Raw genomic sequence first — 230,686 nt, forward strand, 5'->3', positions numbered from 1 at the left:
GCAGAGACGAGAGTGTAGGGCAGGTACGTAGAGTGTAGGACAGAGGCGTAGAGTGTAGGACAGAGACGTAGAGTTTAGGGCAGGTACGTAGAGTGTAGGGCAGAGACTTAGAGTGTAGGGCAGGGATGTTGAGTATAAGGAAGGCGTTGAATGTAAAGCAATGAATGTAGAGCGTGGGACAGTAGGATGGTAGAGCAAGACGGAAGTTGAGTGAAGGGGCTAGCTGGGTGTTGCATGTAATGCAGTACGACAAGAAAGGTAGAGCTATCTGATATTTGGCAAGTAGAGATAACTTAATTGTCTGCTGTATTATAAAGCCTACGCACCGCGGCTTGTCCGCGGTGTCCAGTATCTCTCTAGATGTCAGGATCCCGCGATCAAGTGGCAGGACATAGGAAAGGGTAGCGGGAAGTAGATGGTGTATTTTAATGAAAATTATTGTAGTCCATGGCCAGTAATTGGGAGCCCTTTTTATGGTCATTTGTGAAATAAAGCAATTCAGGAAGATTTTTTTCACACCACCGAACTGCGGTAATGACTGGGATAGTATCCTTATTATTTTGAATAGCCCACTCAGCATGTTCCAGTAGCAAACTTGCTGCATAAATTTGTGCCAACGCCAATGCAAGTTGCCTAGCACCTGCTTGTTGCTCCTCATCACTCATTTGCGACATGGACTGAATGTAATTATGTAATTTTTGCCTATCGCGTTGAATTTTCACTTGAGAATGAATGAGCTCTTGTTTTTTAATAAGACTTAATCGTTGTTTGATGTCCTCTAATAAAAATACAGCGGCATTCTCTTTGTGCATGGCGCGCAACGCATCCAGGCTTAAAATGTTGGTTGTGCCTTCCCAAATGGAAAGTACTTGAGCATTTCTTAATAACTGAGGAAGACCTGTATCTTCAATATAACCAGCGCCACCAAAAGCCTCCAGAGCTTCGCTGACTATTGAAATTGCCTTTTTTGCCGTATAAAGCTTTATGAGCGGCGTTAAAAGTCTCAATATCGCCCGTTCCTGTTCTGTCGCCTCTCCTAGCTCATCTTTTCCTAACAATTCAATGGCATGGAAAACCAAATGAAAGGACCCAGTAAATTCGACTTGCATGTTCGCCAATGTTTCCAGATGGAGTACATGCTTAGACAGAGTATGGCCGAAAGCGACACGTTTGGTTGCATAATCACGGGCAAGTGCAAGGGCTCGGCGCATGTACCCTACAGCACAACAGGCATTATAAATCCGTGTAATATTAAATAATGAGGAAATTTTCTTCACACCTTCCCCAGGTTTTCCAACCAGAAGTGCCGCGGTATTTTCAAGCGTTAATTCTGCTGTTGGCAGAGCATGGGTTCCTAATTTGTCTTTTAATCGATTGACACGGATACCATTAAGTTTACCTGTACTATCCCGAAGTTCTAAATAAAATAAACTAAGTCCTTTGCTGCCTTCCGGGGCCCCCTCGATACGGGCAAGCGTCATAGCGATTTGCGATGTTGTGGCCGAAGTAAACCATTTCACACCACTGAGGCGAAATGCAGTGCCATTGGGCTTTGCTATTGTTGAGGTGCCGCTTACATCTGAGCCACCTGTACGTTCTGTCATCCATTGGCCTGAAGTCCAGAAGTAATTTGGATTTGATGAAATTAAATGGGGAAAAGCATGTTTTTTTAAAGAATCATCTGCGTACAATTCCAAGGCGCGCGCGGCTCCGTCTGTCATCGCTAAAGGACAAGTGTATATTGCGGATGAGGGATGAAATAAGTAGAGCTTTGCAAATTGATGGATGCGAGAAAATGCACCATGCCGGCGCTCATATCCTATGGCAATGAGCTTTTCCTCAGCAGAAATTTTGTCTAGCGCTTTCCAAGCTGGAGAAACCTCGATTCTGTCGATGCGTTTACCCCAGGGATCATAAGGTATGTGCTTGGGAGGGCATGCTTCAGCCTCTTGTCCCAATTTTAAAATATCTTCAACGACGCGTTGACCGAGATAATGGAGTTCAGGCTTAATTTCAGCCAACATGGAGGAGGGCAGTTTCCATTCCAGATAAGTTTTCAGTACGCGATCTTCAGCATATTGATTGCCTAATTGAGGCGGAGTTTGAAAAAAATCGCTCATGTACCTAATCCTTTAGATGAATTTATTCCTATATTAACTGGCCGCAATGCCGTGAGCAATCAGGCAAACCTTTTGTGAAAAATTTAATTATAAGAAATGAGCGATTCTCGTTTATGGTTCAACCTGTTTCGAAACAAATTGTCGTACTTTAGTAACAGACATATAAAGTTTTTCTTATTTACTTAGTGAAAATATAAATTGAAGTTTTTTGGCAAATCTGACAAGGTATCGCTGAATTTTTGATGAAGCAACATTGTATGAAGAAAGGAGTCAAAGGTGCGTTATTACCGATTATTTACAAAGGAATTTGTTATTGCTGTTTTCATGTCGCAATTTGCGATGCCAGCATTTGCAGGAGGGTTTCAGATCAACCAGACAAGTCCTGGTTTGCAAGGCTCTGCAATGGCAGGTTCTGCAGCAGCGTTTAATGATGTCTCTGCTCTATTTAATAATCCCGCAACATTATCGACTTTACAGCAGAATCAAATTTATATTGGCGCCAGCGAATTTATTCCCCAAATCAGTATGTATGCCGGAGAGGCAAATCACACTTTTTTCGTGCCTGGTATTCCTCCATCCACAATTGAGGGGGGCGTACAAGGAGATGCTTCAGAACATAACATCAGTAATGCAGTTTTTATTCCTCAAGGCTATATTGGATGGCGTACGCCTGTTGATCAATTATCTGTAGGTTTAGCCGTGTTGGAACCTTTTTACTTATATAATAAGTATTCAGAAGATTCAGTGTTACGCTTTGCTTCGGTCAAAACAGAGATTAACTCAGTGGATATTAATCCAACTCTTTCTTATCAGTGGAATGATAGATTATCGCTGGGGGTAGGTTTTCAAGCCCAATATTTAAAAACTATCTTTTCTCATTTTGATGGAATTAACACCGGAGTCCCGCCCATTGATGCAATAATTGCAGCAAATGAACCGACACATTTGAAAAGCGATGGGTGGGGCTATGGTTATACCGTAGGCGCTTTATTTCACTGGGATCAGTTTACCCGTTTGGGGGTCAGTTATCGTTCAGAAATTAAGTCTCATCTTAGTGGACAGGGTGAACAATTCACCATTATAGGGGATGATGTCCCTTCACCTGTGACTACGTTTTTATTCAATAGTCATACTTCCGTTAGTAATCAATTTAGAACCCCCGGTGTTTTAAATGTTGGTTTGGCTCGGGATATCAATGAGTGGACGCTTAAAGCGACAGCTCAGGTGACTTTCTGGAAGTACTTAGATGATCTCATTGTATCCACTCCGAATGCCTATGAGACGGTCTATATTGTACCCATAAGATGGCGGGATACATTTTTTGGTTCTGTAGGTGCGGATTATCGTTATAATTCTTCCCTGACATTACGTGCAGGATTTGCTTATGATCAATCACCAGTCAGTTTGCAAAACCGTACTCCGCTCATTCCGGATATCGATCAATTTTGGTTAAATTTCGGATTGAGCTATTTGGTAAACAACCATTTCTCAATAGATGGTGCTTATTCCCATATCTTCATCCGTAGAGCCACTGTAAACATTGGCCAAATCAATGAAGGAGTACCCGGTATTCCAGCCCCATTAGAAGTAAACCAAGTGAATGCCAATTACAAGGGTACGGAAAATATTGTATCGCTGGGATTACGATACAGCTGCTAAGCTTTATAAGGAGATAATCGAATGAGTCAATTAAAAAAAATAATCGTGCATACCAGGAAAAAATTTTTTGTACTTTTGGGTATGTTGTCCCTATGCAGCCTGTTATCCCATGTCGCACAAGCTATCCCTTTTACTGAAATCAGCAAAGTTTATTTTTTTGGTGATAGCCTGACGGATAGTGGTTTTAATAATAACTTTACTGCGCTTCGTGGATTTCACCAGAAAGCACCAACTTTTACAACATATCATGGTTATACTTGGGCACAATATGTTGCTCATGATCTAACAGGTACTCCGCTGTTGCCGCCCGGAATAATTTTTCCCTCATTAAATGATCAGATGACCAATAATACGACTCCTCTTTTCATCGATCCCACGCAGCCAGCGCCGCCTCCAATTGTATTGTTACCTAATGGATTTAATTTTGCTTGCGGTGGAAGTAGAACGGTAGCGGAACCCGGTATTGATTTTTATTGGGCCCCCTCGGTTCAGCGCCAAATTCAACACTATTTGGCAACGGCGCCGGCAAAATTGGATCCCCATGCGGTATACTTCATTTGGGCGGGTGCAAATGATATGCTTTTTGGTATCTCTGCCCAACTTAATCCTGTGGCATTCTTGCAGTTGATTGATGTAACCACCAGTCAAATTGTACAACAAGTTGAAACGCTGGCCGCACGAGGCGCGCAAAGAATTGTTGTTCTATCGTTGCCTAATATTGGTGTAACCCCTCTGGCAAGCCAATTGGCCGCCTCTATCGGTGATCCAACGCTCCCGGCAAATTTAAAAAATCTTAGTTTTATGTTTAATTCTCTTTTAAACCAAAAATTGGGTGCAGTAAAACGGCACAGAGCAAAAATTTTGTATTTTGACACGTATTTGGCTCTGAATAATTTAATCACGAATGCAATGGCAGGAATACCCACTGTGGTGAGCGGAATACCATTTTTATTTCAAAATGTCACTTCACCAGTATGCACCGCCTCATTGGCCATTTTATGTCAGCAGACATCCAATAACTATCTCTTTGCAGATTCTGTTCATCCTACAGATATGGCGCATCGCGCATTGTCTTTAGAAGTGGAAAATCAAATAAGGTTATGGGCGTAATATAAATATACGTCGCTTTCTTTTCAATTGACTTGCCGCGTCTGGTTCGCGGCATTCAAGTCCATCTAATTTAAAAGCAGATTTTTTTTATAAATATCTTATCTGGGATTTGCCCATTATCTAATCCCTTTAAACAATGGAAATTTTTAATTTTTTTCAGTTTGCTCCTATATGGATGCCGCGAACAAGTCGCGGCAGGTAGGCGGAGTAGAGATACGACAAGTCACAGATAGGCGGAGTAGAGGTACAATAAGTCACAGGTAGGCGGAGTGGAGATACAATAAGTCACAGGTAGGCGGAGTGGAGATACAACAAGTCACAGATTGGCGGAGTAGAGATACAACAAGTCACAGATTGGCGGAGTAGAGATACAACAAGTCACAGATAAGCGGACTAAAGATACAACAAGTCGCAGGTTGGCGGAGTAGAGAGACAACAAGTCTCAGATTGGCGGAGTGGAGATACAACAAGTCACAGGTAGGCGGAGTGGAGATACAACAAGTCACAGATTGGCGGAGTAGAGATAAAAAGTCACAGGTAAGCGCAGTTTCAGAGATACCTTAAGTCGCATGTAGGTGCAGTAGGGATACTAGTCGCATGTAGGCGCAGTAGAAAGGGCTGGTTGGTGGAAGGAGAAACACGAACCAGCCGGGAAGCCAGGGAGAGTTACATTTTGAATTCCTCTGTGACTGCAGGCTCGTTCATTTCCTTTTCTTGTTTATTACTGCCTGAAAACAATCCTAATTTACTGCAAGTTGCATCATAATAAAGTCGCGCTTTCTGATATTGTCTACATACCATTTCTTGCACTGCCGTTGGCAACATGCCAATTGAACCATAAACTTTAACATTTCCTTCTGCTTTTTTATTAGAAGGATAATTTTTTACTGTATCAATTGCTTGCTGTAAATCTAGGATAAACAGATTTTCAAAATCCTCAACTAAAGTGTGTACATGGGTTAGACATAAGTGAAATCCATCAGGCCTTTGCAATAAGTTGAGTTTCCAACCTCGTTTTTCTAACTCATCAGCAATAAAGTGGGGGTTTAAGGTATCACTGCGAAAGCCTAACACGGACCATTTAGGATTACCAAAAATATAAATGTCTCTTTTTCCTAAGGCATCAGGTTTAGATAAGTGTTCCACACGCTCTTGCAGCCTTTCACGCAAGGAGATGATACTTTTGGAAATCTCTTGGTATTTTTTCGATCCATAATAGGAAAGAGTAGCGTAGATTTCTGCAATTCGTGCACCACTGGTGGATCCATCCAAAATACCAGTCGTAGTATAAAGCCCACCGGACCAGTTTAAAGCGGCATAAACAGACAAAGCAGGAGAGTTCTCGCTGAAAAGGCAAACAGAAGTGCCTTTTGGACAACAACCATACTTGTGTAAATCGGCAGAAATTGAAGTAACTCCTTTGACACGGAAATCCATAGGTTTCTTTGATGTATCCAGGAATGCTGTGAGGAACCCTCCTAAACATGCATCCACGTGCATCGGCACGCCCTTTTCTCGAGCTAGTTTACCCAATTCTTCAATAGGATCTTCAATTCCATTCATAAAGGAAGGGGCTGATCCAACAATTACTGCAGTATTACCCGAAATATATTTTTTCATTTCCTGAGCAGTAACCGCCCCAGTTTTAGGGTCGACTGGGACGGTGATTAACCGAGCTCCAGTTAAATCAGCTGCTTTTTTAAACGCTGCGTGTGCTGTTTCAGGAACAACAATTTCAGGATGTTCAATCCCTTTAGCGCGCGCATGGAGGACATAAGCGGCCATTGCTTCAATAATACTGGTAGAACCACCGTGTGTAACAAGGCCATATCCTTCTTTAGATCCGCCAAACAATCCCTGACACCAGCGAATGATTTCAGCCTGCATCGCAACAATTCTCGGCCATTTATCATGCATGGGGTTGGTCAAAGCGGTTTTCGCATAAACTTCTTTCAGTAGTTCCGTTAATTCCTTTGGGTGTACTGCATAAAGGGCGCCTGAGTCCTGACCATCTCCTTGATTGACAGTAAACTGTTTTTCTTTATGCCCATTTTTTACTGCACCAAATTTAAAAAGACATTCTTCGGGATGAATACCAAATTCTTGTAAAATGAGGCGGGGATCAGTACTTTCTTCAGGTATTTTGTCCTGAAGCGCCATCAGGGATCGTACTTTTTTTAATTTTTCTATAGTGCTTTGCAGATCTTTATTGAGTTCTTTGTCGAGATAGGCTTTTACCTGAGGTAAATTTTTCCCCATACTATAAGCTGCATCGATGATTCTTTGTTTGTAAGTGAGGTTGTTGCGCGAACGATAAGTTTGAGTCATTGCAGGATATTGCTGCCAAATAAAATAAAGCGCTGCAGTAGCGAAAACAATTTGGTGGGCAGGAGTATTCTCTAATGTGTGATCGAACTGTTCTATGCCATGGTTTAAAAGTTCGAGCAAGTAAGTCAACATATACTATATCCTTATTTAATTTTTATTGAGTGTGCATATTAATTATTTAGTTGAAGTATGTCACCATGGATCAGGATTTTGATTCATAACAGTTGTAACCTTACACTGTAATTTTTAGCTGGATGGCTTCAATGAAAAAGAGAACTTATAATCTTCTCACTTGGGTACCTCATCTTTTTTTATTTTATAAGGAAAAAGTTTTTAGAAAATTATTACCCATTATCATCATTATTATCCTTTATGCAGTAATCATCGCTTCCTATTTTGAAAATGCAACGCGCTATAACCTTGGTCAGTTCCACCTCATTTTCAGTTTTATTTTAACCATCATTATCAGTTTCAGAGTCAATACGAGCTATGCCAGATGGTGGGAAGGGAGAACTTTATGGGGTTCTATTGTGAATAATTGCCGCAATTTGGGTTTAAAGTTTGATACTTTCGTTGGCCTATACGAATATCCAGATTTTTATGAATTATTAAGCGCATTACCTACTGTTATTAAAGCACATTTGCGCAAAGAAAATGCAGAAATCCACACGATATTGCTTTCGCTATGCATACATGAGTTCGAAGGAAAACATCCAGTTCTTTTGGTTACTAAAAAAATGTATGGAATTCTCAATCAATTACGGGAAAAAAAGAAAATACAGCTGGAGCAATACCTCGCCATGGATGTTCATTTGGCCAATTTAATGGATATGACCGGGGGTTGCGAACGTATCGCAAATACTCATGTACCTCCAGCATTCGCTTTTTTTGTCAAGCAGGCATTACTTTTTTATGCGATTGTGTTTCCTTTCGGGTGGGTTGATACCTTTGGGTTTTTAATTATTCCCATGATGGTGATGATTGTTTATATTTTATTGGGTTTAGAAATCTTATCTGAGGAACTGGAAGAGCCTTTTGGAAAAGATGATAATGATTTGCCTTTGAATACTATTGCAAAAAATATTGTACGTAATGTAGATCAAATTGCAGAAGTAGAAACTGATCATCAAAAGAACTGTATCGAAAAATAAAAGTACATGAGGTGAATTTTTTAATAAAAACAATTTACTAAACTATAAATTTAGATATAAATTAAAGGCACAGGTCTGTGAAAAATTTATAAAGCCCTGGAGCTGCACTGTTTATCCCTGAGATAAGGAGTCTCAAATGATAAAAAATAATACAGCGATTCAAGAACGCTGCCTAGTTCATCCCAATAAACGTATTTCTTGGACTGCTGTCTTTGTAGGTGCCCTAACTGCACTTGGTCTTAGTTTTTTGTTCAATCTTTTTGGAATTGCTATAGGATTGAGCGCTTTTAAAACGATGAGTAATGGTTCAATTATTGTTGTGATAGGCGGCATGCTTGGAATTATAGTTGGAATTGTGGTTTCTACAATCATTGCAGGTTATACAGCGGGTTATTTGGGACGCCTGTATTGCCCTGAACGAAATTTGGGTATCATTTATGGCTTTACTACCTGGGTTCTCGCTTTAATTCTAGGCGCTGCACTCATCGGTTTATTAAGCCAATATGTGGTCACTTACACAAATTCTGTGTCTCGTACAGTCGTGGCTATGCCCATAACAGTGAATCAAATATCCACCCCTGTGGGTACTACCAAAATCTCATCTTTAAATAAGAATGGCCAGCAAGAAGCTGTAGTAGAGGTTAATGTGACTCCAGCAAATCTTGCCTCAGGTGCATTTATCATCTTTTCTTTATTTTTGCTCGGAGCAATATTTAGCTGTGTCGGTGCCAGTTGGGGAATGCACTGCAGACGAGACGATGAAATTATAGAAAATGTCTAAACTGTACCGCCTGCATTCAAAATAAAGTAGGCGGTAAGCGTTTTATCTACTGGAAAAAACGCTGAATCATCAGAATCTATTCTCAATTTATAGTCTTTTTATTAGTAAGTTTCTTTTGACAGATTCAGCCCATCCTGGAATTTTGCCTATTGCAAAATAAGCGAACTCATCCTGAACCAAGACAGTTTAAACCATCCATCAATCAAAAAAACATCCCAGATGAAAATATGAGCACAGAATTTTTGTAGGTAACAGTCTATTTAGATAGATATTTATATTAAAATGACCCAACTAAACTAAAATGCAGGGAGATAATGATTCAAATCCTTCTTTCAATTTTTCAACGAATACCATTACTCCTTTTTCTATTTTGTGGGATGTCTGCTTTGGTTTACGCTGATGCTTTTTCACATAAGAGGAACCATACCTCTGTATCCCACGTGACCCAAACCAAAACTCATGCGCATCGAGAAATCATCGTGTTGGTACATGGTCTGATGCGTACATCGCTGAGTATGTTGCCATTAAAAAACTACCTCCAAAGACAAGGTTATGAAGTTTACTCTTATAATTATCCTTCCGCGAAGTATGGCATTAAAGAACATGGTATTTCTTTGAATTATTATATTGTGCATTTGATGGAAAAAAATCCTGGGGTTAAAATAAATTTTATTACCCATAGCCTTGGAGGCATTATTACTCGGGAGGCATTGGCTCATTTCTCATCAAAACAATTAAAAAATATAGGCAGTCTTATTATGCTCGCTCCGCCGAATCAAGGTTCGACTATGGCAAAATGGTCTACAGAAAAATTTCCCCTCTTCACATCGACCATTAAACCTTTGGTTGAATTAAGCTCTGCTCAAACATCCTACGTCCATTTTGTGCCTGTACCCAAAATCAAAATAGGAATAATTGCGGGGCGCTATGATGCGAAAGTACCCCCTGAATATACACGGTTAGAGGGTCAAGAAGCGCCGATGATTGTTGATTCGACGCATACTTTTATCATGAACAATAAACTCACAAAGCAATTAATTATGAGTTTTCTAAAAGAAGGTACTTTTTCATCGAAGAGGAAACCGTGATAGTGGTTTTAAAAGGTTTGCGATTTTAAATTTTGTTTGCAGGATAAATTGTGGCTCCTCTTCATCAGAGCTCCTGCACTTCCATTACTTGTATTTTTTGATTCAAGTGGCAGGAGAAATCAGCAAAAATAATTAAAATTTTAATGTTTAATCAATAATACAGGTGTTTTAGAAATGCGCATGATTTCCTCTGCGACACTGCCACTGAGTAAATGATGGATTCCGCGACGGCTATGAGTGCCAATGACAATTAAATCAGCAGAAAATCCTTTTGCTTCATCAATTAATTTTTCAGCTATTTGAGGTTTTGACGGGGTGAGTTCAGTAAGTTTCATATCAAATTCCACTTTCGATCGGCTTAGAATTTTTTTCATTGAATTTAATACCTGTTGACCTTGTTGCTTTGTGAGCTCAACAAAAGATTCGCGATCGACATCCCCTTCATAGAGTGTATCTACTATATGAATCACACATATTTTTGATTTTTGATTTTTCGCAAGTTTAATTGCTTCTTTTAATGCCAGGACTGACGCTTCAGAATCATCCACTGCCACCATAATTTGTTTGTACATATATTAGACTTCCTTGTTTGGTATTGATTATTTAATTATATATTAGCTTAGCTGATAAGGATCCATTCTTGATACATTATTATAATTTTTATGCAGCAGATATTGGCATATAAATACCGCATAATTTCATCCTGGAGTTATAAGCGGCTACTCACAATCGGTTGTAATTTTTTTTGAAGATTGATAGAGTTGAAAAATAAAATAGGGAGTTCTTGATTGGATTCAGCCTTGACATATTTTGGCTTTAGGATAGGAAGAATTGTGTTTTTAAATTTTAAAAAAATGAGTTGCCTTCTGTTCTTGCTGGGATTAAATTCCTCCATCGCCTTCTCAGCAGGTCACCATCATAATAAAAAAGAAAAGCCTAATCCTATAAATGGCTATGGGTTAGTCCAATTGGGTGGTTATTGGGGCCATCAAGGCCAAGCGCAGCATATTAATATTGAAGGGCTCATTGGAGATGAGTTCACCGTTACCGATCATACCGGGGAAAATTATTTAGTTGGCCTGGGTTATATGGTGAATGCATATCATAATCCAAATTTTGATTTAGCCTATGGATTGAATGCTTATTATCTTGCTAAAACCTCGGTTCATGGTTCTGTAATACAAGAAGATTTATTTGAAAATTTATCTTACCATTATGATGTGGACCATATTCCAATTTACATTATGGCTCGTGCAGCCATAAATACCAAAAATCCGAATTATGGAATAATCATTGATGCAGGTGTAGGACCTAATATACTCACTGCACGTCACTTTAGGGAGGAGTCGCTAGATAATCAAACAATTCCAGATCACATCTATTCCCGGGATACAATTACGCAGTTTAGCGCCACTGCAGGAATAAATATTAAATTCAATCGATCTTTCTTTACCCTCCCCGTTGAATGTGGATATCGCTTTTTTTATTTAGGAAAAGGCAATTTCAATTCACTGTCTGATCAAGTATTTGATTCCCTAAGCACAGGCGACAGCTATGCAAATGCATTGATGTGTGGATTAGAAATTTAATTTATTTTCCTGTCTGGGCGTTTTATCCAAAGAATCAGCCATTTTCCTTCATTTGTTTTTTCAAGGCAGACAACTGTACCCGGCACGTAGGAAATTATTGATTTATTCTCATCAAGGAGAACGAGTTTACCAATCAATTTACATAAAAAGGGCATGTGGCCGACAAGCAGTATGTTGTGTTGGTGCTTGTTGATTTCATCTGCAAAAAAATTTACATCATCGAGCGGTCCCAAATTGGGGTAAAACTCAATTTTTGAAATAGACAAAAGAGGAGCCAAAATAGTTGCTGTTTGTTCCGCTCTATTTTTTCCACTGTGGATTATGTGATTGATCTCTATTTTATGTTTAGAAAGAAAATGTCCCAATTTTTCGATGTCAGTAATTCCTTTGTCACTCAGGGGTTGATCAGGGTCGACTTCTTTGTCCAGACTTTCCCCATGTTGAACCAGATAAATTTTCATGGCGGCTCCTTCTGCCCAAAATAATTTTTATAGTATAGCTTAACAGGACAAAAGTCTGCATTCATTGATGTTTGCACAATCATTTAAAATCAATGTGATAATTTGACGAAACAATAAGAAAATTTAAAAACTTTATTGATCTATAATTGTTTGTTTATGACATTTATATACGATTTTACCTGAAGACAGTTCAGTAATTTCTCCTTCAACACCTGATTGTTCCAAATCGCATTTTTCACTTAAATGTATTTTCAAAAAATTAATGTCTTTCCCTGTTACGGTGGAAATAACATTATTCTCTATCCGAATAGTGGCTTGATAGAGATCTTTTTCCATACCCGAGTTCATCTTCAAATCCTCAAACTAATGGCTCTATATAAATTATAGTGCAACTCCTGTTTAAATTCAGAAAAGTGAACCCTTAACAGAATGTGGAACAGGGGGTAAATCAATTTTAATCTTACCGCCCCAAGCAAGCCGCAGGGCATTAATTATGGCTAATGCATCAATGACTTCTTGAAGAATTGCCCCTGTTACCGGGTTAATGAATCCAACAGCGGCAAAACTCATGCCGATGATACTGAGAACCATTCCCCCAATAGCACTTTGTAAAGCGATTTTACGGACATTTAAACTGAGGTGAATGAGTTCATCCACTTTTTTTAAATTATTTTCCATAATGACGACACCTGCTGCTTCTGAAGTAATATTACTTAATTGACCAAATGCGATACCCACAGTTGCTGCAGTAAGCGCAGGAGCGTCATTTATCCCATCACCCATAAAAACAGTAGGCGCTTTTTTTCGTTCTTCGCGGACAATTGCGAGTTTTTGTTCAGGACTTTGTGAGGCACGGATTTCTTTCACATTAAGTTGTTTTGCCAAATAATTTACTTCGGATTCCCGATCACCTGATACGAGCATTATTTTATTAAATTGATGGGAAGGGGTTAAATGACTGATGAATGATTTTCCTTCTTTTCGAGGTGCATCATGAAAAACCAGAGAAGCTGCAAAGTGATCATCATACACGATGATGCACTCCAATCCAGGAGATTCGGGTGGAAGCACATTGGCACTCTGGGGAGAATAGCGTAAAAATTTATTACGGCTTGTTACATGCACTTTATGGCTTGCAATGACTCCGGTTAACCCTTGTCCCGGTTTTTCGGATACTAGTGATGTTTCAAGTAGCTTTAAATGACGTGCTTCAGCTGCAGCAAGAATTGCGGGCGCAAGAGGATGTTTCGAGTAGCGCTCAAGACTGGCTGCAAGCTGTAAAACATAATCGCTGCTTAGAGATGAATTTTGAGCAAGATGGATATCGGAAAGAGAGGGTTTACCATAGGTTAAGGTACCCGTTTTATCAAAAATAGCAGTTCGACATGTAGGTAGCCGTTCCAGGGCTGTCGGATCGCGAATAATAATGCTTAGCTTGGCTGCCATCGATATCGCACTAATTAATGTTATTGGAATGGCAATAAGTAAAGGACAGGGGGTGGCAATGACTATCACAGCAAGAAAGCGCATTTCATCTCCTGTTAAATACCAGGCAGCCCCCGCAAATAATAACGCAAATGGAGCAAATATGGCTCCAATTTGATCGCCAAGACGTCTTAGAGAGGGTTTTTTTTGTTCTGCTTCCTTAAGTACTTCGACAATTGTTGCATAACGTGAATCAGAGGGTAACCTGTCAGCGTGAATTGTTAGAGGAGAGTCCCCATTAATTGCGCCTGAAATGACTGGAGTTCCAGGGGCTTTTGATATCATAAAAGGTTCACCGGTAAGGTATGATTCATCCATGACGCCATGTCCTTCGACCACAGTTCCATCAACAGGGCAAATTTCATAGGGAAAGATGACCAAACTATCGCCGATACCAATTTCATTTAAAGTAATTTCTTCAATTTGATCTTGTATTTTTCGATGGGCTATCGTTGGAGAGCGCGCAGCAAGCGCCATTAGAATAGATGAAGCTTTACGCATTGCAAATTGCTCTAAGGTTTGTCCTCCTGCCAACATGAGAATGATGAGTGCTACTGCAAGGTACTCATGAAGCAGCGTTCCTGTTACTAAAGCAATGGCGGCTAAAGCATCTGCACCTAAATTTCCATGCACTAATTTGAATAATATTTGTAAAAATAGGGGAATTCCACCTGCGATAATAAGGAAGAGTAAAGGAATCTCTGCATAGGGCCAATGCAATATTTTTAATGTGATATAAATTAAAATTGTGATTAATGAGAGAACCACTAGAATCATCTTCCATTGGGATGTCGAGGGAAGCGATGGCAATTTAATCCCTTAAAATATTTTATATTTTAATATTAGTTAATGGAATTGAGACGTCAAGTTAGAAAATAATATCAGTGTTTCAATGTGTTGTCATTCCCGCATAGGCGGACTCTATTTCTCAAGCAAGGTACGGGATTGCTTAGGGATGGATTCCCGCCTACGCGGGAATGACAACCAAATAAAATATCCCCTCCTGTCATCTCGTGCAGGCGGAACTTCATTTATCAAGCGGTATGCATTACTTGAAGGATGGAATTCTGCCTGCGCAGGAATGGCAATTAACGATTCAATAACAACATGTTTTCTCCTGTCATTCCCGCGCAGGCGGGAATCCATTTCTCAATTGGTACGGGATTATTTAAAGATAAATTCTTGCCTGCGCAGGAATAACAATATTGTTCGATGTATAACATCCTTCCTGTCATCCCGTAATATCAGTGTTTCAAAGTGTTGTCATTCCCGCATAGGCGGACTCTATTTCTCAAGCAAGGTACGGGATTGCTTAGGGATGGATTCCCCGCCTGCGCGGGAATGACAACTAAATAAAATATCCTCTCCTGTCATCCCGTGTAGGTGGGACTCCATTTCTCAAGTGGTATGAGATTATTTAAAGAGAAATTCCCGCTTACGCGGGAAATTTTACCATAAATAATATCAGCACTTGTTCGATGACCTAGGTGCTCTTGATTTAATTACAAAGTTTTTTGAACGTTGCAACCAGGCTATTAGGATTGGAGACAGGTAAGTCAGTATCAGCGCTCCACATTATGGCTCCTTTAAGCTGTTTGCGCTGAATAAAACGACATACCGCCTTGACTACATCAGGAGATTGATAGCCAATAAATTGTTTTGATGTAGGATTGTAAAGATAAGAACCAGTGATGAATGAATTATTATCTTCATCCAAAGCATTAATGTGATACATCGAATAAGGTAGGTGGCTTACCAATTTTTCAACTGCCTTATAAGGTAATAGTCCATCTTGTGAAGAATACTCAGAAGCAAAATGGCTGGCACCTGACCAAGGCTGTTCAAAACCAGGAAGGGAAGGGTTATCACCCGCTTCAACTCCTGAAAAGCCACGACCATATGCTGCAAGACCTACTTGTAATTTTTCCTTAGGCATTCCATACCCCAGCACTTGGTCTGTGATGGAATCTGTTGCATAGTTAATTGCAAATTCATCTTTGCGGCCCGTATCGGGTTGCTTTAAATAAGCATGTACTGCGGTATAAGGATCGCTACTATGCGACCATGGCCCGTGTAAATCGTAAGTCATTAAATTCACACTGTCGGCATAATTTGCTATCTGTTTAAACCAACCCCCGTCAACCGATTGATTGATTGTTTCCAAATATTCTTTATTTACCGTGATGGTTACAGAAATGTAAGCATCTTTGCCTAAAACCTGGCGGCTTTTTTTCACGAGGTTAAAAAGATTTTTATAGTCTGTTAAGGTATTCGCATCAGGAGGTAATTGGCCGCCCGTTTGCAGATCGATGGGCGGTTCGAAATCATAGTCTATTCCCTTTAAATTATGGAAATGATTCATCCAGGATTTAAATTGGTTTAAAAATTTATCTTGATTAGAAAATATCGCAGCAAAAGTTGCTGTACTAATGCCCTTATTCTCAATGGTATTGGCTCCACCTACGGCAATAATTCGTTTTCCGGTATATTTCTTGGAATGTATGAATGCTCCAAAACTGTTAAGCTGTCCTACTCCTTTTTGATCAGAATAGTTGAATAGTTCTTTTTGTCCCGTGTTTCCATTCATTTGTACCGATGTACATGCACCTTGATTTGCGGAACAAAAGTCGAGGAAATCTTTAGTTTCAGGTGGCAAGGGCGATATCCAGGAACCTTCTAACGGCAATTCACCCCAAAGATCGGAAAAGTGCATGAAACCATCCCAACTCGAGGGGATTTGATATTGAGCCTGATTGGGATCTTTGCTGTTCCATACTTGTAAGAAACTCCAAACAAGTACATCCGCTTTATTAAATTGAGCCACCATGTCCGGGTTGGAAACATAAGTTAATTGACCATAAGGTTTCCCTATTTTATAAGCCCCGTCGTATTCATAAGGGTTTTGACCATACATAGACCAATTGGTGGTGTATAAAGTTAAAGCTGCATTCACTGTCGTGGGTATGAGGGTAACAGCAAAAAAGGTTAAACGCATCATTTTATTTAATAAAGCCATTTTGGTTCTCCAATATACAAGTGGTTAAATTTTAATGCTTGTCGATGGAAAGTAACCACTGACATTTATGACAGGGGTCATAAAGTCAGCAATTGGTGTTCTAATGCCTTAGCCAAGGATTGGTATTTATTCTTGGCGCCCAATTTTTTATTGATTTTTTGAATATGGAAATTGACGGTGCGTTCACTGATTTCCAGCCGTTGCGATATTTCGCGAACAGAGAGTTGTTCTGCGATCAACAACAAACATTGAATTTCCCTTTGAGTCAAATGAAATGCATCTTTTTCACTTACTTGATTTAAAAGGTGGGTTTGCATGTAATGGTAATAGTGATGCGCCGCAACAAAGAATTCATATTGCGCGCCGCTTTCTTGTAGATGACACTGCTGATTTTGCATTTGGACCAATAATAAAATAGCAAAATTGTTATGTGGCCCATGAATAGGGATTGATAGTCCTGCTTCTGCGCCAAATGCAATAGAGTCCTCCCGCATTTTTCGCTCTGATACACTGGTTGCTTGCGCCAATTGCTGTTTTAAATTCCAATAAATCGGTAAATGATTGTTATAGACAAAATTTAAAGTACTGTCGATATGATGGTACTGCTCAGCCAGGTAGTGCTGATGCCATAATTTGAAATTGGCAGAACACATGTCATATTTCAAATGATTGGCTGAATGGGGATGATATGTATAGTAAGTAAAGGAACAGGTAGTAATCCCTTTTTTATGTAAATAGTTAAAAAGTGCGTTATCACAATCAGTTAAAGAGGAAGCTTGCACCAGTTCATTTTCCAAGCTCAAGAGTGTATTAATCATAAGAGTTCATCATTTTGCAGGTCATGAGTACCAGGGGTGTATTTAAAATAAAAATAAAAAGAAAATAGTTGGAATATCCAAATTTTTGCTCAATCCAGCCACTTAATGCACCAAAAATAACATAACTGAGCGCCATGGCAGAAGTACAAATAGTGTACATGGACATGGGATATTCGCTTTTATTAGCAATCTTTAAGAGATACCCCATATAACTCCCATTGGCTAAGCCGACAGTGAATTGATTCGATAAGACGACAAAATAAAGTAAAGCAGAGCTGGCAGGGGCATAGGGAAATAACAGATAGAGCAAGTGGCCTAAGAGCAAAAGAATGGTGATTATTTTTAAGCATTTCTCGAGTGCATAACGGGTAATAAGCCATCCCGAAATAAAAATGCCGAGCATTAAGAACATACCGCCTAGAACCCCGTAAAGTTGTCCCACTTGAGTTAAATTAAGTCCTAATCCTTCTTTATCTAATAAAAATAGGGGAACTACTTTCTGCATCTGTGCTTCAGAAATATTGTATAAAAAAATGAAAAAAAGAATGGGATAAGTTTTAGTATTGAGAACAATTGTTTTAAAAACGTGAGCATAATTCAGCTTGGATGATTCTATTTGAATCTTTTTTTCAGGCAATCTGGATTGATGAAATAAAGTAAGTCCTAATCCGAGGATAAATAAACTTAAGAAAAAGAAACGCCAAACATTAATGTGATAGTGCACCGCCAGGCTGCTTATAAATGCCAGCAATCCCCCTTTTATAATTAATCGGCCCATTTGGTAGAAGAAGCTACGCAAGGCGACATATCTTTTTTGTTCTTCATTATTGAGATGAAGTAAATAAATGCCATCAGAAACAATATCATGTAAGGAAGAAATAAGAGCAAGTACTGCAAAAATTAAGGAGCTAAAAAATAGAGAAAAAGGATCAGCGCAAAATGCTAAAAAGAAAAAAAGTACAGTTAAAGCTCCTTGAGAACAAAGAGTTAATTTTCTTTTAGTCGCCAGATGTTCTAAAAAAGGAGCAAATATTGGTTTAATTGTCCAAGGGATCATGAATAGACTGGTTAAAAGCGCAGTCGCTGTATTAGACATTCCATACTGCTGATACATGAGGGTAGCAATTAAAGTAACAACTACATAAGGCAGACTTTGAAAAAAATAAAGACTGGCTATCCATTGAGTATTTTTTGTAGGAACTAAGTTGAACACCGGATATTCCCATCTATTGCCCTGCAAGATTGTAACATAAATGGTCAATAAAGAAAAATTAAGTACATTCTAGTTTTCGTCGTCTTCTTCGATCCAGCAATAACTGGGTCCCCCAGGAGGTTTAGGACGGATGGATAGAGGGGTAGGATGAAATACTGCTTTATTTTCATTTCTTGTGTAGCGTGCTGCTTCTTTTTTTCGATTGATAACTACTGTTTTACTAACGGTATCGATTAAATTCTTTTCTTGATAAATAAAAAAAAGAGTATTGTCTTTGATGCGATCATCTAATTCGCATTTTTGAGTAACAAACAAATAAGCATCGTTTCGGATATGAAAATTGGCAATGTTTATTTTTTGAGTGGAAGGGGTTGACTGAATCATCAAATGAATTGGCAATTGAGCCAAAGCCAGATCACCATTACCTTCTGCATACTTGGCATACGAAATGGATATATGGGCTCTGTTTGATTCATGAACCAATTCAGAATCGTCATAAACTCTAAAAATTATTTTTTGTTTTTCCAGATCTGCGTCTGCAATTTTTTGAGCCAGAAATATTCGAGAGTCATATAAATCGTAAAACTCGGCAATTGCTTTTTCCTCTCCTCGTGCAAATTGCTCCGTTATTTTGTATTGCATGATAAGAAATAGATTTTGATAAGTAATCAATTATATCATAATATGGCCATAATAAGATCAAAATGAAATATGATTTTAACTTCTACGTATCTTGATGCGCCTTGGTAAATTCATAAATTTCAGGAATAATGACCTGACGGAATTTTTTCCCATTAAATAAACCATAATGACCAACACCTTGAGCTAGGAAATATTTTTTTAAAGAATCAGGCAAATTCCTGCACAAACTTAATACGGATTTTGTTTGACCTACGCCAGTGATGTCGTCTCTTTCACCCTCAATTGCTAAAATAGAGGTATTCTTTATATCCTGCAAACGGACGTTATGGCCACGTGACTTATACCGTCCTGTTGTTAATAATTTTTCTTGAAAAACAGTATTTATTGTTTGCATGTAGAATTCAGCAGTCAGATCCATTGTTGAAAAATATTCAAGGTAGAATTTAATTATCTTAAATGCTTCTTCTTTTTGATTTTCTGCATAGCGATCCACTGCTTTCTGCAAGGATTCCACATGGCGTTGAAAATTCATGCTCATAAATCCTGCCAATTGCATAAATCCAGGATATACAAGACGCATTGCACCAGGAAAACGAGAAGGCACAATGGAGATCACGTTTTGTTGGAACCAATCATCCCCGCGAGATGATGCCAATATATTGACTGAAGTAGGAGATTGACTGGTATCTATAGGTCCACCTAGCAATATAGCGGAACGCGGGAGATTTGGTGAATTATTGGTCGACATAAGGGCTACAGCGGCTAAAACAGGTACTGTAGGCTGGCAAACTGCCATAATATTTAAATTCGGTGCAAGTAAATTTAAATAAGAAATAATGTAATCAATAAAGTCATCCAAGTCGAATGAACCCTCGACCAAGGGAACATCGCGAGCATTTTTCCAGTCGGTAATATAGACATCGTATAAGGGAAGTAAATTTTTTACTGTATCTCGTAATAATGTTGCATAATGACCCGACATAGGGGCTACAACGAGCATTTTTGGGAGTTGTAGTTGATCCCCCTGTACTTTTTTAAAACGAATTAGATGACAAAAGCTTTTCTTATCTATAAGCTCTTCTTGTATATCATAATATTCATCATTGATCTTCACCTCATTAATTTCAAATTTTGGCTTGTCATAAACATTAGTCATCATATGAAATATATAGGAGTAACCAGATAATCTACGAAAATGGCTTGAGGTGGTTTCTAAAGATTTTTTTAAGGTACTGTTGTCATCTTCAGACATATAAGGAATGCGTACAGGTAAATTAATATTGTCAGAAATCCTGCGGTATTTTTTTGATAAATTGGCAAAATAATCTGAATAAGGCTGAAGCAGACGCATATTAAAATCATAAATATTGTAAAGGTACCGATTATCAAGAGGATTAAAAATCATTTACATACCTCACACTTTGAAATTTTTTTATAGAATGCACCAATGGGGTGCATCAGAATACTAAAGTAATATACATAAATCCCAAAAATAGCAAATTCTCTTGCCCGAAGGATTGAACTATACCTGGGAGTAATAATAAGTATCCCTAATCTCTTCGTGTAGCTCTGTCGCCGGTATTCCCGCTTTAAAAGGGGGAATGAGCAATTGAGCGCTCATAAGCCGTTGTTTGAGAATGTCTATAAGATTAAAGGTACTTTTGTCAGATTTGCCGTAAAACTCAGCATTCAAGTGAGATTTCAATTCTTCAGCTTGTACTGCCGAGTCCAGGGTTATTGCATTAAAAGATTCGCTTAAAGCCTCCTCCAGTAAATGCGGATTTTGCGCCATATTTTTTTCTGCTGTAGTCATTGCGAGACAAAAACCATCAAGCATAGATTGGCTGATTGAGTCTTTTTCTGACATATTGAATAAATCAGAAATTACGGTATGAGGTAAAAGAGGAGCTACTAATTTATCAAATGGTAATGCATAGCCATGACGGTAATGATCCCGGTAAGTTTGACCAAAAAAAGAATAATCTATTTTTTTAGTTGGGGAAAAAGAAGGATCATCCAAGGGCAAGGTATCCACATGACGCCCTTTGTAACTCAGGATACCAGAACATCCGAAGTCAACAATAGCTGCTTTTTTTACATTATCTAAACCAAGACAATACCCGGAATTCAGTAACTTGGAGTTTAATAAATCCCATAAATTAAACACTAAGGCAACTGCATATAATTGTCCTAGTATTTTTGCTTCTTCAGCGGATAGCGCCAAATGAGCTCTTCTGGGTAACAATTCTCGCTCAAAGAGAGATTCTTTTTGGACCTCCTCTTTTTGGGCTAGAAACTCAGAGAAACTTTGAATGAATTTCGAAATCACACCTATAGTCTGGTCTTTATCTACATGAAAATAATTTTCTGGGACTACTAAAATACCTGCAAACATTTTTTGCGCCATTCGAGGAATAAGTACCTCAAGGAAGGCACTTTCAAGTTTGATTGAATAAACATGGTTTATGGAGTCAAGCGATGGCTTCTTTAATTCCTCACTTGAAAGATATCCCCTAAATACATCCTCTACGGTTAATGCATCGGGATGTTTTATTAAATAAAAAGCATCAAACTGATCCCGTAATATACTTTTTTTGGTGATTCCTTTAGTCAAGGAAGAGGCAATTTTCTCAGGCAGTTCATCTTTTTTTACCTCAAGAAGTTCAATATTAGGATGAAGTTTTGGCATGTTTCATCTCCTTGAAAATGCAAATCAATGTCTCATTACTGTTGCTTGTCTTACAATCATTTATAAATGTTTTTCTATTTCTATCTTATTACACATAGGTAGAAAAAAGAATGAATTATCCTGGCGTATTTGAGGTGTTGAGAGTGGGAAAGATTTCTAGATGATATTGGGCGTAGTGAGGGATCTCCGATAAATCAATTCAGATTTAAAATTATGTTTAAAATAAAGAGATCCTTCTCGTAATCTTCACATCATTTTTTTTGTATAATTCAAGGAAAAAAATTTAGCTCATATATTGCCCGCCATTAATATCCAAATTAGCGCCAGTGATAAATCCGGTCTCTTCACTGACTAAAAATGAAACTGCATTTGCAATTTCCTCCGGTTTTCCGAGTCGTCCCACAGGAATACTGCTTGTAATTTTATCAAGTGTTTCTTTTTTCATGGTAGTGATCATCGAGGTTTCGATATAGCCTGGTGAGATTGTATTGACAGTAATGCCTTTATTCGCGACTTCCAGAGCCAAGCTCTTTGTAAAACCGAATAAAGCCGATTTGGTTGCTGCATAATTGCATTGGCCAAATTGCCCCTTACGACCATTGATTGATGAAATAGAAACGATTCGTCCGTAATTTTTTTCAATCATATAGGGCAATACATTACGTGTGATATTGAATGTACTGTTTAAATTGGCATCTATAATTTGTAGCCAGTGGTGGGGTTCCATTTTCTTTAAGCTCACGTCACAAGTAGCTCCAGCATTATTTATCAAAATATCTATGCGGTTAAACCGTTCGATTATCGAATTGGTCAGCGATTCACAATCGGAGAAATTCACCAAATTAGCAAAGAGAATTTCAATATCATAACCTGCTTTCTTTTGTATTGTTTGCCATTGTAACACTTCATCATGTTTACCATTTTTAAAGTAACAAGCAATTACTTTATAATTTGTGGCCAGACGTCTACAAATTGCAGTACCTATTCCTCCGGTACCGCCAGTAACTACTGCTATTTTTCTCTCCATGAATAGATCTCCTGGTGAAATTGGATATTTTCTTTATGCTAAGTTAATTTATCTGGTTATTATTTAAGTCATTATTATAAAATGAATAGCTGGATTTTACCTTGGAACGCTGTGGGTAAACCTTAATATATTTCCAATCAAAATGGATAGAAAAGTTATTCAAATCAGTTCAAAGTATTATCCATAATGAACAAATGGTTTGAAAAATCTATTTTTCATTTTTTTCTATTTGAATTATTAATTAAATGAAATAAGTTTATTAAGGAAAATGATATATGGATTTTGCTGATGCTGCTGTTTTTGTGGTAGACGACGATCCGGAAGTTTGCCAGTCATTTCGTTGGTTATTTGAATCCGTGAATATTCCAGTGAACACTTACGAAAATGCCAAAATGTTTTTAAATCATTATGATGTCGCTCAAAAAGGATGTTTAATTATCGATGTGCGGATGCCCATCATGAGTGGTTTGGAGTTACTGGAGCATATAAACCCGTTAAAAAATCAACTTTCCGCGATTATAATTACAGGCTATGGTGATATTCCGATGGCTGTTCGCGCTATGAAGGCTGGGGCCAGTGATTTTATTCTTAAGCCTGTAAACCACCAGCATATATTAGAAATTACACAGAAATGCCTCAAAAAAATTCACTATTGTCCCATTCAGTCTCAATCTAATTACCAGGAGCGCATTGATCGCTTAACCAAGCGGGAGCGACAAGTCATGGATTTAGTAATTGAAGGAAAATTAAACAAACAAATTGCGAATGATCTTGATATATCAATTTCAACAGTGGAAGTTCACCGAGCTAACGTAATGCGGAAAATGGAAACTAAGACCTTAGCGGATCTAATAAAAATTAATTTGCTTCATACATTAGTGACTCATGACTCCTCATCATTACCTGAAACGATATAAGTCATTGTTTGTTTCGTATTTCTTCTATTACAATCATTTTAATGATATTCCTAATTACATATTTTTACTCACAAATGATTGATGAGTGATCATAGTGGAGAAATAATTTTTTATTTGGTTAAAATAAATGATATTATTTTCGTTCGTTAAATATTAGGAAACGAATAAATGTCAAAATTTCCAAATAAAACCCCTTATGAGCTTCGTCAATATTTTAATTCTCTTGATTTAAACCAATTAATTGAGCTCAATCGGTCTTATGGTCCACATTTTGTTTCATTGGAAGAAAGACTCGATAAGAGTCAGGAAGATTTAAAGCAAGAAAGAAAGCGATTGATTCAATTTCAGGAAAAAAAACAGAAACATTTACTCTCTTATAAAGAGGTAGAAACTAATGAAGAGCTATTCCAAAAAAATATGGAGAGCGTGTGTTCAATCCAAAGTAGAACTGATCGATACATGGGAAGGCAATCATTGGGCTATTCCCCGATGCAATTATATAGCAGCGAATCCTTATTTATAGATACAGAAATATCAAAGGCATCTCAAATGATTCAATCATTGGAAAATATAATTGCTTCTCTGGAAGAGAAGAAAACCATCGCAGTATCTGAATTAAGAATTTTAAATAGTATTATAGATAAACGAAGAAAACTGATGCCTGAAAAACCAACACCTTCAATGGCTCTTTCATAAAAAATCTATACTTCAAACTATATCGGCTAAAGGATATCCGTAATGGACCCTTTAGCTTGCACAATCATTGTATTAAGCTAGTCTGATATTTCTTGACTATAAATAAAATTATCCCTTGCCCGATTCATCAGGACCTTAAATTCATTTAAGTGTTTTTCGGTGGCTGGAGCAGAATGCAGGACAAACTCAGAAACACATAAAGCGAAAAGAAGCCTGCGCAAATCCCAAATTGTCTCTTGAAAAATGTCTACCTTATTTTTTGTCTCAGGACTGATCTTTACCTCCAGCTTTAAATTTTCAGAACTCATTGCAATTGGAGTACAATATTTAATGACTTCGCCTCGCAATTTTTCAACAAAAATAAAAGTATTAATTTTTTCCGAGCGACACCTCGTTATTTGTGTGACCTTACTTTTAAAGAAATCGTACACCATCATTTGATGAAATAAATAAAGCTTTTGAGAATATCGATAAGCTTGAAAAAGAAAATAGTCTCCCACTAGAACAATAAAAGCACCTATTAAGGTACATATTCCCCGATTCAATACCATTTCAATAGGTCCTTCGGGTGAGGTCGCATCTGTGGTTTGCGCCAATAACAAAAAAACAACAATTGTGATGAAAAAAACACTGATGTCATAGCGTCTGGTATTTAATGATGAAACCGCAAGTCCTATTATACCGAAAATAAATACGACCGGGATAAGGCGATAATTTAACTGCATCAGATAGATTAAAGGTATTAAAACGAGTAATGCAGCAAAAGTTCCTCCAATTCGATAAATTGCCCTTCGAATAATTAAACCCGGTTCAATACCTGCGCTCACCATAATGACAGTTAATAAAACCCACCATTTATGGGGAATGGTGGTAAATAAATAGATCCACATGGCGACCATAAACATCATCGCCAATTGAGTAAAACGAGCATAATCAAGTTTCTTTTTCAACGCCGCCGCAGTAAGCATAATTTATCCCAACCGATAAATGCCTTTTGTAAACAATGCAATATATAATGTTGTAATTTTGTTTCGGCCTCAATTGGCATATTCGGGGGGCCGCAAGGTGTATAGGTATTCATATTCTGCCTTAGCAGATAAAGGTTATTTTGTATCCCATGCCAAAATAATTCATTTTTGGTTTCATAATATAAATTATCCAAAGAATGCTGAATATTTCTTATGTTTACAGAAACTCTTACGGCTTGTCTCATATATTTTTTAGGAAGGAGTCTGCGCACATTTCGAGCCATTCCCAAATGGACGATTTCTTCTTCCGTAGGGCTTTTATGATCCTGGTTTATGGCAGAGTCAATGTCGAGTTCAAGGCATTCTATAAATTTCTCCAGGGATTTATTCCAAACAGTTAAGTACATATTGGGGAAAAACCTCAAACAAATTAAAGCAAAAGTCATGGATAATGCAGTCGATGAAATTAACCCATAAGCAATTTCAAGATTAGCAGGGGGGGCCGTACTCAGAACAACGGCTCCAGTTGCAATAAGCAGCATGGTGAGACTCTTTAAAGCATAAAAATATTTCAATACACAAAAATAGGTGACTGCAAAGACCATCAGTGAGAAAAAGAAAAATAAACCTTTAAAAGGGTAAATGAGATAAAAGGAAACACTGATCAATATGACTGCAATGGCAATAAAGATCAGTAACCATTCTTTTTCTTTAAAGGTATTCAGCGTAGGAGACTCATACAGTGATAATAAAAAAAAGGGGGAGAAAAAAGCTAAAAAGCTGGCTGGTTGAAATATCCAATAAACATACACTTCCACAGTCGCAACTAAAAGACATTTATAAAGAGTAATTCGCTGCAACGCATAGGGATCAATTTCATTTACCCATCGTTTAAACTTGTATATAGACATAAGCACTCGTTCCAAGCCGTAGCGGATATCCCGGATCAGGATCTGTGATTCTGATTATAACTGGTAGTCTCTGTGGCAATAAAATCCATTGATTTTCATTGATGACATTTTGTAATTGAGTGCGAACATCAACTAGTTGCCTATTAGCTGACCAGTAATCGGAGTCAATGATGCCGTGAAACACTTTTCTTCCAAGATACATTCTTGGAAATACCAATACTCTTGCTCCCTTGCGTACATAACCTAAATCGGTTTCATTAAAATTGGCCTGGATATAAATATTATCCGTATCTATCAAAGAAAAAAGAGGTTGGTTTATGTTTACAGGCGTTCCCAGACTAAAAAATAAATTTTGGACAATTCCATTATTTTGGGCATAAACATCCGTTTGTGCCAAATTCACTTTTGCATTTTTTAGTCGGGCATGAAGGGATTTTATTTCATTGACCTGGGCCTCAATATTATGCTGGTCTATTTCCATTTGCTTTATCGAAGCATCCCATTTGTCTTTGGCTCCTTTTGTTGCTTGTTCTGAATTTTGGAGAGTAATAAGGGAAACTGACTTTAAGGCATATCCTTTATGATATTTTTGATCATCTTGTTTGAGTCTGATGTAATTTTTTTGTTCCGTTTCACTCAACTTGAGATCGCGTTCGTAAGTTTTTTTTAAAGAGTCCAATCTTGCTTGCGCTGCCGCTAGATCCGCATTAAGCTGTTCCACAGCATAAATATAAGGCTTTTTAAACACAGTAAAAAGTTTCTGGCCTTTTTTGACTACATCCCCATTACGGACATACAATCCAGTGATGTATCCATTTGTCAGAGCTGCTACGGGACGAACATTATTCACGACAAATGCATTATCAGTAAAAGGAAATAAATAGGAAAAAATATAAATAAGGGTGGTTAAAATACCAATGAATATAATGGTATTAGCGAGGGTAAACCAATGTTTTATCCGAATAAACCCTTTTTTGGTCCTTTCACGTATTCTGTAAAAAATAATCATAAATTCATTTACCGTAAAATCACTTTTCAAGTATGCAGGAATGCATTATCCACTGATGGATTAGGCAGGAGAGGCATATCCTCCAGCCAAGTCTTGGTACAATACCACCAATGACATCGCAACTTCTAACTTAACTTGATTCGTTGAAAGTGCCAAGTTATCCAAGTAAATTTTGCTCTCAAGTAGCTGTTTATATGAAATTAATCCTGTTTTTAATAATCCTTGCTGTAAATTATATTTATGCCGGTAATCTCTTTCTGCATATAAATAAGTTTTATATTTTTCATTTAATCGACGATTGGCTGCAAAATCATTGTCTACTTCTTGCAAAATACGTCTTAATATTTTATTAAATTCTGCAATTTTGGCATGGTAAGCCCCTTTACTAGCAGCAATGGCCCCTAAAGTACTTGGTGCAATGGTCCAATTGACATAGGCATCCGTAGCCTGAGCCAGATGACTGTTGGGTAGATGCACTTCCCCGATAAAGTCATCCAGTTGGAGTCCGGGAAAAAAATCACTGTAAGCAAGCTGAATTCCTGTACGAGAAGCCTTCAAAGCATAGAATGCCATTTTTAATTCTGGCCGATTATTTAGGACCGAAGCCGGCAAGCTTCCAGGTTTAATCTGTGAAAAGTCTAATTGAGCAAAATTATTTTTATTTTTAATTGGACCTGGATTTTCATTGATTAAATAGCGAAGCGCATTCTGACTTAATACGATATTTGATAATACAGGCTTCATTTGTGCCACAATGAGGCGTTCGTCGGTTTGTAATTGCGCCAGATTAATATCATTTTCCAGCCCAATCTTAATTTCTCCCTGACTTAAGCGTATTAATGATTTCAAGTCTTTATCCAGTTGTTGCAATAATTTGAGTTGCTCTAATTGAGCCATCAAAGTGAAGTATGAAGAAGCGATTTGTCCTATTAACGCAAGGCGCATCCCGTCCACTGCAGCACGACGAATTTCCACATTGAATTTAGCCTGTTTTTGTTGTGTATAAAGTTTCATAATATTGACAAAATAATAGGGCCACACACCATAAAATGCACCAGGAGCACCCAAAGCGGGATTCGTGGAATAACCAGCAAATAGTTGAACTAGAGGCAGCCAGCTGAGTTTCACTTGTTTCAATTCGCCTTGTGCTTGCTGTAAGTTCCCAATTGCTATATGAACATCCATATTATTTTTCAAACCCGCCTCAATTAAATGGTTCAACTCTAAATCATGGAATTGTTGCCACCAAGCTATATAGGGTAAATGATTAACCGGTTTATAGTCTTTGGTACTGGAAGGGAATTTTTTAGGTGGTGACCATACTTGCTGTTCAACACTTCTATTGCAGCTGACTGTTCCCATTATAAGCAGCATCAAATACAATATGGTTTTTAACATGAATTAATCGTCGTGTGGGATGGTAATTCTCTTGTCATTCTATTACATCGATTATCGTAAGGACTAATTTCCTATATTCCTTGAAATCATAAGGCTAAGTCAACAATTCGGTTGAATTACCATACAAGCATTTATTGATTCCAAGTTGAATCGCTTAAATGTTCATCCATTGCTTTACCCGGCGCACATTCCTTAGAGGTATAACCATCATGGCGCTTCAGGTATAAATTGTTATAGTAGTCTAAAGCATTTTGTTTCGCGAAATAATCCGATACCCCCAGCAATTTGGCGGTGCGGTAATTCCTTTGTACCGCTTGACATTCAGTTTTTGCTTCATTGATTTCCCCGCGAACATGCATGCTCTCATGGGTTAAAATATCCAGAGCCATGATTTCATCCATCGATGCACGTTCAGGATGTCTCACATAATCCATTAAGAGATAACATTTGGGATACTGAATGACAATGTACCCTGTTTTTGGATCAGCATGACCCATAACTTTCACTTCTTCATCAAAAAGTGTGTCGAATAGAGTATTGCAATGTACTTTAGCAGGATGGTTTTCAGCCAGTTCATTCGCTACTTTTGTTAAAAAACGTTCAAAATACCAAAGATGAAAGGGCGGCCATGCGAATAATAATGCGAGGCTTAACATGACAATAAGGTAGCCTTTGGAAATGGGCATGTTCCCGGTAAGTTCCCGGTATACAGCCCAGAAAAAAAATAGAGATATCAAAGCCCAAAGCATAATCATCCTTTCGAAAGAGACTGATAAATCTCTGAGTCATTAGGAAATAAATGACTGTGTCCACTTGAGTTTCATCTGCAATCTTATAATCCAGTTATCGTCTACCATATGATCTGAAATTAGAATTTATTTGATACGTTTTGCTAAAGCTTCTTGTTCCAATATTTTTTTAGTGATTTCATAGCCGCTTTTCTTGTGTTGCTCAATGGTCTTTCGTGAGAAATCAGAATCCCAGGCATAGGGCTCTTCTTTTCCTGATTCGCGCGTGATGCGAGTAATGGATTGAATGCCAGGATCGCCCATAGTTTGGATGTAAGCAGGTAGTATTCTCATTTCCTCAGCGACGCTTGGTTCACAAAAGCTTAAAATTTGTTCAATTAATTTTTTATAACTGTTAATAAGATCTGTAGTCCGTATGTCTTTTCTAATTTTCTCTGAAAACAAAATTTCATCTTTCCTTGAAAGTACTTCAATCATATTCTGGGGGAGCGATCGGTTTCTTAGATAGAGATCTACAATATAAATTTTTTTATTGGACTGTCCACAAATATCAAGGGTGGAATCAATAGGCGTATTGGAAATAATTCCTCCATCCCAATAATGCTTTTCATTTATTGTCGTCCAGGGAAAACCGGGTGGGAGACTACCACTGGCAAGAATGTGATCGGGAGTTATCTCATCCGTATAGCTATCAAAAGTTTCAAATTCGGAGGTTTCAACATTCACGGCCATCACCAACAGACGTATGGGACTATCTTTTAACTTTTTAAAATCAATATATTGGCATAAAAGATTTTTGATATAAGAATTATCATAAAAACTTGTCCAGTGTACGGGTAATTGGGCAGGGTTAAACACTGGCATGGCCCATCTAGGATAGAAGAAATTCGGAGATCCCCATATTATCGTATGCCATGAAGACAATAATCGCCTTGTTTGTTCATCGGGAATATTTATCATATCTAAAGCGAGATCATTCCAAAAACTTTCTAGTGCTTCAGCAGCATGCTTTGGATTTCCTGCTATAATGGCTGAGTTAAAGGCTCCTATTGAAATTCCGGAAACAATATCTGGATAAATTTCATGTTCTTCCATCGCTTTGACCACGCCGCATTCGAAGGCTCCCAACGCACCGCCCCCTTGAAGGGTCAGGATTGTTTGGATAGCGATGTCTTCTAGGTTGAAATACATATCACTTAATTTATGTTTATAGGATTCAATATTAATGCGATTGATAATTAAAGATTCAGCCGCTTTAATTTCCTCAATGGGTCTTCCTGAAAAAAAAGCACCTTGTAAAAAGCCGTCTTTCAAATAAAATAAAGCTCCGTTTTTTTCCTTAATCGAGCCTCTAATAATTCGTTCATTTGCCTCATCCGTATCCCCGATGATCACAATGTAATTATCAAAAGCATGTAAGTAAAAATAAGAGGCGCTATAATAGATTTTCCTCATTCCCATCATATTTAATGCGACAGTTTTCCCCTGTTTGATCGCATTATCCACTCCTCCATTTCGATGGCATCTACGAAATACAGGATCAAAAAATTTAGCGACATCACCTGCAGCGTAGATTCCTTTTTTATTGGTTTGCAGATATTGATCCACAATGACGCCGTCATCGAGTTCAATACCACTTCCTTCCAGAAATTCAGTCACTGGTAAATATTTGTCTGCTACGATGACAAAGTCGCAGGCTATGATTTTTCCTGAATTGGTTTCAACAGATTGAACTGTCGTTACCCCATGAAATTTTTTAATTGTTTCGCAATAGAGTACATCGACACCATTATTGGTAATAAATGAAACAATTTCCGCAGAAGAACTCACGTTGAATAAATGAAACTCGTCTGTGATAAGCGTGACTTTGATATTTTTTTTATTCAACAAAGAAGCAATTTCAATTCCGACGAAACTGCCGCCACAAATGACCACATTTTGTGCATTATCCAATTGATGAAGAATGAGTTCCGCATCATGAATTGTTTTAATATAAAAAATATGTTTTATCTTGCTTCCAGGCAGCTTTAATTTTTGGGGATTGCAACCTGTAGCAATAAGTAGTTGTTTGAAGTTAAAATCGCCACCACGATCCGTTTGTACTAGTTTAGTGTTTGGATCTACGGCAAGTACTCTTGTGTTAAGAATTACTTTAATGTCATATTTCAGATAATGATTTTCATGGAATATGAGCATTTGTTCTTTTGTTCTCTTTCTTAAAAGAAATTTTCTGGGTAGTTGAGGACGATAGTAGGGCAAGAAATTTTCTGCGGAGATTATCGTGATGCTGCCAGTTGCCCCTTCTTTTCGCAATGTATCGGCGGTGAATGCACTGGCTAGACCTCCGCCAATGAGTAAAAAATCAACTGTTTGTGTCATCCCTTATTTCCTTTTAAGGACAAGTCATGAGGCCATTAACGAAAAAGCACCTATACCTATTTATAATAAAGTACCTGCCAAATAAGTATTACCTTAAATTGAATGTCTTGGGAATATAGAAGAAGCAATTATTGAATGTTTTAATAGAAAATTAAAAAACATAAGAAGGCTGTCTTAGGATAAAGACAGCCAATATTTTAAACTAGGCATGTAAGGTAAGACTGAGGAATAGTCCTTGAAATGAGAAATTATTGGTTTCATTACCAGCGATCCTTTGCGGCCCTAAGCCACCGATACCAGTAAAACCCCTTAATGTATCCATGGAACTCAGATATTCATTAATTTGATAGCCTACGGCAGCAGTCCAAGACGCGGTAGTCGAAAATGGATGAGTATAATCAAGACCAATTTTACCTACGATATTATTTACTACGCGATTGCGTTGGGGCCAGCTAAAACTAAAGTTTGTTCCCAGAAATACTTGGGAAAATGACTGCATGGAACCTGCCATAAGCGCATAATCGAAATATCCCAGTAATCCAAAGCCATAAGGCAAACCATAATGTGCATCCACACTAAACAGAGGACCTGCACCGCTAAATTTGCTGGTCACTGTCCCTGGGGCAGCAAAAGTAAGATCATGTCTTATCTGAGCATATCGCACTCCAAGTGATGGACGTATTCTAAATACTCCCGAAGTATCGCTGTATTTTCTGCCAACCCGAACATCACCCTGGTCGATACGGTATGTCAAAAAAGCATCACTCACGAGGGTAGGCATCGCTTCGATAGGAATAGAGGCGTCAGGAAATAATATACTTCCAAATAAAAAAGAGCCATTAGCAAAACTATTCACAGCATGGGTTCTATTTTTTAAGTAAAGATAATTAATCTCAATATTGTTTGCACTCATGGGTATGTCATAACCCAGGGCAACACTGCCAGCCCATTGATAGTCGGGTTCAAAAGGCTTGCTTTGGGCTTGAGTGCCTCCTGGAACGGTGAACAACCAGCTGTCCGTTACCAAACCCAGCCCTGTTTCACTAGGTTGGACATAATAACCTGTACCACTGATATAAAATCCACCAGGGCTTTTAAATGCACATAACATATTGGTACAGACAGGCCCATCTTTGTCTATGTATTTGGGCAAGGGGGTAGGGGATGCATGGCTGGCTAAACTCAAGCTAGCTAATACCAGTGGTAAAAACTTCAATGTCATATTCGCTCCTTGTATAATTGATGCGTTACATTACTGTTTTTATATGACCAATTCAAGAGGTACAAATAATCAATCAAGATGATCTAATGGTAATGTTGTAGTTTCATAAATTGTTCTTAATATAAAACTGGATTGCACACTGGTTACCCCCTTGATTCGAGTCAATTTATCTAATAAAAAGGATTGGTAGGCATTTAAGTCAGGTACAATGACTTTTAAAACATAATCTGCGGATTGTCCTGTAATTAAATAACACTGCACGACCTCTGGAAGAAACCTGACTGCCTCTTCAAATTGATTCATGACATCAGGCTGGTGGCTATTTAAACCCACTAAAACAATCACTGACAATTTTAAACCTATTTTTTCCGGTTCAAGCAAAGCAACCATTTTTTTAATGTAACCTTGATCTTCCAACAGCTTCACTCGTCGTAGACATGGTGAAGGGGATAAGGCAACCATTTCGGCGAGTTCCTGGTTATTTATTTGGCAATTAGATTGAAGAATATCAAGAATTTTTTTATCGGTACGGTCCATAGGATTCAGAAAAAAATAACATAAACGTTTTATATTTTAGCATAAATAACTAAACACTTTAAAAATATTAAAATAAAATATTAAAAAAAATTAATTTCTCTTTATTTTTGCAATTAAATTCCAAGAGAAATGAATTAGAATGAATGCTCATGAATAGGTAATAACCATTTTGCCTATATAAGCTGCTTGGTTTTTGAGGATTTATATGTCTACATCACGAGTTGTTGCCTGGTTTGTCTGGATTATTGCATCGATATTTTATGCGTACCAGTATGTTCTTAGAGTCATGCCTAATATTATGATGAATGATATCATGTCGCAATTTCATATTGATGCGACCGTATTTGGTCAATTTTCAGGTGTTTATTATTTGGGTTATTCTTTGATGCATTTACCTATTGGAATTATGCTTGATCGTTTTGGGCCTAGAAAGGTAATGACATTATGTATTTTACTTCCAGTATTAGGTTTGTTGCCTTTACTTTTCGCCGACAGCTGGGTTTATCCCTTGGCGGGCCGAGCCTTAATTGGAATTGGATCTTCTGCTGCTATTTTGGGTGTATTTAAAATTATACGCATGACCTTTAAGGAACAGCATTTTTCCCGAATGTTAAGTTTTTCTGTCATGATAGGGCTTATCGGTGCCGTATATGGTGGCGGCCCCGTAAGTTATATGTGCAAAGCTGTGGGGTATCAAATGGTGATCGAAGTATTTATTGCTTTTGGGCTCATACTTGCTTGTATCACTTATTTTATCGTGCCTGATGAAAAACCAACCTATCATAAATCAGTCTTGCATAACATCAAAACTGTTTTTAGTAACAAAAAAGTCATTCTGCTTTGTTGTTTTTCTGGATTGATGCTTGGTCCATTGGAAGGTTTCTCGGATGTATGGGGATCTGGTTTTTTAAAGCAAGTCTATGGTTTTAATTCCTCTACAGCCAATTATTTGCCTTCAATGATTTTTATAGGAATGTGTTTTGGTGCACCTATTTTGAGTTTGATTGCTGAAAAGACAGGCTATTACATAGGTACCATTGTAGCAGCTGGTACGACCATGTGTTTGGTGTTTACCGCACTGATAACAGGTATGCTCACTGTCTCGAGTATTACCGTTTCTTTTATCCTTGTAGGTATGTGTTGCGCTTATCAGATCCTGGCAATTTACATTGTTTCTACTTATGTACCTGAAAATCTCGCTGGATTGACTACAGCAATTGCTAACATGATTATTATGATTTTTGGATATGGATTTCATACAGCCATTGGTTATGTAATCAATTCACAAGGCGGTATTCGTGAAACAGCAGCTTTCGTATATGGAATAGGCGTTATTCCAGTTACTTTGGCAATTGGTGTGGTTGGTTTTATGATTATTGCCTTTCGACAAAATAGTACGGCAAAGTTTTATCCAGCAGAACCTGCTCGTTAAATTAATTCAAGAACTCATCCCATTTGCAAGCGAGTGGGGATAATCCGTTGTTTGGATGGGTGAGTTCATATCCAATGACCCTGAAGTCTACTATAAAATAACCCCCTTTTAACCTTTAATCATATAAAAGCAACGAAGAAACAAAATTATGCCTCATAACAGTTAAAACTTTATAAAATGAAGGGGTTGGATATCTTTTACAAATTCAGCTACTATTTTCCATGCACACAAATATGAATCTGTGTCCATTTCATATTGGGCCGTTAGCTCAGCTGGTAGAGCAGGAGACTCTTAATCTCTTGGTCATAGGTTCGAACCCTATACGGCCTATCATCATCAATCATTGGCAGGTTAGCTTGCGCTCTCAAAAACTTCAAGATTGCCTACCCAAGAATTAGAAGAAAAGGGCAAATATCGATGATCTTCCCTTGACGGAGTACCTTATGAAGTTTCAATGGAATTTTCAAATGATATTTCTTTTTTCATATTGAGTTTTTTAGGAATGAGCATTGCAATAGCTTAAGGATAAACTCTTCACATCGATACAGTTGATCAATCACAACATATTCATTGGCACGATGCGCTTGTTCAATGCTACCTGGTCCGCAAACAATTGTCGGGATTTCAGCTTTTTGAAATAATCCTGCTTCAGTGGCATAAGCTACTTTCATTATGTTTTCATTGTGACAGATTAACTGGGCTTCACGAACCAGGGGTTCTGATGAGGGTGTATCGAGTCCAGGTGCTCTTGCAAGCGTTTCCAAAGTAATTTTTGTATTAACGTGTTCTTCTTTCAAAGCGGGTAAAATTTCATTGTCTAAATAGTGAGCGATTCCTTGATAAATTTCATCGGGGTTATCTACAGGTAAGTTTCTGATTTCAAAGACTAACTCACACAAACTTGGAATGGTATTGTAAGCATTTCCTCCCCGGACAAGATTCGTAGACACGGTCGTATAGGGTACATCATAAGCATTATCTCGATGACCATGCGATTGATATTGAAGCGCGAGCTTGCGAAGATAAGTAATGAATGGAGCGGCATGTTCTATGGCATTACATCCCTGCGGCGTGAGCGATGAATGCGCTGCAACCCCATGAATTTGGCATCGAAAGCATTGTATTCCTTTATGGCCAATGACTGGTTGCATTGATGTTGGCTCCCCCACAATACAAGCTAGCGGTCTATAATTGAGTTGGGCAATTTTCTCTATGAGATCCGGGGCACCCAGACAGCCAATTTCTTCATCATAAGAAAAAGCCAAGTGTATGGGGAAATCGAGTTTAAGTTCTAAAAATTTGGGGATAAGGTTCATGACAACTGCAATGAAACCCTTCATATCACACGCCCCTCTACCGTATACTTTTTCTTCTTTGATTAATGCTTTGAAGGGATCGCTCTCCCAAGTTTGCCCATCAACAGGTACGACATCGGTATGTCCTGATAGAATAAGACCTCCTTCAAATGTTCCCCGGATACTTGGAATAGAGGCAAGTAGATTCGCTTTATGACCTTTTCTATTATGAATTAAGATAGGCTTAATCTTGTAATCATTTAAAGTATTGGCAAGTTTTTCAATTAGAGATAAATTGGAGTTGCGCGATGTGGTATCAAAGGAGATGAGAGTTTTTAGCCAGTCCAAAGCATTCATAATATATCCTTGATGAGTAAAGCATGCTGATCTTGAATAGAAGATTATAATCGTTCTTACTCAGGCAAAACATCCCAAGCTTATGTTCTGGAAAAAAATAAAAACTTGATCTTGTTCTATAATTAATCAGAGCTGTTCATATTTTCAGGGAGTGAGATAATTATGAAAAAAATTTTATTCATTATATTTTCTTTTGCGCTGCTCAACACCACTGCTTATGCTGAAAAAATTGTAATTACGGGACAACCTATTGTTCTGCAGAAACAAGGAGATGTTTATTATGTTCCTAGTGATTATCAATCCACTACATCTTATTACTATGTCACGCTAAATGGAGCGCGGCAAGTGTGTTACTTGGACAAACAACCGACTTTGTCTGCTTTGAATAATACTACTCTCATGGTTAACTATAATGGTTCTTCTTTGAATTGGGTGTGTTATCCACTCGATCCAAATTATTTCCAAACCCAATAACCTGGTAAAACTGGGTGAAAGCTTAAAGGTTTTGTTTTCACCCAGAATTCATGTGTACTCTGATGAATTTCTATCGATTCATTTGTTTTAATTTAATAAATGAAGTCCATTGACTACTTCCTGCAAGGCTTTTAAATGAATGGGTTTGGTTAGAACTTTATTCATTTCGGAACGTAAATGTTGATCTTCAATTTCTCCAGAAGTATTGGTCGTTAGGCCAATAATTGGAATATGTTTTTTATGTTTTTTGTTTTCCAAATCGCGGATACACTGGATTAAGTTTTTATCGGTGATACTGGATATCCCAATGTCAGTGATGACCAAGTCAAAGTCATTACTTTCCAGCAACTCTAAAGCATGCTCACAATCTATTGCTGAATAAAATTCATACCCGGCTTGCTCCACGACATTTTCAATCATATGCAAAGAAATAATATTATCCTCGACAAGCAAAATAAGCGGTGATTTTGAAGTTGTTTTTTCTTGCACTATTACAGTGTCGGTGCTGTTTATCTCATCGTATCCAATTTTCATCATGAGGGTGAAATAAAAAGTAGATCCTTTGCCAACTTCACTCTCAAGATTGATTTCCCCACCCAGTAAACTTAAGTATTTTTGGGCCACATGAAGCCCAACCCCATAGCCACTGTGCTTATTTTTATAGGAGGGTATCGCACGGAAAAAACGATCAAATATTTTGCTTTGTAATTCAGGAGGTATACCAATTCCTGTATCGATAACACTAAATCGAATTTGTGCATAACTGTTTTCGCGAGACAAGGTTTCTACTTTAATAGTAACCTCACCTGAATCAGTAAATTTAATGGCATTGCCAACAAGGTTTAACAATACCCGATGCAATTTAGTTCCATCAGTAATAAAGCTATTAGGGGCAACATCATCAATATCAATATTTAATTGTATTTTTTTCATTTCCAAAGTGGGTTGTACAAGATGGGCAATGTCTTTAATGTTTTTGCGTAAGTCGAATAGCTCCTCATGAATATCACTTTCTCTGAGATTATCGGCAGCTACAATTTCCATAACTCCATTGAGTAAGTCCAGTAATTGTTCACCGCTTTCATGAATCCATCGAGCATATTGTTTCTTTTCGGGATCTGCTGCTTTTTCTTCTAAAAGGCGCGACATGCCAACAATACCGCTCAGCGGTGTGTGGATATCATGGCTCATATTTGCAATAAACTCCGTTTTCGCTTTATTTGCCACTTCTGCATTTTCCTTGGCTCGACGTAAAGCGACTTCCATCTTTTTGCGTTCGGTTATGTCCAGGGAAATACCAAGGACGCCAATAATTTCATTTTTTTGATTTCTTAAAGGGACTTTTTGAGAATAGTAAATACCCATACCATTGGTCATCACAGCATATTCCTCTGCGGTATGGGGGATCCCCGTTTCCATGACTAACGTATTTAGTTTGTTGAGTTCTTCTGCCTGATCCTTCCAAGGCATGTCATAATTTGTTTTTCCTACAATATCCTTCCGAGATTTCAAAAGTGCACTTTTTGCCTGGGCCTCATTACATCCGAGAAAGACGTTATTTCGATCTAGCCAATAAACATGTCCGGGCATTAAAGAAATGATATTGTCGTAGTAATCATGGAAATACTGTAACTCTAATTTAAATTTTTCCCGCTCGTCTTCAAGAGCCTGAGTCAGTTGTTTAATTTGTGCATCTTTATTTTTAATTAGTTCGTGTAATTCATTAATTTTTTCAGAATCCATTTTTCACCGTATATTTTAACTGTATCAATACTTAATCGCTGAGCACAACCATTAAGTAAGAAAATTTGCCTTTTAACCTGGAACAGATTTGCAGGGGCCTTCGATTCGCTTCGAATCACTCACCTGATTTCTGCCTGAAACATAATAATCAGAAGGATATTATAAACTATTTATGAAAAAAATGGTTATTTTTTCTGCAAAATGAATTATACTATGGCTATATTTTTGATCGAAAAATTTAAAAATAGTGTTTTTTTAAACACCAAAATTTAGATTTTTTGTGCATAAATAATTGATTATTATGTATATATTATACGCTAATAGATTTATTTGTGCACTTAGATAATAGAATTAAGTGAAGGAAAAAATTAAATGCCCAAAGTAAAAGGTTCAAAAACGGGTAAAATAGTTACCGCAAGTTTTGATGTTCTTAATAAAAAAGACAATAGCAAAAGTCGTTTCCCCTCTTTAAAGACTACGAAAGATTTAGTCCTTTTAAGCATAAGAGGGAATGAGTATTGTAGTAATGAATATTTAGCAGCCACTGTGCAACAATCCGTTTCGCTTCATCAAACCGCTCCTGATTATGAGGGCCCTAAAGGTAAAACAACCTTTTTAATTGCCGATGAAATTTATTGGCACAATCTCAAAGCTTTAGAGAGAAATGATGAAGAGGCTCTTAAGAGAGAAGCTTTAAGGATTGGCGAGGAATACTTTGAAAAAAATCTTGCGGCTTTCTTAACCCCTTTAGATATGCGTGTCCCTGAATTTAAATTAAAATACCCGAATGCCTCTATGGATGAGCAAATTGCAATTATTAATCAGCTGGCTACAGAAAAGGGAAAGAATTTTGAGATTGTTCGTTGGCATACTTGGGTGTCCCAGCATCAATTTGATAAAACTATAAAAGAAATTATGCCTTTTTATCAATCGGTAGAAGGCCTTAAGGTGGCTATTGATAAAACAGTACATGATTTTGTATCTCGACACTCTAAAGACGGTGTAGACAGTGCGCTATGGGCTGAGCGTTCCCGAGGATATCTCACAGAAGAAAGTCCTGCCATTATGTTACTCGCAGCGATGTTAAATTATAACTTCATCATTTACCCAGGTGAAATTTTGCCTTCCTTTGAAGCAACAAAAGAGTACTTTATTGTTGAACCGCATGTAGCTCGTATTCAAAAAGGAATAAGCATCAAAGATGATTGTGCTCACAATCGATTCAGTTTTCATACCGAAAGTCCATCCCGCCTGGTCAATTGGTTAGAAGTTAATTTTCGAAGAATGGACGAATTAAAGGATAAAAACACTAAAGTGTCGCATTCGAGTGCTACTTTATTTGCTGCTCCTAAAAAAGAAAAAGAAACAGAAACAGAAAAAGGAAAAGAGAAGAAGGAAGCTAAAGAAGAAGAATTACCTCCAGAATTAAAAAGTATTAAAAAGGAGGAGGGTATAGAGGTAGTTGAGGGTGAGCTGGTTTCTGGTGAGGAATTAGTATTAGGTTCAATAATCCAAGGAATCTCTAAAGCTCTCGAACGCGCTCTGTTGGATTCAAAATCATCTACTTCAAAACCAGGAACTAAAACATTGGCAACCTATCCCCCAGCTTCTCTCATGGCTAAATCTGAATTGAGCCAGATATTTGAAGGTATCACTGAAGGCGTATTGGGATCCGATCTATCTAATGCAGAGAAGCTTGGTTTTATGACGGGGCTTATTAATACCTATCTCTCTCAGATTAAAGATACGAAAACTACCACAAATACCTCTAGTCATGATTTTAAACCACCCGCAATGAGTTATGTCTAAAAATTATATCAAAAGCTCATGGGGCACTATGGGCTTTTTTGTGGATATTATTTCATCATCTCCGGATGAAACAACACACCATTAATAAGGATTTTTTGATTTTCAATTTTGAAGGTTAGAGAGTAATCATTTCCTTCAATTTTTAAAAAACCCTTATCTACCAGATTTTTTAAAAGGTTATCAGCTTGCAATGCCTCATTTTCAGGTTTCACTAATATTTGGGTCGGATCTGTATTGATAGGGGGTGAGTTAGACTGGACATTTGCATTGGGTTGTGAATTATTGCTTTTAAGTGATGCAGTCACCATGGATTTTATTGTGGCTATGGGGGCCCTAAAATGACCTTCCCCATAAATATTTTGCATCAGATGCGATAAGTCATTTCCTTGGTTTTGAGGCACTGCTAATTTAAAATTTCCTGTAATTTTCCCCTCGGGTACTGTTAAATTCATTTCAGAAAGTTCAAAAACAGCTCCTTTAGCAAGAAGCTTGGGTGATTCTGTGGCCAAAGCTAGAATAATTAAATTAGGATCGCTATTATTTTGAATCAGATTAAATTCTTGCTGATTAATTTGTGCAGCAACGGCTGGATCCAGGTTTCTGATGCTTAAGTGAAAAACACCGGGTCCATAATTTTGATTCATAACCAAAAGTTTCTGCAAAGAAACTTTTAAATCCACATTCATTTGATCAGAAGTTACATCAGAACCCGCTTGAAATATAAACTGTGTCAACCCGAATGCGTGTTTTCCGGCAAGATTTAAGTCTAAAGAAGGGATCTTAAATCGAGTTTTGCCAATCCATAACCAATCTTGGTGCTGTTTGAATTGATAATCATAAGAGATCTTGCCTATATCGAAGGTAAGATTATTTTGAGGATTGGATGGATTATTCGCTGCCCCTTTCATTCCTAATAATTTAAAGTTTCCATCAATATGATCCAGGTTAGAAGAAACCCGAATTAAAGAACTCAGGCCTTGCCAACTGAATTGGAAATTTCCTTCATTTTGTCCAATTTTACCCTCCATCGCAAAAGAAGGGAGTGTGTACCTGAAAATGGTTCTATTCAAATAGCTTATGAATGCTTGATAATGCGTTTCTGGTTGTGTGGTCACAAGTCCTGCCCCGAAGCGAAGGCCATATGAGGTGATGATAAATGGTCCATGTTTGATTAAAACAGGAAACTCCATATCTATATCGGCAGAAGGTTCTGTCTTCGTGATGCCATTATTATCTGTGGTAGTTTGAGCCGGGATATGCATCTTCAAAGAAATGGCAGCTCGAGATGAAAACCACCCACGATGGTATTTATTGAGTTGTATATTAAACGCAGAACTCTTAGGTATGGAATTAATATTTTTATAAAGGGTATTCTCAATTAAGAAACCAATAGCAAAATAAGAAATAAGGATAAGAACTACGATTATTGATAGGATAATACCAGTCCATTTTTTCATGAGTATTCACATTAAAATCCCTTTGATATTATTATTTAGACCATAATTTTTGTTTTGTAAATGAAAAGGATACTTCACTTTATCAAGACCAGGGGGATTCCTGGTCTTGATTATAAATCAAAATTGAAACCCGTTAGAGAGTGGCCCTGGTATAGATTTTGGGATAGAAGGAGAAAAAAAGGAATGAAGCATGGTTTGTTTTAAGTAGTTTTGATAACCAGTCGAATCTTCGATATTTTTTTGAAAATCCGTTAAGTTTTTGATTTTTAATTGGCTTCCTTCTTCCCAAAGCTTCTTAAAAGAGACATCTTCGGGGCTGGTATATAATCCTCCCACTTCATCCCATAATTTTAAGCGAGCTTCTTCTTTTATTGCATGCCATATGGATTTTAAGTCGATTTTAAGATCTGAAAACAATTGCATTAATTCTTCATATTTCTTAATAGTCTGGGGATGAGTTAGCGGTTCGAGATGTTTCATAGCTATATCTTCAATGATTTTGTCCCTGCGAGTAGACACAGCAAAGGTTAATGCATTCTCAAGCGGTAAAAAATCCTTTTGGGTAGCCTCATAAACAAATACCTCACCTGTTTCGAACTCATAAAACCAACCATGAAGTGTAATCTCATTACGATCAAGTTTATCTGCGATAAGCCGGTACGTTTTTAAATGTTCCATTTGAGCCAAAACATTTTGTTTTGTGGCCTCAAGGACTTTTTTGGAGAAATCCTGGGAAGAATTCTCAGAATGATTGATATGTTTTAACACCGAATGCGAATGGGTGAGCCATGAGGCTACCTCAGGCAGTTTTTCATGCAGATTGGGTGTAAGCAAACCCTTCATTGCCCCGCAATGAGAATGACCGCAGACGATAATGTGTTTTATGCTGTCGAGTCCATTTAATGCAAAAACAAGTCCAGCTGCTTCACTTGAGGGTACGTTAGAAGGGGGAATAATGTTTCCAACATTACGAATCACAAAGAGATCCCCTGGTTTTGTTTGTGTGATTAGATTAGGATCCACTCGGGAATCGACACAAGTGATAAAAAGAATTTCCGGATTTTGACCGGTACTTAACTTCTTGAACATACCTTCCATTTCTTTAAACGATCCATCTTGGAATTTTCGCACGCCAAGCATTAATCTAATTAACATATCTCCTCCTTATAAAGTGGATGTATTCTTTTCGATATCGATAAAAAACAAACACTTAAATATATAAACTAACTGATTATTTCATAATCGTCAATTTATATAACAAAATTGTAAAGATTGCACGAAGAAGATTCGGGTTAAGCCCTAAATAACTATTCTTTTATTAGACAGAAAAATTTTGAGGAAACTTTCTAATGTATTTTCCAGGGGTTCCCAGTTCACAAATAGAAAATAAGCTTATAGAGGAATCCTATAAAAATTTTTATGTTTTAATTGTTGCAGACTTTATTGCAACCATAATTTTTGTTTTCATTATCTGGACACACGTAAGCAACAAAAACCTGGTAATAAGTTGGTTGCTGTGCATGTTCCTTTTCAATCATTTGTTAAGGGGTTTTTTTTTATACTATTACTATCGCCAAAAAAAGCCCGATAACCGTTTTAGTCCTTCCTTTTGGAAAAAATATTTTATCATCAACAATCTTCAATCGGGAGTTTTATGGGCATTAGGAGGGTTGCTGTTTCTTTATATCGATGATTCTCTTTATCGATTGGTGATATTTGTGTTTCTTGTTGGTCTTCTTGGTGCACCTAGCGCTAAGTTATTAACCATTCATTCTGCATATATTGCTTTTATGATTCCAATTTGGATGCTTCTGATTTACCTATCCGTATCCATCGCCCCTTCATTATCCTTTATATTACTTATGGCTACCCTGCTGTATGTGATTATTGTGCTCTTTGCTACTGCTGGCGTGAATCAATTTTTAATGAAATCAATTTACCTGGAGATTTATAGTTTAAATCTTTTATCGGATTTAAAGCGCAGTGAAGAAAGTTTTCGAAATACCATTGAAAATGCCCCCATAGGTATGGCCATTGTTTCCACTGAAGGAAAATGCATTCATACGAATCGTACTTTGCAAGAGATCCTGGGGTATAGTGATGAAGAACTGCATAATCAGAATATGCTCGAAATGACTTACAGGGATGATGTGGCAATGACGGAAGACGCTATGGACAAACTTATTCATGGGGATTTGCGCATTTCACATATGGAAAAACGTTATGTTCGTAAGGATGGAAGTATTATTTGGGCTATGGTTAGCGCAACCATCATAAGGAATGAGCAGGGGGAACCTATTAATTTTATCATTCAAATGAAAGATGTAAGCGATCGTGTTCAGAATGAGGAAAAAATGCGAGAGTTGAATGAGAAAACAATGGAAACCTTGAATGAATTAAAATTGCTCGAACATGATGAAAGTTTATTAAATAAATTAAATCGATCCCTGCAAATTTGCATTACAACGGAAGAGGCTTATCCCAGAATTAACATCATTGCTCAAGATTTATTCCCTGAATTGAGTGGCGGTCTCTCCATTTATAATCAAGTTACAAATCAAATGGAAACAGTGGTGCAGTGGGGAAATGAGAAGTTTCTACCCATCATATTTTCACCCATGGATTGTTTTTCAATTCGTGAAGCAACACCCAATTTGGTTGATGATCCGAATAAATCAGTGCCTTGCGCCCACTATCAGACTCCTCCTCAAGGAGGCTATATGGCTTTACCGCTGATGGTACAAAATGAATTAATAGGTGTGATTCATCTTCTTGCACCAAAAGGTAAAAAGATAATACAACACCAACAAGACATGGCTCATTCTTTTGGGAATATAGTGAAACTTGCAATAGCCAATATAAATTTACGGGTCTCATTAAGTGAATTATCAATCCATGATCCTTTGACCAACTTGTATAATCGACGTTATCTAAATGATGTTTTAACACGAGAATTAATACGGATTGCGCGAGAAAAAAATAACCTGTGCGTTGCGCTTCTGGATATTGATAATTTTAAAAGCTTTAATGATACCTACAGCCATTTGGCTGGGGATGAAGTTCTAAAATCGATAGGTAAGTTATTTAAAGAAACATTTCGTGAAAGCGACATTGCAGTACGTTTTGGAGGAGAAGAGTTTGTAATTGTCCTGTTAAATACAACCCTGAACAATGCCATAAGTAGAATGGAAGAACTTCGTGATAAAATAAAAAACCAATCTATCTATTTTAAAAATAATACCTTAACTCACATTACCGTTTCAATTGGCGTAGCAGAAGCGCCTCAACATGGCGCTACCATTGATGAAATCATAAAGGCAGCTGATCATGCCCTCTATGCTGCAAAACAAGCAGGTAAAGATCAAGTGAAATCCTATCACAAATACCTCTGAAATCTCCCTGAATATTTCAGAAGTTTTGGACAATTATTTCTTGAATTAACTGACTTGAAAATAATTTTTAAGTTCTTTTTCAAATGTATTGGTTAACATCTCTTCTATTTCAGGACTTGGACCTTGAGTTATAGCCCCTTTAGTTAATTGTTCTCCAACATAGCAAATTAATTGATCTATAGTAATGCGTATTTTAATTGTCTTATTAATCAATAAGCTTTCCAGTTGAATTGTTAAATCTTCCAGTGCTTCAGTAAACAATCTTTTTGCATCATCCATTTGAGCTTCAGCAAATGGAATTGGGCTTTGAGGGACACTAAAAAATTTATTATAACTACCTATTAATTGTTTGTGTTTACTGCTCATTTCCCTCAGTTTCGCATGTGCTCGGTTATGTTGCGGATCTATTTTTAAAACCTGACGATACAGATCATAGGCTAATACGATTGCATTTTGCTTTTGAACATTATAAGCCTTATATTTAATAAAAAAATCTGCAATGAGCGAGAGTAAGTTCGCTAAAAACTTTGGATTTTTAGCATTGGAAATAATTGTTTCAAATCCGACTTGAAGTGCTTTACTATGAGGAAGTTCTTTGTCTGAGGAAGTACCCTGTGGTGCACTAAAGAAGAACCCTTGAGGGCTTTGAGTAGTACTTGGGGAGGCAGAAAACTCGATTACCGGACTATTATGAGGTATTCCAGAGTCGCATACCGTCGTATCTTCCTGAATGGAGAGACTCATCGGTACTGTATCTAAACTTTGAAGGCCGATTAGTGTATCCCCAGGGCTGACAAATGCTTCTTGTTCCGGTAGAGCGTGTCCCTCGTTACTTTCTCCATCTCGATTTTCTCCTTCCGTGTTGACTATATGAGACGTATCATCAGATTCCTCCATCGCCTCTGCCGTTTCCCCATCTTTTTCAATTCCCAGATCAATTAAATGCCGGAGATCCTCAATTATAGTATTATCTTTATCTTCATCGGGAAGCAAAGCGTAAAGCGATTTGCATTCATCGGCCAATCCAATAATCTCTCCTTGAGTAGCAACGTTTGCTCGTAACACATAGCTTAATAGTTCTAACTTTTGCAAAGGGGATTTGACAGGCAATTCCCTAAGTTTATACTTCTGGATGTAATCAGCCATTTCTTTAAGGTGAGTTTCATTATTGGTTTTTTTATAGAGGCGCTCAAGTAAATTCAAATAGCCTAAACTACTAGAAAGTTTAGGATGAGTTCTGGTTTTTAGTTGAAAACTAATAGCACGCTTCATCCATTCTATTGCATGAGGCAGTAAATTAGGGATGGTTTCTTCTTCATCCAAGAGATCAGCGAAGTCGTCACTGACATCTTCGCATACCGCTGCGAGCAGTTTATTCACCTCTTTTACTTTTTCTTCTTTGTTACTTTGACAGTGAGAAGCATTTTTAAGATGTTCCTCATAAGTAATTTCCATTTCCTGTAGTAAACCAGGTATTTCGTCCCAATGGCTTTTCATAACAGCAAAATTATGATTTTGAGCCTCACGACTCATAATCATAAGCTTCGTTGTTATCACTTCAGATAAAACATAAACAAACGCATCATAGAAATCATTGTGGCGCGTTGCATTGGATGCTGCATGCAGATGCAAAGTGGTGAGCGCTGCTGAATAATGAGTCAGTGCTTCCTCAAATTTTTTTTCATTGTAAGCTTTATCGCCTGCTGTCTGTCTGTAACTTCTAAAGTAAAATCCCATAATCATTTCCCAACAACAAAAAGTCTATTGTATCTTAGGATTTTTTTTAATCAATAAGTAAATATATAACCATCTATCTTATCAATATTTAGAATAAACTGTGCCAGCAAATCCAAGTCTTGAATTCGCTTGATCAATAGGAGTAATAATCTTCCCGATATTGTTTTTTAACAAATTACTTAAGATTAAAATAGGAAAATCCTGAATCCCTAGAGTGATCCGCTAAATGAGGCTTTTGGATTATCTCTGAAATGACTGCTATATCATTTTTCATCACGTCAGATGCACAAAAATTAAGAGTGTATTTAATTAAGGCATCCGATTCAGGTTCGGATAACACATGTTGGGATGAAAATTTAGAAGTGATCCCACGTAACTCGCCGTATTTACCATTGGCTCTTCTCATATGATCTGCTGCAATAGGTTGGCCTTCATCAATTTGTTTTTGGTAGTATCTTAAGATAACTTGCAGATCTTCTTTTAATTGACATAAATCTCCAAACAAATGCTTATAAGGTTTCTCATTTTGTAAGGCATCGCGTAGTTTGTGAAAGCGGGTTTCCATTTCCATAATAAAGATTTGATTGTTCGAAATTTTGGGGTTTGAACGTGCTAAAGAGGTGAGGGTACTGTTTTTAAGATGAACCAATTCATTAAAATGAGATAAAATTTCTTGAATTTTATTTAAGTCTTGTGAATTCTTTAATGCTTCAAAAGCTTCTCGACTCGAAACAGGTAGATCGGTTGAAAAAAATTTTGACAGCATAGGATTATCTCTTAGTTAAATGATGTATAATTATTCATAATGAGCTAAAATTATATCATATAGTTTATATTTTTCCAAATTAATCCTTGAGTCTCAATTTTTACTGACTCATAGAATCATATTTATGGTAAATTAAAATTCATATTGTATAATAATCTTTTTATTTTTAGATGTTTGGGAAAATATATGACGTACTCGAAAAGATTTTTTATCAATCCTTCCACTAAAAAAACGTTAGAAATTTACAAATTAGTGAGTAATGAATTAAAGAGGGATATGTCTCATATCGATATCTCCTACAAGGATATATTAGATGGTGAGGACAATCCAGATCTACTAAACCAGAAAGAAGAAATCCAAAGTAGGGTAAATAATCTTCTCTCTAACTTCACTCATTCTTTCCTAAAAGACAGTACCAGCTTATTCAAAGAAGTTTGCAATCTGAAAGTAGATATTTTGCAATTAAAAACAAAATTCATGATACAACATGTTTTATTCAATCATGGTGAATTTGATATCTATGATTATAATCTGGTAGTGAATTTACATAACTGTCTCGTAAAATTTCAAGATAAGGTCAATTTAATTAACTGGGATCAGTTTGCTCAGGATAGAGAAGCATACATTGCCATACACCATGAATATTTTGATGAAGTATATAGTGTCTTACGAGAGCAATATGACAGTTTAAAAGATGAGTTTTCCATTGGTGATATTTGGGAAAATTGGAGTTATGACGCTGACTCCAGTTCCGAAGAAGAAGATTCGGATGATTCCTTGAGCCCTAAATAGTCTGGGAACACATTTATTAATATTTTTTCCTGTTTGTTTGTAAATACAAAAGATGAGGACTTTCCTGGGGTTCTCTGTATGTGCACCCAAGACACTCACAGATAACGAAGTATTATCCTTCGATTTCAAAGAGTGGCGGTTGATAAAAATTTTTATCTTCTAAAGACGAAAAATGCACCCCAAGGCCAATCAGCCGAATAGGTTTTAATGGATTTCGGCTCATTTTTTCAAACAACTGGATATATTGTTCTAAATTTATTTGTTTGCTTTTGACTTCTGCAGACACCAGTTTGAAGTTATTCATTTTTATCTTGATAAATTGATTTTTTATTTTTAAATCAGCTGCACTTTCATTGAGTCGAATGATTAAAGACTTATAGAGCTCATTGATAATGCGAATGACTTCATTGGGGTCATGAATATCCGTTTGGAGTGTTTTCTCGACACTTAATGATTTACGCTGCCGGTAGGGTTGAACAGGCCGATTGTCTATTCCATGTGCTTGCTCATACAATTGCTTGCCGAATTTTCCAAAATTTTTAATTAAAAAATCTAATGGATATCGATACAAATCGCTGCAGGTAAATATGTGCATTTGGTTTAACTTGGATGTAGTGACTTTACCTACGCCAAATAGTTTACTTACAGGAAGTTTTTTAATAAAGTGCGCCACCTCTTCTGGAGTAATGACGAACAAACCATTCGGTTTATTCCAGGCGCTGGCAATTTTTGCTAAAAATTTATTTGGTGCCACGCCAGCCGAAGCAGTCAATTGGTGATCCCTATAAATTCTTTCCCGGATGGCTTGGGCCATAAGTGTGGCGCTTCCGCGGCAATGGAGCGCATGAGTCACATCAAGGAAAGCTTCATCAAGAGATAAAGGTTCAACGAGCTCAGTATACTGTTTGAAAATATTCTGGATTAATTGGGAGACAGCTTTATATTTCGGCATGTTTACAGGTAATACAACCAGGTCAGGACATAAACGTTGCGCTATGGCAGTGGGCATGGCTGAGTGGATGCCGTATTCCCGGGCAGCATAATTGCAAGTACAAAGCACGCCACGTTGATTCGCTAAGCCTCCCACCGCAACAGGCTTATTATTAAGTGAAGGGTTATCTCTGATTTCAATTGCGGCATAAAAACAATCCATATCAATATGAATTATTTTTCGATTTGAGTGCATGCTGGTAGGATAGAACATAATGAACAAGTATAGCCCATAAAAGGTTTATATGGCAGCCTTTGTGCAGAGAATTGAAAAAATTCTGGGCTGTTAAGCCCAGTGATAGGTTCTCTCTATACTTCAAAAAAATGACCACTAATGCAACAGGACTTCCCTAGGGTTTAAATGTTCTTTTTGACAAAACGTCCAGGCTATGCAAATCTTTAGTTTTTGTGGCAGCGGCAGCTGAAAAATCCGAACCAATGCCAAACTCATCTCTTGATAAGATTTTTTGTTGGGTGGTATCGTAAGTAGGTAATACCCAAAATGGATCATCAAAAGCCCTAATTTTGGCTCCCAGTAGTTTCGCTAATTTTTTACCAAAAGCATCACTTACGACATCAGAACAGGTATATAGCCATATCTCAGTGGAGGGATCCCATGCTTTTTTAAGTTTGGCCAATAAAGATTTTGTAGCAGGTTTTTTGCTAATACTAGTGAGCAATGCAGCATCTAGCCCTGGAGATTTTATATCGTTGCCAAGATTAGATTGCCATTTACCGTTAGTTGTTATAATTCCTTCAAAACCAATATTTCCGCTTTGTGCATATAAGAAAAGGTTAAGTCGTGTTACTTTTGAAGCATGATAGGTTCCAAAACCTGGTACTTTGGGTGCAAAATAGGTTACTGTATTAATTAAATCTTCTAGAGAAGTATCTACTTGACCATAAGGTTTCGTCCCTTGATTATTTGCGCTGGTTGCAGCAGGACTGATGCTGTCAAAATCTTCTTCAGATGGCAGCCATTTGTCATTTGCCAGACCTTGTACTTCATCAGCTTCACTAGCCCAAGGCTTGGGAAATTTAGCATAGCAGGCCAATTCAAAATTTATCGCTGTTCCTGCACCTGCACCTGTGCCGCTTCCACCACCTTTATCGGAATAAAAACTGGCGGGTATGATGGAAGCTCCAGATTCTCCTAAACTTCCCCAGTTCATTTTGGAGAGTACTTCATCTGCGCGACTTTCTCCATTTAAGAAATGGCCCATTCCATCGGGGACACCGGGCATGTAATCTCCTGAACCCCCGGGTGAACTGTCGAGGCCGTTACCAGAGCCATTTGCGGAGCCGTTTAGACCGGAACCATTTGAGGAAGAACCATTTAGCCCCGAGCCTGAAGAGTGAGCTACTCTTGGAGAGCGTTTATCCATTTCAGAAGCAGTATTTAATAAAGCCCCTCCCTCGGAAATATTTTTAGTAGAACCGCCACCTGCTGAAGGTAAACCCATTGCAGCAAGGGCAAGTTGTGCAGCAATTTTCTTTTCTTCTATATCTTTCTGAGCGGCGACAGCGAGATTTGCTGCAGCCTGTTTCCCTGCCTCAATACCTGCACTGGTTGAATTGCTTCCTAAAGCTTGTGCTAATGCAGCCGTTGCTGAAAGGCCTGACATATCGCGGAACATATTACCATTCTGAACTGCATTTAAAATAGCGCCTACTCCTGCAGGATCTGGGAGTGATGTAGGGTTCATAATGTTTAAAACAGGAGCACCCAATTGACCTGGTGTTGCATCAATAGGCTGAGCACGTGACTCCATTTGAATTGCAGCAATTTCAGGTGGTTGTAAAGGTATCGGGGAATCTTGCCAGTTCCAAAAGCGGGTGGCATCAAGAAGTTCAGCACAATTAGAGCGCCCTAGTACTGCTTCAGCAAATACACCACCTGTTGGAATGGGAATAAGTTGTTCGGCTGCTGTATTTGCACCTAATATTAAGCCCCGGTCCTTTAACCAGCCTTGCCATTTTTTATGAGCTTCGTCTTCTGAATCAGATTGGGTTTCTTCAATCCCCACAGCGCTAATAAAACTTGGCATGCGAAACACTAAATAATTGCTGGCAACCATGACAGGATTCGGATCAATTAAATCACCAATGGGCTTACCTTCAAAGGTATATGCTGATAGAAGCAAAGCAATTTGAGAAGGATCTAATGCCCTCCAAACGGCTTGGCTGTAAGCCAGGCGATTTTGCTCAAGATGCATTTCTAATTCAGTTTCATTACTTTGATTTGGTAAAAAATGACAAAGTTGTACCTGAACTGCATTAGGACTTATTTCAACTGGTAAACTAATAGGAAATTTTGCACTGTTATAACTTAGCTGGAGCGTTAATCTTCCTGTTAAATAACTTGTATTGGCTGAGGTGATTCTAATTGCGGCTAATTCCTGAACGGGAATCGATTCGCTTGCAACCCAATTTGCAGGACTAATGCTGGTTAATTGCAGGATATTCCCAGATTGTAAATCGATATTTACTGCAGTAATTGAAATAGCAGAACGGTTTTGAGCAGTAAGATCAAGGGATATTCCATAAAATATAGTTTCTCCAGGTAAAGATACATTGTTTGTGCCTGGCTTGGTAATGCCTGCAAAAGTGATGCGCGAAGCCCTTATGAGTTCATCATTTATCCAGTAGGGTTCATTGGTTAAAGGTGCTGATGGGGCTGTAGTAGGTTCCGCTGTGGCAGGAGAATTTTCGTTTCCTTCTGCAGCAGTGTTTGACGCATTAGTTGTCGCACGCATTGTAAGATTTATAGATGAAATACGATCGATTGCGGATACTTTATCAAATATAGATCGGGTAGGCCGAAGCGGTAGAGTAGGTTGAACAATGACAGAGCCAAAGTCTAGGGTTAATAATTCCTTTGCACGCTGAGTTAATGCTGCATTAGCAAGAACTCCTTGGTACCGTTTAATGGTTGCCTTATCAAATTGAATTAATTTCATAGGCACAAAAAGGCAACGCTCTACCTGTTGTAACTGTACATTGACCCTATAGATTTCGATTACTTCATAATATTGTATGGTTAGGGCATGCATATGATTGTAATTTGCAATGATTCGAGTCGATACGGACTGATGTTCTTCCTCTGAAACTTCTTTAACGATTGAGGCACGACGATCGCGTACTGAAGAAGCAGCTTGTTGTGTTGCATCAGAAACCCGTTGATTCATGGTTGCAGCAAGATTACGTGTGCCTGAAGATGTTGAAAAGCTTTCAGCATTGGAGCTGGATGTTGCAGAAGAACCACTTCCTCCTAGAGTTAAGGGTCCTAAACTGAGTCCCAATCCGCCCCCACCAGCCGAAGTGGTTGAGCTACCGCTTGTCTTGGAGAATCCGGTCTGAACTTCAGAAGCAACGGCGTTCTGCACTTCACTAATCGCCCGATTATGAGTCGTGGTATTGGTTAAGTTTTCGGATTCAGCAATAGTTTCCTGACCTGAGGCTTGAGTATGTCGCGACCAATCCATGACAGCGATACGCGTGCTTTCACCTGGTGCCAGCGCAACGCTATGTAATAAATTCCCTAGGGTAACGCCTTGAGCAAACCAAGATTGGGCAAAGGTTAACATGGCTCCGACTGCAGGTGCCTTAAAACCAAAATCAGAGGAAATGGTTGGGGTAATGTCAATGGGCCCGGCAGTGTTTAAATCAGTGGTTTCCTGGGGTGTAACCTGATCAATCACGACTGAACGATAATAATGTCTTTCTGTAGGGTACTCACCTAATTTTGGCACCAATTCGCTTCCCTTTTCTTCTCCAGTCTGGTTGAGATTGGGTATTCCAACATTTAATATGACTTGAGCAGCACAAAAGGGAGGCCATCTACCCAGATCGCCTATGGTTTCCACTTGTAAATTCGTTTTTATTTCATTAGCAAGCGAATCATTGATATCTTTTAATAGGTTAATTTCCGCGTTCACCAAGGCTTCTGGAGTTTGCGGTGAATCCGCATCAAGAAAACTTGATGATATTCTTCCTGAGCGTGCTACAATCGAATCTCCTTCTCCATTCGCTGCAGATGCAATATCATGAGCGATCAGAAATAAAGGGCAAGTAGCCAGGTCATAAACTGTTTTAATACCCAGCTTGTTTAAGGTCTGCTCTGTTTGATTCGATATCCCGAGTAAGGAAGAAACTGGTTGGCTTAAAGAGTGTAAAGCATCCATTTTAGTAAATTGGAATTTTAATCCGTCGCGGTATCCCATTTCGAACTCCATTTCTAACGGGGTTGATTAAAAATTATACAATAAATATAAAAATTATACAAGTTTCGCCTCTATTCAATAACCTAAAACCTTAAAGAAGGGCCAAATTCATGAATCTAGGAAACAGCAGTGTGGTTAACAATCAGGTGTAGGTTTTTTTCTGAGGAGTTTTCTGTCGCTTTGTCTGGATTTCTCTTCTAAAATTTTTTGTTTGGAGCGACGTGATCGTCTTTTCTTCTGGCGCTTTAATTTTTCTATAGTTTGTTGTTTTTTTGTTTTTTCATTACTAAGTATTGATTGGAGTTTTTCACATAATCTTATTCTTGCAAAATATCGATTGTCTTCACGGCTTCTGGATTCCTGACATTTTATTTCGAGACCAGAGTGAATATGTTTCAAATATACCGTGGAAGCAGTTTTTTGTAATTTTTGTCCTCCTTTGCCACGTCCCAAGATAAATTTTTCAAGAAGGTCACTCTCTTGGACATGAAGTAGAACCATCAATTCCGTTAATTTATTCCATTTTTCTTTATTAATCATTTTGAATTTATAATTTAAATTCCAATTATCCAATGATACTTTACCTAACATATAAAAAAACCAGATATATCTTTTATTTGTTTGATTGAATCTTCTGGGTCTTAAATCTTTTCTAAAGACTTAATAAATGATAGAAATGATTTGAACGGAATACCAATTGAGTCTGTGATGATTATTTATAAAGGGAAGGTATTAACAAAATTTAAAAATAAAAAAGGTGGTAAAAATCAAAGCGAAGTCGATGGTTTTTACCGAAACCCGGAAGGATTAGAATATTTTATAAAAAAACCTAAAGATCAAAAGGAATTATTTACAGAATTATTTGCAGGTCTTTTGCTTCAGGAATTTATACATCGTGGATTTATCGAAAGAATCTACCATGCGTCTTTTGTTTATGCTGAATTGATTCAATTTGAGGATGGTAGTTATGGACTTATTCAACCAAAAATTGAATTCAAAGAATTATTTAAAATAATTGGCACGGGATATCGGGATGGTTCTGATCGGGATCCTTTAGTTGAAATGTTTTATGGACCACAGTCGTACCTCATTCTGACCCAATTAAAATCCTATTTTGGTCTTGCTATTGCTCTGATGTATTCTTTGCTTTTTGGGGATCACAGTGTCCATAGCGGTAATGTAGTTTGCCTGGATGTCCTGTCTTCTGTTGAAATGATGTTTATTCAATTTGCCCGTATTGATTGGGGCGCAGCTTTCCGCTTTTTGGCTCATTCTAAAAACAACGAGGACCTTTTATATCCTTTTGAATACCAAGGGTGGTTTAACCACAAAGGATATACCAAAGGGTACTTTCTAAATTATCGAAAAATAAAAGGATTGTTTCCGGCGATTGCAGAACAGGCAGGTCTCCTGGCAAAAAAGGTCGATACATCAATTTTAACTGAAATAGTTGATTCGGCTTTGCAACAAGTCCCAAAAAATTTACTGGATTATAAATCCAAAAAAGAATTGGCGCATTATATGTGTATCCAGTCTTTTGAAACAATAGATTTTGGAGAATCACACCAGCCGTTTGCACTTGATCTTGCCGATGTATTACTTGATCGTTTAAAAAAAATCCTGGTTTTGAAGGATATGGTAAATTCTGAGGAACCCAACTCACAACAAATGTCCTACATAGAAAGCCTACCCTCTGCCATAGGATTATTTGTGAATCACATCATCCCCTTTCAACAACAAATGAGCATTTGGTTAAATACTCTTTCTTTGTCGGATGAACGGAGTATTTTTGATTTTAACTGCATCAATCGAACTCTATTAGCCCAGAAATATAATCCTTTTATTGAGTGCTTAGCTCGTCAAGTGGCGCTCATCGAACAATTCTCAAAGGATCAGAATAATGTGTATGTTCATGATGAAATAAAGTCGAGAGCGATAACCAAAACACTCATGAATCTGTTTTCATTAGATATGGATTTAAAACCCGGGGAGTCTGATATGGAGCAGCGAATCCCATTCAAACAACCATGTTGGCGGCTTGTTGAAGCATTACTCTCTACAAGTTTTAATATTGTTATCACCATCAGAGTCATGCAAAGTACTCAATCCACGTCCATGCTCACCAGTGCTTCTGCAATTCATTTTTTATTTGATGCTTTGAAAAAGTATTTGCATGATTTTAATACTTTTTATGAGACACTTATTCATGAGATACAACACACTCTGTTTTCTATGTCAGGGTTTCAAATCGCAAGAATTTGTCTTTATGAAATGGAATATGTCAATTCAAGTTTACTGATTGGCCTGGTTTTAAAAAATTCTGATCTTTGGGAACGCATGAATAGTGTGTTTTCTGAAGAAAACGAGCAATTTTCTCCAATTGAAATGGAGCGTTTCACGATAAAGTTACGCCAATTACATGCTGATTACAGCTTATTTTTAACCTTAAGCAGCGAATTGGCTTCAATTGACCAACATGCGACAAAATATGTTGTCCTGGATAAATTGAAAGATATTTTTGAGAGTTTACCAGAGGTATTACAAAGCGAAATAGCGCCTACCTTAAATCAAATTCAGGATGGATTTAGAAAAGAACAAAGACGATTTAGCATTCATTTAGAGGAACTTAACCCAGTGAGTGAACAGCCTTATCCAAATGATAACGATGAAGACGTTTTTGGAAGGTCGCATAAACTTTTATTGTCTCACGAAATGACGACTCAAGGAGGAGAACTTCATGAAAGAATTTTGGCTGATAAAGTTCTCTGGCATTCAATCATAGAATCTGAAAATGGAGAGTTGCCACTAGATGATCTGTTTGTTCTAAAAAATTTTTATGATAGAAAAAAAGAAGAATGGCCTGAAGCATTTAGAGAACCTTTAAACATCTTTTATACACGGGCAATAAAAATGCGTTTGTCCGAAAGGCCTTTACATGAACAAGCGAGAGCGCTGACACGTGATGCAGGGATGTTATTTAAATCTTCAGTGGTACCGGATATTTTAAAGGAAGTAATTTTTTTAATTCAGGCTTTATATGTTAAAGGAACAATTTTGATGCTTCAAACAACCAATAAAGCGCTTTTTTTTAATCAACATCAAGCAGGCGCATCACTTTTAATGAGTCAGCCCAACGATGATTGTCTTACAGGAACGAACTTGTCAAAAGTACCAACTTATCTATGAATCAAATGTTTCTCATAAAAAATACTTTTTGTCCTGATTATGATATGAAAGTATTGCATGCGACATTTTGATCGTATAGATTACAACGTAAGCGAAATAAAATCTAAAGGATTAATGTTATGTCAATGTGTTTCGTTCCCTCCATAGCAAAGGATTGTTTTCGAAATCAAAGTATCCATTTTTACTTAATTTACATTTTTATTTGTAACTTTTTTTATTAATCCAATCCAAATACAATTTTTAATTTCAATTGAAAATGTACTCTCGTTTCGCTCGCACGTATACATTTACATAAAAAATCAGGAACCATAAAAACAAAAGGAGTCAATATGTTTCATGTAGATAATAGTGGTAAAGGCAATTGCATGTATTATGCTTATAGCATTTCATTGATGTATTATTTAAGAGCAAAAAATGTTCCTGATATCACCGAGAATATTTTTAATAAATTAAAACTTAAAGAAGAAGATAAAGTTCAATTGCGCACGCTATTGAGTAAGAATCCATCCCTTGCGTTTACCACTCGTGAAATTAAGACCATTATCGAACCGATACTGGGTAGAGCAACCAGGGATTTGGCAGCAGAATATACAAAACAAGAATTTAAATTATACCCCCAAGATACTCCATTATTTTCTGCAGCGAAATATGGTTTGGAATTTTGCTTTAAACAAGCAATGCTTGCAAATGATTCAGAACTAGCCGAACTGATTGATCATGGCTTCATAAATACTAATTTTACTGAAGCTGAAATATATAAGATGTCAGGTACTGATATCGGAATGACAGAGTATTCACTTTTGAGAGTGCTCGATGTTATTGAAGAATTTCGAAGGCTTTGGGCAATTAAAGTAGAAGAATTGAAAAAAGAAGAGAAACAGTTTACAGAAAGAGAAATAAAGGAGCATAAAGAAAAAGTTTTAGATAATGTTTTAAGGGCGGAAACAGTACGTTACTTTTTAACAGAAGATGAAAAAAATCTGAATTTATATAAACAACATTTACAAAAGGAATACGTCTGGGGTTCAGAAGAAACACTTTTGGTTCTACATCGTGCGATACAAGGTGAGCGTATGGTACGCAATGAACGAAAGACGATTGATACTTTTTACGATCATGAAATGATACTGCATATTCATCGAAGTGGCAGCAGCCCATTTACCCAATCGGGTCATCCAGTCATGATTTTAAACAATGAAAATAACGTTCATTGGACTTCTTCAATTCCTGAATCAATATTTGCAACAAAATTAACTGACACCGAGCAAAAACTTTTTGAAATTCTAGATGAGTTACGGCTGATGCATTCCAAAATCTCTTTAGAACAAAATAAGCCAGAATATGATTTAATATTGGTCTTAATGAAGGAAATAGAGACAATTCAAGCCAATCTAACTTCTGAAATGAAAGAAAAGGCTATTGAAGCAATCTTTCAACTTTCTGGTAAATTGATGATTAAGTTAGGCTCTGATTCGACTTGGAAATTATTAATTAGCAATTTTCTTCATGTTTTTATCGAGTGTACCCCTATATTTTTATCAAATAAGCCAAAACTTTCCAGTTTAGTTCCACATGCCCAAGAAAAGAAACAAGAGTATGATGGTAAAGAATTATCTCCTGTAAGCTCCTCTGAAAAAGATTCCAGTACTATAAAAAGTGTGGAAGGGTTAAGCCAATTTTCTCAACATACTTTATTTAAGAAAAATGATGCCCCCATTCAAAAAACATATCCCCATGAAATCTCACTCTATGTCTCTGAAGGGAAACAGTCTGGGCCTAAAGTAGCCAAAGCGATTAGGCAAATGTATTTAGAAGGGTTGGGCGGAGATGAAAAATACACACCCGAGAAATGTAGAGAAATAGCGCAACAATATATCAGCTATGTCAAATATAAAAATCGTCACTATGATTTGACTGAAGTGAAGAATTTTATAAAAGAAATGAATGAGCTTATCAAGGTAAAGATCCAACAGGAAAATTCACAGGCAATTGATGAGGAAACAACAAAATCAGGGGCTCTTTCCATGATGTAGTTAAATTTTTAAATTGTACTTGTTCGCGTGATTTCTCGCAGTAGAGATTAAATTCCGCGAACAAGCTTGGTGTTATCTAGTTACCAGGACGTTGTATCATTTCATCGTCATCATCTGTGTCTGCTAAAAACTTGTTTTCATGATCAATTACAAATCCTGCAAAAATCCGGATAATACGGTCATCAATTTGCTCGGGATAATGCACAGAAACATTCCAGGTTTTATCGCCAAAATTTCTATTGAGCTCGGCTATAGGGTGAGGGTTATTTAGGGATGATAAAATGACGAACCGGTCAAAACTGGGATTTGCATAGGCAAAACCTATTTCATTAGCTTTTCCGGATTCATCATAATCATAAATTGTAAATTTTGCGGATTCTAATGTTGCCAAATTTCCATCAATAAAACCTATCTGTACACCTCGTGTGTCATAAATATCAATCTCTTTGGCCCATGGGTATAAAGAACCAAGGGAAATAATTCGGGTGATTCCTGTAGCTTGCCATCCATCTTTATTGGATAAATCATAATTGGTACGAATACGAAAGGCGCTTTTTTTAACTGATCCAGGATAGGTTTCCCTTTGAGGAGATTTTATTTGATAAATTTCAGAAAATTTATAAACATCTTTTGTAACGACGAAATCATAGGGATGATCTTCATGCACACCATAGCTATGTGCAATTGATGCATAGGATAGAATAAATAGAAGAGAGAGAAATGAGATCATTATTTTACGCATAGATAAACCCCTTCAGTTAAAAAATGTATGGAAATACTCGTGTGATCCCATGAATAACTATTGAAAATAGGTTCAATAATCTTCACTAAATATCATCAGAGGTGGATGTATAGTAAATCAAAATGAAACAGGAATAAATATTTCATAACAGATTGATTATTTTTTGGTTTTTACATTTTTAATAATGGTTAGTGAGTATAGTAATCGAAGAAAATTTAAACTATATTTATATTACCACCATAAAAAAAAGGAATTTTACTATGAATTTAATTCTCTTTATTGTCTTAATCGTCATTTTACTTGCAGTGCTTCCCACTTGGCCATATAGCAGTGGATGGGGATATTATCCAAGTGGTGGGGTTGGCTTAATTCTTTTAATTTTAATTATTGTATTACTAGTACGTGGTGGACCTTAGATAAAGTAGTTTTTTATTCTTTCATCCGTTATTTAGGAAGCGTTACAAATTATCAGGCGCTGTTTACAAGCGCCTGATATTCAAAATTTTATTTAGGTCCATTATAGTCAAAGACCTCTTGTTCCTGGTGGTCTGATTCGTTCTGTATTTCTAAATTTTCTTTTTCTTCGTCCTTGGGAAATGTAAGAAAAGAAGAGGGCTTTTTGTTTTTCTCTGAATGAAACATACTGAAATGAGAGAGATTCGAGGTTTGCTCACGTAAGGTTCTGCACGTTCTCATTTCTTCACCAGAATGATAGATAAGATCCATTTCTTCTTGTAGTTCGTGATGGGCGGTATTCATCTGGGATATTTTAGGTGTCAAATCAGAAATTTTTGATTTAATACCAACGAGTTCTTCTTCTAAAAGAGATTTTTGTTTACTCAATTGCCTTTTTAATTTTCTTTTAGAATGACTTTGTTGTTTATCATTTTCTTCAATATGGGTTTGAATAACCAAGGCTTTCTCGGTGAGGCTTTTCATTGGGATCACCATTTCATCTCGAGAAGACTCTTTCATATGCTTGAGTTGTTCATGAATAAATTCTCTAGTTTTTACCAAGTGATCCAATTTTTTAGCATGTCGCGCTTCAAATCCTACACTCCAGTTCGTATCGCTTATGTAGGCTTCTAATACAGGGGTTAGCCGATTAATTAATCCATGCAGCGCCAAAAAATTTGTTTCAGGAGCAAGATTCAATATGTGCGTTAAATTGGGAGCCATAATAATCGCAAGATTATTGTAAGTCATGAGATTTTTATCTTGATAGGCTCCAGCTAAATGCATTAAATGACAATAATGATCGAGAATTTCTCCTGCACGTTGATGATCGATTCGGTGAGAAAGTAAAAGTTGATTGATTAACTCATGAAATAATCTATTGGTTTCTGTCAACACAGGTTTTGATGATTCTAATAATGCTTTTAATTTTTTTGAAAAATCTATGAGTAGCTTATCAGTAGAATCCAATATTTGTGATTGTTTTAAAATTGCAGGAATCATTCCTAATATGTCATAAAGATGTAAATTATTTATTTCATCTTTATTCATGACATACTGAATAAGAACATCGACGTTATATTGTTGCTCAATGAGTTGTTCGAGTAGCTTCTCTGTCTCCGCTTTTGCCCCAGCAACTCGAAATACTCCTGAAGTGGATAATAGTTCTGGTTTTTGAGATATAAGGTGAACAATTGAGCGAAGTACGTTTACTATTATATGTGGGGTATAGGGTCCAGCCATTGATATTCTCCAAGAAATGCTCTGGGTAAATGGTAACATGGAGATTTGTTTTCGCTAAATAGTTCCAAATTTTAGGATCAGTTATTTAGACTGATGGTCTATATCAAAATAAAAAAGAGCAAACAGATATTTATTGCTGGTATTTGCTTAAAAATACTCATGAATCAATGAAACAACTATAATTAAAGATAAGAGTGATGGGATGAAGAAGGAAAGATTATGTTGAAAAGAATAGTGTTATTCCTTGCTACCAATTTAGCTATAATTTTAGTCATTTCTTTTATACTCAGTGTATTTAACATAAGCCCGTATTTAAGCCAATATGGTCTAAACTATAAAGCGCTCCTTATCTATGCTGCAATTGTCGGCTTTACAGGGTCCTTTATTTCACTATTTATTTCTAAATGGATGGCCATCCATGCATTCAATGTCCAAATTATTGAAAAACCAGCAAATGAATCAGAAGCCTGGTTATTCAACCAAGTAAAAATTTTGGCAATAAAAAGAAATATCAGAATGCCAGACGTGGGGATATACGAAAGTCCCGAACCTAATGCCTTTGCAACGGGGTGGAATAAAAATAAGGCGCTCGTTGCCGTATCCACTGGGTTGCTCAATTCGATGAATGAAGATGAAATTCAAGGTGTATTAGGCCATGAAATTTCCCACGTCGCGAATGGGGATATGGTCACGTTGTCTTTAATTCAAGGTGTCGTAAATACTTTTGTAATCTTTTTTGCCCGTATTGCTGCCTATTTTGTAGTGCAGTTTTTCAGAAAAGACGATGACGAAGGAATGCTAGGTGGATTTATCTATTATGGAGTAGCTATTATTTTTGAATTATTGTTTGGCATTCTAGCATCCATGATTGTCATGTGGTTTTCTCGATATCGTGAATTTCGCGCTGACAGGGGCTCCGCTCAATATGTTGGAAGAGAGAAGATGATCATGGCCCTACAACGATTGCAGCAGCTCACAAATCAAACACCCGCTGATAATCGCGCGCCTGCCATGAATACTATGAAAATATCTAGCCATGAAAGTTGGCTTTCTCTATTTTCCAGTCATCCTCCAATTGAAAAAAGGATTAAAGCATTACAAAAAATTTAATTACAACCATTTCTTCTTTTTAAAATACCGGAAGGGTAGTAATGCGGAAAGAAACATCATGAGGATAGCTACAGGATATCCCATGTACCAATTTAATTCAGGAATGAATTTAAAATTCATCCCATAAATGCTCGCAATTAACGTAGGAGGCAGAAAAATTACCGCGGCAACTGAGAAAATTTTAATGGTATTATTTTGTTCTATATTGATCATCCCTAAAGTGGCATCCAGCAAAAAACTAAATTTTGTAGAGAGGAAGCTGGCATGTTCTCGAAGTGCGGTGATGTCTTTTTGAATTATATTCAAATGATTGTTTATTTCTTTGGGAGGTTCCGAATTATATCCCTGCTCCAAGTAAGATATTAAGCGGGTAAAGGAAATCAAACTTTCACTTGCTTTAGTACCCAAATCCCCATTTGCCCCAATATATTGTAATATATACTTATAGTTCGTTTCTGTGGTGTGATGAGGGTTTTCTTTTGGATGAAAAATAGTTTTTGAGATTTCATCAAACTTCCCGCTGATTTTTTCTAAAATGTCTGCAAGTCTGTCTATTGCAGCATCGAGTAACTCGATTAAGACGATATTTCTCGAGTAATCTTTTGAATTACTGCGTAATAATTTTTTAATAAATAATTTAAATGGATGAAGTTCAACATATCTTAAGGTAATCAGGCACTTTTCTGTAAGTATGAAGGCGACTACATCCGTTTTTACTTCCGGTAAATCAGAAAGAGCCACCATGGTGGCCGTCATGTATAAAACATTATTTTCCTTATACAAACGACTTGAGGGTTCAATTTCCTCGACTTCTTCCTTTGTGGGAATTTCTATTTTCAATTGCGTTTCAACGATCTGTTCTTCTTCTTTCGTCGGGCTCAATAAATCAATCCATAACGCATTTTGTAGTAGTTGTTTGTTCTCGTCATTCAGTAATTTAAATTGTATCCGAGAGTCACTTTGGTAATAAATGACTACCATTTAAGATATCCTTTTGGCGTAAAGATAGAGTAATCTTCCATCTTAACTCGTTTTATCACAAATATGTAGCAAGTCAATTTTCTGTTGTTTTAGATAAGAAAACTTTTAAAGGTCGGTATTTTTTTTAATTAAAAACCGGTATATAAGAATTTAACAGACCCTGTTTGAGTGCTCCAAAACAAAAGTATTGTCATAGCTCTGTTTGAGGCCGATAATCTTTCCTCTCTGTAATCATCAAGGAGACTGTTTATGAAAATCTCAGCATACCTAAAGTTTACATCAGTCTTTTTCTTATTTTCTCATGGTGTTGCGGCAATCACGGTAAGTTGCCCAAAAGAAATTCAAACCAATCAATCCTTAAAGAGCATCATTAAGGGATGGTCTGTATTTATAGATGGTGAGAATCATTTGTCTCATTTCACCCGTATTACATTTTATTCTGGTCCTCCTCAAGAAAATGCAAGCCTAGCCCCCGATGATAAAAATTCCACTGGAAAAAAAATGATATGGAACTTTAATGAGGGGAACATATGGTTGTCCTGTGGTTATTCAAATACCAGTATTCAACTGATTCAAAAACTTCCCGATAAAATAAAAAAGTGCTCCGTGACTTATAATGCGGATTACTCTAATGTGCTCGCAATCGATTGCATTTAGTTGAAAATTATTTGTGTATTATTGGCATTTTGTACCCGTTCCATGTCTCATTTAATTTTATAATTTGGTATATTTATCTAAAAAAAGCAGTAAAGCTTTTTGCACATGCATTCTATTTTCACTTTGGATAAATATAATGGAACTTTGGCTATCTGGTAAGGTTTCTGATACTTCCTTTCCTCTTTCCATGGGCATACAATGCATAAATACTGCTGTAGGCTTTGCAAAGGACATTAGGGATTCATTGACCTGAAACCCTTTAAAATCATCATCTTCTCTATGTTCAAACCCCATGCTGGTCCATACATCCGTATAGACGGCATCTGCATGTTGAACGGCTTCTTCAGGTTTGGAAAAACACTCAATCATATCCGATTTCATAACTTGCGCCAGTTGCATCATCCCGTGCATGGGCTGATGAGATTCAGGGCAACAATAATTGATTTTAACCCCAAATTGAGGTGCGAGTAACATCAAACTATGAAGAATGTTATTACCATCTCCTATATAGGCCAGGGTGAGTCCATCTAAAGATCCAAATTGTTCCCATAAACTTAATAGATCGGCAAGAATTTGGCAGGGATGATGTAGGGCTGATAGACCATTGATTACAGGAATCTGGGAATGCTCGGCCATTTCACGCAGAATTTCATCATCATGGGTTCTTACCATGATAAAATCAACATATCCATTAAGCACTCTTGCCATATCTGCCGGAGTCTCGCTTTTTCTGGTATTACTGATACTTTCAATTGCCATGCCGCCTAAACTTTGAATGGCCATTGCAAAGCTCAATCGAGTACGGAAAGAAGGCTTTTCAAAAATCATGGCCAGACTTTTGTTAGTTAAACAGTGATAGTATAAAGAAGGGTTATGCTTTATAGATTTGGCCATTTCTAAAACCTGCTGCAATTCTTCTCGGTTTAATTCCATTCCGGTAAGAAAATGTTTCGGTCTCCTGGATACCTTTCGATCAGGTTGACCATCGCCAATGATTTCCGCGTGATGAGTCCCTGTTTCTAGATCAAATATAGCTTGCTGTAAGTTAATAACAAAGGTATTGGTTGTTATCTCATTAATTGGCTGAGAATGTGTTTCAACTAAAGCCGTGTTATTCGATGTCATGGAAACAGACATTTTTTGTCTCCTAATTCAAATTAATCTTATGAATCATTAAGTGTTCTATTTTAAAGAGAACTGATTCTCTATAGGTCTTTTTGCTTTTTCCACTATGAGTTATTAAGCCACGTATTTTCCAATTTTTTAATTTCCCCATTTGCTTTTAGCTTGTGTAATGCTTTATTAATTTGTGCGGTCAATGGGGAGCCCTTCTTCAAAGTAAGCGCATATCCATGATCCGCTTTAGCAATGAGGGAATAGGAAAGCCCGGCATGATTTTGGGTAAAAATTTTACCTTGTGTCCCATCTAACAAAACCACGTCAACATGACCAGCAAGTAATGCTTCAATTGCCTGGTTGTTATTATCCAACGCGATAATTTTTAAAGTCGGAAAGTTTTCATGCATCCAAATTTCCATGACGCTACCAAGCTGTACCGCAACTCTCTTGCCTTTCAGCTGGCTTGAGGTCGTTACTGGTTGATTGGCAGGGTATACAGCAGCCATTCCTTCGAAATAATAGGGATCTGAAAAATCAAAATTCTTTTTTCGAGCATCAGTAATGGATATGGTTGCTATTGCAATATCATCTTGTCCCGAGGTTAAAACAGGAAGAACCGTGCTGAATTGCATGTTGTCGAACACTGCTTTTTTCCCTAATTCTTTTGCAATTAATTTTGCCAATTCGATATCAAAACCTTTAAGTTCACCTCGGTCGCTATATTCGAAAGGTGGATATTCGGCTGTCGTGGCAAAATGAAGCTCATTCGTTTCACTATTTTCTTTGCATCCAGAAAAAATAAGTGTTATTAGAATGATAAAAAATAATCTGACATAGTGCATTGAATATAAATCCACTAAAAAACCATTAAACGAATATAAGAGATGTTCTGTTTGTTGTCAATATGTGAATTCAATTCCTTTAATTTGAATATATATTTAATTAGGCAAGATTCTCGGAAACTACGGTTGTCAAGAAGTGTATTTCTTGTTGAAGATTATGAGTTCATATAGCTAGTAATGAGTAAAAATGAACGGCATGACAGGTCATGCCGTTCGGAGGCAAGTAATATTTTAATGACAGCTTGGGAATTTGAAGGAAGCAATCATGGTACTCCAGCTCTCTGGAGACATAATAAATTCATTAGCATACCAGAACGTACAATCATCAGAGGGATCAAGAGCCATACTGCTGTAATCACCCCAGCGATTAATCTCTCCGGGTTTAGATGGTAATTGAGAAGCACTACCGGTAGCTATGACATTTTCACTTCGCATGATGTTGCGCGGATCAAAAAAATTGCGTCCCGTGTATCGGATAGATGGGAAAAGGAAAGGGCTTGAAGCACTATAGCCCAGTGCGATATTCCCTTGTTTGTCCATAGCAATACTACCCATCCATCGTCCAATTCCATCATATGGCATGTAAGTACCTTGCTGGTGAACGCTCATGCGACCCAATAAGTTTATTCTAATTTCATACCAACGTGTTGCAGGAACTTGGTTTCCTACCTGAACATTATGATTCAATACAAAGGATTGATGGAGTCCAAAATTCCGATAGGCTAATCGATACATTGGTCTGTCAGATATCACATCCAGTTTCGCAGTAGTACCGGGCTGCATGGCACAATCCCCCTCCGCGTTTCCATCACTAGGTTCACATATTTTGGGGTTAAATGGTGCGACTTTCAGTGGTAGGGGCCCAAAGAATCGACTGAGCAATGGATTACTCCAATTAACATAGAATTTCCACACTGCGAGATGATCCATCGATGTGACGCCATTTTCTTTCAAGAGACCGATAAAATAGTTGGGTGATCCTGGAGGTGGCGGAACATGGCCATCGAGATCTGATGGAAGGAATAAACCTGCATCCACCTGGGTCTGAAAGCATTGTATACTTGCTGGCGCACCTATCAACATACTATTACGATCCATGGCACAAGCAGCGGGTCCAGGAATAAATGGTAAAGGCGCAACTAAATCATTATCAGGGCCAGATTCTGCTGTGAACATATTAAACATCATGTAATATGCATCAGGCCAAACAGCTAATTTCCCGTAATCATTAAATGTAGGTCCAAAATCATAGGCATAGCGGAAGTAAGGGCCTGTTGCATCTGGAGTGATAGAAATCGCAACACATTGTGTTTGGTGCTCTTTATCTCCTATTGCAAATTGCGTGAAAACCCAACGATTGGCAAGTTGGTCATATTTGACTATAGGATCACCATCATTAAACTCTTCGCATGGACCTCCAAATCCAGCCCATAAAGCGTTTCCTGGAGTAGGAGCTGTGATTGCAATGCCTGTCGCCTTATTAAAAATAACAAAATCCGTGTTAACCCATTCAACTACTTGAGTTAAACCTACAGCGGCGTTGGTATCAGGTGGAGTTGTGTTAGGAATATACCCTGGGTATCCAAGGCCAAGACCTAAAAAACTAAGTCCTGGGATCGTAACTATACTGTTTTCGATATTTGTTTGCAGTGCCTGATCTACAAAATTCTTTTCTACTGGTGGTAATTTCATAGGCACAATATGTAAAGGAACCACATGTTTTTTTGGTTCAGAAGCTTTAGGAACTTCTAATGCCATTTCCTTTAGTGATTTGGAAATGTCATGTTTAATTTCTGGTATGACAATGGGTTTGGCCATTACCGGCTCAGCCAAAGAGTTCCCGGTAATCATCCCTGCAACGACACCTAATGCTAAATTAAATCTTCTCACTGTTTTACTCCTTGTAAAAAAGTTCAAATGGGATAAACATCCAGCTTAAAATTTTGAATGTACCCTTTAAAACAAATTAAAGTTTGTAATCCATTATAAAAAAGGCCAGACTGGGACTTAACAAACAGAATGCCAAGAAGGCAAAGTGTCCAAGAGAATTTTAACTATAAAAAAAGGGTTAAAATTATAGGATTTTCAAAAGATTTCATATCGAATCACTTTAATGGCAAATTAATTTATATATGAAGGAATTTCAAAAATCAACTGCCATAAAACTCTAGTAAAAAGTCAGGTTAAATTAGATCCGAAGCTCATTTGTTTTGACAAATTTGCATTGGGTATTAGGCGTGCAGTATCTTATTCAAATTTCATTTGTTTCCAAGCTTCATATACCACAATAGCAACGGCATTTGAGAGATTTAAACTTCGATTGTTCTTTCGCATTGGAATGCAGAGTGAAGTATATTGATTCAATATTTCATCCGGTAATCCCTTGGATTCAGGTCCAAACAAAAAAATGTCTTCTGAGGCGTATTGAACTGTGGTATAGCATTTTTTTGCTCTGGCACTAAACGGATAAATTCTTTTTTGTGAATGTTGTTCCACAAACATCTGCCAATTGTCATATTGAGACACAGAGGCCCATTCATGATAATCCAATCCTGCACGTCGTAATGCTTTTTCGTATAAAGAAAAACCCAGAGGATGAATTAAATGCAGTTTCGCTCCGGTGTTCGCGCATAAGCGGATGATATTCCCTGTGTTAGGTGGAATTTCAGGTTGATAAAGGGCAATATGAAACATAATTGTAAAGTGATTTTAAAAACTCAAAAGGTATTAAATCATAGTGTCAATAATATCATAGTTCCCAGCTCATAATATTAAATTATGGAAAAAGGCTGTATTTTCGCTATCGTTCCATTCACCTATCGTTATAGAACATGCAGTATATACTTCCTGAACAGAAGGTCATTTTTTGCCTTTAATTTTTGCAGCCACTAACTTTTCAAATGCACTGAGTCCAGTTCTCGAACATGAGGTTGTCTGGGTAAAAACTCGATACCCCATAATCCTATGGTTGCATCTGAATCGAGTAAAAATCGTCCATCCACAAGCACCAATGGTTGCCTATTCGCGATAATGAGATAATAGTCCGTAAACCAATTAAAAATTGCAAAATCTTTCATTAAAGTGGGAGAGCTTTTTATAGATGCGGGTAGATCTGAAGGAGAAAAAGAAGGATAACTGTTCACAAATTTGCTGTTATATTTTTTAAAAAGAGGAGTGTACGCATCGATGATGTATATATTATTTTCAGCTTTACCAATTCCTCTCCAGGCTGTTGAGCTTAATAATTTGGGAAATACACGAACCTCCCGGGTTTTCAAGCGCATTTGGGTCAATTTACTCTCAACCGCTTCCATTGCCCGATGGTGTTGATATGTATTAAATAACATAAATAAACCAACCAGCAGTAACGAGATAAGTACAGGTTGTCTTTTATTAAAAACAAGTGTCGATGTGATCCCGATACATAGTATGATTGTAACCAAAGGGTCCACGATCGATACAACATCCCAACTGACTCGAATCTCTGAAAATGGCCAGAATAAAACAGTTCCGTAAGTAGTACAGGCATCCAATACGCCATGTGTTGCATAACCAATCAGGGCTGCTAAAAATGTGAATTGCCAGTTTTTACGAAATCTTTTGAAAAGAAGTAAAAATAAACTAACAATTAAAGCGCCTATTGGAATAAAAAGAAGAGAATGGGTGAAGTAACGGTGGTAGAGGAAAAAAAGCATAGGATTACCTGATTCTCGGATGAAAATATCCAAATCAGGTGCCATTGCGGCGATACCTCCGACCAACCAAGCGTTCCGTTTATCTTTTTGATATAAAATTGCCTGAGAAGTAGCTGCTCCTAAAAATGCATGTGTCACCGGATCCATGTTTTATTCCCGGAAAAGAGTCATTTATTGGCACAAAGTTAAACTATAACCATTTAAAAATAAAATGTAAAAATAGTTCGAGTCAAGACTGTTTTTTTATTTTTTATTTGTATACCATAGCAAAGCTTATTTCTTTTTTTAATTCACTTCTCTGTGGATATCTAAACCTTATCCTATTTTAGCCCGAATCAGTTTACGACTAAAAGTCCTCACTGGCTCTATCTTATATTGAATTTTTGTTCCTTATATCTAAACTAACTTATGCACATTTTCTGTGGATAAGTCTGTTTATAATCTGTCAAACTACTAGCAGGATTTAGAAGTTAAGAGGATGAGTCATGATTTACCAAAGTGTTTTTCTTGGTGCGCTTCTTTAATAAAGCATCCTTCTTGAATCCATGCATGTAATTCCTTGACAAGGTAAGTTGCAACCTGGTCTTCCTGCATGTGATGGCTTAATATCTCACAGATTTCCATGAAAGTTGCTTGATTGAATATTCCCTTAATCATCTCTTGCTCAGGTCCCTTAAGCACACGATACAAAACATCAAGTTCACGCCGCCAAATCAAAACACACTGAGATGATTGAAGCTTTTTGGGAGAGGGAACAGATTTATTTTTACGTACCGCCTGGATCAGTGCAAGACTATTCCAATCTAAAGAAAGTAGAGCACAGGAAGGGTGTAGTTGAATTTTCATTTCCGGCCATTGATTAACAGGCAACGATTGTAGATCAACAGTAGATAATAAAGTTGCATCAAAAGAGATGAGGGCTTGGTATTCTGCCCATTCAAATGCAGCAATCTCCGCTAAATAAGGTTCTTTTTTATAGGGCGAAAACTCAGTGAGGAATTGTTTTAGATTTTTTCCAAAATGGTTCAAGGAAAAATTATATGAGGGATACTCCTGAGTGTAACGCCGACTCATTTTGCTAAATTTTTCTTCTCCAAGCACCACAGCTAATGTACTGTAGTCGCTATTTAATGCTTCTTCGAGTCTGGCATAAAATCCATCAGCATAGATAGATACCCTGTCAGCGATAGAACCTTTCGGTGGTGATTCCAGGTAAGGATTAATAAGCGGTTCGGAAGTTAAAATAGAATCTTGTAATAAGGAATGTAATTCAGAGAGTTTCATATGCTAACCCTGCTTGTTCATTTGATAAGCAACATTGCTTTATTTTTTTTGCATGTTCTAGTTCTTGCCATAATTCTTCAAAAGGGGGAATACGATCATCACGTTCAATCATGGTGGAAACGTCGCCAAATTGATGGATTGCTTTGGCATATAAATCCCATACCTCGGTTATTACAGGATGATCATGTGTATCAATAATGTAATCGTTACAATGAAGATGGCCTGCTAAATGAAATTGCTGTACTCGATGGACCGGGATATTAAGCAAATAAGTCTCAGGGATAAAACCATGATTGTAAGAGCTCACGTAAATATTATTGATATCTAATAAAATCAAACAATCTGCACGGCTGGCTATTTCAGATAGGAACTCCCATTCAGTCATTTCAGATTCTTTGTAAGTAATATAGCTGGATACGTTTTCGAGTAGGATGCGCTTCTTAAAAAAATCCTGCACGTATTTTACTCTTTCAACCACATGATCAATGGTTCTTTCTGTGTAAGGCAGGGGCAATAAGTCGTGAATGTTTCGTTGATGGACACCAGTCCAGCATAAATGATCAGAAATCCATTTAGGCTCAATTCTGTCTGCTAATCCTTTCACACTTTTTAAATATTCTAAATTTATAGGATCGGTACTACCAATTGATAAAGAAACACCATGCATCACCAAGGGGTAATTTTCCCTTACTTTATCTAAGTAAAACAGAGGGGTGCCTCCGTCAACCAAGTAATTTTCAGTAAGAATTTCAAACCATTCTACCTTGGGTCTGTGCTCTAAAATATAATTGTAATGCTCGGTGCGTAAACCTAATCCCATTCCTAAAGATGCATATTTTTTGGAAGGGTGCTCTATACTCTTTTCCATCTGTCTTAATTCCTGGACGGTAATCCCATGTGATATTGAATGAATTGATGTCTCTAATTGAGACATCAATTCCAGAGTTACGGCTTATGATGATGACTTGCTGTCACTTTTTCCTTTGCAGCTGTTAGAGCCTTTGCATTTGTGAGAACTTTTGCATTTGTGGGAACCTTTGCAACAGTGTTTGCCTTTGCAATGGTGCTTACCCTTGCAAGTATGTTTACCCTTGCAAGTATGTTTACCACTGCAATTGTTTTTTCCACTGCAGTTGTTTTTTGCTAGGTTGGTAGGCGTGTTAGTGTTTGCTCCATTACTTTCAGAAGCAGATGCAGCGTAAACACCTGAAGTAAATAATGCTGCAGCTGTAGCGGCAATTAGTAAGCTTCGCTTTTTCATTTATAATCTCCATATCATTTTTATTAGTACAGCTTATGAACAGCATTGTAATCATAGTAGAATGTCACAATAAGTACAAGCTTCCCACCTTTAAACCATTCCAATGATCAAAGCAAGTCGAACAGTATCGAATTATTTGTAAATGTAAAGCAAACGTTAAATAATAATTAGGGACTCATAAAAAAAACAGAAGTGATATAATTATATATATTTACAGGCTAGGAATAATAATGCTAAAAACTCTGATTCCTACTTCAGGGATGCTAGGATTATTATTAATCTCTGGATTTTCTGAAGCGCAAAAAATTACTTGTAAAAACTATGATGGAAACCAGATTGAAATCAAACCAAAAACCATTACAATCTATAATAACTCCGAATCAATAATTTATCCCGTAATCGCGACCAGTAAAAACTCAGTAAATGAATGGATTCAAGGTTGTTTTAGTACAATTGACCCTTATCCTACCAATTTTGTATATAAATTATATGTGAATGAGGGTACAGGAATAGCTCCCGGCTCATCTGTTGTCATTACTCTCCCCTTGTACAGTGAATTATCAAAGAATCGCTATATAACCTGGTGGAATGGCGGACGCGTTGTGTTGGCAGACAAGAAGGACAGGCTTCGAAATGAAAAAGACGAATCCTTATCTACACCTGCAGGTGTGAGTTGCGAAGGTAAAAATACGGAATGCAAATTAAGTACTTATTCGAGTGATGTTCAATTTCCAGAAAATATATACGCACAGTTATCGGAGTATACTTTTGGTGATTCAATTATCCCCCCCAAGAAATCCGTCCGAATATTAAAACCAGAGAATGTAGGCTATAACATTTCGTATGTAGATCATGTCTACATGCCAGTCGCAATAGGACCTAAAAATAACCCTTATGTTGGCTATAGCGGCTCAGCAATGTCCTTAAGTTTATTTAGAGAACATCTTGATTCTTTCCTGAAAAAAACCTTGGGAAATGGTTGGCCAGTCTATAATTTAACTGAATTGAAATTACCTGGGGGGTACAACATTTTTGCCCAACGTTCAGGCACTTTACCTCCAAATGATGATGTGCCAGTCAAGCCTTCGGATGGTTATCCCCCTGTATTGACTGTATTGTCCTGTATCCAGGGAGAATGTAATGAGGAGCAAAAAAAATCACTTCACTTTGGGGAGTCAGTTCAGCGTTTGCAAAACCTTTGGGGTTCTTGCGTCAATTGGAATGAAGATACAAATAAATACGTCACTCAAAAAATAGATTGTCCTCCGGATTTAAAAGAAAAATTGAGTGCGGTACAGCAGTTTTTCAAGCAAAATCACCAACAATATTTGCAAATGTATTCGAATGGACAATGTAATCTAACTCCAGATGTTGATCCGGTACCGTTTAATTACTGGGAGGCTATAAAGCATATCTATGGGTGGGTACCCTTTAATGAAGGATGCGGTGCGTCCGCCAATCCTTTATCAAATACAAAAATAACAGGATGGGATCATGCGAAGATACAATCAACGTACATACATGATTTACAATACAATTACAAAGAATCCAATATCACGCCTGAGTGGTTATTTAATCCTTATGTACAACTTATTCATGATGAAAATTATCTCTCTATGGACGCTTATGGATTTTCTGTAGATGATGCCGTAGGTTTCATGAGCGAATTAGGAGATGGCCTTATTTTTACTGTGGGTGGAACTCATGGCCTTGAAAATCCACAACAGTTTAGTTACGCAGATGGTTTTTCCGTGGCTATTGGGGTGCCTCAACCTTTAAGTGAGCAAGTGAGTAAGCCTTTAATCAAAAAATATGGTGTTTGTGTTTTCAACCAAGACCCTAATAATTTAAATTGCCAGATAGTCCAGCAAGAAGTCATTATGCCGACAAATAGTCAAATCGCAGGCTTTAGGGTAGGCACTGTCGCTTCATATCCCATCAAAGTACGCTTTACTGATTTGAATGATAATGTGTATACCTTTGTAGTTAATGCAAAGTTTGCTCCATGTACCGATGGAATGGATCCCGCTCAATGCCCGACTAACAGGGCAGAAATTGTTGACAAGCAATCTTGTATTGTCAATAAAAGCAATGGAGCAAAGCATCCCAAATCAGCAAATTGGTGTGCTAATGCGAATCCAAATCAGCAAAGGGAAAAACAATTAACTAAAAACTACTTAAGCTTTCCTCAACCAGTGAATTATATGCCCTAGCTGATTATAGATTAGGATACATTTTTTTTATTATCTGCTATTCTTATTTTAAAATTATGATTCAGGGATAGAAAAAATATGAAACAAGTAACTCTTGCTGCACTTCTATTATCAATTTCATCATTGAGCATTGCTGCTTCCATGTCATCAATGAGTAAATCGGAAGTAACAGAGGCTTTGAATGATAAAACGATCACTACCATTTCCGCAGCCACACTCAATGATAAAGTGCTCGCCAATCCGTTTACTGGTTATTTTGGTAAGGATGGGAAAATGAATGGAAAATTTGTACAGCCAACTAAAGACGTCCCACAAAAGGATCAGGGAACCTGGCTTGTGAAGGATGATGGCAGTGTTTGTATGACTTGGACGCAGTGGTTTAAAGGAAAAGAGGAATGTGTTTATTTCTTTAAACTACAAAATGGGTTGCTTATTGTGGGGGCTGACCAAAATTTTGAGAGTTTCATCTTAAGTGCTCATATTAAACCAGGTAATCAAACCAAAACCACTGTTCAAACTCAGAATGATTAGATGCATTACATGTTCATATTAAATCATGGTTTATTGTAACCAGGATTTAGTGAGCGATTTTAATGCTCCTGAAAAAATTTATTTTTTTGTTTTAACCGAAGTAATAAGTAAGTTGTTCGCTCTGAAAGTAAAAAAAGACCAAACCCAATTAGACAAAACAGAAAATTTATTACGAGCTCCAACCAAAAATGAAACATGGATAATACCCCAAAACCACCAGGCAAGTTCTCCATAAAAACTTAAATGAGTGAATTCAACGATAGATGCTTTTCTACTAATTGTTGCGAGGCTGCCTAGATGGGTATAATTAAACGGTTTAGGATACGTTTTACTATCAATCAGCGCCGTAATTTTCTTAGCGACGAACTTACCGCTTTGTTTTGCTGCAGGTGCCAACCCCGGCATTGGTTTACCATGCCATAGATTTGCTAATGCAGTATCTCCAATGGCAAAAATATTATTGCAATGAGGTACTGAAAAATCATCGTTGACAATGACTCGGCCTGTGTTATCTGCTGGGGCATTTAACCATAGAGCAGCGGGTGAAGCTTTAACCCCCGCAGCCCAAAATACCGATTTGGAATAGATTCTTTTTCCTTGGACTATCACACCCATATCATCAATATGTTCCACAGCACTGTTAGTATAGACAGTGACGCCGATAGCTTCTAGAGATTGTTGTACTTTAGCCGAGCTTTTTTCTGAAAAAGCAGGAAGCAATCGAGGTGCTGCCTGAATTAAAATGACATGAGCATCGTAAGGATCAAATGTCCTAAAATCTTTCTCCATACCGTAGCGGGCCAGCTCAATAATAGCTCCTGCAAGTTCCACTCCTGTTGGTCCTCCACCTACAATAACAAAATTCAATAAATTTTGGCGCTCAGTTTCCGTCTCTGCAAGTTCCGCATTTTCAAAGGTTTGTATGATACGACTCCGAACAGCAATCGCATCTTCAATTGTTTTCAAACCAGGTGCGTAGGGCTCCCAGACATCTTTGCCAAAATAGCTATGCGTTGCGCCAGTAGCAAGAACTAAATAGTCGTAGGAAATTTGAAATTGATCGGTTATGACTCGATGCTTTTCTTTATCAATCGCAGTGACTGTCCCTAGTCTGACTTGAGCATTGAATTGATCTAAAAAAATAGATCGTATCGAGACCGCAATATCACCTGAAGATAAATTTCCTGTAGCAACCTGATATAAAAGCGGTTGGAAAAGATGATAATTATTTTTATCAATAAGGGTTATCTTTACAGGAACATTCCGTAATGCTTTAGCGCAGGCAATGCCGCCAAACCCACCGCCGACAATAACAACATGCGGCAAGTTCTCCAGTGTAAATGCAGGTTTTCCTGAAAGTTGTGGATACCTATTTCTAAAAAAACTCAGCAAAATGTGGTCTAATGAGAAAAACCCAGGCCCTGAAACAAATAAAATAGCCATTATCATGAGCCAATAAGGGGCATAAGCAAGCGCAACACTATGGGATTCATTGATACAAAATAGAACAAGAATCAATAAAGAGACTACGCGAGTGGCTAATCCTAAAAATAATAAAAAAGATAAAATAATAAGACTTGGATCAATTAACAAACTAAGAGAATGAACAGGAAACCAAAAAGAAGAGAATAGTAGTCCCTGATGAGGCATCTGTTGGATGAGCTCACTCATGATAATCCAGGTAATAAAGAACCAAACGCGTAAACCCAATAAATAAACCGCATTAAATGCATGTTTTGTCATTTTAAAAAAATAATGAATGCTCATAGCAAAGGGTAAGGGGCTACGACTTAGTCCATGTTCGAATAAATGATCTAAAGAAAATGGACCTGCACCTCTTAATACATAACCCGCCATCAAAGGGATGAGTAATAAATTAAGATCGAGTTTCACATAATATATCTGGGTCATGACTGAGAGGATGAGAATCATGAAAGCGCCAACTCGAGTGAATAAACCTAATATGAGAGTGCCTCCACCAACTATTTGGACCAATATACCTAATAATGCTTCCCATTCCGGATTGAGCCAAGGCACAGGGTATTCACTCTTGGCAAGTAGTAAACTAATATCCCAATGGTGTGCTTGCAGCAAACCAGCGATTAATATCTTATTGCCAAGCCATAGCCTGAATAGGATGTCGATAAAAGGCCATGCTGTTTTTCCCAAGAATAAAGAAATATTCGAAAATACGGTAAATAAAGAGGCTAGTTTGTGTACAAAATATTTTGGTTTAGAATTGGATTCTTGTCGTGAATTACTCATATTTAAAATTCCCTAAAATATAAGCGAGGGAATCCATGAATATTTCCAGAGTAATTAAAAGGATATTTTTACTCATTTCTAATTTCCTCTGTGCCTCTATAACCATTCCCCAAATTCAATGGTTGTTTTTTTCCCGATATGATCATAATTTTTTTCAATCCAAAGGCTTGCTTCTTGTCGCCCCAAATCTCGCAGTGTGACTAAAAAATCCCAATCCGGGGAATATACTGTTGAAAGAGGAAATTCGCGCAAGTCTTCATCAGCACGAATGATATGAATAAATAATTTTTTATAATTTTTTTCATATTCTTTTTTTAGCTGACCTTTAGAAATTAAATTGCTAACAAAGGCGATGGCTCGCATTTCGCGCATGAGAGAAGAGTTGAAGGATACTTCTCTTAAACGTGAATCAATTTCTGCCGAAGTGGTAGGTATTTCTTTTCGCACAATGGGAACTGTATGAAAAATCATAATGTCTCGGCAGTCTGTTTTATAAATCAAAGGGAAAATAGCAGGATTTCCTAAATATCCACCATCCCAATAATATTCTCCGTCGATTTCTATGGATTGAAACAACTTGGGTAAGCAGGCCGAGGCTAAAAGAGTATTTACGGATAATTCATTATTGTCAAAAATACGGATTTTGCCTGTTTGCACATTGGTAGCACAGATAAATAGTTTAATTTTGCTTTTATTTTTTATTTGCTCTATATCAATAATTTTTTCCAAAACATCTCGTATTGGGTGTAAATTGAAAGGATTAAATTGATAGGGAGAAAAAAGACTGATTAATGAACTGAATATATAAAAATTAAACGGTGTTTTAGAAAAGGGCTCAATGAAATAATCAATGGGTGATTTTGCGGTAATACCATAAAGTTTACCATAATCACTCATAGCCTGCCAAAAATTAAACAAGCACTCCCTTGCTCCTTCTTCTTCTCCGTGAAGATAACCATATGCAAGCGCAGCTGCATTCATGCTGCCAGCACTGGTTGCTGAAATGCCTTCAATAGTAAATAATTTTGATTCAAGAAATTTATCGAGTAAACCCCAGGTAAAAGCTCCATGTGCACCTCCACCCTGTAAGGCCAAATTTATTTTTTTTCTTTTTGGCATTTCAAATCTCCCTATCTACATAATTTTTTTTAAGATGTTGTCTTATTTCAAATAATCTTCGACAACAGTACCGTAAGGTAATGTTAAATCAGTAACAAAATGGGCTACTGAAATTATTTTTTTAATGGGCAGTGCTGCAATCGGAGCTAATGCATGGGGATGTAACTCTAAACTTCCAGGTCCTGTCCACGCACCCTTTACAGTAATATCGGTTAAATAGGTTCGGGTTAATTGATTTATTTGGGGTGCTCCATCGACACCAGGGATGTTTTTCAAAAGAAAAATAGGTTGTTTCATGGACTCTAAAATGATCTTCGAATCGAGCTGATGATGTTTGTACCCCATAGTTGCAGTTGCGATGCGTATAGAGCCATAGTCCAGTAAGCCAACGAGTACGTCTTCTTCAACAAATAATTTAGGTTTGGCAAGTTTTTTTGGAAATCCCCAAATTTCTCGACCTCCTGCAATAGGGGCATGGTCATCAAGAAACATGGAGATGGTGAAACCGCCAACTTCTCCTTTATATCGGACCGGAATGACTTGACCTGATTCAGTATAGTCACCAAAACCAGTTGAGTCTGGCATTCGAATGAATTCAAATTTTACATAAGGCTCAAGAAGTTCTAACCCAGGAGGTAAAATGTCTTCAAGCAATGCAGGATCTGTTTGATAAGTGATGACGAAAAACTCTCGATTAATAAATCGATAAGGACCGCAAGGATAAGTTCTTATCCATCGTGGAGCTGGCATGTCAAATTCATTGACCATTTTTGATTTTTTCATTATTTCTTTCCTTCTGAAATGAATTTTAGTCCTTTATGTTATGTATTCGTCAAAATTTATGAATCGATCTCTAAGCCTTTTCAAAATAGTATAGACCAAAAAAAGTCAAACGCGTCAGGAACATGGAAGGAGTCAAGTACCTGTGGATTTGAGGATAAAAATAGATTGAAATCTAAAAATTGACTTATGTGGATTAAAGAAAATAGTTTGAGTCAAGACTGTTTTTTAATATTTATTTTCTATAAAATAATGATGCATCGAAGCAGCTTCACTCATCCAATTCTGTGGATATTTTTTCTTCTTTCAATAAAACATTAAATAATGAATGAAATAGATAACCTTGCTACATCTGATTTTTTTTCTATTTCTGATCGATTTTTTATTTAAGTTATACACATTTTCTGTGGATAAGTCTGTTTATAGGTTGTCAAGCACCTGGTAGAACTTAGAAACAAACAAGTAATAAGCCATTTTTCAAAGTGATTTAGGGATGACCTTCAAAATTATTATTGATGGGTAAGCCCTCAATCATTTCTACGATTAATAGATTAAACTCTTCTTCATTATTTATGGAATCAGCGACTGTAGATCGCGAAAATTCTTTATTTCCAATAATAAATAGCTCACTTTGTTCATCATATTGTGCTCTTAGGTGCTCATCTTCAAAGACATTAGAGACTGATTGAGCTTGTGAGGAACATTTTCCTTTTAACCATTTTTTAAAAGTTTCATGATAAAAATTATTTAAACTTTTATTTTTATCCATAACGATCTCCCAAATTATCAATATGAAAATTCAATATTTATTTTCAGCTTTCCTATTATTAACATAGAAGATAAATTTCATAATTCAATTCTGGAATAAGTTTGTAATATGCAGCTTTAGTTTTTATTAAATTAAAATCCTCAAAGCTATGGTTTACCAGGAGTTTCATACTTTTTTACCCCGGTTCATTGGCAATTCGACAATTCGACTTCTAATTTAATCTAAAACAGGAGAAATTTATGTCACCAAGAACTCATACTACAAGTAACCATGAAGAGATAAAGAAATGGGCAGAGGAAAGAAAGGCTAAACCATCTAAAGTTAAAGGGACTGAACAAGATGGAACTTCATTACTTCGGTTAGATTTTCCTGGATATACAGGTGAAAACCTGGAAACTATTACCTGGAATGAATGGTTTGAAATATTTGACAAGAATAAACTAGCCCTGCTTTTTCAAGAAGAAACATCAGAGGGAAAAAAAAGTAACTTTAATAAAATAATAAGAAAAGAACATTAGTTGTATTGGTTTCTTTTTAATAAATGATTTGATCTGGAGCAGGTGAAACAAGATTACTGCGAACCCTGCTTTTATTCTATGACTCTTTTTTATTCCACGATCCACTTCATCCACCAAAAAAAGTAAAAACTGCTTTTTACCTATGATGATGAATTTTTTAATTCAAACTGAAATTGTGAGCAGAATTTTCATTGGCCATTTTTTTAAAACAAAAGATATTGGATAGGCTGAGGCGGCTTTATACGGACTACCAATTTATAAATTCTTTTTTTCCCTGAAAAATTTTGAGGATATTCATTAGATTGTAAAGGGGGTTTTCACTAGATTTCAAGCGGAATCCCCCTAATGTCATTTATTACACTTAGCTTTAGAATCAATTACTTAAAAATACTTCTCTGATTATCCACCCATATCATGGTTAATAAGGACAACAATAACGAACTAAGAGAATAAATATAAAAAATATAAGTAGATCTCAATGAACTCTCTTGACTCATATCAAGATAAGGGTATGAAGCCAGCCATTTTTTAAGGATAAAAAAATGAAAAAAGTATTAATTACAGGAGGCGCTGGATTTATCGGTTCTCATCTGGCAGATGAATTACTTTCAAATGGCTATGAAGTGAGGGCCTTAGATAATTTATCGGAACAGGTGCATGGAAAGAATGCCCATCGACCTGAATACCTCAATCCTAATGTTGAGCTCATATTGGGCGATATACGTGATAAACACATAGTTAAAAAAGCCCTCCATGACATTGATGCAGTTTTTCATTTTGCTGCGATGGTAGGAGTCGGTCAAAGTATGTACCAAATCAACGATTATATGGATGTGAACAACGTTGGTACCACTATATTATTAGAAGCACTCATTGAGTCTTCAGCGAAAAAACTTATTGTTGCATCCAGTATGAGTGTATACGGTGAGGGATTATGCAAATCACCCACAGGAATTTTAGTAGAAGAAGTTGACCGTCATGTAGAAGATTTAAAAAATCAAAAATGGGAATTATTTGATAGTGAAAATAACCCTTTAATTCCTTTGCCAACCCCCGAGAACAAAAAGACCTGTCTTTCATCAGTATATGCCCTTTCTAAATATGACCAGGAACGCCTGTGCCTCATGATCGGTAAGGCCTATCAAATATCCACGACTGCCTTACGTTTTTTTAATGTATATGGCACACGGCAAGCACTATCTAATCCTTACACAGGTGTTTTGGCAATTTTTGCTTCAAGAATATTAAATGGTAATGCCCCTTTAATTTTTGAGGATGGAATGCAAAAAAGAGATTTTGTACATGTTCACGATGTGGCAAGAGGCTGCAGACTGGCATTAGAAAGCAATCATGTCGATGGTGAAGTGGTTAATATAGGTAGTGGTAATCAGTATACCATTCAGGAAATTTCAGAAAAACTCGCTTCGGTGATGAATCGAGACATTCGGGCTGAGTTGACAGGGAAATATAGGGTAGGTGATATCCGTCATTGCTTTGCTGATGTCACTAAAGCAAGAGATCTTTTAGGTTATGAATCCCAAGTAAGTCTCGATGAAGGATTACGAGAGCTGGCTGCATGGTTGGAAGGGCAAATAGCTGTTGATCATGTCGGGAAAGCGAATAAAGAGCTTGCCTTACGAGGATTGACTGTTTAAAGAATGGAGCTCTTATGAACAAACTTATGAAAGATAAACAACATACACTGATCACGGGCGGGGCTGGTTTTATCGGGACAAATTTAGCTGACAGGCTCCTTAGCCAAGGAAAAAAGGTCATGATATATGACAATTTGTCTCGTAACGGAGTAGAAAAAAATCTTCAGTGGCTGGTAGACAAGTATGATAATCAACTCTTTATCCAGATTTCTGATATTAAAGAAAAAGGCATACTCCAAGAGTGTGTGAATAATGCGGATCAGATTTTCCATTTTTCAGGGCAAGTGGCAGTGACGTCATCACTGATAAACCCTGTGCAAGATTTCGAAGTGAATTTAGCCGGGACATTCAATGTGTTGGAAGCAATACGCCGTTCATCGAATAAGCCTCCATTATTGTTTACATCCAGTAATAAAGTATATGGTGATTTAACAAATATCAGACTGATTGAAAATGCCACAAGATATTATCCAGAAAATGAAGAAATCAATTTAAATGGTGTGGATGAAAGTTGCCCGCTTAATTTTCATAGTCCTTATGGCTGCTCCAAAGGTTCAGCAGATCAATATGTTTTGGATTATGCAAGATCTTTTGGACTTAAAGCGATTGTATTTCGAATGAGCTGTATTTATGGACCACATCAATTCGGCACTGAGGACCAAGGTTGGGTCGCACATTTTGCAATAAGTGCTCTGGAAAACAGGCCTATTGTGATTTACGGGGATGGCAAACAAGTCAGAGACATTCTTTTTGTTGAAGATTTAATTGATGCATTTATATTGGCTCAGAAAAATATACATAAAATTTCAGGAAATGCGTTCAACATTGGCGGAGGGCCAAGAAACACAGTAAGCCTTACTGAAATAATCAAATTAATTCAAGAACAAACAGGAAAACCACTCAATCTTGCGTTTGAAGAATGGAGGATTGGGGATCAGCAATATTATGTTTCCAATATTAATAAGTTTAAAAATGCAACAGGTTGGAATCCTAAATTTTCTGTCTCAGAAGGGGTAGATCGCCTAATCTCCTGGCTCAGTGATTCAAGAAATATCTCTCTTGAAAAAAATAAAATTGTATCAAAAGCAATGGTTGAATAAATGGAAACTTCATTAATAAAAGAAACAAAAATAAAAGATGCATCTTCCCTTATGAAAGCTGCAGTTATCGTAGCGCCAAAAAAAATGAGAATGGCTGATGCCTCAATCCCTAAGCCAAATCCAGGAGAGGTTCGTATTAAATTGGAAGGAAGCGGCGTATGCGCTTCCAATATCCCTGTTTGGGAAGGTAGGGAATGGTTTTCTTATCCTATTTCCGCAGGGAATCCAGGCCATGAAGGATGGGGGGTTATTGATGCAGTAGGCTCGGAGGTCAATCATCTTAAAATTGGGGATAGAGTAACGTGTCTGTCTTATAAAGCCTATGCAGAATACGATATAGCAAAGCAAGACGATGTAGTCGTTTTACCTCCATTTTTAAAAGATAAGCCTTTTCCGGGTGAAGCCTTAGGCTGTGCCATGAATATTTTTAAACGTAGTGATGTTCATTCGGGGCAAACAGTAGCTGTAGTGGGATCCGGATTTTTGGGTATTCTGCTCATTCAGCTTATCAAGTCTGCAGGAGCGAAGGTAATCGCACTATCCAAACGTGCTTATTCACTCGATGCGGCTGCTTCTGCAGGTGCGGACAAAACCATTCTTATGGAAAGCCATTCTGAAGTCATTGAAAGTGTCGCGCAATACACTAATGGGAAATTTTGCCAGAGAGTGATTGAGGTGACGGGTAAAGAATGGCCTTTAAACCTCAGTATCGAATTGACAGCGGAAAGGGGGAAGCTGATTGTTGCGGGTTACCACCAAGATGGCATGCGTCATGTCAACATGCAGCTGCTAAACTGGAGAGGTATCGATATGATTAATGCTCATGAAAGGGAGAGTAGCCAATACATCAAAGGAATACGTGATGCGATTCAGGCAATTGAGGAAAATAAAATGAATCCTTTTCCTCTTTTTACTCATACCTTTACTCTCGATGAGGCAGGAAAAGCATTTAAATTACTTTCTGAAAGACCCGATGGTTTTATCAAAGCGTTGATTTTGAATGAGGCCATTTTATGACCGAAACCCGAACAGAAAAAATAACTGAAAAGAAAGTTTTGACTTTAGGATTTATCGGTGTAGGTTGGATTGGCAGGAACAGGATGGAATCGCTTATCAATAAAGCAAACATTAAACCTGTCGTTATCGCCGAACCCTGTAAGAATAACGCTTCCGAAGCACTGAAATTAGCATCCGGTGCAGTTCTTGTCGAGTCACCTGATGAGGTATACGAATATCCAGGACTCGATGGGATTGTAATCGCTACACCAAGTGCCCTTCATGCGTCACAAGCTCTCACCGCGTTAACAAAAGGTAAGGCAGTATTTTGCCAAAAACCATTGGGCAGAACATCCACTGAAGTAGCGCAAATTATTCAAGCTTCTAAAGAGAAAAATAAGCTTCTGGGCGTGGATTTATCCTATCGTAATACAAAAGCTTTCCAGGCAGTTTTTGAAACAATCAACCGGGGTGATATAGGCAATATACATGCTGTTGATTTAGTGTTTCATAATACTTATGGACCAGACAAAGATTGGTTTTATGATTTTAACTTAGCAGGTGGCGGCTGCGTTATGGATCTCGGCATTCATTTAATCGATATGGCTTTCGCTTGTTTGGGTTTTCCTGAAATGACTCATTTAAGCAGCCATCTTTATAGAAAAGGCAACAAGTTAGAATCTAACCAGGAAAAGGTTGAGGACTTCGCTAAAGTGATGATGCTAACGGAGAATGATACGAGCATCAGTTTAGAGTGCTCATGGCACTCTTCGACTGGAAAAGATGCAATTATAGAAGCCGTATTCCATGGAGCTACAGGGGGCGTATCCCTAAAGAACATCAATGGATCTTTTTATGATTTCAAAGCAGAAAAATATCAAGGAACCCAGAAGGAAGTTCTTGTCATGCCGCCTGATGACTGGAGCGGGAGAACAGGACTTCTCTGGGCTGAACAATTGGCTTTAGGATTTGGATTTAACTCAAAAACAGCGAGTGAATTTTTAAAAACCGCTTTAATTATTGACAGAATCTATGGACGATAAAATAAAAATATTAATGACTGCTGATACAGTAGGGGGTGTATGGACTTACGCTGTAAATCTTTGCAAAGGTTTATTGAATCAGAATGTAGAGATACACTTATTAACCATGGGCGGTAGTCCTAGTAATCAACAGGTTGAAGAAATCCGCTCCTTAAACCATGTCACTTTATATTGCAGTAATTTTCATTTGGAGTGGATGGATAATCCTTGGGAAGATTTAAGGCTTGCAGCATTATGGATTAAATCTGTATGCGACAAAATTAATCCGGATGTCATTCATTTTAACAGTTATGGTGTGGTAAGCGGGGAGTGGTTATGTCCTATTGTTACTGTGTTTCATTCTTGTGTACAAACATGGTGGGAAGCGGTTAAAGGAGAAAAAGCACCTCAGGAGTGGGATGAATACAGAAATATTGTTCATAAAGCACTTCTTTTATCTGACGTTTTAGTAGCTCCTTCCAAGTCAATATTAAAGGAAGCACAAAAAATATATGGAAAATCAGAGTTCTCCAAAGTAATTTATAACGGAAGTGATCAAGATCGGTTGATCAAACTTGAAGAAAAAGAACATTTCATTTTAACAGCTGGTCGAATATGGGATGAGGCTAAAAATATATCCATTTTATTTGAAATAACCGAGGAGATTGATTGGCCCATTTACATAGCAGGCAATCATGTAAATCCCTCAACTGGGACAATTAAAATCCCAAAAAATATCCATTTTCTAGGTCAACTTTCTCATAAAGAATTAAACAAATACATGCAGAAAGCATCTATATTTGTGATGCCTGCGCGTTATGAACCATTCGGTCTTGCCATACTTGAAGCCGCCAAAACAGGGTGTGCATTGGCTTTAGGCCAAATAGATTCACTTCAAGAAATTTGGCAAAACGCTGCGCTTTATTTTAATCCGAACGATAAAGGGCAAATTATAGAAACGCTGCAACGACTTATAAAAGACACTGAATTACGCCAAAAAATGAGCGTGAGTTCCTTCTTAAATGCAAAAAATTTCACTGTCGAAAAAATGGCAGATGAGTATATTAATCTGTATAAAAGCCTACTGCAACAAAGGTTATTAAAAAATATTGAGGTATTCGTATGAAAGTCGTAATGTTTTATCATTCTTTGGCCTCCGATTGGAATCATGGGAATGCTCACTTTTTAAGAGGTGTTGCTCAAGAACTGATCAATAGAAAACATGAAGTGCACGTTTATGAGCCTGAAAATGGATGGAGTTTATCTAACCTCATAAGGGATCACGGACAGGAAAAAGTAAAAGAATTTAAGCATTATTTTCCTGATCTTCAGCCTCGATTTTATAATCCGCAAAATCCAGATTATCATTATATGCTTGGTGATGCGGATTTGGTCATTGTGCATGAATGGAATAAACCAGAACTGATTGCTGCAGTGGGCAAACTCAAACCAAAGTATCGATATAAGCTCTTATTCCATGATACACATCATCGCGCTGTTTCAGATGAGCAAAGCATGTCCCAGTATGATTTTTCCCAATATGATGGTGCCTTGGTTTTTGGGAAACTCATTCACGATATTTATAAAAATAAAAAATGGATTCATCGAGTTTGGGTTTGGCATGAAGCAGCCAACCATCATTTATTTACACCACAACCATCTGCGGAAAAAGAAGGCGACCTGATATGGATAGGAAATTGGGGAGACAATGAACGTACCCGTGAATTAAAAGAATTTTTAATTAAACCGGTAAAGGAATTAAAAATAAAAACAAAAGTATATGGTGTGCGTTATCCTCAAGAGGCGTTAGAAGCCCTTGCTGATGCCGGTATTGAGTACGGCGGGTGGCTTCCAAATTATAAAGTGCCTGAAATGTTTGCAAAATATAAAGTGACGATGCATATACCACGTGGTCCTTATGTAAAAAAGCTATCAGGAATTCCTACTATAAGGCCTTTTGAAGCAATGTCTTGCGGCATTCCTGTTATTTTTTCACCTTGGGATGACACTGAAAAACTGTTTCATCCTGGCAAAGACTATTTAACTGCAAAAAATGGCCAGGAAATGAATGAGCTCCTGGAACATATATTGAACAATAACCAGCTTGCAAATCAATTAATTGCTCATGGCCGCCAAACTATTTTGCAAAAACATACATGTGCACACAGAGTAAATGAGCTTGAAACTATTTTAAATGAACTATGAGTTTGATTCATTAATGATCAAGAATTAGGAGTAATGTTATGGATAATAGAAATTTAAAAATAGTTTTTTTTGGATCAAGTATTGTTTCAGCCTATTGGAATGGAGCGGCTACTTATTATCGCGGTATTGTCAAAGCTTTGTATCACATGAAGCATGACATTACTTTTTATGAGCCTGATATTTATGATCGACAGAAACATAGGGATTTAATCAACCCAGAATATTGCACCGTAAAGGTGTATCAAAGTGAAGAACAAGAAATTCTGCAGCTTTTAGAGGAAGCTTCTACAGCAGATGTGATTATTAAAACCAGCGGCATAGGCAAAAATGATGCTTTTTTGGAACAGGAAATTCTGAAACTTAAGAAAAAAAATAATTTAATTGTGTTTTGGGATGTGGATGCTCCAGCCACATTGGATCGTATCCATGCAAACCCTGATGATCCGTTCAATCAATTAATTCCTCATTACGACTATATCTTTACCTATGGCGGTGGCGCACCGGTTATTGAAGCTTATGAGACTAAAGGCGCCAAGAGATGTATTCCTATTTATAATGCCTTGGATACAGAGACCCATTTCCCTGTGGCATCGAATTATCGTTTCCAGGCGGATCTTTCTTTTTTGGGCAACCGTCTACCGGATAGAGAGTCCCGTGTTGAGGAATTTTTTCTTACCCCAGCAAGTCTTTTATCTGAAAAATCTTTTCTGTTAGGGGGAAATGGATGGCAGGACAAGCCTATGCCAGCAAATGTCAATTATATTGGCCATGTGTATACAGAAGATCATAATGTTTTTAATTGTTCTTCTTTGGTGGTTTTAAATATCAGCAGAAGCAGCATGGCAAAATATGGCTTTTCTCCGGCTACAAGGGTATTTGAAGCAGCCGGAGCTGCCGCCTGCATCATCACGGATTATTGGGAAGGTATTGAATTATTTTTTGAACCCGGAACTGAAATTCTTGTGGCCCATAATGGTCATGATGTGGCAAACATTATCCAAAGCCTAACTGAAGAAAAAGCAGTACAAGTTGGACAGGCTGCTTATAAAAAAGTAATAAAAAGCCATACATACAATAACAGAGCCCAAATTTTGCAATCTATATTCAACCAATCCTTGCTTTCAACAGAAGCAGTAGTTTAAGAAGAATCAACATGAAATTTATAGTGATAGGATTAACAATTAGCTCTTCATGGGGAAATGGACATGCCACCACCTATAGGGCTTTATTGAAAGAATTAGCTAAAGCCGGTCATGAAATTTTATTTCTTGAAAAAGATGTTCCTTATTATGCTGCGAATAGAGATTTGCCTAACCCTGATTTTTGCTCATTAGGCTTGTACCCATCTAATGAGGCGCTTTTTAGGAACTATGAAAGAGAAGTGATTGAAGCAGATGTCGTTATCGTAGGTTCTTATGTTCAAAAAGGAGTTGAAGTAGGTCAATGGGTTACTTCAATAGCTCAGGGAGTAAAGGCATTTTATGATATTGATACCCCTGTTACCATTGCAAAACTGCAACGGCAAGACTATGAATATCTGACACCTACACTCATCGGAAGGTATGATCTTTATCTCTCCTTTTCCGGAGGGCCTATTCTGCAGGAGATTGAAAAGATTTATGGAGCACCTGCAGCTCGGGCATTATATTGTTCTGTAGATCCAGAAATTTATTATCCTGAGGCTTGCCCTAAGAAATGGGATCTGGGATATCTAGGTACATACAGTGATGATCGCCAACCTGCTGTGGAGCTTCTTTTAAATAAAACAGCGCTTGCTTTTCCTATCGGAAAATTTATTGTTGCTGGACCTCAATATCCAAAAAATATTCTTTGGCCTGAGAACGTGGAGCGCATCGAACATTTACCTCCGTCCCATCATTGTCATTTTTATAATAGCCAAAGATATACATTGAATGTAACCCGATCGGACATGAAAAAATGTGGTTATTCCCCGAGCGTGAGACTATTTGAGGCTGCGGCTTGTGGCGTACCGATTATTTCTGATTATTGGGAAGGGCTTACCAGCTTATTTGAAGAAGGAACTGAACTTTTTATCGCCAATTCCACAGAAGATGTACTCCATCTCCTTCATACGCACACTGAGGAAGAACTCAGGCAAGTCGGCGACAATGCACGTCAAAAAGTCCTCAAAAAACATACGGCGAAAACCCGTGCTTACGAACTTGTCTCATATATTGAAGAAGTAATGCTCAAACAGAAAAACATGCGTAAGGAAACGATACTATGACAGTTGATATGGAAATAAAAAAGTTGGAGCCTTGGTTCCACAATATACATCTTCCGGATGGCAGACAAACAGCGCCCAATCATTTTTTAGGAGATTTTCCGTTATTTAAATGGCAGAAGATAAAAGATTCTATTCCTTTGGATTTAACTGGATGGCGCGTACTGGATATAGGCTGTAATGCAGGATTTTATGCCATAGAGTTGGCAAAAAGAAATGCCGATGTCGTAGCTATAGATTTTGATGCGCATTATTTAAGACAGGCAAAATGGATAGCTTCCCAGTTTGGTCTGGAAGACCGGATCACCTTCAGGCAAATGCAGGTTTATGATTTAGCTCATGATGAAGAAACTTATGACCTTGTTTGGTTCATGGGTGTATTTTACCACTTACGTTACCCGCTTTTAGCACTAGACATTGTTACTCGAAAAATTAAAAAAATGTTAGTGTTTCAATCGCTTTCAATCCCGGGATCAGAAGAAATGAACGTTCCCAATAATATAGAAATAGACCAGCGTGACATTTTAAAAAGTCCTTCATTCCCTTCAATGGCATTTATAGAAAATCGTCTTGCTGGAGATCCGACAAATTGGTGGGTGCCAAATCATCAATGTGTGCTGTCGATGCTCCATAATTGTGGTTTTGAAATCCAGGAAATTCCTGAAAAAGAAACATACATTGCACTGAAAAAAAATGATTTTAAAGCGGATTTCGAGTCATGGAATTACTCTGAATATTTATCTGCAATAGGCAAGGAATGGAGGGATTGGTCCAAAGATAAAACGAAACCTTATTATTAAAAACATCCAACGACAAATAAACAATTGACGCAGGTGAGGGTATGAAAAAAATATTAATAACAGGCGCTGCAGGATTTTTAGGATCACACTTATGCGACCGCTTTTTAGCAGAAAATTATTTTGTTATTGGAATGGACAATTTAATAACTGGAAATCTCGACAATTTGACGCATCTTTTCAATTCAAACCATTTTCAATTCTATCAACACGATATAACGCAATTCGTTAATATACCGGATCATCTTGATTTTATTCTGCATTTTGCTTCACCTGCGAGTCCTATTGATTATTTAAAAATTCCCATCCAAACGTTAAAAGTAGGATCTTTAGGAACAGTTAATCTTTTAGGTGTTGCCCGTGCTAAAAAAGCTAAAATATTGGTTGCATCTACATCTGAAGTGTACGGAGACCCTTTAGTTCATCCTCAGAATGAGTCTTATCATGGAAATGTCAATACAATCGGTCCGAGGAGCGTATATGATGAGGCAAAACGATTCCTTGAAGCCGTAACTATGGCTTATCACACATATCATCATGTGGATATCTGTATCGCTAGAATATTTAATACTTATGGCCCCCGAATGAGGCTGAATGATGGAAGGGTAATACCTGCTTTTATGGGACAAGCAATCAGAGGTGAAGATCTCACCGTATTTGGCGATGGAACTCAAACCCGATCATTTTGCTATGTAGATGATATGGTTGAAGGCATTTACAGACTGCTGCATTCAGATTATGTCTATCCCATTAATCTAGGTAATCCAGATGAAATAACGATCAATGATTTTGCCCAAGAAATTATCCATCTTACAGGAACCAAACAAAAAATTATTTATAAACCGCTTCCTAAAGATGATCCGATGCAACGTAAACCTGATATCAGTAAAGCTAGGGAAATATTAGGTTGGGAACCAAAAATACACCGTAGCAAAGGGATGGAAGTCACTTTTAATTATTTTAGATCACTTACTCAAGAAGAATTATTCAGAAAAGAGCATAAAAATTTTGAAGAATACATAAGCTAGGGCAAATCTTCTGTCTTATTCAAGATGTTATTTCAATAAACAGATATAAGTTCCTGATGGTGTAGCTGCCATAGTGCTGAGAGTTTTATTTAGATAGCGAAACGTAATATACGAATTGGAATCACAAAAAATATTTAAGGATGCAAAGATGAATATATCAGTATACGGTGCAGGATATGTGGGATTGGTCAGTGCTGCTTGTTTGGCGCATCTTGGTCATGAGGTCGTCTGTACAGATATCGATATTGAAAAAATCGACATGTTACAAGGTGGAGGATGTCCCCTTCATGAAAAACATCTTAATGAAATACTTGAAGAATCCCGTAAAAATGGAAAAATATTTTTTAGTTCCGATTTATCCTACGCAATCTCACGAAGCTTTATTCACATCATTACCACGGGAACCCCTTCCAAACCGGATGGATCAGCAGACTTGTCCCAGGTCTTTGCAGTTTCTGAAAGGATTGCCAGTGAAATAAAAAGAGATGCTATTCTCGTCATCAAATCGACTGTTCCTGCTGGAACTTGTGATGAGATTTATTCTTCGGTCCAATCGATTGTTACCAGCCAACAAAAAATTTGTAAAATTGATGTCGTTTCAAATCCTGAATTTTTGCGTGAAGGTAACGCGGTTACGGATTTTCTCAATGCAGAACGGATAATTGCAGGTGGAAATGAAGCAGCACTTATTGCAATCCAAAGAATGTACCAACCCCTTTTAGAGCAAGGAATTCCTTTACTTCGCATGAGCCGCAGATCGGCTGAGTTAACCAAATACGCAGCCAATGCAATGCTTGCCTGTAAAATTAGCTTTATTAATCAAATGAGCAGAATCGCAGAAGTCTCTGGGGCTAATATCGATGATATACGATTAGGAATTGGATATGATAGAAGAATTGGTAAGGAGTTTTTCCTACCAGGCGTAGGTTATGGCGGCTCCTGCTTCCCTAAAGATGTGCGCGCCCTGTGCGCTACTGCAAAAGAATTTCACATTGATGCAAGTCTTATCGAAGCGATTGAGTCCGTCAATAATATGCAAAAAAACTGGGCATTCGAAATGCTGGAAAAACATTTCACATCCAACTTAGAAGGCAGAACGATTGGTATTTGGGGGCTTGCATTCAAACAGGATACCGATGATTTGCGAGAAGCAAGTAGTTTGAATTTAATTTATTCATTACTTGCAGCCAATGCACAAATACAAGTATATGATCCTGAAGCCATGAAGAATGCCAAAAAATTACTGAGTCAATATGAGTCGATAAGATGGTGTGAATCAGCAAGTCAAGCCGTTTTGGGTGTTGATGCTTTAGTTATTGTAACGGAATGGTCTGAATTTAAATATTATCCACTCTACAAATTGGCCTCTCAATTAAAAAATGCACCTCTGATAGACGGACGCAATTGTTATAATTTATTCGAAATTCGCAATTCGAACATCCATTGTTACTATTCTGTTGGAAGGCCAGCCGTAACAGCGAATTTAGATATGATTCAAGTTAAGGAAAATTCAATGTATGCTTCTTAGTAGATACCTACTATTCAGTTTCTTAAATTCATAAATTATAAAATAATAAAAATTAATATATAAAATTTGAGTGAATAGAATTAAAAACGGTCTTCCTCTGGTTATAAAACTTATTTTTCTTTACTTGTAAATTTGGAGATAGTAAAAAGTAAAATTATAGTAAATTAATTTTAACTTTAAATGTGATGGATTATGGAAAAAGACAATAAATTGAATAATTGGTTTCACAAAACTGCCTCAATCATTAGTGAAGTTTCTGGAAGCGTGTCTGCTTTTTTAGGGGCCTTTCTACTTATTATTTTATGGATAGTTACAGGTCCCTTATTTCATTTTTCAGATACCTGGCAGCTTGTAATCAATACTGGAACGACTATTGTTACTTTTTTGATGGTTTTCTTGATACAACATACTCAAAATCGTGATACCAAAATCATCAATTTAAAATTGGATGAGTTAATCAAATCTCATCAACCTGCTGATAATTTTACAATTGCTTTGGATAAACTAAGTGATGAAGAATTGCAAGTACTCGAAGATAAATACAAAAAAATGTGTGAACGCATCGAAAAGAAAAAATAATTTGAATTCTCTCTCTTCATTAATTCATTCGAGGTGCCAAATTTTTGTTTGGCACATGTAATCATTTTGCGAAAAATAATAAATTTTATATCCAATCTGTTTCTCCAGCTCCAATTTTATTGCCCCTTTTTTAAATTGAATCGATGTGGCAGGGGAAGTTTCGATATGAATGTTGTGATAATGTAAGGAATAATCATTATGAACATGCCCACAAATGATCAAGTGGACTCGAGACCATTTTATAATAGAGAAAAATTCCTCTTTATTTTGAAGTATATATTTATCAATGAGAGGAGTGCTCACTTCTATGGGGTGGTGATGCATGACTATGGCAATGGGCTTTGTACGTTTCTTCTTTAATTCACATGCTAAAAATTCAAATTCTTTTTCCTCTAATAATCCAAATTCAACACCCTCTTTTTTCGTATTTAAAAATACAAAATCCCATATTTCGGTTAAAAATAATTTTTCAGACACGAAGTGATTCTTTTGATGAAAAACAGATTTCATATTCGCAATAGAATCATGATTTCCCGGAATCCAAAATATTTTATGATTAAAATCTTTTAAAGAATTAGCAATTATTTCATAGGACTTCATCGTTTCATCTTGAGATAAATCTCCCGTGAGAAAGACCGCATCTGCATCAGCTAAATCTTCTTGAGCATTTTTTATTACTGTTTGAAATGTTTGATCGGGGTAGATTTCAAATAAACGTGAATCATCTTGAAAAAGATGTAAATCTGTCAATTGAATAATTTTTAATTTTTTTTCCCGGGAACTCATGGAGAGATTCCTAACTCAGTTTTACCAGTTCAAAATGTCATAGTGAAACTATTTTTTAAAGTGTAATGCTCCTGCTAGAGAGATACAATGCTCTATGAACTTAAAAGAAATGATACTTTCAAATCCATCATTTTAGTTTTCAAACTTAAAATGCTCATAAGGAATATTATGAATCCTTTAGAAAAAATATTTTTGTTAGAAAAAGAAGCAGCGGATTTTGGTTTTCAGTGGGAAAATACCAATCAAATCATGGAACAGATTCAAAGTGAGTGCCATGAGATTTTGGAACATTTACATTTAGAGCATAAGAATAAGTCTGCTTTACAAGAGGAGATTGGTGATTTGTTGCATGCAGTATTTTCCTTATGTGTCTATTGTCAATTTTCTCCAGAAGAGACGCTAAATAAAACCTTGGAAAAATTTGAACGGAGACTTAGGTCCGTAAAAGCAATCGCAAAAGAAAAAAACCTTTCTACTTTGCAAGGTCAATCTTTTAATGAATTGATGAGTATTTGGAATTTAGCAAAAAAAAGGGTTGGTTGAGGCAAGAAGGAATAAAAATAACATTACAGTTGCTCACTTTTAATGAATTCTTTAATCGCTTTTAAAGTAGACTCTTTGTCTTGGCGAATAGGTGAATGACCGGCTTGTGATATCTGGACATGGACTAAATCAGGTTTAATTTCCAAAATTTGTTCAATATCATTATAGTTTATCAAACTTCCCCTTTGAGCATTACCATAGATTAATAAAGTAGGACATTGTATTTTTTCCATCAATGTCTCAATATTATAATTTTTAAATGTGTCTTCAAACCGATGTACCATTGCTGCCAACATATCCGGATCACAGGCTCGAATATGTTCTGGAATGAAAGGATTAATATCGGGAAATAATTGACTCAATTTCAGCCCTTGTATGAGTTGGTTCGCATGGGCTTTTAAATTGGAAATTAATCCACGTAGTGAATGCAAAGTCAATGGAGCATCAATGATAATCAATGCTTTTACTAGTTCAGGATGCAAAGCAGCTAACATGATGGAAACCATGCCTCCTAAAGAATGACCCACTAAAATGGTCGGCTTTTTTATGTGATTTTTAATAAAATATTTGGTGTCCTCAACATAATGCTCCAAAGTGTACTTTCCATGAACCTTTTGAGATTTACCATGCCCTCTAAAATCCATTAAGAATAGATGAAAGTGGCTTATGAGTTCGTCAATAATAGGCTCATAGGACTGCCACCGCTTGGTTGCTCCATGGAGTAATAGAATCGGTGATCCATTATTTGGGCCTTCTACATAGTTAAGCTGCAGTGAATTTTTTTTAAATGTACCTTCTTTCATAAAATCACCTCAACTTGAATGCTGTATCGTGTTTTTTGCAGTACTCGTTAAAAAAAATTATTTATTATCTTTTTTCTTTATTTAGATTTTGATGCAATTGGATTGGCGCACTTTGGTTTTTTTACTTGTTATTCAGAAGTATAGTAGCTGGCAAAAATTTCTTCCAAAATTAACAGATAAAATTAAGAATTTAAAAATATATTTTAATAAAATTTTCCGGGAAAAAATTCAATTATTTTTGAATATGATGCTTTCACCACAATGTTGCAGTGGCGAAAGCAACACACACATTCATTAGCTGGATGGAATCAGTACCGCGCTACAAAAAATCAATCATCGGTTTATTTATTTAGTCCTTTAACAGCAAAATAACCCACTACAGCAAATAAAAGGGTTTGTACCGGATGTTTTTCAATATAGGTTAACCAATCAGTACTCGATTTCTTTATTTCTTCAATACCTTGTTCAGGTAAATTATTTGTCTCCATATTTAATCTATTCATTGCTTATTCCTTATCCTGATGTAGGGTAATTAAAGTTTAGAAGTTATAAGAGATGTGTCTATCAATGTTTACCTGATGTTTATCATGGCAGCTCATTAGAATTACATGCATTTTAGAATTGCTTTAAATCAGCACACTTGGTTAGGCACATAAATAAATTGTATAGATAAGATATAAATCTTTGATTTTGCTTTTATTTTATTCAAAATTAAAATACATCGTGGATGCAATGAATCATTAACTCATGAAATATTACTTTTAAAATGAAAATACAAAATAGTAAGTAAACAGTTTTTTGAAAATATTAGTGACGCAAAATGATTCTTTTATTTGGAGGTTATTGTATTATGAGCAAATATAGAACGAAAATTAAAACAATAAATTCCCCAATCGTTACTCCTCTAGAGGAAATCATAAATGCATTAGGGGATATAGAGCCATGGGAGTTGGAACAACCACAAATCGTACAGTTAGAACAATTAGAGCAATTCAGCACCAACCAGCATCATTCTTTTTTTAGGTTAAATGATGATTCATTGAATATCGCAGTGCTTATCACCATGCTAACAGGAATTCTCGTCTTTACAGGCTCTCTCTATTCTCAAAATAATAATTATGCTATCACTGGTTTAGCCATTACTTTAGCCGCTTTTTTATTAAGGGCGATTATAGAGCTCATTGAGGACGCTATGGAAAACAATAATCGAGGGTATGTTTACCAATCGCACTACAGGAGTAGAAGATAACTGGACACTGAAACCCGCTAATTGTGCATTCTCGTTATCTTAAGTACATTATTTGAGATAGATGCACTTTATCTATCTCAAAGAGAAACAGAGAAATTAGAGAATTTGGAACATCTCTTTTAATAAAATAGTCTCTAGATAATTAAAACTTTAGTCCCAGGATTTGCTTTGACCCAATTCGCTACATACTCGATTTGATTATTTTTGCCAACGGCGATACATCCTCGCGTGGAATAGGGTAAGTTGTTTAACCATCCAACCCATTTAGACGACTGGGTAGGCCCATGGATTCCTACATCTCTACCAGTATATCCTGCAGCCCTTTGCTTTTGGGTGGGATATAGAATGGGAATAAAAACTTTGAATTGGTTCGATCTTCTTGGATGAGCTAATCGATATACTCCTATTGGTGTTTTATTATCGCCTGCATATTTTTTACCAACACCCTTATATCCAAGGGCTACTTTAAAAGCTTTAATGACAGAGCCATTTTTACAAATATTTAAAATTTTTTTTGACGTGTGTACGTTAATCCCATTGGATAATGGGCATGTAGAAGTGCCTGCGAACAAAGTCAAAGGAGAAAAAATAAAGATCATTAAAAAAATTGCTTTTATTTTCATATCTTTAAACTAATAATATTAAAATTGGTTAATAATTATTCCATATTATTGCTAATATGCCTAGCCTGGCTAGGTAAATCTTCTGGAAATTATAAAATAGAGGTGCCTGTTTCAGCAACTTATTCACTTGGAAATCTTGATCTATGAGAAATTTCTAATTCATACGCCAAATGCTAAAAGATTATTTTCATTGAGGATGCCCTACTGTTTGAAACAGTGAGGGCAAATATTATGGGATTAAATAGAGATCAATGCCATGACTATTGGAGGTAAACATACCTCTACTTATTTTAAAGAGCTAAAATTAGTCTGATATTGCTTTTCTACTTCTTCTCGGGCCACTTCAACTGAGCTGGCAACGCTCAGTTTTCTCCAAGGCTTAACAGGTAAAATTTTATTAGCCAATTGTTTTACTGAATCTAATTTTGAAATAGGATCAGTCGTAAATTTATTGGCATTCAAATTGAGTTTGGTAATTTGGTTAAACTCGCCCATTATTTGTCGTGCAAAAGTGAAATCATTTCGGTTTTCTTCGCTCGCAGTTTCTATTTTTTTTCGTAAGGCATAGAGCGTTTGAGGATGCTTTATTTGCTCAGGAGTAAATGTTGTGTCACCTAAAGTATCTTTTATCGCTTGTTTTCCGGTAGGAGACGCTTTTAGAGCTCTCTTTTCCAACATGGAAATCATATCTTTAAGTAATGAATCTATGTTTTGAACTACTTGTGGCACAGGAGGAATTTTTAAAATTTCTTTGTCATATACCTCTAATATTTGATCAAACTCCTCAGGACTTAGTCTTTTACTGGGGCTTTGCTTTGTCATTCTTTGCAATAGATCTGCCAATACCTTGACTTGCTTTGAAGAAAGCTTGGGACATGCTTTAGCTAAATCTTTTTCCATATTGCTATTAGTGACCAGCCGTACTATTCTTTTTCCATTGATATCTAAAGTTTCTTCATGTGCTTGGCCGAGTCCTTCTGCGGCTGTGATTCCTGTGGAATAAATATCACCTTTCTGTGTAATAGTTCCACCAGGAGAAAATAACTCAGTGGGTGAATAGCGAGGCGTACCTTGAGGTTCTGGGTTCTCATCGTCCTGAAAAGTTGCAAACCCATAATCAACGATCTTTACGGATAAGTCGTCGTTAACTATAAAATTTGCCGGTTTAAAATCGGCATGAATAATCCCAAGTTGATGAATGCGGTGCATCTCACCTAACATGCCTCGCATAATGATGAGAAATTCTTCAGGAGTATAGTTGCCTTCTTGAATGAATTTTTTTAAATCCCTGCCTGGGCAATATTCGCCAACCATATACGCATCTATTCGTTTTTTCTCTGCATTGGGAAAGAATAATAATGCTTCGGTAAAACCTACTTGGGATCCAACTTTCGCTTCTTTTTCTAAAGCTTCAATGTTTTGAATAAATTCTTCAGTGCTTTTAATTTCCAGTTTTACTTTTTTGATCGCTCTTATAGAGCCAGTTCGAGGATTAACCGCCTTAGAAACTTTTCCGAAAGCGCCTTGACCCAAAGTTTCCATCAATTCATAAGAATTCATTTCCCCACTGCTATTTGGAATGCCAATTTCAGTATGGGATTCAGCGTTGAGTTTATCACGTGCGATTTTTTGTCCCCTTACTATAAGAGAGGGAGGTTGAGAAAATGGAGGCATATAAGACCTTGTGGTTAAAAATAAAACAAAATAATTAAAGTTTATATAATAACAATAAAATCTTAATGTTTTATTAAGAATCAAGCAGGTCGGCTCAAAACTGGGAGAAAACCAAAAATGATCGTTATAAATTGACAATTCATGACGAGAAATCTTCAGGGCAGCTTTCAGTTCTATTAGTGTAGACTAAGGTATTTTTTAATTGGCTCAAACGGGAATGTATTTTCATCCGGACTAAGATCACTTGAAAATTCGTAATAAGTTCTTGTGTTTTTTGTATTTGCTTATTCCATTAAATTTTTTAATTAATTTTGCGCACACTCATTTTGCGTCCTTTTAATTTTCCACTCTGTAAATAGCGGAATGCTTTTTCTACATGATTGAGTTGGATCGCAACATAAGAATGTAAGGCAGTGATATTAATTTTACCAATTGTATCGGCTGCTAACCCTGCATCTTTTGTTAAAGCCCCAAGGATGTCACCAGGACGAATTTTATCTTTTTTTCCTGAAGCAATACAAAGCGTTACCATTTTCGGTATTAAGCAAGTATTTTGGTGTTTTTCTAATTCCTGGATGTTTCCCCAATGAATTGGTTTCGGGAGATTGTTTTCAATGATGCAAATGCGTTGTGCATCTGCTGGCGTTGTAATATTTAAGGCCATGCCTTTACATCCCGCTCGTCCAGTGCGTCCAATACGATGAATATGTACGTCATGATCAAAAGCGAGATCAAAATTAATCACTGCAGAAAGCTCCTTAATATCCAGTCCTCGTGCTGCAACATCAGTGGCTACGAGAATAGAGCAACTTTGGTTGGCAAAACGCAAGATAGCAAGATCACGATCGATTTGCTCCATGTCTCCATTTAAAGCCATGGCACTGAAACCTTCATGAATAAGCTGGTCTGTCACTTCCATTGTTTGTTGTTTGGTATTGCAGAAAATTAAGGTTGATTCAGGTTGAAAATGCAACAGTAATGGTTTTAATAAGGGATACTTTTGAGCTTGTTTTGACACTTCATAAAAATGTTGTTCGATACCCATTTCTTCAATTGGAGTTTCTACATGAATTTCTTTAGGGTTTTTCATAAATTGCTTTGAAAGTAGTTTGATTTCTTCAGGATAGGTTGCAGAAAAAAGTAAGGTTTGTCTTTCTTTGGGACAAATCGAGATAATATTTTTAATATCATCAAAAAATCCCATATCCAGCATCCTGTCGGCCTCATCTAAAACGAAAGCTTTCACCTGCGATAAGTCTAAAGAGGCGTTTTTTAGATGTTTCAGTATTCTACCCGGTGTTCCGACAATGATATGAGCGCCATGCCTTAATGAATCAATCTGAGGCTTCATGGGGATACCCCCTGATAAATTAATAACTTTTACATTGGGTATCAGACAAGCTAAGCGCCGGATAGCTTGGCTGACTTGTTCGGCCAGTTCACGGGTAGGGCAAAGAACTAGTCCCTGAACTCCAAAAAATGAAACCTTTATATTATTGAGTAAAGACAATGCAAACGCTGCGGTTTTTCCACTACCCGTTTTTGCTTGCGCAATAATATCTTCATTTCGAAGAATGATGGGCAGGCTGTGCAATTGGATGGGTGTCATATTTTCATAATTTGCAGAAGCAAGGCTTTTTATCAATTCTTGACGTAGAGGAAGTTGACTAAATGATAGGTGTTGCGCCGTGGGTTTTGTTTGAGTCATGATGCTGCTTCTCCTCTGGGGTGCTTTAAAAGGCGAACTTATCCGGCACCGTACTTTTGAAAAAATTATTTTTTCAATAATTCAGCTTTCCATTGAATAGGTGCAGCCGCTCACTCTTGGAGAGAAATGTGTGGATATAGAGGTAAGATGCATCGGTAACCTGTTGTTGCTCATTTTTTAAAAATGCGTATTCAATTATCGATGACGTCCGCGCGATGTATTTTTCTCTTGAGCCATAGTGACTTTTAAAGGGCGTCCTTCCAGTGTTTTCCCATTCATATTTAAAGAGGATTGAGCTTCTTGTTGGGAACTAAAGGTGATAAAACCAAAACCTTTGGTATGACCAGTAAAACGATCTTTAATTAAAAGGAGCTCATCTACCTTACCATATTTTGAAAATTCAGCTTGTAACACCTCTTCACTAATTCCAAAGGGTAAGTTACCTATATATATTTTATTTTGCCTCACTGTCATTTTCTCCAGGTAACCACTATAGCTTAAAGATATAGTGGTTTAATAAAATCCTTTTAAATTATATAGCTACTATATTTTCTGCTTGAAGGCCTTTTGATCCTTGCGTCACAACGAATTGTACTCGCTGACCTTCTGTGAGGGTTTTAAAGCCAGAACTTGAAATTTCTTTAAAGTGAGCAAATACATCCGGCCCGCTTTCTTGCTCAATAAAACCAAATCCTTTAGCTTCGTTAAACCATTTAACGACTCCGTTTACTGTTTTAGACATAATGATCCTCAATATAAATTTGTAATGCCTCTATAGGCGAATTAGCCGGAAACCGGTCAAGAATTAGAAACTACCGAACGAGGGATTAAATGAATAAAACGACGATTTGGAGAGTATAAAATAGACATTTTCTAGCTAAGACTAGGTTACAACTCTTTTAGGTTGAAAGTCAATTTATTTGTAATATCATTATAAAAGTCAGGTAAAAACGTATCTGATTAAAAGGAATTACAAACTTAAATTATAGGATAATGCACGATGTTGAGGTATCCTCTGGTTTCTTAATGTTATTTAGGTATTCCTGTACTTCAGGTAGTTCCTCTGCCCAACTGAGATATTCCTCTAACGATATATAAGGACTTTTCTTACCTCCGAATGGTTTGCTCGGATCGATAGCTTCATTTTCTTTGCGCAAATCAGCCACTTTGGTATTGCTATTAATGACTCCTTTACTTTCTAAAAACTTAATCAGTAAATAAAAGGACAATGAACTTGGTCGATAATGACCACTGCTGTTGCTAATGTGGGTAACTATCCCATTACTAACGGCCCACATACCAGCACAACGGACGCTTTTACCCGAGCTCAATGAGGAATGATGGAACTTACCTTCCTGATGAGGATGAGTAATAAAATCATTTTCATTATCCATACTCCAGACAAAAGCTGTGGAACCAAAGGCCGAGCCCATTTTAAATGTATAATTCTTCATAAGTCTTGAATTTAGTGGTTCCGCCTCTGCATCACTATTTTTTTGTTTGGAAACCAGAAAATTTTGACCATCAAGACTTTTGAAAGTTACTATGTGGGCTGTTTGTACCTCATAATCGATTAATTTAATCTTATGTTTTTTGTCGATAACAGTATTCTGCGTCAGTACTTCATGAGATTCCAGCCATAAAAAAAAGGGAGTAGGGTCCTCACTTTTAATCCAGTCTAAAAAGGCGGCATTCAATCCCGATTTTTTATTGGGTAAATGATTCATGTTAAATTCAAATTGCCGATGTACTGGATCAATTTTTTCTAGATATGTTCCACTAAATAATTTTAATCGTGATGGGGTATTAGTTTGGTTACGTACCTTCAAGTGCTCAATCATCTCCTTGCGCTGAATATGATGTGGCTTGGCGTTGGTTAGAAATTCTTCTAATTTATTAAGATAATGTAATTTGGAATTTGCTTTCTTTTTTAGGGATAAAATCCAGTAATCAACGCTACCCTCTAATTTTTTTACCTCACCCTTCGATTTGGAGATTAAATTTTCTCTTCGTTCCGTAATATAGTGGTCACAAAGTCTTTCGATTTGAATTAACAGGGCCTTACGATCGAAGATATTGTCTGCCTCTTTCTTTTCCAAGTGATGATATTTCGTAATGGCTTCGGAAATTTGCTCAATTATTGTATTTTCTTTATCATATTTTGAGCCATCCAAAATGGTTTGCCATTCTTTAATGGAATAAATATCACGACCGGTTATCTGAGGCATTAGAGACTCCTTTAAAACTGAGTACGACTTGGAGTTGGTGAAAAATTTTACAACCGATAGTATAATTGTTGATCATTAAGGAAATATTATGTGTAACTGGTTTATTGAGAAACATAGCGAAATCTGGGTTAAATGACTTAATTAGAGAAATGGAAGATTGGAAGGTTTGAGATGGTTTGCGTTATACACTATTGATTTGTTGAGAAATGTAGCAAACAAATATTCTGGTTAGGTATAATTAAAGGGTCTTAAATCAGTCTTATTAAGGACATACACTGCCTGAATGTAGGACTTGTAAATCCCTACCGAACGATAGTCAAAGGGCCAAGATGGTTTCATTTAAAAAAATTTCTTACTGTATTGTTAAATTATTCGAATTGTGTAATACTTCAGCAAAATGTTCGTAAAAAATATTTTTCTAGATGAATACTTTAATTTTTCAGACCATAAATTCAGCTTCCAACGACTTAGGAGTTAGTACCACTAATCCTGAGCTAGTTATTAGGAATATGGCACAAATTAAAGTTCCAAATAGAACAATATGTTCACGAAACATAGTCAACAGCATGACTCTTTCTTCTCAAGAAAGACATTTATTTCAATTTCCATCTTTGAATGTGATTGATATTGCCAGAATAGCTACAACTCCTCCCGATCCCCACACTTTTTAATCTTTTTCTCTAGTCTGAGATTCGCTAAGTCTCAACTGGAATATATTCTGTTTCAGAGTGACGTCACAACATAGACAGCATCATTAGTGTTCTTTGAAAAAGATCGCTACTTTTGCAAAGAAATTTTTCATTAAGCCGTGTCACGTTATCTCATATAGAAAATAAAAATAACAACTGTATCCCTATTTAGCAAAAATTTTAATATACAGTTAGGTTGAAAAGATGAAATTGCAACATAGTGAAAAAGGCGACAGATATCTTTATATGGGTCTTAATATTTTCTTAATATTCGATTAATCAGTCAGTTTATACAAAAACCACTTAATTTTAAAAATTACTTGTTTGTAATACTGACCATTAACGGGATTCATATGAAAAGCATTGAGCAGAGAATTAAATTATTAAAGAAATGTATTGAGATTAAAGATTCAATTAATCAAAAAATTCCTTTGGCAGCGAATCGCTATGATGAATTTGAACAAATTGATCGCACCAAAATGAAAGCATATGAACAGGACAGAAGAGCAAAAACGCCTGAAGAGGAGCAATTAGAATCATGTATATACGAAATGGAATATCTTGATGCTCATGATCAGAGCTATGAAGAGTACGAAAAATATGTAAAAGAAAAACAAATTGAATACCAAATTTTTGAATTCATCAATGATTGTTTCAAGGAGTTTTGTCTCGATAAGCAGATAGAATCGCCGCACAATCTAGACAATACCCAGAAACAAAATTTCAAGCAAATGATACTAAGACAATCTTCAATTTTATGTGAAAAAATTGCAAGAGCACAAAAACTTTTGGGAAGAGGAAGCAGGGTTGTTGACGTCTCTAAAATGGATGACTATCTTGAAATCAATGCTGATAATTTTATTCATGTTCTAACGCAGGGATTACCATTAACGATTAATGACGAAGAATTAGCTTATCGATTTAAAAAAACTCTTGAACTGGTTGAACATCGAGACTCCTCTGACAAGCAATTTAATCGGGAAAATGCTTTTCTTCTCCAAAAGGGGGGTGATAAAAAAGTTTTAGAAGTAGTCCAAAAATCTAAAATATTTGCAAACGCAGAATATTTTGATAAACCGGAAATCAGTACGGGTTTTTGTGATGAACATACCTGCATTGCCCTTAAGAGATTATATGATGAATTTTTAATTGATAGTGATACCCCCGTTGAGAAAATTAGTATCCATTACTTTGATGATGATGGTAATCCGTCAGATGGCCACACATTTTTAGCCATTGGCCGTAATCCCGATAGTCCTCTCAATGACATCAGCCAATGGGGAGGGATCCTTTTAGATCCATGGAATAAGATAGCATGTCTTACAGAGGATTATAATTCCTTACCTTATTTTTACATTTCTTACCCGAAAGGGGCTACATGGGAATCTATCCAATTTACAGATAAAGATTATACTCTGCGCTCGTCACTCCGAGATGCGAACCAATATTATCAGATGACAGGGAACAACGACATAGAAAAACGTAGGCCATTGCTGATGGAAGAACATCAATTGCACTCGTTGGATGAAATAGGATTAGAAGAAACTAAAGCATTTCTTACGGAACTGATTCATAAATTACGGCCCCAGAATTTCAATGAACCCATTGAGATTTTTATTACCACGACAGGTAATAGATTGGTTCGTTCGTTGGCAGGATTTACTAAACCCGCGATAGTAATCCACAACGATTTTCTTAAGCAGATGCAAGATGGCATTTATACAGTTGAAGAATTAGAGTTCGCTTTAGCCAATGAGTTACTTTATCTGAAACACGAAGGTGTTGGAATTTATTATGAGATTTCAGCCGAAGAGCAATTCAAACTCGATAAATTAACCATTGATCAATGCCATAATGTACAAGCAGGTATTAGTTATTTAAGAAAAAGCATTCATTTTCAGAACCAACATCAATGGGATGTGAGTCATGTCAATCCATTTCATTTGATACATGATTATCGACAAGTGACATTAGCGGATTATCAGCAACGTATAAAAAATTTATTAACCTGGTTGGCTATCAAAGAAAATGAACGTGATGAAAAACAACAAACGTCTTTACCCAATACTATTTTAAAAGCTGTTACTCCGATTAGACGAGAAATTTTTTTTCAGAAAGAGTGTGATGCGTGTGAAAATACCGTAGCGAAACTCAAGTTTTTAGAGTCCAGATTAGCCGAGCTAACGGTGGAGTTATTACCCTATGAAATTACGCGTAGTACGGGAATCAAGGTAAGGGATTTCTGTCGTATTTTACATGCGATGGATATTGATTTGAACAATGCGGAAGTAAAAAAAGCAGCGGAAGAATTAATTGAAAGCGCTTTTGAGTTGCGAATCCCATCCTTTGAAGTTGTTTATCTGGCTCTTGTACATCAACATTTCACGAGTAAAAATTATTTGAAAGATACCGTCCGGGTACCTCCACTTGGAATCTTTAAGGACATAAATAATGCAATTGATGCGTTTGTCATAGCAAAAAGTTTCGAGGAAGCGAAAGAGGCGGCCGAGACACTAAAAGCGTTACAAGAAAAATATATAGGTCATCTTAGCCTATCATTTCGTCGGGCAAGAGCTCATACCTACCAATTTGAGCAAATGAATCAACGCATGCCTGTGGGAGATGAGCGATTTTTTGGGTCAATTATTGGTGAGCACATCGAGTGGCATACTTTTACGTCTCAAGATAATGTGACTGAGGTGCCTTGGTCGAGTCATCTTGAATGGGTACAAAAAGATGAGAGTTCTATTATTGGCGAGACATTATGGCGCCTTGGGATTACGAAGGATCAAAACTTATGGTCTGTATTGCCTGAGAAAAAACTATTGTCTTTCGTCATTAATTATAGTGAATACAAACCCATTACTCATTTAACTGGACAGTTAGCTGCATATGGTGGTGATAACTATTATGAGGCGATATTAGCGTTTTTGTCTGAGGATGTGCTTCGGAAATTTAATGTCAACTTCGAGATGTTTTTTGTCGAGGACACTTTTGAAAATAAATTGAAACAGTATTATGATTTGAATTGGTCAGTATTAATTAAACCTTCAGAACATGAAGCTCGAAATGTTGACAACCTAGCCATTCAATTTTTGTTGACTGAATTTGCCAATATAGCCATGAATGGGACTCCAGAAGAGAAAGCAGTTGTGAAAAGCTTTTTCCTGGGGCGAGAAGATAAACGAGATCTGGAGCACTTGCAGCAGGTTTCTACAGAGATAAAATCAACATTACATTATAACTCCCCATATGTTCAATTTTTTCTCAATCAGCAATTTCAGGACAAAAAATTTGATTTATTTAACACAGAAGAACAACTGAAATTACTCAGTACTGTCTCCATGTTTTTATATGAAATCCCACCCCAGACGTTCATTTACATTTTTCGCTTGCCTTTTGAATCACTCAGCCTTGAGTGTCTGGAACAGCTACTGACGTTAAGCAAAGATCAACAATGGTTCCATGCCTCTTCAATTGCATCTGGCTTATTTACGGAACATATCAAACAACATGGAAATTATGAGGTATTAACCCAAGATACGATAGCCTTACTAAAACTTGCCAATCTGTTTGTAATTAATCCTGTTGATCGCGCCGATATATTTAAATCATTCCTCTGGAGTTTGCCTCAAGAAGCCAGTGGAACAAACCATTTAACGCCGAATGATTTAATCCTTATTTATCGAATGTTTGATTCACAATTAATATTTCCCTCCATTGAAGTGCAAGAGCATTTTTCCCGGTTGGTTATCGAGCGGATAAAAGGGATTTCAGAGCGTGATGAGCGTATCCAGGCATTGGAAGAGCTTCTCTTCGTAGAGAATGCGATCAGTCTTCCGATTAGCAATATTTCTCTGCGTAATGAAGCCATTGATCAGTTAGTCAAAGACTTAAGAGATAAATATAATCAAGATGACCAATCTCAGGAATATAAGGAAAAGATGATTGCCATAATAAATCATCTGTATAAAAATATGGCAAAAAGAGACGTCACATTAATGCTTTCACGATTGGCTAATGCCATCGAATCCCAGTGGGAAGTAACGGAACATTTGGGCATTTTGTTAGAGCCTGATAAATATTTATCGACTAATCAACAGGAAACGATGGATTTTTCGATAAGTACCCTGGCCGCAGCCTCTCGGAAATTAAGCGAAGACAAGAACGACATAAAAGAGTTCCTGGAGTTTATATCCTCTCCCATTAGCACTCAAACAACAGATAAATTTTCCAGTTATTTATTAACCCATCATAAAATAAACGAGCTGGCAAAACTATTAGGCTACAGTGATAATTTGGCAGAAATTGAAAACGACAAACCTGGAACTGTTGCTTTAATGTTGAGAACTTTGTATGCGCAGTTCTGGGATTTGAGTTTGGAAGAGCGAGCGGTTATTGTAGATCACTTGCTTATTCCTACCAAAAAAGTAAAAACCGCTGACGAGATGGAAGATGCCTACCGAGAAGCCTTTTCCTACGTTGCTCATAAATTATTCCCTCATTCCGAAACAGATAAAGAGGAAAATTTTGCTTACGCCTTGCTGAAAGCTTATCTGGAGACGGCGGATAAATACATTCGCAGCCATTTGTTAGCAGGAATGCTAGTAGCTACCAATCAGTCGAATGGGTCTGGCCAATCACCGAGCGCAGGTAAAAAATTAGCCATGTTATGTGAACATATGGGGCCTGCTTATGTAAAACTTGCTCAAGCAGTTCATAGTCATCCAAATACACCGGAGCATATTCGCCGCGATCTGGACCATTTAAAGGGGCGGGCGAACCCACCTCATCGTTGGCAGTTATGGCGGCTCTTGCGCGAGGTGGTTTCTCGTGACGATCGCAAAATGATAAAACATGTCGGAGCGCTTTTAGGCTCAGCTTCCTATAATTTGGCTCTGGAAGTTGAGTTAGAAAATGGACAAGACGTGGTGCTTTTGATGTTGCGTGAAAATGCAGCCAAAAATGCACAAGAAGGCTTTATGCATTTGCAAAAGACGATTGAATCCTGCCCGCACATCGATATGGTACCCCTTCGGGAGAGTATTTTATCGATTATCAGTGAAGCCAAAGAACTGTCGAAAATTGAAATGGACAGGAAGTTAAGCGAGCAGCAAAACCAGGTTGCAGCCAGATTATACGCTCGTTCCATCACCGTTACGGTAGATGATAAACCTCATACTTTCACCATGAACCCGGCTCATTTGATTCAAAGTGGGGAAGGCTATCGATTTATCGAACGTGTCTATGGAACCGAATTTAATGAGCTCCCCAACCAAACTTCAGAAGACAGGGAAATTCGCCGAGCCATTGCAAAAGCAGTCATTACGGTGGAACTCATTAACATTCTACGGGGTGATTGTTTTGATTCTGACCGGCATGGCAATCAACTACGTCATCAAAACCACCAACTGGGATTGTATGATTTTGGTGAAATGTCTTTGCACCCGCCCAGTGAAGTGGAGTTAAAGCAATTAGCCAAGGTTCTGTCCGATGTTCCCATAGCAGCCATAAAAAATAAATTGTTTCATACAAACTTTGATGTGCTGTTAACAGAACATATTCGAAAAGCGCTTAAAGCGGGTGAACCCACCAGCTATTTAATGAGAATCAGGAAAGGACTTTTGGCTTTACGAGATTTCCAAAAAGAATTATCGACTGAAGAATTAATCGATGTATTAAAACAGGTTAATGCCAGTGAAGCCATCCATCAAAAAATCAAATTTCAGGTAGCAAATACCATTCGCATGGCTGAATGCATGGAGGATATTAATAAGAGTTATCAACGTTTTGTTTCTAAGGCGGCTTTTTTCAAGAGAAAGGTTGACTCATTGTTCAAAGGGTACCCCTCTCATGAAGCGTCGGCTCAGGATGGAGTTTCATGCCAATGATAACTGGAGATTTTTTGCTCCTGACAATTAAAAATAGAAATTAACTCCTAGAGGTAGAATGCAAAAGTTCTACCTCAGTATTCAATTCTTAAGGAGAATACCGCTGTGTATGCTACTCTATCTGTACGTGAAATTTATTTAACTGCTTTATCCAATAACGATATCAGCACTGTAGAACATTGCTTAACTGTAAATAAAGTTTCTCCTAATATCCGCGATAAAGATCTGAACACGGGACTACATTATGCCGTTAGGTTCCAAAATAAAGACTTGCTCAAATTATTATTAAAACATAATGCAGACATAAGTTTAAAAAATAGAAAAGGTTTAACTGCCATTCAATTAGCGGCTTCTAATGAAAGTTATGACTGCTTATCTCTGATTGCCGACTTTTTTTTGTTGAAGCACAATCCAAAATTGGAAGCAACTGACAGGAATTTGCTGGAAATTTTCCATTCTCCTCAAAATGAACAGGTGACATCTCCATTCATAGAGGCTGTGAAGAGGGGGGATTTAACCCAAGTAAAAACATGTCTTGACTCGGGCACATCTGTGGACATGATCATTGATAGTGAGTCGAGCACAGCTCTGCATCAGGCGGTAAAACAACGGGATAAAAAATTAATTGAGTTGTTATTACAATATGAACCTAATCTAAATCTTGCCGACAAAAAGCAGAGGATACCACTTCAATTAGCAGTAGAAATGGAGGCTTGGGAGTGCTATCAGCTTATCGCTGATTATGGGAGCAAGCGGGAAACATCTAATAATAACGATCAGGCCAATTATAATTTAATGGAGAGAGATAAACCCAAAATCGCAAAAAAAATATCTCCCAGAGAAGCATATCAACAGGCGGTTCAGCAGGGTAATATTGAAGAAATTAATCGACTATTAGCGGCTAAGGTTTCTGTTAATACAGTGGTTGATGCTCAATTCAATACCCTGTTGCATATTGGTGTAAAAACGCAAAGTTTAGAAATGGTGAAATTGGCGATGGCGTATGGCGCTTCAATCAATCGTCAAAATAAAGAGGGCCAAACAGCACTGGAATTAGCTTTTTCTAGCCAAAATTGGAGTTGTATTGAAGTAATGGCAGCGTCCAAAGACTTTGCGAATCAGGAAATAAGTCAAGAAATTCTAAAAACAGCAGTATATGCCAAACTAGTGAATATAATAAAAATATTGATTGATGCTAATGTATCCATGGATTATTTCAACACGAGTGCGGGCATCAATTACCTTCACTGGCTCATAAACAACAATCAGCAAGACATGCTGGCTGTTCTCGGGCAATCGCCTATAGTCCAAAAATTCCTGTTCCTTGATGCTATTAAAAAAAACGACATCATTTTTGCACAAGAACTATTAAAGCAAAATAAATCTTTAGTTGATGTCATGGACAGTGAGTTCAATACAATCCTGCATATCGGTGTAAATACGCAAAATTTAGACTTGATTCGCCTTGCATTGCAAAATGGAGCTGTTTCAAATCGTAAAAACAAACAAGGTAAAACTCCTTTAGAACTGGCGTTGGAGAATAGAGCCTGGAACTGTATTAAAACAATTGTCGAGAATGATCCGGTACATAATGAACCTCTCGATGCGGCATTACTCGCCGCCTTACGTGCACATCAGGTTGAGTTGGTCCAGATTTTGATTCATGCTGGCGCCTCGATGAAATATTTTACGACGCTTCAAGGTAAACTCTATTTTGAAAAACTGATAGCGAACAAGCAGGATGAAATGGTTGCCGTTTTATCTATATCTCCAGTAATTCAAGAATTAATGTACTCAGTTGCAATCAGTAATAACGAAGTTTTCGTTGTTGCAGGCGCTTTGTCAAAAAAGGATGTTTCTGTGGATGCTCTATTGGGTCCTAATAAGGAGACCGGATTACATATCGCCATTACCCATAAGAGAGGGGACATGGTTCAATTATTTTTGGATAACCATATTCAGCTTAATACTCGAGACATTAACCAAGTAACAGCCATAGAGTTAGCCTTGAAGTTGCAGTCCTGGGATCTACTTAAAATTATTTTGGAAAAACGACCACTAGATAAAAGTACTTGGACTCAATACCAATTGGTTTTTATGCAAGCATTAAAAGTAAATCAGCCAGACATACTGATGATTTTGCTAAAGCAAGGTATGGAAGTACTTCCCGGTTATTTTAATACCGATCAAGGTGTACAAGATTACCAACAAATGGTTGCTCATCAATCGAATGATATGATTCGTGTTTTATTATCAGGAAGTAAAGAATTTCGAATGAAATTTGGTATTTTACCTAATCAGGTTAGAGACTATTTTGAAGAAATGATTATGGGTGAAGAACTAACCAACCCAGTTATTACCAAGCAAGGAACAACCTATAACGCACAAGATATAAAAAAGTTAGATCATGATCCAATTACCAGAGCATCATTGCAGCAGAATGAATTGGTTCCAAATCTAATCGTCTATGATTTGTTAGCCTATTATAAACATCCTCATGTGAATCTTATGGAGGTCCCCCCTTGTTTAATATGCCCTGAAACCAGTGATGTTTATAAAGAGCCCGTTGTAGCGGGGGATGGGTTCACGTACGAAAAAGCGTGGATTACAGATTATTTGCAAAAAAACAATAACAAAACGCCTCGAGGTCATTTGCAGCTTAATAGGCCTTTATACAAAAATCGCCTGGTTAAAATATTAATTGAAGAAAAGTATTCCCTTGAAAAAATCATGGAGGAAAAAAATAGGGAAAACTATAAGCAAGCATTTGCAGAGAGAAATTTAAAAGCGGTAGAAGAATCATTAAAGAATAAAGTATCTCCTAATACTCTTATTGATGCCAATGGGAATACCGGATTGCATAAAGCGGTGGAAGAGGGGAGTATTGAATTCATCAAACTGCTGCTCGATCATGGAGCCAGTTTGACGATGCTGAATAAATCGGGTTTGTCACCCATGAAACTGGCGGTAACTTGTAAAGCCTGGAAATGTATTGAAGCAATGGCCACCCTTCACCCAAATGATAAAACGATGCTTTCTCAGTATGATATTCCTTTGATTCATGCATTACATGCAAATCAAATTGAAGTAGCTCGAGTTCTGTTAAAAGCGGGCGCGCCGATGTCCTTTTTTACTCTTGAAGAGGGTGAGGAGTATTTCAAAAAACTCATTGTCACCCAACAAAAAGAAATTCTTAATGTTCTAATTACAGAAGGACGACCGGAAATTATCAATCCTTTGCTATGTAAATTTGGTAATTTGGCTTTTGAAGTCGAAGAGCTGTTTGAAGACTCAATATCTTTTACTTCCATCGAAGAACCCGTTATTGTTCCAACTGGAATTACTTACGACATAAAAACAGCAACTACCTTAAAAACTGATCCTTTATCACGGTTGCCATTAAGCAAGGAAGATTTGCTTCCTAATCGTTTGGTAAAAGATTTATTAATGCATTACAAACGTCCGGGTGTAGATGTTTCTCAAATACCGCCCTGCTTGATTTGTCAAGAAACTAAGGGACTGTTTATAAATCCTGTTGTTGCGATAGATGGTAAAACTTATGAAGAGTCATGGATTACAAAATATTTAGCAGAACATGATGGAATGACACCTCCAACAGTTGGGGCGCCGCAGGGTTTTAAACAAACAAAAAATCTTTACTCTAATATTTTAGTCAAAAAGCTGATTGAAGAGAATTATAAAAATGATCTTCAAATATCACCAGCCCAAAAGAACAATTTCTCAGGAGAGTATAACCCACGCTTATTTGGTGCTAGAGAAGAGAAAAAAGATCAACTCTCATTAAATAATAATATGGAATATAATAATGGATGATTATCAAAACAATTAATGGGCCAGGATGGGACTAGAATCCCCCCGGCACTAAAACCATAATGACGGGCAGGAGCAAAAAAAAATATCAAGACAGTCTTCCAGGTATAAGGGGTTCCTGCTTGCCATAGAAATGCCCTCTTTCATGTTCTAATTGTAGTATGAAGACTGTCATTAGATGGAAGTCATTTTGCAAAGTGACACAGATACCAAACTCACCATTTTAGGTCGCATACCTTCGCGAATTTATATAGGGAAAATTGAATAAGAGTCTTGTTAAATCCAATCTTCATTTGCAGTAAAGGCGATGGTTAGCCAACGTTTAGGAGAGTCTTCTCCAATAGCCAACGCAATTTCATTACGAATCTCATCCAAGGTTTCAATGCTTGAAATTGGAAAATTCTTGGGGACTACTATATGTATTTCAATAAATTGTGCACGTCCTATTTTTGCAACGTAGCTTGTATAGGTTTTGAAATGACGCAGTTTGGTAAGCTCATCTAAAAAAGTTCTAATTTTTTCGTCAAGATCCAAGGGTGCCATACGAAATATGTCTCGCATGGCATCACGGACAGCGGCCATAGGCACAAAAATCAAACAAGCAGTAAGAATCGCTAAAATAAGGGGGTCAATGTAGGGAGTAAAATATCCATAGGCCCCACTATGCAACAAAGCTGCGATGCCAAATGCCACTAAGAGAGAAGAGGAAATCAATGCAGACATTAACCAACTTTGGATGTCTAAACGCAAGAATTCGGAATTAATTGTTCGGTTTTTTTTAATCAAATAAAAATACATGCCAGTTGATAAAAAAAATACTAAAAGGGCAAATGTAAATGCCCAATCAAAATTAAGCTCATGACCACCAGACATTAAACTGCCAATGGCATTTATCATCGCATAAGTACAAAGAAGGATGAGGATGCTACCATTCAAAACAAGTACCATAGGTTCGATATGCCAGTAACCATATTGAAATCTACGATTCCCCTTTCTTGTTAAAAGACGGGCAACAAACAAAGCCAGGATTGACATCATTGTATCAACTATATTAAACATACCGTCAAAGACGATAGCCAAGGAACCCGACAGTAGCCCAAATAAAATACCTACAACAGCTAAGAGAAAGGTAACAGCTATTGAAGTTTTAAGCGCTCGTCGTTCGTGAAGATCCTCTTGTATTTTCATTTGAGTATATCCTGAGATTAAATAAGGTTTTATTTACTGTATATTATTGCGTCAACAACTCCTAATAATCCATACCGATTGAATTATAAGATCTTTCACATAGAACTGTTTTTTTATTTGTTCGGTTATTTATCTTTTCTTGTGGAGGCGAAAGTATTATAGGGTCTTATCATTGGCTCGTAGTTCAGGTGTAGGGGTGAGAGTTTTTGTAGATATAATTTTATCCCATTTGCTTATCATGCCAATAGCATCAATAGTGAAATCATAAAGAGGGCAGGTGCCCCTAAAGTATTAATCTCGATCTCCTTATAAAACAAAGTCTTCTGGATGATAAAGATAAATTTGCTCTCATAACAACCGCCTGGTTTTAGTATATCCAGGGCATTAGGTTAAATTGAGCAGGGATGCATCGCTTTCTTTACCCAATTGAGCCAGCTGTTTTTTTACGAACACCCACATGATGACAAGCGTAATATTTCTAATCGTTAAAACAACAATGCTTTCAAAACAAAAGTCCAATACGCGTAGATACAATATGGGATAAATGAGTTCAGTCAAGCCCGCTATTGCCAATACACCGAAAGTAACAACGCGCCAATTGTCTAGTTTAAATAGATGGCCTGCCATAACTGGTAACGCTAACCAGCCAAAAAATTGGGGAGATCCTACTTTGTTAAATACAATCAGTTCGAGTGTGATCGATAGAAAAACAAGTGTGAAAATAATATTACGGTCAACATGGCGAGCCCTCCATGCTAACCATACAGTTGTGGTAATTGCAATCAGCAGCACTAAATTCATTATCACTGCTGCCTCTGCTGCCCCTGTTCCACTGACTTGATTGGTCATTAAAATGGGATCGTAATAAATATTTGAAGTTGCTTCTCCAGCAAAAGCAAGCCAAATCCAAAAAGTTGCTATCGGCGCTTCTATTTGAATCCCACGATGAGTCTGCATCGTAATAAAACTGAAGAGATTAGCATCCCCACTCAGCATTAGCCCCATACATACTATAATGATGCTAATAAAAATCGCTCCAAAAATTACTTTGATTCTTAGGTCTTTCAAAACGAAGAGTCCTATTAATCCAGCGATTGGCCAAATTTTTAACCAGGTACCGAAAGTAAACCAAAAAATAGATTTAGTATTGCGATTATTAGCCCACGAGGCTAAACCTAAGCCCGCTGCTGCGGTAGCAAAACTGTCAATTCTTCCGATTGCAATTGGACCTAGCAGGGCGATAAACAAAATCCAAAACCAAGATGCTCGAAACGCGGCAGGATTCCCCTTACCGCTATCGACTAATTTACAAAGAGCGAATAAATTCATCAGAGTAATAAGAATAAACCAATTTATTTGAAAATTAATAGGACTAATCCATTGGCTAAGTAACATAGGTGAAAGTGCCAGGTAGGGATAAACCCATTGTTGTGAAATACCATATATCGGTTCACCGACAATAATTCTGCCCACCCAATACTCATAGAGCGTTAAGTCACCAAAAGGCAATACTGAGGGAAACTTGCTTGCAACAAATAATACCCAAAAATGCACTCCTATTGCTGCTACTAAAAGCAAAAAAATCCCTCTGTATTCCTTCTTTTTCAATTAAAGTTCAATCCTATTAATACACATGCCGTTTTTTTCTTGACGGAAAGAGTTACATTTGCTCATAACTACATTGGAAGTTTCAATTGTTTAGAGCATAGGTACTATATATTTTATTAGCTAAGCCAGATCAGTGTCCATTTCCATAACATAATCCTGCTGACATTTCTCTTAAAAATATTTCTTATGGAGCGCGTGTCTTTTACTATAAAGATTCATTGTAGCATGATACGGCTCCAGTAAATTTGGGAAGTAATTTCTTCCTCGGGCAAAGATAATCAAAACCCATAGTTATTATCTATCTGCGATTTGGGTAAAAGAGAGTTTTAGAGAATACCAAATGCTCCCTCTTTGGAGTAGACCTCAAGAATGATAATAAGGGATAATGAGCTATTTACTAATTAAAATTATAATTTTACAATCGCCAACCCATATTTTGAAAAGGATGTTCCGTGTTTTCTTTTAACAATAAAAAAGCTTTTTTAGGACTTTCAAAATTAGTTTCCATTACAACGTTGTTGATAAAATCTTTTCTTGTATTACCAATCAGCCTGTTTAATCGCCAATCAATGGAGAAGTCAGCAGCAAACTTAAAGATTAAAAAAACTATAATAGCACTTTGTGCAAGTATACTGGCTCTATCATTGCTAGCTTGTGACCGCGATGGAAATTTTATATTAAACAAACGTCATCACAATCCAAAGCCCACTCCGAGACCGAGACCCACACCGACGCCTGCACCCACGCCTACACCGACGCCGACTCCGATTCCGACACCGACACCGACTCCGACACCGACACCGACACCGACACCGACACCGACACCGACTCCGACTCCGACACCGACACCGACACCGACTCCGACACCGACACCGACTCCGACGCCGACACCGACACCGACGCCGACACCGACACCGACGCCGACACCGACTCCGACGCCGACACCGACACCGACGCCGACACCGACACCGACGCCGACACCGACACCGACGCCGACGCCGACGCCGACGCCGACTACACCCCCGCTTTCGTCGTCTTCGCTTTAAATATACCGCTTCTCTAACTTCAAAACTAATTGTTTGGTATGCAGAAATTATTATTTCTGGATACCATGTACTAACAGCTAAAAAAAGTGGTACGCATTTATAATTTAAACTGAAGTAGATCTGGGATTTGAACTGTATCAAACATGAGTTCACCTAAAGTATTAATTTGGATAGCTTATGATTTTAATGAATCTAATACATAATAAAGAACAATATATAGTTCAAAAGAATCATTTAATCCTGGCGCTGATTTTTATATTTGCTCTATTTACAAAGTCCATCCATTTTGATCATCCTGATGGTTATATATTTGATGAAATATATTGTGGATTTACTGCGGAACAATATGCTGAAAATAATATGAATGCATGGGTATGGGATAGTAATCCACCGAAAGGATTAGCATATAACTGGGTTCACCCTCCCTTAGGTGGCCTGATAATCTCAGGTCCTATTCGGCTCCTGGGTAAAAGTGCTTTGTCACGAAGAATTATTCCCTTAGTGTCAGGGATCCTTATCAGTATGATGGTATTTCAATTAGGAGTATTACTTTTTCCTGAAAAAGCATCAATTGCATTGCTTGCCGCTGCGTTTTTTACTCTAGATGGCTTGGGTCTAGTACTTTCAAGAATCAGTTTAATTGACACTCTGCTTACACTTTTTATTATGCTAAGTACCTATTTTGCATTTAAAAAAAGTTATTTTTGGTCTGCTGTTTTTTTTGGTATGGCCTTCTCCACAAAATGGACTTCTTTGTATTTAACCGCTTTTTTTTTCTTACTTAGCTTTTCCCATTGCCTTTGGAAAAAAGAAAGAGTAGGCAAGAATATGTTGTTCTTATTAAGAGTGTGTTCACTTTATTGCTCTATTGCTATTACGATTTATCTGCTTAGTTACTTGCCTATGATTGTACATTTTGGATTTCATAAATGGTGGGATTTGCAAAAACAGATGTTATTTTTTCATCTCAACTTAAAAGCAACTCATGATTGGCAATCTAGCGCGTGGACGTGGGCATTTGATTATCGGCCGGTGTGGATTTTTGTAAAATATGAAGTGGGTAAAACACGCAATATCTATGCCTTGGGTAATCCTCTCATCTTTTGGGGGGGCGTCCTCGCTTTTTTTTATTCAATTGGATGTGTTTTATTTTATCGATTAAAACCGACTGATATTAAGACTGTAAATACACAACAATCCGGCAATGAGCGAATGACATTACTCTATCTGCTCCTTATTTATTCTTTGTCCTTCTTCCCCTTGTTTTTTTCCCCTCGGATTATGTTTTTATATCATTATCTACCTGCAATACCATTCTTATGTCTAATCCTCGCGTTTTCTCTCCAAACACTTGCTCAATTAACTCCAAAACTTCGTTCTCTACCCTTACTCTTTCTACTATTTACTTTTATGGTTTTCATTTTTTTCTACCCTTATTGGACAGGGATAGCTGTACCAAACCAATATATTTATCTGTTTCACTGGTTAAAAACATGGGGACCTTAAGGAAACAAGTAAGAGAGTTATTAGAGATTCTTGTCGATATACTATTCCCAGATATTTTATTAAGAGGTTGTTTTCGCAGAAAGTCAGAGTTCAAAATTGATTAAAGCGTTTTGAATATATAGTGGAAAATTTTTCTATCCTACGTCCTGCGGCTTGTCCGCAGGATCCAGAAGCAATTACTAATCAATCGAGTGTATCCAATTGGCACCATAGATAGATTATATGTACTCAGGGGTAAGTGTAGTTTGCAAAGGGAAAACAAATTATCCATGCTCATTAATTGCTCATCGATTGGATCTGAGTGTCTTCATCCTCGGGGTGGCTCTCGTTTTAATTTTATTATTTTGCGATGTATGAAAAAAGCCACTACTCGAGAACGTGCCCAACCGGATAGTTTGGTGTAAAATAGGCATCACCTATCGAATAGACGCATGACCATCTGCTTGAATGAAGGCTTTATTTGCTTGTTTACTCCCACCAGGAAAAGTCAAAATTTTCAGATTATCTTTTTCAGCCTGCTTCTTGCTTGTAGTAATCTTTACATCTAGATCGCTTACATCATATCCCAAATAATCTGCGGCGGACTTTTTAACATAATCTATAGCTAAATTTTGTCTTTGTTCTTTTTTATTTTTTATCAGGTTAAAGAGCAATAATTATTTCCTCTTCATAGGGTTTTTACCTTCTTTTTTCTGCAGATTTCTCAGCTGTGAATCAAATTTTCTTATGTCCTCATTCAGCTCTTTAAATTTCTCAAATAAATCCTTTGGTATTCCGCCAATAAAGCCTAACGAGATTATGATGAATCCTATGAGATTTGTCTGCTTTGTTTTCCAGATAAAGGCGTACTTTTGGATAAATTTAAGATGACGTACAATCTCGTTCTCACAATGTTCCAGAAGCTCCATTAAGAACGCCTAAATCAGAAAAGTTAGCAGGAAGAGTTGGCGTAACCAACGACCAGGTTATCCCACTGTTGCTGCTTACATACATCAATGGAAGTTGTATGTTGCTGGTATTGGTATAAGTACCTACAGCCGTGCAAACATTTCCGCTACAAGTGAGTGCATTGATTGTGCCAAAATCTGAAAAATCGACAGGTAATGTCAATGCAAATGATATCCAGGAAGCACCCTGAGTACCACTAACTAGTAACATCGGGAACTGAACGAAGCTGGCATCAACATAGTCTCCTGCAGCAATACAATTTGAGCCTGTACAAGTGATAGAACGCAACGATGTGAGGTCAGAAAAATTAGAAGGTAACGTTGTGGGTATTGATGACCAACTCGTACCACTGTCAGTACTATGAAAAAGAAGTGGCTTAGTGGCTGAACCATCGCTATAGTTTCCGGCACCATTACAAACTGAACCGATACATGTGACTGCATTGAAAAAGCCAAAGTTAGAAAAGTCTCCTGGTAATGAGGGAGTTACAAATCCCCAGCTACTACCAAGATTATTGCTAACCAGTACTAAGGGTCGTGCCTGAAAGAAAGGTTGAAAAAAGACACCTGTTCCAATGCAAACACTGCCTTCACAGGTCACAGAATTTATCGTGCCAAGATCAGAATATGTAGGAGGTAGGGATGGAGTGACTGATGCCCATGAGGATCCAGAATTATTGCTCACCAGCAACAAAGGTTGCTGAACGTTTCCCACGCGGGTATATGACCCCGCAGCAACACAAGTACTTCCTGTACACGTGGTGGTATTAAGACTTGCTAAATTGAGGAAGTTAGCAGGTAAAACAGGTGCTACTGTGGACCATGAAGCACCGCTATTATTGCTAAGCGAGATCAATGCCTTTTGTAAAACGCCATTGAAATAAGCACCGACTGAAACACAAGTGCTTGACTCGCACGTTGCTGCTTTCACGGACGCTGATGAAACAAAATCAACAGGAACGGGCGCTGTTACTGAGGCCCACGAACTACCCGCATTGCTGCTAAAAATAAGAAGAGGTTTATTGATCGCACCATTATTATAGATCCCTGAACCTATACAGTTTATTCCAGTGCATGCAGAAGCTGTGATAAATCCATCACTCACGAAATCAAGCGGTAAAGAAGTTGTTTCTGGTGACCAGACATTACCACTATCTGGGCTGAACAAAATGAGCGGACTTTGAATTGTACTTGTGTCTTGATAATTACCAAGGGCAATTAATCCAGAGAAAAAAGTCGCCTGTACAGTATGGTTTGAGGTAATGTTATTAAGCGTATAAGTTAGTCCGCCAGTTTGTACAACTCCTCCATCCAAAAGCCATTGATTTACTGCAAAACCTGCTGAGGGCGTTGCAGTAAAATTGAGGCTTGTACCACTATTTACAGTCTGCGGCGTATCTGGAGATATTGTGCCTCCTGTCCCTGCGCTCGGGATCACTGTAAATTGCAATGGCGAAAAAATAACTCTTACCACATGATTGGCAGTAATGTGGTTAAGCGTATAGTTCAGTCCACCAGTTTGAACCAACGCCCCATCCAAAAACCACTGATTGACTGCAAACCCTGCTGAGGGCGTGGCTGTAAAAATGAGGCTTGCCCCACTATTGACAGTCTGCGGTGTATTTGGAGATATCGAGCCTCCTGTCCCTGCGCTCGGGGTCACTGTAAATTGTACTGGTGAAAAGATAACTTTTACCACATGGTTCGCAGTGATGTGGTCCAGCTTATATGTCTGTCCACCAGTTTGAACCAACGCGTCATCCAAAAACCACTGATTGACTCCAAACCCTGCTGATGGTGTTGCTTTAAAAATGAGACTTGCCCCACTATTTACAGTCTGCGGCGTACCTGGAGATATTGAGCCTCCTATTCCGGCGCTAGGAGTAACAACAAATTTAGATTTTTGTATCACATTTATAGTAAAGGGAAAACATAAGTGGTCGAGCGATGGTTTAGCCCATTCCTTCAGTTCTGCAGAAATCGTTTGAGGTGTTGGTGGGGCTTGCAATTGTACGCTGATCTTACAAGATTGCCCTGGTCCGATGGGAGTCCCACAGGTCGTTGATAAAATAGATAGGCCGCTACTCGTTGGAAAATGACTCCGATCAATAACCGTCAGCATGGCTCTTGATGTAATGTTTGTTACAGTAAAAGTCGCGGTTGTGGTAGATAAGACATTTACCTCTGAAGGAAAAGGAGTTGTCGCAGTGATAGAAATCAGATGCGCGAATGCTGCAATCGGGAAGAGAAGGATTACACTAAAAATGAGTTTGATGCACGCTATGTGTATCCTTAAAAATTTCATATGCCTCTCCGCTAATCCTTGAGTCTTTAAAATAAATGCGTGTAGCCAAGAAATACTTCATTGCTGGTTAATCTGCCTATATCGAGGTAGTAAGGATAAACAGCACCTCGTGTTCCAAATGATGCATCCCCTAAATTGACATAACGATATCCTAACGAGATACGCTCATCCAGATGATCCGACTCCTCAGGCTTCAAATGAAACGCATAACTTGCACCGAGTCCAATTTGATAGGAAAAATAGATATTTGTATACGATTGAAAAGGGGGCGGTAGCGCAACACAGCCGGGACTTTCAACGGAGCTTTCTGTATATCCACTTAAACGATTCAGGGCAGGACCAATGCCAAGATTGATAAAAGAAGCGAATTTTTTCAAAAAAGTCCATGTGAATTGAGACTCAAACGTAAGACGCGTGCTATGTACATGATATTTATAATGATAAAGCGTACTGCCGGGGTCTCCTGTAGCAGTTTCAATTACTTTACCTCTGTAATTGTAGTCTCCTGGCGTACCAAAAATACTCAGTCCTAATGCAATTGCTGGTCTTAACCCTATTCCTGAAAATTCATAACCGCCATTTATACTCATTAGAGTCGTGTTTGCCTGTCTTTTATGTATAGGATAGGCGTCAGTTAAAATTCCGCCATCATAGTTAATTTGAGGATTGTTATTGCCAACTTTTACCATACTGGAGCCGAGAGTACCGCCAAAATAAATATGACTATTGGCTGCAAAAATCGGGCTAGAGAAAAGAAATATGATTAACCCGGCTAAATTTTTGATTAATTCATTGATCCATTGCTTGCTTTGCCACTGAATATTGCAAATCATTTTCCCATCCTGGTAACACATTAATAAATTAAATTGGCTAATGTATATTGAATTTTTTTAATCAACGATTTAAAGATTTTTGTTTTGATTTAGTGAGCTCGTTCCGCTTTACTATAAAGGTTTCGTCCTAAGTCTTAGTTAATTCGGTATCCTTGCGGCATATAAGTTGTTTTTAATTAGCTAGATATATAGTTAACTTATAATTACACAGAATTTTTTTATGCATAAGATCATTGCGTCTTTTACTTAGTTCATCACTTGTTTTGAAAAGAGCATCTTATAAGCCAAATTCTCAAAATGGATTGTGAAGAACGTGTTGACCGCATTTCTAAAGGATTTGTTCTACTCAATTAACTTCTACCATAATTGATTGTACTTATTTTTAAATATGGGCGCAATGTGGACCCTTTCTTTGTATAAGCTTTGTAAACTAGACTTTGTTTTTCCTTTTTCTCTTCAAAAAAATCGTAAATTTTTGGTATCTCCACGGGGAGAGGTCGCATCCATAAATTTTCTATGGTCGCGTGGGCATTGCAGAAGCTTGACGTAAAAACCTTATGGTTTTAGAAATTTTGAAAATTATAGATTAAGAGTTAGAGTGCTCTGCGGATGAGTAAAGTGCTCCCCGATTTGAGGAAGAGTCTAATCATCTCTATGAGACATTATCAATTCAGGGAACTAATGGGGAGCAATTGTATTGCTAATAAGATTCGCTATTTTTCATTAGTTAGTGAGGTTTTTTGATAATAGCCACAAATATCAAGTGCTTTACTTACCACCAAATGAACGTAACCTATTGATATTAATAACTTAAATGGCGCGCTCGGAGGGACTCGAACCCCCGACACCTTGGTTCGAAGCCTGATGCTCTAGTTTTAAATTCGTTATAAATCAATATCTTGTGAAGCGTCAAATTCATCAGGAACTGCCTAAAACTGCCTATTACAGCGTAGTGCCGTCACAGTTGAGACACGTTTTGGTCACAGTAAAATTTTGTTCAACTTGACTTATTTACAGCATTAATGTTTTTATCCCTTCTCTTAAATCTTCTGATTAGGAACTGCTATACTACAACAAATCTCAGTAATTTCTCCTCATTGAATAGTTAAGCTAAAGATTTAAATAGGATTTTTAATGTCAAAAAAAGTAAATAAACCAAAAAATTTCCGTAGTTTTTTCTTTGAAATGGCAGCTCCTTATCGTTGGTGGTTTTTTGCCATGTTTCTTGTGGGTATTTATTCATCTATCCATAATGTATTACAGCCCTATGTTTTAAAAATTCTTTTAGATGCTGTTGCTCATGCCGAAAAGAAACAATTTCTTGATGTGAGTATGAAGCCTGCGTTATTACTGATTATATTGGGTTTTGTCATTACCTTTATATGGCGTATTTATAATTATATTGTTTTGCGGTCATTACCCAAAATAAAGGCAGATATCATTGCTGCTACCACTGCATATTTAAGAGAGCAGTCATACGTTTTTTTTCAAGATCAGTTAAGTGGCTCGATTAGTGCAAAAATTTCCGATTTAGCAAGTAACATCCAGAATATTGTTAACACTTGGTTTAATATATCAAGGCAAGGCTTAACCATTATCCTTTCTATCGCTATGGTTGGAATAGTAAATCCTTATTTCAGCTTAATTTTTTTCGTTATCTCGATCGCTTTTATTACTACAGCATATTATTGCTCCCACAGCATTAAACCTTATGCTAAGGCCTATGCTGAGGCACGGGCAAAAAATGTGGGAAATATTGTTGATTGTTTTTCTAACGTGCTAAATATGCTTTTATTTGCCAGAGAAAATTATGAAGCACAATATTTAGAAAAAACAACAGCCAGCTCTGTGGAACATGATAAATCCATGCAATTTAAAAATATGCTCAATGCCTCTTTACTTGGTGGGTTTGCTTGGATTTTACAAGCATCATCTATACTGTTACTGCTTTTTCTGGGTAATAGAGGAACAATTTCTGTTGGAGACTTTGTATTTATCTTTATATTAGCAATTACAGTGATTGATCAGATATGGTTTCTTACTGAGAGCTTATTGGTTGTGGGTGAACAAGCCGGACAATGTCAACAAGCCATTGATACGATTTTTACAGAGCATTATCAAAAACCAAATCCAGAAGCCCCACCTCTTCACATTACTCGTGGGGAAATTATCATTGATCACGTTAATTTTGGATATAAATCTGATGACATTGTGATTGAAGACCTAAACGCTCATATACCGGGGGGCTCGAAAGTCGGTTTGGTTGGGTACAGCGGAGCCGGAAAAAGTACTTTGGCTCAACTTATCATGCGTCTTTATGATCTGCAAAACGGGAAAATATTAATAGACCAGCAGGATATCAGCACAGTAAAAAAACAAAGTTTACGCGAGAACATAGCGTTTATACCTCAACACCCTAGTTTATTTCATCGGACAGTTTATGAAAATATTCTGTATGGTAGAATCAATGCCAGTTATGAGGACGTCATTAATGCCGCTAAAAAAGCCCATGCACATGAATTTATTGTCAACTTATCACATGGATATGACACTCATGTTGGAGAAAGAGGGATTAAATTATCCGGCGGACAATGTCAAAGAATTGCGATTGCAAGAGCAATATTAAAAGATGCGCCTATTTTAATATTAGATGAAGCCACAAGTTCGCTGGATTCTTTAACAGAAAAACTGATCCAAGAATCATTACACATTGCAATGAGTAACCGAACGGTTATTGTGATAGCCCATAGATTATCAACCATTTTATCTATGGATAATATTCTAGTTATGGACAAAGGTAAAATCATTGAAATGGGTAACCATAAACAACTAATCGACGCTGGCGGTTTTTATAACTCCCTATGGAACGCTCAAAGCGGACATAGTTTTATTTAATTGGAGATATCTATGAAGAGGAGCCCAAAGTCAATTGTTTACGATTAAAAATGCTTATTATGATTATTAAACACATCTGTCCCGTGACCCCCAGAAAAATAATTCAGTGAATGCTTTATTAGTCTATAAACTTCAAATCAATCGAATATAATAGGTAGATGATAACTAAATTCAACCTCATTCCCAGAGGGATCAAGAACACTAAAAGCTCTTGTTCCAATACCAAATGTCTTAGGCTCACCTAGAATATGAACGGAGTATTGCTTAATATATTTATACCAAGCATCAACATCCTGTGGGGAGCGAATAGCAAAACCAAAATGTTCAAGTTTTTGAGTTTTAGCAAAATTGACAAGGTTATTTTGGTGCAAAGAAATATTATCATCGCCAGAAGTTAAATAGGCATAATCGTTTGTTCCCTGCTCAAGCGACATTCCAATGATTTTTGTATAAAAATCTATGCATTCTTGAAGATTATTAACACGTAGTGCAATGTGTCGAAGTCCTATCATTTTGGGTTTTGTATTCTCACTCATTATTTATCCTTTGATTCAAGATCTTTTTGTGCGTATTGTTAAAAGCCAAAGAATATTATCCAAAATACGAGATTGATGAAAAACTTAGCTCACCAGGAACTGCCTAAACCTTTCTATTACAGCGTAGTGCTGTCACAGTTTAGACACGGTTTAGTCACAAAAAATATTTTTTCATATTGATGGATTTTAGATATTAATTGGGAAAATGTCTTATCTTATTATGTAATTCAGTCAACCGAACTGAGTGATTATATGAGAGTAGGGGAAAGATAAAAACTAGCTTCCCCTAAAGAGCAAAGGCTATATTGTAATTGTTTTTTATAAAAAGACTTGTGGAAATTTTAGAAGTGTATAATAATTATATTAAGAAAACCCGTCAAGGCTATGCTCATCTGAGTATCCTCAAACCGACGGGTTACTTTTTTCTAAAGGTATAAAAATGGAATTTACGAAGCCATTCCTTACCATCCAACAGCAAATTGACTTATTGACTGATCGAGGTCTGATTATAGATGATATTGCGGCACACTATCTGCAACATTTAAATTACTACCGTTTATCTGGTTATTGGCTCCCATTTTATAAAGAAGGCAATACGAATCTTTTTAAGGAAGATACAAAATTTTCCGATATTGTAAATCTCTACATTTTTGATCGTGAACTGCGTTTATTACTTTTGGATGGTATTGAACGTATAGAGATTTCTATTCGAACTCAGTGGGCATACTATTTTTCCCAATATCACGGTCCACATGCTTTTATGGATTGTAATTTGAGTAATAATTCATTTTGGCACGCTCAAAACCTAATTGCATTGGAGAAAGAACTCAAACGCAGCGACGAACTTTTTATTAATCATTTTAAGAAAAATAATATTACACCACCAATATGGGCAATCTGCGAAGTGATGTCATTTGGATTATTATCAAGATGGTTGAAATGTATGCAATCTACGCAATCGCGTAATAAAATTTCAGAAACGTACAGCATTGACTATGATGTCCTTGTTAGCTTCATTGAACATTTATCATATGTTCGCAATCTATGCGCACATCATAGTAGGGTCTGGAATAAAAAGATGACCAAGACTATGAAAATACCGCAATCAAAGCCATCTAATCTAGTGGGGAATTTCAATCGCGACATTGATGCTGTAAGAAAAATATATAATACATTGGTACTTATGGTTTATACACTAAATTTAATTAGTCCAAATAACCATTTCAAAAGCAGGTTAATTAATTTGTTAGATGCTCATAAAATAGAACCAATTTTTATGGGGTTCCCGTTAGATTGGAAAAATAGCGTTATATGGAAGGATTAGAGCACGTTATGTAAGCACCGCAGCCAAACTAATTGTTGGGCTATATTTCGTTTAGCCCAACTTTGTGGGTGGGTATGAGGCGAATTAGTTATTTGTATTTATAAAATTGCTAATGAAGTCCATATATTCTTGTAAAATGTGCTGCTGAACAACCAATACCAATGTTTATTACTTTGTTTTTATTATCAATTACAGTTTCAAGCCTTCCTTTTTTTAATTTACTCATATCACTTATTGATAGCACTTCATTGGAGTGCGCTCCTCTGTTACGAACAACAGAGACAGCATCAAAAAAATTTTGCCATTGTTGTTTGGTTTCTTTATCAACTCGAGTTTTCATAATCTTATCAGCATAATACCTTACATTTATTGTTTTTATATTTTTTAAGCAGCACTTGCTTTCTTTACATTTGTGCTCATTTTCTTCACCGATTAACTCTTTATCTCTGCAATATTTTTTCAAATCTTCTTCAAAGCAAGCATTTGACTCAACACAAAAGGATCTATTCCTACTTTTTAGAAAAACAATTTGAAATAACCTTATTGTGTCATAGTCAAGAATTGGCTTAAGAAATTTAAATTCATCTATATCGCATTCTCCGGTAGTAGCAGGATACATTTTAATAATGGTTTGATAATAAATGTTTGAATAAACAATGTAGGCAAGTGTATGTTCACTGTATTTCTGGGCAGAATATTTATTTACTATTGTTTTACAAAAGGTATCAAAGTCCTTTATTTCAAGTTTTAAAAATAATAAGTCCATTGAATGTTCAGTATTCATATTCTTGATTGATTTTGTATATCTTATATTAAAGATAGACAACAAATTCTTTTATTTCTTAATTGTAAATACATTTAAGGTGAGCAATGGCTATTTGTTACGGGGACTCCAAAATTTACCCAAGTGCTCTAACCATTTTATGGTAGAATAAATATACAAGAAAGTTGTTATTTATACATTAAATTGGGTTTCTAAGTCACGTTTTGGTCACAAAAGAGCTTAAATACCAAGTGCTTCGAGAAGCAATATTACATTTAACTTATTGATATTTAAAGGATTTAAATGGCGCGCTCGGAGGGACTCGAACCCCCGACACCTTGGTTCGAAGCCAAGTACTCTATCCAGCTGAGCTACGAGCGCAATAGGGTGTGGATTTTTTATTTACCCTTATTTCTGGTCAAAATGGAGAGACTGAGTACCAGAATGGTGGGCCGTATAGGATTCGAACCTATGACACAGAGGTTAAAAGCCTCCTGCTCTACCAACTGAGCTAACGGCCCTTAAGGCAAAGTATAAACTTTAAACTATCTTCTAAAACTGGTGGGCCGTATAGGATTCGAACCTATGACACAGAGGTTAAAAGCCTCCTGCTCTACCACCTGAGCTAACGGCCCTAAAGAGGCTGGAATAATACCGGATTAGCACAGAATTTCAAGTCTTTTTATAAGGTTTCTCTTAATTTTCTTGTTTTTTAAAGGGATCAATATTTTTTTGAATAATTTTGTTTCTATTAAGAAAGGTTGGGTTGAATCAATTGCCCTTGAAAATGTATGTTTTTTTCTGTTGCCAATATTGTTCTGTTTTGCTTTTTTAATTTTTCTGCAAAAGATTGGGACGTGTGGACTGAAGTGAGAATCAGCAAAACATCTGCACCGAGAGCACCGCAGCCTTTTACAGCAAGAATTTCTGGATATTTTTTAAGTTCGTGAATCATTTGTAAACTGTGCTCTGCAACTAAATTTAATGAGGCAAGTTTTTGATGATAGCCATTGATCGCTTTAATTAATCTACAGGGGTCAACGTACTCAAAGGCTTTCTTAGCCTCATCAACCAATTGCGATAAATAATCTACATTATCAGGCAGATCAGTATTCTGTAAATGATGATGGGTAGCGAGTTTTATTCCTGTATGGATAAGAAAAAAAGACAAATCCTGAAAAGGCCAACTGTAAGATTCAATGACTTTTTTTTGCTTGTTGATATAAACACAGCCTTGTTGAGATTGTGCGATTACATCGTATCCGCTTGGCCTTAACCCTTTTCCAGTCCAAGACGTTTTATAGTAAGCACCAAGCATCTGATCTAAAGCTGGAACGCTATCCTTGATGAAACAACTCGCTAGATAGCTCCCCAAAAATTGTGCGCTTGATGCGCCCATGCCCCCTCGTCCTAGGTGAGGATCATGCCATGATAAGCCATAATCTGGATTTTGTTGCTGCCACCAAAGTCCGGCAGGGGATTCGGGGTGGATTCCAGTTAGGGCTTTTTCTGTCAAAACTGTGAGTTGGAAATAGGGATCAGTTAAAACAACCAAGGCGGAAGCTTCGGCTAGAGCTGAATATTCACCTATTAAAAAAGTTTTTGCAGGAATTAACCAGTTCATACTGCAATCGGTTCTTGTCTTATTTTAGCCAATAAATCATGGGCATTGTTCAAACTAATTCTTTTGTGCAAGTCTAACCATTTCTGTAAATGCTCTTTTAGAACTGGCATTTCATTTTCATTGGCACCGGCAGCCAACAGCAGATTGTCGATATGTAGTTTCATGTGGCCTTGAATGATGCCCTCGGTACATAATGCTTTAATTGCACCTAAATTTTGAACCAGGCCTACAGCGGCAATCACTTGAGCCAATTGATTTGCTGAAGAGATATTCATCATTCGTAAGCACATTTTAGCGGTAGGGTGCAATGAGGTCACACCACCAATAGTTCCTACTATAATAGGCGCGGTGAGTTGTCCTGTAAGAATCCCATCCTGGTAACGCCACCGTGTAATTGCTTGATATTGTCCATTTCGCGCAGCATAGGCATGCACTCCTGCTTCTACAGCCCGCCAATCATTTCCCGTAGCGATTAAAACAGGATCGATGCCATTCATCACGCCTTTATTATGCGTTGCGGCTCGATAAGGATCCATTTCCGCAAAAAGTGAGGCCTCTTGCAGTTTTTGCCCTAGTATTGGATCAATGGTATGAATTGTCACTTGAGCTGTTGTTAATTTTTGATCATTCAAATTGGATAAAATGCACATAGTGACTTCTTCACCAGTCAACTGCTCAATAGGCGTTTTCAAGTATTCAAGAACTTGATTAATAATATTTGCTCCCATGGCATCACAGCTGTTCATGGTTAAATGAATCACAGCCATGTCGCAACCGTCTGTTCTTTTAAGCTGCCGTAATTGCAAATCCATAACACCGCCGCCGCGTTTCACCATATTATCAGCTACATCTTTATTGGCTTTGTTAATCAAGTAAGAACGATTTTCATGAAAAATTTGGGAAAACCTGGAGAAATCTTTCACCTTGGCTAATTGAATTTGGCCCAAAATGCATTCACCCTCGACCCAGGCTTTAATTTCACCACATTGTCTGATCCATTTAGCAGATTTTGAAAGCGCAGCAATAATGGATGTCTCTTCCACAGCCATAGGGATAACATAGTCTTGGCCATTTACATTGAAATTCGTTGCGACACCTAAGGGAAGCTGGAAATAACCAATAACATTTTCAATAAGTTTATCAGCTAAATTCAAATCTTTAATACCGCCACTTTTAAGAAAGTCCGTGTCTTCAGATGTTATCGCTCCTAAGGCCAACAAACGCTTAAAACGTTCTTCCCGAGAGAGTTTAGAAAATCCGCGGAATAGCTCTTCAGTGTTAGAAGATAAAGGCATGCTTTCTCCTTAGGATAGCCGGAATGAACGCAAGTTTTGTAATGCCATGTTCGCGTTGTTCTAATTGGCTGTAATTTTCTTGCATACCCGATTTTAGTTTCTTGAAAAAAATGATTGCAATTTTATCATAAAACAGAACAGCAAACTACCCGCAAATGATTTTGTTATATTGTTATCCTGCGTCGTTTCAGTGCACATCTATAATCTAGATTCCCATAATTCTAATTATTAAAGAGAAATCATTGTGTTCTCAAAAAAATCAATTGAAATTAAATATGTTCAATGCATTGTTTTTAATCTAATTTTTCTAGCATTTATTTGGCATAAAGTGTAAATTAAGCTCATTTGATTTCATTTGTTAGGAGCTGTTATGGGTAAAAGATCATCTAAGGAAAGAGCTGCTTTTGAATCTGCTAAAAGCCAGAGAGAATTATGTATTCAGAAATTGAAAAAATGTCAATCTGAAACCGAATTCCGAGAAATTCTAAAAAAGTATGAAGATAAAAAGAGAAAAAGCCCTTTACCTTCTGATTTAACCACTTACCATAGCCAAGCTCTAAGGGAGCTAGATGCACAGATAAAGAAAATAACTGAAGAATTAAACGCACGCTTTTCTCCAGTTATTCCATTAATACCCACCCACGAAGAGCAAGAGGGAAGGGTGATTGGAAAACATACTACTGCTGCAACCTTACCAGTGGAATTCATTGAGGAAGACAATACTCTTGATGCAAATAAGGATATTGAAACCCAAGTTGAATCGCGACAAGAAACAAAAAAAACGCTTCCCAATCCATTAAAAGGGTCTCGATTACAGAACCAAGACAAGAGGCCAAAAAATGTGCATTTTCAAATAGAACAAACATCTGAAGAATCTACAAAAAATTTTACTGGTTCCCTCACTACAGAAAGTCTTGGTTCTGCCAAAAAATTGACAGGGAGAGAAAAACGAAAAATTAAAGCCCAACTCTCTGATGTTGAAGCAAATTTAAAAATTATCTATACCAAACAGTTGCAGTATGAAGCAAAAGCTAAGGAAAATCGTAAAAAGAAGAAAGGACTGGAAGAGACAAAATACAATCAAGCTGCAGTAGCTGCAAATAGTATTCACCAACAGATATCTGGACTGATGAATCAATATCTTCTTGATGGTGATTTAAAGTCTTTTCAGGAGAGAAGTACCTCTATCCTTGATGAAAAAAATCGGCATGTACAAACATTACGTGCCCATCGAGGTTGGTGGGAAGAATTTCTGGATAACTTTGTTAAGCTCATTAATTCCGGATTTGCCCGGATGAGCTCTTCAATCCGTGTAAGCGAGCTCTCCATGTTTAAGCCGGTAGCGGATGGGGGTAAAAAAGTAAATGGTTTAATACACTCAATTAGTAGCTTAACGCCCATTGTCTAAAGAACATACCAAAAAAATAGTCTGGGCTTTACTTAAATTTACCTGGACTATTTTTAACCCTATCCGAATATCTTGTACTTGTGATACCATCTTCTATTATTTCTGCTCTAACAGAAAATTTATTTCCAATTGATATGACTATGGCACAAAACAGCGCGCAAATCTCTTTCGATAAGGAACTTGCTAGGTTTCACTGCACAGGTGCTTGGTCTGTTTTACGAATTGAGGACTTATTAGTCCGTTTCCCACAGATTCAATTCCCTGAAAATCAACAAATAATCATTAGTGGTGAGGGAATTATTCAGTTTGATAGTGCAGGGGCTCTTGCATTAATTCGATGCATGGAAATTTTGAAACAGCATAAAAATCAGATTGAATTGAGGGATTTTTCAGAAAACCAGAAGCACCTGATTGAATTGATCCAATCAAAAAAAGACATTCTGGATTATCAGATTCCCTCCCCACATAAACAAAATATTTTATACCAATTAGGAAGAGAATCTGAGATCAAATTTCGCCAAGTAGATGGGTTTCTATATCTAGTAGGTGATTTGACGACCAAGTTGTGGGAGGCTATGAGTAATTGGAGACGCTTCCAAATACCAAGCATTATGGCGAATATTCATTCGACAGGGATCACCGCTTTACCTATTCTTGCCCTGCTTTCTTTTTTAATTGGTGTGGTTTTGGCATATCAAATGGGATTACAATTACAAACCTATGGAGCAAACAGCTTCATTGCTTATTTATCCGGTATGGCTATTTTTCGTGAGTTTTCTCCACTCATTACTGCAATTATTGTTGCTGGACGAACGAGTTCCGCATTCACTGCACAAATCGGAAGTATGAAGCTCAATGAAGAAATCGATGCACTGTTAACCATGGGGCTTTCTCCTACTGAACTATTAGTTCTTCCTAAAGTAATAGGGTTAATGATTGCTTTCCCTTTATTGATTTTTTGGTCTGATGTTTTTAGTATTTTAGGTGCTATGTTCATGGCCAATAACATGCTGGGAATAAGTTTTATTGATTTTTTGCAGCGCTTAAGAGACTCTGTGGGACTGTCCCAGTTAAACCTAGGCCTATATAAAGCACCGGCATTTGCATTGTTAATAGCTTTGGTAGGTTGTTTTCAAGGATTTAGAGTTGAGTCTGGAACCGAAAAAAATATTGGCAGTCAAACGACCAAAAGCGTGGTACAGGCATTGTTTCTGATTATCATTGCGGACGCAATATACTCCGTTATTTATAGCCGGATGCATTTATAGATGAGTGAACCCATTATTGAAATTAAGGGATTAAAAAACCAGTTGGGAGGTCAATGGGTACATTCTGATGTGAACCTGAGCGTTGAAAAAGGAGAAATTTTAGCCATTATTGGTGGTTCTGGAAGCGGTAAAACGACAATATTAAGAAGTTTACTGATGTTGCTCAAGCCAACGGCTGGAGAAATCAAAATATTTGGCCAAGATATTAGTACTCTTAATGTAGAAGAGTCTTTTTTACTTAGGCGTCGTTGGGGAATGCTATTTCAACACAGTGCATTATTTTCCTCTATGAATGTAGTGGAAAACATCATGTTCCCTATGAGAGAATTTACTAACCTTGATCACGATTTTATGTATGAATTGGCCCTACTTAAAATCGCTTTAGTGGGTTTGCCTAAGGAAGCTGCAGGTAAATTACCTTCAGAATTAAGCGGAGGAATGCAAAGAAGGGCTGCTGCAGCACGCGCTATTGCCATGGATCCTGAACTCTTGTTCTTGGATGAACCAACAACAGGTCTGGATCCGCTGAGTGCAAGACTTTTTGATGATCTCATCGTTTTTTTAAGAGACTCATTAAAGTTGACAATAGTCATGGTGAGCCATGATATAGAGTCCTTAAAACGAACTACAGATCGCGTAGCCTTTATCGGTGATGGCAAAATTTTAAGTGTTGAGCCAATCAGTGATTTAATGAAAAATAAGAATAAAATGATTGCAGATTATTTTAGTAAAATGTAACTGGAGACAACATCCTTGGAATCAAAAACCAATTACACTATCGTCGGTGTAGTCGTACTTATATTATTGGTAGGGCTTGTTGCCACAATGTTGTGGCTATCTGTTGGTTTTAATCAAAAAAAATATAATACCTATACCATTTACATGCATGAAGCAGCCTCCGGGCTGACCCAGGATGCACCCGTGAAATACAATGGGGTACAAGTAGGTTATGTCAAAGAAATTAAATTAAATCAGAGCGATCCCAGACAAGTTGAGATTTTATTGGATATTGAAGAAGGCACCCCAATTACAACAAGTACATATGCCACTTTAAATTCTCAGGGGATAACGGGAGTGACTTATATTGGTTTAAGCGCAAGTACTTCGGATTTAACTCCTATCTTAAAGATGCCTGATGAGCCTTATCCTGTGATTCCGGCAAAACCCTCAGTATTTAATCAATTAGATAGTATTTTAAAGAAAGTATCCGAAGATGTTGGTGTAGTCAGCGATGAAGCAAAAAGAATTTTTAATGAAGAAAATGCAAAGCACATCCGTCATATTTTAGCTAATATGGATGTTTTTACCCAAGATCTTGCGAAAAATGGCAAGAATATTGATGTTTTTATGGATAATCTCGCTAAAACAAGTCGCGATTTTCCACATATGCTTCAAGAATTACGGGTTGGTATTTCTAAATTCAATACGATGGCTGAAAGTTTGAGTAATGCAGGCAATAGCGTATCGAAAACAATGAAAACTGGAAAAAATGCAATTGACAAACTATCCGAGGAAGCGCTTCCACCTGCTGTGGTCTTATTACGTCGACTAAATTTAATTTCTGCTAATTTGGAAAAGCTTAGTAGTGAGATTCGTCAAAACCCTGCTGTAATTATCCGTGGAGCTAAGCCACCTAAACCAGGGCCTGGAGAATAGAAATGAAAAAATTAACCGTGCTGATGGTTTTAGGATTATGTACTGTCATGCTAAGCGCATGTTCACCAGTAAAAATTTCTGTGAAGAACCAATATCAGTTAAGCGCATACAGTACCAAAAAAGTATCTAAAATACCCATGCCAATCACTTTGTTGGTCACTGCTCCTGATGCTGCCGCAGGGTATCAAACCGATCAAATGCTCTACATCAAAAAACCTTTTGAACTGGAGCCCTTTGTTAAAAATGCTTGGGTAAATTCCCCCGCAGATATGCTTTATCCCTTGATTATCCAAAGCTTACAAAGTACAAACCTCTTTAAGGCAGTTACTTCTAACGCATATACTCTGGGAGCAAATTATCGATTAGATACTCAATTATTGGCACTCCAACAGAACTTCCTGAAAAAACCGAGTGTCCTTGAGTTTTCGGTTAAAGTCGTTTTAACCCATGTCAGCGATAACAAAGTATTAGGTTCTAAAATTTTTAATCTAAAAATTCCATGCCCCAGTGATACACCTTATGGAGGTGTCATCGCAGCGAATAAAGCGACTCAGATATTTACTGGGGATTTGGCTATTTTCGTGGTCTCCCATATTGGACATGAACAGGATACATAAATTCAGGAATTTTTTTTAAAAAAGCGAAACAAGCAAGTGATATTGTAGTTTCAATTTATGAAGCCTGATTCCTATCGATATGGTGAATGAGTATTGTAGCCAAAAAATAAAAAGAATTGTACAATGTGCCCCCATGAACCCTGTGTGGGTATTTTAGATTTTTAATAATAAAAAGAATGAAGGAGATTGAGGATGAAAGCCGGATCATTATGTAAATTAGGTCTGCTTGTAGCGAGTGCTGTTTTAGTTGCTGCTTGTTCTAAAACACCAGGTAGTGCTGATGGAGTTGGTGTCACTGACGGTGGAGCTAGTGCACAAGGTCTAGGGCAATTTACTCATTTTGCGGGTCAGGAACCCGGTGAGTCTTACACTACTCAAGCACCCCATAACCAATTATATTTGTTTTCGTATGATGACAGTAACTTAGCTCCCAAATATTTACCCTCAGTCAATGCTCAGGCAGAATACCTGAAAACACATCCTGGTGCACGTGTGTTAGTAGCAGGTCATACTGATGAGCGCGGTAGCCGTGAATATAACGTTGCTTTAGGTGAGCGTCGAGCGAATACTGTAGCAGATATTTTACGTATGGCGGGCGTCAGCAGACAACAAGTTCGTGTGGTGAGCTATGGAAAAGAACGTCCAATTAATTTAGGGCATGATGAAGCATCGCATGCGCAAAATCGACGCGTAGAATTTACTTATGAGGCAACAAGATGATAAATTGCAAAAAACACATTATCGCTGCAGGTTTTATTTTAACTCTTCCTTTAGTCAGTTGGTCAGAGGCGCCTGTTGTAGATGATAGTGAAAATTTTGCAGTTTTTGAAGGCCAGCAGGCGTATGAAGCGCCTGCTTATGGCCCTAAATACGATGAACCCCAAGTTGAAAATGGTCAATTTGACATTGCACGTAATGAAAATTATTCATTGGATAATTCTCAAACTGATGATGAGCCGGCGCTGGCTAAGGATGACCAAGCGAGTAGTTCGAGCAATATTAGCGATACAGCAAAACTCATTGATAAAATCCAAAGTTTGCAACAAGAAGTACAAGAACTACGTGGGCAATTGGAAGTCCAAGCCCATGATTTAAAATTACTACAGCAGCAGCAAGTTGCATTTTACAAAGACCTGGATGCCCGCTTAAGTGGAACCAACTCCGCAAAAACATCAGCAAACAAACCTTCACTGGATCTTTCACTTGGTTCCAAAGAATCTACATCCAAGAAATTAGCGTCCAAAGTTCCTGATGCGTCAACAAGTAATCCTACTCCTGCAAACGTTTCAGTTCCTACGGGTTCAGCTTCAAGAATGAATCCTGCTGATGAACAAATAAGCTATTTAGCTGCTTATGAGTTAGTGAAAAATAAAAAATATGATGATGCATTAAACGCAATGAATATATTCGTGCAAAAATATCCTAGAGGGGGTTATACTGCTAATGCCCAATATTGGATAGGTGAGCTCTATTTATTTAAGAAAGATTACTCTAAAGCGATTGAACACTTCAATGTTGTATTACAACAATTTCCCACTTCAAGTAAATCTGCTGCAAGCATGCTCAAGGTTGGCTATGCTTACGCTGAACAAGGCCAAAAACAAGAAGCTAAGAAATACCTGCAACAAGTAGAAAGAGCTTATCCTGGAACACCAACTGCTCAATTAGCTAATTCAAAATTACGTACAATATGAACTAAAATTAATATGCAATGACATTAAAGATACTCTGGTGCTTTGCATGAGCTTCCAGAATGAATTGTTACAGTTGCAGATTTGCTGCATAGGTCAAAATACTCAGACAGGCTTGAAATAGTTATGTATCCAAGGAGAAATTATGTATTGGCTAGCCCATGCCCCAGCTAATATTGCTTTAATTAAATATATGGGAAAAAAGGAGGATAGCCTCAATAGTCCGGATAATCCTTCGCTATCTTATACTCTAAATGAGCTCAAGAGTACTGTGAGGTTAGAAAGATCAAGTTCAAAGAAAGATATTTGGGAGCCACTTATTATACCAGGTGGAATTGAAAACTTTGTTCTTTCTGCAGAGGGTCAAAAAAGATTTCTTGATCATCTTGCGCGCATCAAGGCTCATTTCGGTTATGAAGGTGGTTTTTTGGTGCAATCTTGTAATAATTTTCCTCATAGCAGTGGTATGGCAAGTTCCGCTTCTAGTTTTGCGGCATTAACGCGTTGTGCGGTGATCGCTTTAAGTGAATTAACCAATAAACCAATGCCTCCTGTTGATGAACAAGCACAACTAAGCCGATTAGGCTCGGGTTCTTCCTGCAGATCTTTTTATTCTCCTTGGGCTTTATGGGAGGGTGACGAAGTAAAAGAAATCGATTTGCCTTATAAAGAACTCATTTATCAAGGTGTCATTATCAGTAATAAGAAAAAAGAAGTACCTTCCAGTGAAGCACATCGACGGGTCAAAAGTAGCCCATTTTATGGAGCAAGAAGTCAAAGAGCTAAAGAGAACTTAAAGCTTTTAATCGACTCCTTAACGGTTGAAAACTGGACTCTTGCTTATCAGGTTTGCTGGCGTGAATTTCAAGACATGCATCAATTGTTTAGCTCTTGTGAACAGCCGTTTTCCTATATGACTGAAACAGGTAACACTTTACTGCGGCAGTTAGAGAATTTTTGGGATAAAAAGGGTGATGGGCCTATAGTAACCATGGATGCTGGTCCAAACATTCATTTATTATATCGCACTGACCAAGCAGAATTGGCGCGCGAATTTAAAAGTGATTATTTAGTAGGCAATTACGATGTTCTTTGATTTTGAAACCTCAACATTTGGTAAATGGATTTTAGCAGGCGAGCATGCTGTGGTCAGAGGACATCCTGCGATTGTATTTCCGATAAAAGAAAAAAAATTAACCCTGACGTATACTGCCGCTGGGTCTTCCTTAGGTGCTGATTACACGGGGAGCAGCGGTGCCGACATGCAACTGCTTTTTTGGAGCGTCCTTGAGCATGGCATGCAATTATTAGGGCGTTCTTTAAACCAGCTGGATGGTTATTTTAGCTTACACAGCACAATTCCTGTTGGTGCAGGAATGGGTGCTTCAGCCGCACTTTGCGTGGCGATGAGTCGTTGGTTTTGTGCTCAGAAAATGATAAACCCAAATCAACGCCACGATTTTGCAAAAGAATTAGAGCATCTATTCCATGGTAAAAGCAGTGGTCTTGATGTTGCCGGAGTTGCTACAGAAGGTGGGGTTTATTTTAAATCCGGAACCATTATCCCATTACACCAAAAAATTTATCCTCATTTTTATTTATCATCATGTAAACAAATTGGAATTACATCACATTGTATTCAGCAGGTTCAAAAGTTATGGGATAAAAATCCCATTCTTGCCGAACAAATTGATTCGCAAATGATTCATGCTGTTGAAGAATCAAAAAATGCTTTGGAGCAGGGCGGAGTCAATGCCTTATCTATGTTGGCACAAGCCATTAACAAAGCTGCTGATTGTTTCTACCAGTGGAATCTTGTTAGTGAAAGTTTACAGCAGCACATGAATCGATTGCTTGCAGATGGAGCTTTAGCAGTAAAACCTACCGGTTCTGGAGTAGGAGGTTACGTTTTAAGTCTCTGGGATAAGAAACCGCCTGAATATCTTGAGCTTTTAAGGGCCTGATTGGGAATTCTTAGTCAACAAACTGATAATACACTTCGTTTTCTTTTATCATCCCGAGTTCATAACGTGCATGCTCTTCTAAAGCTTGTTCCCCGCTTTTTAATTCTTTAATGTCGGCTTCAAGTGCCCGATTTCGTGTTGTCAGTTTATTGTTTTCTTGTTCGTGAGCTGCCAGTTTCTTTTCAAGATGGTGCCATTGGATCAAATTGCCATCGCCCAGCCATAGCTTATGTTGTAAAACAACCAAGGAGACTATCAAAATGATAAACAAAGGGCGCATAGGTTTTGATTATTAGAAGATATCCTTAGTTCATTGTAGTACCATTTCACAATCTGTAGCAATATCTGCTTGAGTAATTTTCAATATAATTATTAAAAAATTAAAGTCTATATCTCGTTCTAACAAAGACATTTACTCGCATTCCATACGATGGACCAACCATTTAACGTGGTTTGCCCCATCAATTAAAAATGTTTTCGGAGAATATGTAACTCATCATTTAATTGTTCGATTCTTTCTAATAAATCCAGAGCAAGCGCGACTCCAGCCAGATTTATGCCTAAATCTCGGTGTAAACGGAAAGCCGATTCTATTTTTCGTAAATCTTTCTGATTGAGTTTAAGTTGTTCTGCATTGGTTGTTCTGCTGGAAAATAAACCGTATTCAACCATTTCATGTAGTAAATTTTCAGGAATGCGGTATTTTTGACAAACTTCTTGAAAGGAGACGGTCATTGTTTCTTCAATAAGGACACCTACTATTGTGTTGTCTTTTTTCATGCCTATACTCCCATTTTATCTCGTGGATTAAAAGGCATCGTTTGTGCCATCTTTTTATAAAGTTCCGTTGCTGCTTCGGTGGTCGCAGGTGGGGTAATTATTTTTAAAAGCACATATTGATGTCCTGGCGTTGTGCCGGGTAACCCACGATTCTTTAGCCGTAATTTCTGGCCACCTTGTGAACTAGGAGGAATTTTTAAATCGATTTTTCCCCCGAGAGTAGGGACTTCTATTGTGGCGCCTAACGCAGCTTCCCATGGTGTAACAGGCAAGGTGAGATAAATATCCCCATCCATTAAATCAAAAAAAGAATGTTTTTCAATATGAACCGTTAAATAGATATCACCTGGAGGGCCTCCATGCACCCCGGGAGCACCTTGGCCTGCGATACGGATTTGTTGATTCGGTTTGACCCCCGGGGGTATTTTTACTTTTAATGTTTGCAATGTACCCTGAGAACCTTGTATGGGTATCTGAATGGTCTTAACGGTGCCTTTAAAGGCTTCTTCCAGAGTTATATTAATTTTACCGTGATAATCTTGCCCTGCCATTGGTTGTTTTTGATAACGCGAATGACCAAATAGAGTCTCAAATAAATCTTCATTAAATTGGTTGTTATAAATGTGGTCAGAATCTCCAGGATGCCAGGAAGTTGAGGAACCTTGTTGATGGAAGTCTTTATGCTTACGGAATCTATCATATTCTGCTTTTTTTACCGGATCTTTTAATACTTCATAAGCTTCCCCCATTTCTTTAAAGCGCTCCTCTGCATCGGGTTCTTTGCTTATATCAGGATGATATTTCCGAGCCAACTTCCTATAGGCCATCTTGATGTCTTTTTCAGTGGCATCTTCATTAACGCCCATTATTTTATAATAATCTTTATCCATATTATTTTTACTCAATGATTCAGTTCATTTTTATTTGAGTTCTCGAAATATACTGCAAGAGATTTAATTTTATAATACTTATTTCCCGCATCACGCAATCCTTGAAGTATTTTGAGCCTAAGATATAAATCCGGCAAGCATTCAAATTTATCAGTCCTTGCCCATTGAGATACATGTCTCAAAAGTTTCGTTCCAGGAAATTTTTTCATTCTTTTGTTTCAATTTCTATTAAAGTGATGATAATAAAATAGTATAGCCTGTTGAATATTTATTTGTATATTAATCAGTTAAAGTACATACTATTCGCCTTTGCTTGCAAATTATATTGGAGACTTTTATGCAGAAAAACTTGTCGAATGCCCTTGTTGTTTTTATGTTATTCCTACTGGCCGGTTGTCAGTCGAACCAAGCTACTTCTCATCTATTTAACCCATTTACCCCTTTGACAGGTCAAAGTGCAAATTTGGAGCAAGCAGTACAAGAATCTTTAATGCGCAGTGATGATCCAGGTATTGCTCAGGTTCATGTACAGACAAGGCAAGATGTAGTAATTTTATCCGGATATGTTAAAAAAATTCGTCAAAGTGATGTTGCGGAGCAGATCGCCCGTCAAGTTCCAGGTGTGCGATCTGTTGAAAACCATATAATCATTCGTCCCTAAGCAATAATATTCTCCATTTGTACTATATTTATATAGTAGGTTAAGTATGTCAAATGGAGAATAAAATGGCTGACCTCATTCATAGTGCCTTGCCAAACCCTAGACGTAAAATTATATATATTCACCCCGAAGATTCTGTAAAAAAAAGCGTTGATATGATGACAGAATATGATGTTGGGGCATTGGTTGTGTTGGATAACAACAATCAAATCGTAGGTATAGTGAGTGAACGAGATATAGTACGCTCCTGTTTGCATCGATGCATTAATTTGAAAACAGGGAAAGTATCAGAAGTGATGCATCGGGAAATTACAATTCTTAGTCCTAATGATGCGGTGGAAAAAGCAATGGAAGCAATGACTCTAACCAAGAGAAGGCATGTATTGATTCGTGATGAGAATAATGAATTTGTTGCGATTTTGTCTATAGGTGATTTGCTTTACCATATATTAGAAGATAAAACTCGTGTTATCGAGCAACTGAAAAATTATATTTATACCTATTAAACATTTTTTTAGCTAATATAGTGATATTTTCAATGCACTTAAGACCGATATGAAATCAATCTTCAGATTGTTTTTAATTTTTTTTATTCTCCAAAGCCCCTTAAAAGCCGCTGAGGCTCCTTTCACATGGTATAACAAAACCGGAAACCAACTGGTAATCAACATTGAAATGTTTTTATCGTCTACCTGCCCTCATTGCCAAAAAGCAGACGCATTTTTCCGAGAGGTTGAAGAAAAAAATCCAAATATTCAGGTTCAACGGTATTATATCAATCAAAATAAAGAAGCGCTTGGACGCTTTTATCAATTATTAAATGCTGAGCAAATGCAGGATTTTGCTGTTCCTTCTATTTATATTTGTGATTCACGTTGGGTCGGCTTTAACACTGCTGAAACGACAGGGAAAGATCTATTGAAAGCCATTGATTACTGTAGAAAGCAAATAGAAGATAAAGGCAAATTAAGCAAAGAAACTGTGAATGCTTTAAGGCATTTGGCCAATGCAAACCGATTTATTACAGGATTGGTAGAAAAACCTACAAAATTTAATTTTACAACATCCATCGCCTTGATGGATGCTTTTAGCCCTTGCGCATTCTTTTGTTTTGCAGGTTTTTTAGCTTTTCTTTTAATTGAGTCAAAAAAGAAAAAACAAGTGATTGCAACGCTCTTATTTGTTTTATCTGTGGCAATAGTTCATTACTTTCAACAAGTATATACAAGTACTTTCTTTGAATTACTCACTTGGTTACGTATCCCTGCTGTATTATTAGGTATAATGACCCTTTATTTTGTGATGCAATATTTTAAAAAGCAACCTTCAAGTATTTTATATTATTCCCTGGCATTTTTTATAGGGTTAGTCACAATCACTTATCAGCAAACTTGTGTGATGAACTGGTCTGCTATTTTTGAACAATGGTTAAATGATCAACATTTATCGAGTTGGGAAGCCAATTGGTATCAATTACTTTATCAATTAGTGTATATATTGCCTTTAATTCTATTGTTATTTATTTACTTTTTGTTCATGAGGATAAAGCGCTTTGCTGCCCAGGGAAAAAAATTAACCAATATAGGCTTGTTGTTTTTAATCGCTATTGCCGTAAGTTTAATCGCTTATCCCTACATTTTTTCTTACTTTGGAATATCTTTAGGGGTTATATTCATTTTGCTGGTTTGCGGGTACTTTTTAAAATTGACTTGATCTTATTTTGATGTTTTGGGATTATCATCTCTCTTTGTTTTTCAGGTGATAACATGGGTAAGCCTATTGATATTCCCGTTGTTGTAGAAAGCGGAAAAAAATATAAAACCTCTCATGGCGTAACAGCAATTAAAGATGGGATAAAACCTAATGGACAAACTTATGAACGCCTGCCTAAGCCAAAATGGCTACGTGTAGTAAATCATACTACGCCCGAATATCATCAAGTAAAAGAACAAGTCCAAAAACACCGATTGGCTACTGTATGTGAAGAAGCAAAATGTCCTAATATTTCAGAGTGTTGGTCACATGGTACAGCAACGATAATGTTAATGGGAGCGATATGCACGCGTGCCTGTCGTTTTTGTTCTGTTGATACGGGTAATCCACATGGTTGGCTGGATCAACAGGAACCTGAAAATACAGCAAACACCGTAGCATTAATGAATCTGGATTATGTGGTTTTAACATCGGTTAACCGAGATGATTTAACCGATGGCGGGGCAAATCATTATGCGCAAACCATACGAGCAATTAAACATCGCTCCCCAAAAACTAAAGTTGAAGCCTTAACACCAGATTTCCAAGGTGTAGAAAAAGATATCGCGGTTTTGTTGGATAGTGGTGTTGATGTATTTGCACAAAATGTAGAAACGGTAGAACGTTTGACCCATCCGGTACGTGACAATCGCGCAGGTTATCACCAAACCTTAAATGTACTCGCATTTGCGAAACAATATCGGCCTGATGTACTCACTAAAACAAGTTTGATGTTGGGATTAGGCGAGACGGATGAAGAAATTATACAAACAATGGATGATTTACGTGCGCGTCATGTCGATATTCTTACTTTGGGACAATACTTACAACCCACAAAAAACCATTTACCAATAGCCCGTTATGTAACTCCCGAAACTTTTGCTGAGCTAAGGCAAATAGGATTAAAAAAAGGCTTTTTTGAAGTGGCTTCTGGTCCTTTAGTCCGCTCAAGCTATCGTGCAGATAGGATATTCAAACAAGATAATTTGGGTTTAGGTTAATTCAGTCTATATAATAAGTTGGGTCTGCAGACCCAGCCCGACCCTGCATCACAAGCCAATATTGACTCGTAAATTTTAGAATCAACCCAGTATGGTCCCTCTTTTTTTCATAATTTTTTGTAAGACAAAAGCGAAGAAGTACATGAATATGCCTAATGTCATGGCGCAGAGTCCCAGTACTAAATAATAGTTTTGATAATACGGCAGACTGTCTATGGGTGAGTGAATTGTATTAGGAATAGCAACCCAAGCTGCAATACGTCCTGATATGGCATGGGCCAGAGAACTTGCAAGATACCATACGCCCATAGCAAAAGCGATCGAGTTTTTGTCACAATACAATCCGACCATACTTAAACCTATTGCACTTACCCATAGCTCGGCAATCGATATGAGTATATAGGTTAAAGCAATGTAATTGCCATTAACTATCCCATCATCAGTGAGCGATGCAGCGAATGCCATGACCAGAAGAGCTACCCCCGCCAGTGATGTACCTGCAGCAAATTGATAAGGGATAGTGAAGCGGGGAAAGATTTTATAAAAGCGAGGCAATTGACTGCCTATTGCTAAAATCAATAAAGGATTTAATATTTGGTAATGAGCGGGGGATACAGTAAGACCAAACAAATTATGATCTGAATTATTCTCAGCGAATAAAATCAGTGTGCTGTTCATTTGATTGTAAATAACAAAAAAAACTACCGCTTCAATAATCAATAAAAGGGCGATCATTTGTTTGTCGCGGACAATCCCTCTAAGTGTGAGCGTTTTTCTTAGAAACCAAATTATTCCTATACCACATCCTGATGCAATAATGGTGCTTGCAATATAAACATGAGAATAGGCAAATAAAGTAAGTGAATAAATAATAGCAATATAGGCAATTAAACGACATATTCCTAAATTTGAAAATTTAGATTTATCTTTACCCCAGATGACATTTTCATAAATAGAATATCTCTTGGCAAAATTTAATGCCGCAATGGATTTGCCGATAAAAGTTAATGTAAGGATAGACAGCGGTCCATACCGGCTCTCAAAGAGCAAGGGAGCGATGAGGGTGGCTAATAAAGCGCCTACATTAATTGCAATGTAGTAGTAGGTCATTGCCGATTTTGCTTTGATGGCGTCATCTGAATAGATATGGGACACCATGCTTGAGGAGGTACCCATCAGTAGGGAGTTGGTAGCTGGGATAAATGCATAGGCGGCAATAAAAAAGGTATCTCCCAAGGAACTGACAGTGTACCCGCTAATCATGATGAGTAAGTAAGCAAGAGCTAACAGAATACTTCCAAGAAGTATGGATCTTCTTATTCCCACTACAGTATCGGCCATATACCCGCCAAGCATAGGCATTAAATACCCCATGGCGTGCGCTACCCCTATAAAAGCATAGGCTTTAGCTTGGCTGTAGCCTAAACCTTGAGACCAAACTGGACGAGTTAAAAATAGAACCAAAATGGTATTGAGCGCATAGACAGAAAATTGGCTCCAGAAAGTAATATATATAATGTTATTGGCTTGTTTTTGTCTGAGAGCTAATTCAGGCAAATAATTTTTCACTTCTTGAGAAATCATTTTTTCCCCTCACTACCCAAAGATAATGATCAGATTATCACTTTCTGGCAAGAACGACATCTATTATATGGGTGTCGTGGTAAGGGAATGTGAAAATTTTACTGAAAAGTCGTTTAAGTCTCTGAATTAAAAATATTTTGGGTAACATCCGAATGGATAAGGTATTGAGGAACCAGGTACCTTCAATGCCAAAAAGAGCCAGTTCATCTATAGTGTTCAGTGTTATGGGGATTTCCAGGCGTTCATGTGCAATCACTTCAAATTGATGTTCCTTAAAAGATTGCATCAATTCATTATTGTTTGCTGCAACTGTAGTATTTTTGACTATAGATTTGTAGTAGTGGCCTACAACACTGCTTAAAATTGATCCTTCTGAAATAAACTCCGCTAACCGTTGTTGCGCTACAGGGAATGAATCATAAGTTGTAGTGATTAAAGAAAAATGACCGTTTGCTCGAGTCAGTAATTTAGCCTCATTGAAAAGAACTTTAATAGGAATATAGGCGTTAATAAAATGGGCAAGAATTAAGTCCTGGCTATGAGGAGGTAAGTATTTACTTGCCTGAGCTGCGCTGCCTTCTATAGTAATCAGAGGTAATGTTTCCCGGGCATGTTTTAGCATTTCTGTAGAAACATCAATTCCAGTAAATTCAGCTTGAGGCATAATTTGTTGCAGTTTTTTTAAAAACGCTCCATCACCAACCCCCAAATCAAGAACTTTATAATGGGGTTTCATACCCAAGTAAAAGCGCTTCATTTGTTCCATGGCGATTTGATGACTTTGACTGATCGCGCCAAAACGATTAGCCGTAGCATAATTTCCAGCGATGTCGTTGTACATGACCTTCAAGGACAAGCAATGATTCCTGTTTTTAATAGGGTGTTGGTTAGTATATCCCTAAACGGAGGAAATTTGCGACTGGTGATTAGGTAAAATTATTACTTCTAATTTATTGACTTTTTAATATAAAGTCATTATTAATGGTTTTTTGTATTATTAGTCAAAAACTAATACCATATGGCCTCATTTTTTTATACAATTATGATTTCATCGTGCATTATTTTTGTGACACATTAACTGTATTGAGGTTAATTAGATTCATCTTAAAGGTAGTAATCTATAATTTTTGACCTAAACAGTGCAAAAACAGATAATTTTTCTAGTTGTGTTAATACTCCGTTAATAATCACAGTGTAAAATTAAATTCGTATCACAAATTTTTAATTTGTTTTAGTCGTTTATTGGCTATCAAGAACACCATGGAAGCGGTTCTGTGGAGGAAGGGTAGCTGTTTGTTAGGGAGATTTTTATGTTAATTCTGACTCGCCGTATCGGTGAAACCTTAATTATTGGTGATGATGTCAATATTACCGTGTTAGGTGTAAAAGGTAATCAAGTACGTCTTGGTATTAATGCACCTAAAGATGTATCTGTCCATCGTGAAGAAATTTATTTACGCATCCAGCAAGAAAAACAATCAGACGAATCTGAAGAAGCAGTTTAAATCGATTTCCTCGCAGTTCATCCAGTTCCGAGTACTTAAAAATACTCGGGACGAACCTTTCCTTCCATTCATTTGCTACATTGTCTCATTTTTTTCATGAAGAGATGTATCTCCTGAAGAAAGTAAGTGTCTTAAACCTCTTTCATCTTCTAGTATGAGCTGTCCCCACTGATTAATTCCACAAGCGATTCCTGTAAGTGTATTCAAAGACTGGTTTACTATAATATTTTTTCCAAAAAGATAATCGGATTGATTCCATTCATCCATAAAGTAAGTGAGATCGTGATGGATAAATTTGCTTAAATACTGTTCCAGGTTGAGCATCAACCTTGCAATTAGGATATTGCGATTATAATGTTGTTGCTTTATTTCATATAATGAACACCAAGGTTTATCGGGAAGCGGATTATTTTGAGTGTCTGTATTTACATTGATACCAATGCCGATAATTATTTGTACATGTCCATTCGACTCAGCTAATATTTCAATTAAGCAGCCGCATAGTTTTTTATTGTTCCATAAAATATCATTTGGCCATTTAATTTTAAGGGAAGGGGAGGAAATATCTAATTCACTTAATGTAGACAAGACAGCCAAACTGGTGATTAAACTTAACCCAGATAATTTTGTAAGATCATAATTGAGGTTCCAGCGACTCGAGCAATAAATATTTTCCCCAAAAGGGGAATGCCAGAGTCGGCCAAACCTACCCCTTCCCTGAGTTTGGATTTCCGCACAACAAATATCTACACCACCAGAAGGAGGTAAATCCTTGAGGTAACGGTTGGTTGAATCGACAGAATGAAGCAGATGGAAATGAAATGGGGTGGTGGAATTTTCAAGTTCAATATGATCTTTGATTTGTTGCTCATGTAATAAAATCATTTGATTAGCGAGCTGATATCCTTGGTGTCTTATTCTCTGAATAGGAATTCCGGATTTAATTAATTGATTAATTTGTTTCCATATTGCAGATCGGGTAACACCCAGTTTTGCGCCTAACTCGGAACCACTATGGCAATGACCATCCCCTAGTAGTTTCAATAATGTGCTTTGTGAGGGATTAAAATGCATGACATTCCCTTAAAAAATTAACTGGGAAATTTGTTGTGGATCAATTAATCCGTGTCTAATTTCTCTTACTGTTGGGTGATGACATAAAGCGCCGCTGCAAGCCACTTCTGGCATAAATGAACGCAATTGCCAGGTGATATTATGTAATGGATCATTCACTAGTAGTTTGGTGGGCATGATTATAGGGACGCTAAAGTTTTTGGTGGGATAAGAAAGACCTAATCCACAAGCCTTAATCAATGCTTCTTTTTGGGCCCAAACATGGAAGAAAATGGCTGGCCTAAGAGCTAAAGGAACCTTGATGAATTCATCAAACTCTTGATCTGAAAATAAACTCTTTGCAATTCCCACGTAAGGTCGTGCGGAATATTTTTCTACGTCCACGCCCAAAGGAAAGCCTTTGCCCACGGCAAGTAGCGCCAAATCTTCAGTATGGCTTAAATTAAATTGTAGTTTAGCCCCATTAGTAATCTCAGGCTTTCCATGGGAATTATAAGAAAATTCCAGGTCTTCTGCTGATATATTTAGGTAATTCGATAAGATAATTCGCATAATTGCCCTGGCATTCGCGAAGCGACGTCTGTGTTTGCTGAAATAAAACCGTTCTGCGCGTGCCTGTTCTTCAGAATTAAGGAGTTCGTATGCATTTTTTAGTTCATGCGTCAAAGAAAACTGCCAAAGGTCAATTCGAGCTTCATTTAAGATAAAGTTGTCTGTAGTTAAAGAATTATATCCAGTAATGATCATATGCTTTGTTTGAATCTGGCATCAATTGTCGGTTAAGGTTATCATATACCATGATATTTAATTCACCAAAGAGTATTGAATGAGCCGACAATTTTTGGATTTTGAGCAACCCATCGAAGAGTTGAATCAGAAAATTGAAGCACTTCGCATGATAGGTCATGATAATGAAGTGAATTTAAGTGATGAAATAGCCCGACTTCAAGCAAAATCATCTGAGCTGGCTTCTCAGATTTTTTCAAATCTGGAGCCATGGCAAATCGCCCAAATGGCGAGACATCCGCTTAGACCACAGACTACAGATTATATCGAACGTATTTTTACTGATTTTCAGGAACTACATGGCGATAGGAGCTGTTCTTCTGCCCCTGCAATTATAGGCGGGCTGGCACGATTAAACGGTGAGCCTGTTATGGTTCTTGGGCACCAAAAAGGTAAACGTACTAAAGAGAAGGTATATCGTAATTTTGGAATGGCTCGACCAGAGGAGTATCGGAAAGCATTACGCTTAATGAACATGGCTGAAAAATTTAAATTACCTATATTTACTTTTATCGATACTGCTGGTGCCTATCCTGGAATTGGTGCTGAAGAACGTAACCAATCCGAAGCGATTGCTCGAAATCTTTTCGTGATGTCTAACCTTAAAACACCAATTATCTGTATTGTCACGGGAGAGGCAGGATCGGGAGGGGCATTGGCCATTGGAGTAGGTGATCGCGTGTTGATGCTTCAATTCGGTATTTATTCAGTCATTTCTCCTGAAGGATGTGCTTCTATTCTCTGGAAGGATGCATCTAAAGCAAGTGAAGCTGCTCGTGCAATGAGGATTACGGCAGATAAAATTTTGGAAAATAACTTAATTGATAGGGTCATTCCGGAACCTTTAGGAGGCGCCCATCGGAATGTTGATGAAATGGCTTCACGTCTAAAGGATGTTATGGTTAATGAACTTCGAGATTTAAAGAAGTTGTCCTTAGAAGAGTTAGTCGAAAGCAGATATCAAAAATTCATGGCAATGGGAGCATGTGATTAAACCTTTACTGAGCACTGAATGGGTTTCTCGTCTCACTCAATTCAATCAATTATTTATTGGTTTTAGCGGTGGTCTTGACTCAACAGTGCTTTTGCATGTCCTTGCTTCTTGTCCTGAATTGGTTTCAAAATTGGTGGCAGTCCATATCAATCATGGCATCAGTGCAAATGCTTCCCTTTGGCAAATGCATTGTCAGAACTTCTGTCAGCATTTGAATATTCCTTTTGTCATTCAATCTGTGCAATTTGATCATTCGGCAAATATCGAAGAAAGGGCACGTATTGCCAGGTATGGAGTTTTTTCATCTTTGGTTTCCCCAGAAGATTGTCTCATTCTTGGCCATCATAAAGATGATCAGGCAGAAACTGTCCTTTTACAATTGTTCCGGGGTGCAGGAATAGATGGTTTATCCGCTATGCCTGATTTCGGTTCATTCGAAAGAGGAAAAATAGCGAGACCGTTTTTACACTGCATTCGAGAGCATCTAGAGCACTATGCGGCACTTCATCAGTTAAATTGGATTGAAGATGAAAGCAACCAAGATTTAAATTATTCACGCAATTATTTACGCCAGCAAGTCATCCCCTTATTAAAAAAAAGATGGCCTGGCGTTATAGGTAATATTGCAAGAACGGCGATTCATGCTCAGTGTGCTAAAAGAAATTTAGACCTGTTCGCAATACAAGATGCTTCATTGAAAGAGCCTTCTGAACAATTGATAAATGTTACATTATCCACTGCATCTTTAAAACACCTTAATCGGGATCGTATTTCGAATATCCTACGCGTATGGTTAAAAAACAATAAGGTTCAATTGCCCTCCACTCTTACTTTTGGTCGTTTGATTGACGAAGTAATTTTTGCGGGTTCCGATGCAACGCCTGAAGTAAGTTGGGATAATGTTCACGTAAGACGTTTTCGAGAGCATCTCTATATAGAAAAAAAGATGATTCATCACGTACCTTCCTTTCTTGAGTGGTCTTCATTTCCTGAGCCTTTAATGGTGCACCAAAATAAAAGTTACTTAATTGCAAAAAAAAGCGGTGAGGGCTTAGTAGTTTCCCCTAATACAAAAATCTCTGTTCGCTTTAGACAAGGTGGCGAATGTATTATTTGGCATGGACAAACCAAAAGATTGAAAAAATTATTCCAGGAATGGAGTATTCCCCCTTGGTTAAGAGATCAAATACCCTTGATTTATTTTAATGACACACTCGCAGCTGTAGTAGGTTATGCAATGAGTGATTTATTTTTTAGAAAAAAAAGCATTGATGCGTGGGTTATTACTCAATCAGAATAATAATTTGCTTCAGCTTGTTTGATTCCAAACAGAAAAAATTGTTTTTATTTTAATTAATTTAGTTTATATTAATTTAAATAAAGCAATTTAAAAACATATTGTTCACATCATGAAAAGCGATTCGGACATTAAGGAACTTTTAGCCAAAAGTCTTAATCCTGGCAATATTCCTGCCAAACTCATGGCTTATTATTTTTATTTAAAAGAACTCAAACGTATTAAAAAACACAGAAAAAATTTTTTTGCTTTCGCCACGACAAGTGATGAACTCGATCAGTTAGCCGAGCTCATCGAGAAGATGATAATCTATGCTGATAAAGATCTGCGTTTTCAACTGGCTGTCTCTAAATGGGATGGTAGTGAGTTTCTAAACCACTGGTCTTTCTTAGAGTTTCAATTTAAGGCGGGTACAACCGATACACCGTCTGCTTTAGATATTTTGATCTGCGACCCATTAGGATTTAATCAATCATTGGTTTTAGCTAATTTCATCAGCAGCAAATTGGAATTAGGATATTTAAGTAAATTATGTACTTTAAAAGTTTTTATCCCTACCGATACGTTACAAATTAAAGGACGTGTCTGTGCTTATTTTGTAACCGATAATATTTCCATGTTGTCCAATCAAGATGATTACTGTTCTGTATATGATTATATGACGACGCATCCCCAGGAAGAAAAAAAGCGAGAGGCGGTTACAATCCTCAATAAATTTCGTGATGCTTTTGCTGGTTGTTACTTAGAAGATGAGCTTGATGCGATTTACAATTTTGAAGTCGTCATTGGAGCATTCCCGGTAAGACTTTTACGCAGCAAACATTCTGTACCTGATTTAGAAAAGGAGGTCCGAGATTCTGAGGACCTAAGGAATGTCATTGTGAATAGAAAAGGGGAGAGTGCCTGGGCCTCAATTAATAAAAATTTATTTTTTGTTTTAGATCGGGAGGGATTACAAGAAAAAAGAAATTTTCGGGTGAATAAAAAAATGGAGAAATTAGAAGAAAGTGCAAAAGAGGCATCTTCATCATTAAGTTCTTTGGAAGATGCCGAAGTAATCCGTGAAGGAATTCAAAGACATTTGTTATCCGGCCTTGAAGAAATGATTCTGCAATCAATTCAAGCTGCCGGAGCTACTTATACGCATTAACACTCAGGTAAATTTACAGCCAAACCACCCATGGATGTTTCTTTATAAATACTTTGCATGTCCATTCCTGTTTGTTTCATGGTTTTAATGACTTTATCCAAAGAAATTTGGTGTTGCCCGTCGCCAATAAGGGCCATTCGCGTTGCATTGACTGCTTTGACCGCACCCATAGCGTTGCGTTCAATACAAGGTATTTGTACCAGCCCTAAGACAGGATCGCAAGTCATTCCCAAATGGTGTTCCATTGCTATTTCAGCGGCATTTTCTACTTGGGCTACAGTGCCCCCGAGAACGGCAGTCAGACCTGCTGCCGCCATTGAAGAAGCAACACCAACCTCACCTTGGCATCCTACTTCAGCTCCTGAAATAGAAGCCCCTTTTTTATAAAGTATCCCTATAGCGGCGGCAGTGAGAAAATAGGTGTAAATATCTTCATTGCTCATTTTGTCATGGGCGTGCTGACAATATTTAAGTACTGCAGGAATGATGCCCGCTGCCCCATTAGTAGGAGCGGTAACTATTCTACCCCCAGCAGCATTTTCTTCATTTACGGCCATTGCATAAAGATTCAACCAATTCATGATATCCGATTGTTCAAAAATGCTTTTTACTCCTTTCTCATTCATTAATTTTTTATATAAATCAGGAGCGCGTCTTTTTAAATTAAGTCCTCCAGGTAAAATCCCATCATGCTTACATCCATTTGTAATACACTCATCCATCACTTTGGCGATGGATAGAATCCCTGAATGAATTTCATCTGTACTACGCCAAGCTTGTTCGTTGATAAGCATTAATTGCGCAATTGTCAGTTTATTGTTTTCACAAAGGTCAAGGAGTTGCGCTGCGGTGACAAAAGGATAGGGAGGAGGGTTGGAGTCTTCTGTAGTTTTAGAAAATTCTTCTTCTGTTGTAATAAAACCACCACCAATGGAATAATACACTTGTGAAATTAATTGATTATTTTCATTTCCAAAAGCAGTAAAACGCATTCCATTAGAGTGCTTGGGTAAAAGTTCTTTTTGTAAAAAAAGGAAGTCAGTTGATTCATTAAAGGAGATATTTTTTTTGCCTGCTAAATTCAATGTATGCGTACTAAGAATTTCATGCATTCGAGGTACCATAGATTCAGGAGCTACAGTCACGGGGGCTTTATTTTCCAAACCATTTAATATAGCTTTATCGGTTCCATGACCTTTCCCGGTTAGAGCCAATGAACCGTAAAGTTCCGTTTTTACTCGTTGAACCTGATCGAAAAGTTGCTTTTCTTCAAGCAATTTCAAAAAAGCATTTGCTGCCAGCATCGGGCCTACTGTATGAGAGCTTGATGGGCCAATTCCAATGGAAAATAAATCAAATACACTGATGTTCATTTGTTAGTCTCTTTTTACAATTGATGCAAGTGTAGAGCGATAATTTTTATTTGTCTATTTTTATTATAGTGAACTATTTGGCTCCCTGATTGTTTCTATTACTTCTCGGATTACTAGGAATAAGGATTAGGAAATTCCTTAATTGATTGGCCTTGATAATATAATTACAATAAATAGTACTTAAATGCTGGTAATTTCATAGGAATTTAGGCAGAATTATGTTGCATTTTAGTTAGAATGCAATATCTTTTACATCAGGATTAGAAAGATATGCACAATAGAAAGATTACAAGGGGATTCTTTATGAAGATGAAATTGGTCAATGCGGCCATTTTAGGGCTGGCAATGTCTACTGCAATGGCTGCTACCGATGCTACATCGCTTGTTACGGATAAGGATAAATTATCTTACAGTATTGGTGCTGATTTAGGAAAAAACTTCAAAACTCAAGGTATTGATATCAATCCGGACGCATTAGCTAAGGGAATGCAAGATGGAATGTCTGGTGCCCAATTGATTTTGACTGAACAACAAATGAAAGATGTTCTCAATAAATTCCAGAAAGATTTGATGGCTAAGCGTAGCGCTGAGTTTAATAAAAAAGCTGAAGAAAACAAATCTAAAGGCGATTCATTCTTATCATCAAACAAAAGCAAATCTGGTGTTGTCGTATTACCAAGCGGTTTGCAATATAAAGTGATTGAAGCAGGTACAGGAAATAAGCCCAGTAAGACAGATACTGTTACTGTAGAATACACCGGTACATTAATTGATGGTACTGTATTTGACAGCACAGAAAAAACGGGGAAACCAGCTACATTCCAAGTATCACAAGTTATTCCTGGCTGGACTGAAGCATTACAATTAATGCCTGCTGGTTCTACTTGGGAAATCTATGTCCCTTCAGACTTAGCTTACGGTCCACGTAGTGTAGGTGGTCCAATAGGTCCAAATGAAACTTTAATATTTAAAATTCATTTGATCTCTGTGAAAAAAGCTTCTGCATAATTGATTAAGGAGGAAATTTTTCCTCCTTATCTTGCCTCATGTATAAAGACAATAATTTGTTTTCCTTGAGAGGGCAATCTCCTCCCTTCAGAGATCTATAAAAATGAACAAGCGTCTATTTATAGTTTTCATTTTAGGTTTTTCTTCTGGTTTACCCATGGCATTAGTCAGCAGTACGCTCCAGGCATGGTTTGCATCCAGCGGAATGTCAGTTTTTGTAACAGGGGCATTAAGTTTAATTAGTTTACCTTATGCTTATCGAATATTCTGGGGTCCAATATTAGATCGATATTCCCTTTTCGGAATTGGTAAAAGAAGAAGTTGGATCATAAGTATGCAATTTCTACTGCTACTTGGATTTAATCTGATGGCCTGGTTTACTCCAGAGCAATATCCAAAATTAATGGCTTCTTTGGCTTTAATTTTGGCTTGTTTTTCTGCGACCCAAGATATAGCCATTGATGCACACAGAGCGGAATATTTGTCAACCAATGAACATGCTTTAGGCGCATCTTTAGCTGTGTTAGGTTACCGCATGGCACTATTACTATCTGGTGGCTTGGCTTTGGTGATGGCGCAAAAAGCAGGGTGGTCATTTACCTACCGGTTTATGGGTCTCGCGATGATTGCTGGAATGTTTGCTGTTATTTTCAGCAAAGAGCCAAGTGTTACTACGCAAGAAAAAAATAATTTTGCTGTTTCTTTTTTAGCACCCATCAAAGAATTAATACTTCGTCCAGGAATAATCCCCCTGTTACTTTTTATCTTTTGTTATAAATTAGGGGAGGCATTTACTACCACAACAAGTGGTATCGTGATGCCTTTCTTGATTCAAGGTCTTGGATTTTCTTTAGAAACAATAGGCTATATCAATAAAATATTAGGCGTGGGTTCCATTTTAATTGGCGGCTTGTGTGCCGGATTTTTATTAATACGCTTTTCTTTGTATCGTGCCTTACTTATCTTTGGATTATTGCAAGCACTAACCAATGTGTTATTTGTCGCTTTAGCAATGATAGGGAAGAGTGTTCCTTTATTGGCAATTTCTGTATTTTTGGATAATTTTGCAGCTGGTATGGGTTCTACTGCATTAGTCGCTTTGTTTATGCGGTTGGTTGATAAAAAATATACAGGAACTCAATTCTCAATGTTTGTGGCTTTATCTACAATACCTCGTATATTTTCAGGCCCAGTAGCAGCGAGCATCCAAGCAGCAATTGGATGGGTGGGTTTATACCAACTCTCTATTTTACTTGCTTTAACATTTATTCCATTTCTAATTTGGATTAAAGAGCAAACCAGAGAAAATCGGCAAGAATTGGAAGTTGAAAAAGAAGTTGAATTAAATCCTGTACCCTAATAAAGCTTACATATATTTCTTATTTAGCTTGATCACAACACCACTTACTCCTATGAGCAATAATCCAATAATAATTAGAGTAATTGGCCATCCAACAGTGTGTGGAAAATGCTGGCTGGAATAATATAAAATGAAGCATAGGGTACCTAAGCTTGCATTGACAAGAAGAACACGGCTGCTTTCAATAATGGCAAGAAAAATCAACCCACAAGCCAATACCAAATAGAGCAACTCATAAGGCTCGTTCCTCACAATAGCGAAAGTGTCTAACAGCAAGGCTAGAGAAGAGATAAAGAAAAGTAATCCGGCAATACTTTTAAATTTTGAATGGTTTATGAATGAACTGACTGCAAGTAAGGAGCTACTCAGAACAAACCATTTTAAACGTTCAGGTACTCCCAGCAATTCGAAAGCAGCCAGGAAAAACGAATAAAGGAATATTATGGTAATAAAAGCCAATACGGTTTGTCTGGTAAGGATAAAAGCAATAACATGTTGCAGAAATAAAATGAAACTGACAATGAGGACTCCCCAAGTGGGCATAAGAATGGAGGTATATTGAGACAAAAGAGTCAATAAACCACTAGCTTCTAATACCGCGGCGACAAGAAATAAGGGCGTTGTTATTTGGTATTGCTTTTCCCGATAATAAAGGCCTAGAAGAAATATTAAAAATCCGAAACCTAAATTCAAAACGATTCGGCTGTTTGCCGTTGTATAACCAAAAAGAATCCATCCAAATATCAGCGTACTGATTGCAAGAATAATGGGGCTATCCGCTTCAATGGCGATGCGTTGATGGGTGAGATAAATCATAACAATAATTAAAACCCACCCAATGGGTAGCATTAAATGATATTCCTGTAATAAGATAATGAGTCCTGTGGGCTCTAAAAAGAGAGCAATTAAAAACAAAGGAGCCGCAGCCTTTTGGTAGTTAGGATATTTCAAGCATAAAAAAGCTAAGACAAAGGATGAAAATCCAAAGCCTAAGGTTAAGGTAACTCGTTCATAAAGATTAAAATCTTGCCATTTCATAATGATTAAAGCGCATATACCTGCAAAGATGAGAATACCTCCCAAATAGCTATACAATCGATTCATCCAACTGGAGTCCGCATGAGTATTTTGAGGCTGATCCGCTTTCAACTCCAATAAAACCTCTCTGATATCGATGTGATGCGTTTTGACAAGTTCAACAATTTTTTTTAATGCTTCTTCCTTAGTCATGGTTTAACCCAACCAATAAATTGTACGTTACTTGAGTTGAAATAGCGGCCACTGCCTAGGTTGGATAATTTGACACAGGTCGAGTTTTTTTTAAGACAAATACCACTATCCCGATAATTACTGCCTAGAAAAAGATCCGATAATAATCCCGTATTTAAATTATCGTTGTCTGTATATAAAATGTATCCGTCGGGAGATTCAAGTGATGTATCCAGAGTATATTGTTTGGTTGAGAGCACCACTTCTTCTTTAAAACTTGAATTGTTATTTAAATTCGGGAATGGCAAAGAAAGTTCATGCACCTTTTGTGTTTTTGCATCAAAAAAATAAAGTTTTTTTATTCCCCAATAATTGTTTTGTAATTTAGAATATTGCGCCACCAGCTTGCCATTTTTGACAGTAAGATTGACCTGTACTGGATAGGAAGAGTAGGAGGATTCTAAAACAGAAAATACAAGACTGTAATGTGGGGGTTCTGTTCTAAAAAAAGGAATGTTTGATACAACAAAAACGAGAATGAGGAGAATGGGTAATGATAGTCCGGCCAGCAAAGTCAAATGACTTTTTATCCACTGAGTCGACATCTTAATTCCTTAATTTTCGCAAAATGCGTATGCTTTTATAAGTATAGACAATCTTAATCCACAATTGGACAAACAGGATAAAAGATATCCGACGTCAGCACAATGAGGCAGTATCTTTCCATCATTTTCTAGAAATGATTGATCTCCTATTAAAATGATGGCTTTATTGATTAGACGGAATCGAAGGTCTTATTGAAAACACTGCTTTCCTCTTTCAAATTAATTTCTTTTTTAAAGAAGTTATTCCTTCCTACAATTCCTAAGTATTTAGCGATACATTGTTCATTTAGATCTTTACCATACCGTCTTTGCGTCTTTAATAGGGATTTGGCAACCGGTACATTAGGTTTAATGGCGTCCTCTAACTGAGCTGGAATAGACAATAATTCATCATCTATATATTGGGAGGCTGATTTTGTAACGTCTGTCGCACCCACTATTTTTTCTTCATAAACATGAAAAGCGGGTGGAATCGATTCCGATTCCATTAAGATACACTCATCATCAAGATATGATGATGATTTAGAAGAATCCGATTGCTCATATTCGGAAAGTTTCATTGTGATACTATTTTTTTCTTTTATTTCATTGAACGGTTGAATAGAGGAAAAATCATTAATATTTAATAAATCTTCTACTAGATAGATTTTAGGTACATTGGCGCAATAACTCACATATCTTTTCAAGGTTCCTCCGCTTGCCCTGTATAATGCTTTTATAACCGCCAGCGTTTCTTCATCTGTTGGCATATAGTGTCCGCTATTATTGGTTATTTCGACCAATTTTCCCTGATCAAATGTGAGAGAACCAGTTGCAAAAACTTTTTTACCGTTGGCAAGGTAAGAATGGTGTAGTGTGCGATCGCAAAGTAGAAAAGGTTCATCTTCGCAAAGTAAAGCAAAGTTGTAACTCCCATCTAGTAGACTTGCTTCGGCATTCCTGAACAAATGATTATTTGAACATGTAACATGGTATTGTAGTTGACGTTCCCTAGAGAGGTATTCTTGTTCTGGATCATCAGCTGGTAACACCCTCATTGCTTTTCTTTCAATTTTAAATTTTTCTTTCAATGAAATTTTTCTAAAAAGAAATTGGCCATAGTATTCAATTGCTTCGGGATAGTAATTTTTAGTCATATTATTAGTATTGTGCGTATAAAATAATCATATTACACAGTTAACATTAACTAAACCTTAAATTCGTTATTCTTTGTTTTCAATAGCAATTTTAATTAAATATCGATTTATCTGAATTATTATTATTCTCTAGAGAAAAATAAACGGTCATATTAGAAGCCGAGTGTATTTACGTTATATATCTGTAATAAGACAGTGCCAAGAAGAGTTCAGGGAGTCCTGCAAAATATCTCAATGGTACCTAGGGTGGGACTCGAACCCACACGGTGTCACCACCACTGGATTTTGAATCCAGCGCGTCTACCAATTCCGCCACCCAGGCATTTGAGCGGCCATTATAACAAAGAAATAAATTCTCACAATGGGTTTTAATGTATTATTATTTAAAAAAAGTGAATTATTTTAAGAGGGGTTTTATGAGTAAACGTCATTTTTATATGTTAGTTCTTTCTCTTATTCCATTCATTAAGGTAGGGCATGCAACGAATTGTCCTGATCCTCAAACAACTTCTTTAAAATGGGGTGTTCCACCAGCTCCCTGGATAGTAAACCCTTATTCACCGAATCGGCCGCAAGGGGATATCAATACACATTTTGTTCGAGCTAATATTTTAGTCGCTGGTTATGGACAGGGTGTAGTTTGTACCTACAGAAACTCTGCTGGTGAGTATTCCATTTGGTGGCAAGTTCTCACTAAAATTCCCTCACGCCTTGATTATAATTGGATAGATACTTTAGGAGGATTTATGTGTACTCAGGGAATAGAGCAATGTCAGTTTTATACCGCATGAGAACTGGTACATAGCGAATCTTTATCTAAAATTAAAGTATGGATCTTTAATTAAGGAGTTATTGATCATGGATTGGAACACCTTAGCCAGCCAGAGTCCGAAAATTATGGCTGTCATGGAAGCAATAAAGAATGATCCTGCTTTTCTCAATGAGTTAAAAGAAGATCCTCAGCAAGCATTAAGTAAAATTGGCGTGCAATTAAATGAAGAGGAAATGGCTATTGTACAAAAGCTGGGAGAACTCAATGAGCTTAAAGCGGATGCTTTAGGACTTTTTGCAAAAATTAAAAGTGTGTTTGGCTTTAAAGAAAACAATTAATCTCCGACAAAACTGTATCATTTATATAAACTCTGTTGAAAATTTATGATTTGAATAATTTAGTCTATATTATTAATGTCATTTACGAAAAGGGAGTTTTAAATGAAAAATGATAATTTAGCTTCTAAATGGACAATTAATCTTATAGCCATTCTATTTTTACTGGGTACCCCATTAGCTGGAGCATATGCAGCATGTTGCTCTGGACATGGCGGGGTAGCATCTTGTAATAAAACAACTGGTTTTAAGATGTGTAAGGATGGTACTGCATCACCAACATGTACTTGTAAGATAGAAAAGGTTAAAAAAACTACAACCAAGTCAACAGTCACTCCAGCTAGTGAATCCACAACAACGACTAAAAAATCTAAAAGTGGTTGGTGGGGCGGAAAAACGACTACGACTACACCAAGCAAAACCATTAAAAGCACGACAACTAAAACGACAAGCGCTAAAGGATGTTGTTCAAAACATGGTGGTGTGGCTCAGTGCGATAAATCCACAGGACATCTAAAGTGTAAAGATGGTTCTCAATCACCCACTTGTGGTTGTCAATAAAATGAATTGGGTGATTTGAAATGTGTGGCCTGGGTGCAGCACCCAGGCTTAATGTAATAAATCTAGTATTAGATGCGGTCTTCTGTGATGTCTATCATCATCTGCAAAGATTTTTTCGCATTGTCTATAACCCACTGTTGATCCTGTCCTGGCAATCTGTTCCTGCTTCCCGTGAATTCATTTACGACATCGCCTGCTTTCACTTCATTGTAGGACATCTTTTTTCCTTGTCGCAGAAGATCAACCAGAGCAACCAGATGAGGCGGATCATTGCGTGACATCGTCGCGCAGCCGCAGCCCATTCCTTTTTCATTTTCTTTTTTGGGCGCTTCAGCTAAATTAACCACTTCAATCCCTAATCCACGACAGTGTTGTTTGAGATTCTCGACCATATGGTTTTCGGTACCGATAGCATAACGTTTCGTTTTAGCCCGATCATGAACAACATAATCCCAAATGAACGCTGTGGACCCTGAATGTTGTGCTATTTTAATCACCGAATTTCGGCATTCGGGATGAACAATGGTTGTATATCCCTGATGATTCCAATATTCGCACATCTCTGGTTGATAATAAGTATGTACAGCGCATTCGCTCGCAAACAAGATTAATTGAGAATCATCAAATTGTTTTAATGTTTTGGAATCTTGATTTTGAAGTGAGTATTGCGCTCCAGCGGTCCCGCCTGGCCAATAGGCCAGATTTTTTATACCCAGCCAGTAGGCAACGTTTTCTCCCATATGTTGATCGGGAATGAAGAGGATTTTTTTATTTTGTTTTAATGCCCATTGAAATATTTTTTTTACATTGGAGCTGGTACAAACAGCTCCTCCTTGGGCCCCTGTCAGCGCCTTGACGCGCCCCGAGGTATTCATATAACACACAGGCAAAATATTTTCCGCGCCATACCGTTCGTTCAAATCAAGAAAAGCGGGTTCAACCATGAAATCTTTGGCGAGCATCTCCATAGTACATCCTGATTTAGGATTGGTAATAAATACCTGCTGGTTTTTATTTGCTAAAATACTAATCGATTCCGCCATAAAATGTACCGCGGATTCAATAATGACGGATTTTTCGGGATGTTCCGCTGCTTTCAACGCCAATTGATAGGAGTCTCCAATAATCCCGCCAAATTGCTCCACTAACCGGACAATATCGCCGCCCATGTAATAATGAGCCAAGAGTAACAAATGATCACCAAAATGGTCTTGAGCTTTTTTGATATAGGGGGTCATCCATGCTAGGACGGTAGTGAGCTTACGATCAGGCAGGGCTTGGTATTCTTGAGCATAGGGGATGAAGTCCTCTTGGTACCAGTCAATTGGATAATCGCTTTGACAAATCGTCATATCATTTCTGACCTGCATTAAAGTGGCTTCAGGTTGGTAAACAGTGGATTTTTTAAACATCAATTTTGCCTCTAAAATCATTAATATAAGCCAAGCAATTCTTTTTACTAATCAAAAGAAGTATCCATCAATCCCAGTTTGGCGATGCTTTCTTTCGCTTCAGCTTTTTTGTTTGGGTAATCTTCACGGTAGTGCCCACCTCGCGATTCCCGTCTCGCCAGCGCTGCCCTTACTATTAATTCGGCATTTAGAATAATATTTCTTAATTCAATAAAATCCCGGGTGATAGAATGCTTCCAATAATATTCTTCAATAATTTTTTTACGCTTCATGATTAATTGTAGTAGATCTACAAGCCCTGCTTCAGTACGCACGATACCTGCATAAGAGGTCATTTCGCCCCTTAACCCTCGCCACTGGGCATTAATTTGGCTTGCACGCCGGGTGTTCACTTCACTGGGCGCACTCCAGCTTGGAATATGTTCAGAATATTTCCATGGGGTAGAAATATCTTTTAAAGTACATCGGGCTGCATTTGAACCCATTACCAAGGCTTCAAGTAATGAGTTACTCGCTAAACGATTTGCGCCGTGCAGGCCAGTAAAAGCGGTTTCGCCAATAGCATAGAGCCGTTTTAGATCGGTTCGTCCATCAATATCCGTCAGGATTCCACCACATTGATAATGTGCTGCTGGTACAACAGGAATCATATCCTGGCTCATATCAATACCTATAGACATCAATGTTTGAAATATTTGAGGAAACCGTTTCTTTAAAAAATCTTTAGATTGATGTGTGATATCAAGATGGACATAACCTATTTGGCTGTGCTCGATCTCGCTAAAAATGGCACGTGCAACGATATCGCGGGTTGCCAGCTCCATTTGTTCAGGGGCATAATTTTTCATGAATCGTTCCCCCGTTTCAGCATTTTTGAGTAAACCCCCTTCACCACGTACAGCTTCCGAAATAAGAAAATTATTAAGAGAATGATGATGCAATAAGGTAGGATGGAATTGATAAAACTCCATATTACCCACACGCGCTCCTGCACGATAGGCCATTGCAACACCATCTCCGGTAGCAACCATAGGGTTTGTTGTATATCTGTAGGTTTTACCAGCGCCTCCAGTGGCGAGTATGACACTGTTCGCAAGAAATGTATGGATTCGTCCGGCGTCACAATCAAGAACATACGCACCCAATACTTCGCCTTGAATATCGGTACGATGTGGATGATAGTGAGTTATCAGATTGACTGCGACATGATGTTCAAAAAAATGAATTTGTTGTTGGTGGCGAGCCAATTGATTCATTGTTTGGGTAATGGTTAAGCCTGTTTGGTCCCCACAATTGAATATACGTCTGTGCGAATGTCCGCCTTCTTGGGCAAGATGTAAATTTCCTTTGCTGTCTTTTTTGAAATGAACATGATATTGGCCTAATTGCTTTATCATTTCAGGTCCTTGCCGAATAATAAATTCGACAGCAGGTAAATAACACAGCCCGTCACCGGCAATAAGTGTATCTGATATATGGGACTCTAAAGAGTCTTCGGCTAAAAAAGCGGCTGCTATTCCTCCTTGGGCGTAACGGCTATTGCATTCAATTGCTTCTGCCTTACTGATTAAGGCAATTTTCAAGCGAGGTTGCAGGCTGATTAACTGCAGACAATACTGCAAACCAGCCAAACCTGTTCCTATAACAAGGACATCAAATTCAAAACTTTGTCCCTGTTGTGCATGCGTGTCACTCATAAAAATGCCTTTACGAGCTGGGTTGCCAATCCAGTGTAGTTTTCAGGAGTGAGTTTAAGTAATTGTTCTTTGGCTTCTTTAGGTATTGAGAGTCCGTTAATAAATTGTTTCAGGCTTTGTTCATCAATTCCTTGACCGCGAGTCAGGTCTTTTAATTGCTCGTACGCATTTGGTACATTATAACGACGCATCATTGTTTGTACTGCCTCAGCCAATACTTCCCAATTGGATTTTAAATCTTCAATGAGAGGGCCCTTATTAATCTGTAATTTATCATTGCCTTTCGCTAAGGCCAAATAAGCAATAAGACTATACGAAAAGGCCATTCCTATATTACGCAAAACTGTAGAATCCGATAAATCCCTTTGCAATCTTGATTGGGTGAGCTTATTTGCAAAATGAATGAATAGGGCATTGGCCATTCCTAAATTTCCTTCTGCATTTTCAAAATCAATAGGATTTACCTTATGGGGCATGGTCGAGGAGCCCACTTCTTCGGCTACCGTTTTTTGCTTAAAGTAGCCAAGAGAAATGTAACTCCATATGTCTTGGGTATAATCAAGTAAAATATTGTTGATCCGAACCATAATTTGGGATACTTCTGCCAATCCATCGTGCGGCTCAATTTGTGTTGTATAAGCATTAAATGACAAACCCAAGGACGTAACAAAATTGGCACAATGCTTCCGCCAATCGACTTCGGGGTAGGCGATGACATGCGCATTATAGTTACCTACAGCACCATTGAATTTACCCGGAATCAATACTTCACATAATTGCTGTTGCGGTCTTTTGAGACGGGCAACAAAATTGACCAACTCTTTACCCATTGTGGTAGGTGTTGCAGGTTGCCCATGGGTTCTGGAGAGCATTGCTACATCAGCATGCTGTTTGCCAAGTAAAGTAATTCCTCCCATGATTTCAGCAAGGGTGGGCTGAATCACTTGGGCTATCGCCTGCTTCACCATTAACGCATATGCAAGGTTATTAATATCTTCTGAGGTACATGCAAAGTGAATGAAAGCTGTAATTGCTTTTAATTGGGGATGATGCTGAAATTTATCTTTAAGATAGTATTCTATCGCTTTAACGTCATGATTCGTCTGTTTCTCAAACTCTTTTATTTTAACAGCTTCATTTTCATCGAAATGGGTAATCAGATCATTGAGGAAATCTTTTGTTTTCTGATCAAATTGTGGGACCTCAGTGATTGCAGTATTCCCAGCTAAAGATTCAATCCAGCGGATTTCTACAGTTAATCGATAGTAGATTAAGGCGAATTCGCTAAAATAAGGACTCAAAGCCCTTGTTTTATTAATATAACGTCCGTCTATTGGAGAGATCGCATTTAAAGCAGAAAGAGTCATGATAAGAAAGCCCTAAAGGGTAAAGCACATATAATATTAGATGCGCAACAATAAGTGAATTAAAGTAAGGAATTTTATCAAAAAACTGATATTTTTTTAATATGATTGTGTATAATCATTTCAACTTTCAAATTGGAGCCCTCCCATTTAATGAAAACAATAGTTGAATCGTTCCAAGCAGGTTTATTCCATAAGAAATATTGGTTGCAAAATATTGTCTCTGGAATCATTGTAGGCATTGTCTCCTTACCCTTGGCGATGGCATTCGCTATTGCTTCAGGCGTACGCCCGGAGCAAGGCATTTATACAGCAATTGTTGCCGGATTAATTGTTACCATTATGGGAGGAAGCCGTTTACAAATTGCTGGCCCAACCGGTGCGTTCATCGTAGTGCTTGCCGGCATCACTGCAAAATATGGGGTCTCCGGACTTCAAATTTCAACCTTCCTTGCGGGCTTCATCCTCTTATTTTTTGGCATAGCCCGTTTAGGAGGAATTATTAAATTCATACCTGCTCCTGTCATCATTGGGTTTACAGCAGGTATTGCTGTAGTAATCTGGGTCGGACAGTGGCACTATTTTTTGGGCCTTCCTTCCCCGGGGACAGGTCATTTTCATGAAAAACTATGGAAGCTCATTCAATCGTTTCCCCAGCTGGATATTTCTACAACAGCATTGGGTTTATTCTCTCTATCTCTGGTAATTTTTTCAAATAAAATTCCTCGTCTTAAGCGTATTCCAGGACCTCTTGTAGCCTTAATGGCTGTGAGTGTGCTTCAATCAATTTTCCATTTTCCTGGGGTGGCGACTATCGGCTCCTTATTCGGCGGAATACCTCAAGGTTTTCCGGAGTTCGAACTTCCCGATCTCAGCCTGGATAGAGTGATTGAATTAATAGGCCCCGCATTTACAATTGCAATGCTCGGTGCGATAGAGTCTCTGCTCTCTGCAGTGGTTGCTGATGGGATGTCTGGAACAAAACATAATTCCAATCGGGAACTCATAGGTCAAGGGATAGCGAACATGGTTACACCCTTATTTGGCGGTTTTGCAGCAACCGGAGCTATTGCGCGTACAGCAACCAATATTCGAAATGGCGGTAATAGTCCTTTAGCAGGGATTGTGAATGCTTTCACATTATGCTTAATTATCCTCTTCTTAGCTCCTTTGGCAGTCAACATACCGCTAACTTTATTGGCAGCAATTTTATTTATGGTTGCTTGGAACATGAGCGAGGCAAAACATTTTATCAAATTATTAAAACAAGCACCCAAAGCGGATGTCGTAATTTTGTTAATTACTTTTTTTCTGACCATTTTTGTTGATTTAGTCGTTGCCGTGAATATTGGAGTAATCATTGCAATATTACATTTTATGCGGCGCATGGCTTCGAGTGTCGACGTCCAGGAAATGACTCATGAAGATTTAACTCATGAATTGGCAAGGCATAATATGGAATCTTTGCCCGATGGTGTATTGGTTTATGCTGTAGATGGTCCATTCTTTTTTGCTGCAGTTGACGCGTTCCAGCACTCTTTAGCGGTTACCCATATGGACCCAAAAACATTGATTATCCGAATGAGATGGGTTCCCTTTATGGATGGCACGGGATTACAAACTTTAGAAGAAATTATAGAAAACTTACAGGCGCGTAAGGTAAGAGTCATCATCAGTGGCGCTAATCCCAGGGTGGAACAAAAATTACTTAAAGGCGGCATTATTAAACTTCTGGGTGAAAAGAATTTTCATAAGGAGTTTTCTCAGGCCTTGTTGGCATCTTCCCTATGATTTGATGCTACATGGTTCTTTTATGCCTAACTTTTAGGGTGTTAGATACTTTATTATTCTTTTTAATTCAGGTTTATCCCAGGAATAAAGTTTCTAATTCCCATCGCAGCACATTTTAAGTAAAATGTTTCTCATTTTATGGACTTGGGGTAGTTATGACGGTCAAAACACATATTATTGATTTAGCACATCTTGGAATGCATGATCTGGAGCAGGTTGGCGGAAAGAATGCTTCTCTTGGAGAGATGATCAGTCATTTATCCTCAGCTGGGGTTTCCGTTCCTGGTGGATTTGCTACCACGGCAGATTCTTTTAGAGAATTTTTATCCCAAAATGATTTGGACAAGAAAATTTATGCCAAATTAGACTCTTTAGAAGCAGATAATGTGCAGCAATTAGCTGTCATAGGCAAAGAAATTAGGGACATGATCGTCAATACCCCTTTTACTCCTGAGTTTGAACGTGAAGTAAGAGCTGCTTATCAAAATCTTTCCAAAACTATTGGCAATGACAATTTTAGCGTGGCAGTTCGTTCCTCCGCAACAGCAGAGGATTTACCCGATGCATCTTTCGCAGGACAACAAGAAACATTTTTAAATGTAAAAGGAATTGATGAGGTTTTGCGTTCCATTAAACATGTCTTTGCCTCATTATTTAATGATAGGGCGATCACGTACCGGGCCCATCACCAGTTCGCACACAATGAAGTTGCGCTATCTGCAGGCATTCAGCAGATGGTGCGAAGTGATCTGGCAGTCAGTGGTGTCATGTTTACTATGGATACCGAATCAGGGTTTGACCAAGTAGTATTTATCACTTCATCTTATGGTCTGGGTGAAATGGTCGTTCAGGGTGCAGTAAATCCTGATGAATACTATGTTCATAAACCCGGACTTGATGCAGGACGGCCTGCAATTATTCGAAGAAACCTGGGAAGCAAAGCTTTAAAAATGGTTTATTGTGATGATCCCAAAAAGCAAGAACGTGTCAAAACCGTAGAGGTTGAAGCAAAGGACAGGTTGCTTTTCTCTTTAAGCCCAAGCGAAGTAGAGGACTTGGCGCGTCAGGCCATGATCATTGAGAAACATTACGGCAGGCCAATGGATATCGAGTGGGCAAAAGATGGACTGAATAACCAATTATACATTTTACAAGCACGTCCTGAAACTGTAAAAAGCCGAGCGAACAAACAAATATTAGAACGCTACACCTTGCAGAAAAAGGGTGACGTTCTTGCAGAAGGACGCAGCATAGGCCAGCGTATTGGTCAGGGTAAGGCAAGAATTATTAAAGATGTCAGCGAAATGGATCGCGTCCAACCCGGTGATGTATTGATTTCGGATATGACTGATCCTGATTGGGAACCTGTAATGAAACGCGCATCAGCCATCGTTACCAATCGAGGAGGTAGGACATGTCATGCCGCGATTATTGCTCGTGAATTGGGCATTCCTGCAGTGGTAGGCTGCGGTGACGCTACAAAAACCATACATGATGGGGATGAGGTCACTGTAAGCTGTGCTGAAGGTGACAATGGTTATGTATACCAAGGATTATTACCTTTCGAGCAAGTGCACCTGGACATAGAAACAATGCCCGAACTGCCCATGAAAGTCATGTTAAATGTGGGCAATCCAGAGCGTGCTTTTACTTTTCAATCCATCCCCAATTCAGGGGTGGGGTTGGCGCGCCTTGAATTTTTAATTTCAAACACCATTGGGATACATCCACGTGCGCTGATAGATTTTGAGAGTCTGAGCGATCCTGAATTAAAGCAATTCATTGCTGAAAAAACTGCCGCATATAATTCTCCTGTTGAATACTATATTGAGCGATTAAAAGAAGGGATTGCCACAATCGCCGCAGCATTCCATCCCAAACCCGTGATAGTACGACTATCTGATTTTAAATCAAATGAGTATGCCAATCTTGTAGGTGGTAACCTATATGAGCCACATGAAGAAAATCCAATGCTGGGTTTTAGAGGCGCATCACGCTATGTATCTGAGTCTTTCTCAGATTGCTTTGCTTTGGAATGCAAAGCAGTACGAAGAGTTCGTGAAGATATGGGTCTATCCAACGTAGAAATCATGATACCTTTTGTAAGGACTGTGACAGAGGCCAGTAACGTCATTCAGGTTTTAAAGCAACAGGGACTTGAGCGGGGTAAACAGGGCTTGCGTATAATTATGATGTGTGAATTACCTTCCAATGCATTGTTAGCGAATGAATTTTTAGAACATTTTGATGGTTTTTCAATTGGATCAAACGACTTAACCCAGTTAACTTTAGGTTTAGATAGAGACTCTGGATTGGTCGCTTCGCAATTTGATGAACGCGACAAGGCAGTAAAAGCGCTATTGCATATGGCTATATCAGCATGTAAAAAGGCAAATAAATATATAGGCATTTGTGGTCAGGGGCCTTCTGATCATCAAGATTTTGCCCAATGGTTGATGAAAGAGGGTATAGAAAGTGTTTCTCTTAATCCCGATTCTGTTCTAGAAACATGTTTATTTTTAGCAAAGAAATAAAGTAATAGGCAATCAAAGTACTCCTTCATATGTCTGGGGCTTTGGGTCGGTTGGTTCATTTTGGCCCCGCCTATGAATATTTCTGCTAGTGGTTATTAATGAGGATATCAAAGAGTAATGCGGCATTTAAAATGGTGGCTTTTTACTGCATGGATGTGCCCTGTCATGGCCTATGCCTCAGTTGAACCTGATCATGGTGACCCGATTGCTTTTGTATTGCTCGGCGTCACTACTATTTTTTTCTTCGCTATAATAGGCCGCTATACGGCACGGCTTCTGCATCAGCCCAGCGTTATTGGCGAATTAGTTATTGGAATCATTGTTGGTAATTTGTTCTATTACTATGGTTCCCCATTGGCTATTTTGCTTCGAGAGGGATCCTCAATTTTTGATGCAATGAAACAAATACTCCAGGGAGTTTCCTTAAACCAGGCTGTTTCCTCTATTATTACTAATCCCAATTACGCCAGCCAGGTAGTGGGTGCTTTAAGCGGAGCACATGGTGCTGACTATTTGAAAATTGCTTATATTGTGGATGTTTTTTCCCGGTATGGTGTTATTTTTTTACTGTTTATGGTGGGCTTGGAAAGTTCCATGGAGGAGATGAAACATACAGGACGTGATTCTCTATTCGTTGCCTTAATAGGGGTGGTAGCGCCCATGATATTGGGTTTTATCGTGGCTTATCTCTTACTGCCCAATGTATCTTATCAATCGGATTTATTCATTGCTGCGACCTTAAGCGCAACGAGCATCGGAATTACAGCGCGTGTTCTCTCAGAATTGAAAAAATTGCGCACTAGAGAAGCGAGGACTATTTTAGGTGCGGCTATGCTGGATGATGTATTGGGTTTAATCATTCTGGCTGTAGTTAGTTCTTTGGTAATTGGAGGGGAAGTTGATATAGGGGTTGTATTACGAATTATTGTAAGTGCAATTTTGTTTTTTGCGGGCACCTTGTTTTTAGGCCCAATTGCATTACGTAAAGCCATTCATTTTTTCCGTTTTCTTGAACCCTGGGAAGCTAAATTATTTATTTCTTTTTTGTTTATAATGACTTTATCCTGGTTGGCATCGGTGCTACAACTTGCCACCATAATAGGCGCTTTTACTGCAGGGATTATCCTGCATGATGGGTACTTTGACGGTTCTTCATCGAAGCACAAAGAAAATCGCAGTATTTACCATTTATTATCACCTTTGGAATCAATTCTTGCCCCTATGTTTTTTGTGGTGATTGGTATACAAGTTAAATTAGAAAGCTTTTATGATTTGAATGTAATCATTTTAGCTACTGGACTAATCATTGCTGCCGTCATTGGTAAACTACTCAGCGGTTATGGATCACGTTCCTCAGATGATCGATTACTGATTGGTATTGGTATGTTGCCTCGTGGAGAAGTGGGTTTGGTTTTTGCTTCCATTGGACGAACTCTGGGGGTTATTTCAGATGATTTATTCTCTGCTATTGTTTTAATGGTTATGGTGACGACTTTTATTGCCCCTCTTTTATTAAAAGCACGTTATGCAAAGAAGGAAAGAAAATATTATGAATGATACTTCTTTACAGATTGAAATTGATGTAGCACATGCATTACATGAAGATGTGGGTGATGGAGATGTGACCGCGACTTTACTCCCGGCAAATCAACAGGCTGAAGCGGACATTATTTCCCGAGAACCTATGGTTGTATGCGGCCAGCAATGGGTAAATGAAGTTTTCCATCAACTTGATAATCAAATCCAAATTGAATGGCGGGTTACTGAAGGGGAGTGGTTAGAAGAACCAACGACTCTTTGTACTCTATATGGACCGGCAAAAAATATTTTAACTGGCGAACGCACCGCATTGAATTTTTTACAAACACTTTCTGCAACAGCAACCCAAACACGTACCTATGTACAAAAACTCCAAAATACACCCGCTCGTTTGTTGGACACGCGTAAAACACTTCCAGGATTAAGGAAGGCTCAAAAATATGCAGTTACTTGTGGCGGAGGATTTAATCACCGCATGGGGTTATTTGATGCGGTTCTCATTAAAGAGAATCACATTAAGGCCTGTGGTTCGGTGGCGCAAGCTGTTGCCCTGGCCCGAAAAAATTATAAGAATATTTTTGTAGAAGTGGAGGTTGAAAACTTAGATGAACTGCGGGAAGCAATTTGCGCTCATCCTGATAGAATCATGTTGGATAATTTTAATCTGGATATGCTTGAAAAAGCCGTTCGCCTCAATCAACCCAAACATTGTACATTGGAAGTCTCTGGGGGAGTTACTTTGGAAAATATCACTGCTATAGGGAAATTAGGGATTGATTTTATTTCGGTGGGTGCGATCACCAAATCAATCCAAGCCATAGACTTAAGTTTACTGATTAGGAATATTTTATGATGCCAATAATCGTATTTACGGGAGGAGGTACAGCAGGGCATGTGGCACCTAACATCGCTTTAATTCGCGAATTTAGTCAAAAAGGTTGGGAAATTGCCTATATAGGATCTGCTCATGGTATAGAAAAACAGATGATAGAACCGCTTAAAATCCCATTTCATGCAATAAGCAGTGGAAAATTAAGGCGGTATTTAAGTGTCAAAAATATTTTAGATCCCTTTAAAATTTTATTCGGCATTGTTCAATCATTTTTTTTACTGAATAAGATCAAGCCAGATGTAATTTTTTCAAAAGGGGGCTATGTCGCATTCCCTGTTGTTGTAGGGGCTTGGTTAAACCGCATTCCTGTTGTCGCACATGAGTCCGATATGACTCCAGGTCTTGCTAACAGGCTCTGCTTCCCTTTTGTGAGTAAAATTTGTTTGACGTTTGAAGCTGGAAAAAATCATATTAAAAAACAAGAAAAACTGGAAGTGACTGGAACCCCAATTCGAGAACAGTTATTTGCTGGACATAGGGAACGTGGTCTTGAGTTGTGTGGATTTCATGAAGAAAAACCTTGCCTTTTGGCAATTGGCGGCAGTTTGGGAGCTGGATCAATTAATCGGGTAATTCGAGAGGCACTACCTCAATTAACGCAAAAATATCAAGTGATTCATATATGCGGTAAGGGTAAAATAGAACCATCTTTGATGGATCACATGGGTTACAAACAGTTTGAATATGTCAATGAAGACCTGGCAGATTTGTTTGCTGCTTCATCTATTGTCGTATCCCGAGCGGGGGCAAATTCTCTTTATGAAATTTTAGCTTTAGGAAAGCCTCACATTTTAATTCCTTTACCTGCTGAAGTAAGTCGCGGCGATCAAATTCAAAATGCGCGTTATTTTCAAAAATTAGGTATCAGTATGGTAATTGATGATCGCAGTTTAAATAAAGACATGCTCCTGCAATCGTTGCAAGAGCTAGATAATAAACAAGAAGATATTACCAATAAAATACATGCATTAAATATTAAATCCGCTACGGATCATATCGTTTCGATTCTTGAGGAGCAAGTGAATGTTCAATCCGCAAGCACTGTATGATTATGTTTGTCATCAGTGGGAAAAAAAAATTATTCCCAGTTTAAGTGATTATATCAAGATTCCAAATAAATCGCCCCATTTTGATCCAAAATGGCAAGAACATGGATTAATGGATCAAGCAGTCTCTCATATTGCTCACTGGTGCAAAACTCATGCACCTCAAGGTATGAAGTTAGAAGTTATGAGGCTGGAGGGACGTACACCACTTATATTTATTGAAGTTCCAGGCGAAATTGATGAAACCGTTTTGTTATATGGACATCTGGATAAACAACCCGAAATGTCAGGATGGAGTGACGATTTGCACCCCTGGAAACCCGTACTTAAAGATGGACGTTTATATGGCCGAGGTGCTGCAGATGATGGATATTCGGCGTATGCTTCTTTAACTGCTATCAGTGCGCTACAAAAACAACATTTGCCCATTCCTCGATGTGTTTTGATTATCGAAGCTTGTGAAGAAAGTGGTAGTTATGATCTGCCCTATTATATTGAATTATTAAATGAACGTATTGGAAAACCAAAATTAGTCATTTGCCTTGATTCTGGAGCAGGAAATTATGAGCAATTATGGATGACTACTTCATTACGTGGCAATCTTGTGGGTGAGTTATCAGTGGAGCTTATCCGTGAGGGAGTTCATTCAGGTGCTGCAAGTGGAATCGTAGCAGACAGTTTCCGAGTTGCGCGACAATTAATTAGCAGGATAGAAGATGAATTAACAGGAGAGGTTAAACTGCTGGACTTATATTGTGATATCCCTGAGGAAAGAAGAAATCAGGCAGCACAATGTGCCCAGGTTTTAGGAGATTCTGTGTATGCTGAATTTCCATTCTATGATCAGGTAGAACCTGTGACTAAAGATAAGGAGCAATTAATTCTTAATCGAACCTGGCGGCCTGCACTCACTGTTACAGGGGCTGATGGATTTCCCACAATTGAGAATGCAGGAAATGTTTTAAGGCCTTTAACTGCGTTGAAGTTGTCGATGCGTTTGCCACCTCTATTAGACCCTAAGATTGCAGCAACAGTCATGCAAGATGCGTTAACCAAAAATCCCCCTTATCAAGCCAAAGTTCATTTTAATGTAGGAGACGGTTCTCAAGGATGGAATGCTCCCAAACTTGCTCCCTGGCTTGAAAAGGCAGCTGATGAAGCCTCCATGACATACTATGGCAAACAAGCTGCTTATTGGGGAGAGGGTGGAACAATTCCTTTTATGGGTATGCTAGGGAAGAAGTTTCCGAATGCACAATTTATGATAACCGGAGTATTGGGCCCACAGTCTAATGCGCACGGTCCCAATGAATTCCTTCACTTGGATATGGTTAAGAAATTGACAGCTTGCGTTGCTTATGTACTTTATCATGCAGCATAGCCATTTATAAAAGTATGGATGATATTCTAAGTAATCGTTTTCGCTCCCAAGCAGCGAGTTTATCCTACAGAAAAGTTATGTCTCCTGGGATGGATACATTCATTTCATATCTTTGAAAATGGCAACCTGCTCCAAGTATTTAAAAAAGCTTCAGGCATCTCATTTCCACGCCAGGCGGGGTATCTTATAACCACAAAATGTTAAGAGCTAATGGTCTTAGGTTATTGAAAAAAGAAAAATTTTTATAGAAAAAAATTAAAAAACTCTCGACAGCATACCTGATTCTTGGGATACTTTGCTCGGCTCTGGAACGAGCCTTAGTCCAACAATTAGGAGAAAATTTAAATGAAAGCAAAATTTATTGCGGGTTTATTGTCATTGTCTATCGTAACTCTTTCCGCTCATGCAGTCATCAATAAAGAAAACTCAATCAAGAAAAGCCCTCCTTTAGTGATTCATAAAATTGATCTCAATGCGGCTGATTTGTCTCAGCTTACTGGATCTATAAAAGGAATTGGCAAGAAAAGAGCGGAAGCGATTATTGCTTATCGCAAAAGCCATCACGGCTTTAAATCCTTGGAGGAACTTGCTGAAGTTAAAGGATTGGGACAGCATTTTGTGTCTGCCAATCGGGACAAACTCAATCAAATGTTCGTGGTTAATAAAATAGATTAAAAATATTTATCTATCGTTTTAATTTCTGAGGAGATGCATCGATATATGCTGCGTGCCATTATAAAACTTCTCAGAATAGCCAAGTAACAATCGATTTAATTGTGTGTTAATTTAATTGTGTGTTAAAAGGAATAGTCACTGTTGTAGGACCCCTTACAACAGTGACATAGAAAAGAAATTTTTAAACTAATGCGATTGTTTCTGGCTTCACATCATTTAGCTGATGTTGTAAATCATCAATGTTGCTCTTGAAAAATGTAAAGCTGGTGGCCTGATGAATCGGAATAAATCCTCTCTTGTGATGAATGGATTTCAAGAACTTTCCAATGTCGCTTTCTTCACCCTCATTTTTTCTTAATTCCTCATTAATTTGCTGCTCAGATAACTGAGAGATTCGATACTTTTCTTCTATAGACAACTGTTGAAAAGAAGTTTCGATGGCTTGGGTTTTTTTGTAAGGATCTGAAGAGAAGAACCCAGCGCGCTTTAAAATTCCTTGATTCATTGAATCAATAAAAGCATTAATTTTCTGTAAGCGCACAATATGAACTTGTAAATTTACTAATTCTTCTGCGGTAGTGCTCTCTATAATTTTATCTGCAACCTTTTTTGTGTCTTCCTGATTTAATCGTAAATGCCCCAGGGAGATACTTAGTTTTATTTTAGCCTCAGTTAAATCGACTGATTTAGGCTCAATCTTATCTATAGGATGTACTACTTTACTCAACTCTTCTCGAAGTTGACTATTTTGTTGTCGCAACAATTGTATCTCGGAACGAAGTTGCACTACTTCTGACGAGACATCTTTATCTGGGGAATTGGCTTGTTGACGCACCTTGTCTTGATGACGCAATATTTCATTTTCCTCTTGCAAAGATTGCAGTTGAGATCTGAGGTGTAGTACTTCCGTTAAATCCTCGCTTGGGACTAGAGTTATCTCTTCCTCTGGTTGGCTTTTGCTGCGTAATAATTCATTTTCATGCTGTAAGACTTTTAATTGCTCCTGAAGATGAATTATAAGTTGTTCTTGTTTGCTGTACGATTGAAGTTTAATTTGTAAATTTTCATTTTCTCTTTTAAGCGCATCGAATTGGCTTTTCAATTGCTCATAAGCGTCCCTTTTTTCTATGAACTTTTGTTTTTCTTTCTCAAGTTCTTTCTGTAGTTTCTGGATGGTTTCAGAAGATGAAGATTTTGTATTTCTTAATATCTCAAGTTCTTGAGTATGCTGCTTAATTTGTACTTTATTCTCTTCTAGCTCTTTTCTACTCTCTTCAAGCTGTTGCTGAATTAGACTTAATTTTCTATCTGATTCATCATGAATTGAAGTATTCTCATGTCTTAATTTTTCTAATTCTTCTTTAGTATCGGCTAATTCCTTTCTATTCCTTTCCAAAGCATTTTGCCATTGCGCTCCATAAGCTGTGATGAGTTGAGATAAAGTCATCCTTCGAAGTTCTTCTATTCGGGTGGGCTCTCTTTCCTTTTCTATAATACTTTGTCTGAATTTGCTGATGAATTCTTTTACTTTTTCAGCATTTTTTTCAATGATACCAAGTTCTTTAAATGTTTCACTGACTTCTTCTTCTCGTTTTCTCGCTTCTTCTTTTGCTTCTTTTTCCACTTGATATCGGGTATTGGCTAATCCAAAACATGCTTGACATTGAACCAGAAAGGGCCTGATAACCTCAAGATACTCACCTGCTTGTTTACTTTTACCTTTTTTTGTTTCGATAACATTCTGTAAGCTTTGTTCAATAGCCTTATACATTGATGTCCATTGTAAGTCGATTCCAGAAGTTTGTGCATGAGGCGACCCCATTTTTTTAGCCGCAGCTACGGCTGCTTTCTCTTCTAATACCAGGACATTAAAAGGAGTTCGCATGAAGTCAGCTAAATTCAAGATTGACTCAATTAAAGAATTGACGTGTTTTGCATATTTATCCTTATGCATTTTTTCCAATTGCTCCGCAGGAATGTCTTTAAATATCAGTAGCTTTAAAATTGCAGCATGTTTTTCAGATGGTTTGCCTTTGAGTCCATCAAAAAATTGTTTTGCTGTAAACCCAGGTGGAATTAATGGATTAACAAAAGTATGAACAACCTCTATTTGTTCTGGGCTTAATTCAACAATAGGAACATCATCGATAGTGATTCCTTGACGTAAATAAGCACCAAGTAAGGCAGATGCATCCTTACCTGCCATATTTAATTGAGGGATATAAAGACGTCCATCACCAAGTAAGCTTATGAAAAAGCTGATGTTTACATTTATTTTGGCATAAACCCCACAAGGATCTTTACCTTTATTGGTTTCTAATCTTAAAAATTCAAAAAGGTTTAAGAAAAGTTTACCTATGAGATCAGGATTGCCATGGGTCCACTGCGATAACTCGTTTGCTTTTAAACTACTTGGCATGATATAAAACCTTAAAGACGCACTGTATATGGAACATAAAGTGTATAATGTAATCACTTTGATAACAATTTAAGATTTTAATAAAAAAGGTAACAAAAAAGTAAATTTTTGGAACATTCAAATAACACGCTCGAATACGCAAAGATAAGGTTAATGCAATTTTTTAATATCAACTAAAGAGCCTGTACACTATTTGTCTGGAGTCATACTTTGCTATCAAACAAATATCATTGGATGCTATCCATTCCTTTTTAATTTTAAATTGTTGTATAAGAACTGTCGATTTTTATCCAAATTTAGGATAAAGTAGCGCACAAAAAAAAGAACGGGATAGTGCGGCTTATGTTCAGAAAATTAAGGGGCGTGTTTTCCAATGATTTATCTATTGATTTGGGAACAGCAAATACATTGATTTATGTAAGAGATAAAGGAATTGTTCTAAACGAACCTTCTGTGGTTGCTTTGCGCAATGAGTCAGGACAAAAACGTGTTGCTGCGGTTGGTCTTGAAGCGAAAAGAATGCTAGGAAGGACTCCAGGCAATATCAATGCCATTAGACCAATGAAAGATGGCGTAATCGCAGACTTTTTTGTTACTGAGAAAATGCTGCAGCACTTTATTCATAAAGTGCATGAAAACAAATTTTTACGCCCAAGCCCACGTGTCCTGGTTTGCGTTCCCTGTGGCTCAACACAGGTTGAACGACGTGCAATTCGGGAATCTGCAATGGGAGCTGGTGCTCGTGAAGTATTCCTAATTGAAGAGCCTATGGCAGCTGCTTTAGGATCCGGAATGCCGGTCGAAGAAGCAAGCGGCTCGATGGTTGTGGATATCGGTGGAGGTACTACTGAAGTAGCCATCATTTCCTTAAGCGGTATCGTATATCATCAATCGGTACGTATCGGGGGCGATAAGTTTGATGATGCCATTGTTTCATATGTCCGTCGTAATTACGGTACTCTTATTGGTGAAACCACTGCTGAACGAATCAAACATGAAATTGGCTCTGCGTTTCCAAGCCGCGATCTATTTGAAATCGAAGTTCGTGGAAGAAATTTAGCTGAGGGTGTTCCACGTAGTTTCATTTTAACCAGCGCAGAGATACTCGAAGCACTTCAAGAGCCTTTATCGGGAATTGTGGGTGCTGTAAGAGCTGCATTAGAATTAGCGCCACCTGAGTTAGCAGCTGATATTGCTGAACGGGGTATGGTATTAACAGGCGGCGGTGCCTTATTGAAGAACATTGATACCTTACTTATGGAAGAAACAGGCTTGCCTGTATTAATTGCTGAAGATCCACTGACCTGTGTCGCACGTGGTGGTGGTAAAGCTTTAGAAACCATGGATTTACGCGGTGGTGATTTCCTCTCAACAGAATAATAAACATAATAAGTTATTTAGCAGGAGTGGGTACAGCTCGATAGGTTTCGTACTCGCCCTTGCTTTTTCTGTTTTTCTTATGTTTTCTGACTATCATTATCGATATTTAGATAATGTGCGTAGTGGCTTTTCTTTTGTTGTAGCACCTTTACAATATGCGGTGGATTATCCTGTACGGGTTATAGGCTGGGTACAATCTCTTGTTAGTGCAAAAAAAACCTTGATTGCGGAAAATATGCAATTACGCTATCAGCAAACCATGCTTGAAGCAGAATTACAAAGATTGTTAGTGATTCAAAAAGAAAACTCACAGTTAAAAGAATTACTCCTGACCTCATCCCAGGCAAATATGAAAGCAATGGCTGCGCAGATTCTTGCGGTCGATACCAGTAACTCCCGTCAGATTGTAGTTCTTAATAAAGGTAAAAGGGATGGAGCTTATGTGGGACAGCCTGTTTTAGATGCCAAAGGCATCATGGGACAGATTGTAGATGTAGGCCCCATTACCAGTACAGTACTGCTCATCTCTGACTCAAAGAATGCAGTTCCTGTGCGTAACAATCGTACTGGGGAACGTGCAATTCTTGTGGGCAATAATAATATAGAACAATTATCCTTAATTAATTTACCCAAAACTTCATCCATCCATCCTGGGGATGTTTTAGTTACCTCGGGTTTAGATAGACATTACCCAGAAGGTTATCCTGTAGGACTTGTTGAAGAAGTTAACAGTATTCCTGGTGAGGATTTTGTTAAAGTTAAAGTGAAGCCAGTTGCTTTTCTGAACCGCAACCGTTTGGTACTGCTCATATGGCCAGATGCAGGGCAAGAGCACCTTAATGCACAAATTAACGAGCGTTTAAATGCCAAGGAGACGATGTAATGCGATATCTGCGTATTCGTTTATGCCTGGGGTTTATTATAGCTCTTCTGTTGTCCATATTACCCATGCCTGAATTGATTTCCGCATTTCGTCCCCCCTGGGTTTTATTACTCGTTCTTTACATCGAATATTTTTTACCGGGAAATTTTAAACTGACAACCTTGTTATTGGTAGGATTGTTGCTGGACGTTTTACTTGCGACCGTCATTGGCGAACATTCTTTTGCTTTACTATTTGTTACCTGGATTGCATCGAGCAAATCAAGACGCTTTCAATTTTTTTCGATGATGCAGCAAATATTCCTCATTGGATTTTTTTGCCTCTTATATCAATCCATTATTTCTTTAATCACTGCGTTACTTGGATTTAACTATAGTTTAATTACCCCTGTAGCGAGCGCTTTAGTAGGGATGTTTATTTGGCCATGGATCCGCTTACTTGGGGAGGACACATTATTGAAACGATTGGTTTACCGTTAACATTGATTAAAGATTATTTGAACTTGCCATAATGCTGAATCATGCGATATTCACCTGGACTTAAATCTCCTAATTTCCAATCACCTATACGATGGCGTATTAATCTTAAGGTGGGAAAGCCAATTGCGGCAGTCATTTTGCGAATCTGATGGTTTTTTCCTTCCTGTAAAATAATTTCTAACCAACTGGTAGGGATATTTTGACGAAAACGGACGGGTGGGTTCCTTAGCCAAACTTTGGGCTCGGCTATTATTCGAACTTCAGCAGGTAAATAAATTATGTCTTTAAGAATTAGCCCTTTTGCTAGAGGTTGTAAATCAATTTCCGTTGGAATGCCTTCTACCTGCACCCAATAATATTTTCTTTTATTAAATTTAGGATGCGTCAATCGATGTTGCAGGGCACCATTATTGGTTAACAACAACAGTCCTTCGCTATTTTTATCAAGCCTGCCTGCGGCATAGAAATTGGGTTTATTAATAAAAGCGGATAATGTCTGTTCTGGATCTTCTCCAGAAAATTGAGTGAGAACACCATAAGGTTTATTGAACAGAATAATTTCAGGCATAGGGTAGAAAGAAAGAATATCAATGCAACTATATTAAGATCTTTCTTACCTATGGGCAATTTCCCAATTTAAATTCATTGTCTTCATAGAGTAAATCTTATACAATACTCTTCATCATTGAATCGGGTAAGTGTATCAATGAAATACACAATTTTAGCTTCTTTTTTTATTTGTCAGTTAACATACGCAATGAATCATATAGTAATGGTTGGTGACGAAAGAGTAGAGATTAAACACATCGTGGGCCGCGGAAAAACCTACGTTCATGTTCATCATAATGAGCAAACAGCTTTAAGGGCGGCTGAGGCGGTAATCAAGAGGGAAGGAGGCAGCCTGATTACACTAAATCATTCTGGGGGCCGAAATATAGTATTCCATTTAAACAATCAACGTTATGAATTTGATCCCAACCGAATCTATACAGACAATGGGATACAAAAAACTCTGTCACAATTTGGTCACTATAGCCCTCAAGCGCATCAAGAAGTGAAAAAGCTAGCAAATAAAATCAAAAATATCTTACCCAAAGGAAAAATTGTGGCTGTCCATAATAACAACGGCTACTCGCTTAAAGATTATTTACCAGGCAACACATTGGAACATGATGCTCAAGCCATTCATATGGTTCCAGACAATTACTTCCGTAATTTTTACTTAGTCACTAAAATCAATGATTTTCTTCGTTTAAAAAGTCAAGGCTATAATGGGGTATTGCAAAAAGCCTCTGCTACGGATGATGGCTCTTTGTCCATATATCTTTCAAAAAAAGATTATATCAATGTTGAAGCAGGATATGATCAACTCGTTGAACAAATCAAAATGCTGCAACATGCGTAGTCTAAAACCAAGTATTTATAATTAATAAAAATGATGCTTGGGAACCAAGTTATCACATGGTATTATTTGCCTTCTCTATAATTTTTCGGAGTTGTCAATGACCTACAATAAAATCAAAGTGCCTTCACAGGGTGAAGCGATCACAGTTGCAGATGATCTGTCACTTCGTGTCCCCAATAATCCAATTATTCCCTTTATTGAGGGAGACGGTATTGGTGTCGATGTGACCCCCCCTATGATTCGAGTTGTTGATGCTGCGGTGGCAAAAGCATATGGCGACGAAAGAAAAATCGCCTGGATGGAAGTCTATGCAGGTGAAAAAGCAACTCAAGTTTATGGTTCGGATGAATGGCTGCCAAAAGAAACTTTAGAAGCTCTGAAGGAATATGTTGTTTCTATTAAGGGGCCGTTAACTACTCCAGTGGGTGGCGGCATTCGCTCACTCAATGTTGCGATTCGTCAAGAATTAGATCTTTATACCTGTTTGCGCCCAATTCGCTATTTCTCCGGTGTTCCAAGTCCACTAAAAGAACCAGAAAAAACAGACATGGTGATATTTAGAGAAAATTCTGAAGATATTTATGCTGGAATAGAATGGAAAGCTGATTCACCTGAAGCCAAAAAAGTAATTGATTTCTTGATGAATGATATGGGCGTTAAAAAAATTCGTTTCCCTGAGCATTGCGGTATAGGGGTTAAACCTGTATCTAAGGAAGGTACTACGCGGTTAGTCAGAGCAGCAATCCAATATGCTATAGATAATGATCGTGACACAGTAACTTTGGTTCATAAAGGTAATATTATGAAATTTACTGAAGGTGCCTTTAAAGATTGGGGTTACCAGGTTGCTCGAGATGTTTTTGGGGCCAAAGAATATGAAGGCGGACCCTGGATGGAATTTAAAAATCCAAAAACAGGCAAACAAATCATTATCAATGATGTAATCGCTGATGCGTTCCTACAACAAATACTTTTGAGACCAGAGGATTACAGCGTGATTGCAACGCTTAATCTCAACGGAGATTACATTTCTGACGCTTTGGCAGCACAAGTAGGCGGTATTGGCATTGCTCCAGGTGCTAATATAAGTGATAAAGTTGCTGTATTTGAAGCAACCCATGGAACTGCACCTAAATATGCGGGAAAAAATAAGGTAAATCCTGGCTCCATTATTCTTTCTGCGGAAATGATGTTGCGGCATATGGGCTGGAATGAAGCTGCTGATTTAATTATTAAAGGCATGCAAAGTGCTATAGCAGCTAAAACAGTGACATACGACTTTGAACGCGGTATGACTGGCGCAACTTTGGTGAGCAGTTCTGGCTTTGGCGATGAAATAATTAAACATATGTAAGTTGTCTTATAAAGTGGCCGTAGGGAACGACTGAAATTAAGTGAGCATTTAACTTATTCTGGTTTCAAGTTGCTTCCCTAGGGTTACCATTTAACATCATTTATGGTTTATACCTTTAATGAATGCTATCTAACCAATATGTTTTTGATTATTTCAAAGACTAATTTTTTCAATAAAATTAGCTGATTTTACTGGCCAAAAGCGCGTAAGGAGTCTATAAAAATATATAGAGGTTGTATGTTATGAGCGGGCAAAATTTAGAGGAAATTATAAGGCCTAAAGTAGCTGATCCTGAGCTGAGCACAGAAATCAGAGTGCCTAGAAAGTACAAAGTAGTATTGCTCAATGATGATTATACACCTATGGATTTTGTAGTTGATGTACTGAAGCATTTCTTCCATTTGAATGAAGAACTTGCAGTTCAGGTGATGTTACAGGTTCATATCCAAGGAAAAGGCGTGTGTGGGGTATTTACTCGAGATATAGCAGAAACAAAAGTAGCGCTGGTAAATGAATACGCCAGAATGAATCAGCACCCATTGCTATCCAGCATGGAACCCGAGTAATTTGCTGTGGGCTGAAGAGGAGCAACGACAATGTTAAATAAAGAACTTGAATTCACCTTGAATCTCGCTTTCAAGGAAGCAAAGGAAAAACGGCATGAATTTATGACTGTTGAGCATTTGTTGTTGTCATTACTTGATAATCCAGCAGCCGGAAGTGTCTTGCAGGCATGCGATGCCAATATTGAAGCATTACGTCGCGATCTGATTGAGTTTATAGACGAAACAACTCCCAGAATCCCTGAAGATGAATTAGACAGGGAAACACAACCTACCCTTGGTTTCCAACGTGTTCTACAACGTGCAGTATTTCATGTTCAATCTGCAGGGAAAACTGAGGTAACTGGAGCGAATGTTCTAGCAGCTATTTTTAGCGAACAAGAAAGTCAGGCAGTTTATTTTTTACGTCGTGAAAATATTACTCGCCTCGATGTAATCAATTATATATCTCATGGCGTCTCTAAATATCAAAACAACGACATGCATGAGAATATGAATTCTATGGAAGACGATATGGGCTCATCAGAAGGTAATGAGTCACCATTAGAAAGTTATTGTACGAATCTTAACAGACGTGCAAAACAAGGTAAGATCGATCCTTTAATCGGCCGCCATGAAGAAGTTCAACGAACCATTCAAGTGTTATGCCGCCGAAGGAAAAATAATCCTTTACTTGTCGGTGAAGCCGGAGTAGGTAAAACAGCCATAGCAGAAGGTTTGGCCCGACGTATTGTTGATGGGGAAATCCCTGATGCCATACGAGATTGTATTGTATATTCTCTCGATTTGGGTGCTTTGCTTGCCGGAACGAAATATCGCGGTGACTTTGAAAAACGATTAAAGGCCGTACTAAAGCAATTAGGACAACAGGAAGGCGCTGTTCTGTTTATTGATGAAATTCATACGATTATCGGTGCTGGCGCAGCATCCGGTGGCGTTATGGATGCATCCAATTTGATTAAACCCCTTTTAGCAAACGGCGAATTAAAATGTATTGGATCTACAACCTATCAGGAATACCGGGGTATATTTGAGAAAGATCGTGCTTTAGCAAGACGATTCCAAAAAATCGATATTCCCGAACCCACTGTTGATGAAACATTTGAAATTCTGAAAGGCTTAAAAGGTCGTTTGGAAGAACATCATGGCGTGAAGTTTACTATACCGGCACTAAAAGCAGCGGCAGAATTATCTGCAAAATATATTAATGACCGCTTTTTACCAGATAAAGCCATTGATGTGGTTGATGAGGCAGGAGCTTATCAGAATTTATTAACAGCGAGTAAACGCAAAAAGATCATCAGTGTTACTGAAATTGAAAGCGTGGTGGCAAAAATTGCGCGGATACCCATTAAGAAAGTATCTGCTCGAGATAAAGATACCCTGCGAAATTTAGAACGAGATTTAAAACTTTTAGTATATGGCCAAGATCAAGCAATTACTGCTTTAGCTTCTGCGATAAAATTAGGTCGCTCAGGTCTGAGAGATCCTCAAAAACCTGTAGGGTGCTTCTTATTTGCTGGACCAACAGGTGTTGGAAAAACAGAGGTGACCCGACAGTTGGCTAATGTTTTGGGAATAGAATTACTGCGTTTTGATATGTCTGAATACATGGAAAAACATACTGTATCTCGTTTAATTGGTGCACCTCCAGGATATGTAGGATATGATCAGGGTGGGTTGCTGACCGAAGCCGTTACCAAAAACCCTCATGCAGTATTATTGCTCGATGAAATTGAAAAAGCGCATCCTGATGTTTTTAACCTGTTGTTGCAAATTATGGATCATGGCGTGTTGACGGATACTAATGGACGCCAAGCTGATTTTAGGCATATTATTCTAGTCATGACCTCTAATGCCGGGGCAGGGGAGCTGGTTCGAAATTCAATTGGTTTTTCGCAACAGGACAACAGTAACGATGGACTTGAGGTCATTAAAAAGCAATTTAGTCCTGAATTCCGCAACAGACTTGATGCAATCATTAATTTTGCGCCACTGGATTCAGTGACTATCGGTTTAGTGGTGGATAAATTCATTATGGAACTGGATGAGCAATTAAGCCATAAAGGAGTCACCTTTAATGTGGATAAAATGGCTCGCGAATGGCTGATTGAGCATGGGTATGATAAAGTGATGGGCGCTCGTCCAATGGCCAGGTTGATTCAAGAAAATGTCAAAAAACCTCTGGCGGATGAACTTTTATTTGGTAAATTGGTGCATGGCGGGCATGTGACTTTAAAAGTAAAAGATGGGAAATTGCATTTTGATAGTCACGATCATCGAGAGGGCGTTTTTTAATGTCGTTGTCTGTAATAATAATAACTAAAAATGAAGAGAGGAATATCAGACGCTGTCTTGAATCCGTCCAGTTTGCTGATGAAATAATAGTGCTGGATTCAGGCAGCACTGATAAAACAGTTGCTATCGCTAAAGAATATACAGAGCATGTATATTCTACCGACTGGCCTGGTTATGGAGCCCAAAAACAAAGGGCCTTGGCAAAAGCGACAAAAGATTGGGTGTTGAATCTGGATGCGGATGAATCCATAAGTAAAGAATTACAACTCGAAATCCTTCACAGCATCAACTCAGATAGAGCAGATGCTTTCCGAATTGCAATTCAAATGTATTTTTATAATCAGCCCTTAAAATATTCTTCCAGTCCCAAAAGACATGCGCGGCTTTTTAAAAGGGCTAATGCATCTTTTAGTCATGACATAGTCCATGAAAAAATCGTTCTTCCTGAAAATACACGTATAGGGCAATTGAAAAATGTGATTATGCATCACTCTTTTAAAGATGTAAGCCATATGCTGTATAAGTTGAATAGGTATTCATCATATAGTGCTAAAACATATATTTTAAAAAGAAGAAATTCAAGCCTTTTAAAAACGATGGCAAGTACATCATGGATGTTTTTCAGATGCTATATCTTGCAACGTGGATTTATGGATGGCAGAATAGGTCTTTTATTTGCAATTTTTAATGCTCAAGGAACTTTTTATCGTGGTATCAAGCAATTGTATCAAGACAGCAACATGGATCAATTGCCTTCCTTGGAAAAAGGCACAGAGGAACTGATTTGAGACTGAGCTTCTTGGATGAAAAAAATAGCCCTTTTGTCCCGGCTTTTCTTGTGTTATTGGTATTTTTTACTCCTATTAGTACCAGCATTAAGTCTATATTATTAATCGTCACCCCTTTAGTTATTCTGTTAACTCCTTATTACCGGCATCTTTTATATTATGCTTTTAAAACGATTTGGGTTCGCGCTGCCTTCCTATTATTTTTATTTGTACTCATCGCCTGTTTTTGGTCCGAGGCCACATTCTCTTTGCAATACAATATCATTAATAAATACTCCAAATTACTCTTCTTACCAATTTTTGCTGTGGGTTTTGCGAGACCTAAAACCCGGTTGTGGGTTTTAAATGCTTACATCATAGTCATGCTGCTTACTTGTATTTGCTCCATTATTAAGTCATTCACTATTTTATTTATATATCATCCCGACCCCGGGCAAGTATTTTTCAACCATATTATTACTGGCTTTATGGTGGCTTTGGGCGTTTATTTTGCGGGACTACTTGCTTTCGATAAAAGTAAGAGTAGACGGTGGCGTATTTTGTATCTGTCTATGGTCGTTCTCGGGAGTTATCAAACTTTCTTTATTAATCCGGGAAGGACTGGTTATATTATTTATGGAATTTTAGCTACTTTATTCATTGTTCAAAAATTTCCCTTAAAAAAAGCATTCATTGGGCTGGTCCTATTCACTGTCGCCATTGGCCTTACCTTTATTTTAAGCCCAGTGATGAAGGAGGGCACTCGCGCGTTGATGAATGACATTAAATTGCTAAAGCATCATCAAGCAGACACATCCTTAGGTTTTAGAATACAGTTTCATCAATATGCGCAATCTTTATTTGAAAAGCACCCCATACTCGGTGTTGGTACCGGGGGTTTCCAATATAATTTTGTCAAAGATCAACCGATACCCTCTTGGGGGCACAAGCTCAATGAACCTCATAGCCAATATTGGTTAACCCTTTCTGAACTGGGGCTGGTAGGAATGTGCTTTTTTCTTCTGTTCATAGGATCTTTATTTATTACAACATTTCAGCTTGAGGAAATGAAACCTTTCCTTCTCGGATTTTTGGTTTCTTTTTGTGTGTTATGTTTTTCGGATACGATATTCTGTTATTCAACCATTGGTCATTTATTAATCATTTTTAGTAGCATGTGCTTTGGCGAAATCATTCAAAGAAAGGCAGTGGCACAGGATTTTGAGGGAGTCGCTCCACGCAATTTCGAATTAGGTATCAGCTGTTAGATCAAAAAAATGTACCGGCCAAAAATGATAAAAATGATTTACTGGTCCATTTCCTAAACCCATATGCTCGTTTTTAGCAGACAAAATAGCATGGTATAAATAGTTTTTTGCAATGCGACATGCTTCTAATAAATCAACCTGATGCGCCAGGCCCGCGGCTATAGCTGCTGAGAGGGTACATCCAGTGCCATGGGTATTTTTAGAATATATCCTTCGACTTTCCAACCAATGCGTTTCTCCTTTGGTACCTATTAATAAATCATTGGAATTAGGATTCTCTACAAGATGTCCCCCTTTAAGCAATACATATTTTGAGCCAAAATCTAGTATTCTTTGACCAATCTCTATCATGTCTCTCTCAGATGATGCATGGACAATCCCAGTTAATACAGAAGCTTCCGGAAGATTGGGAGTCACCAAAGTGGCCAATGGTATTAATTCGGTGATCATAGCCTCTACAGCACTTTCTAATAACAAGGGGTGCCCGCTTTTAGCCACCATTACAGGATCAAGAACAATTGGGATAGAGGATGCTCTTTTTTTAAGAATGGATGAAACCAGTTCGATGATTTCCATTGTAAAAAGCATGCCTATTTTAATACTGTCAGGCTCAATATCATCGAAGATTGCATTCAGTTGATCCTCTATTGCCTGCAGTGGAATGGGATAACATTGCCTCACACCACAAGTATTTTGCACAGGTAAGGCAGTGAGTACAGTCATGCCATAGCAACCCAACGCAGAAAAGGTTTTAAGATCGGCTTGAATTCCGGCACCACCAGAACCATCAAAACCAGCTATAGATAAAGCTTTATATTGCATGTAGAGGTGCTCTTCAGATAATGTGGAAGAAACAAAGCAGAACCTAAAAAGTGAATAGACACTTAAAATATGGATTTAGTTAGATTCACCTATTTATAGAATTGGTATCCAATGGGTGGGGAGGACATTACCAGGCTGCAATCTTCTCTTCCGGACGTAACGAACATTCTTCAGAAACAGAGCCATCGTTGCATACCACATAGCCATTCACATTAAATGCATCAACTACTCCGCCTTTCCATAAACAGCAACCCCTGAAGAGTTGTAAATCCATAACCGCGTGAGGCGTGCAATAACAAGCTGAATAAAAGCCATTATTACAAACAAGACGTCCTGCTGATGAGTCACAGTAGCTGATGCCGCCCATTTGACTACAGCACCCAGAAATGAAAAATTGAGTTGCAAATGTGGGTGAAATAGAAAGACTTAATATACTGGTATAAAAAAGTTTTTTAAGTAAATGCATCGGGCTTTCTCGGATTTATTTTTCTTTTTAGAATACCATAGGGTTTGTTTGCATTTCTACTCCCTTGGGCAAACTGTCCTGATTTCTTACGCGTTAATTTCGCTATTTTATTCTTCCAATAGAAACTTTGACTCGGGGCTTCAAAACGACAAAATGTTCCTTTAAAAATTATTGGATGAAACTTGAAATATTTGTACATATTCAGGATAGGACCCAAATAAATAACTTACAGCAAAACCAGCTAAAAGGCCAAATAAATGAGATTCCCAGGAAACACCTTTTTCTTTTGGGAAAATACCGAAAAAAATACCAGCAAAATAGTAGAGGCTGATGATTCCTAATATAATAGTAGTAAAAGTTGCCCTTTGATAAATATTACTGACCAGAAAGCCCCAGTAACCCGTGATTAATCCACTTGCACCTATGTGTAAACCCGGTTTTGCAAAGCACCAGATTGCTATTCCACTTAAAACAGTAATAAGAATCGTCACAATAATATAATAAAGAAGTCCATTAATTAAGATAAAATTACTGAGCACGAGCAGTGGGATTGAATTAAAAAATATATGATTAAAATTGGCATGCAGAAGCGGGGCAAATAGAATGCCAGGTATTCCCATTAATCGTCTTGGAATAATTCCAAGAAATAATATTTTTTTCCAAAAAAGACTCAGAAAATAGAAGAGCCAGGGAATCATCAAAATAATTTCCAATGCTGGAATATTATTTTTTGTTTGGCTTATGATAAAATCAAGACTGTTACTTAATTCTTCAAGCATTTCTTACTCATGTATTTGAACGACTTCACAGGTTAAATTTCCCTCTGCTAAACGCACATTAATCCTATCACCTGTACTTACTTGTTTGTTAGAGTACAATACCTTTTCGTCCTTCATTGCAATAGCATACCCTCTATCCAGTGTAGCCAAGGGACTGACAGCGTGCAAGGTAGATAATTGCGATCTGAGCTGGTAATTAAGTAATTGAATTTTATTTTGAATATGATGGATGAGTTGTGCTGAAATTTTTTGTAACAGTATCTGGGTTTGCTTGATTTGGGTTTTAGGATTTTTCGCATTCAAATGGTTTGTATTTAGATGCAACTGATGCAATTTTTGTTTGAGGATATAGCACATATGGGCAATTAATTGGCGTTCCAGATAATCCGTGGTTTGCCAATGGCTTGAAATAGTTTTTTTCGGAGAGCATATTTTCTCCGTGAGATGGTGTAGTTTGATTTGATATTTCTGCAAAAATCTGTGGATTGCTTCCTGTAGACGAAAAATGGAATGGTTTAATGATCTGAATAAATCTTGACAATCAGGTGTTACCAATGTGGCAGCAGCTGTGGGGGTTTCCGCTCTATAATCTGCGACAAAGTCAGCAATGGTGAAATCTGTTTCATGGCCAACTCCGGAGACAATAGGAATCGAGCTACTTGAAATCTGTCGCGCTAATTGCTCATTGTTAAATGCCCACAGATCCTCGATACTTCCTCCACCACGAGCCAGCAAAAGCACATCACACCTATTTTCCTTATTTGCTCTTATTAATGCACGGATCAGTTGTTGTGCTGCGCCGGCACCTTGTACTTCACTAGGATAAATGAGTACTGAAGCTATAGGAAAACGCCGGGATAAAGTCGATAATATATCACGAATTGCTGCCCCGGTTGTCGATGTGATAACTCCAATGGTGCGAGGCATGGATGGTATGGGTTTTTTTCGGATTGAATCAAACAATCCTTCGGCAGCAAGTTTATTTTTTAACTCTTCAAAACGTTGATAAAGTGCCCCTAAACCTGCTTCGGTGATTTGATCCACAATCAATTGGTAATCACCACGGGCCTCGTAAAGGCTTAATTTGCCACTCGCTACTATATGTTGCCCGTCGGATAATTTGTTTGTAAAAAGGCTGATATGACGGCTTTTAAAATAAACACAGCGAATTTGGGCTTTACTGTCTTTTAAAGTAAAGTAATAATGCCCGGATACGGGTTTGCTTAAATTAGAAACTTCTCCTTCCACATGAATTAAACCAAGTTCATTTTCAAGATAACTTTTAACTTGTCGGTTAAGTTGACTGACCGTCAGGATCGCATTGGCTTTTTCAATAAACAATTTGGAATCATCCATAGAGAAATTAAAAAATGTCTACAGTACTACATTTATTTTTGTAAGGTAGGGTATCAAAGATACTCAATGAATTATAGATAGAAAAGAATTTATCCTTCCTTCATGTGTTCATCTTGGCAAATCTTCAAAGAATAGCTATGATCTTCCTTTTAGAATAATCATAAAAAATTAAAATGAACTCTTTCCGAAATAAAAACTTAAACATTTTTATCTCTTTTTTGTTTTTACTCATCACACTGGGTATGGCTGGTTGTGTCGATTTATCTGGAGGGAGGGCTTCTGAACGACGGCCTATACCAAAGGCTGCTCAATCCGTATTACATGAAAAGGAAACACAAAGAACTACGAATAAAAATGGAAGAAAGGTCGGAGTAAACCAATCAAAACCTTATCGTGGGGAAGTACATACCATGCTAGGTGGATTGGGTCTTTTTAGCACGGGAATGAGAACATTGAGCGATACAGTGCTCGAGGAATGTAAAATACCTGCGCCAAGTGATATGTGGTATAACGCAGGTAATGTGAGTCGCTCTATTATGAGTTATTACTATAAACATAAAAATCACAGGCCGATTATTCTGGTGGGGCATTCTTTAGGTGCTAACGAGCAAATCAAGGTTGCACGTAATTTGAATAAAGCGGGTATTCCGGTAGATTTATTGGTTACGGTCGATGCAGTTTCTACAACTGTTGTTCCCCCTAACGTAAAACATGCGATGAATTTTTATAAACCTGGTTATGTTCCCATGTTTAGTGGTTTAAAGCTTAAAGCGGTTAATCCTGAGCAAACGCGTATTGACAACATTAATGTGACTACGTTAAAAGGAGTTGCAGTAAACCATTTCACAATTGATAAAGATCCCGTTGTACAAGCCATGATTATGGAAGAAGTTAAAAAGGTGTTAAGTAATGCAAATAAAGCAAAAGGGTAAGGTAGATTGTCCTCGTGTCTGCGTTATCGGAGCTGGCCCCAGTGGACTTGCTGCAATTAAAAATTTACAAGAGCAGGGAGTGAAAAACATCACCGTTTTTGAAAAAAACGATCAAATCGGTGGTAACTGGGTCTATGATGAAAGAAACGATCATTCCAGTATTTATGAAACAACGCATATTATCAGTTCGAAACGCTGGTCAGAATTTGAAGATTTTCCAATGCCAGCGCATTATCCTGATTATCCATCACACACATTGGTATTAGAATACTTTAAGAGTTATGCAAGCCATTTTAATTTAACTCAATATATTCAGTTTAATACTCATGTTTTAAAAGTAAAACATACCAACCAAAATGAGTGGAAAGTAGTTTATGAAAACGAGAAAGGAATTCATGAAGAATTTTATGATTATTTGTTGGTAGCTAATGGGCATCATTGGGATCCGTTCATGCCCGAATATCCGGGAGAGTTCTCCGGACAAATGATGCACTCACACCAATATAAAAAGGCTTCAGTTTTTAAAGACCAACGCGTTCTGGTTGTTGGAGGCGGTAATTCAGCCTGCGATATTGCTGTCGAAGTGGCACGTATTTCCCCAAAAACATGTATCAGTATGCGTCGGGGTTACCATATATTTCCTAAGTTTGTGTTTGGAAAGCCAACTGATGATGCTGTGGCAAAAATCAGGTGGATGCCTTCCTGGCTAAGACAAAAAGTGTTGAGTTTCTTTGCAAGGATACTTCAAGGAAGATATGCCAAATATAAATTGATGAAACCCGATTGCGGCCCCTTGGAAATACATCCCACGATAAACACAGAGTTGCTTTATTTTATTAGGCATGGAGAGGTTTTTCCTAGGCCCGGAATTTCTCATTTCGAAGGAAACCGAGTTCATTTTAATAACGGTGAGTCCGAAGAATTTGATACAGTTATCTTCGCTACTGGATATAAAATCAGTTTTCCATTTATTGATAAGGAAGTAGCCGATTTTAGTAATTCAACCAAGATACCTTTGTATCGAAAAATGATGCATCCAGACTACGATAACTTATATTTTATCGGCCTATGCCAACCTCAAGGATGTATTTGGCCTCTTGCGGATTATCAATCAAAGATAGCGGCACGAATTATTATGGGAACTCTAAAACGTCCTGCTAAGCTTCATGAAAAAACTCTAGAGGAAATGAACAAGCCTCACTATCGATTTAAATCCCATATTCGACATGCTGTAGAAGTGGATTATCACAAGTTTCGGCGTGAATTATTGGATATGCTCGAAGTATAGCTCCAAAAGGCTGCATAAGTATCTAGCCTGGTTGCCAGCAACCAGGAATTAGAACACATTTAAATTGTTTTATGTCTCGATTCCTGACGTTTTATTAGGGCTCCCATTAATTTTTCAATATTGGTTATATGAGGCTCTTCCTCCAGAATCATTGCCTTGGTGCGCTCTTCACAATATCCCTTTACCTCTTTATCTGGAAAAATATAGAATTTTTTCTGTTCTACCTCCTGCACAATATAATTTGCTACATCGGCTGCCGGACGAGAATGAGATAATAAGGATTTTAATGCCTCATGAAATGGATCTCCTGAATCTGACTGATTGGCTAAAAGTGCTGTATCTGTGAATGAGGGGAACACGATGGAGACGTCTACAGGTCTTTTTGTACGAGTTAGATCGAAATGTAATGATTCTGATAAAGCAAGTACTGCATGTTTTGATATGGCGTAAGACGCTGTTTGCGAACCATTACATAAAGCATATAAACTGGCAATATTGATTATATGAGAACGAAAGGTTTGTTGGAACAACAAGGGAAGAAATGCTTGTATAGAATAAATCATTCCAAATAAATTAACATCCATAACTTGTTGTATATTTTCCGGAGCCACGTCCCAGATAGGTCCTAATTGCCCCATTATGCCGGCATTATTGTAGATCCAATCTATGCGTCCAAGTTTACTCATAACCAAATGCGCCATCTGGGCTAAATCATTAGGCAGCGTGACATCACAAGGAATTCCCATTACTTTTTCAGGATACTGAACTAATAATTGTTCTACTTCCTGGTTCAGTTTCATAGAATCTTTATCAACCATCACCACAGTATGACTACGTTCTAGATGAGCTTGGCTTAATGCTAAACCGATGCCATTTGCTGCTCCGGTGATTACAGCTACTTTCATTTTTTTTCCTTTTGCTATAATTTTATAAACGTTATAAATATAAGGATATCATTTTGAAAAATCAGAACGAAATACCAGATCCATATGAGTATCCGGATGAGCCTAACGAGTATCCAACACAACCCGATCCTTACGAACCGGAAGATCCTGGATCCCCAGAACCTGAGCCCTCAGAGCCCACTGAACCCAATTGTGAATAGGGAAAACAGTTTAACTGTTATGCACGAGCTGGTCTAAAGCTTTACCTATATCTTTAGCTCTCATTAAACTTTCTCCAATGAGAAAAGTATTGATACCATGAGATTGCATCATAGTAATATCAGAACGTGTATTAATACCACTTTCAGTGATCACAATTCTGTCATGGGGAATGTATTGATTCAATTGAATACTTACTTGAGTGTCTGTATGAAAGTTATGAAGACTGCGGTTATTTATACCTATTAATGGGGTCGGTAAACGTAATGCGCGTTCCAGTTCTTGTTGATCATGACTTTCGACAAGAACCGCCATGTCTAACTCATGGGCCAATTGACAAAAATCAGCTAATTGAACATTATCAAGTAAAGCGACGATAAGTAATATGCAATCTGCACCTAAAGCCAAGCTTTCATGGATTTGGTACTCATCCAAAATAAAATCTTTCCTAAGTATGGGTAATTTGCATTCATTTTTTGCTTGGGATAAATAATCAGGATGCCCTTGGAAAAAATCAACGTCAGTGAGCACAGAGAGACACCGAGCCCCATGTTGCTCGTAAGTAGCTGCAATCTCTTTCACATTGAAGTCTTCTCTAATTAATCCTTTGCTTGGGGAAGCGTGTTTTATCTCAGCGATAATGGCTGGGGTTTCTCTGTTTACCAAAGCCCCAATGAAATCACGCCGCTCCATAATAGTTTCATTTAGTAATACATTTAAAGGCTTATTTTTCTTAGCAAGGGCAATTTCTTCCCGTTTCCGTTGCGCAATACGTTGTAATACACTATTCATGATGGAATTCTTTATTTAAAGTTTGAGTAAATTGAATAAGTTGATCAAAACATTGATTGGCTTTACCGCTATCTATAACTTCTTTTGCCCTGTCTAATGCGTTAGCGAATGAAATATGTTCCTGGGCACAGTAAATTGCTGCAGCAGAATTTAATAAAACCATATCCCGTGGAGCGCCTAATTTTCCAGAAAATACACCTTTGATTAATGCCAGGCTTTCATCTGGGGAACTGACACTAACTCCCTCTAAAGATGAGTATTGGATGCCATATTCTTTGGGGTTTATTACCCAATGAGTAAAAACCCCTTCTCGATACTCTATGACGTCTGTTGGTGCTGCAATACTGATTTCATCTAAACCATCATGAGAACATACTACCAAAGCTCTTTCACTGCCCAAATGAGCAAGAACTGAAGCTAAAGGTTTTTGCCACACAGTTGAAAAGACCCCAACGACCTGTTTTTTAACTTGAGCGGGATTGACTAAGGGACCTAATAAGTTAAACAAAGTTCGAATGCCAAGTTGTTGCCGCGCAGAGCGGGCATGTTGCATGGCGGGATGATAATGGGGTGCAAATAAGAAGGCCAGACCACACTGCTGGATACAAGATTTTATTTGCTCATCCGATAAATTCAATGCCAATCCTGCTTTTTCCAATAAATCAGCACTTCCACTTCGACTTGAAACCGAACGATTGCCATGTTTGGCTACAGGAAATCCTGCTGCAGCAACAACAAAGCTGCTTGCAGTGGAGACGTTGAAAGTATTTCTTCCATCTCCACCTGTTCCAACGATGTCTATCAAATTAGAACCTAAATCAATAGGGTGGGCTAATTGCTTCATGACGTCGGCAGCAGCTGATAATTCTTCCGTTGTCTCACCTTTCATGCGCATCAAGGCTAGAAAAGTCGCAATTTGCACGTCATTATATTGATCGGACATGCAGGCACGAATTACGGAGTGCATTTGCTCTGTAGATAGGTTTTTTTTCGCGATAAGATGTTCAAACAGAAGATTCGGCTTCATATTCTAAAAAATTCTCTAATAATTGGAGTCCATGCTGGCTTAAAATAGCTTCTGGATGGAATTGTAGACCAAAAACAGGATAATGACGATGTGCAATTGCCATTATTGTATCATCTGCCCATGCATCGACAGAAAAATTTTTGGGAAGGGTGTTTTTGTCAACAGCTAAAGAATGATATCGGGTTGCTTGAAATGGGTTGGGTATGTTCTTAAATAACCCTGTTTGATTATGCTTTATAACGGATGTTTTTCCATGCATAATCTCTGGTGCTGCAATAATCTGGCCTCCAAAAGCTTGCGCTATGCTTTGATGACCAAGACAAATACCCAATATGGGAATGGTTGCATAGAAAGCGCGAATCGCTTCCATTGAAACCCCAGCATCCTTTGGAGCTTTTGGCCCTGGAGAAATGACGAGATGATTCGGTGCAAGTTGTTTTATTTGTGCAACACTAATTTGATCATGAGTATAAACACAAACCTCCTGATTAAGAATTTGGAAATATTGAACCAGGTTGTAAGTAAATGAGTCGTAATTGTCGATTATGAGTAACATGATTGAATCTAAATATTTATTTTATCTGCATCCAGGCTGATATTCTTTTTACAAAGTAAAATCTTCACCCAAATAAACAGCTCTTACTTGCTGATTGGCGAGTATAATATCTGGGGTTCCTTCACACAATATCTTTCCCTGGCTAACAATATAAGCACGCTCGCAGATATCAAGTGTTTCTCTGACATTATGGTCGGTGATTAAAACCCCAATGCCTTTATTACATAGATGTTGAATAATTTTTTTAATATCAATTACTGAAATAGGATCAACCCCGGCAAAAGGCTCATCCAAGAGAATAAAAGAAGGTTCAATGGCTAAAGCTCTTGCAATTTCTACCCGTCTTCTCTCTCCTCCAGATAAAGCCATACCCAAACTTTTGCTCAGATGCGAGATATGAAATTCTTGAAGTAGCAGGTCCAACTTTTCTTCTCGGGCCTGCTCACTTAAATCCGATCTCAGTTCAAGAATAGCCATGATGTTTTCCGATACGGTGAGTTTACGGAAAACAGAAGCTTCCTGTGGAAGATAGCTAATGCCCAAACGTGCCCTTTGATGCATGGCACTTGCTGTGATGTCTTGATTTCCGAGCAGAATTTGACCCTCATCGCAGGATTGCAAGCCGACTATCATATAAAAACAAGTTGTTTTACCAGCACCATTAGGGCCCAATAATCCAACACATTCGCCTTGTTTAATATGAATACTTACGCCATTAACCACAGTACGCGATTTAAAGGATTTTTTTAAATTTCGTGCTTCCAGGATATTCATGATGGTTTCTTTTCTGGATGATAAATAATGGTAATTCTTTTATTTCCATCCCCTTGAGATAATACATGTTGTTTTACAGTATCATAACTGATTTTTGCAGCGGAAAAAGAGTTCTCGCCTTGTTCTACCCGTGCATTTCCTACAAGTTCAATTAAATGGCGAAGTGGATAATAACGAATGATGTCTGCATACGCATGCAGGGGGGGTTTTTTAGGGTCTGTGGTTGTCCAATAATGCGCTTGCTTCCCTTTTGTCCCATTGGCAATTGCGACGACGAGCTGATTTTTTTCATTTCCTAAAGTCACTGCTTTATCTGCCTGCAGATTTGTTGTTCCTTGCACTAGCGATACATTACCGGTATAAACTCCTTTATGTTGCTGTTGACTTAGATCGGCTGCATCTGCCATGACATGCATGACTTTTTCTTGATCCTCTGTCATGGCATGTGCAGAAGAAATGAACAGTACAAAAAACAAAAGATAAAGATTAACCTTTCGCTGGAACATAGCTTCCTCTTGCTTGATGTAGTAATTCTACTCTTTTTTCATCTAAATAAGCATTCATTCCCTTGGATTGTATAATATTCCCGGGTTGTTCATAAGTCACAAGCACATCGGAGCTCGCTTTCTTTTCCTTAGGAAAATAAGTGACTTCTTCTGTTTTTAAAGTGCTCTCTTGTGATTTACTTCCTTTCTCTTGATGGACAACAACATGACCTTTAAAAGTAATTTGTTTGCCTCCATCCAAAGATTTGGCACTTTTTGAACGAATATCCCATGGTGGTTGTTCATCCTGGCTCACTACAATATGCGGATTTTGTAACAAATACACATTTCCTTTTTGGATGTGTTGCATGAGGGGGGCGGTGAGTACATGAATCAGTTCGCCTTGCTGATTAAACTGATGTACTTTAATATTGGAAATGGTGGTATCAACAGAATTGGCTAAAGTTTCACTATCCAGACGAATGATGGTTTTTGAGTGGCTATAATACCATCCGGAGCAGGCCAGAAGAATTAAAGTAAAAAATAACCACATAAATTGTTTTGTTGCATTCATTATTTAAGGTAACCAGTTATCGCAAAATCCATTTTGTCTTGAGCGTTAAGAATAAGATCGCAAACCTCACGTACAGCCCCCCGTCCACCGGTCAGGGTTGTTTGCCACATTGCAATTTCTTTAATCTGATAAACTGCATTGGCAACTGCAACGCTTAGGCCGACTTGCCGCATAATAGGCGCATCAGGAATGTCATCACCTACATAAGCTATGTCTTCATCTTGTAAATTGAGTTTATTTTTCAATTGGGTGTATGTTTCTTGTTTGTTCGCTTGATCTTTATAATAATGAATAATACCTAATTGTTGCATTCGGTGATCAACGACTGCATTTCGTGAACCAGTAATGACTGCCACCTCGATTCCAGCAGTCATGAGTAGTTTTAAACCAACTCCATCCTGGATATGAAATGTCTTTAACTCATTAAAATGATTATCAATATATAAGAGGCCATCAGTTAGAACCCCATCCAAATCACAGATAAGGCATTTGATATTTTTGGCTCGTTCAATTAATTGATTCATTTTAAAAAACACCTGCTTTTAATAAATCATGAAGATGGAGAACGGCAGTTGGTCTGTTGTCTTCATCAATAACAATAAGTGAGGTAATACTGTGCTTTTGCATCACTGCCAAAGCTTCGGCAGCAAGCATTCCTTTAGGAATGGTACGAGCATTGCGGGTCATCACCTCTTTTATGGGCGTGGTATTGATATCATATTGGCGGGTGAGTGTTCGCCGAACGTCTCCATCGGTATAAACGCCAACGAGATACCCTTTATGATCAATGACGCAGGTCATGCCTAATTTCTTATCAGTGACTTCGATTAAGGCTTCACTTACGGTTGCATTTTCATGAACTAGGGGCAGCTGGGATCCCTCATGGCAGAGTTCATCAATACGAAGTAACAGTCGTTTACCAAGAGAGCCACCTGGATGAGATAAGGCGAAATCCTCCTCACTAAAACCCCGAGCCTGTAAAAGAGCTATGGCCAATGCATCACCCATCACTAGGGCAACAGTAGTACTGGTTGTGGGAGCAAGACCTAATGGGCATGCCTCTTGATGGATACTCACATCCAAATTAACGTCCGCTGCTTTTGCTAAAGTGGACTCCGAATTTCCGGTCAAAGTGATGAGGGGAATTTCCAGCCGCTTTAATAAAGGCAGTAAGGTGACTATTTCCAGGGTATTCCCTGAATGGGAAATGGCAATAACCACATCTTGACGGGTTATCATTCCCAAATCTCCATGACTCGCTTCACCAGGATGCATGAAAAACGAAGGACTTCCTGTACTTGATAAAGTAGCAGCAATTTTATTCGCGATATGACCGGATTTTCCCATGCCCGTAACTACAATGCGCCCTTTACAGGCAAGTAAGAGGTTACAGGCCTTTTCAAACCGGTTATCGATTCTTTTGGTTAATTCAAAGACAGCTTGTGCTTCAGTTTCAATAACAGCAAGACCAAGTGTACAGAAATTCATAGGTTATTTTGGTTTTTTTGTTTATTTTTCATTCTAACAAAAAAACATTTGAATATACAGGATTAGAGAACTCATTTTTTTCTTCTATCCCGCTTCGACTTTTTAAGATAATTTCAAAAGTAGTACATGTAGTCTTTTTCTGTTCCACTCTGGATGTTTTTAAAGAATCACCATAGAATCTGGCTTTCTCTCCGCTATAAATACTTCCCGAACGATAAAATCAAATCGTCTCAAATCTAGTATTTTGGAGTATCTTGGGTATACTTCTAATTTTGGCCAGAACTGGATAATAGAGTATGCCTGAAAATTGGGTTGAAATAAAAAATTTGGTTTTTACTCGCGAGAACCGCTATATCTTTGATGGCATAGACATGGAGGTTAAGCGAGGTAAGATTACTGCAATCATGGGACCTAGTGGCTCTGGTAAGACAACATTGTTGCAATTAATTGGCGCCCAACTAAAGCCGGATAGCGGCTTTATTTATGTTAATGGTCAAAACATGCACCAATTATCTCGTAAAGCCTTGTATGAAACGCGTCGGAACATGGGACTACTGTTTCAAAGCTCCGCTTTATTTACCCATCTTTCCGTATTCGATAATGTGGCGTTTCCCTTACGCGAGCATACCCAACTCAATGAATCTATGTTGCGTGATATTGTATTAATGAAATTAGAAGCAGTGGGTCTGCGGGGTGCTGCTCCATTAATGCCTGCTCAACTGTCAGGAGGCATGGCAAGACGAGTTGCTTTGGCCCGCACAGTTGCGTTGGATCCAGAATTGATGATGTACGATGAACCCTTTACAGGGCAAGACCCGATATCTCTAGGGGTATTGGTTCGCCTTATCAAAAGGTTAAACGAGTTGTTGCACACCACAACAATTATTGTGTCACACGACGTTGCAGAAACTTGCTCGATAGCAGATTATATTTATCTTATTTCCGGTGGAAAAATCATAGGGCAAGGGACTCCCGAAGAACTCATACAATCCTCAGAACCTCAAATTAAGCAATTTATGCATGGAGAGGCTGATGGGGTAGTTCCTTTTCATTATCCAGCCAGATCGTATATAGAGGAGCTATTAGATGCTTGAATTTATCACGCGTGCCGGTAATCGTGGCTCCCAAGTCCTGAAAAATCTAGGAAATTCTGGCTTATTTTTATTCTTTATGCTATTTAGACGGCCTGGGATTTCAAGACTATGGCCTTTACTTCGATACCAAATCCATTTTGTCGGGGTCTTGTCTTGTTTAATCATCATTGTTTCTGCTTTATTCATAGGAATGGTGGTTGGATTGCAAGGCTATAATACTTTGCAAAAATTTGGTGCATCAAGTCAATTGGGACAGTTATTGGCATTAAGTATCTCAAGGGAGTTGGGCCCTGTCATCAGTGCTTTATTGTTTGCTGGACGTGCGGGCTCTGCTTTAACTGCTGAGATAGGGTTGATGAAAGCAACAGAACAATTGTCCAGTATGGACATGATGGGGGTTGATCCTTTGGGAAGGGTTATTTATCCTCGTTTTATAGCTGGATTTATTACATTACCCATTCTGGGGCTAATTTTTTCTGCTGTAGCTGTTTTTGGTGGATATTTTATCGGTGTGCACTGGTTAGGTGTGGATGCAGGGAGTTTCTGGTCCAATATGCAAGCTGCTGTAGATTTCCGTATCGATGTACTCAGTGGTATCATTAAAAGTTTAGTTTTTGCCTTTGTTGTAACCTGGATTTCTGTATTCCAGGGGTTTGAATGTGTACCTACTGCAGAAGGGATAAGCCAAGCGACGACTAAAACTGTGGTTTATTCATCGCTTGCCGTTCTAGGGCTTGATTTTTTGTTGACCGCAATGATGATTGGAGATTGGTAAATGAGTAAGCAACGTTACGTAGATTTAAGTGTCGGACTATTTATGTTGCTTGGTATATTAGCTTTGTTAGTCATGACCATGAAAGTGAGTAATTTTTCCAGTTTTGCATCTCATGACAGTTATGATGTAACTGCTGACTTTACCGATATCGGAGGCTTAAAAGTACGGGCGCCGGTTACTGTGGCGGGAGTTAAAATTGGAGAGGTCACTCGGATTGAATTGCAACCGACAGATCTTAATGCGAAAGTGACTATGCGCTTACGCAGCGATAAAAAAATACCTTATGACGATGCTTCGGCTCGAATTTTAACTGAGGGTTTGCTGGGTTCAAACTACATTAGTATTGTCCCTGGCTTTGAAGATGAAGGAGATAAGGAGCACCCTTATTTGCGACATGGGGATGTAATTGGAAAAACTCAAGAGGCTATCATTCTTGAGAATTTAATAGGTCAACTACTGTTTAACATTAAAAAATAAGGTCAAAAAACATGAGAATAATAAAAACAATTTTATTCGTTGTTAGTGTGATTTTATCTCCGATAATCTGTGCACAAAATTCTCCCATTCCTATGTTAGAGCAAACTGCCAATAACATAATTGCTACATTAAAGGAAAATAAGAGCAGCTTGAAAAGTAATCCTAATATCATTTACCAAGCTGTAGAAAACAATTTACTGCCTATAGTTGATGTTGCTGGGATGTCCCGCTCTGTTTTGGGAAGGCAAGCGTGGAGCAAGGCTACGGACAAACAAAAAAATCAATTTTCCAAAGCGTTTACGCGTTTGGTTATTCGTACCTATTCAAGTCCATTGGCGCAATACACGAATGAAAGCATTCAATTTTTACCATTGAGAGGTTCTTTAAATTCACGATTTTTGCGGGTAAATAGCATTATAGTTCGCAGTGAAGGCCAAAATATTCCATTATCTTATAGCTTGGTTTCCAAAAATGGACAGTGGAGAATTTATGACCTCAGTGTTGAAGGAGTCAGTTTATTGCAAAGTTTCCGATCTCAGTTTGCAGAAGCTTTAAAGAACTCCAGTATTGATGAAGTGGTTGGTTTAATGGAAAAAAAGCAACTTAAAAGGGCTTCCTAAACTGTGAATACTGTATCTTTTAAACCCGAAGCTGATCTTACTTTTAAGTCCATAGTGGCAGTGCGAGCAAAGCTTTATCAGGCTTTAATGGAAAATAAAAGCGATCGGTTTCGTCTTGATTTAAGTCAGGTCAAGCACTGTGACAGTGCGGGTTTGGCTTTGCTGATAGAGGCTAGAAAACTATGCAAAAAAAATAATAAAATTCTTGAAATCATCGGAATGCCTGCTGAAACCAAATCCTTAGCAGAGTTTTGTGGTGTGAAGCGTATCTTGGAGGCTGTTTAATTTTTTGAGATTGTTCTATTGAATTAAAAAGAACACTTACTTTTTGGTATCTAAATTGTAGCCTGGGTGAAGCGCAGCGTAACCTGGGTTTTCTTTTTTATATTGAATTGCAAACTCGAAAATTTCTATCCCCATGTTTTTGTTGTAAAAAGTTGTATTAATTTATATTTGTGAGCTAATTTTAATGATAAGTAATGAAGAAATAGAACAAAAATTCAAATCCATCAGTGATGTTTTCCATATCAAAGTGGAGGGGGATGGTTATCAATACAGGATAACTGTAGTAAGCGATGTCTTTATCAATAAATCCAAGGTCGTCAGACAACAATGGGTCTATGCACAACTAAAAGATTTAATTACGAGTGGCAAGCTGCACGCAATTAGCATGAACACGTGGACAAAAGAAGAATGGGGGAAGCAACATGGATAAATTATTAATTAACGGTGGTAAAGCGCTTCATGGTGAAGTAGTCATATCAGGAGCAAAAAATGCTGCTTTACCAATTATGGCAGCAAGTTTGCTGGCACGTGATCATGTCACAATTTCCAATGTCCCTCATCTCAAAGACATCACCACCATGATGGAATTGCTTGGGCAATTAGGCGCTCACTTAATTGTTGACGAGAAAATGAATGTTCAAGTTGATGCCAGTCAAGTGAACGAATTTGTGGCCCCATATGATTTAGTGAAGACCATGCGTGCATCCATTTTGGTTTTGGGTCCTTTGCTCGCTCGATTTGGTAAAGCAGATGTCTCTTTACCTGGCGGTTGTGCTATAGGAACAAGACCCGTTGATTTACATTTAAAAGCTTTAAAATCAATGGGTGCGGACATCACTGTTAAAAATGGTTACATCAATGCGCGTTGCAAACGCGGTCGTTTGCAAGGCAGACGTTTAATGTTCGATACCGTCACCGTTACGGGAACTGAAAATGTCCTGATGGCGGCTACTCTTGCTGAAGGAACAACCATTATCAAAAATGCAGCGCGTGAGCCAGAAGTAGTTGATCTTGCCAATTTCTTAATTCAAATGGGTGCAAAAATTTCCGGCGCTGGAACTTCAATTATCGAAGTAGAGGGTGTGGAGTCTCTTTCCGGCGGCACATATTCTGTTATGTCCGATCGAATTGAGGCAGGCACTTATCTGGCTGCTGGCGCGCTAACGCGAGGTCATGTCACAGTGAAGCGGGTTCGTCCAGATACCTTATTATCGCAGTTATGTAAGTTTGAAGAAGCCGGTGCAGAATTGACGATAGGCGAAGATTGGGTAAGCCTCAACATGCACAACCAACGTCCCCAGGCTGTCCATATTTCTACGGCCCCTTATCCTGCTTTTGCAACAGACATGCAAGCACAATTTATGGCCATGAATTCTGTGGCAGCAGGATCTTCAACTATCGTGGAAACAATATTTGAAAATCGATTTATGCATGTGCAAGAACTGCAACGGATGGGAGCGCAGATACAACTCAATGGAAACACAGCCCTCATTAATGGTGTTGAAAAATTAACTGGTGCACCAGTAATGGCCACTGATTTACGTGCTTCTGCCAGCTTAATATTGGCTGGTTTGGTTGCAGAGGGTGAAACCTCTGTTGAACGTATTTACCATGTAGATAGAGGGTATGAACGCATAGAAGAAAAATTATCTTTACTGGGTGCTGACATAAAGAGAGTGTCTGACCGGTGATTACTAAAGAAGAATTATCCTTATATGTACAACAATTATTGAGTTGTGACCGATTCAATGATTATGCGCCAAATGGGTTACAGGTCGAGGGCAAAGAGCAGATTAGGCGAATTTGCACAGCAGTGACCGCCTCAGAGGATGCAATTACTCAGTCTATTGAATGGGGCGCCGATGCTTTATTGGTGCACCATGGATATTTCTGGCGAGGTGAGGCCCAAACCATTATTGGAATGAAAAGAAATCGTATTTATAAGTTATTATGCAATCAAATAAATCTATTTGCCTATCATTTACCTTTAGATTGTCATCCTGATCTGGGAAACAATGCCTGTTTGGCTAAATTATTTGAAGTCGATATGGTGCACATGCACCGAGCTGGCGGAACCGATAATCTGCTATGGTCTGGTAAAATTGCTCAAGCTATGAGACACAACGATTTTAGTGAGTACCTATCAAAAAAACTTCATCGCACTCCTTTATTCATTAAAGGTAGCGAGAAGCCAATCAGTCACATTGCTTGGTGCAGCGGTGGAGCACAGGATTTTATTGAAGATGCCTTCCGATTAGGTGCTGATGCTTATATCAGTGGGGAAGTATCTGAACGGACGTTTTACCAAGCGAAAGAATTAGGGATAAACTATTACTCATGTGGGCATCATGCAACGGAACGGTATGGCATACAGGCTTTAGGGAAACACCTTGCTTCTCAATTTGAATTAGAACATTTGTTTATTGATAGTTATAACCCTATTTAATATTTATTCACTCTGGATAGACGCTACCTGGACAAATCAAGGCAGTTGAAATTTTGGAAAACCCAGGTTTCTAGTCTTTCTTTTGAATATACTACCCATTACGGTACCTGGTTTTGCAGTAATTTTGAACGACCCGCGGCTTGCCCGCGGGATTCAGGAAATAATGATAAAAACCATGCCCTCGGACAAGTTGCGGCTCCCAGGGAGATATTTAGGATGCCCGGTTCATCGGTGGCATTCAATCTCCATTAATAATGGGCATCTAAAGGTTCTATTTCACCAACTGTAAAGGTAGGTCCATGGTCCCCTGGCTCATAGCTATTAGGATTTTGGTTGTCTAAAACTTTAAGTTGAATACTCACACCCTCTAATGGATAATCTTTCATTAACTCCTTACCCATTTGAGTCGCCAGTATCTCCCAAAAAATATGTTCAGGAAGTTCTGTTGAAGGTTCCATGTACTTCAAAACAGCAGAGCGTAAAATCCGGTAGTCAGGATATTGACCCTGATCGAGATCTTTCTTATACGCATAACGAACATAAATAGTGACAGTTTGTCCTGATTGTCTGCTCGTATGATATTTGGGAATAACAAACTGAAAGTAGTTTTTTACATTGAGTTCTTCTTTATTCCCAGAAGCCCATAATGTCGCAGACAAACACACAACCATTATCAATATAATAGTTTTGAATAATTTTTTCATAAATATACTCCAATATATTACAAACCATGATGAATAAATCATGAGAATTCATTTAAAAATAAAAAGCTGAATATTAGAGAAATTCGCGTGGTGGTTTGTAGATTCGCTGTTTGAATCCAGCACAAAGAGCTACAAGATAAAGAGAAAAAGATACCACACCCAGGAGTGAATAGATTTTTGATAGGGTTAAAATATTTGGAGTAATGTAGGTTTGGTTAAGATTGCACCGAATTTTTGAGCTGACAGGCGCTTTTTGTATGCACGGAATTTTAGAGCCTGCTACCGTGTAGGTGGTTCGATCGACAGTTATTTTATTGCTTATCGAGTATGGAAGCAGCACAAAAAGCAATAACATGAATAATGAGCAGAATTTCATGTTCATTATTTTATCAAATTAAATTTTTTTTTTCAAAAATAAACATGAATAAAAAAGAGTCAAATTAGATGTGCTACATTTAATAAATCAATAGTGATTATATATCTTACTGGCCTTGTACCAGTAAGCCTCATAGGCTAACATGATTTCATAATCGCTAAAGGATTGTTTTAATGATTTATTTTCGTAATTTTATGATTATAATTTTTTTATTTTGTTCGTTTTCGATTAATGCAAAGGTAAGTGAAAAGAACAATAGGGCTTTTCGAAGTTTCTGGCATCCTACTTATTTAGGAGAACGTCTGGATTATTGTACCGTAGATGGTAAGGAATGCGGTAAAGCAGTGGCTGATCGTTATTGTCAAATGCTTGGTTATCATTATTCCAGCGATAACGAAATTGCCTACAATATAGGATTATCACATTTCATATCGACCAGTCAAAGTTGCAAAGGCTGGCGATGCAATGGATTTATAACCATTGTTTGTGCTACTGATTTATCTCATGCTCCTCCGAAACCTTATCATTATCGGGAAAAACTCTTTGCCAATCCACGTTTTAATGATTACCGGGTGGATTGGTGTTATGAACAGAATAGAGGTTGTGGTTTGCAAGCTGCTAATTCTTTTTGCAGCCGCATGGGTTTTATGCAAGCAAAATATTTCGTTAAGGAAACACAGGTAAGTGCTACTAAAGCAATTGGCAGTCAGGAATTATGTTTTGGTAATTTATGTAATGGTTTTCAAGCAATTGTCTGTTTTCGATAATTAAATCCGATACTCTTTTCTCGGATTCGGGAGAAAGAATGATGGTGGAAGTATTTTAAACTTAAGGATAAGTTTATGAGTATGAATGACACAGTTTTTATCATTGATAATAATGAGGATCGATGCGAGAAAATATGCACGATACTGGAATTTATCGGTGAATCTACTGAAGTCAGTAAGTATGGCGAATGGCAATTTATTGATAATAATCCAGATATTATTTTTCTTTGTGCAGGGGAGTCGATTTCGGAAACGATAAGTGAGTTGGACTCTTTAGCAAATAAATTTATTAAAGTTCCCATTGTTGTAGTGGATGAAAAACTAAACAACACACAATGTATTTTGCGCAATATAGTAGCGTGTCAATCTTTTCCATTTACTTATGCACAAATCATGGAAAGCTTGCATCAATGTAAAATTGCTAGGGAAGCAGTAAAAACAATTATTATAAGTAATCACAAAAATCCATTGCTAAACAATCTGGTAGGTAGTAGCGCAAGTATGCGTAATATTAGAAGGTTAATAGAACAAGTATCCAATACAGACGCCAGTGTTTTAATTTTAGGGGAATCAGGGACAGGAAAGGAGGTAGTCGCGCGTAACATACATGCATTATCGTCAAGAGCTTCTAAACCCTTCATTCCAATCAATTGTGGCGCTATTCCTGGAGAATTATTAGAAAGTGAATTATTCGGCCATGAAAAGGGTGCGTTTACGGGGGCAATTACTTCGAGACAAGGCCGTTTCGAATTAGCCAATGGCGGTACTTTATTTCTTGATGAGATCGGTGACATGCCTTTAGCAATGCAAGTCAAATTGTTACGTGTATTACAAGAACGTTGCTTTGAACGCGTAGGTTCCAATAAAAGTATTGAAGTGAATGTACGCATTATCGCTGCAACCCATAGAAATTTGGAAGAAGCAATTTGCAAAGGAAAGTTCAGAGAAGATTTATTTTATAGACTGAATGTATTTCCCATAGAAATGCCTCCTCTAAGAGAGCGATCAGAAGACATCCCGCTGTTGTTTAATGAACTCATCTCCCGCATTGAGAGCGAAAACAAACCTATTGTTCGGCTTACTTCGGATGCAATGACTGCATTATGCCAATATAACTGGCCAGGTAACATTAGAGAATTAGCTAATTTAGTAGAGCGGCTTACAATTTTATATCCAAAGGGAATTTTAGGAAAAGAAGATTTGCCCCAAAAATTGCGTGGTGATTATAAGGTAGTTGCTGCTGAATCGGATACAGAAAGTTCTGAAAGGGAAGCCCTGTTAGAAGTAATGAATCAAGAGCCGAGCCCCAGTACGGAAGGAATTGATTTAAAAGAACATTTGGTGAAAACGGAGCTTGCCCTCATTAGTCAAGCATTAAATGAATCGGATTGGGTGGTGGCACATGCTGCCAGTTACTTGAATATGAGACGTACGACGCTGGTGGAAAAAATGCGTAAATATGGCCTTACTCGTCCTGAACGGGTATGATTGCTCGGGTTAAACTCATTCTCGCCTTAGGGAGAATGAGTTTCCTGGAAAGGGTTGGTTTATTTTTTGGTGTCTTCTTCTGTTTTAGGTTTTTTACTCGGTTCTACCGTTTCAACAACTTCTATCGTCTCAATCGTTTCAACGGTCTCTGTAGGCTCAGACGCTTTGGCTGATTTCGGTTTTTCTTTAACAATAATGGTTTCTTCAACTATCGTTTGTTCCTTAGGCCCAGCTTGGGGAGGCGTGGTACTTTTTTGTTCGGCTTCAGTTTCCTGGGCTCTGTTTTCCTTATAATTATGTACGATTTCACCCACGCTCTTTTTAATGTCAGTAAACAATTTATTGGTCATTGAAGCTAACTCTTTGAGATCGGGTAATTTTGATTTAAAGTCACTCATGGCTCACTCCATTTTGTAATATAAATTAATTATACACCATTCTCCAAATTTAAGTGTTTCACCACTTTTGCTGAATAAAAATATTAGTGTTCCTTTTCTAATAGCTTATGCCCATGGATGCATCAAGCGCATTGCGGGTTTAAGTAATTTGTTTGCAAGCGAAGCTTTAGGAGGGACTGTAATTTTAAATGCCTTATATGTTGTTAATTTTTCCACAATATAATCATCGCTGGTGCATAATTTATCCACCAAATGAAGATTAAAAGCATCTTTAGCGAGCCAGTGTTCCCCTGTAGAAACTTCATCTATATTCAGTTGTTCTCGATGTTCGGCTACATAATTCCTAAAGGCGGCATGAATTTTTTCTAAATCGTCCTGAGCTTTTTTTCGCCCTTTTTCGGTATTTTCACCCAAAAGTGTTAAAGTCCGCTTGTATTCTCCTGCAGTTAATAGTTCCACATCAATATCATGCTTTTTCAGCCAACGATGGAAATTAGGTATTTGAGCGACGACACCTATAGACCCTATGATTGCAAAAGGGGCTGCAATAATTTGGTTTGCGACACAAGCCATTAAATACCCACCACTTGCAGCCATTTTATCAATACTCACAGTTAAGGGAATTTGTTTGTCACGAATTCGCTGAAGTTGCGAAGCAGCCAATCCATAGGTATTCACAATTCCACCAGGACTATCCAATCGTACCAAAACTTCATCGCCTTTTTTTGCAGAACAAATTACGGCAGTGACTTCATCCCGCAGCTGTTCTACTTGTGAGGCTCTCATATCGCCATGAAAATCAAGAACATAAAGAGTGGGCTGTTCTTCTTTTGATTTTTTCTTCTTGGGCATTTTTTTTCCAAGAACTTCCTTGTTCACAATAGAAATAATATTCTCATAGTGTTTGTTCAAGGAAGTAACTTCCAGTTTAGGCTTTGGTTTGCGACTCATAGAAAAAAAACCGGCAAATATTACGAGGAAAGCAATAACAACAGTTATTGATTTTAAAAGAAACATACCGTATTGACTTAAAAATTCCATTACTTACCTTAATAAAAAAAAAAATAAAATTATGGCGTCCGAAAAGGGAGTTCGCAAGAGCATACTTATTTAGTACTAATAAAGTTGTGCAAAGCGAAGCAGACACTTCAGAAGCGATTGATGATATAATAACTGAATTAGAAGAAATCCAAAATATACCTATGTTAGATGTAATGAATCTGAGTTTTGACTATCAGGATAAACCTTTATTAGATGAGATAACATTTCATTTGCCAGCCGGTGGCTTATTGCACTTACGGGGGAGAAATGGTGCCGGTAAAACAACCCTCTTGAAATTAATCGCAGGCTTATATCATCCTTTTCAAGGAGAGATCCGTTTTTTTGGAAAAAACATAAGTATGGATTGGTCCGAGTACCAAACTCATATTTGCTTCGTTGGTCATAAAGCAGGGATAAATCCCAACCTGACTATAAAAGAAAATTGTTATTTTGATTTGCATTATCCTGTTTCCTCCTACCCATTAAGTCACGCGAATGAAAAGGCATTTAATCTGGAAGAGCTCGCTTCATTTTTTAATTTGGAATCACATCTTCATGTTCCCTGCGGCATTTTGTCCGCAGGACAGCGTAGGCAAGCAGGTTTGCTGCGTTTGTGGTTTTCGGGTGCCAAATTATGGCTTCTTGATGAGCCTCTAATTGCATTGGATGATAAAGCGATTGACCTGATTATGGATAAAATAGCAGCGCATCGAAAAAAAGGCGGTGCTGTTTTATTAACTTCTCATCAGCAGTTGCCGCTTAGTCATCCAAGCTATGCGGAGTATTGTCTGTGATTACATCTTTTGCATTATTCATAAAGCAATGCCAACGTGAATTGCTCATCCAAGGTCGGCAAATTCGCTTTTTAATGAATTCTTGTTTGTTTTTTTTAATTTTTCTTTCCATTTTTCCGCTGACACTTAAGCCTGAGGTTGATTTGCTTAGAGCCATAGTCCCCGGATTATTTTGGATGGGTATACTTTTGTGCTTTCTTCTTTCATCGGAGCGGATGTTTCATCAAGATTATGAGCATGGTGTCATGGAGCAGTGGATCGTTTCCGGAAAATCCCTGCCGGTGTTGGTTAGTGCAAAGATCTTGACCCATTGGTTTTTTAATTTGCTGCCTTTGCTCATTTTATGTCCATTCGTGTCATTAATGTTTGGATTGAGCCTTTGGGAAACGGGAATATTTTGCATATCTCTGATTTGCGGTACTCCCGCTTTGCTATTTCTTTGTGCTCTAGCCGCCGCATTTGGGGTGGGTATCCAGCAAAAAGGAATCATGATGGCATTGATTTTATTACCCCTTACCTTACCGATACTTATTTTTGGGAGCGGTTTGGTAAATGTGGCCATGCAAGGTTTGCCCGTTCGTGCTTATCTCGCCTTATTACTTGCGATGTCTGTAATTGCAATGGGTCTTTTACCTTTTGCGATTGCGGGGATAATTCGCATTAGCCATGTGGATTAAGCATCGTTTTCCAAACTATTTTATTTCCCAAAGCTCATGTCTAATAGCCGGGATTTTATACCGATATCAGAGGGTTTTTAATTTAAGCCAACTGAATTACATGGACTTAACTGATTTCTTGTTTTGCGAACAGGTGGATACGTGTTAAAATTCCCTTTATTTGATTTCTATTATTCCTATGTGGAAATTTTTATACCAACTGGCATCACCTAAGTATTTTTATCAATTTGCAGGTCGGCTTACTCCAGGTCTGGCGATAGGTACTCTGCTGACTTTGGTTTCTGGAATAATTTGGGGACTGGCTTTTACTCCTCCTGATTATCAACAGGGTGATGCTTTTCGAATAATTTATGTGCATGTTCCCAGTGCTTTCTTATCCATGATGCTCTACGCTTGGATGGCATTTTTAGCTGTTTTACTTCTAGTCTGGCGAATTAAAATAGCGGGGCTTTTAATTCATATCGTAGCTCAGATGGGTATAAGCATGGCATTTCTTGCTTTGGTTACGGGAAGTATTTGGGGAAAACCCATGTGGGGGACTTGGTGGGTTTGGGATGCCAGGTTGACGTCTGAATTAATACTTTTATTTCTTTATGCTGCAATTATAGCCACTCACTATGCGATTAAAAATAAAGATAATGGAGATAAAATTATCGCTATTTTAACCTTAGTGGGAATTATAGATTTGCCGATTATCCATTATTCGGTTTATTGGTGGAATACTTTACATCAAGGATCTACATTGTCGGTTTTTGCCAAGCCTAAAATCGATGCAAGTATGTTATATCCTTTATTGTTAACCCTTACCGGATTTGTTTTGTACAGCTTATGGATTATTTTAGAAAAAGCACGCAATGAATTATTGCTAAGGGAAAAAAGACAATCTTGGGTCAAGATTCAATTTGAAGGGGAATTTAAATGAATCATTTTTTAGAGTGGGCGGCAATGGGAGGATACTCTATCTATGTATGGCCTGCTTATGGTTTGTTTTGTGGTATTTTCATTATGAATCTATTAGGAATGCGATTGAAACGAAAACAAACAAAACACAAATTACAACAATGGCTTAAGTGATAAGAAAATGGTACCGGCACGCAAACGCAAATTAATGATGATACTCTTTATTCTGTCGATTTTATCCATAGCTTCAGCTTTGGTTTTATATGCGCTAAGGCAAAACATTAGTTTGTTTTATACTCCAAGCCAGGCAGTGGCAGGCGAAGTACCTCAACATCATAAAATTCGCATGGGCGGCATGGTGGAAAAGGATTCTATTGTCCGATCGAAAAAAGGTTTGGATGTGGCATTTAAGATTACTGATTTTAATCGAACCATTACAGTAAGCTATACTGGGATTCTTCCCGATTTGTTTCGAGAGGGACAGGGCGTGGTTGCTGAAGGCCAGCTTCTGGATAAGTATCATTTCCAAGCCTCACAAGTGTTGGCAAAACATGATGCCAACTACATGCCGCCGGAAGTAAAAGCCGCTTTATCAAAAAAGGTACGTTCATGATAGCAGAATTAGGACTTTTCTCTTTAATTTTAGCTTTAATTTCCTCCTTGATGCTTGCAGTGATTCCCTTATTTGGATTGCAGTTAGGGCGTAGCCATTGGATGGATGCCGCACGTACTTACGTGGTGTCTCAATTTTTTTTCATTGCATTGTCCTATCTTTTTCTCACCATTTGCTTTTTAAAAAATGATTTCTCCGTTATTTATGTTGTGAGTAATTCCAGCATTTCCCTACCCTGGTTTTATAAATTTTGTGCTGTCTGGGGTGGGCATGAAGGATCGATGCTTTTATGGGTTGCTATCCTAAATTTTTGGACTTTGCTCGTGGCATTTTGCAGTGCAGGTTTGGACAAAGAAATGCGTACACGAATTTTAGTCATTCTGGGTTGGCTCAGTATAGGGTTTATCCTGTTTTTGCTCACGACCTCGAATCCTTTTTTACGTCAATTCCAGGTTTTAGAAACACAAGGTAGGGATTTAAATCCCTTATTACAAGATCCAGGATTTTTGTTTCATCCCCCGATGTTGTATATGGGTTATGTCGGCTTTTCTGTCGCGTTTGCTTTTGCCCTGGCAGCACTTTGGGCTGGTAAAGTTCAAGCCAATTGGTCTAAATGGACAAGACCATGGACATTAGCGGCCTGGTGCTGCTTAACAGCGGGTATTACTTTGGGAAGCTGGTGGGCTTATCGTGAGCTGGGGTGGGGCGGATGGTGGTTTTGGGATCCGGTTGAAAATGCCTCATTTATGCCCTGGTTGATAGGAACCGCTTTATTGCATTCTTTGGCTGTAACGGAGCAACGTCAGCAATTTAAAGCCTGGACCATGTTATTAGCTATTGCTGCTTTTTCTTTAAGTTTAATCGGGACTTTTCTCGTACGATCGGGTGTTTTGACTTCGGTTCATGCTTTTGCGGTTGATCCACAGCGTGGTTTATATATTTTGGGATTTTTACTATTTGTTATTGGCGGCTCTTTATTATTATTCCTTTTTAAAGCACAACATTTGAATTCTGAGGCACATCCAAGCCCAATATCCAGAGAAAGTGCTTTATTATTAAATAATGTATTTTTAGTTGTCATCATGCTTACTGTATTAATGGGGACAGTGTATCCCTTACTGATTGAGGGATTAGGGTTGGGTAAGCTTTCAGTGGGCGCACCGTATTTTAATGCGGTATTCGTTCCTTTAATGATTCCTCTATTGCTGCTGATGGGAATCGGAATTCATTTAAAATGGAACCATGAGCACTGGTTTAGTATTTGGAGAAAGCTTTGGAAAACATTAATACTTAGTGTTTTACTGCCTTTGACTTTGCTTCTCACTACTGCCCAGCAATTTAATGTTTCTGCCTTTATCGGATTGAGCCTTGCTTTTTGGGTCATTCTCAGCACATTTCAATCTGCATACAGACGGGTCTCCGATAGAGGTTTATTCGAAGTCAGCCAGGCCTTTTGGGGCATGGTTCTCGCGCATTTAGGCGTAGCAACCACAGTGATCGGCATTGCAATTTCTACCGCTTATGGAGTGCAAGATGATGTGCAAATGCACCCAGGTCAAAATTTGGAGTTACTGGACTATTCTATTGAATTCATCAATCAAGAACCTCTAGTTGGTCCAAATTACAAAGGAACCAAAGCTCGGTTTGACATAAAATACCAAGGAAGAATCAAATCTATTTATCCTGAAAAGAGGCTATATACTGTAGGTCAAATGCCTATGACCGAGTCTGCCATTGATGTTACTCCATTTAGAGATATTTATATCGCATTGGGCGAGCCATTAAGCCATGATTCCTGGTCGGTAAGACTTTATTATAAGCCTTTAATTCGTTGGATTTGGGGTGGAGGATTTATGATCTTGGCAGGAGGTTTTCTAGCACTTGCTGACAGAAGGTATTACAGAAGAAAACAATCAGTCATCGTTGGTGCACGGGAGTTAAATGCATGAAAAAACTAGGATGGAAAGTTATTCCAATTACTCTTTTTTTATTGCTGTGTATTTTTCTTTGGCGTGGTCTGTCTTTAAATCCACACGATTTACCTTCTGCTCAGCTTGGAAAGCCGCTACCGGAATTTAGCTTGCCCCAATTACAGGAACCAAACTCAATTTTTAGTTCAACTCAGTTACGAAACCAGGTGGTATTGTTAAATGTTTGGGCCAGCTGGTGCGCGGCTTGTATCGACGAGCAGGTTTTTATGTTGCAATTGGCGCGTGAAGGCATACCTATATATGGACTAAATTATAAAGACACTCGTGATAGCGCAATTCGCTGGTTAGAACAATGGGGCAATCCTTATCAACTCATTGTACAAGATACGAATGGAACAGCTGCTATTGATTTAGGAGTTTATGGCGCTCCTGAGACTTTTGTTATTGATAAAAAGGGAATCATTCGGTATCGTCATGCTGGAATCATGACTCCAGAAGTGTGGCTCAAAGAGCTCTCTCCTTTAATTAAAAAACTGGAGCAGAATTCATGAGACTTGATTTTCTTGTTGGATGTATTTTGATTTTTTTATGCTCAGCAGTTCTTGCAAATACGACTTATCCCTTGGATTCGCCTCAAAAAGAAGCACAGTTTCAATATTTGCTTAAAGATTTGCGGTGTTTGGTATGTCAAAATCAAGATTTGGCCGATTCAAATGCTGAACTTGCTAAAGATTTACGCAACCAGGTATATCTGATGGTGAAGCAAGGTAAGAGCGACAGTGAAATTATAGATTATCTCACTGATAGGTATGGTGATTTTATTTTGTTTAAACCACCGGTTAAAACGGTAACATTTTTATTATGGTATGGTCCTGTATTATTTTTATTGGTCGGTTTTATTATTTTTTGGCGGACTTGTTTTAGGGTAAAAGCTAGGAACTCTGCATGAGTATTGGTAATAAACCTGCTCTGAGTATTTATAGATTAGTGAGTTTTATATGAAAGAATGGTGGTTGCTTGGATTATTGGCGGGTCTCACCGTGTTGGCCAGTATGATCATGGTTTATCCATTCCGACGCCGTTTCTTTTCAAGTTTGATAATAGTTCCCGCTGTTTTTTTAGTTGCCTTTGCCGGTTATTTTTATTGGGGCGGATTTAGAAGTTGGCAAGAATACAACCACCACCTTACTACTCAGGAACAAGCCAAAAAAATTCTGGAAACAGTGAAGAGTCCCCAGGAATTAATTGTAAAATTAAGATCAGAATTAGGAGACAATCCGAAAAGCGCTAAAGGTTGGTATCTTTTAGGACGTCTATACAGCAGCCAGAGTGAAAAGCAAAATGCAGTAAATGCTTTCGCAAAAGCTTTTCAGTTTGAACCGGATAATGAACAATATGGAGTAAATTATGCACATAGTTTGTGGGTTTTGAATCATCAGCAATTCACAGTGCAAATTACGGATCTGTTTCATCACCTGTTAAAAAATAATCCCAATCAACCCGATGCGTTAGCAATGCTGGCAATGGATGCTTTTGTAAGTCATGCCTATGAAGATGCCATAAGTTATTGGCAGCGTTTATTAAAACTGGCTCCTGAACAGTCTGAAGAAGCAATAGCCATTAGAAAAGCAATTGTCAAAGCAGAAGAACACATCAGGTTAAGAGATAAGAATCTGAATTGATTTTTACACCTCCCTCATTTTTGTTTCGATATATCCGACACCATTTCTTTTGTAATGCAATTAATTTTAAATCTGCTAGTCTATAAATAGGCATCAGAATTTTAAGGAGAAAATGATGTATAAGAGGGTATTGTTTGCTACTGACTTTGACGAAGTAGGCGTTATCGCAGCACATAAAGCAAAAAAAATTGCTGATGAAAATGGTGCAGATTTGATATTAGTTCATGTCGTAGAGCCGATTCCTGCTTATGCTTATCCTGGTTTTGCTGGATTTGCTGAAGTTGAGTTATCTATTCGAGAACAAGCCGAAAAAGAGCTCGATGAGTTGGCTGAAAAATTAGGAGTTGATGCAAAACACCGATTTATTGAATTTGGTTCCACTAAAAATGAAATTCTAAGAGTTGCCCAAGAACGAAATATCGATTTAATTGTTACTGGAAGCCATGGGAAACATGGTCTTTCTTTATTATTGGGTTCAACAGCAAACTCCATTTTGCATGGTGCGCAATGTGATGTATTAATCGTTCGCTCTATTCCTCCCGAAAAACACAAGAAATCTTAATTTGTTTTAAAATAAACGTATTGCCTGGGTTCAGCTTAGTGCAACCCGGGTTTACATTGAGTACATTTGCCCCCCTCTTATTATTTCTCAATGACACAGAAAACAAGTATACTAATGTGTTTTAATGTCATGCGATTGAATTAGTGATGAAATTGTTGCGCGGAATACAACATTTTTCTTTTTTTGAAAAGGGCGTAGTCGCTACTATTGGTAATTTTGATGGTGTACATTTAGGACACCAAAATCTTCTTAAAACTTTAAGGCAAAAAGCCGATAACTTTAATTTACCTTTAGTCCTAATTCTTTTTGAGCCGCAACCCAGAGAGTATTTCCAAAAGGAAAATGCGCCTGCCCGACTTTCGAGTCTGAGGGAAAAATTAGATGTATTTCGATCCAGTGGTATTGATTATGTTTACTGTTTTAAATTTAATGAACAATTAGCCCAAACATCTGCTGCTGATTTTGCTACCTTCTTATTTTCGATGCTTCATGTGAAATTTCTTTTGGTAGGTGAAGATTTCCGTTTCGGAAACCGGAGAGAGGGAGATGTTAGTTTGTTAAAGAAAATCAGTACTGATTATAATAGTACGGTGAGTATTTATTCTAATTTTTGTTTGAATGAAGACCGAATCAGTTCAACAAGGATTCGAACTGCACTACAACAGGGCGATTTAAATACTGCAGCGAAATATTTGGGAAGGCATTACAGTATTTGCGGGCGTGTGCTGCATGGCGATGGACGTGGGCGGCAGTGGGGAATTCCTACGGCAAATATTGCACTACATCGTTATTCTCTGCCTTTAAAAGGAGTATTTGTCGTTCGGGTTATCATTGGTTCAAAGATACAATACGGTGTGGCTAATATCGGACGCCGTCCTACTGTAGATGGAAGTAAGAATATCTTGGAAGTGCATCTATTTGATTTTAATGAATCAATTTATGGTGAATTATTGCAAGTGTTTTTCTTGCACAAATTACGTGATGAGGTTAAATTCACTTCGGTGGATGCTCTCATTGCTCAAATTTATCTTGATATAAAAGAGGCCAGGGAATTCCTCAGAAATTCTATTGAAAACGATCGCATTTCAAAATCTGGTACAGATTTAAGTACGATTGGGACATTGAAAATCAATTAATGGAACAGATAAATTGATAGAGTTATTGTAGTGTTTAATCAGACTACATTCTTAGAATGAGTCACCCAATATTAACGATTTTTGCAGAGTGAACTTTTATGGCAGAATATAAAGATACATTAAATCTACCGAATACTTCATTTCCGATGAAGGCAAGCCTGGCTACTCGAGAGCCAGAGGTTCTGTCTGACTGGAAATCAAAGAACGTATATGAAAAAATTCGGAAAGTACGTGCCGGAAGTAAACGTTTCATTCTGCACGATGGTCCTCCTTACGCGAATGGCCATTTGCACTGCGGACATGCGCTCAATAAAATTCTTAAAGACATCATTATCAAATCCAAAACACTTAGCGGTTACGATGCCCCATTTGTACCCGGTTGGGATTGCCATGGATTACCCATCGAGCTCAATGTCGAAAAAAAAATCGGCAGAGCAGGGGATAAGGTTTCTCCTCGGGAATTTCGCGCCAAATGTCGTGAGTATGCTGCCAGTCAAATCGACATACAACGCGATGAATTTCAACGATTGGGCGTTTTTGGCGATTGGTATAACCCTTATGTCACAATGGATTTTCGTTATGAAGCCAATATTGTGCGCGCTTTGGGATTAATGATAAAAAATGGCCATTTGCAACAAGGTTTTAAACCGGTCCATTGGTGCATCGATTGTGGTTCCGCTCTGGCTGAGGCAGAAGTGGATTATGATGAAAAAACTTCTTCTTCAATCGATGTATCTTTTTTTGCTTTAAATCCTGAAGAATTTATTCATTTATTTCAGGTAGAGCCAGAAATAAAGCCCGTTAGCATTCCCATTTGGACGACTACCCCTTGGACTTTACCGGCTAATGAAGCAGTATGTTTGAATCCTGCTATTGATTATTCTTTAGTAGACACAGGCGATGCATATTGGATACTCGCATCAGATTTGGTTGAGTCAGCCATGGCACGTTACGGTATGAATCAATACCATGTTCGGGGCTCTGTCAAAGGGAAGGCTTTTGAACATTTAAAATTAAAGCACCCATTTTATAATCGTTTCGTTCCGGTTGTTTTAGGGGAACATGTCACTACAGAATCAGGAACCGGGAGTGTCCATACTGCACCCGCTCATGGACCAGATGATTACTTGGTAGGTAAAGCATATAATTTGCCGTTAATTAATCCAGTAAAAGGAAATGGCCGCTTTGCTGATGACGTAGAATTGTTTGCAGGACTTCCTGTGCTCAAAGCCAACGATGCCATTTTGAATGTCTTGACTGAAAAAGGAGTGCTTTTAGCCAAGGACAATATCAGACACAGTTACCCACATTGCTGGCGGCATAAATCACCCATGATTTTCTTAGCAACACCGCAATGGTTTATTTCGATGGACAAAAGTCGGTTAAGAGAACACATTGTTAATGAAATAGACAAGGTGACTTGGGTTCCAGATTGGGGCAAGGCACGAATTAGCAATATGGTTGAAAATAGACCGGATTGGTGTATATCGAGACAACGAGCTTGGGGTACTCCTATGCCTTTGTTTGTTCATAGTGCCACGCGTGAGCTACATCCGCAAACATTGGAACTCATTGAAAAAGTCGCATCTCTGATTGAGAGATCAGGGATTGATGCCTGGTTTGAGTTGGATGCAAAAGAGCTGCTCGGTGCGGATGCAGAATATTACGAGAAAATAAATGATACGATGGATGTGTGGTTGGATTCGGGTGTCACCCACTTCTGTGTTCTAAAGCAAAATGATGCTTTAGCTTTCCCAGCTGATATCTATTTTGAAGGCTCCGATCAACATCGGGGATGGTTTAACTCTTCCTTAACAACTTCAGTAGCGATGTATGACACGGCTCCTTATAAAACTGTATTGACCCATGGGTACACAGTAGATGCGGAAGGAAAAAAACTTTCTAAATCCAAAGGAAATTATGTGGCTTTGGATCAGCTGGTGAATCAACATGGAGCAGACATTCTCCGTTTGTGGGTTGCTTCTACCGATTACCGGCATGAAGTAAGTATTTCCGATGAAATTATCAAACGAAATGCAGATGCGTATCGACGTATTCGCAATACGGCCCGTTTTTTATTAGCTAATTTATTCGATTTTGATCCTTCTAAAGATTTTATTCACGAGAACGATCTTTTAGAGTTGGACAAGTGGGCAATAAAGCGCAGCCAGCTTTTGCAAGAAGAGATTATAGAAGCTTATGAAAGCTATCAGTTCCATATTATTTATCAGAAGATTCATAATTTCTGTGCAGTCGATATGGGTAGTTTTTATCTCGATTTGATTAAAGACCGGCAATACACCACTGCAAAAAACAGTAAGGCAAGGCGTTCGTGCCAAACGGCCATGTACCATATCATTAAAGCCTTCACACTTTGGATAGCTCCGATACTTTCTTTTACCGCCGAGGAAATAGGGCGATATATTCCAGGATATGATCAAGAGTCGGTCTTTACTGAGCTTTGGTATCATGCGTGGCCAGAAATAGAAAACGTGAATATGGCAGAATGGGATGAACTGCACTTGATCCGGGATGAAGTCAATAAAGCTTTGGAAGAAACACGCCAAAAAGGCGAGATAGGTTCTGCTTTAGCTGCGGAGGTAGCGGTATACGCGAACAGTACGGTATTGCCCAAACTCACTCGTTTAGGTGAAGAGCTCCGCTTTTTATTCATTACTTCAGGTGCAGCTGTTCATCCAGACAGTTCAGCACCTGCGGGTTTATCTGCCACTCCTTATGGTGTTTCGATTGTTGTTTCCCCAAGCGTCCATGAAAAATGTGCTCGTTGTTGGCATAGAAGACCGGATGTTGGCCAGGATGATCAACATCCAGAGTTATGTTTGCGCTGTGTCGGCAATATTAATGGTCAAGAAGAAATGAGGCAATTTATATGAAAAAATGGCCCTGGTTTGTATTAAGCCTGATTGTAGTTATTTGTGATCAAGCAAGTAAATACTTGGTTGAAGTTTATTTAACACCATATAAACCATTGCCTATTTTCCCGATGTTTAATTTGACATTAGCGTATAATTCCGGGGCTGCATTTAGCTTTTTAAGTGGTGCTGGAGATTGGCACCGATGGTTTTTTGCCAGTTTTAGCCTCATTATGAGTATTGGTTTGGCCGTATGGTTGTACCGGACTACAACCAAATCGAGGTTACTCTTATCAGGGATTGGCCTTATTTTAGGCGGGGCTATAGGTAATTTAATCGATAGGGCATATCAAGGGTATGTTGTCGATTTTATGGATTTTTATTACAAACACCACCATTTTGCGACATTTAACCTAGCAGACAGCGCCATTTGCATTGGCGCTGGATTTTTTGTTTTGGACATAATATTGAATCGGGAGTAATCCCTCCGAAATACTGGTTCTCTCTTTATAGAGGTTCCATCCCTCTATCAGCTTCATCAGATTCTTTAGCGGAGGATAATTTATTTAAGTCTTGTACTGACTTAAAAAAAGTAACGATTTTATATTTCTTTGAGAACTCCTCTGCTTGACCAACTAAAACACTGGCAATCTGCACTGGATCCCCATTTTTTGCCCCAGTTTTTATAGACTCAAACATTTCCTTGTACGTTGAAGAAAACCAGCACAGTAATAGATGACCAAAACTTTTTTCATGTTTAGTTACAAACTGTGACGCAGCGGTAATTAAAACATCACTTTTTGGAGCTGCTTCATACATCTTAGTTGTGAGATTTTCGAGATCCTGATGAATTTTTTGAGATGTATCAAGAGCTTCTTCTACCATTTGATTCATAAGGGCAATTTTTTCCCTGGGAGTTTGAGGTATTACTTTATTCTCGTGGGGCATTGAATTGATGGTCTGTTCCAGCATATCTTCAAATGACCTATCTAAGCTAGAGGTGTCAACACCTTCATCATTCAATTGTTCGATAAGATTATTTATGGTACTCAAACGTACAAGTTGATCACTTTGACTTTGTAAGTATTGTTGGAAGCGCTTAATCTCCGCGAACAAGTCTCCCAGCCCTACTGCTGAGATCCCCTTAGCTGACTTAGTTTGGGAGTGCTGTGATTTTATCGTTTGGATATCTCTTATTTCCACTTGGGGTACCTGGACTAGCTCCCTTTCCAAATTTATCAGCAAATTATCAACGTCATAATTATAGTTCCCACGCTCGACACCTAAATTAGCTATTGCCTGAAGATTTAAAAGCTTAATTTTATTGAGTGTGAAAATTTTTGCAGGGACCCCTCCCAAAATTTCCGGTGCCTCAATTTTAACCTTGGCCATTTTGTTTCCTGACACGTGCCAATCAAAGAATAACTGCCATTGATTTCTTTGTTCAGTCTGCAGGCGGAGATCATCCATCAGCTGAGTAAATTTAGTTTGAGTATTGTACTGATTCCAGAATTGATTCATGGGATTTTGACTACTCAGAATCCTATCTAAGTGTCTAAGACGTTCAATTCTGGCAAGATTGGCTAAATTTTGCCTAAATACCTCTACCGGAGACAGTTGTTCTACGACTGGTGCTCTAAGGGAAGCATCGTAAGGTCTTAATAAATTACTATGTTCTTGAACTAATTGATTAAATTTATTTGCTATTTGCTCTCTAAGGCGCGTTAAATCTTTTTTACTTTCTTTAAATGAATCAGGTATAACACTTTCGAAATATGAAATAATGCAAAAAGCGGCAAGCAAAGTTTCCTGGCTTGTATCTGGAGAATCCTGGAATTGAAAATTCTCAATCCAATTGCCTAAATGAAGTTGAATACTACTGAGAATATCCCATCTTGGTAGAAGTCTTTTCGTTAATCCATTAATAATTAAGTCTCCCAAATTAGCGACAATGCCCTCAATGGACTTTTTTTCTGGATTGTTTGGAGGTAAATCTTGAGCTCGTCGGATACCCATTGCTGCGATAGAAAATAGCAATGAATTAATTTCGGAAGGCAATCCATCTAAATTGTTTAAAATAAATTGTAACTGATTTTCGGGAGGCTGATTGGTAACTGCCTGAATAAAATCACTAAACCCTTTTGTTGATTCTTTATATTTAGTTGCTTTTTGTTCCTTAATATTGCCCAATTTCTGTGCTGTTAAATCTAGAATATCAACAGAATACATAATTGTCCTATAATCAATCACTGTGAATATATTTATTATATAATGATTACATTAAGGCAATATGAAGTACGATTAAAAATTGCTCAAAATTTGCTAAAAATAGAGGAATATTATGCCAGGATACTGGTGGTCAATACACCAAGCTGCTTTATATCCGGATTATGGATACTTACTGCTGCTACAGCCGGTAAGTTCAGGAAATGCTCTGCTTCTTCCCATTCAATTTCGGCAGGGAACAGTTTTAAATTTGGGAGGCATTTATTCAAAAGAGTACAAAATCCTAAATCTGCAGGAAAAGGGCGAACATGGGTATAACCAAGACTCATTACAGCCATTGCTTCGGAGATGGTTGCTACTCCGGGTAAATAACTTAAGGAATATACGCTTGCAGTTTGAGCAATTGCGGGTAAATAACCCGGACTGGTTGCAAAATGTACTCCTGCCTGATAGCAATTCTCAAGTTGTTGTGTATCAACGACATTGCCAGCGCCAATTTTTAAAGAAGGACAATGAAGGATTGCCTGGGATAATAACTCTTGATCCGTAGAGATAATTTCCACCAAATCGAAGCCTGCAGCTTTAATTTGTTCTAAGCGTTCAAACAAAAAATTATCAACGTCCAATGATATAATTACAGATTGATTGCCCAGTAACTTATCTAAGATCATGGTGAGTCCTACGGTTATTTAATTTTAATAATCTTCTGTTTCAAATGGATAATGTCTCAAAGTTTTATGTTAGAAGACTTAACTTGGATAAGCAAGTACATTCACTATTCTAATGCAAAGAATATAGCTATTTTTATTTAGAGATAATGGTTCATTTATTGGATTGAAACCCAAGTAGTTGATACAGGGCATTCTTGGGTTTCAAAGGCATCGATCAACTGGGGGCCATCGGCGTGGATATTTGTTCTTGACGTTGCTCTGTGGGACTTGGTTTATCAGCAACACCCTCCTTATAAGCATCCTCCCCGAACCGTGCCATATGTTTCAAAAAACTATTCATCGTGGTTTCAGGTACGGGAGTTTGTTTCATCATTTCTTTTATTCTTTCTTTCCTGGAATCAGGATCCATTTTATCCAACGCATCTTTCTTGTCCTGAGGCATGTTTTTCTTGGCTTCATCAGTGAAGTACTTCTCAGCTTCATCTTGGATTTGTGGATTTTGTATTGTTTTAATTTTACTAAATACAGAACCCCAGGTTACCCTCTGACCATTGGGATTAACCGTTTTAACAAATGCTGCAGAGGCACCGTAAATTTGTTGTTGCGACAGCATTGGGGTTGACTGGGGTTTTGATTGAGCTGTGGAAGTAATAGCACGTGCAGCCCCTTGTGTTAAACTTTGGATGGAAACAGTACCATCAGGGGGACTCATGCCCAGCTGAGTGCTTGATTCTAAAGCTTGCTTTGCATTAGCACGTGCAGATTGGAGACTATTTACTTGATTTTTTATCATTGTATGTTGCGCTTTAGACTGAGCAAGATTGGTCGTGTTTGAGTCGATTTCTTTATCTTTGGTATCTGCAACTACCTTTTTAACCAGTTGTATGTCATCTTTTTTATCTTGAAAATCTTTTTTTGCTCTGTTTTTTTCTTCTTGAGGCATATTTTTAAATGTATCTAAATCAGTACCTTTAGGTACTAGATAATACTCCCCACCATCCTTTAAAACGGTTTTATCTTTAGGTACAACAAATGCAGCTTTTTTATAGGTGCTGACTTCTTCTCCATTTTCATTTATAAATTTCTTATCTTTTTTGGTATCAATTAAATCATTAACATTTGCAATTTTAAAACCAATAGTATTCAATTTATCCACTAATTGATTGAGCTTTTTCTCATCACCTGTTTGCGCCATTTCATCAGCAATGGCATCAGCTTCTTTTTGGAGTTTGTCTTTTTCTACTTCGAGTTTGTCGACGGATAGGTTTTCCAGGTAAGAAGATTCGTTATCAAATTCGTCAAAACTCTTTTGGTAAACACTGTGTTTCTCACTAATTCGTTCGCGTTCAGTTTCTAACCTTTTAACACGCTTCTCCAGATCTTCTTCAGCTTTCTGGTATGCTTCTATTGCCTCAGAGTATTTATCATATATTTCATCGTCTGTTTTGGTGGACTCAGGTGGTGCGGCTTTTTTCTGAAAATTCTTTTCATCGTTGAGAATTTTCTCTTGTTCTTGGATGAGTTCGGCTTGTGCTTTTTGAGCTTCAGCTTCTTCTGCGAGCAGCCAATGAAACAGCAGTCCTCTTCTTCGTTCGTGAGTTATGATTTCTTCTTGAATTTGTAGCTGTCGCTCTTCTTCAATTGCACGTTCATGAGCTAATTCAGCACCAATTTCATGAGTCACAGTTTCACCCGCTGGGGATAAAAGGAAAACCCTTAGGTCATCCGGATTTTGTAAGCCGAATCTACTCAGGTCGATGGTAGAAGGTTTTGGATTATCAGGTGTAGAAAATGCGAGATCTCCACTTGCTTCTTTCGAATCAATGGCAGCGTTTAGTTTCTCATTCATTATCGCATTTATTTGTTCTATGGTAAGTTTCGGAGCATCTCTTACTTCTTTTGCAATGGTCATATCTATATTATCCTCTTACACCCTACTGTAATTATATACAATATTGTACAATAAATCACCAGAAGTTGGCGGGTTTGAATAAACAGTTAAATACTATAATCGATTTCTGAACTTTGAAAAGCAAGTTTTGAACTACTTTGCGAACTTTTTACGGTAAATAAGGATTGATGATTAGAAATTTGGCCGGAACTTATTTCTTGCGGTGAAGAACAACTGGTATTTTCCAGGAGTGTTCGTAGTAAACAGTGACTGCTGGAATGGGGTATTAGCTCATACCGTCTTGGATCCGTGGCGTAATATTCAGAATCATCCAGTGAAGTATGCAAAAGTATATCTTCTTTTGCGAACGCCCAATGATATAAGTGTCCCCTTTGACTTTCTATAAAGGATAACAAAGTATGTTTCAGCGTGCTGGCTTGTTGATCAAGCCAATTGCAAGCTTTAGCGATTCCCTTAGCTCCGGTTTGAAATAAAATCCCGAACGAATTATCCCAAATTTTGCCTAGTGTTATAATACAGTTTCCTAAAGCAAAAGCGATAATCCGAGTGATGGGATCTAAAATAGTTAAGCCTACCCGGGTCAAGAAAGAAATTAAATCAAGAATGGGTAATATTACAATATTTTTTATAAGTTGTAGCGACGGAATACACAAAACGCGAATGCAGTTGATACCAAAATTTATTAACTTAGCATCAGAAAAATGTCCAAATGGCCAGGTAAATCCATAGATTGGAGAAAATCTGAAACCCGCAATTAAATTATCTGATGGACCCCGTTTTGCAAAGAAAAGTAACACTTCCCCTACATCACTAACTTGACCTAAAAAAGCCAATGTTTTGGTGATTAGGTTGGTTACTCCCCTAAAGGGCACATGAATCAAAAGCGCACTTATTTCGATAAGAGGGATGGTAAGAAGGGCTAAAGCAAAATCAATACCTCCCGCAAGTGTTTGTTTACAGGTGGTCTGAAGAAGGTGATAACTTTTTTGAAATCCTTTCAGTAGTCCTTTATGTACTCCGTAGTAATAGCCTTCAATAAATGGCGCAACACTCAATTTACCCAGGGTAACCATGTTTTTGCACAACCATTTACAAGTACCCAAAAACCAATCATCACCAGGATGCATAATGGTATCATAAATGGCAGCCCCACCTTTTCCACCTAAAGCGGCGTAATTGGTATAAGGGAAATCGCCCATCTCATGACCCAAAGAGGGGACTACTTTAGTGAGACCATAACCTAAACTAAGAGCCAATGAAGCGATAATAGCTATTTCAGCGGGATCTTCTTTAAGAACACTGAAAGCCTCTACAAAAAACTTATCCAGATTTCCCCCTGCGACGACACCTTGCCAGTAGGTCATTGAAGCGGAAATTGCCTCTGAAATAGTTCCATGGCTCATCCAATGGGCTAATTTTTGTGTTGGCTCAATACCTGCAATTAAGCCATGTAAGTGCAATTTGGTTAAAAGAGATTTTAGGAGCTCTGGAGCAAGTACAGCACCGCCACCATAAAGATAAGCTGCCATTGCCAATGTGCCTATTAAGGGATTTTGTTCACTGACATCGATGAAAAAATGAGCAATATGGCGTAGTACTTCCAAGGCCCGGTGAAAAGGGTTATCGTAAGCATGCGGGCTTGGCGGATGCTCGGGGCGAGCAATCACATAGGAACTATGGCTGATTTGCTCTTTAATGAACTCTTCAAGAGTTTGTCCATTTGCCAAGAGCCCTTCATTTTGCAAGGCCAATATCAATGAATTTCTTGATTTATTTGATTTGTGTTGGTCTTTTGTATCCGAATTGTGTTGGAGGGAAATGTGACTCTGATGAATATGATTAAAAAAATCATCATGTAAATCATGGACAATAAAGTGGCTCAAGCTTTTATAGAACTTATAAAAAAAGCCGGGAATACGGGAAATAAAT

The 230,686-nt window shown here is 37.8% G+C and carries 205 protein-coding genes and 5 tRNA genes (1 of these 210 running past the window's edge); 105 read left to right on the forward strand and 105 right to left on the reverse strand.

Going from position 1 to position 230,686, the window contains the following annotated elements:
• Nucleotides 1-425: 425 nt before the first annotated feature.
• On the reverse strand, nt 426-2,120 hold the full coding sequence (locus tag BU07_RS0107130) for an acyl-CoA dehydrogenase family protein (protein WP_031564674.1): 1,695 nt from the start codon (nt 2,118-2,120) through the stop codon (nt 426-428).
• A gap of 276 nt (nt 2,121-2,396) precedes the next feature.
• Here BU07_RS0107130 and BU07_RS0107135 point away from each other — a divergent pair, with 276 nt between their 5' ends.
• Entirely contained in the window at nt 2,397-3,779 is a 1,383-nt protein-coding gene (locus tag BU07_RS0107135) for an OmpP1/FadL family transporter (protein WP_031564676.1), read from the forward strand.
• A 21-nt stretch (nt 3,780-3,800) separates the two neighbouring features.
• Entirely contained in the window at nt 3,801-4,889 is a 1,089-nt protein-coding gene (locus tag BU07_RS0107140) for an SGNH/GDSL hydrolase family protein (protein WP_031564678.1), read from the forward strand.
• Nucleotides 4,890-5,555: 666 nt separating this feature from the next.
• Here the strand turns inward: BU07_RS0107140 and BU07_RS0107145 are convergent.
• Entirely contained in the window at nt 5,556-7,349 is a 1,794-nt protein-coding gene (locus BU07_RS0107145) for a pyridoxal phosphate-dependent decarboxylase family protein (RefSeq protein ID WP_031564681.1), read from the reverse strand.
• Between the two features lie 131 nt (nt 7,350-7,480).
• Between BU07_RS0107145 and BU07_RS0107150 the strand changes: the two genes are divergently transcribed.
• From BU07_RS0107150 to BU07_RS0107160, 3 genes are all read left to right on the forward strand, one after another.
• Nucleotides 7,481-8,368: a bestrophin family protein gene (locus BU07_RS0107150; RefSeq protein ID WP_031564683.1), complete on the forward strand. Its 888-nt coding sequence runs from the start codon at nt 7,481-7,483 to the stop codon at nt 8,366-8,368.
• Nucleotides 8,369-8,504: 136 nt separating this feature from the next.
• The gene (locus tag BU07_RS0107155; protein WP_031564685.1) at nt 8,505-9,149 is read left to right on the forward strand and encodes a hypothetical protein; all 645 of its coding nucleotides are present in this window, start codon (nt 8,505-8,507) and stop codon (nt 9,147-9,149) included.
• Nucleotides 9,150-9,463: 314 nt separating this feature from the next.
• Entirely contained in the window at nt 9,464-10,237 is a 774-nt protein-coding gene (locus BU07_RS0107160) for an esterase/lipase family protein (protein WP_031564688.1), read from the forward strand.
• Between the two features lie 140 nt (nt 10,238-10,377).
• Here the strand turns inward: BU07_RS0107160 and BU07_RS0107165 are convergent, their stop codons facing one another.
• The gene (locus BU07_RS0107165; RefSeq protein WP_031564690.1) at nt 10,378-10,809 is read right to left on the reverse strand and encodes a universal stress protein; all 432 of its coding nucleotides are present in this window, start codon (nt 10,807-10,809) and stop codon (nt 10,378-10,380) included.
• A 261-nt stretch (nt 10,810-11,070) separates the two neighbouring features.
• Here BU07_RS0107165 and BU07_RS0107170 point away from each other — a divergent pair, with 261 nt between their 5' ends.
• The gene (locus BU07_RS0107170) at nt 11,071-11,826 is read left to right on the forward strand and encodes a hypothetical protein (RefSeq protein WP_031564693.1); all 756 of its coding nucleotides are present in this window, start codon (nt 11,071-11,073) and stop codon (nt 11,824-11,826) included.
• On the opposite strand, the gene sixA is transcribed toward BU07_RS0107170, so the two are convergent.
• From sixA to phbB, 10 genes are all read right to left on the reverse strand, one after another.
• Nucleotides 11,823-12,287, reverse strand: a complete 465-nt coding sequence (gene sixA / locus BU07_RS0107175; protein WP_031564696.1) for a phosphohistidine phosphatase SixA — start codon at nt 12,285-12,287, stop codon at nt 11,823-11,825. The two genes, BU07_RS0107170 and sixA, sit on opposite strands and share 4 nt — an antisense overlap.
• A gap of 132 nt (nt 12,288-12,419) precedes the next feature.
• Complete coding sequence (locus BU07_RS0107180) at nt 12,420-12,635, reverse strand: hypothetical protein (protein ID WP_031564698.1); 216 nt, start codon at nt 12,633-12,635, stop codon at nt 12,420-12,422.
• 57 nt (nt 12,636-12,692) lie between these two features.
• Entirely contained in the window at nt 12,693-14,549 is a 1,857-nt protein-coding gene (locus tag BU07_RS0107185) for a heavy metal translocating P-type ATPase (protein ID WP_115262298.1), read from the reverse strand.
• 721 nt (nt 14,550-15,270) lie between these two features.
• On the reverse strand, nt 15,271-16,788 hold the full coding sequence (locus BU07_RS0107200) for a glycosyl hydrolase family 18 protein (protein WP_031564702.1): 1,518 nt from the start codon (nt 16,786-16,788) through the stop codon (nt 15,271-15,273).
• Between the two features lie 77 nt (nt 16,789-16,865).
• Nucleotides 16,866-17,606, reverse strand: coding sequence for a helix-turn-helix transcriptional regulator (locus BU07_RS0107205; protein WP_031564704.1), 741 nt, complete (start codon nt 17,604-17,606; stop codon nt 16,866-16,868).
• On the reverse strand, nt 17,599-18,819 hold the full coding sequence (locus tag BU07_RS0107210; RefSeq protein ID WP_031564706.1) for an MFS transporter: 1,221 nt from the start codon (nt 18,817-18,819) through the stop codon (nt 17,599-17,601). The genes BU07_RS0107205 and BU07_RS0107210 overlap by 8 nt, the downstream gene beginning before the upstream one ends.
• Before the next feature lie 69 nt (nt 18,820-18,888).
• On the reverse strand, nt 18,889-19,491 hold the full coding sequence (locus BU07_RS0107215) for a hypothetical protein (protein ID WP_242601846.1): 603 nt from the start codon (nt 19,489-19,491) through the stop codon (nt 18,889-18,891).
• Nucleotides 19,492-19,543: 52 nt separating this feature from the next.
• Nucleotides 19,544-20,866 carry a polyhydroxyalkanoate depolymerase gene (phaZ, locus tag BU07_RS0107220; protein WP_031564711.1) on the reverse strand — a complete coding sequence of 441 codons (1,323 nt, stop codon included), beginning with the start codon at nt 20,864-20,866 and terminating at the stop codon, nt 19,544-19,546.
• A 117-nt stretch (nt 20,867-20,983) separates the two neighbouring features.
• Nucleotides 20,984-22,150, reverse strand: coding sequence for a hypothetical protein (locus BU07_RS0107225; protein WP_031564712.1), 1,167 nt, complete (start codon nt 22,148-22,150; stop codon nt 20,984-20,986).
• 283 nt (nt 22,151-22,433) lie between these two features.
• Nucleotides 22,434-23,177, reverse strand: coding sequence for an acetoacetyl-CoA reductase (gene phbB / locus BU07_RS0107235; protein WP_031564714.1), 744 nt, complete (start codon nt 23,175-23,177; stop codon nt 22,434-22,436).
• A gap of 275 nt (nt 23,178-23,452) precedes the next feature.
• On the opposite strand from phbB, the gene BU07_RS0107240 reads away from it, so the two are divergent.
• Nucleotides 23,453-24,094, forward strand: coding sequence for a response regulator transcription factor (locus tag BU07_RS0107240; RefSeq protein ID WP_031564715.1), 642 nt, complete (start codon nt 23,453-23,455; stop codon nt 24,092-24,094).
• Between the two features lie 168 nt (nt 24,095-24,262).
• Nucleotides 24,263-24,790: a hypothetical protein gene (locus BU07_RS0107245; protein ID WP_031564718.1), complete on the forward strand. Its 528-nt coding sequence runs from the start codon at nt 24,263-24,265 to the stop codon at nt 24,788-24,790.
• 77 nt (nt 24,791-24,867) lie between these two features.
• Here the strand turns inward: BU07_RS0107245 and BU07_RS0107250 are convergent, their stop codons facing one another.
• The 8 genes from BU07_RS0107250 to BU07_RS0107285 form a co-directional block, all read right to left on the reverse strand.
• Nucleotides 24,868-25,758, reverse strand: coding sequence for an FUSC family protein (locus BU07_RS0107250; RefSeq protein ID WP_031564720.1), 891 nt, complete (start codon nt 25,756-25,758; stop codon nt 24,868-24,870).
• Nucleotides 25,737-26,669 (reverse strand): hypothetical protein, encoded by a 933-nt coding sequence (locus tag BU07_RS0107255; RefSeq protein WP_031564722.1) that lies wholly within the window; start codon nt 26,667-26,669, stop codon nt 25,737-25,739. The genes BU07_RS0107250 and BU07_RS0107255 overlap by 22 nt, the downstream gene beginning before the upstream one ends.
• Nucleotides 26,650-27,678 (reverse strand): HlyD family secretion protein, encoded by a 1,029-nt coding sequence (locus BU07_RS0107260; RefSeq protein ID WP_031564724.1) that lies wholly within the window; start codon nt 27,676-27,678, stop codon nt 26,650-26,652. The genes BU07_RS0107255 and BU07_RS0107260 overlap by 20 nt, the downstream gene beginning before the upstream one ends.
• 60 nt (nt 27,679-27,738) lie before the next feature.
• Nucleotides 27,739-29,076 carry a TolC family protein gene (locus tag BU07_RS0107265; protein WP_031564726.1) on the reverse strand — a complete coding sequence of 446 codons (1,338 nt, stop codon included), beginning with the start codon at nt 29,074-29,076 and terminating at the stop codon, nt 27,739-27,741.
• 131 nt (nt 29,077-29,207) lie between these two features.
• A complete protein-coding gene (locus BU07_RS0107270) occupies nt 29,208-29,825 on the reverse strand; it encodes a hypothetical protein (RefSeq protein WP_031564729.1) in 618 nt (205 codons plus the stop codon).
• Nucleotides 29,826-29,951: 126 nt separating this feature from the next.
• Nucleotides 29,952-32,204, reverse strand: a complete 2,253-nt coding sequence (locus BU07_RS0107275; RefSeq protein ID WP_031564731.1) for an FAD-dependent oxidoreductase — start codon at nt 32,202-32,204, stop codon at nt 29,952-29,954.
• A 202-nt stretch (nt 32,205-32,406) separates the two neighbouring features.
• Nucleotides 32,407-33,426 (reverse strand): Lpg1974 family pore-forming outer membrane protein, encoded by a 1,020-nt coding sequence (locus BU07_RS0107280; RefSeq protein WP_031564733.1) that lies wholly within the window; start codon nt 33,424-33,426, stop codon nt 32,407-32,409.
• Nucleotides 33,427-33,495: 69 nt separating this feature from the next.
• A complete protein-coding gene (locus BU07_RS0107285) occupies nt 33,496-33,963 on the reverse strand; it encodes an Lrp/AsnC family transcriptional regulator (RefSeq protein ID WP_031564735.1) in 468 nt (155 codons plus the stop codon).
• Between the two features lie 205 nt (nt 33,964-34,168).
• On the opposite strand from BU07_RS0107285, the gene BU07_RS0107290 reads away from it, so the two are divergent.
• Together BU07_RS0107290 and BU07_RS0107295 are read left to right on the forward strand one after the other, a co-directional pair.
• Entirely contained in the window at nt 34,169-35,395 is a 1,227-nt protein-coding gene (locus tag BU07_RS0107290; protein ID WP_031564737.1) for an MFS transporter, read from the forward strand.
• 257 nt (nt 35,396-35,652) lie between these two features.
• Nucleotides 35,653-35,725 (forward strand) — tRNA-Lys (locus BU07_RS0107295).
• A 152-nt stretch (nt 35,726-35,877) separates the two neighbouring features.
• On the opposite strand, the gene argE is transcribed toward BU07_RS0107295, so the two are convergent.
• Nucleotides 35,878-37,047 (reverse strand): acetylornithine deacetylase, encoded by a 1,170-nt coding sequence (gene argE, locus BU07_RS0107300; protein ID WP_031564738.1) that lies wholly within the window; start codon nt 37,045-37,047, stop codon nt 35,878-35,880.
• A gap of 162 nt (nt 37,048-37,209) precedes the next feature.
• On the opposite strand from argE, the gene BU07_RS0107305 reads away from it, so the two are divergent.
• Entirely contained in the window at nt 37,210-37,521 is a 312-nt protein-coding gene (locus tag BU07_RS0107305; protein ID WP_031564741.1) for a hypothetical protein, read from the forward strand.
• A gap of 87 nt (nt 37,522-37,608) precedes the next feature.
• Here the strand turns inward: BU07_RS0107305 and BU07_RS0107310 are convergent, their stop codons facing one another.
• The gene (locus BU07_RS0107310; RefSeq protein ID WP_031564743.1) at nt 37,609-39,264 is read right to left on the reverse strand and encodes an ATP-binding protein; all 1,656 of its coding nucleotides are present in this window, start codon (nt 39,262-39,264) and stop codon (nt 37,609-37,611) included.
• Nucleotides 39,265-39,636: 372 nt separating this feature from the next.
• Between BU07_RS0107310 and BU07_RS0107315 the strand changes: the two genes are divergently transcribed.
• The gene (locus tag BU07_RS0107315; protein ID WP_051635502.1) at nt 39,637-41,073 is read left to right on the forward strand and encodes a hypothetical protein; all 1,437 of its coding nucleotides are present in this window, start codon (nt 39,637-39,639) and stop codon (nt 41,071-41,073) included.
• Nucleotides 41,074-41,120: 47 nt separating this feature from the next.
• Here BU07_RS0107315 and BU07_RS0107320 read toward each other — a convergent pair whose 3' ends face one another.
• On the reverse strand, nt 41,121-42,530 hold the full coding sequence (locus BU07_RS0107320; RefSeq protein WP_031564748.1) for a YdgA family protein: 1,410 nt from the start codon (nt 42,528-42,530) through the stop codon (nt 41,121-41,123).
• A gap of 117 nt (nt 42,531-42,647) precedes the next feature.
• Complete coding sequence (locus BU07_RS0107325) at nt 42,648-43,685, reverse strand: carbonic anhydrase (RefSeq protein WP_031564750.1); 1,038 nt, start codon at nt 43,683-43,685, stop codon at nt 42,648-42,650.
• A 194-nt stretch (nt 43,686-43,879) separates the two neighbouring features.
• On the opposite strand from BU07_RS0107325, the gene BU07_RS0107330 reads away from it, so the two are divergent.
• Nucleotides 43,880-45,922: a diguanylate cyclase gene (locus tag BU07_RS0107330; RefSeq protein WP_031564753.1), complete on the forward strand. Its 2,043-nt coding sequence runs from the start codon at nt 43,880-43,882 to the stop codon at nt 45,920-45,922.
• A gap of 45 nt (nt 45,923-45,967) precedes the next feature.
• Here BU07_RS0107330 and BU07_RS0107335 read toward each other — a convergent pair whose 3' ends face one another.
• Nucleotides 45,968-47,659: a hypothetical protein gene (locus BU07_RS0107335; protein WP_031564755.1), complete on the reverse strand. Its 1,692-nt coding sequence runs from the start codon at nt 47,657-47,659 to the stop codon at nt 45,968-45,970.
• Between the two features lie 175 nt (nt 47,660-47,834).
• Nucleotides 47,835-48,425, reverse strand: a complete 591-nt coding sequence (locus BU07_RS0107340; protein ID WP_031564757.1) for a hypothetical protein — start codon at nt 48,423-48,425, stop codon at nt 47,835-47,837.
• Between the two features lie 186 nt (nt 48,426-48,611).
• Here BU07_RS0107340 and BU07_RS0107345 point away from each other — a divergent pair, with 186 nt between their 5' ends.
• Complete coding sequence (locus tag BU07_RS0107345) at nt 48,612-49,217, forward strand: hypothetical protein (RefSeq protein ID WP_031564759.1); 606 nt, start codon at nt 48,612-48,614, stop codon at nt 49,215-49,217.
• A 112-nt stretch (nt 49,218-49,329) separates the two neighbouring features.
• Here the strand turns inward: BU07_RS0107345 and dinB are convergent, their stop codons facing one another.
• The 3 genes from dinB to BU07_RS0107360 form a co-directional block, all read right to left on the reverse strand.
• Nucleotides 49,330-50,403 carry a DNA polymerase IV gene (gene dinB, locus BU07_RS0107350; RefSeq protein ID WP_031564761.1) on the reverse strand — a complete coding sequence of 358 codons (1,074 nt, stop codon included), beginning with the start codon at nt 50,401-50,403 and terminating at the stop codon, nt 49,330-49,332.
• Between the two features lie 154 nt (nt 50,404-50,557).
• Nucleotides 50,558-54,430 carry a DNA polymerase Y subunit UmuC family protein gene (locus tag BU07_RS0107355; protein WP_031564763.1) on the reverse strand — a complete coding sequence of 1,291 codons (3,873 nt, stop codon included), beginning with the start codon at nt 54,428-54,430 and terminating at the stop codon, nt 50,558-50,560.
• 135 nt (nt 54,431-54,565) lie between these two features.
• Nucleotides 54,566-54,970: a peptide chain release factor family protein gene (locus tag BU07_RS0107360; RefSeq protein WP_031564765.1), complete on the reverse strand. Its 405-nt coding sequence runs from the start codon at nt 54,968-54,970 to the stop codon at nt 54,566-54,568.
• Nucleotides 54,971-55,138: 168 nt separating this feature from the next.
• Between BU07_RS0107360 and BU07_RS0107365 the strand changes: the two genes are divergently transcribed.
• Entirely contained in the window at nt 55,139-57,616 is a 2,478-nt protein-coding gene (locus BU07_RS0107365) for a LepB GTPase-activating domain-containing protein (protein WP_031564767.1), read from the forward strand.
• Nucleotides 57,617-57,945: 329 nt separating this feature from the next.
• A complete protein-coding gene (locus BU07_RS0107370; RefSeq protein ID WP_031564769.1) occupies nt 57,946-59,649 on the forward strand; it encodes a hypothetical protein in 1,704 nt (567 codons plus the stop codon).
• A gap of 76 nt (nt 59,650-59,725) precedes the next feature.
• On the opposite strand, the gene BU07_RS0107375 is transcribed toward BU07_RS0107370, so the two are convergent.
• Nucleotides 59,726-60,391: a hypothetical protein gene (locus tag BU07_RS0107375; protein ID WP_031564771.1), complete on the reverse strand. Its 666-nt coding sequence runs from the start codon at nt 60,389-60,391 to the stop codon at nt 59,726-59,728.
• A 260-nt stretch (nt 60,392-60,651) separates the two neighbouring features.
• Here BU07_RS0107375 and BU07_RS17230 point away from each other — a divergent pair, with 260 nt between their 5' ends.
• Nucleotides 60,652-60,807, forward strand: a complete 156-nt coding sequence (locus BU07_RS17230) for a DUF3309 family protein (protein ID WP_084157813.1) — start codon at nt 60,652-60,654, stop codon at nt 60,805-60,807.
• 88 nt (nt 60,808-60,895) lie between these two features.
• Here BU07_RS17230 and BU07_RS0107385 read toward each other — a convergent pair whose 3' ends face one another.
• The gene (locus tag BU07_RS0107385; RefSeq protein ID WP_031564773.1) at nt 60,896-62,089 is read right to left on the reverse strand and encodes a RhoGAP domain-containing protein; all 1,194 of its coding nucleotides are present in this window, start codon (nt 62,087-62,089) and stop codon (nt 60,896-60,898) included.
• A 219-nt stretch (nt 62,090-62,308) separates the two neighbouring features.
• On the opposite strand from BU07_RS0107385, the gene htpX reads away from it, so the two are divergent.
• Nucleotides 62,309-63,199: a protease HtpX gene (htpX, locus tag BU07_RS0107390; RefSeq protein WP_031564776.1), complete on the forward strand. Its 891-nt coding sequence runs from the start codon at nt 62,309-62,311 to the stop codon at nt 63,197-63,199.
• Here htpX and BU07_RS0107395 read toward each other — a convergent pair whose 3' ends face one another.
• Complete coding sequence (locus BU07_RS0107395; protein WP_031564778.1) at nt 63,200-64,180, reverse strand: magnesium transporter CorA family protein; 981 nt, start codon at nt 64,178-64,180, stop codon at nt 63,200-63,202.
• Nucleotides 64,181-64,429: 249 nt separating this feature from the next.
• Between BU07_RS0107395 and BU07_RS0107400 the strand changes: the two genes are divergently transcribed.
• Nucleotides 64,430-64,837, forward strand: coding sequence for an STY0301 family protein (locus tag BU07_RS0107400; protein ID WP_031564780.1), 408 nt, complete (start codon nt 64,430-64,432; stop codon nt 64,835-64,837).
• 57 nt (nt 64,838-64,894) lie between these two features.
• Here BU07_RS0107400 and argF read toward each other — a convergent pair whose 3' ends face one another.
• The 8 genes from argF to BU07_RS17510 all read right to left on the reverse strand — a co-directional run bounded on the left by argF (nt 64,895) and on the right by BU07_RS17510 (nt 72,905).
• A complete protein-coding gene (argF, locus tag BU07_RS0107405) occupies nt 64,895-65,974 on the reverse strand; it encodes an ornithine carbamoyltransferase (protein ID WP_031564782.1) in 1,080 nt (359 codons plus the stop codon).
• Between the two features lie 92 nt (nt 65,975-66,066).
• On the reverse strand, nt 66,067-66,798 hold the full coding sequence (locus BU07_RS0107410) for a substrate-binding periplasmic protein (protein WP_031564784.1): 732 nt from the start codon (nt 66,796-66,798) through the stop codon (nt 66,067-66,069).
• 231 nt (nt 66,799-67,029) lie between these two features.
• Nucleotides 67,030-68,688 carry a hypothetical protein gene (locus BU07_RS0107415; RefSeq protein WP_031564786.1) on the reverse strand — a complete coding sequence of 553 codons (1,659 nt, stop codon included), beginning with the start codon at nt 68,686-68,688 and terminating at the stop codon, nt 67,030-67,032.
• Between the two features lie 357 nt (nt 68,689-69,045).
• Nucleotides 69,046-69,492, reverse strand: coding sequence for a tRNA (cytidine(34)-2'-O)-methyltransferase (locus tag BU07_RS0107420; RefSeq protein WP_031564789.1), 447 nt, complete (start codon nt 69,490-69,492; stop codon nt 69,046-69,048).
• 194 nt (nt 69,493-69,686) lie between these two features.
• Entirely contained in the window at nt 69,687-70,640 is a 954-nt protein-coding gene (locus tag BU07_RS0107425) for a metal-dependent hydrolase (RefSeq protein ID WP_031564792.1), read from the reverse strand.
• Between the two features lie 336 nt (nt 70,641-70,976).
• On the reverse strand, nt 70,977-71,777 hold the full coding sequence (locus tag BU07_RS0107430; protein WP_051635503.1) for an HvfC/BufC N-terminal domain-containing protein: 801 nt from the start codon (nt 71,775-71,777) through the stop codon (nt 70,977-70,979).
• The gene (bufB, locus tag BU07_RS0107435; RefSeq protein ID WP_031564795.1) at nt 71,764-72,645 is read right to left on the reverse strand and encodes an MNIO family bufferin maturase; all 882 of its coding nucleotides are present in this window, start codon (nt 72,643-72,645) and stop codon (nt 71,764-71,766) included. The genes BU07_RS0107430 and bufB overlap by 14 nt, the downstream gene beginning before the upstream one ends.
• Before the next feature lie 77 nt (nt 72,646-72,722).
• Complete coding sequence (locus BU07_RS17510) at nt 72,723-72,905, reverse strand: hypothetical protein (RefSeq protein WP_162173976.1); 183 nt, start codon at nt 72,903-72,905, stop codon at nt 72,723-72,725.
• A gap of 363 nt (nt 72,906-73,268) precedes the next feature.
• Here BU07_RS17510 and BU07_RS0107445 point away from each other — a divergent pair, with 363 nt between their 5' ends.
• Complete coding sequence (locus BU07_RS0107445; RefSeq protein WP_031564799.1) at nt 73,269-75,251, forward strand: hypothetical protein; 1,983 nt, start codon at nt 73,269-73,271, stop codon at nt 75,249-75,251.
• Between the two features lie 78 nt (nt 75,252-75,329).
• Nucleotides 75,330-75,782 carry a hypothetical protein gene (locus tag BU07_RS0107450; protein WP_031564802.1) on the forward strand — a complete coding sequence of 151 codons (453 nt, stop codon included), beginning with the start codon at nt 75,330-75,332 and terminating at the stop codon, nt 75,780-75,782.
• A 78-nt stretch (nt 75,783-75,860) separates the two neighbouring features.
• Here BU07_RS0107450 and BU07_RS16735 read toward each other — a convergent pair whose 3' ends face one another.
• The 4 genes from BU07_RS16735 to BU07_RS0107475 form a co-directional block, all read right to left on the reverse strand.
• Nucleotides 75,861-78,047 (reverse strand): FAD-dependent oxidoreductase, encoded by a 2,187-nt coding sequence (locus tag BU07_RS16735; RefSeq protein WP_084157814.1) that lies wholly within the window; start codon nt 78,045-78,047, stop codon nt 75,861-75,863.
• A 96-nt stretch (nt 78,048-78,143) separates the two neighbouring features.
• Nucleotides 78,144-79,166 carry a patatin-like phospholipase family protein gene (locus tag BU07_RS0107465; RefSeq protein ID WP_031564806.1) on the reverse strand — a complete coding sequence of 341 codons (1,023 nt, stop codon included), beginning with the start codon at nt 79,164-79,166 and terminating at the stop codon, nt 78,144-78,146.
• 42 nt (nt 79,167-79,208) lie between these two features.
• Nucleotides 79,209-79,949 carry an acetoacetate decarboxylase gene (locus tag BU07_RS0107470; protein WP_031564808.1) on the reverse strand — a complete coding sequence of 247 codons (741 nt, stop codon included), beginning with the start codon at nt 79,947-79,949 and terminating at the stop codon, nt 79,209-79,211.
• A 484-nt stretch (nt 79,950-80,433) separates the two neighbouring features.
• Nucleotides 80,434-80,715 (reverse strand): hypothetical protein, encoded by a 282-nt coding sequence (locus BU07_RS0107475; RefSeq protein ID WP_051635504.1) that lies wholly within the window; start codon nt 80,713-80,715, stop codon nt 80,434-80,436.
• Nucleotides 80,716-80,954: 239 nt separating this feature from the next.
• Here BU07_RS0107475 and BU07_RS0107480 point away from each other — a divergent pair, with 239 nt between their 5' ends.
• The 13 genes from BU07_RS0107480 (at nt 80,955) to BU07_RS0107540 (ending at nt 94,388) form a co-directional block, all read left to right on the forward strand.
• A complete protein-coding gene (locus BU07_RS0107480) occupies nt 80,955-81,233 on the forward strand; it encodes a hypothetical protein (protein WP_031564812.1) in 279 nt (92 codons plus the stop codon).
• 542 nt (nt 81,234-81,775) lie between these two features.
• Complete coding sequence (locus BU07_RS0107485) at nt 81,776-82,888, forward strand: SDR family NAD(P)-dependent oxidoreductase (protein ID WP_031564814.1); 1,113 nt, start codon at nt 81,776-81,778, stop codon at nt 82,886-82,888.
• A gap of 14 nt (nt 82,889-82,902) precedes the next feature.
• The gene (locus BU07_RS0107490; protein ID WP_035899026.1) at nt 82,903-83,988 is read left to right on the forward strand and encodes an NAD-dependent epimerase/dehydratase family protein; all 1,086 of its coding nucleotides are present in this window, start codon (nt 82,903-82,905) and stop codon (nt 83,986-83,988) included.
• Complete coding sequence (locus BU07_RS0107495; RefSeq protein WP_051635505.1) at nt 83,989-85,005, forward strand: MDR/zinc-dependent alcohol dehydrogenase-like family protein; 1,017 nt, start codon at nt 83,989-83,991, stop codon at nt 85,003-85,005.
• On the forward strand, nt 85,002-86,027 hold the full coding sequence (locus BU07_RS0107500) for a Gfo/Idh/MocA family protein (protein ID WP_051635506.1): 1,026 nt from the start codon (nt 85,002-85,004) through the stop codon (nt 86,025-86,027). Before BU07_RS0107495 ends, BU07_RS0107500 begins: the two co-directional genes overlap by 4 nt.
• A complete protein-coding gene (locus BU07_RS0107505) occupies nt 86,017-87,132 on the forward strand; it encodes a glycosyltransferase (RefSeq protein ID WP_031564822.1) in 1,116 nt (371 codons plus the stop codon). The genes BU07_RS0107500 and BU07_RS0107505 overlap by 11 nt, the downstream gene beginning before the upstream one ends.
• Nucleotides 87,129-88,211: a CgeB family protein gene (locus tag BU07_RS0107510; RefSeq protein ID WP_031564824.1), complete on the forward strand. Its 1,083-nt coding sequence runs from the start codon at nt 87,129-87,131 to the stop codon at nt 88,209-88,211. The genes BU07_RS0107505 and BU07_RS0107510 overlap by 4 nt, the downstream gene beginning before the upstream one ends.
• Nucleotides 88,212-88,249: 38 nt before the next feature.
• A complete protein-coding gene (locus tag BU07_RS0107515; RefSeq protein WP_035899027.1) occupies nt 88,250-89,353 on the forward strand; it encodes a CgeB family protein in 1,104 nt (367 codons plus the stop codon).
• Nucleotides 89,354-89,364: 11 nt separating this feature from the next.
• A complete protein-coding gene (locus BU07_RS0107520; RefSeq protein WP_035899028.1) occupies nt 89,365-90,459 on the forward strand; it encodes a CgeB family protein in 1,095 nt (364 codons plus the stop codon).
• Nucleotides 90,456-91,256, forward strand: coding sequence for a TIGR04290 family methyltransferase (locus tag BU07_RS0107525; protein WP_035899029.1), 801 nt, complete (start codon nt 90,456-90,458; stop codon nt 91,254-91,256). The genes BU07_RS0107520 and BU07_RS0107525 overlap by 4 nt, the downstream gene beginning before the upstream one ends.
• Before the next feature lie 41 nt (nt 91,257-91,297).
• Entirely contained in the window at nt 91,298-92,281 is a 984-nt protein-coding gene (locus BU07_RS0107530; RefSeq protein WP_031564832.1) for a UDP-glucuronic acid decarboxylase family protein, read from the forward strand.
• A 148-nt stretch (nt 92,282-92,429) separates the two neighbouring features.
• Nucleotides 92,430-93,809: a UDP-glucose dehydrogenase family protein gene (locus BU07_RS0107535; protein ID WP_051635507.1), complete on the forward strand. Its 1,380-nt coding sequence runs from the start codon at nt 92,430-92,432 to the stop codon at nt 93,807-93,809.
• A gap of 192 nt (nt 93,810-94,001) precedes the next feature.
• The gene (locus BU07_RS0107540) at nt 94,002-94,388 is read left to right on the forward strand and encodes a low affinity iron permease family protein (RefSeq protein WP_031564836.1); all 387 of its coding nucleotides are present in this window, start codon (nt 94,002-94,004) and stop codon (nt 94,386-94,388) included.
• A gap of 24 nt (nt 94,389-94,412) precedes the next feature.
• On the opposite strand, the gene BU07_RS16985 is transcribed toward BU07_RS0107540, so the two are convergent.
• Nucleotides 94,413-95,174 (reverse strand): metallophosphoesterase, encoded by a 762-nt coding sequence (locus BU07_RS16985; RefSeq protein ID WP_051635508.1) that lies wholly within the window; start codon nt 95,172-95,174, stop codon nt 94,413-94,415.
• 168 nt (nt 95,175-95,342) lie between these two features.
• Between BU07_RS16985 and BU07_RS0107550 the strand changes: the two genes are divergently transcribed.
• Nucleotides 95,343-95,717: a MazG nucleotide pyrophosphohydrolase domain-containing protein gene (locus BU07_RS0107550; RefSeq protein WP_031564839.1), complete on the forward strand. Its 375-nt coding sequence runs from the start codon at nt 95,343-95,345 to the stop codon at nt 95,715-95,717.
• Nucleotides 95,718-95,740: 23 nt separating this feature from the next.
• Here the strand turns inward: BU07_RS0107550 and BU07_RS0107555 are convergent, their stop codons facing one another.
• Nucleotides 95,741-96,520: an alpha/beta fold hydrolase gene (locus BU07_RS0107555; RefSeq protein WP_031564841.1), complete on the reverse strand. Its 780-nt coding sequence runs from the start codon at nt 96,518-96,520 to the stop codon at nt 95,741-95,743.
• A 341-nt stretch (nt 96,521-96,861) separates the two neighbouring features.
• Nucleotides 96,862-97,023, reverse strand: coding sequence for a hypothetical protein (locus BU07_RS17405; protein WP_154659366.1), 162 nt, complete (start codon nt 97,021-97,023; stop codon nt 96,862-96,864).
• 347 nt (nt 97,024-97,370) lie between these two features.
• Between BU07_RS17405 and BU07_RS0107570 the strand changes: the two genes are divergently transcribed.
• The gene (locus tag BU07_RS0107570) at nt 97,371-97,769 is read left to right on the forward strand and encodes a hypothetical protein (RefSeq protein WP_031564846.1); all 399 of its coding nucleotides are present in this window, start codon (nt 97,371-97,373) and stop codon (nt 97,767-97,769) included.
• A 134-nt stretch (nt 97,770-97,903) separates the two neighbouring features.
• Here BU07_RS0107570 and BU07_RS0107575 read toward each other — a convergent pair whose 3' ends face one another.
• The 6 genes from BU07_RS0107575 to BU07_RS0107605 form a co-directional block, all read right to left on the reverse strand.
• A complete protein-coding gene (locus BU07_RS0107575; RefSeq protein ID WP_031564847.1) occupies nt 97,904-98,392 on the reverse strand; it encodes a L,D-transpeptidase family protein in 489 nt (162 codons plus the stop codon).
• Nucleotides 98,393-98,677: 285 nt separating this feature from the next.
• The gene (locus BU07_RS0107580) at nt 98,678-100,066 is read right to left on the reverse strand and encodes a serine/threonine-protein kinase (RefSeq protein WP_031564849.1); all 1,389 of its coding nucleotides are present in this window, start codon (nt 100,064-100,066) and stop codon (nt 98,678-98,680) included.
• A 301-nt stretch (nt 100,067-100,367) separates the two neighbouring features.
• Entirely contained in the window at nt 100,368-101,774 is a 1,407-nt protein-coding gene (dbpA, locus tag BU07_RS0107585; protein WP_031564851.1) for an ATP-dependent RNA helicase DbpA, read from the reverse strand.
• Nucleotides 101,775-101,969: 195 nt separating this feature from the next.
• Nucleotides 101,970-102,242 carry an RNA recognition motif domain-containing protein gene (locus tag BU07_RS0107595; protein WP_031564852.1) on the reverse strand — a complete coding sequence of 91 codons (273 nt, stop codon included), beginning with the start codon at nt 102,240-102,242 and terminating at the stop codon, nt 101,970-101,972.
• Nucleotides 102,243-102,306: 64 nt separating this feature from the next.
• On the reverse strand, nt 102,307-102,516 hold the full coding sequence (locus BU07_RS0107600) for a cold-shock protein (protein WP_031564854.1): 210 nt from the start codon (nt 102,514-102,516) through the stop codon (nt 102,307-102,309).
• 241 nt (nt 102,517-102,757) lie between these two features.
• On the reverse strand, nt 102,758-104,002 hold the full coding sequence (locus BU07_RS0107605; protein ID WP_031564855.1) for a hypothetical protein: 1,245 nt from the start codon (nt 104,000-104,002) through the stop codon (nt 102,758-102,760).
• A gap of 1,042 nt (nt 104,003-105,044) precedes the next feature.
• Between BU07_RS0107605 and BU07_RS0107610 the strand changes: the two genes are divergently transcribed.
• Together BU07_RS0107610 and BU07_RS0107615 are read left to right on the forward strand one after the other, a co-directional pair.
• On the forward strand, nt 105,045-110,582 hold the full coding sequence (locus tag BU07_RS0107610; protein WP_031564857.1) for a hypothetical protein: 5,538 nt from the start codon (nt 105,045-105,047) through the stop codon (nt 110,580-110,582).
• A 105-nt stretch (nt 110,583-110,687) separates the two neighbouring features.
• Nucleotides 110,688-114,416, forward strand: a complete 3,729-nt coding sequence (locus tag BU07_RS0107615; RefSeq protein WP_031564858.1) for an ankyrin repeat domain-containing protein — start codon at nt 110,688-110,690, stop codon at nt 114,414-114,416.
• Nucleotides 114,417-114,689: 273 nt separating this feature from the next.
• Here BU07_RS0107615 and BU07_RS0107620 read toward each other — a convergent pair whose 3' ends face one another.
• The 4 genes from BU07_RS0107620 to BU07_RS17415 all read right to left on the reverse strand — a co-directional run bounded on the left by BU07_RS0107620 (nt 114,690) and on the right by BU07_RS17415 (nt 118,196).
• Nucleotides 114,690-115,601 carry a cation diffusion facilitator family transporter gene (locus BU07_RS0107620; protein WP_031564861.1) on the reverse strand — a complete coding sequence of 304 codons (912 nt, stop codon included), beginning with the start codon at nt 115,599-115,601 and terminating at the stop codon, nt 114,690-114,692.
• Between the two features lie 384 nt (nt 115,602-115,985).
• A complete protein-coding gene (locus tag BU07_RS0107625; RefSeq protein ID WP_133134432.1) occupies nt 115,986-117,179 on the reverse strand; it encodes a glycosyltransferase 87 family protein in 1,194 nt (397 codons plus the stop codon).
• Nucleotides 117,180-117,624: 445 nt separating this feature from the next.
• Complete coding sequence (locus BU07_RS17410; protein ID WP_031564865.1) at nt 117,625-117,894, reverse strand: hypothetical protein; 270 nt, start codon at nt 117,892-117,894, stop codon at nt 117,625-117,627.
• A gap of 62 nt (nt 117,895-117,956) precedes the next feature.
• Nucleotides 117,957-118,196, reverse strand: a complete 240-nt coding sequence (locus tag BU07_RS17415) for a hypothetical protein (protein ID WP_154659367.1) — start codon at nt 118,194-118,196, stop codon at nt 117,957-117,959.
• Between the two features lie 236 nt (nt 118,197-118,432).
• On the opposite strand from BU07_RS17415, the gene BU07_RS0107635 reads away from it, so the two are divergent.
• Nucleotides 118,433-119,761 (forward strand): glycosyltransferase family 39 protein, encoded by a 1,329-nt coding sequence (locus tag BU07_RS0107635; RefSeq protein ID WP_031564867.1) that lies wholly within the window; start codon nt 118,433-118,435, stop codon nt 119,759-119,761.
• A gap of 416 nt (nt 119,762-120,177) precedes the next feature.
• Here the strand turns inward: BU07_RS0107635 and BU07_RS0107640 are convergent, their stop codons facing one another.
• The 3 genes from BU07_RS0107640 to BU07_RS0107660 form a co-directional block, all read right to left on the reverse strand.
• Nucleotides 120,178-120,414, reverse strand: a complete 237-nt coding sequence (locus tag BU07_RS0107640) for a hypothetical protein (RefSeq protein ID WP_031564869.1) — start codon at nt 120,412-120,414, stop codon at nt 120,178-120,180.
• 232 nt (nt 120,415-120,646) lie between these two features.
• Entirely contained in the window at nt 120,647-123,013 is a 2,367-nt protein-coding gene (locus tag BU07_RS0107650; RefSeq protein ID WP_133134433.1) for an InlB B-repeat-containing protein, read from the reverse strand.
• 26 nt (nt 123,014-123,039) lie between these two features.
• Complete coding sequence (locus BU07_RS0107660; protein WP_031564875.1) at nt 123,040-123,846, reverse strand: outer membrane protein; 807 nt, start codon at nt 123,844-123,846, stop codon at nt 123,040-123,042.
• Between the two features lie 1,134 nt (nt 123,847-124,980).
• On the opposite strand from BU07_RS0107660, the gene BU07_RS0107665 reads away from it, so the two are divergent.
• Nucleotides 124,981-126,741, forward strand: coding sequence for an ABC transporter ATP-binding protein (locus BU07_RS0107665; RefSeq protein WP_031564878.1), 1,761 nt, complete (start codon nt 124,981-124,983; stop codon nt 126,739-126,741).
• Between the two features lie 137 nt (nt 126,742-126,878).
• Here BU07_RS0107665 and BU07_RS0107670 read toward each other — a convergent pair whose 3' ends face one another.
• A complete protein-coding gene (locus tag BU07_RS0107670) occupies nt 126,879-127,277 on the reverse strand; it encodes a VOC family protein (protein WP_031564879.1) in 399 nt (132 codons plus the stop codon).
• A 439-nt stretch (nt 127,278-127,716) separates the two neighbouring features.
• Here BU07_RS0107670 and BU07_RS0107675 point away from each other — a divergent pair, with 439 nt between their 5' ends.
• Entirely contained in the window at nt 127,717-128,601 is an 885-nt protein-coding gene (locus BU07_RS0107675; protein ID WP_031564881.1) for an Abi family protein, read from the forward strand.
• A gap of 109 nt (nt 128,602-128,710) precedes the next feature.
• Here BU07_RS0107675 and BU07_RS0107680 read toward each other — a convergent pair whose 3' ends face one another.
• The 6 genes from BU07_RS0107680 to BU07_RS0107705 all read right to left on the reverse strand — a co-directional run bounded on the left by BU07_RS0107680 (nt 128,711) and on the right by BU07_RS0107705 (nt 132,283).
• Nucleotides 128,711-129,367 carry a hypothetical protein gene (locus tag BU07_RS0107680; RefSeq protein WP_031564883.1) on the reverse strand — a complete coding sequence of 219 codons (657 nt, stop codon included), beginning with the start codon at nt 129,365-129,367 and terminating at the stop codon, nt 128,711-128,713.
• Nucleotides 129,368-129,668: 301 nt separating this feature from the next.
• Nucleotides 129,669-129,745, reverse strand: a tRNA-Arg gene (locus BU07_RS0107685).
• 64 nt (nt 129,746-129,809) lie between these two features.
• Nucleotides 129,810-129,885 (reverse strand) — tRNA-Lys (locus BU07_RS0107690).
• 38 nt (nt 129,886-129,923) lie between these two features.
• Nucleotides 129,924-129,999 (reverse strand) — tRNA-Lys (locus BU07_RS0107695).
• 116 nt (nt 130,000-130,115) lie between these two features.
• Nucleotides 130,116-130,988, reverse strand: coding sequence for a hypothetical protein (locus tag BU07_RS0107700; RefSeq protein WP_031564885.1), 873 nt, complete (start codon nt 130,986-130,988; stop codon nt 130,116-130,118).
• Entirely contained in the window at nt 130,985-132,283 is a 1,299-nt protein-coding gene (locus BU07_RS0107705; RefSeq protein ID WP_031564887.1) for a hydroxymethylglutaryl-CoA reductase, degradative, read from the reverse strand. Before BU07_RS0107705 ends, BU07_RS0107700 begins: the two co-directional genes overlap by 4 nt.
• Nucleotides 132,284-132,653: 370 nt before the next feature.
• Between BU07_RS0107705 and BU07_RS0107710 the strand changes: the two genes are divergently transcribed.
• The 9 genes from BU07_RS0107710 (at nt 132,654) to BU07_RS0107750 (ending at nt 140,887) form a co-directional block, all read left to right on the forward strand.
• Nucleotides 132,654-133,691, forward strand: a complete 1,038-nt coding sequence (locus BU07_RS0107710) for a hypothetical protein (RefSeq protein WP_031564888.1) — start codon at nt 132,654-132,656, stop codon at nt 133,689-133,691.
• Between the two features lie 140 nt (nt 133,692-133,831).
• A complete protein-coding gene (locus BU07_RS0107715) occupies nt 133,832-134,959 on the forward strand; it encodes an MlaE family ABC transporter permease (protein WP_031564890.1) in 1,128 nt (375 codons plus the stop codon).
• Nucleotides 134,960-135,697 carry an ABC transporter ATP-binding protein gene (locus BU07_RS0107720; protein ID WP_031564892.1) on the forward strand — a complete coding sequence of 246 codons (738 nt, stop codon included), beginning with the start codon at nt 134,960-134,962 and terminating at the stop codon, nt 135,695-135,697.
• A 15-nt stretch (nt 135,698-135,712) separates the two neighbouring features.
• Nucleotides 135,713-136,615 (forward strand): MlaD family protein, encoded by a 903-nt coding sequence (locus tag BU07_RS0107725; protein WP_031564894.1) that lies wholly within the window; start codon nt 135,713-135,715, stop codon nt 136,613-136,615.
• A gap of 2 nt (nt 136,616-136,617) precedes the next feature.
• Nucleotides 136,618-137,232, forward strand: a complete 615-nt coding sequence (locus BU07_RS0107730) for an ABC-type transport auxiliary lipoprotein family protein (protein ID WP_031564896.1) — start codon at nt 136,618-136,620, stop codon at nt 137,230-137,232.
• Nucleotides 137,233-137,424: 192 nt separating this feature from the next.
• A complete protein-coding gene (gene pal / locus BU07_RS0107735) occupies nt 137,425-137,952 on the forward strand; it encodes a peptidoglycan-associated lipoprotein Pal (protein WP_031564897.1) in 528 nt (175 codons plus the stop codon).
• Nucleotides 137,949-138,926 (forward strand): tol-pal system protein YbgF, encoded by a 978-nt coding sequence (gene ybgF, locus BU07_RS0107740; protein WP_031564899.1) that lies wholly within the window; start codon nt 137,949-137,951, stop codon nt 138,924-138,926. Before pal ends, ybgF begins: the two co-directional genes overlap by 4 nt.
• A gap of 142 nt (nt 138,927-139,068) precedes the next feature.
• Entirely contained in the window at nt 139,069-140,019 is a 951-nt protein-coding gene (locus BU07_RS0107745) for a diphosphomevalonate/mevalonate 3,5-bisphosphate decarboxylase family protein (protein WP_031564900.1), read from the forward strand.
• Entirely contained in the window at nt 140,009-140,887 is an 879-nt protein-coding gene (locus BU07_RS0107750; protein WP_031564902.1) for a mevalonate kinase family protein, read from the forward strand. The genes BU07_RS0107745 and BU07_RS0107750 overlap by 11 nt, the downstream gene beginning before the upstream one ends.
• 10 nt (nt 140,888-140,897) lie before the next feature.
• On the opposite strand, the gene ftsB is transcribed toward BU07_RS0107750, so the two are convergent.
• From ftsB to BU07_RS0107770, 3 genes are all read right to left on the reverse strand, one after another.
• Nucleotides 140,898-141,167 (reverse strand): cell division protein FtsB, encoded by a 270-nt coding sequence (ftsB, locus tag BU07_RS0107755; RefSeq protein ID WP_031564904.1) that lies wholly within the window; start codon nt 141,165-141,167, stop codon nt 140,898-140,900.
• 185 nt (nt 141,168-141,352) lie between these two features.
• Nucleotides 141,353-141,667 (reverse strand): chaperone modulator CbpM, encoded by a 315-nt coding sequence (locus BU07_RS0107765; RefSeq protein WP_031564906.1) that lies wholly within the window; start codon nt 141,665-141,667, stop codon nt 141,353-141,355.
• A 2-nt stretch (nt 141,668-141,669) separates the two neighbouring features.
• A complete protein-coding gene (locus tag BU07_RS0107770) occupies nt 141,670-142,557 on the reverse strand; it encodes a DnaJ C-terminal domain-containing protein (protein WP_031564908.1) in 888 nt (295 codons plus the stop codon).
• Between the two features lie 337 nt (nt 142,558-142,894).
• Here BU07_RS0107770 and BU07_RS0107780 point away from each other — a divergent pair, with 337 nt between their 5' ends.
• The 4 genes from BU07_RS0107780 to lipA all read left to right on the forward strand — a co-directional run bounded on the left by BU07_RS0107780 (nt 142,895) and on the right by lipA (nt 145,971).
• Nucleotides 142,895-143,218, forward strand: coding sequence for a BON domain-containing protein (locus BU07_RS0107780; RefSeq protein ID WP_031564912.1), 324 nt, complete (start codon nt 142,895-142,897; stop codon nt 143,216-143,218).
• Nucleotides 143,219-143,283: 65 nt separating this feature from the next.
• Nucleotides 143,284-143,724, forward strand: coding sequence for a CBS domain-containing protein (locus tag BU07_RS0107785; protein ID WP_031564914.1), 441 nt, complete (start codon nt 143,284-143,286; stop codon nt 143,722-143,724).
• Nucleotides 143,725-143,893: 169 nt separating this feature from the next.
• On the forward strand, nt 143,894-144,931 hold the full coding sequence (locus BU07_RS0107790; protein ID WP_242601848.1) for a glutaredoxin family protein: 1,038 nt from the start codon (nt 143,894-143,896) through the stop codon (nt 144,929-144,931).
• A 53-nt stretch (nt 144,932-144,984) separates the two neighbouring features.
• A complete protein-coding gene (lipA, locus tag BU07_RS0107795; RefSeq protein WP_031564917.1) occupies nt 144,985-145,971 on the forward strand; it encodes a lipoyl synthase in 987 nt (328 codons plus the stop codon).
• Between the two features lie 81 nt (nt 145,972-146,052).
• Here the strand turns inward: lipA and BU07_RS0107800 are convergent, their stop codons facing one another.
• Nucleotides 146,053-147,555, reverse strand: coding sequence for a peptide MFS transporter (locus BU07_RS0107800; RefSeq protein ID WP_031564920.1), 1,503 nt, complete (start codon nt 147,553-147,555; stop codon nt 146,053-146,055).
• Nucleotides 147,556-147,592: 37 nt separating this feature from the next.
• Nucleotides 147,593-148,411, reverse strand: coding sequence for a class I SAM-dependent methyltransferase (locus BU07_RS0107805; RefSeq protein ID WP_031564921.1), 819 nt, complete (start codon nt 148,409-148,411; stop codon nt 147,593-147,595).
• A gap of 454 nt (nt 148,412-148,865) precedes the next feature.
• Here BU07_RS0107805 and csrA point away from each other — a divergent pair, with 454 nt between their 5' ends.
• A complete protein-coding gene (gene csrA, locus BU07_RS0107810; RefSeq protein ID WP_010654169.1) occupies nt 148,866-149,060 on the forward strand; it encodes a carbon storage regulator CsrA in 195 nt (64 codons plus the stop codon).
• A 75-nt stretch (nt 149,061-149,135) separates the two neighbouring features.
• Here the strand turns inward: csrA and BU07_RS0107815 are convergent, their stop codons facing one another.
• Together BU07_RS0107815 and BU07_RS0107820 are read right to left on the reverse strand one after the other, a co-directional pair.
• Nucleotides 149,136-150,134, reverse strand: a complete 999-nt coding sequence (locus tag BU07_RS0107815; RefSeq protein ID WP_031564922.1) for a biotin--[acetyl-CoA-carboxylase] ligase — start codon at nt 150,132-150,134, stop codon at nt 149,136-149,138.
• A 9-nt stretch (nt 150,135-150,143) separates the two neighbouring features.
• A complete protein-coding gene (locus BU07_RS0107820; protein ID WP_031564924.1) occupies nt 150,144-150,881 on the reverse strand; it encodes a 4'-phosphopantetheinyl transferase family protein in 738 nt (245 codons plus the stop codon).
• A 79-nt stretch (nt 150,882-150,960) separates the two neighbouring features.
• Between BU07_RS0107820 and BU07_RS0107825 the strand changes: the two genes are divergently transcribed.
• The 3 genes from BU07_RS0107825 (at nt 150,961) to BU07_RS0107835 (ending at nt 154,361) form a co-directional block, all read left to right on the forward strand.
• Nucleotides 150,961-151,914, forward strand: a complete 954-nt coding sequence (locus BU07_RS0107825) for an acetyl-CoA carboxylase carboxyltransferase subunit alpha (protein ID WP_031564925.1) — start codon at nt 150,961-150,963, stop codon at nt 151,912-151,914.
• Nucleotides 151,907-153,214: a tRNA lysidine(34) synthetase TilS gene (tilS, locus tag BU07_RS0107830; RefSeq protein ID WP_031564926.1), complete on the forward strand. Its 1,308-nt coding sequence runs from the start codon at nt 151,907-151,909 to the stop codon at nt 153,212-153,214. The genes BU07_RS0107825 and tilS overlap by 8 nt, the downstream gene beginning before the upstream one ends.
• A 109-nt stretch (nt 153,215-153,323) precedes the next feature.
• On the forward strand, nt 153,324-154,361 hold the full coding sequence (locus BU07_RS0107835) for a hypothetical protein (RefSeq protein ID WP_051635509.1): 1,038 nt from the start codon (nt 153,324-153,326) through the stop codon (nt 154,359-154,361).
• Here BU07_RS0107835 and BU07_RS0107840 read toward each other — a convergent pair.
• Nucleotides 154,358-155,734, reverse strand: a complete 1,377-nt coding sequence (locus tag BU07_RS0107840; RefSeq protein WP_031564928.1) for an L-serine ammonia-lyase — start codon at nt 155,732-155,734, stop codon at nt 154,358-154,360. The two genes, BU07_RS0107835 and BU07_RS0107840, sit on opposite strands and share 4 nt — an antisense overlap.
• Before the next feature lie 303 nt (nt 155,735-156,037).
• Here BU07_RS0107840 and bamJ point away from each other — a divergent pair, with 303 nt between their 5' ends.
• Both bamJ and BU07_RS0107850 read left to right on the forward strand, forming a co-directional pair.
• Nucleotides 156,038-156,742 (forward strand): BamJ family beta-barrel-assembly machinery protein, encoded by a 705-nt coding sequence (gene bamJ / locus BU07_RS0107845; protein ID WP_031564932.1) that lies wholly within the window; start codon nt 156,038-156,040, stop codon nt 156,740-156,742.
• Nucleotides 156,743-156,845: 103 nt separating this feature from the next.
• Nucleotides 156,846-158,102 (forward strand): AmpG family muropeptide MFS transporter, encoded by a 1,257-nt coding sequence (locus tag BU07_RS0107850; RefSeq protein ID WP_031564934.1) that lies wholly within the window; start codon nt 156,846-156,848, stop codon nt 158,100-158,102.
• Between the two features lie 6 nt (nt 158,103-158,108).
• Here BU07_RS0107850 and BU07_RS0107855 read toward each other — a convergent pair whose 3' ends face one another.
• The 4 genes from BU07_RS0107855 to BU07_RS0107870 all read right to left on the reverse strand — a co-directional run bounded on the left by BU07_RS0107855 (nt 158,109) and on the right by BU07_RS0107870 (nt 161,374).
• A complete protein-coding gene (locus BU07_RS0107855) occupies nt 158,109-159,332 on the reverse strand; it encodes a hypothetical protein (protein ID WP_031564936.1) in 1,224 nt (407 codons plus the stop codon).
• A complete protein-coding gene (locus BU07_RS0107860; protein WP_031564937.1) occupies nt 159,329-159,916 on the reverse strand; it encodes a hypothetical protein in 588 nt (195 codons plus the stop codon). Before BU07_RS0107860 ends, BU07_RS0107855 begins: the two co-directional genes overlap by 4 nt.
• Before the next feature lie 170 nt (nt 159,917-160,086).
• Nucleotides 160,087-160,986 (reverse strand): hypothetical protein, encoded by a 900-nt coding sequence (locus BU07_RS0107865; RefSeq protein WP_133134434.1) that lies wholly within the window; start codon nt 160,984-160,986, stop codon nt 160,087-160,089.
• A gap of 301 nt (nt 160,987-161,287) precedes the next feature.
• Nucleotides 161,288-161,374: transfer RNA gene (locus BU07_RS0107870), tRNA-Leu, on the reverse strand.
• Nucleotides 161,375-161,468: 94 nt separating this feature from the next.
• On the opposite strand from BU07_RS0107870, the gene BU07_RS0107875 reads away from it, so the two are divergent.
• The 3 genes from BU07_RS0107875 to BU07_RS0107885 all read left to right on the forward strand — a co-directional run bounded on the left by BU07_RS0107875 (nt 161,469) and on the right by BU07_RS0107885 (nt 162,720).
• The gene (locus tag BU07_RS0107875; protein ID WP_031564941.1) at nt 161,469-161,843 is read left to right on the forward strand and encodes a DUF3757 domain-containing protein; all 375 of its coding nucleotides are present in this window, start codon (nt 161,469-161,471) and stop codon (nt 161,841-161,843) included.
• Nucleotides 161,844-161,910: 67 nt separating this feature from the next.
• A complete protein-coding gene (locus BU07_RS0107880) occupies nt 161,911-162,162 on the forward strand; it encodes a hypothetical protein (RefSeq protein WP_031564943.1) in 252 nt (83 codons plus the stop codon).
• 102 nt (nt 162,163-162,264) lie between these two features.
• Nucleotides 162,265-162,720: a hypothetical protein gene (locus BU07_RS0107885; protein ID WP_031564945.1), complete on the forward strand. Its 456-nt coding sequence runs from the start codon at nt 162,265-162,267 to the stop codon at nt 162,718-162,720.
• 68 nt (nt 162,721-162,788) lie between these two features.
• Here the strand turns inward: BU07_RS0107885 and nadA are convergent, their stop codons facing one another.
• From nadA to purB, 3 genes are read right to left on the reverse strand one after another with little or no spacing between them, the layout of a single operon-like run.
• Entirely contained in the window at nt 162,789-164,132 is a 1,344-nt protein-coding gene (nadA, locus tag BU07_RS0107890; protein WP_031564947.1) for a quinolinate synthase NadA, read from the reverse strand.
• Between the two features lie 47 nt (nt 164,133-164,179).
• Nucleotides 164,180-165,829, reverse strand: a complete 1,650-nt coding sequence (gene nadB, locus BU07_RS0107895; RefSeq protein ID WP_031564949.1) for an L-aspartate oxidase — start codon at nt 165,827-165,829, stop codon at nt 164,180-164,182.
• Nucleotides 165,826-167,196 carry an adenylosuccinate lyase gene (gene purB, locus BU07_RS0107900; protein ID WP_031564951.1) on the reverse strand — a complete coding sequence of 457 codons (1,371 nt, stop codon included), beginning with the start codon at nt 167,194-167,196 and terminating at the stop codon, nt 165,826-165,828. The genes nadB and purB overlap by 4 nt, the downstream gene beginning before the upstream one ends.
• 150 nt (nt 167,197-167,346) lie before the next feature.
• Between purB and BU07_RS0107905 the strand changes: the two genes are divergently transcribed.
• The 7 genes from BU07_RS0107905 to BU07_RS0107935 all read left to right on the forward strand — a co-directional run bounded on the left by BU07_RS0107905 (nt 167,347) and on the right by BU07_RS0107935 (nt 177,051).
• The gene (locus BU07_RS0107905) at nt 167,347-168,984 is read left to right on the forward strand and encodes a SulP family inorganic anion transporter (RefSeq protein WP_031564952.1); all 1,638 of its coding nucleotides are present in this window, start codon (nt 167,347-167,349) and stop codon (nt 168,982-168,984) included.
• Between the two features lie 155 nt (nt 168,985-169,139).
• Entirely contained in the window at nt 169,140-171,518 is a 2,379-nt protein-coding gene (gene ppsA, locus BU07_RS0107910) for a phosphoenolpyruvate synthase (protein ID WP_031564954.1), read from the forward strand.
• Between the two features lie 117 nt (nt 171,519-171,635).
• Nucleotides 171,636-173,075, forward strand: coding sequence for a cation:proton antiporter (locus tag BU07_RS0107915; protein WP_031564956.1), 1,440 nt, complete (start codon nt 171,636-171,638; stop codon nt 173,073-173,075).
• A complete protein-coding gene (gene nadC, locus BU07_RS0107920) occupies nt 173,068-173,910 on the forward strand; it encodes a carboxylating nicotinate-nucleotide diphosphorylase (protein WP_031564957.1) in 843 nt (280 codons plus the stop codon). Before BU07_RS0107915 ends, nadC begins: the two co-directional genes overlap by 8 nt.
• Nucleotides 173,907-174,998 carry an undecaprenyldiphospho-muramoylpentapeptide beta-N-acetylglucosaminyltransferase gene (locus tag BU07_RS0107925; RefSeq protein ID WP_031564958.1) on the forward strand — a complete coding sequence of 364 codons (1,092 nt, stop codon included), beginning with the start codon at nt 173,907-173,909 and terminating at the stop codon, nt 174,996-174,998. The genes nadC and BU07_RS0107925 overlap by 4 nt, the downstream gene beginning before the upstream one ends.
• Nucleotides 174,973-176,376, forward strand: a complete 1,404-nt coding sequence (locus tag BU07_RS0107930) for a M20 family metallopeptidase (protein ID WP_031564959.1) — start codon at nt 174,973-174,975, stop codon at nt 176,374-176,376. The genes BU07_RS0107925 and BU07_RS0107930 overlap by 26 nt, the downstream gene beginning before the upstream one ends.
• Before the next feature lie 345 nt (nt 176,377-176,721).
• Nucleotides 176,722-177,051 (forward strand): ComEA family DNA-binding protein, encoded by a 330-nt coding sequence (locus BU07_RS0107935; protein ID WP_031564960.1) that lies wholly within the window; start codon nt 176,722-176,724, stop codon nt 177,049-177,051.
• Between the two features lie 181 nt (nt 177,052-177,232).
• Here BU07_RS0107935 and BU07_RS0107940 read toward each other — a convergent pair whose 3' ends face one another.
• Nucleotides 177,233-179,470, reverse strand: a complete 2,238-nt coding sequence (locus BU07_RS0107940) for a coiled-coil domain-containing protein (protein WP_031564962.1) — start codon at nt 179,468-179,470, stop codon at nt 177,233-177,235.
• 342 nt (nt 179,471-179,812) lie between these two features.
• On the opposite strand from BU07_RS0107940, the gene BU07_RS0107945 reads away from it, so the two are divergent.
• The 3 genes from BU07_RS0107945 to mreD are packed head-to-tail and all read left to right on the forward strand — an operon-like array spanning nt 179,813 to nt 182,212.
• Nucleotides 179,813-180,850, forward strand: coding sequence for a rod shape-determining protein (locus BU07_RS0107945; RefSeq protein ID WP_003636696.1), 1,038 nt, complete (start codon nt 179,813-179,815; stop codon nt 180,848-180,850).
• Nucleotides 180,828-181,733, forward strand: coding sequence for a rod shape-determining protein MreC (mreC, locus tag BU07_RS0107950; protein ID WP_031564973.1), 906 nt, complete (start codon nt 180,828-180,830; stop codon nt 181,731-181,733). The genes BU07_RS0107945 and mreC overlap by 23 nt, the downstream gene beginning before the upstream one ends.
• Nucleotides 181,733-182,212: a rod shape-determining protein MreD gene (gene mreD, locus BU07_RS0107955; RefSeq protein ID WP_031564975.1), complete on the forward strand. Its 480-nt coding sequence runs from the start codon at nt 181,733-181,735 to the stop codon at nt 182,210-182,212. Before mreC ends, mreD begins: the two co-directional genes overlap by 1 nt.
• A gap of 13 nt (nt 182,213-182,225) precedes the next feature.
• Here the strand turns inward: mreD and BU07_RS0107960 are convergent, their stop codons facing one another.
• Nucleotides 182,226-182,780, reverse strand: coding sequence for a pseudouridine synthase (locus tag BU07_RS0107960; protein ID WP_031564980.1), 555 nt, complete (start codon nt 182,778-182,780; stop codon nt 182,226-182,228).
• 138 nt (nt 182,781-182,918) lie between these two features.
• Here BU07_RS0107960 and BU07_RS0107965 point away from each other — a divergent pair, with 138 nt between their 5' ends.
• The 6 genes from BU07_RS0107965 to BU07_RS0107990 all read left to right on the forward strand — a co-directional run bounded on the left by BU07_RS0107965 (nt 182,919) and on the right by BU07_RS0107990 (nt 189,867).
• The gene (locus tag BU07_RS0107965) at nt 182,919-183,617 is read left to right on the forward strand and encodes a hypothetical protein (RefSeq protein ID WP_031564982.1); all 699 of its coding nucleotides are present in this window, start codon (nt 182,919-182,921) and stop codon (nt 183,615-183,617) included.
• A gap of 97 nt (nt 183,618-183,714) precedes the next feature.
• The gene (gene icd, locus BU07_RS0107970; RefSeq protein WP_031564985.1) at nt 183,715-184,971 is read left to right on the forward strand and encodes an NADP-dependent isocitrate dehydrogenase; all 1,257 of its coding nucleotides are present in this window, start codon (nt 183,715-183,717) and stop codon (nt 184,969-184,971) included.
• A gap of 242 nt (nt 184,972-185,213) precedes the next feature.
• Nucleotides 185,214-185,537 (forward strand): ATP-dependent Clp protease adapter ClpS, encoded by a 324-nt coding sequence (gene clpS / locus BU07_RS0107975; protein ID WP_031564987.1) that lies wholly within the window; start codon nt 185,214-185,216, stop codon nt 185,535-185,537.
• Nucleotides 185,538-185,567: 30 nt separating this feature from the next.
• The gene (gene clpA / locus BU07_RS0107980; protein WP_031564988.1) at nt 185,568-187,832 is read left to right on the forward strand and encodes an ATP-dependent Clp protease ATP-binding subunit ClpA; all 2,265 of its coding nucleotides are present in this window, start codon (nt 185,568-185,570) and stop codon (nt 187,830-187,832) included.
• Nucleotides 187,832-188,620, forward strand: coding sequence for a glycosyltransferase family 2 protein (locus tag BU07_RS0107985; protein WP_031564990.1), 789 nt, complete (start codon nt 187,832-187,834; stop codon nt 188,618-188,620). The genes clpA and BU07_RS0107985 overlap by 1 nt, the downstream gene beginning before the upstream one ends.
• On the forward strand, nt 188,617-189,867 hold the full coding sequence (locus BU07_RS0107990; protein ID WP_051635511.1) for an O-antigen ligase family protein: 1,251 nt from the start codon (nt 188,617-188,619) through the stop codon (nt 189,865-189,867). Before BU07_RS0107985 ends, BU07_RS0107990 begins: the two co-directional genes overlap by 4 nt.
• On the opposite strand, the gene thiD is transcribed toward BU07_RS0107990, so the two are convergent.
• From thiD to xseA, 4 genes are all read right to left on the reverse strand, one after another.
• Complete coding sequence (gene thiD, locus BU07_RS0107995) at nt 189,850-190,689, reverse strand: bifunctional hydroxymethylpyrimidine kinase/phosphomethylpyrimidine kinase (protein ID WP_031564994.1); 840 nt, start codon at nt 190,687-190,689, stop codon at nt 189,850-189,852. The genes BU07_RS0107990 and thiD overlap by 18 nt on opposite strands.
• A 127-nt stretch (nt 190,690-190,816) precedes the next feature.
• Entirely contained in the window at nt 190,817-191,155 is a 339-nt protein-coding gene (locus BU07_RS0108000) for a hypothetical protein (protein ID WP_031564998.1), read from the reverse strand.
• 161 nt (nt 191,156-191,316) lie between these two features.
• Entirely contained in the window at nt 191,317-191,934 is a 618-nt protein-coding gene (locus tag BU07_RS0108010; RefSeq protein ID WP_031565003.1) for a rhomboid family intramembrane serine protease, read from the reverse strand.
• A 3-nt stretch (nt 191,935-191,937) separates the two neighbouring features.
• Nucleotides 191,938-193,275, reverse strand: coding sequence for an exodeoxyribonuclease VII large subunit (gene xseA / locus BU07_RS0108015; protein ID WP_423202571.1), 1,338 nt, complete (start codon nt 193,273-193,275; stop codon nt 191,938-191,940).
• Nucleotides 193,276-193,463: 188 nt separating this feature from the next.
• Here xseA and BU07_RS0108020 point away from each other — a divergent pair, with 188 nt between their 5' ends.
• Complete coding sequence (locus BU07_RS0108020; RefSeq protein ID WP_031565006.1) at nt 193,464-194,222, forward strand: hypothetical protein; 759 nt, start codon at nt 193,464-193,466, stop codon at nt 194,220-194,222.
• Complete coding sequence (locus BU07_RS0108025) at nt 194,200-195,510, forward strand: flavin-containing monooxygenase (RefSeq protein ID WP_031565007.1); 1,311 nt, start codon at nt 194,200-194,202, stop codon at nt 195,508-195,510. The genes BU07_RS0108020 and BU07_RS0108025 overlap by 23 nt, the downstream gene beginning before the upstream one ends.
• 59 nt (nt 195,511-195,569) lie before the next feature.
• Here the strand turns inward: BU07_RS0108025 and BU07_RS0108030 are convergent, their stop codons facing one another.
• Nucleotides 195,570-196,415: an SDR family NAD(P)-dependent oxidoreductase gene (locus tag BU07_RS0108030; RefSeq protein ID WP_031565010.1), complete on the reverse strand. Its 846-nt coding sequence runs from the start codon at nt 196,413-196,415 to the stop codon at nt 195,570-195,572.
• 53 nt (nt 196,416-196,468) lie between these two features.
• On the opposite strand from BU07_RS0108030, the gene BU07_RS17545 reads away from it, so the two are divergent.
• Nucleotides 196,469-196,615, forward strand: coding sequence for a hypothetical protein (locus BU07_RS17545; protein ID WP_165482408.1), 147 nt, complete (start codon nt 196,469-196,471; stop codon nt 196,613-196,615).
• A 10-nt stretch (nt 196,616-196,625) separates the two neighbouring features.
• Here the strand turns inward: BU07_RS17545 and trpC are convergent, their stop codons facing one another.
• Genes trpC through BU07_RS0108075 form a run of 8 tightly spaced genes read right to left on the reverse strand, consistent with a single transcriptional unit; the run spans nt 196,626 to nt 202,309 of the window.
• The gene (gene trpC, locus BU07_RS0108040) at nt 196,626-197,405 is read right to left on the reverse strand and encodes an indole-3-glycerol phosphate synthase TrpC (RefSeq protein WP_031565013.1); all 780 of its coding nucleotides are present in this window, start codon (nt 197,403-197,405) and stop codon (nt 196,626-196,628) included.
• Nucleotides 197,398-198,432, reverse strand: coding sequence for an anthranilate phosphoribosyltransferase (gene trpD / locus BU07_RS0108045; protein ID WP_031565015.1), 1,035 nt, complete (start codon nt 198,430-198,432; stop codon nt 197,398-197,400). The genes trpC and trpD overlap by 8 nt, the downstream gene beginning before the upstream one ends.
• The gene (locus BU07_RS0108050) at nt 198,410-198,988 is read right to left on the reverse strand and encodes an anthranilate synthase component II (protein WP_031565016.1); all 579 of its coding nucleotides are present in this window, start codon (nt 198,986-198,988) and stop codon (nt 198,410-198,412) included. Before BU07_RS0108050 ends, trpD begins: the two co-directional genes overlap by 23 nt.
• 48 nt (nt 198,989-199,036) lie before the next feature.
• Nucleotides 199,037-199,762 (reverse strand): LPS export ABC transporter ATP-binding protein, encoded by a 726-nt coding sequence (gene lptB, locus BU07_RS0108055; protein ID WP_031565018.1) that lies wholly within the window; start codon nt 199,760-199,762, stop codon nt 199,037-199,039.
• Entirely contained in the window at nt 199,759-200,268 is a 510-nt protein-coding gene (gene lptA, locus BU07_RS0108060) for a lipopolysaccharide transport periplasmic protein LptA (RefSeq protein ID WP_031565020.1), read from the reverse strand. Before lptA ends, lptB begins: the two co-directional genes overlap by 4 nt.
• Nucleotides 200,249-200,821, reverse strand: a complete 573-nt coding sequence (lptC, locus tag BU07_RS0108065; protein ID WP_031565021.1) for an LPS export ABC transporter periplasmic protein LptC — start codon at nt 200,819-200,821, stop codon at nt 200,249-200,251. Before lptC ends, lptA begins: the two co-directional genes overlap by 20 nt.
• A complete protein-coding gene (kdsC, locus tag BU07_RS0108070; RefSeq protein ID WP_031565022.1) occupies nt 200,821-201,345 on the reverse strand; it encodes a 3-deoxy-manno-octulosonate-8-phosphatase KdsC in 525 nt (174 codons plus the stop codon). The genes lptC and kdsC overlap by 1 nt, the downstream gene beginning before the upstream one ends.
• A 1-nt stretch (nt 201,346) precedes the next feature.
• Nucleotides 201,347-202,309 (reverse strand): KpsF/GutQ family sugar-phosphate isomerase, encoded by a 963-nt coding sequence (locus BU07_RS0108075; protein ID WP_031565023.1) that lies wholly within the window; start codon nt 202,307-202,309, stop codon nt 201,347-201,349.
• Between the two features lie 296 nt (nt 202,310-202,605).
• Here BU07_RS0108075 and BU07_RS0108080 point away from each other — a divergent pair, with 296 nt between their 5' ends.
• The 8 genes from BU07_RS0108080 (at nt 202,606) to BU07_RS0108115 (ending at nt 208,006) form a co-directional block, all read left to right on the forward strand.
• A complete protein-coding gene (locus BU07_RS0108080) occupies nt 202,606-203,403 on the forward strand; it encodes an ATP-binding cassette domain-containing protein (protein ID WP_031565025.1) in 798 nt (265 codons plus the stop codon).
• A complete protein-coding gene (gene mlaE, locus BU07_RS0108085) occupies nt 203,396-204,178 on the forward strand; it encodes a lipid asymmetry maintenance ABC transporter permease subunit MlaE (RefSeq protein ID WP_031565027.1) in 783 nt (260 codons plus the stop codon). Before BU07_RS0108080 ends, mlaE begins: the two co-directional genes overlap by 8 nt.
• Complete coding sequence (mlaD, locus tag BU07_RS0108090; RefSeq protein ID WP_031565029.1) at nt 204,179-204,655, forward strand: outer membrane lipid asymmetry maintenance protein MlaD; 477 nt, start codon at nt 204,179-204,181, stop codon at nt 204,653-204,655.
• A gap of 11 nt (nt 204,656-204,666) precedes the next feature.
• On the forward strand, nt 204,667-205,275 hold the full coding sequence (locus tag BU07_RS0108095; protein WP_031565031.1) for an MlaC/ttg2D family ABC transporter substrate-binding protein: 609 nt from the start codon (nt 204,667-204,669) through the stop codon (nt 205,273-205,275).
• 3 nt (nt 205,276-205,278) lie between these two features.
• A complete protein-coding gene (locus BU07_RS0108100) occupies nt 205,279-205,560 on the forward strand; it encodes an STAS domain-containing protein (RefSeq protein WP_031565033.1) in 282 nt (93 codons plus the stop codon).
• Between the two features lie 184 nt (nt 205,561-205,744).
• Nucleotides 205,745-205,990 carry a BolA family protein gene (locus tag BU07_RS0108105; RefSeq protein ID WP_031565035.1) on the forward strand — a complete coding sequence of 82 codons (246 nt, stop codon included), beginning with the start codon at nt 205,745-205,747 and terminating at the stop codon, nt 205,988-205,990.
• Nucleotides 205,983-207,251 (forward strand): UDP-N-acetylglucosamine 1-carboxyvinyltransferase, encoded by a 1,269-nt coding sequence (gene murA / locus BU07_RS0108110; protein WP_031565037.1) that lies wholly within the window; start codon nt 205,983-205,985, stop codon nt 207,249-207,251. The genes BU07_RS0108105 and murA overlap by 8 nt, the downstream gene beginning before the upstream one ends.
• Nucleotides 207,248-208,006 carry a Nif3-like dinuclear metal center hexameric protein gene (locus BU07_RS0108115; protein ID WP_031565039.1) on the forward strand — a complete coding sequence of 253 codons (759 nt, stop codon included), beginning with the start codon at nt 207,248-207,250 and terminating at the stop codon, nt 208,004-208,006. Before murA ends, BU07_RS0108115 begins: the two co-directional genes overlap by 4 nt.
• Before the next feature lie 248 nt (nt 208,007-208,254).
• On the opposite strand, the gene BU07_RS0108120 is transcribed toward BU07_RS0108115, so the two are convergent.
• On the reverse strand, nt 208,255-208,710 hold the full coding sequence (locus tag BU07_RS0108120) for a hypothetical protein (protein ID WP_031565040.1): 456 nt from the start codon (nt 208,708-208,710) through the stop codon (nt 208,255-208,257).
• 549 nt (nt 208,711-209,259) lie between these two features.
• Between BU07_RS0108120 and BU07_RS0108125 the strand changes: the two genes are divergently transcribed.
• Together BU07_RS0108125 and BU07_RS0108130 are read left to right on the forward strand one after the other, a co-directional pair.
• Complete coding sequence (locus tag BU07_RS0108125) at nt 209,260-209,853, forward strand: hypothetical protein (protein ID WP_031565042.1); 594 nt, start codon at nt 209,260-209,262, stop codon at nt 209,851-209,853.
• 75 nt (nt 209,854-209,928) lie between these two features.
• On the forward strand, nt 209,929-211,341 hold the full coding sequence (locus BU07_RS0108130; protein WP_031565044.1) for a sigma-54 dependent transcriptional regulator: 1,413 nt from the start codon (nt 209,929-209,931) through the stop codon (nt 211,339-211,341).
• Between the two features lie 59 nt (nt 211,342-211,400).
• Here BU07_RS0108130 and BU07_RS0108135 read toward each other — a convergent pair whose 3' ends face one another.
• Together BU07_RS0108135 and sohB are read right to left on the reverse strand one after the other, a co-directional pair.
• Complete coding sequence (locus tag BU07_RS0108135) at nt 211,401-211,739, reverse strand: hypothetical protein (protein ID WP_031565046.1); 339 nt, start codon at nt 211,737-211,739, stop codon at nt 211,401-211,403.
• Nucleotides 211,740-211,844: 105 nt separating this feature from the next.
• Nucleotides 211,845-212,780 (reverse strand): protease SohB, encoded by a 936-nt coding sequence (gene sohB / locus BU07_RS0108140; RefSeq protein ID WP_031565048.1) that lies wholly within the window; start codon nt 212,778-212,780, stop codon nt 211,845-211,847.
• A 161-nt stretch (nt 212,781-212,941) separates the two neighbouring features.
• Between sohB and ccmA the strand changes: the two genes are divergently transcribed.
• The 13 genes from ccmA (at nt 212,942) to lspA (ending at nt 224,430) form a co-directional block, all read left to right on the forward strand.
• The gene (gene ccmA / locus BU07_RS0108145) at nt 212,942-213,574 is read left to right on the forward strand and encodes a heme ABC exporter ATP-binding protein CcmA (protein ID WP_031565050.1); all 633 of its coding nucleotides are present in this window, start codon (nt 212,942-212,944) and stop codon (nt 213,572-213,574) included.
• Complete coding sequence (gene ccmB / locus BU07_RS0108150) at nt 213,571-214,251, forward strand: heme exporter protein CcmB (RefSeq protein ID WP_051635513.1); 681 nt, start codon at nt 213,571-213,573, stop codon at nt 214,249-214,251. The genes ccmA and ccmB overlap by 4 nt, the downstream gene beginning before the upstream one ends.
• Before the next feature lie 178 nt (nt 214,252-214,429).
• On the forward strand, nt 214,430-215,173 hold the full coding sequence (ccmC, locus tag BU07_RS0108155; RefSeq protein ID WP_031565053.1) for a heme ABC transporter permease CcmC: 744 nt from the start codon (nt 214,430-214,432) through the stop codon (nt 215,171-215,173).
• The gene (gene ccmD / locus BU07_RS0108160; protein ID WP_031565055.1) at nt 215,170-215,325 is read left to right on the forward strand and encodes a heme exporter protein CcmD; all 156 of its coding nucleotides are present in this window, start codon (nt 215,170-215,172) and stop codon (nt 215,323-215,325) included. The genes ccmC and ccmD overlap by 4 nt, the downstream gene beginning before the upstream one ends.
• 7 nt (nt 215,326-215,332) lie before the next feature.
• Nucleotides 215,333-215,764, forward strand: a complete 432-nt coding sequence (gene ccmE, locus BU07_RS0108165; protein WP_031565056.1) for a cytochrome c maturation protein CcmE — start codon at nt 215,333-215,335, stop codon at nt 215,762-215,764.
• Nucleotides 215,761-217,713 (forward strand): heme lyase CcmF/NrfE family subunit, encoded by a 1,953-nt coding sequence (locus BU07_RS0108170; RefSeq protein ID WP_031565058.1) that lies wholly within the window; start codon nt 215,761-215,763, stop codon nt 217,711-217,713. The genes ccmE and BU07_RS0108170 overlap by 4 nt, the downstream gene beginning before the upstream one ends.
• Nucleotides 217,710-218,246 carry a DsbE family thiol:disulfide interchange protein gene (locus BU07_RS0108175; protein WP_031565061.1) on the forward strand — a complete coding sequence of 179 codons (537 nt, stop codon included), beginning with the start codon at nt 217,710-217,712 and terminating at the stop codon, nt 218,244-218,246. The genes BU07_RS0108170 and BU07_RS0108175 overlap by 4 nt, the downstream gene beginning before the upstream one ends.
• The gene (locus tag BU07_RS0108180; protein WP_031565062.1) at nt 218,243-218,644 is read left to right on the forward strand and encodes a cytochrome c-type biogenesis protein; all 402 of its coding nucleotides are present in this window, start codon (nt 218,243-218,245) and stop codon (nt 218,642-218,644) included. Before BU07_RS0108175 ends, BU07_RS0108180 begins: the two co-directional genes overlap by 4 nt.
• Before the next feature lie 49 nt (nt 218,645-218,693).
• Nucleotides 218,694-219,377, forward strand: coding sequence for a tetratricopeptide repeat protein (locus BU07_RS0108185; RefSeq protein ID WP_031565064.1), 684 nt, complete (start codon nt 218,694-218,696; stop codon nt 219,375-219,377).
• Between the two features lie 115 nt (nt 219,378-219,492).
• Complete coding sequence (locus tag BU07_RS0108190) at nt 219,493-219,939, forward strand: universal stress protein (RefSeq protein WP_031565066.1); 447 nt, start codon at nt 219,493-219,495, stop codon at nt 219,937-219,939.
• A 146-nt stretch (nt 219,940-220,085) separates the two neighbouring features.
• On the forward strand, nt 220,086-221,075 hold the full coding sequence (ribF, locus tag BU07_RS0108195) for a bifunctional riboflavin kinase/FAD synthetase (RefSeq protein ID WP_031565067.1): 990 nt from the start codon (nt 220,086-220,088) through the stop codon (nt 221,073-221,075).
• A gap of 98 nt (nt 221,076-221,173) precedes the next feature.
• Complete coding sequence (gene ileS / locus BU07_RS0108200; protein WP_031565069.1) at nt 221,174-223,969, forward strand: isoleucine--tRNA ligase; 2,796 nt, start codon at nt 221,174-221,176, stop codon at nt 223,967-223,969.
• Nucleotides 223,966-224,430 (forward strand): signal peptidase II, encoded by a 465-nt coding sequence (lspA, locus tag BU07_RS0108205; RefSeq protein ID WP_031565071.1) that lies wholly within the window; start codon nt 223,966-223,968, stop codon nt 224,428-224,430. The genes ileS and lspA overlap by 4 nt, the downstream gene beginning before the upstream one ends.
• 25 nt (nt 224,431-224,455) lie before the next feature.
• Here lspA and BU07_RS0108210 read toward each other — a convergent pair whose 3' ends face one another.
• From BU07_RS0108210 to BU07_RS0108225, 4 genes are all read right to left on the reverse strand, one after another.
• Nucleotides 224,456-226,177, reverse strand: a complete 1,722-nt coding sequence (locus BU07_RS0108210) for a hypothetical protein (protein WP_031565073.1) — start codon at nt 226,175-226,177, stop codon at nt 224,456-224,458.
• 110 nt (nt 226,178-226,287) lie between these two features.
• Entirely contained in the window at nt 226,288-226,845 is a 558-nt protein-coding gene (locus tag BU07_RS0108215; protein ID WP_031565075.1) for a bifunctional 4-hydroxy-2-oxoglutarate aldolase/2-dehydro-3-deoxy-phosphogluconate aldolase, read from the reverse strand.
• Between the two features lie 214 nt (nt 226,846-227,059).
• Entirely contained in the window at nt 227,060-228,757 is a 1,698-nt protein-coding gene (locus tag BU07_RS0108220; protein ID WP_031565076.1) for a hypothetical protein, read from the reverse strand.
• Between the two features lie 86 nt (nt 228,758-228,843).
• On the reverse strand, nt 228,844-230,686 hold the 3' portion of the coding sequence (locus tag BU07_RS0108225) for a hypothetical protein (protein WP_031565077.1). Its footprint extends 1,280 nt past the window's final position; 1,843 of the gene's 3,123 nt are visible here — the last part of the coding sequence; the start codon falls outside the window, past its right edge; the stop codon is at nt 228,844-228,846.

This window comes from Legionella wadsworthii DSM 21896 = ATCC 33877 (genome assembly GCF_000701265.1).
Taxonomy (GTDB): domain Bacteria; phylum Pseudomonadota; class Gammaproteobacteria; order Legionellales; family Legionellaceae; genus Legionella; species Legionella wadsworthii.

What these genes read in the sequence shown, in the direction of transcription:
- BU07_RS0107130 (WP_031564674.1), bottom strand. Translation starts at nt 2,120, where the DNA reads ATGAGCGATTTTTTTCAAACTCCGCCTCAATTAGGCAATCAATATGCT.
- BU07_RS0107140 (WP_031564678.1), top strand. Translation starts at nt 3,801, where the DNA reads ATGAGTCAATTAAAAAAAATAATCGTGCATACCAGGAAAAAATTTTTT.
- BU07_RS0107145 (WP_031564681.1), bottom strand. Translation starts at nt 7,349, where the DNA reads ATGTTGACTTACTTGCTCGAACTTTTAAACCATGGCATAGAACAGTTC.
- BU07_RS0107150 (WP_031564683.1), top strand. Translation starts at nt 7,481, where the DNA reads ATGAAAAAGAGAACTTATAATCTTCTCACTTGGGTACCTCATCTTTTT.
- BU07_RS0107155 (WP_031564685.1), top strand. Translation starts at nt 8,505, where the DNA reads ATGATAAAAAATAATACAGCGATTCAAGAACGCTGCCTAGTTCATCCC.
- BU07_RS0107160 (WP_031564688.1), top strand. Translation starts at nt 9,464, where the DNA reads ATGATTCAAATCCTTCTTTCAATTTTTCAACGAATACCATTACTCCTT.
- BU07_RS0107165 (WP_031564690.1), bottom strand. Translation starts at nt 10,809, where the DNA reads ATGTACAAACAAATTATGGTGGCAGTGGATGATTCTGAAGCGTCAGTC.
- sixA (WP_031564696.1), bottom strand. Translation starts at nt 12,287, where the DNA reads ATGAAAATTTATCTGGTTCAACATGGGGAAAGTCTGGACAAAGAAGTC.
- BU07_RS0107180 (WP_031564698.1), bottom strand. Translation starts at nt 12,635, where the DNA reads ATGAACTCGGGTATGGAAAAAGATCTCTATCAAGCCACTATTCGGATA.
- BU07_RS0107185 (WP_115262298.1), bottom strand. Translation starts at nt 14,549, where the DNA reads ATGATTCTAGTGGTTCTCTCATTAATCACAATTTTAATTTATATCACA.
- BU07_RS0107200 (WP_031564702.1), bottom strand. Translation starts at nt 16,788, where the DNA reads ATGGCTTTATTAAATAAAATGATGCGTTTAACCTTTTTTGCTGTTACC.
- BU07_RS0107205 (WP_031564704.1), bottom strand. Translation starts at nt 17,606, where the DNA reads ATGATTAATACACTCTTGAGCTTGGAAAATGAACTGGTGCAAGCTTCC.
- phaZ (WP_031564711.1), bottom strand. Translation starts at nt 20,866, where the DNA reads ATGATTTTTAATCCTCTTGATAATCGGTACCTTTACAATATTTATGAT.
- BU07_RS0107225 (WP_031564712.1), bottom strand. Translation starts at nt 22,150, where the DNA reads ATGCCAAAACTTCATCCTAATATTGAACTTCTTGAGGTAAAAAAAGAT.
- phbB (WP_031564714.1), bottom strand. Translation starts at nt 23,177, where the DNA reads ATGGAGAGAAAAATAGCAGTAGTTACTGGCGGTACCGGAGGAATAGGT.
- BU07_RS0107240 (WP_031564715.1), top strand. Translation starts at nt 23,453, where the DNA reads ATGGATTTTGCTGATGCTGCTGTTTTTGTGGTAGACGACGATCCGGAA.
- BU07_RS0107245 (WP_031564718.1), top strand. Translation starts at nt 24,263, where the DNA reads ATGTCAAAATTTCCAAATAAAACCCCTTATGAGCTTCGTCAATATTTT.
- BU07_RS0107250 (WP_031564720.1), bottom strand. Translation starts at nt 25,758, where the DNA reads ATGCTTACTGCGGCGGCGTTGAAAAAGAAACTTGATTATGCTCGTTTT.
- BU07_RS0107255 (WP_031564722.1), bottom strand. Translation starts at nt 26,669, where the DNA reads ATGTCTATATACAAGTTTAAACGATGGGTAAATGAAATTGATCCCTAT.
- BU07_RS0107260 (WP_031564724.1), bottom strand. Translation starts at nt 27,678, where the DNA reads ATGATTATTTTTTACAGAATACGTGAAAGGACCAAAAAAGGGTTTATT.
- BU07_RS0107265 (WP_031564726.1), bottom strand. Translation starts at nt 29,076, where the DNA reads ATGTTAAAAACCATATTGTATTTGATGCTGCTTATAATGGGAACAGTC.
- BU07_RS0107270 (WP_031564729.1), bottom strand. Translation starts at nt 29,825, where the DNA reads ATGCTTTGGGCTTTGATATCTCTATTTTTTTTCTGGGCTGTATACCGG.
- BU07_RS0107275 (WP_031564731.1), bottom strand. Translation starts at nt 32,204, where the DNA reads ATGACACAAACAGTTGATTTTTTACTCATTGGCGGAGGTCTAGCCAGT.
- BU07_RS0107280 (WP_031564733.1), bottom strand. Translation starts at nt 33,426, where the DNA reads ATGACATTGAAGTTTTTACCACTGGTATTAGCTAGCTTGAGTTTAGCC.
- BU07_RS0107285 (WP_031564735.1), bottom strand. Translation starts at nt 33,963, where the DNA reads ATGGACCGTACCGATAAAAAAATTCTTGATATTCTTCAATCTAATTGC.
- BU07_RS0107290 (WP_031564737.1), top strand. Translation starts at nt 34,169, where the DNA reads ATGTCTACATCACGAGTTGTTGCCTGGTTTGTCTGGATTATTGCATCG.
- argE (WP_031564738.1), bottom strand. Translation starts at nt 37,047, where the DNA reads ATGAATGCTTTGGACTGGCTAAAAACTCTCATCTCCTTTGATACCACA.
- BU07_RS0107305 (WP_031564741.1), top strand. Translation starts at nt 37,210, where the DNA reads ATGAAAAAAATTTTATTCATTATATTTTCTTTTGCGCTGCTCAACACC.
- BU07_RS0107310 (WP_031564743.1), bottom strand. Translation starts at nt 39,264, where the DNA reads ATGGATTCTGAAAAAATTAATGAATTACACGAACTAATTAAAAATAAA.
- BU07_RS0107315 (WP_051635502.1), top strand. Translation starts at nt 39,637, where the DNA reads ATGCCCAAAGTAAAAGGTTCAAAAACGGGTAAAATAGTTACCGCAAGT.
- BU07_RS0107320 (WP_031564748.1), bottom strand. Translation starts at nt 42,530, where the DNA reads ATGAAAAAATGGACTGGTATTATCCTATCAATAATCGTAGTTCTTATC.
- BU07_RS0107325 (WP_031564750.1), bottom strand. Translation starts at nt 43,685, where the DNA reads ATGTTAATTAGATTAATGCTTGGCGTGCGAAAATTCCAAGATGGATCG.
- BU07_RS0107330 (WP_031564753.1), top strand. Translation starts at nt 43,880, where the DNA reads ATGTATTTTCCAGGGGTTCCCAGTTCACAAATAGAAAATAAGCTTATA.
- BU07_RS0107335 (WP_031564755.1), bottom strand. Translation starts at nt 47,659, where the DNA reads ATGGGATTTTACTTTAGAAGTTACAGACAGACAGCAGGCGATAAAGCT.
- BU07_RS0107340 (WP_031564757.1), bottom strand. Translation starts at nt 48,425, where the DNA reads ATGCTGTCAAAATTTTTTTCAACCGATCTACCTGTTTCGAGTCGAGAA.
- BU07_RS0107345 (WP_031564759.1), top strand. Translation starts at nt 48,612, where the DNA reads ATGACGTACTCGAAAAGATTTTTTATCAATCCTTCCACTAAAAAAACG.
- dinB (WP_031564761.1), bottom strand. Translation starts at nt 50,403, where the DNA reads ATGCACTCAAATCGAAAAATAATTCATATTGATATGGATTGTTTTTAT.
- BU07_RS0107355 (WP_031564763.1), bottom strand. Translation starts at nt 54,430, where the DNA reads ATGGGATACCGCGACGGATTAAAATTCCAATTTACTAAAATGGATGCT.
- BU07_RS0107360 (WP_031564765.1), bottom strand. Translation starts at nt 54,970, where the DNA reads ATGATTAATAAAGAAAAATGGAATAAATTAACGGAATTGATGGTTCTA.
- BU07_RS0107365 (WP_031564767.1), top strand. Translation starts at nt 55,139, where the DNA reads ATGATTATTTATAAAGGGAAGGTATTAACAAAATTTAAAAATAAAAAA.
- BU07_RS0107370 (WP_031564769.1), top strand. Translation starts at nt 57,946, where the DNA reads ATGTTTCATGTAGATAATAGTGGTAAAGGCAATTGCATGTATTATGCT.
- BU07_RS0107375 (WP_031564771.1), bottom strand. Translation starts at nt 60,391, where the DNA reads ATGCGTAAAATAATGATCTCATTTCTCTCTCTTCTATTTATTCTATCC.
- BU07_RS17230 (WP_084157813.1), top strand. Translation starts at nt 60,652, where the DNA reads ATGAATTTAATTCTCTTTATTGTCTTAATCGTCATTTTACTTGCAGTG.
- BU07_RS0107385 (WP_031564773.1), bottom strand. Translation starts at nt 62,089, where the DNA reads ATGGCTGGACCCTATACCCCACATATAATAGTAAACGTACTTCGCTCA.
- htpX (WP_031564776.1), top strand. Translation starts at nt 62,309, where the DNA reads ATGTTGAAAAGAATAGTGTTATTCCTTGCTACCAATTTAGCTATAATT.
- BU07_RS0107395 (WP_031564778.1), bottom strand. Translation starts at nt 64,180, where the DNA reads ATGGTAGTCATTTATTACCAAAGTGACTCTCGGATACAATTTAAATTA.
- BU07_RS0107400 (WP_031564780.1), top strand. Translation starts at nt 64,430, where the DNA reads ATGAAAATCTCAGCATACCTAAAGTTTACATCAGTCTTTTTCTTATTT.
- argF (WP_031564782.1), bottom strand. Translation starts at nt 65,974, where the DNA reads ATGTCTGTTTCCATGACATCGAATAACACGGCTTTAGTTGAAACACAT.
- BU07_RS0107410 (WP_031564784.1), bottom strand. Translation starts at nt 66,798, where the DNA reads ATGCACTATGTCAGATTATTTTTTATCATTCTAATAACACTTATTTTT.
- BU07_RS0107420 (WP_031564789.1), bottom strand. Translation starts at nt 69,492, where the DNA reads ATGTTTCATATTGCCCTTTATCAACCTGAAATTCCACCTAACACAGGG.
- BU07_RS0107425 (WP_031564792.1), bottom strand. Translation starts at nt 70,640, where the DNA reads ATGGATCCGGTGACACATGCATTTTTAGGAGCAGCTACTTCTCAGGCA.
- BU07_RS0107430 (WP_051635503.1), bottom strand. Translation starts at nt 71,777, where the DNA reads ATGAAACTCTCTGAATTACATTCCTTATTACAAGATTCTATTTTAACT.
- bufB (WP_031564795.1), bottom strand. Translation starts at nt 72,645, where the DNA reads ATGGAAAAGAGTATAGAGCACCCTTCCAAAAAATATGCATCTTTAGGA.
- BU07_RS0107445 (WP_031564799.1), top strand. Translation starts at nt 73,269, where the DNA reads ATGCTAAAAACTCTGATTCCTACTTCAGGGATGCTAGGATTATTATTA.
- BU07_RS0107450 (WP_031564802.1), top strand. Translation starts at nt 75,330, where the DNA reads ATGAAACAAGTAACTCTTGCTGCACTTCTATTATCAATTTCATCATTG.
- BU07_RS16735 (WP_084157814.1), bottom strand. Translation starts at nt 78,047, where the DNA reads ATGAGTAATTCACGACAAGAATCCAATTCTAAACCAAAATATTTTGTA.
- BU07_RS0107465 (WP_031564806.1), bottom strand. Translation starts at nt 79,166, where the DNA reads ATGCCAAAAAGAAAAAAAATAAATTTGGCCTTACAGGGTGGAGGTGCA.
- BU07_RS0107470 (WP_031564808.1), bottom strand. Translation starts at nt 79,949, where the DNA reads ATGAAAAAATCAAAAATGGTCAATGAATTTGACATGCCAGCTCCACGA.
- BU07_RS0107475 (WP_051635504.1), bottom strand. Translation starts at nt 80,715, where the DNA reads ATGGATAAAAATAAAAGTTTAAATAATTTTTATCATGAAACTTTTAAA.
- BU07_RS0107480 (WP_031564812.1), top strand. Translation starts at nt 80,955, where the DNA reads ATGTCACCAAGAACTCATACTACAAGTAACCATGAAGAGATAAAGAAA.
- BU07_RS0107485 (WP_031564814.1), top strand. Translation starts at nt 81,776, where the DNA reads ATGAAAAAAGTATTAATTACAGGAGGCGCTGGATTTATCGGTTCTCAT.
- BU07_RS0107490 (WP_035899026.1), top strand. Translation starts at nt 82,903, where the DNA reads ATGAACAAACTTATGAAAGATAAACAACATACACTGATCACGGGCGGG.
- BU07_RS0107495 (WP_051635505.1), top strand. Translation starts at nt 83,989, where the DNA reads ATGGAAACTTCATTAATAAAAGAAACAAAAATAAAAGATGCATCTTCC.
- BU07_RS0107500 (WP_051635506.1), top strand. Translation starts at nt 85,002, where the DNA reads ATGACCGAAACCCGAACAGAAAAAATAACTGAAAAGAAAGTTTTGACT.
- BU07_RS0107505 (WP_031564822.1), top strand. Translation starts at nt 86,017, where the DNA reads ATGGACGATAAAATAAAAATATTAATGACTGCTGATACAGTAGGGGGT.
- BU07_RS0107510 (WP_031564824.1), top strand. Translation starts at nt 87,129, where the DNA reads ATGAAAGTCGTAATGTTTTATCATTCTTTGGCCTCCGATTGGAATCAT.
- BU07_RS0107515 (WP_035899027.1), top strand. Translation starts at nt 88,250, where the DNA reads ATGGATAATAGAAATTTAAAAATAGTTTTTTTTGGATCAAGTATTGTT.
- BU07_RS0107520 (WP_035899028.1), top strand. Translation starts at nt 89,365, where the DNA reads ATGAAATTTATAGTGATAGGATTAACAATTAGCTCTTCATGGGGAAAT.
- BU07_RS0107525 (WP_035899029.1), top strand. Translation starts at nt 90,456, where the DNA reads ATGACAGTTGATATGGAAATAAAAAAGTTGGAGCCTTGGTTCCACAAT.
- BU07_RS0107530 (WP_031564832.1), top strand. Translation starts at nt 91,298, where the DNA reads ATGAAAAAAATATTAATAACAGGCGCTGCAGGATTTTTAGGATCACAC.
- BU07_RS0107535 (WP_051635507.1), top strand. Translation starts at nt 92,430, where the DNA reads ATGAATATATCAGTATACGGTGCAGGATATGTGGGATTGGTCAGTGCT.
- BU07_RS0107540 (WP_031564836.1), top strand. Translation starts at nt 94,002, where the DNA reads ATGGAAAAAGACAATAAATTGAATAATTGGTTTCACAAAACTGCCTCA.
- BU07_RS16985 (WP_051635508.1), bottom strand. Translation starts at nt 95,174, where the DNA reads ATGAGTTCCCGGGAAAAAAAATTAAAAATTATTCAATTGACAGATTTA.
- BU07_RS0107550 (WP_031564839.1), top strand. Translation starts at nt 95,343, where the DNA reads ATGAATCCTTTAGAAAAAATATTTTTGTTAGAAAAAGAAGCAGCGGAT.
- BU07_RS0107555 (WP_031564841.1), bottom strand. Translation starts at nt 96,520, where the DNA reads ATGAAAGAAGGTACATTTAAAAAAAATTCACTGCAGCTTAACTATGTA.
- BU07_RS17405 (WP_154659366.1), bottom strand. Translation starts at nt 97,023, where the DNA reads ATGAATAGATTAAATATGGAGACAAATAATTTACCTGAACAAGGTATT.
- BU07_RS0107570 (WP_031564846.1), top strand. Translation starts at nt 97,371, where the DNA reads ATGAGCAAATATAGAACGAAAATTAAAACAATAAATTCCCCAATCGTT.
- BU07_RS0107575 (WP_031564847.1), bottom strand. Translation starts at nt 98,392, where the DNA reads ATGAAAATAAAAGCAATTTTTTTAATGATCTTTATTTTTTCTCCTTTG.
- BU07_RS0107580 (WP_031564849.1), bottom strand. Translation starts at nt 100,066, where the DNA reads ATGCCTCCATTTTCTCAACCTCCCTCTCTTATAGTAAGGGGACAAAAA.
- dbpA (WP_031564851.1), bottom strand. Translation starts at nt 101,774, where the DNA reads ATGACTCAAACAAAACCCACGGCGCAACACCTATCATTTAGTCAACTT.
- BU07_RS0107600 (WP_031564854.1), bottom strand. Translation starts at nt 102,516, where the DNA reads ATGTCTAAAACAGTAAACGGAGTCGTTAAATGGTTTAACGAAGCTAAA.
- BU07_RS0107605 (WP_031564855.1), bottom strand. Translation starts at nt 104,002, where the DNA reads ATGCCTCAGATAACCGGTCGTGATATTTATTCCATTAAAGAATGGCAA.
- BU07_RS0107610 (WP_031564857.1), top strand. Translation starts at nt 105,045, where the DNA reads ATGAAAAGCATTGAGCAGAGAATTAAATTATTAAAGAAATGTATTGAG.
- BU07_RS0107620 (WP_031564861.1), bottom strand. Translation starts at nt 115,601, where the DNA reads ATGAAAATACAAGAGGATCTTCACGAACGACGAGCGCTTAAAACTTCA.
- BU07_RS0107635 (WP_031564867.1), top strand. Translation starts at nt 118,433, where the DNA reads ATGATTTTAATGAATCTAATACATAATAAAGAACAATATATAGTTCAA.
- BU07_RS0107650 (WP_133134433.1), bottom strand. Translation starts at nt 123,013, where the DNA reads ATGAAATTTTTAAGGATACACATAGCGTGCATCAAACTCATTTTTAGT.
- BU07_RS0107660 (WP_031564875.1), bottom strand. Translation starts at nt 123,846, where the DNA reads ATGATTTGCAATATTCAGTGGCAAAGCAAGCAATGGATCAATGAATTA.
- BU07_RS0107665 (WP_031564878.1), top strand. Translation starts at nt 124,981, where the DNA reads ATGTCAAAAAAAGTAAATAAACCAAAAAATTTCCGTAGTTTTTTCTTT.
- BU07_RS0107670 (WP_031564879.1), bottom strand. Translation starts at nt 127,277, where the DNA reads ATGAGTGAGAATACAAAACCCAAAATGATAGGACTTCGACACATTGCA.
- BU07_RS0107675 (WP_031564881.1), top strand. Translation starts at nt 127,717, where the DNA reads ATGGAATTTACGAAGCCATTCCTTACCATCCAACAGCAAATTGACTTA.
- BU07_RS0107680 (WP_031564883.1), bottom strand. Translation starts at nt 129,367, where the DNA reads ATGGACTTATTATTTTTAAAACTTGAAATAAAGGACTTTGATACCTTT.
- BU07_RS0107700 (WP_031564885.1), bottom strand. Translation starts at nt 130,988, where the DNA reads ATGAACTGGTTAATTCCTGCAAAAACTTTTTTAATAGGTGAATATTCA.
- BU07_RS0107705 (WP_031564887.1), bottom strand. Translation starts at nt 132,283, where the DNA reads ATGCCTTTATCTTCTAACACTGAAGAGCTATTCCGCGGATTTTCTAAA.
- BU07_RS0107710 (WP_031564888.1), top strand. Translation starts at nt 132,654, where the DNA reads ATGGGTAAAAGATCATCTAAGGAAAGAGCTGCTTTTGAATCTGCTAAA.
- BU07_RS0107715 (WP_031564890.1), top strand. Translation starts at nt 133,832, where the DNA reads ATGGCACAAAACAGCGCGCAAATCTCTTTCGATAAGGAACTTGCTAGG.
- BU07_RS0107720 (WP_031564892.1), top strand. Translation starts at nt 134,960, where the DNA reads ATGAGTGAACCCATTATTGAAATTAAGGGATTAAAAAACCAGTTGGGA.
- BU07_RS0107730 (WP_031564896.1), top strand. Translation starts at nt 136,618, where the DNA reads ATGAAAAAATTAACCGTGCTGATGGTTTTAGGATTATGTACTGTCATG.
- pal (WP_031564897.1), top strand. Translation starts at nt 137,425, where the DNA reads ATGAAAGCCGGATCATTATGTAAATTAGGTCTGCTTGTAGCGAGTGCT.
- ybgF (WP_031564899.1), top strand. Translation starts at nt 137,949, where the DNA reads ATGATAAATTGCAAAAAACACATTATCGCTGCAGGTTTTATTTTAACT.
- BU07_RS0107745 (WP_031564900.1), top strand. Translation starts at nt 139,069, where the DNA reads ATGTATTGGCTAGCCCATGCCCCAGCTAATATTGCTTTAATTAAATAT.
- BU07_RS0107750 (WP_031564902.1), top strand. Translation starts at nt 140,009, where the DNA reads ATGTTCTTTGATTTTGAAACCTCAACATTTGGTAAATGGATTTTAGCA.
- ftsB (WP_031564904.1), bottom strand. Translation starts at nt 141,167, where the DNA reads ATGCGCCCTTTGTTTATCATTTTGATAGTCTCCTTGGTTGTTTTACAA.
- BU07_RS0107765 (WP_031564906.1), bottom strand. Translation starts at nt 141,667, where the DNA reads ATGAAAAAAGACAACACAATAGTAGGTGTCCTTATTGAAGAAACAATG.
- BU07_RS0107770 (WP_031564908.1), bottom strand. Translation starts at nt 142,557, where the DNA reads ATGGATAAAGATTATTATAAAATAATGGGCGTTAATGAAGATGCCACT.
- BU07_RS0107780 (WP_031564912.1), top strand. Translation starts at nt 142,895, where the DNA reads ATGCAGAAAAACTTGTCGAATGCCCTTGTTGTTTTTATGTTATTCCTA.
- BU07_RS0107785 (WP_031564914.1), top strand. Translation starts at nt 143,284, where the DNA reads ATGGCTGACCTCATTCATAGTGCCTTGCCAAACCCTAGACGTAAAATT.
- BU07_RS0107790 (WP_242601848.1), top strand. Translation starts at nt 143,894, where the DNA reads ATGTTTTTATCGTCTACCTGCCCTCATTGCCAAAAAGCAGACGCATTT.
- lipA (WP_031564917.1), top strand. Translation starts at nt 144,985, where the DNA reads ATGGGTAAGCCTATTGATATTCCCGTTGTTGTAGAAAGCGGAAAAAAA.
- BU07_RS0107800 (WP_031564920.1), bottom strand. Translation starts at nt 147,555, where the DNA reads ATGATTTCTCAAGAAGTGAAAAATTATTTGCCTGAATTAGCTCTCAGA.
- csrA (WP_010654169.1), top strand. Translation starts at nt 148,866, where the DNA reads ATGTTAATTCTGACTCGCCGTATCGGTGAAACCTTAATTATTGGTGAT.
- BU07_RS0107815 (WP_031564922.1), bottom strand. Translation starts at nt 150,134, where the DNA reads ATGCATTTTAATCCCTCACAAAGCACATTATTGAAACTACTAGGGGAT.
- BU07_RS0107820 (WP_031564924.1), bottom strand. Translation starts at nt 150,881, where the DNA reads ATGATCATTACTGGATATAATTCTTTAACTACAGACAACTTTATCTTA.
- BU07_RS0107825 (WP_031564925.1), top strand. Translation starts at nt 150,961, where the DNA reads ATGAGCCGACAATTTTTGGATTTTGAGCAACCCATCGAAGAGTTGAAT.
- BU07_RS0107835 (WP_051635509.1), top strand. Translation starts at nt 153,324, where the DNA reads ATGAAAAGCGATTCGGACATTAAGGAACTTTTAGCCAAAAGTCTTAAT.
- BU07_RS0107840 (WP_031564928.1), bottom strand. Translation starts at nt 155,734, where the DNA reads ATGAACATCAGTGTATTTGATTTATTTTCCATTGGAATTGGCCCATCA.
- bamJ (WP_031564932.1), top strand. Translation starts at nt 156,038, where the DNA reads ATGAAGATGAAATTGGTCAATGCGGCCATTTTAGGGCTGGCAATGTCT.
- BU07_RS0107850 (WP_031564934.1), top strand. Translation starts at nt 156,846, where the DNA reads ATGAACAAGCGTCTATTTATAGTTTTCATTTTAGGTTTTTCTTCTGGT.
- BU07_RS0107855 (WP_031564936.1), bottom strand. Translation starts at nt 159,332, where the DNA reads ATGACTAAGGAAGAAGCATTAAAAAAAATTGTTGAACTTGTCAAAACG.
- BU07_RS0107860 (WP_031564937.1), bottom strand. Translation starts at nt 159,916, where the DNA reads ATGTCGACTCAGTGGATAAAAAGTCATTTGACTTTGCTGGCCGGACTA.
- BU07_RS0107875 (WP_031564941.1), top strand. Translation starts at nt 161,469, where the DNA reads ATGAGTAAACGTCATTTTTATATGTTAGTTCTTTCTCTTATTCCATTC.
- BU07_RS0107880 (WP_031564943.1), top strand. Translation starts at nt 161,911, where the DNA reads ATGGATTGGAACACCTTAGCCAGCCAGAGTCCGAAAATTATGGCTGTC.
- BU07_RS0107885 (WP_031564945.1), top strand. Translation starts at nt 162,265, where the DNA reads ATGAAAAATGATAATTTAGCTTCTAAATGGACAATTAATCTTATAGCC.
- nadA (WP_031564947.1), bottom strand. Translation starts at nt 164,132, where the DNA reads ATGTTTAAAAAATCCACTGTTTACCAACCTGAAGCCACTTTAATGCAG.
- nadB (WP_031564949.1), bottom strand. Translation starts at nt 165,829, where the DNA reads ATGAGTGACACGCATGCACAACAGGGACAAAGTTTTGAATTTGATGTC.
- purB (WP_031564951.1), bottom strand. Translation starts at nt 167,196, where the DNA reads ATGACTCTTTCTGCTTTAAATGCGATCTCTCCAATAGACGGACGTTAT.
- BU07_RS0107905 (WP_031564952.1), top strand. Translation starts at nt 167,347, where the DNA reads ATGAAAACAATAGTTGAATCGTTCCAAGCAGGTTTATTCCATAAGAAA.
- ppsA (WP_031564954.1), top strand. Translation starts at nt 169,140, where the DNA reads ATGACGGTCAAAACACATATTATTGATTTAGCACATCTTGGAATGCAT.
- BU07_RS0107915 (WP_031564956.1), top strand. Translation starts at nt 171,636, where the DNA reads ATGCGGCATTTAAAATGGTGGCTTTTTACTGCATGGATGTGCCCTGTC.
- nadC (WP_031564957.1), top strand. Translation starts at nt 173,068, where the DNA reads ATGAATGATACTTCTTTACAGATTGAAATTGATGTAGCACATGCATTA.
- BU07_RS0107925 (WP_031564958.1), top strand. Translation starts at nt 173,907, where the DNA reads ATGATGCCAATAATCGTATTTACGGGAGGAGGTACAGCAGGGCATGTG.
- BU07_RS0107930 (WP_031564959.1), top strand. Translation starts at nt 174,973, where the DNA reads ATGTTCAATCCGCAAGCACTGTATGATTATGTTTGTCATCAGTGGGAA.
- BU07_RS0107935 (WP_031564960.1), top strand. Translation starts at nt 176,722, where the DNA reads ATGAAAGCAAAATTTATTGCGGGTTTATTGTCATTGTCTATCGTAACT.
- BU07_RS0107940 (WP_031564962.1), bottom strand. Translation starts at nt 179,470, where the DNA reads ATGCCAAGTAGTTTAAAAGCAAACGAGTTATCGCAGTGGACCCATGGC.
- BU07_RS0107945 (WP_003636696.1), top strand. Translation starts at nt 179,813, where the DNA reads ATGTTCAGAAAATTAAGGGGCGTGTTTTCCAATGATTTATCTATTGAT.
- mreD (WP_031564975.1), top strand. Translation starts at nt 181,733, where the DNA reads ATGCGATATCTGCGTATTCGTTTATGCCTGGGGTTTATTATAGCTCTT.
- BU07_RS0107960 (WP_031564980.1), bottom strand. Translation starts at nt 182,780, where the DNA reads ATGCCTGAAATTATTCTGTTCAATAAACCTTATGGTGTTCTCACTCAA.
- BU07_RS0107965 (WP_031564982.1), top strand. Translation starts at nt 182,919, where the DNA reads ATGAAATACACAATTTTAGCTTCTTTTTTTATTTGTCAGTTAACATAC.
- icd (WP_031564985.1), top strand. Translation starts at nt 183,715, where the DNA reads ATGACCTACAATAAAATCAAAGTGCCTTCACAGGGTGAAGCGATCACA.
- clpS (WP_031564987.1), top strand. Translation starts at nt 185,214, where the DNA reads ATGAGCGGGCAAAATTTAGAGGAAATTATAAGGCCTAAAGTAGCTGAT.
- clpA (WP_031564988.1), top strand. Translation starts at nt 185,568, where the DNA reads ATGTTAAATAAAGAACTTGAATTCACCTTGAATCTCGCTTTCAAGGAA.
- BU07_RS0107985 (WP_031564990.1), top strand. Translation starts at nt 187,832, where the DNA reads ATGTCGTTGTCTGTAATAATAATAACTAAAAATGAAGAGAGGAATATC.
- thiD (WP_031564994.1), bottom strand. Translation starts at nt 190,689, where the DNA reads ATGCAATATAAAGCTTTATCTATAGCTGGTTTTGATGGTTCTGGTGGT.
- BU07_RS0108000 (WP_031564998.1), bottom strand. Translation starts at nt 191,155, where the DNA reads ATGCATTTACTTAAAAAACTTTTTTATACCAGTATATTAAGTCTTTCT.
- BU07_RS0108010 (WP_031565003.1), bottom strand. Translation starts at nt 191,934, where the DNA reads ATGCTTGAAGAATTAAGTAACAGTCTTGATTTTATCATAAGCCAAACA.
- BU07_RS0108020 (WP_031565006.1), top strand. Translation starts at nt 193,464, where the DNA reads ATGAACTCTTTCCGAAATAAAAACTTAAACATTTTTATCTCTTTTTTG.
- BU07_RS0108025 (WP_031565007.1), top strand. Translation starts at nt 194,200, where the DNA reads ATGCAAATAAAGCAAAAGGGTAAGGTAGATTGTCCTCGTGTCTGCGTT.
- BU07_RS0108030 (WP_031565010.1), bottom strand. Translation starts at nt 196,415, where the DNA reads ATGAAAGTAGCTGTAATCACCGGAGCAGCAAATGGCATCGGTTTAGCA.
- trpC (WP_031565013.1), bottom strand. Translation starts at nt 197,405, where the DNA reads ATGAATAGTGTATTACAACGTATTGCGCAACGGAAACGGGAAGAAATT.
- trpD (WP_031565015.1), bottom strand. Translation starts at nt 198,432, where the DNA reads ATGAAGCCGAATCTTCTGTTTGAACATCTTATCGCGAAAAAAAACCTA.
- BU07_RS0108050 (WP_031565016.1), bottom strand. Translation starts at nt 198,988, where the DNA reads ATGTTACTCATAATCGACAATTACGACTCATTTACTTACAACCTGGTT.
- lptB (WP_031565018.1), bottom strand. Translation starts at nt 199,762, where the DNA reads ATGAATATCCTGGAAGCACGAAATTTAAAAAAATCCTTTAAATCGCGT.
- lptA (WP_031565020.1), bottom strand. Translation starts at nt 200,268, where the DNA reads ATGTTCCAGCGAAAGGTTAATCTTTATCTTTTGTTTTTTGTACTGTTC.
- lptC (WP_031565021.1), bottom strand. Translation starts at nt 200,821, where the DNA reads ATGAATGCAACAAAACAATTTATGTGGTTATTTTTTACTTTAATTCTT.
- kdsC (WP_031565022.1), bottom strand. Translation starts at nt 201,345, where the DNA reads ATGAATCAATTAATTGAACGAGCCAAAAATATCAAATGCCTTATCTGT.
- BU07_RS0108075 (WP_031565023.1), bottom strand. Translation starts at nt 202,309, where the DNA reads ATGAATTTCTGTACACTTGGTCTTGCTGTTATTGAAACTGAAGCACAA.
- BU07_RS0108080 (WP_031565025.1), top strand. Translation starts at nt 202,606, where the DNA reads ATGCCTGAAAATTGGGTTGAAATAAAAAATTTGGTTTTTACTCGCGAG.
- mlaE (WP_031565027.1), top strand. Translation starts at nt 203,396, where the DNA reads ATGCTTGAATTTATCACGCGTGCCGGTAATCGTGGCTCCCAAGTCCTG.
- mlaD (WP_031565029.1), top strand. Translation starts at nt 204,179, where the DNA reads ATGAGTAAGCAACGTTACGTAGATTTAAGTGTCGGACTATTTATGTTG.
- BU07_RS0108095 (WP_031565031.1), top strand. Translation starts at nt 204,667, where the DNA reads ATGAGAATAATAAAAACAATTTTATTCGTTGTTAGTGTGATTTTATCT.
- BU07_RS0108105 (WP_031565035.1), top strand. Translation starts at nt 205,745, where the DNA reads ATGATAAGTAATGAAGAAATAGAACAAAAATTCAAATCCATCAGTGAT.
- murA (WP_031565037.1), top strand. Translation starts at nt 205,983, where the DNA reads ATGGATAAATTATTAATTAACGGTGGTAAAGCGCTTCATGGTGAAGTA.
- BU07_RS0108120 (WP_031565040.1), bottom strand. Translation starts at nt 208,710, where the DNA reads ATGAAAAAATTATTCAAAACTATTATATTGATAATGGTTGTGTGTTTG.
- BU07_RS0108125 (WP_031565042.1), top strand. Translation starts at nt 209,260, where the DNA reads ATGATTTATTTTCGTAATTTTATGATTATAATTTTTTTATTTTGTTCG.
- BU07_RS0108130 (WP_031565044.1), top strand. Translation starts at nt 209,929, where the DNA reads ATGAGTATGAATGACACAGTTTTTATCATTGATAATAATGAGGATCGA.
- BU07_RS0108135 (WP_031565046.1), bottom strand. Translation starts at nt 211,739, where the DNA reads ATGAGTGACTTTAAATCAAAATTACCCGATCTCAAAGAGTTAGCTTCA.
- sohB (WP_031565048.1), bottom strand. Translation starts at nt 212,780, where the DNA reads ATGGAATTTTTAAGTCAATACGGTATGTTTCTTTTAAAATCAATAACT.
- ccmA (WP_031565050.1), top strand. Translation starts at nt 212,942, where the DNA reads ATGTTAGATGTAATGAATCTGAGTTTTGACTATCAGGATAAACCTTTA.
- ccmC (WP_031565053.1), top strand. Translation starts at nt 214,430, where the DNA reads ATGTGGAAATTTTTATACCAACTGGCATCACCTAAGTATTTTTATCAA.
- ccmD (WP_031565055.1), top strand. Translation starts at nt 215,170, where the DNA reads ATGAATCATTTTTTAGAGTGGGCGGCAATGGGAGGATACTCTATCTAT.
- ccmE (WP_031565056.1), top strand. Translation starts at nt 215,333, where the DNA reads ATGGTACCGGCACGCAAACGCAAATTAATGATGATACTCTTTATTCTG.
- BU07_RS0108170 (WP_031565058.1), top strand. Translation starts at nt 215,761, where the DNA reads ATGATAGCAGAATTAGGACTTTTCTCTTTAATTTTAGCTTTAATTTCC.
- BU07_RS0108175 (WP_031565061.1), top strand. Translation starts at nt 217,710, where the DNA reads ATGAAAAAACTAGGATGGAAAGTTATTCCAATTACTCTTTTTTTATTG.
- BU07_RS0108180 (WP_031565062.1), top strand. Translation starts at nt 218,243, where the DNA reads ATGAGACTTGATTTTCTTGTTGGATGTATTTTGATTTTTTTATGCTCA.
- BU07_RS0108185 (WP_031565064.1), top strand. Translation starts at nt 218,694, where the DNA reads ATGAAAGAATGGTGGTTGCTTGGATTATTGGCGGGTCTCACCGTGTTG.
- BU07_RS0108190 (WP_031565066.1), top strand. Translation starts at nt 219,493, where the DNA reads ATGTATAAGAGGGTATTGTTTGCTACTGACTTTGACGAAGTAGGCGTT.
- ribF (WP_031565067.1), top strand. Translation starts at nt 220,086, where the DNA reads ATGAAATTGTTGCGCGGAATACAACATTTTTCTTTTTTTGAAAAGGGC.
- ileS (WP_031565069.1), top strand. Translation starts at nt 221,174, where the DNA reads ATGGCAGAATATAAAGATACATTAAATCTACCGAATACTTCATTTCCG.
- lspA (WP_031565071.1), top strand. Translation starts at nt 223,966, where the DNA reads ATGAAAAAATGGCCCTGGTTTGTATTAAGCCTGATTGTAGTTATTTGT.
- BU07_RS0108210 (WP_031565073.1), bottom strand. Translation starts at nt 226,177, where the DNA reads ATGTATTCTGTTGATATTCTAGATTTAACAGCACAGAAATTGGGCAAT.
- BU07_RS0108215 (WP_031565075.1), bottom strand. Translation starts at nt 226,845, where the DNA reads ATGATCTTAGATAAGTTACTGGGCAATCAATCTGTAATTATATCATTG.
- BU07_RS0108220 (WP_031565076.1), bottom strand. Translation starts at nt 228,757, where the DNA reads ATGACCATTGCAAAAGAAGTAAGAGATGCTCCGAAACTTACCATAGAA.